Origin of the sequence: Reyranella sp., assembly GCF_965279465.1 — a bacterium.
In the GTDB taxonomy this organism is placed as follows: Bacteria; Pseudomonadota; Alphaproteobacteria; order Reyranellales; family Reyranellaceae; genus Reyranella.
The window spans coordinates 4361819-4583965 of the sequence record NZ_OZ257242.1 but is presented as its reverse complement, the minus strand read 5'-3'; the positions used below and the strand labels follow the sequence as shown (position 1 = coordinate 4583965).

The following is a 222147-nucleotide window of genomic DNA, read 5'->3' as shown; positions in this document are numbered from 1 at the left end:
GACAAGAAGATCAAGGCGATGCTGACCTACCCGATGAGCACCGGCCGCAACTTCGACGAGGTGATGCGCCTGCTCGAAAGCTGCCAGCTCACCGCCAAGCACCAGGTGGCGACGCCGGTGAACTGGAAGCACGGCGAGGACGTGATCATCGTCCCGGCCGTCAACGACGAAGCCGCCAAGGCCAAGTACCCTAACGGCTGGAAGGCACCCAAGCCGTACCTGCGCATCGTCCCGATGCCGAAGTAGGGCGTTCGCCGTCTTCTCCTGCGCAAGTCATCGTCTTCCGGACCGCGAGCCTCCGGCTCGCTCATGCGTATGAGCGAGCCGGAGGCTCGCGGTCCAGAAGAGCATGCGTACTTGTTCCTCATTGATGGCGCGTCTTCTCACGCGCGAGTCATCGCCGGGGACAATCCTCCGATCAGGAAGACCGGCGAGGGTTCGACCTCGACGAGAAAGTCCTCGTCGGCGAGGCCTGGTACGCCAATCCACGTCGAACACGGTGGCGTGTCGCCGAAAATCGCCCTGAGCGCACGGCTGATCGCCCTGCCCTCGTGCATGTGACTTTGCTTGATATAGAGCCGTAGCGCCCCGACCTGATCGAGGGTCGCGCCCACCGCCTCCAGCGCGACAGCAAGATTTTCGAGGCTCTTCTCGAGCTGGCGGCCGATGTCGCCGGCGCCGACGATGCACTGCTCCGCGTCCCAGGCAACCTGGCCGGACACATGGACGACATGGCCGAAGGGTGTCGGCACGACTGCGACCTGCGCGAAGCCATACTGACGGCTGTCGAAAATCCCGGCGGGGACGTGGATCGTTCGGCTCATGCGGCTTCTCCAGGGAACCAGCTATCGGCCCGCGGCGAGCGCTGTGTCGATCGCGCGGTCGAGGTTCAGACCCGTGCCGCTCACGGCGCTGAACCAATCGATCATGCGACCGTCACGCCCGACGAGGAGCTTGTGGAAATTCCAGCTCGGCGTGCCGAGCGGGCCCGTCTGGGCGGCAGCCCAGCGATAGAGCGGGTGCGCCTTGGGTCCGGAGACGACCTGCTTGCCGGCCAGGGGAAAAGTGACGTCGAACGTGGCATTGCAGAAGCGCTTGATCTCGTCGTTGCTGCCGGGCTCCTGCCCGCCGAAGTCGTTCGACGGCACGCCGAGCACGATGAGGCCCCGATCCCTGTAGCGGCGCCACAGGATTTCCAGGCCGTGATACTGGCCGGTGAAGCCGCACCGGGACGCGGTATTGACGAGCAGGACGACGCGGCCGCTGAAGTCGGCTGTCGACATCGGCCCGCCTCCGATCGAGTCGAGGGAGACACGCGACCAATCGATCGGCTGGCGGCCGGCTCGGGCACCACGCACCGCCGACATCAGGGCGCCCAGAAGGGCAAACACCATCATCCGCACGACCTTCATATCGACCCCGGCGACCATCGATCTGCGACCTGGATGGAATATCCTTCACAATGCCGAAGCGCCAGCGCGGGCTGCCGCTTTCCATCGGCAGAAGATGTATGGACCACCCGCAACAGTAACTATATGGTATGTCTTCAATCTCTATGCGTGCAGTGCGAACGCTACCAGCGACGCCAAGGGGAGAGCGCATGACTCCAATCGACTACCTGAGAGCATTTGCAGAGAAGCATCCCGCTCCCGCTACTTTAATCGGGACGGGGATAGCTGTGTTCGCGGCGGTTGCGGTAGTCAAGGAGTGGGGCATCGACCCTGAGGCGCACATTGCATCTGCGGTCTATATCTTTGGGTCTGGAGTTGCGGTTTTCCTCTTGGCGGCTTTTCTATTGCAACCGGTCGCTGCAAAGATCGGGGGCAGTCTCATCGTCTGTCTGATTGTTGGCTGGCTCGCGTTGTTCATCGGGGGCAGATGGCCGCCGCCAGATAGATCAATGGATTGCCTCATCTACTTCTGGGAACCTTGTCGAGACGTTCGCGATGCGGTCGCCGCCGATCGGAGCAAGGAGTTGCCATCTCTTCCGCCGCTGCAACCGAGCATCGCACCTCCGCCTGACAAGGCGAGTATTCCAGTGCAAATCAGATTTGCCGGCTTTTCGAGGGACAGGATTATCGCATTGGCGAAAGACCTCACCGCCAAGGGATGGAAAGTCGTTGACCCGAACCGGGGCGGCGAGCGCGCGGCAAGTGCCGCCAAGATGGCTGAGGTTCGTTACGATAATCTCAACTCCAAGACCGCCGCCGAGGCGCTAGCTCAAGCGCTGAATGCCACCAAGATCATTCATAAGACAATCACTGCGGTTCAGAAGCCAACCATGACGCCCAATACCCTGGAGGTGCTTATCGGCCTCGAATAGAGGGCGACAGGTTCGAATTCGCAGGCGATTCGCTATCAGATGCGTATCGCCACGCACGGAGGGCTCACTGCTCCAGTCTCGCACATCGTACAATAGATCAACCCAAGAACATAGTTGCCGAACGCCTAGCCACGCAGCATGCGGTGGTCGCGCTCAACCCGAGACAGTGTCTCGCCTCCTCCGACTTGACTGGATAATCCCCCGCGCATAGGTTCCGCGCCCTTTTCCACGAACCGGCGGGCGTTATGCCCCAGATCCTGGCCGAGCGGCTGGCCAAGTCCTATCGGATCGCCGAGCGGGCGCCCGGCGTCGCCGGTGCGTTGAGCGGACTGCTGCGCCGCCGTTGGCGGGAGGTGAAGGCGCTGGTCGACCTCTCCTTCAGCCTCGAGGCCGGCGAGCTCCTCGCCTTCATCGGGCCGAATGGCGCGGGCAAATCGACGACCGTCAAGATCCTGTCGGGGATCCTGCGGCCCTCCAGCGGGCGGGTCGAAGTCGGAGGTCTCGTGCCGTACGAGGATCGCCTCCGCCACGTCGCCCGGATCGGCGTGGTGTTCGGCCAGCGCAGCCAGCTCTGGTGGGACCTGCCCGTCCTCGACGGCTTCGATCTCCTGGCCGACATCTACCGGGTAGCGCCGGAGCGCTATCGTCGCCGGCGCGACGAGCTGGTCGCCCTGCTGCGTCTCGAGCCGCTGCTGGCCCAGCCAGTCCGCCAGCTCTCGCTCGGCCAGCGCATGCGCGCCGAGTTCGCGGCCGCCCTGCTCCACGATCCCGAGATCCTGTTTCTCGACGAACCGACGATCGGCCTCGACGCGCCGTCGAAGCTTGCCGTTCGCGACTTCGTGAAGCGTCTCAATCGCGAGCAGAACGTGACCGTTCTGCTGACAACCCATGACATGCACGATGTCGAAGCGTTGGCAGAACGGGTCATCGTGATCGGCCAGGGTCGCCTGCTCGCCGACAGCTCGCTCGACAAGCTCCGCTCCGGCGTCTTCGCCGAGCGGCGCCTCTGGGTCGACTTTGCGCAGCAAGCGCCGGCCCTCGACATCGAAGGCGTGGACGTGCGGGCGCGCAACGGTCGCTCGCTCGAACTCGCTTTCGATCCGGCAAGGATCCCGGCGGCCAGATTGATTGCCGCCATCGCCGCCGAATACGCCGTCGACGACATTCATGTGGAAGAGCCCGCCATCGAGGAGGTGATCGCGCGCTTCTACGACCTCCACGATTCGAGTGAGGCCTGAGGTGCAGGCCCGGTTCCGCCCCTATGTCGCGGCCTTCCGGGCTCGCTTCCTGCTGATGCTGCAGTACCGCGTCGCCGCGCTGGCAGGTTTTGCGACCCAGTGCTGGTGGGGCGCGATCAAGATCATGGTCTACGCGGCGTTCTACGAGACGGCTGCTGCGGCCGCGCCGATCAGCCTGCCGAACGTGGTCACCTACACGTGGCTGGGGCAGGCCTTCCTCGCGCTCCTGCCCTGGGTCGCCGATCCGGAGGTCGGGATGTCGATCCGGACCGGCGGCGTCGGCTACGACCGATTGCGGCCGCTGGATACCTATGGCTACTGGTACGCCCGCACCCTGGGCTGGATCGTCGCGCGCGCCTTGCCGCGCGCCATCCTGATGCTCGTGGCGGCGGGCATCTTGCTGCCGCTCGTAGGCCTGGAGGCCTGGGCCTGGCAGCCGCCCTCCGGCGCGGAGGCGGCGTTGCTGTTCGTCCCTGCCTTTGTGCTCATGGTCACGCTCGCGGTCGCCGTGCTGATGCTTGCCAACGTCGTGGTGGCGGCGAGCCTCAACGAGCGCGGCGTCAATGCCGTCCTGATGCCGCTGGTGGTCGTCTTTTCCGGCAGCCTGGTGCCGCTCGATTTCTTCCCCGACGCGCTGCGTCCGCTCCTGCATGCGCAGCCGCTGGCCGGCCTCGTCGACATTCCCTTTCGCATCTACTTCGCCGATCTGCGCGGTGTCGCCGCCGTGCAGAGCTTGGCCCTGCAGGCCGGGTGGACCCTGGTCTTGGTCGGCCTGGGGCACCTGGCCATGGCGCGCATGATGCGCCGCCTCGAGATGCAGGGTGGCTGACCCATGAACGGCTTTCGCCTCTACGGCCGCTACGTCAGCGCATCGATTCGTGCCCAGGCGCAATATCCGGCGGCGACCTTGCTGCTCACGGCAGGCCACCTCGCGGCCACGGCGATCGAGATCCTCGGCGTGTACGCGCTCTTTCACCGTTTCGGGCACGTCGAAGGATGGACCTTCGGCGAGGCGGCGCTGTTCTATGGGCTGATCAACATTTCATTCTCGATCGCCGACCTGCTGAGCCGCGGCTTCGACGTGTTCGGCTCGGACTTCGTGCGCACCGGCGCGTTCGACCGCGTGCTGCTCAGGCCGCGATCGGCCGCGCTGCAGCTGATCGGCTACGAGATCCGCCTGTCCCGCGTCGGCCGGATGCTGCAGGGCCTCGCCGTGGTGATCCTCGCCACCAGGCTCGCCCCGATCGATTGGGATCCGGCTGCGGTGGCGATTGCCGTCTGGGCCGTAGCCGGCGGCGTGGCGCTGTTCGGCGGAATCCTGGTGCTGCAGGCAACCCTCGCCTTCTGGACCGTCGAGGGGCTGGAGGTCGTCAACGTCCTGACCTATGGCGGCGTCCAGGCAGCGCAATATCCGCTCAGCATCTATGCCGGCTGGTTTCGAAAGGTCCTCACGTTCGGCGTCCCGCTGGCCTGCGTCGCCTATTATCCGGTGCTCGCCATCCTGAAGCGGCCCGACCCGCTCGGCGCACCCGACTGGATCCTGCCGCTGACGCCGCTCGCAGGGTTCGCCTTCCTCGCCCTCTCCTTCCTCGCCTGGCGCGCCGGCATGGCCCGCTATGCCTCGACGGGAAGCTGAATTCACTTTTTCTCATGCTCTTCCGGACCGCGAGCGTCTCGCTCGCTCAGGAATCATGAGCGATCGAGACGCTCGCGGTCCGGAAGAGCATGCGTGAAAACTCCCTCTGGCGTCGTGGCACAACTTGGCGCCAAGATCGGTTCGGGAGGACGAAGATGAATGCGCCAGCGATCCTGTCGACGGTCAACCCCGCGAAGCTCCTGCGCGACAAGATCCGCGCCGGTGAACACACGACAGTCACCACGGGCATGGCCCGCGGCCATCTGCAGGCCAATCTGGTGATCCTGCCGGCGGATTGGGCCGACGACTTCGCAGCATTTTGCGCGGCCAATCCCAAGCCCTGTCCGCTGATCGCGCGCTCCGAACCCGGCGATCCTGCCCTGCCGGCGCTGGGTGTCGATATCGACGTCCGCCGCGACCTGCCGCGCTACCGCGTGTTTCGCGACGGCACGGCGGCGTCGGAAGAGACGGACGTCACCGCCCTGTGGCGGGACGACCTGGTCGCCTTCGCCCTGGGCTGCTCCTACTCGTTCGAGGCCGCGTTGCTCGATGCCGGCGTCCCGATTCGCCATATCGAACAGGGCAAGAAGGTCTGCACCTATCGCACCGGCCTCGATACCGTACCGGCGGGGCGCCTGCATGGCCGAATGGTGGTATCGATGCGCAACTTCACCGTACCCAATGCGATCCGAGCCATCGAGATCACGTCGCGTTTTCCACAGGTGCACGGCGCGCCGATCCATTTCGGCGATCCCGCGGCGATCGGCATCGTAGACATCGACACGCCCGAGTACGGCGGCGAGCCCGACATCCGGCCCGGCGAGGTGCCGCTGTTCTGGGCCTGTGGAGTGACGCCGCAGGCGGTGATCGAAGCGGCCAGGCCACCGTTCTGCATCACCCACAAGGCCGGGCACATGCTGGTCACCGATCGGTTGAACGAGGAGTTCCGCGAGGCCTTCTGATACCGGGGGCCTAACCCCGCGCGCGCTCCGCCTGCCGACCGAGCGCAGCCAGCGCGGTCACCACGATGTGCGGCGCGTCGAGGCCTGCGTCGGCGTACTGGCGCTGCGGCGAGGCCTGGTCGATGAAGCGATCGGGCAGCACCAGCGGCCGGACCTTCAGGCCGTGGTCGAGCAGGCCGGCCGTCGCGAGATATTGCAGCACGTGGCTGGCAAAGCCGCCGACCGAGCCTTCCTCGATGGTGATCAGCACCTCATGCTCGCGCGCGAGGCGGCGGATCAGGTCGGTGTCGAGCGGCTTGGCGAAGCGCGCATCGGCGACCGTGGTGCTGAGGCCCTTGGCGGCGAGATCCTCGGCGGCGACCAGGCATTCGCCGAGACGGGCGCCGAGGCTCAGGATCGCGATCTTGGTGCCCTCGCGCACGATGCGGCCCTTGCCGATCTCGAGCGGCTTGCCCCTCGCCGGCAAGTCGATGCCGACGCCCTCGCCGCGTGGATAGCGGAAGGCCGACGGCCGATCGTCGATCGCGGCGGCCGTCGCCACCATGTGCATGAGGTCGAGCTCGTCGGCGGCGGCCATCACGACGAAATCCGGCAGGCAGGCGAGATAGGCGACGTCGAACGAACCCGCGTGGGTCGCGCCGTCGGCGCCGACCAGGCCGGCACGGTCGATCGCGAAGCGCACGGGCAACTTCTGGATGGCGACGTCGTGGACGCACTGGTCGTAGGCGCGCTGCAGGAAGGTCGAATAGATCGCGGCGAACGGCTTGAAGCCCTCGCAGGCGAGGCCGGCCGCGAAGGTCACGCCATGCTGCTCGGCGATGCCGACATCGAACGTGCGCTCAGGAAAGCGCTCGGCGAACTTGTCCAGGCTGGTGCCCGACGGCATCGCCGCGGTGATGGCCACGATCCTCCTGTCGGCCTCGGCCTCGGCGATCAGCGACTTGGCGAACACCGCCTGATAGGCGGGTGCATTGGCCACCGGCTTCGCTTGCTTGCCGGTGATAACGTCGAACTTCACCACGCCGTGGTACTTGTCTGCGCTCGCCTCGGCCGGCGGGTAGCCCTTGCCCTTCTTGGTGACGACATGAACCAGGATCGGCTTGTCGAGCCGGCTGTCGCGGGCGTTCTTCAGCACCGGCAGCAGGTGCTCGAGGTTATGACCGTCGACCGGGCCGACATAGTAGAAACCCATCTCGTCGAACAGCGTGCCGCCGGCCACGAAGCCGCGGGCGAACTCCTCGGCACGCCGCGCCGCCATTTCGAGCGGCCTGGGCAGGGCCTCGGCGAAGTTGCGGCCGATATTGCGCAGGGTCACGTACGGACGGCCCGACAGCAGGCGCGAGAGATGTCCCGACAAAGCGCCGACCGGCGGGGCGATCGACATATCGTTGTCGTTCAGCACCACGATCAGCCGGCTGCGCAGGGCTCCCGCATTGTTCATCGCCTCGTAGGCCATGCCGGCACTCATCGCGCCGTCGCCGATCACGGCGATCACGTTGTTGTTGCTGCCGGCCAGATCGCGCGCCACGGCCATGCCGAGGCCGGCCGAGATCGAGGTCGAGGAATGGGCCGCGCCGAACGGGTCGTATTCGCTCTCCGAGCGCCTGGTGAAGCCCGACAGGCCGCCTTCCTGGCGCAGGGTGCGGATGCGGCTGCGGCGGCCGGTGACGATCTTGTGCGGATAGGCCTGGTGGCCCACGTCCCAGATCAGGCGGTCCTGCGGCGTATTGAAGACATAGTGCAGCGCCACCGTCAGCTCGACCACGCCGAGGCCCGCGCCGAGATGGCCGCCGGTGACCGAGACGGCCGAAATCGTCTCCTGGCGCAACTCGTCAGCAAGTTGGCGCAGCTGGTCCTGTTTCAACCGACGGATATCGGCCGGAATGTCGACGGTGTCGAGAAGCGGAGTGGTGCTCTGCCCGGTCATGGTTCCACTATACCCTTGTCACGCTGTTCATGCGCGGCGCTGTACCACGAATTTGGCGGCCTGCTTCAACAGGTCCGCGCGCGGGCCCAGCGGCTCGAGGTGGGTCGCCGCCTGTTGCGCAAGCAGTGACGCCTGCGCACGCGCGCGCTCGACGCCCAGGATCGACACGAAGGTCGCCTTGCCGGCAGCGGCGTCCTTGTTCGTAGCCTTGCCGAGCTCGGCGGCATCCCCCTCCACGTCCAGCAGGTCGTCGACGATCTGGAAGGCAAGACCGAGATCATGCGCATAAGCCGCCAGGGCGGCACGCATCGGCTCGGGGGCCTTGCCCAGGATCGCACCGGCTGTGCAGGAGAACGAGATCAGCGCCCCGGTCTTCAGGCGCTGCAGGCGGGTGATGGCGCCAATCGACAGGTCCGACCCTTGCGTCTCGGCCAGCAGATCGAGCATCTGGCCGCCGACCATGCCATGGGCGCCCGCGGCCCTGGCCAGTTCCGACACCAGCGCCGTACGGACCGCCGGATCGCCGTGCGTGGCCTCGTGCGCCAGCACCTCGAAAGCGAGCGCCTGGAGTGCGTCGCCGGCCAGGATCGCCGTCGCCTCGTCGAACTGCTTGTGACAGGTGGGCTTGCCGCGGCGCAGGTCGTCGTCGTCCATCGCCGGCAGGTCGTCGTGGATCAGCGAATAAGCGTGCAGGAACTCGATTGCGCTGGCAGTGCGAAGAGCCGGCATCGCACCGACCTTGAACAGGGTGGCGCCGGCCAGCACGAAGAAGGCACGCAAGCGCTTGCCGCCGCCCAGGCTGGAATAGCGCATGGCGTCGAAGACGCGGGCCTCGCCCTCCTCGCCCTTGGGCAGGAGGCGCTCCATGGTCTGCTCGGTCGACTGGGCGGCGAAGGCCAGCGCCGGCTCGAACTGGCGGTATGACGACAGGGGCATGTCGAATAACGCCCGTCAGCCGAGATCGGCGGGCTGGGTGCCGACCGAGCCGTCGGAGGCGAAGACGATCTTCTCGACCTTCATCTTGGCCTCGGCCAGCTTCTGCTCGCAGTGCCGCTTGAGCAGCGCGCCGCGCTCGTAGGCGGTGATCGCCTCGTCGAGCTTCACCTGGCCGCGCTCCAGCTGTTGGACGATGCCCTCGAGCTCTTTCAGGGCATCTTCGAACGACAGGCTGACGATGTCCTTATGGACGGTAGGTTCTTTGGCCATAGGCGCCTCTTGAAGGGGGGCGCGCACTGTAGCGGCGGGGACGTTCGCGGGCCAGCACATGTCCAGCGTACGGTGTGCGGTTGCAGTTGGTCCATTTCAGAGAGTGCTCTAACGTTTGTACAACCATGGCGGCCGAAACCCGCATTTGTGACATGGCGGCTTTGCACGTTCGCACGTCAAAACCCACTCCCTGCGCATTGCGGCAGGGAAAGGGCGATGGCAGTTTCCGTTTCGCAGAAAATAAACGGCCATTCAGGAGAAAGCGCCCATGGGCAATGTCAGCCATCTCGTCACGCGAACCGCGGCCCTGCAGAGCACCGCGGAGAGCAGCCTCGGTGAAGGAACCCTTGCCAAGGACCGGCAGTTCGTCACCGCGCTGGCCCGTGGGTTGGATATCCTGCGCGCCTTCCATGCCGGCGAAGGCATGCTCGGCAACCAGGAGATCGCCCATCGCACCGGACTGCCCAAGCCGACGGTCGCCCGACTGACCCATACGCTGACGGAACTCGGCTACCTCAATTACATTCGCCGGTTCCGCAAATATGAGCTCGGCGCCTCGGTGCTCGCGCTCGGCTATGCCGCCATCTCGTCGATGGACGTGCGCCGCGCCTCGCGCCAGCCGCTCGAGACCCTGGCCCACGCGCTCAACGCTTCGACCGCGCTGGGCGGCCGCGACCGTCATTCGATGATCTATCTCGAAGCGTGCCGCGGCCCCTCGGTCGTGGCGATCACCCACGATGTCGGCACCCGCGTGCCGATGGCCTCCACGGCGATGGGCCGCGCCTACCTGTTCTCGCTGCCCGATGTCGACCGCAACAAGCATATCGATGCGATCCGCCGCCGCTGGCGCGACGACTGGACCAAGGTCAAGACCGGCCTCGACCGCTCGTTCAAGGAGCTTGCCGACCGTGGCTTCTGCGTGACCTGGGGCGAATGGCTGCCCGAGCTGTGCGGCGTCGGCGTCCCACTGCGCAACACCGACGGCACCGCCGCCTATGCCGTGAACGCCTCGGCACCGATCTACCAGATCAGCCGCGACCGTCTCGAAGCCGACTGGGGCCCGCGCCTGGTCAAGGTCGCGCGCGATATCCGCACCGGCATGGCTGCCCAGCCCTCGACCAATACCGCCACGCCCGTCTCGCCGGCGCGTCCGATACTCACCACCAACGGTCATCGTCCGCCGATGGCCGCCATGGCCCGCCGCTAGCCCATGGCGATCCAACGACCGGCCGATGCGCGGCCGGTCGCCGCTCACGAGTTCCGCGGTTTCAACGGATTGATCGGCCACGAAGTCGTCGCCTGGAAGCACGGCTTCGTCGAGATGCGTCTCAAGGTGCGGCCCGAGCTGTGCAACGCCAACGGGCTCTTGCACGGCGGGGTGCTGATGACCCTGCTCGATTCGGCGAGCGGTTTTGCCTGCACGTTCAACGAGACGGCGACCGCCCGGCGGCTGTCGGTCACCCTCGCCTTCACCACCCAGTTCATCAAGGCGGCACGCGAGGGCGACGTGCTGACCATCCTCGGCGCCTGGCGGCCCTCGACCAGCCAGAGCACCTTCGCCGCCGAGACCGAGATCTACGACCAGGCCGGCGCCCTGATCGCGACCGGGGCCGGCACCTTCCGCTACCTCAAGGGCGAGCGCAGCGACGGAATGCTGACCTTCCTCGACAAGGAAGCGGCGGACTGAAGGCGGGTCGACCCTCCTCCTTCGGTCCAGCCCACGACCTCGCCGGCGTCAGGCGATCGCCAGCACGGCCAAAGCCGCCTCAGCATCCATCTTTGCGATATTGTAATCGGTACGCTTCTTCAGCAGGTCTTTTAGGACTTCGCTGATCTGCGCCGCGGTCTGACCGGGTGGAGGCGCCGCGAGATCAGTGCGGGCTCTCGCGATTTCGCCGTCGAGGGTGGCCAGCAGGGAAGTGTATTTGGCGATGTCCTGCTTGGCCTTCAAGACATCGGCAGCATGCTTGTCGCTCGCGGTCGCAGCCGGCACCAGGTCGGTCACGAGCGTTCCGACGTTGGTGCGGGTCGTCTTGAGAACGTCGAGCACATCGAGCGACGGGAGCGTCAGTTTGGCGAAGAAGTCGGCTTGCTCATCGCTGACGATCGTTCGCGCCTTGTCGATGCGGCGCGCCGCATCGATCAGGAAAGCCGCGCTCTGATCGGGCCAGCTCGTAGCCAGTTGCGCCGCAACCCATTGCGACTGGAATTCATACCAGACCTTCTTGAGGTCGGAGGATGCCTTCCACCACGCGCCATAGCGCTGCTGCTGAGCCAGTGTCGCCGCGATCATCTTCTGAAGAGCCAGCACACCCGTCAACGCTCCGGTCAATTGCGCCACGATTGCCGTCGACGGATTGGCCCCGAGATCGGCGAACTTCGGCAGCCAAGCGAGCAGGAGCGGAATCACCACGATCAGGCACAGACTCAAAACAATGAACAGGTCACGGATTCGTTCTGCCTTCGTGATCCGTCGCGCGTACCAGGCGATCGGCATGATCACCTCCAGAACGAAAGTCGTGGATAGGTCGATCGCTTCTGCCGGCACCTTGTTGTCCGGCAAGCACAGCTCTGAGGCAAAACTCTCCAGCAACTCCGATGCGTCAGCGTGAGTCCGCCGACCCGTCGTTTGGTTGCCCTTGTCGATCAGAGCGTCGATGGATTGCACCATGCTGTCTTCTTCTCCTTCGCTTATCGTCCGCCTGCAGGTCGCCGCGACGACGCTACGGCTGCCGCCAGCGCCTCACGCCGGGCCAGTCGCCAGCAGTCCAGGCGTCGCGGATGGTTTTGTCGCCGCGGCTGCGGGTGCCGCACCATGGCGAGACCGATGTCGACATCGATAGTGGGTAGGGGCCGCCGACTGGCGGATAAGTGGTTCCGTGGCACTCGAAGCCGCCCGCCGGCTTACCCTCGCCAGGATACACGACAACGACATGGCCATTGCTGCCGCCCCTAAGCCCGGCCACCACGACGATACCCTGGTTCGCCAGCTGGATGGCGGTCGCATCGTCGACGACCTCCCATTTGGCTTCGATGATCCTGTCGATCATTGCGTCGGCCAGCTCCAGCGGCCAATCGGGATCGGCCAATGTCGACAGGACATGGTGCGTCGACTGGTTGCAATAGCTTGTGAAGCGGTCGTATGCCTCGTTGCAGGTCTCGATCAATCGCGCAACGGCGTTGGCGGGCATAATCTTCTCCTTCGATGGGGTACCGAGCCCTCGTTTTGATCATTGGACGCTGTCCCCGACGTTACGAGCACGCTCGCCGCCCATGGAAATTGGAACCCGCCACTTTCCGCGGATTGCGCCATCATCGGAAATGCTCTCTCTGGTTGCATTCCTTGTCAACATGAATCCGACGCCGGCTTTCGCGTTTACTTTATCTCTGGTTGTCTACTCCCTGCGCAAAGGGGATTGTTACGAACGGCAGCTGTGCTTGCGGGAGCTTGCCAACTCCCGAAGAACGAGGTGCCGCGGGATGCATCACGGATCGATCTCGTCCACAGTGGCGTCCTGCAAAACGCGGAGGATGATCGCTTGGCCATCGATTACGAAAAACGCGACGGCGTCGCCTACATCACGCTGAACGATCCCGCCAAGGCGAACCTCCTCGACAAGCCGACGTCGGACGCGATCTCCGAGGCGTGGATCGACCTGTGGGAAGATCGCTCGATCCGCTGCGCCATCCTGACCGGCAAGGGCGACAGGCACTTCTGCGGCGGTCACAACCTCGCGCCGCGCGAGAACATCACCGAGGAGGAGCGCGAGTATCTCCGCACACAGCGCATCTTCTGGCCGCTGGCGGGAACGGTGCACGGCCAGAAGACCGGCGTCGACGGCCGCATGGGCGATCACTATCCGCGCGTCTGGAAGCCGGTGATCGCCGCGGTGAACGGCTGGGCCGCCGGCGCCGGCCTTTACATCCTGCTGTCGTCGACCGACATCCGCATCGCCAGCGCCGAGCATGCGCGCTTCAAGTTCGCGCTCCTGACGCAGGGCTGGCTGGGCCACGGTCCGGGGGCGAGCCTGCTGGCCAAGCAACTGCGCTACATCGATGCCATGAAGATCCTCCTGACCGACGAGCCGTTCGACGCGCAGGAAGCGCTGCGGATCGGCCTGATCAACGAGGTCGTGCCGCACGCGCAGCTGCTCGAACGGGCGGAGAAGATCGCCCGCCACATCTGCACCCTGCCGCCGACGGCGGTGCGCATGATGAAGGAGTTCCTGGTACGCTTCGGCGATCTGCCGACCGACCAGGCGTGGCACGTACAGAACCTGATCAACTCGCTGCTCATCCAGACGACGATCGACGGCGAGGAAGGCCGCAAGGCCTTCAACGAGAAGCGCAAGCCGAACTTCGAAGGCAAGCTGCGCAAGCGCGGCGATGCCTGGCCGGATCTTTCGGAAGAGGATGCGAAGCGGCTGGACGAGGCGTACCGCAGCGGCGAGTTCTGATCGCTTCGTCGTGAGCACACCTCGTCGCTCAAGCATTACCGGTCTGCGCCGCTTCCTGGATCCCGAGCAGCAGCGCGACTGGATGCAGGGAAAGACGATCCTGCGCGACGCCGACGAGCGCCCGAAGTCCCTTGAACTGCGCCTCAAGTATGTCGCGCGGTTCGAGAAGCTCCTGCACCGGCCGCAGGCGCAAGACGTGCTGGAGCTTCTCCGGCGCTACGGCCGCGCGTGCATCCCGATCCCGCGCCGGACCGAGCGACACTACTGGTCGGTTTCCTGCCTGCCCTCGACCTCCGATAAGCCGCTCACCCGCGTCAATGCGAGCTGGATGGAGCTTTTCACGCTCTATGCCGATGGCGAGGGCATCCGTGCGCGATTCATCGTGCATCTGTCCGACTTCACCGCCGGCCATTCCCTCGATCGGAACCAGGTGGACGAAACCCTCCTCGAGGGCTGCGTCGTGGAGCCGGAAGATGTCGGCCATTTCTTCCCCCGTGGCGAAGACATCTTCGGCATCAACGTCCGCGGCTTCTCCTCAATCAGCAAATTCCTCGCGAAGCCCCGTGTGTTGCAGGCCATCCGGGCGTTCAACCTGACGCACATGAACCGGGGCCGGAACGCCTATCAGGCAAGCCACTGCTACAGCCTGGCGGATCACATGCTGGGTGACGAGCGAAGCTGAGTATTGGGGGTGATCTCAGCCGAGCACGCCGTTTGCCCGTAGCTCGACGATCCGTTCTTGCGGTAGTCCAAGAACGTTGGCGAGCACATGATCGGAATCCGCGCCCAATGCCGGCGCGGGTCCGGTCGTGCGGCCGAAGCTCGCGCGCCAGGGCAATCCCGGCAGCACACCCGTCCCCTGCTTGTCCCAAAAGTTGCGGGCGGCGAGATGCGGGCTCCTTACCAGATCGCCGTGGCGTGCGAGCGCGGCGGCCGGAATGCCGGCTTTCAGCAGCGTTTCAGCTGCAGCGGATGCCGATTGAGAGGCGGCCCAGGCGGTCAGGGCTGCGTCGATGGCCGTCTGCGTGTCGATGCGTTGATCGAGATCGAGTCCGGCCATACCCGACAATCCCGGCACAAGACCGCACAACGTCCGCCACTCCTCGTCCGAGCGGACGGCGATGCTGATCCAGTCGTCCTCGCCCAAGCAGCGCCAGGCGCCGTGCGGGGCGTGACGCGTCGACGCGTTGCCCATTGGCTTCGGCGGCATGCCGAGCTGCGTTGCGATCAGGGGCTCGGCCATGGTCCACAGCATCGCCTCGATCATCGAGAAGTCGACCCTTGCCACGCCGCCTGCGTGCCGCCGATGCCAGAGCGCGGCAGCCGCGACGAAGGCCAGCATCAGGCCGCACATGGGATCGAGCCAGGCGAAGCCGATCCGGGGAGCGACATCAGGATGACGATTCAGCCCGGCAAACCCGGCGTAGCATTGCAACAACGTGCCGTACGCCACCGCATGCGACTCCGGCCCCGTCCTCCCCATTCCCGATGCCGAGATATAGATCAGGTCTGGGTTCACGGCCTTCAGCGCCTCCGCGCCCAGGCCGAGCCGGTCCATGACGCCGGTGGCAAAGTTCTCGATCAGGATGTCGGACTTCGCGGCCAACGCCCGCGCGATCTCGACAGCTTCCGGCTTCTTGAGGTCGAGGACGACGCTCTTCTTCGCCTGGCCGAGCACCGTATGCAGTTCCGATTCGCGCCCCGGGTCGCCCCTGCCCGGCGCTTCGATCTTGATGACCTCCGCGCCCATCGCGGCCAGATACCGTGTCGTCGTCGGGCCCGCGATCACCCAACTGAAATCGAGCACGCGGATGCCCGACAGGGGCATTGGGCCCTGCGGCACGGGCTGCTTGCGGTTCGACGCGGTAATGGTGAGGCCGAAGGGCGGGCTGGGGATCTGGATCGGGTTTCCGGCAAGTTCGCTCGGCCGGTAGTAGCGGCGATGGCGCATCTGCGGCGTGTCCAGATGCTCCGCGACCTCGCGCAACGGAAAGCTCGGGACATGCGCGCGCTGCGCCGTATCGGCGATCCATTGCTTGTCGTGTTGCCGGCTCCAGTGCGCCATCAGCGCATGCAAGGCGTCCCAGTTCTTCACCCGATTGGCCTTGGGCACGAAGCGCGGGTCGGCGCCCCAGTCCGGCGACCCCATCGCGCGCAGCCACGAGGCCCACTGCTTCTCCTCACGCGGAGAGATCGCGGCGTAGCCATCGCTCGCCGGCAGGATCGTCACCGTCGCGCCATTGCCGTCGCTCAAGCGCTTGCGGTCCCAGCTCTTGCCGGTCAGGCCGGCGCGCGCGAGCTCGGTCATAGAAAGCGTCGCCAGCGCTTCGTGGATCGACACATCGATCGACGCGCCGGGCTGATTGCCTTGCGCCGCATGCATCCCGGCGCAGGCGGCCGCCAACCCTGCGATGAAGGCGGATTGATCGCCCACGGGACGGACCGGCGCTTCCGACAGATCGTCGATCTGCCCGGTCAGCTGACGCGCAATGCCGCTGGCATAGAAGAGGGTCAGGTCGGTGGCCGGATCGTTTGCCCGAGGCCCCGTCTCGCCGTAGGGAGAGATCGTGACGACGATCGCCGATGCGTTGATCCGGCGAAGCGCCGTCAGGTCGTACGGGCTCGCGGCCAGGTCCTTCGGTTGCCCTTCCCGCACGATCAGGTGGGCCGCTGCCAGACATTCGCGCCGCTCCGTTGCATCCGCGGCAATGGGTTTGTCGTGGTTCAGGTAGGCCAGCAGCGTCGTGTCGGCATCCGGGTCTATGCAGGTCACCTGTGCGCCGACGTCAGCCATCAGCCGGCTGCAGACCGCAGCCGCCGCCCCGCCGCCAATCTGGACGACATTGAATCCGGCGAGCAGCGTCATGCCGCCGCCGAGGTCAGCTTGTAGCGCAGCCAGACCGCGCCGCCGTCGAGCACTTCGTGGCTGGTGAGGGTCATGCTTTCGATCGGCGCGGGTCCGAGATCCGTGTCGCCCGAGTTGAACACGCTGGGCGCGCCGGAGCTGCCGTCGATGGTGGGATTGATCACGAGGCTCAGCTCGTCGATCAGCCCGGCCCGCAGCAGCGCGCCGTTGGCCCCGCCCCCGCCCTCCAGCATCAGCCGCTCGATCCCGAGCTCGCGATTGAGCGTCTCGAGGGCGGCGGCGAGGTCGATCTCGGTCTTGCCGGCGAAGATGTAGGAGATGCCGTCGCCGCGCAGGCCCGCGAGATGCGAATCGGGAACGGCCTCCGTCAGGATGACGAGGATCGCATCGCCGCCGATGTCCGACCGATGCCATACCGCCTTGCCGTGGGCATCGAGGAAGACGCCCCACGCCTGCGGCTTGCGTTGCGCGAACCAGTTCTCGCGCGGCAGGACCTGGTCGGTCGGCGGATAAATCAGCCCCTTCCCCCTGGCAAATTCCTGCGCGGTGACCCGGCCGCACAGCCACGAGCCGCCGCCGAGCTGATCGTGCAGGCGCTCGAACAGAGTGGGGACGACGTTGGCTTTCGGCCGTTGGCGGCTGCCGTGGATCCGGCCGTCGACGCTGCAAACCATGTGGCAGATGACATAGGGTTTCATGCGCGGCAGCTTAGCCGAACCCATCGAGAGGACGAAGACCATGCCCAGACTGACGCTCGCCCAGGCCAACAAGATCGTCGAAACGGCGCTCGCCAAGGCGCGCGAGATGAAGACCAAGCCATTGACCGTCGCAGTGCTCGACGATGCCGGCCACGTGAAAGCGCTGCAGCGCGAGGACGGCGCCAACATGTTCCGCAACGACATCGCGATCGGCAAGGCGTGGGCCGCCCTCGGCATGGGCGCCTCGAGCCGCACCCTCCTGCAGCGCGCCAAGGACAATCCGCAGTTCTACGGCGCGCTCGCCGCCGTCGGTCAGGGCAAGTTCGTTCCGCAGACCGGCGCCGTGGTGATCAAGGACAAGGAGGGCAACGTGCTCGGCTCGGCCGGCGGCTCGGGCGGCACCGGCGACGAGGACGAGGCGGTGTGCATCGCGGGCGTCGAGGCGGCCGGCCTGTCCTGGGGGTAGGGTCTGGCCGTGTCATCCCGAGCGTAGCGAGGGATCATGGGCGACACATAGATCCCTCGCTACGCTCGGGATGACACATCTATCGAGGGTCGAAAGCGCCTCCGCCCGGGCGGGTTGCGCCCGGGCGCGGGGGGGCCTAATGCTCCCCGGCCATTCTGGAAGGACCCATGTTCGAGCCCGCCGAGCGACTGAAGAACGTCAAAGTTTCCGCCTCCGCCGCCATGACCCGCAAGGTCCGCGAACTGCGCGCGCAGGGTGTCAAGATCGTCGGCCTGTCGTCGGGCGAGCCCGACTTCAAGTCGCCGCCGAACGCCATCGAGGCGGCGCACCAGGCGGCGCTGGCCGGCGACACGAAATATCCGCCGCAGGACGGCCAGCTCGCGCTCAAGAAGGCGGTGCAGAAGAAATTCAAGCGCGACAACAATCTCGACTACGCGCTCGACGAGATCATGATCAGCAACGGCAGCAAGCAGATCATGTTCGGCGCCACCATGGCGAGCGTGAACCCGGGCGACGAGGTGATCATCCCCGCCCCCGGCTGGATCAGCTACGCCGACCAGGTGAAGCTGTGCGGCGGCATCCCGGTGTCGGTGTCGTGCCCCGAGAACAACCAGTTCCGCCTGCGCGCCGCCGATCTCGACGCGGCGATCACGCCCAGCACCAAGTGGGTCGTGCTGAACTTCCCCAACAACCCGACCGGCGCCGTCTGCACGCGCGAGGAAATGAAGGAGCTCGCCGACGTGCTGATGCAGCACCCGCATGTGCTGGTGATGGCCGACGAGATCTACGAGCATCTCGTCTATGACGGCGTGAAGATGCATTCGATCGCCGAGGTCGAGCCGAAGCTCAAGGACCGCACGCTGACCGTGAACGGCGCCTCCAAGGCCTATGCCATGACCGGCTGGCGGGTGGGCTATGCCGGCGGCCCGAAGGCGATGATCGCGGCGATGATGAACATGCAGGGCCAGGCGACCGCCGGCGTCTCGACGATCGGCCAGGCGGCCGTGCTCGCCGCGCTCGAAGGCCCGCAGGACCTGATCCAGAGCCATCGCGACGACTACGAGAACCGGCGGAACCTGGTGGTCGGCTGGCTGCGCGAGGCCAAGGGCATCACCTGCCACAAGCCCGAGGGCGCGTTCTACGTGTTCCCCAACATCGCGGGCTGCATCGGCAAGACGACGCCCGGGGGCAAGAAGCTCGAGACCGACACCGACTTCGTGACGGCGCTGCTCGAGGAACGCCATGTCGCCACGGTGCAGGGCACGGCCTACGGGATGAGCCCCTACTTCCGCATCTCCTACGCGACCGATATCGAGAGCCTCCGCGAAGGCTGCAAGCGCATCCAGGAATTCTGCGCGGATTTGCGCTGAGCTGGGAGCGCGGCTCTCCAGAGCCGCTCTTCTTCGGACTGCCACTTCCCATGAGCGGCTCTGGAGAGCCGCGCTCCCAGCGGAAGAGCTACTCCTCCGGCTCGGTCGAGAACTCCAGCGGATAGCCTTTCTGCCGGCCGAGATCGGTGGCTTCCTTGGCCTTGCTCTCGGCCACGTCGCGCGTGAAGGTCGCGACGACGCAGGCGCCCTTCTGGTGCGCCGTCATCATGATGCGATAGGCCTGATCCTCGGTGGTCCGGAAGACGGCCTTCAGCACCTGCACCACGAACTCGCGCGGCGTGTAGTCGTCGTTCAGCAGCACGACCTTGTAGAGGCGCGGCTGCTCGATCTTGGGCTTGAGGATCGTCTCCGGTTTCAGGACGTCGATGTCATCGTCGCTCATCGGCCGGCTCCTATGCGGGAGGGAGGCTAAATCCTAACCAAGTCGTCCAGCTGACGGTAGTCCGGCAGGGTCGTGTCTATGGCCTTTCCGTGACGGATCACCACCCGGTCGGCCTGGAAGCGCGCGAGCAGCTCGTGCCAGTCGCGCGCCCGGGTCACGATCAGGTCGGCGCCCCTGCCCGCCCCGATCACGCCGAACTGCGGCAGCTGCATGATCGCCGCCGGCACCGAGGTCACCGCGGTGATCCAGTCGTCGTGCGGATGGTCGAGGTGGGCGATCTTCACCGCCTGTGTGAAATTCTCCAGCATGTCGTGGTCGCCGTAGCCGTAGAACGGGTCGCGGACGTTGTCGCCGCCGATCGCGACATTCAGGCCGTGCGCCTTGAGCTCGTGCAACAGGGTGACGCCGCGCCAGTGCGGCGTCTTGCGAGCCGCATTGCCGCCCAACGTGGGGCGCGCCTGGAGATAGAGATTCACCGCCGGCAGGCTGACGAAATCGATGCCCGCATCCTTGCAGGCGTCCATCGTCTCCTGGATGAACTCATCGGTCTGCAGCGCCAGCGAGCAGGTGTGGCCCGCGAGGATGCGGCCCTTGAAGCCGCGCTTCACCGCCATGCGCGCGATCCGGATCAGGGTGCGCGCCTCGACATCGCTCGATTCGTCGACATGCATGTCGAGGTCGAGGCCGCGCTCCTCGGCGAGCGTGAATATCCGGTCCATCGCCACGTCGAACTCGGGCGGCACCAGAGACGACACCGGCGCCACGAAGCGCGTACCACTGCCCAGGTTGCCGCCGATGTCGGCCACCATGTCGGCGAGCTGCCGGCCCTGCTCGGTGAGGAAGATGTCGATCGGGCAGATCGTCGAGGGCTGAAGCTCGACCTTGCCGGCCCATTCGTCGCGCAGCTTCTTGAACACCGGAAAGGTGGTCGCGGGCTGCGGCGCCAGGGAATCCAGATGCGTGCGGATCGCCACCACGCCCTTGGCATAGGCGGTCTGCAGCCCGAATTCGAGACGGCGGCGGACATCCTCGGCATGCCAGCGGCTCGCGCGGTCCGGACCGGTGACGGCTGCCGCGCCCAGCAGGTCGCCCGTCTGGTTGCGGGCGCGCGGCACGATGTGGCCCTTGTCGAGATGGGCGTGCGCATCGAGCATGCCAGGCAGGACCAGCGAGCGATCGAGGTCGGGGCCAAGCTCGGCGGCAACGCTGCCGGCGGCCGCCACCTCGGCGACCTTGCCGTCCTCGATCACGAGATCGCAGAAGACGAGTTCGTCCTGATCGGCCGGCCCCGGCGGAGGATCGCTCAGCAGGCTCGCCGGCACATGGACGCGGCGCAGCGCATAACGGCCGGCGGCAGGCGGATCGAAGAAGCCGGTCACCGGCATGTCAGTTCTCCCGCCGGATCGCACTCTCGTGCCAGCGGCGCAGGCAAAGATGCGAGATCAGGCTCAATACCAGGAACAGCACGATACCCGACAGCGAGATCAGCAGCAGCGCCGCGAACATGCGCGGGATGCGGAGCTGATAGCCCGATTCGAGGATGCGATAGGCGAGCCCCGACTGCGTGCCGCCGGTGCCGGCCACGAATTCCGCGACCACCGCGCCGATCAGCGACAGGCCGCCCGAGATGCGCAGGCCGGCGAGGAAATACGGCATCGCCGACGGCAGCTTGAGATGCAGCAGGGTCTGCCACCATTTCGCGCGGTAGAGCTGGAACAGGTTGACGAGATTGTGGTCGGCCGAGTTCAGCCCGACCGTGGTGTTGGACAGGATGGGGAAGAAGGCCACGATCCAGGCGCAGATCAGCAGCGACAGCTTGACGTCGTTGACCCAGATGATGATCAGCGGCGCGATCGCCACGATCGGAGTCACCTGCAGGATCACGGCATAGGGAAAGAACGAACGCTCGACCCACTTCGACGCCGCGAACAGCACCGACAGGAGCACGCCCACCACGACCGCCGCCGCAAGCGCCGCCAGGCTGATCGACATGGTGACCCACCACGACTCCATCAGCGTGCCCCAGTCGGTGATCAGGGTCTGGAAGATCAGGATCGGGCCGGGCAACAGGTAGGGTGGGATCTTCCAGGCGCGCACCAGACCTTCCCACGCGCCGAGCGCCAGCAGGCCGAGCACCAGCGGCGCCACGAAGCGCGACCAGTCGATGGCTCGGCGTTCCTCCATCGTATCGATGCTGGCGTCAGCCATGGGCCATCGCCTTTTCGAGCGCCGCCGAAGTGCGCCGGCAATGCTCGTTGTAGGCCGGCGAGGTGCGATAACCGGCGTCGCGCGGATACGGCGCGTCGACGGCAATATCCTCGATCACCCGGCCCGGCCGCGCGGCCATCACCGCGATGCGGCTCGACAGGAACGCGCTCTCGAACACCGAGTGGGTAACGAAGACGACGGTGAAGCTCTCGCGCTGCCACAGCTCGAGCAGGTCGTTGTTGAGCTTGAAGCGCGTGATCTCGTCGAGTGCCGCGAAGGGCTCGTCCATCAGCAGCACCTTCGGCCGTGTCACCAGCGCGCGCGCGATCGACACCCGCATCTTCATGCCGCCGGACAGCTCGCGTGGATAGGATTTCTCGAACCCGGCCAACCCGACCTGGGCGAGCGCCGCCGTCGCCCGCTGCGTCCGCTCCTCGCGCGCGACGCCGGCAAGCTTCAGCGGCAGCACGACGTTGGCCAGAGCCGTGGCCCACGGCATCAGCGTCGGTTCCTGGAAGACGAAAGACAGGGCGGGATCGTGGGTCTGCCACGTGATCGAGCCGGAGCTCGGCTCGCCCAGGCCGGCGATCAGTCGCAGCAAGGTGCTCTTGCCGCAGCCCGACGGTCCGAGAAGCGAGAGGAACTCCTGCTCGTGGATATCGAGATCGACGTCGCGCAGCGCGACGGTGCCGTTCGAAAACCGCTTGCCGATCGCCCGGCAAGCCACGACGGGCGGAGACATCGGGGGGGCGCCACTACGCTGCAGAGAAGACGTCCCGAGCATGTATCAGGTCATGCCGACTTTCTTGTTCACGAACTGCGTCGTGAACACCTTGTCGATCGCGAGGCCGGCCGGCAGGGCGCCCGCATCGGCCATGTCCTTGTAGAAGCCGTGCCAGCGTTCCGTCGTCATCGCGCCGAAACCGAGCCTGGGCGCGTCGCCGCCACCGACCACGCCGTTCTTCTTCAGCGACTCGATCGCGAAAGCGATCTTGTCGTCGGTCATGTCGGGGTTGTCCTTCTTGATCAGCGCATTGCCGGGCGCCGGATCGGCGCCGAGATAGCTGACCCAGCCCTTGATGGTGGCATCGACAAAGCGCTGCACCACGTCGGCCTTGTCCGCGATCATCCTGGGCGAGGTCATGACGGTCGCCTGGTAGTTGGCGAAGCCGTGGTCGGCCAGCAGATGGACCACCGGATCGACGCCCGCCTGGCGCACGGCATAGGGCTCGCTGGTCAGCAGGCCCTGCATGGAGATCGTCTTGTCGGCGAGGAAGGGCGCCATGTTGAAGGTGTAGGGCCTCACCTGGTCGTCGGTGTAGCCGTACTTCGCCTTGAGCCAGAGCCAATAGCCCTGACGTCCTGCCGTCGCCACAAGGATCGGCTTGCCTTTGAGGGCCGGCAGCGTGTCGTTGCCCACGCCGGGATGCGACAGCAGCACCCGCGGGTCCTTCTGGAAGAACGAGGCGATCGCCACGCCCGGCAGGTTCTCGCGCGCGAAGTTCAACGTGCCGAGCATGTTGCTCTCGATGAACTCGACCCGGTTCGCGAGCAGCAGGGCGTTGGCATCGAGCTGCGGGCCGCCCGGCTTGATCTCGACCTCGAGCCCCGCCTGCTTGTAGAGGCCGGTCGCCATCGCCTGGTAGTAGCCGCCCTGCTCGGCCTGCGCGCGCCAGCTCGTCTGCAGCGCGACCTTGTCCGCTCCCTGCGCGTGGCCGATCCGGGGCGCGGCCAGCAGCGCGGCGGTACCGGTTGCGGCAAGGCCGAGCGTCCGGCGGCGGGACAGGCGAACGTTCATTGTCTTCTCCTCAGGGTCAGGCAGCTTTGGTCTGACCATACTTCCATCCTTCGCTCGGCAGGGCAGCTCCGGCGCTGCCGGACTTTTCGCCACCACCGAGACTGAGCTTGCCGGGGTTCATCAGATCGTAGGGATCCATGCGCCGCTTGAAGGCGATGTCCGCCTCGCCCACGCTCTTCATGCCGCCTTCCTTGACCAGGAAGGTATGGGCGTTCGCGATCATCGCGCCGTCCTCGGCCATTCCGCGCATGACCTCGGCGAGCTGCTCGTCCGACTCGTAACGGAAATAGGGCGAGCCCTGGAAGCTCAGCCGGTGGTCGATGCGCTTGACCTCGAAATGCATGCCCGGCAGGTGCGCGAAACGGCGATGGCTCTTGGCGATGTCGCCGACCGGATCGTTCGAGGCGAACAGGCCGATCACGGCGACGATCGACGGGTCCTCCTTGTTCACGTGCAGCCGCGTGTGGCCCCACGAGAATTCGTAGAGGGGCCGGCCGAACGGCCCCTCGCTGTCCTTGCCGCTATAGGTGATCGTGCCGCCGTGCTCCACCACCAGCGCTTCGAAGCTCTCGAAGAACGGTTCGGCGATCAGGCACATCACCATGCTCTTGCCGTCGCGAACGAACGGGGTGAGCGGCTTCAGCATACCGGGAATCGGCCAGCCGGCGATCGAGATCAGCTTCTTCACGATACCGTCGGACGTGGCGAGCGCGTGGGCAAAGCTCACCGCGCCCATGAATGCGTCGAACAGCACGATCGCTTCGGTCCAGGGCCAGGCCGGTGCCAACGGCATCTCCAGCTCGGTGATGATGCCGTTGCTGCCGTAGGCGTGATGCACGAGGTTCACGTCGTCGCCGCGCAGCTCGACGATCCTCGGATCCTCCTCGACGCTCACGACTTCCATCCCGAGGATGTTGCCGCGGTCGCGCAGGATGCCGTAGACGCAGCTGCCGACGCCGGCATGGCCGCCGCCGACGAAGCCGCCCAGGGTCGAGGCCTTCTTGGTCGAGGGATGGATGCGCAGCTCCCAGCCCTGCTCGCGGGTGCGGGCGTCGATGTCGATCAGCCGGGCGCCGCATTCCGCGCGCACCTTGGCGTCACGCACCCAGGCGATATGGCTCAGCGCGGTCGTGTCGACGATGGCGCCGCCCTGCAGGGGAATCCCCTGGCCGAAATTGGCGGTGCCGCCGCCGCGGGCGATCAGCGGCATGCGGTTGCGCGCGGCGGCCGAGGCAATGCGCAGCACGTCCTGCTTATTGCGCGGCGTGACGATGGCGTCGGCGAACTTGTCGGCCATTTCGCGCTTCATGACGGGGCTGAAGGCCGCCGTCATGTCGCGGCTCTTGCGCTTCACCAGCGCCGGCTCGGTGATCGCGGGAATATCGCCCAGCGCCTCGATGAAACCCGCCAGATTGGCCATCAGTACGGCTCCTTCAGGAACCGGTCGACCAACCGGTCGGCGCGGCTGCGATCGGTGAACTGCAAATGCCGGGCCATGTTGCGGCCCGAAGAGGCCAGGTAGAACCGCTCATACTGCTCGTTGCGGCTGGCCAGCGCGCTGCCCGCAAAATCCCACGCCAGCCGGAAGGTCCGGATGCGCTCCTCCGCGGCCATGCCCTTGGCCCCGGGCAGGTAACGGTCGATCAGCGGCCGCAGGTCCGAATCGGCCATCTGCGCCGCCGTCGGCGTGGCAAACATGTTGTGCGAGCCGATCAGGCGCAGGATCTCGTTCACCCGCGGGAACCAGATCGGCAGGATGCCGCGCAGCACGTGCAGCGGCGAGGCCGCGCAGGTCCACATCCCGCCCGGCCACTCGCGCGCCTCGGCCTCGGCGGTCGCCACGGCGGCGCGCGTCAGCTCGGCATAGCTCCAGATCTCGCCGATCATGCGCATCGTCTCGGGGTCGGCGGCATTGATCGCCGCCGCCATGCGCAGCGCCACGCCCCAGGCGAAGTCGAGCTTCACCGAGGCGCGGATCATGGTCTGCTGCTGGATGTTCGGCGGCCAGCTCGTCGTCATAACCGTGTTGTAGGTCTTCAGATTGCAGTCGATGAACAGCCGGTCGCGCGGCACCTCGACGTCGTCGAAGATCACGAAGGCGTCCTGCTCGTCGAAGCGGCTCGACAGCGGATGGTCGAAGCGGCTGCCGGCGCTCGAGACGCTGTCGCGGCACAGGAACTTCAGCCCCGGTGCGCCCATCGGAATGCAGAAGGACAGCGCATAGGCATCGGCGCCCTGCGGCAGCGGTGCCGCCGGATAGACCGCCAGCTCGTCGGCGAAGGGCGCCAGCGTCGCCAGCACGCGCGCGCCGCGCACCACGATGCCGTGCTCGGTCTCGCCGACCTTGCGCAGGGCATGCTCGTTGCCGGCCACCGGCGCGTCACCGGTCGCCTTGTCGACGGTCGGCTGCACGATGGTGTGGGTCAGGGAGATGTCGTTGCGGCGGAGGAATTTCTGGTAGGCGACCAGCCGTTCGGCGCCGGCCTCGTTGCCGTGCGAGCCCCATTCGTCGGGGCGGCCGGCAAAGCCCGCGTAGGTCACGTTCATATAGTCGGGCGTGCGACCCATCAGCCCGACAGAATATTCCGCCACCGTGCGCAGCGCCCGACCCCGCTTCGCCAGGTCCTCGCGCGAGCGCGGGATCATGTGGCTGACGGGGATCGGCTCGCCCGTTTCCGGGTCGGGCATGAGGCAGGTCGCGGCCTCGACATGCTGCAGGTCGTAGATCTCGGCCAGGGCGTGCGCCGCGCCGCAGAGCTTGGGATGGCTGACGACGTCGCTCACCCGCTCGCCGTCGACCCAGACGGCACGCGGGCCCTTCAGCCCTTTGAGGAACTGTTCGCCCGTGCGCGCCGGCATGCCATCCCACCCTTCATTGTCATCGGCTACAGCGTGGACACATCGTCTCGTCAAATTCCTCCCTGCGCGCAGCGCGGGGAGGTGGCGCCGTCTTACGGCGACGGAGGGGTCATGGGCCGCACCGATGTTGTGGCCTATGACCCCTCCGTCGCGGATTACCGCGCCACCTCCCCGGCTTCGCCAGGGAGGAGAATTCAAGATGTGTTCAGACCGCAGATTGTCATCGGGAGATAAGATGGCAGGCGACCTGGCTGCCGTCAGCCAAAACACGCAGGGCAGGCATCTCACGTGAGCAGCGCTCGATCGCCACCGGACACCGGGTATGGAAAGGACAGCCCGCGGGCGGATTCATCGGGCTGGGCAAGTCGCCGCTCAGAACGACCTTGGCGGGGCGTTCCTCGTCGGGATCGAGCCGCGGCACCGCGCTGATCAGCGCCCGCGTATAAGGATGCAGCGGCTGCTCCCACACCGCGTCGCGCGTGCCGATCTCCACGATGTGGCCGAGATACATCACCATGATCCGGTCGGCGAGATGAGCGACGACCGAAAGATCGTGGGAGATGAACAGGAGCGAAAGCTTGAACTCCTCCTGGATCTCGACCAGCAGATTGAGCACCTGGGCCTGCACCGACAGGTCGAGCGCCGAGACCGGCTCGTCGCAGATCAGCAGGTCCGGATTCAGAGCGAGCGCCCGGGCAATGCCGATGCGCTGGCGCTGGCCACCGGAGAATTCGTGCGGAAAACGCTCGGCATGCTCGGGCCGCAGCCCGACCCGCTGCATCAGCCAGACCACCCGATCCTTGCGCTCGGCGACCGTGCCGACCTTGTGCGCGTCCATCGGCTCCTGGATCAGCCGGCCGACGGTGATCCTCGGATTGAGCGATGCATAGGGGTCCTGGAAGATCATCTGCATGCGGCGCCGATGGGGACGCAACGCGCTGCGGGTCAGCCGCCCGATCTCCTCGCCCGCGAGCAGGATCGAGCCGCTGTCGGGATCGATCAGCCGCAGGATCGTCTTGCCGAGCGTGGACTTGCCGCAGCCCGACTCGCCGACCAGCCCCACGGTCTCGGCGCGCGCGATATCGAAGCTCACGCCGTTCACCGCGCGCACCGTGCCGCCGGAGACGCGGAACGACTTCGCCAGCTCGCGGATCGAGAGCAGCGGCTCAGCCGGGGAAGTGGCAGGCGACATCGCCTCCTCCCACGATTAGGGTCGGCACCGTCGACCGGCAGACCGCCTGTGCCTTCGGGCAGCGTGGCGCGAAGGCACAGCCGGGCGGCATCTCGTAGAGCGATGGCACGAGGCCGGTGATCTCCGCCAGCTTGCGGCGCGGCCCGCCGGCCTTGCGGGCATGCGGCGTCGCCTGCAGCAGGCCCTGCGTGTAGGGATGCCGCGGCCGGCGCAGCACGTCTCGCACTGTGCCGTTCTCGACGATGCGGCCGGCATACATGACGGCCACGCGGCTGGCGGTCTCGGCCACCACGGCGAGGTCGTGCGTGATCAGGATCATGCCCATCGCCAGCTCGTCCTGCAGGCGGCGCAGCAGTGTCAGGATTTGCGCCTGCACGGTGACGTCGAGCGCCGTCGTCGGCTCGTCGGCGATCAGCAGCTTGGGCTTGCAGGAGATCGCCATGGCGATCATGGCGCGCTGGCGCATGCCGCCGGACAGCCGGTGCGGATAGTCGTCGAGCCGGCGGCCGGCATCGGGAATGCCGACCTGGTCGAGCAGCTCGACCGTCAGGCGGCGCGCCTCGGCCTTGCCGACATCGCGATGGGTCTGGATCGCCTCGACGATCTGGTTGCCGATGGTGAAGACTGGATTGAGCGAGGTCATCGGCTCCTGGAAGATCATCGCGACCTCGTTGCCGCGCACCTGCCGCATCGCCGCCTCCGGCAGCTTCAGCAAGTCGCGGCCATCGAGCCGGATCTCCCCGCCGACGATATGGCCATAGGGCTTCGGCACGATGCGCAGCAGCGACAGGCCGGTCATCGACTTGCCGCAGCCCGACTCGCCGACCAGCGCCAGGGTCTCGCCGCGGCCAACCTGCAGGCTGATGCCGTCGACCGCCTGCGCGGTGCCCGCCTCGGAGCGGAACACGGTGCGCAGGTCGCACACCTCGAGGATGGCGCTCATCGCCGGCCCCGCAGGCGCGGATTGAGCGCATCGTTCAGGCCGTCGCCGATCAGGTTGAGCGACAGCACCGTGAGCAGGATGGCGACGCCCGGGATGGCCGTCAGGTACCACGCCTGGCGCAGCACTGCGCGGCCCGCGCCGATGATCGTGCCCCAGCTCATGACGTTGGGATCGCCGAGGCCGAGAAAAGCCAGGCCCGACTCGGCCAGGATCGCCAGCGCGACCGTCACCGAGGCGGTGACGATCACCGGCGCAAGCGCATTGGGCAACGCCTGGAAGAAGATGATCCGGAGATCGCTCATGCCGATGGCGATGCAGCCCTGGATGAAGTCGCGGCCGCGCAGCGCGATGAACTCGCCGCGCACCAGCCGCGCGAGCTGCGGCCATGACACGACCGCGATCGCCAGGACGATGATCGGGACCGTGGGGGTGAATACCGCGACGACGACGAAGATGAAGATGAAGGACGGGATGGTCTGGAAGATCTCCGTCAGCCGCATCAGCACGTCGTCGACCTTGCCGCCGTAGAAGCCGGCGAAGGCGCCGACCACGATGCCGACGACCACGGCCACGGTCGTGGCCACGATGCCGATCAGCAGCGACACGCGTGCGCCGTGGAAGATGCAGGCCGCCACGTCCCGGCCCAGCCGATCGGTGCCGAGCGGAAACTTCCAGCTCTGGAACGGCCAGATGAAGGGCTTGCCGGCCATGTCCCAAGGATCGCCGGGATAGAGCAGCGGTGCGGAGACAGCCATCACGACGACGACCAGCAGGATCGCAAGACCGATCACCGCGGCGACGTTGCGGCGGTACTGCCGCCAGAAGGCCATGAGCCTTCTCACTGGTATTCGATCCGCGGGTCGAGCACGGCGTAGAGCATGTCGACCACGAGATTGGCCAGCACGACGACGATCGAGCAGAGCAGCAGGATGCCGAGCAGCGTGTTGAAGTCGCGCTGGAACACCGCGTCGTAGGCCAGCCGCCCGAGCCCGGGCCAGCCGAACACCGTCTCGACCAGAACCGAGCCGCCGAGCAGCGAGCCGACCTGCAGGCCCGCGACCGTCACGACCGGCAGCAGCGCGTTGCGCAGCACATGCTTGAAGGCGATCTTGCCGTCGGCCAGGCCCTTGGCCTGGGCGGTGCGCACATAGTCGAGGCCGTAGACTTCGAGCATCGAGGCACGCATCAGCCGCGTGTAGATCGCCATGTAGAACAGCGCCAGGGTCACCGCGGGCAGCAGCATGTGCCGTCCGATGTCGACGACGCGGTCGAGGCCCTTGTATCCAGCACCGACCGATTCCATGCCCGTGGTCGGCAGCCAGCCGAGGGTCACGCCAAACAGCAGGATAAACATCAGGCCGATCCAGAAGGTCGGCGTCGCATAGGACAGCAGCGCGAAGATCGAGATCACGGTGTCGGTCGCCGTGCGCACCCGCCATGCCGCCAGCACGCCCAGCCCCACCCCCAGCAGGATCGACAGCGAGAGCGCGGTCAGCATCAGCCAAAGGGTCGCCGGCAGGCGCTCCAGGATAAGCCCGAGAACTGCCCTGTTGTGGCGATAGGAATAGCCGAGATCGAGCTGCACGACGTGCCAGAGATAGTTGCCGAGCTGCACCGGCAACGGCTTGTCGAGCCCGTACTGCTGGCGCAGCTGGGCGACGTATTCGGCGTTCGAGGCTCCCGCCTCGCCCGCCATCACGTCGACAGCGTCGCCCGGCGCGAGATGGAGCAGCGCGAAGTTGAAGACGACGATCCCGAGGATGACCGGAATCATCTGCAGGAGGCGCCGCCGGACGATACGAATGACGCGATACATGGGCTAGGCCAACTTGATGGGTCGAGCTCGCCTGAGATTCCCTCCCCCGCTCCGCGGGGGAGGTGTCAGCGTCTTACGCTGACGGAGGGGGCGTCGCGCAAGATGGTGCGTCGCCCCCCCTCCGACGCCGTAAGACGGCGCCACCTCCCCCGCAAGCGGGGGAGGAAAGCGACAACTCATCTTACTTTACCTACTTCGCGAGATAGACCTTGGCGAAGTTCGCGTAGGTGCCTTCGGCGCCGGTCGTGTGCTCCATGACGCGCTTGTTATGGAGCGTCACGTACTTGATGTAGAACAGGTCGGTCAACGGCACGTCGCGGGCCGCGATCTTCTGCATCTCGACGAACATCGCCTTGCGCTTGGCCGGATCGTTCTCGGTCTGCGCGCCCTCGAGGGCCTTGTCCATGTCGGGGTTCGAGTAGCCGGAGACGTTTGCGAAGGGCACGCCCTTCTTGATGTTCTGGCTCCAGTAGAGCCGCTGCACGCCGATCGTCGGATCCGGCATGGCATAGATGACGTTCATCGTCATGTCGAAGTCGTAGTCGCTGTAGACGCGCTTGATGAAGCCGCCGAGGTCGATGTTGCGCAGCTCGACGTCGATGCCGACCTTGCCGAGCGCCTGCTTGATGTACTCGCCCGACGGCGCCATCGTGTCGGAGACGGCCACGACCTCGAGCCGAAGCTTGAAGCGCTTGCCGCCGGCGCCGACCTTGTAGCCGGCCTTGTCGAGCAGCTCGGCGGCTTTCTTCGGATCGTAGGACACCGAGTCGGGCACGTCCTTCGTATAGTATTCGACGTTGGTCGGCGGGATCGGTCCGGTCAGCGCGGTGCCGTAGCCTTCCCAGACATTGTCGATCAGGAACTTGCGGTCGATCGCGTGGCTGATCGCCTGCCGCACCTCGACCTTCGCCAGATATTCGTTGCGATTGTTCAGCTCGAGCAGGAAGAGCGGCGCGAGATATTCGTAGCCCTTGGTCTCGGCGGCGAGCTTCGGCAGCGAGGCGAGCCGCTTGATGTCGGAGATCGAGACCGCGCTGAACGCCGTGAAATCCGCCTCCCCGGTTTCGAGCGCCGCCGCGCGTGCCGCCGCATCGGGGATGATCTTCCAGACGATCTTGTCGAGATAGGGCTTGGGCTGGTCCCAGTAGTTGGGATTGCGCTCCATCAGGATGTATTCGCCCTTTTTCCACTCCTTGAACACGAACGGCCCGGTGCCGATCGGTGCGTTCATGCCGGGATGCTTGGCGAGGTCCGTGCCGTCGTCGAAGATGTGCTTGGGGATGACCTGGGATTCGTAGCTCGACAGCGACTTCATCAGGATCGGCGTCGGCTTGGAGAGCTTCAGGATGACCGTTGTATCGTCCGGCGTCTCGACCGACGTCACGTTCTGATACGTGGTGCGGCCGCGCGGATGCATCTTGCTCCACACCTTCTCGAGCGAATATTTCACGTCCGCAGAGGTGAAGGGCTTGCCGTCGTGCCACTTCACATTGGGCCGCAGCTTGAAGGTATAGGTGAGCCCGTCCGGCGCGATCTCCCACGACGTCGCCAGCAACGGCTCCGGCTTCATCTCGTAGGTATAGGTCACGAGACCGTCGAAGACCTTTGTCGAGATCAGGCCGACATAGGTCGACGAATTGAACGCCGACACCGCCATCGGCGGCTCGGGAAACAGGGCGACATTCAGCACCCCGCCCTTCACCGGCTCCGCGCGCGCCGTCATCGAGCCGAAAGTCGTCAAAGCGAGGCCGGCCATCGTGGCCCGCCGAGTCAGATGTGTGTTCATGTCATTCCCTGCCGCAATATGCGTACCATAAAACTGGCGCCGATCAGGCGCCAGCCATGAGGTAATCGAATGCGGCGAGCGCATGTGTACGCAACACGTGATGGAACTCGTCGATGCTCACGGCCTCGTCGATGCCGCCCATGCCGGCCGGCGAGCAACCGTAGACATACGCGGGCACGCCCTTCATTCGCCAGAAACGGGTGTCGGTGCCGCCAAGGCTGACGATCGGCTTGGGCTCGTAACCCAGTGCAGATGCGGCATTTCTCGTGAGGTGCCCGACCATCTCGTGCGTCGGATCGCACCAGTTCGCCTCGGGATTCCCCTTGAGCAGTTCCTCGAAGCTGATGGCGGGATAGCGCGCGACGATCGCGGCAATCGCATCGAGCACGGTCTTCCGCGTGATGCCGACCGGCAAGCGAAAATCGACATCGAGCACGCACTCGGCGGGCAGCATGTTCACTTTCACGCCACCCTGCATGACACCGATATTCACCGACACGCGTCGCACGACGTCGGCCGCGCCGGCACCGAGCGATTTGTCCGCAGCCGTTCGTACATCGGCCCGGGTGAGCGTCCGGCGAACGACTTCGGGATCGTCGGGCTCGATCTTCTCGATCGCCTCGAGCTCCTTGATCAGCGACGCGGCGATCTTGTTCGCGCTTGGGCTGGTATGCGGATAGGCGCTGTGCCCGCCCGGCACATTGATGCGAAAGCGCACCCAGAGCATCGACTTCTCGCCGAACCGCACGGTCTGCAGGCCACTTGGTTCGGTGTTCAGCACGCAGTCGCCCAGCACCTCGTCGGCGCAGTTGTTGACCAGCCAGTCGGCGCCCCACTTGCCGCCGGTCTCCTCGTCGGAGACGACCGTGAGTGTCACCTTGCCGGGCAGCTCATCCTTCAGGCGATGCAGGTAGGCATGGACGAACAGCAACGCCGTCGTCCCACACTTCATGTCGACCGTGCCGCGGCCATAGACGCGGCCGTCGACGATCTCGCCGGACAAGGGATCGCCCTTCCACACCGTGCGATCGCCGATCGGAAAGACATCGAGATGGCCGTTCAACACCAAATGTCGCCCGGGCTTCGCACCGGTGAATCTGCTGATCAGGTTGGGCATCGAGGCTTGCGGCGCCTCCGTGCGATGCCTGAGACCCTCGCCATCCAGGAAGCGACGAAAGAAGTCGGCCGCCTCGGTCGTGTCGCCGGGAGGATTGCAGGTGTCGATGCGCGTGAAGGCGCGCAGGAACTCGACCTGCCGGTCGCGCTCCGTATCGAGCCAGCCCAGGAGTTTTTCGCGTGCGCTCATGCTCTGGCAAACTCCGGGACGGCGGCCTTGTGCACGACGACACCGTTCTTCACCACGCCGAGGCACCCTGCCCCGCCGATCGCGTAGGCGATGCCGCGCGGGTCGTCGGTGTCCCAGACCGCAAGATCGGCGGCACGGCCGACGGCGATCAGCCCCGCCTTGTCGGCGAGGCCGAGGGCTTTCGCGCTGTTCACGGTGAAGCCGCGCAGCGCTTCCTCGGGCGTCAGCCGGAACAGATAACAGGCAAGGTGCATCTGCGACGCCGGCGCCACGGTGGGCGAGCTCACCGGATTGGAGTTGGTGGCCAGCGCCATCGGCACGCCCATCTCGCGGAACATCTCCACCGGCGGCTTGCGCGTTTCATGCAAGGTCAGATGCGCGCCGGGCAGCAGCGTCGCCACCGTCCCCGCCTCGGCCATCGCGCGCACGGTGGCGAGCGAGGCGAATTCGAGATGGTCGGCCGACAGGCCGCGATGCGCGGCAACCATCGCCCCGGCGCCGAAGTCGGTGTACTGGTCCGAATGCGCCTTCACGCCCAGCCCGTAGGACTGGGCCTTGCTGAACAGGCGGCCCATCTGCTCGTGGCTGAAGCCGACCTTGTCGCAGAAGCCGTCGACCTGATCGACCAGGTCCTGCTTCACCGCCTCGGGCAGCACCTCGCTGCACATGAAGTCGACATAGTCGTCGCGGCGGCCGGCAAATTCCGGCGCCAGGCCATGCGCGCCGAGGAAGGTCGACACGACAGTGATCGGCAGGTCCTTACCGAGCGCGCGCGAGACGCGCATCAGGCGCAGCTCGACCTCCTTGTCGAGGCCCGCACCCGACTTGCTCTCGACCGTGGTGACGCCGTTGGCGAGCAGGCGGCTCATGCGCGCGCGGCTCGCGGCATAGAGCGCATCCTCCGACATCGCCCGCGTGCGCTTCACCATGGCGCCGACGCCGCCGCCGTTCGGCTCGAGATCCCAGCGCTGACCGCCCTGCGACAGCACCTCGAAGTCGACCAGCCCCTCCTCGCCATAGACGATGTGGGTATGCGGATCGACGAGTCCTGGGGTGACGACCTTTCCGCCGAGGTCCCAGACCTTGGCGGCTTCCGAAGCGGGCACTTCCGCGTCCGGCCCGATCCAGGCGACCTTGCCGCCCGCGATGCCGACCGCCCCCTTCGACATCAATCCAAAGGGCGAGCCGTCCTGCATGGTCGCGACGGCGGCGTTGCGCAGCAGCAGATCGAACATGGCGGCTCAGCCCACCGGCATGGTGTCGGCGAGCGGCGGCAGCTTCACGACCTTGGCGTACCAGGCCTCGAGCTTGGGATGGCCCGGTCGCCACGGCTCGTTGGCGTAGCGGAAATCGAGATAGCCCAGCGCGCACCCGATCGTGATCTCGCCGATGGTGGTCAGCATGCCGAGCGAGTCGGCCTGCTTCTCGAACACCGCCAGCGCCTCCTTCACCTTGCCCTGCTGCAGCTCGATGTAGCTCTTGCGCCCCTCGTCCTGCGGCAGCGCGATCTCCCGGCGGCGCGGCTGGGTGGCGTCGAGGATGCCGTCGCCGAGCGCCTCCTGCACCAGCGCCTTCCAGCGTGCCGGACCGGTTGGCGGAAACAGCTTGGGCGCGTCGCCGATGCTGTCGAGATATTCGCAGATCACCGGGCTGTCGTAGATCGACATGCCCTCGTCGGTGATCAGGGTCGGCACCTTGGACAGCGGGTTGAGCGCCAGAAGCGCCGGATCGGTCGTGCCGATCTTCATCCGCTCGATCTTGCTGTCGAGGCCGCGCGCGATGGCGCAGGCGGTGACCTTGCGGACGTAGGGGCTGGCGGGCGAGTAGGCGAGCTTCATTGATCTCCTCCGATTGAGGGCCGCATATTGCTCACTGTTCCCGACCGTTTTCACCGTCTTTGTGCGAGAACGTCAGCGGCGGGTCACTGAAAATGGCGCGAAACGACAGATTCCGAGCATCCCGCGGCGATCCACAGCCTTCTTCACTATCCGTCCACAATGTCTTATTCTTCTCGCGCATGACGAAGCTGCTCGACCAGGCTCTTGAAGCCGTTCGGCGCTTGCCGCCCGACGGCCAGGACGAGATCGCCCGCGCTATGCTCACATTGAGCGCCGTTGATGATGAGGCAGAATCCACCGATGCCGCTCACCTGCCGGCCGTCCTGGAGGGCCTCGCCCAGGCCAAGCGCAGCGACTTCGCCACGGACGCTGAAATCGAAGCGATATTCCGCCGCTTCGATTGATGAAGCTCCGCTTCACGCGGCAAGCGGCGAGTGATCTTCAGGAAATAGCTGACGACATCCAGGAGAGGAATCCGCAAGCCGCGAAGCGCGTCCGCGCCGCGATCCTACGGTCCCTGAAAGTCCTCGTTCTCTTTCCCGCATTGGCCGGCGGCAATCGACCGACGAGGTCCGCAAGCTCATCACACGGCGCTATCCTTACGTCGTGTATACGCCATCAACGCTGCAGCCGAAGAAGTCGTGATTCTGACCATTCAGCATCCCGCTCGCGATCGGCCTTATTCTGATACTTGGCGGCGATACGCCGTGCGGCCTGTCACTTCACCTTGCCCTGCTGGAGCGCGATGTAGTTCTTGCGGCCCTCGTCCTGCGGCAGCGGGATCTCGCGGCGCCGCGGCTGGGTGGCGTCGAGAATGCCGTCGCCCAGCGCCTCCTGCACCAGCGCCTTCCAGCGTGCCGGACCGGCTGGCGGAAACAGCTTGGGCGCGTCGCCGATGCTGTCGAGATATTCGCAGATCACCGGGCTGTCGTAGATCGACATGCCCTCGTCGGTGATCAGGGTCGGCACCTTGGACAGCGGGTTGAGCGCCAGAAGCGCCGGATCGGTCGTGCCGATCTTCATCCGCTCGATCTTGCTGTCGATGCCGCGCGCGATGGCGCAGGCGGTGACCTTGCGGACGTAGGGGCTGGCGGGAGAGGAGGCGAGCTTCATCGATCTCCTCCGATTGAGGGCCGCATCTTGCTCATCGTCTTGGACCGATATCATCGTCTTTATGAGCGGCAATTCCGTCATGAGCGGCAATTCCGTCGAGACAACGAAAGCGGCGGCGAGAGCCGGCTCCATATCATGCCGAGCGTCGATCGATCCCGAGCCGTCCGAGCCGAGGAAACGGGAAGCTCCTATCGGCGGACGACCCCGACCGCTCGTCGGGTGGGGATATGCCCCACACTGGGGCAAATCCACCACCCACCCCTCGTGATTGAGACGCATTCGAGCGCGTCCGGTCAAGCGCTGTGAAAATTGTGTGACCTTGGCATGCAGTCTGCTCTTGCAGGTATTCAAGGTGGGGAGCAATCAATGTCGGCCTGCAGCGAACAGCCAGGCATGAGAGGCACGGTGAAGACGCGAGGCAGGAGTATGAGGCCGCGAACGCATAGGGCCACGAGCAAGAGGGCACGCGTTTGAAAAGGACCTTCAACATCCGCCTGTGGTTCGCGGTCGTCGCCCTGGGCCTCGTCGGCGTGATTTGCGGTGCATCGGCTTATTGGGTCGCCGAATTCATCACCCGGAGTCTTCTGGAGTACGAAAGCGAAATATCGCAAGAGTTCTTTCAGGGGATCGTTGCGGTCGAGGGCGATGCCGTGTTCGGAGGACCCGCACCAGGAAATCCGGCGCTGAGGGAGTTCGTCAGGCATCTCGTCAAGACGCCGGGCATGATGCGGGCAAACATCTACTCTGCCGATCGCCAGGTGTTGTGGTCCACGGAGAAGCAGCTGGTCGGTCAGAGATTTGCCGACAACCCCGACCTCGAGAAGGCGTTGAAGGGCGAGCGCATCACCGAAATCAACTCGATCGAACATCACAAGAGCGAATACGTCGCCTTGCCACACTCGGGGCGCTTCATCGAAGCGTACTTGCCGATCCGTTCGGCACAACCAGATCACGACGTTATCGGCGCAATTGAGCTCTACAAATTTCCGACTTCGTTGAACGTCACCATCGACCAGGCACGCCAAATGATCTGGCTGCTTGCGTTGGGCGCCGCGCTCTTGCTCTATCTGACCCTGTTCTGGATCGTCGAGCGCGGTGCCGTGCAGATCGAGCGTCAGCAGCAGCAATTGGCCCGGCTTCAATCCTTCGCCATGATCGGCCAACTCGCCAGCGCGATCGCGCACAGCCTTCGGAACCCTATGGCGGCGATCCGATCGACCGCGGAGTTGTGGCGCAGCGAGTTGCCAGCAGGTCGCACCGACGTAGCCGAAGACGTCATACGCGAGGTGGATCGCATGGACGGATACGTCCGCGATCTGTTGTCGTATGCGCGTCCCGAACTGTCCGACAGGCAGGCATTCGATCCAATGACCATCGTCGACCTGGCGGTCGCCAAGCGCAAAGGCGCCTTGCAGAGAAGTCGGATCGCCGTGCAACGAACCGATCAGCGTGAGCGTCGCTCGACGAGCCTGATCGATCCCGTTCTGTTCGAGCATGCCGTAACGAGCATCGTCGACAACGCGATCGAGGCAATGGGCGATGGCGGAAGGCTCGATATTGCGGTCTCCGAAAAGTCAAAGGGGCGACAAGTGTCGATCGAGATAGCCGACAACGGGCCGGGCATTCCGCCGACCCTGCTCACCCGAGTCTCCGGTTCCTACTTCACGACCAAGTCCAGGGGGCTTGGCCTTGGCTTGGCGCTGGCGCGAGGTGTCATCGAGAGATGGAACGGGAGTCTATCCATTTCGAGCAGCGTCACTTCGGGGACGTCGGTTACGATTACTTTGGAGACGGTGCCCCACCGTGCGTAGCCTGGTTCTCCTCGTTGAAGATGAGGCGCTGCTCGCGCGCAACGTCAAGACTTACCTCGAGCGCCGCGAATACGAGGTGGTCGTGGCCGGCACGTTGCGAAGCGCCGCGAAGGCCTATGAAGAACTGCAGCCAGACGCCATCCTGATAGACCAGAACCTTCCCGACGGCGTCGGGATGGACCTGATAAAGACGATCAGGAGTTCCGATCGGGCCATAAAACTGGTGATGATCACAGCCCACGGCAGCGTGGAAACCGCGGTCGAGGCGATGAAGTCTGGCGCGGACGACTATCTTACCAAGCCCGTCGGCCTCGACGAAATCGCTCTGCTCCTCGAGAAGCTGGTGGAGCAGTCGAAGCTGGAGAGTTCGCTTTCCTACTTCAGGACAAAGGAAGAGCGACGCAGCGGACTCGACAGGATCGTCGGGGACTCGCCGGCAATCCGGGACATGAAGACGCGGATCGGAATGGTCATCAATGCCGACAGCGGCGCATCGGGCGCGCAGCCGGGGCCGCCAGTCTTGATTCTCGGCGAAACCGGGACGGGAAAGGAGCTGATCGCGCGGGCGCTGCACTTCGACGGACCGCGCCGCAAGGCGCCTTTCATTGAGGTCAATTGTGCCGCGTTGCCCGAGCACCTTGTGGAGTCCGAGCTCTTCGGTCACGAGAAGGGGTCCTTCACGGACGCGCGCGAAAAGAAGGTCGGGCTTTTCCAGGCTGCCGATGCCGGGACGCTGTTTCTGGATGAGGTCGGCGAACTGACCCTGCAGGCTCAGGCAAAGCTCCTGAAAGCCATCGAGGACGGGGTCATCCGTCCTGTAGGCGGCGTGCGTGACAGGCGCATCAATGTCCGGCTGATTGCCGCGACCAATGCATCTCTCGAGGACAAGGTTCGAGTAAACGAATTCCGCAGCGATCTATACTATCGCCTGAACACGATCACGATTACCTCGCCCCCATTGCGCAGCCGAGCCAGCGACATCCTCAGCCTTGCCGGCCTCTTCCTGAAGGAATGGCGCAATCGCTATGGACGCAGCGAGTTGACGCTGACTCCGGCGGCAGAGGCGGCACTTCTCGCGCATTCCTGGCCAGGTAACGTTCGAGAACTCAGAAACGTCATCCAGCAAGCCTGCATGCTGACCGCTGGAAGCCGCATCGAGCCACCTGACCTGAGCCTGCGCGAAGTCGTGGCAATCGGCTCCAAGGAGCGACCGGAAGCGAACGGCGCGACGCTCGGGAATGTCGAGCGCGAACTGATCGTCACCGCCCTCCGGAAGGTCCATGGCAACGTCACGCTGGCCGCGAAGTCGCTCGGCGTGTCGCGTGACACATTGCGTTACCGCATGGACAAGCATGCTCTTCGACGCGAGGAATTCGTATAAACTCCGAAGGTCCAATGGCAGCTTGGTGAGAAGCCCCACAATGGCGAAATGCCCCACCATTCCCCCACAGCCTAAAAACAGAATTAGTCCATTAAATCAATAAGTTAGAAAGCTTCCGAACGATTGGCATGTGGGGTGCTCCTAAGGCGGTGCCGGGCTTTTCCGGTTTTGCCTGAAGGGACTATCCAATGATCTCCAATCGCTTCGTTGCCGCCGCCGCAATCATCGTCGGCATCAGCGCTCTCGCCGGCACGGCGTCGGCAAGCACGGTCGAGGCCAATTTCGAGAGCCAGCTCGCGTTCGATGCCGACAACCTCGTCACGCAGGACACCTCGCTGTCCGGCGTGCGCGAGTTGAATCGTGAAGCCGAAAGCCGCGGCCGCAAGAACGAGACAGGTGAAGATCAACGCGGTCGCCATCGCGGCCGCGGCCGCTAACTTCGCGTCTAGACTTGTCGGCACCTCCGTCGCCAATGCGATGGAGGTGCTGATGGCCGCGATGAATCGCCCCCTTCTAGCGCTCCTCTTCATCGTCCTGTCGAGCGGTCGCGCGACCGCTTTCGATCCGGAGGGCGCCACGGTAGAGCTTTCGAACTTTGGAAATCTGGGTGGTTTCTCCCTTGGCTTGTTCGGCATGGATTCGAGCCGTTCAGCGCGACCGGCGGAATACAATCAACTCCTGAGCAAGACGGCTGCGCTGGAGGCATCCTGGTCGGGTGGCGGGTTTCTGGTCGCGCTGTCAGCGGGCCGCACGAGCTACGCGGGCCTTGCGCCCTCCGGGTTTGCCGCAGGATCGGCCAACTTCGCGGGTCTCACCCTGCGTCAGGAGATCGGGACCGTTGCGAGAGGTACGATCGGGGCGGAGTTCAACGGCTATAGGTATGACTGGGAGGGCGAAACTTGGCGCGAGCTGAACTTCAGCCTGAGATGGTCGCGAAGGTTCTAGCCGGGCTCGGCTGGTCCGCGATCGTGCGCAACACGCGAAGCAGGCCGTCCTCTACCGACCGTATGGAGCAAGATCCGACACATAGCCCGCGGCGACATCGGTCGCCAGGGCCGCGTCACTCCGTATTCTCGGGTCGCCGTGCCCGCCGCCGCCCGGAGTCCCGAGGGAAACCGCGTCGCCCTTCTGGATCACGTACTGCTTCTTCGGGTCGGTGAGCTTGCCGTTGATCCGCAGCTCGCCCGGCGCGGTGACGGCCGGGGCCGCCGGAATCGGGCCGCAGCTTCTTGTGGTGGAAGCGCAGCGGCGCGATGTGCTCGCTGATCTCGATCGAGGTCGAGGAGACGTTCGAGGGCCAGCTCACGCAGGTGATGCCGTCGCGCTGCGTATTGCCGCCCATGCCGCCGTTGTAGAGGAACATGTTTCAGCAACGGCCTTCATTTCGCCCGAAGGAATGTCTATTCTTATTCCCATGGCAAACGAGCCGGAAAACTTGGTCCTGGCGTATCTGCGGCGGATAGACGAAAAGGTCGACCGCTTGCGCGATGATGTGCGTGAACTCAAGACGGGCCTCAACAGTGTGCGTCGCGATCTGATAGCCCTCGCCGAAGCCGACGCCCGCGTTGAGCTGATGGTCGATCGCCAGGTGGAGCGTCTCGACAAAATCGAGCGGCGCCTGGATCTACGCGACGCGTAGAGACGTACTCAGCGATAAGAGTTTTCAGCTGTCACATATCCCGCCGCCACGTCAGCCACGAGCGCGGCGGCAGAGCGCTGCTTCGGATCGCCATGCCCGCCACCGCCCGGGGTGCCGAGGGAGACGGTGTCGCCCTTCCGGATCACGTACTGCTTCTTGGGATCGGTCAGCTCGCCGTTAATGCGCAGCTCGCCCGGCGCGCCATCCTTGCCGCCTTCGATGCCGAAGGCCGGAAAGATCGTGCGCTCGGCGAGGAAGGAGACGGCGATCGGCGTCTCGCTGCGGCTCTCGATCAGGATCTCCTGGCCCAGCCCGCCGCGGTGACGGCCGGGGCCGCCGGAATCGGGCCGCAGCTTCTTGTGATGGAAGCGCAGCGGCGCGATGTGCTCGCTGATCTCGATCGAGGTCGAGGAGACATTCGACGGCCAGCTCAGGCAGGTGATGCCGTCGCGCTGCGTATTGCCGCCCATGCCGCCGTTGTAGAAGAACATGTTGGCGTAGGGCTTGCCCCCTTCCCGCACGCCCGACTGGTTCATGCCCCACATCGGGCTGCCGCACGCGGCCATCACGCGCTCGGGCACGATCTGGCCGAGGCAGCCGAACACCAGCATCGGCACGTAATGGCCGATCAGCATCCGCGAGCCGCCCGGCGCCGGGAATTGCGGATTGACGATGCAGCCTTCGGGCGCGCTCAGCGAGATCGGCCGGAAGGCGCCCTCGTTGTTGGGCAGGTTGGGGCTGGTGCAGACCTTGACCCCGTACATCGCCATCGCCGTCGTGTAGCAGAGAGCGCAGTTGATAGCGCGGTCGACCTGAGCATCGGTGCCGGCGAAATCCATGCTGATCTCGTCGCCTTTGATGGTGAGCTCGAGCTTCATGGTGATCGGCGTTTCCATGATGCCGTCGGTCTTGAGCTCGCTCCGATACGTTCCGTCGGGCAGCTCGCGGATCGCCGCGCGCATCGCCGTTTCGCAGCGGCCCTGGATCTCGCGCGCGAGATCGGTGAGGTCGTCGAGGCCATAGCCGTCCATCAGCACGCGCAGCCGGTCTTCCATCACGTCGAGCGCCACGATCTGCGCATAGAGGTCGCCCATCGTCTGATCGGGCGTGCGCACGTTCTTGCGGATGATGGCAACCAGCGTCTCGTCGGTCCGGCCTGCCGCGATCATCTTCATCGGCGGGATCTGCAGGCCTTCCTCGAACACCTCGCGCGGCTCGGGGCTGCGGATCTTGCCGCCGATGTCCGGCGCATGCGCCGTCGTCGCGCTGAAAGCGATCAGCTTACCGTCCCTGAAGATCGGTTTGGCCAAGGTGATGTCGGGCAGATGGCCGGTGCCGAGCCAGATGTCGTTGGTGATCAGCACGTCGCCGGGCGCGAGCCTGTCGGGCGGGAAGAAGCGCAGGAAGTGCTTCACCGTTTCGGGCAAGGTGCCGATGAAGCTCGGGATGCTCTCCGACGCCTGCACCAGCGACTGGCCGGTCTCGTCTGTGATGACGCAGGAGAAGTCGTAGCTCTCGCGCACCAGGGTCGAGAAGCTGGTGCGCACCATGGCGACCGCGGCCTCGTCGACGGCGGAGATAAGGCGCCGCCACAGCAGCTCCAATTCGATCGGATCGAAGGTGCGGGTCATCGAAGGACACTCATGGCCGGGAGCGCGGCTCTCCAGAGCCGCTCATGGGATGTGGCAGTCCGAAGAAGAGCGGCTCTGGAGAGCCGCGCTCCCAGCGAAGACATCAGTTCGCCTCTGCCAGGATGGATCCGTCGTCCAACAGACGCGCGGTCGCGTTGGGGCCGACGATGAAGGTGCTTTCGTCCTCTTCGAACACCGCCGGACCGTCGATTTTCGCGCCGGGCGTGAGCGCGTAACGGTCCCAGACCCTCGTCTGGATCGTCTTGCTCTCGTCCGGGAAGAAGACGGGCCGCATGCCCTTTTCGGCGTTCGCGGACGAATGGCGTGGCAATTCGAGCTTTCCGCCCGTGCCGGGCATCGGCGCGGTGACCGACAGGCGGATGGCGACGAACTGGATCGCCGCGCCCGGCGGCGTGCGGGCGAACAGCGCCTTGTAGGAGTCCTCGAACGCGGCGCGCACACGGGCTTCGGTGAGCGGCGACGGCATGGTGACGGTGATCTCGCTGCCCTGCCCGATATAGCGCATGTCGGCGAGGCGCTTGACGGTGCGGCTCTCGATGTCGGCCCCCGTCAGGCGCAGCACGTCGAGCGATTCCCTTTCCAGCGCAGCGAACATGTCTTCGGCCGCCGTCATGTCGGCGCCAGCGAGCGGCAGGGTGAAGCTCGCCACGCGATCGACCCGCGCGGGCGCCATCAGCATGCCAATGGTGCTGCCGGCGCCTGCGCCGGGCGGGCAGACGACGCGTTTCACGCCGAGCTTGCGCGCCACATGCCAGGCATGGACGGGCCCCGCGCCGCCCGTGGCCAGCAGCGCGTATTCCGAGGGGATGCGGCCGCGCTCGGCGATGGCGACCCGCGCCGCGCCGGCCATGTTCTCGTTCACCACGTCGTGCACGCCGAAGGCCGCGCGCGACGGCTCGACCTGGAGCGCCAAGGCCAGCGCGCCGAACGCCTTGTCGGTCGCCGTGCGGTCGATCCTCATCGCTCCGCCAAGGAAGAAGTCCGCGTTGAGATAACCGAGCGTCAGATCGGCGTCTGTGACGGTCGCATTGGTGCCGCCCCTACCGTAGCAGGCCGGTCCCGGCTGGGCGCCGCTGCTCTCCGGACCCACATTCAGCGTACCGAGGTCGCTCCTGTGCGCTATCGAGCCGCCGCCCGCGCCGATCTCGATCAGCTCGACGGTCGCGATCTGCATCGGCAAGCCTGAGCCGCGCAAAAAGCGCTTCTCGCGCGCCGCCTCGAAGCCATAGGCGACCAGCGGCTCGCCATCGTCGACGAGGGCGAGCTTGGCCGTCGTTCCGCCCATGTCGAAGGCGAGCACCCTCTCCAGTCCGGCGTTGCGCCCGAACCAGGCCCCGGCCAGCGCTCCTGCCGCCGGCCCGCTTTCGAGCAGCTGCACCGGCACGCGCTTGGCCTCGCTCACATGCGTCAGTCCGCCGTTCGACAGCATCAGGAACAGCCCGCCGGGAATACCCTCCGCGCGCAATGCCTGCTCCAGCCGCTCGAGATAGACCTCGGCCAGCGGCCGGATATAGGCATTCGCCACCGTCGTCGACGCGCGCAGATATTCGCGGATCTCCGGCGACACGTCGGACGATAAGGAGATCGACAGGTTCTGGTAGCGCTCGGCGATCGCCGCACCGATGGCGCGCTCGTGAGCGGCGTTGGCGTAGGAATGCAGGAAACAGATAGCGAGGCTCTCGACGCCCTGCTCGACCAGTTCGGCGACCTCGGCCAGCGCGGCATCGACGTCGAGCGGCTTCTCGACAGTTCCGTCGGCCGCCAGCCGCTCCATCGCCTCGCGTCGCCACGGCCGCGGCACCAGCGCCTTGGGCATCTCGATGAACAGGTCGTACAGCTCGTACTTCCGCTCGCGGCCGATCTCCAGCACGTCGCGGAAACCCGCTGTCGTGAGCAGCCCGGTCTTCGCGCCCTTGCGCTCGATCAGCGCGTTGGTGAACAGCGTCGTGGCATGCACCACCCGGCCGACCTGCTCGGGCCTCGCCCCCGCCTTTTCCAGCACCTTCCGTGTGCCGTCGAGCGCGCCGCGCGCCGGATCGTCCGGAGTGGTGCTCTCCTTCCAGATGACGGCGCGTCCGTCGCGCGGATCGTGGATGACGAGATCGGTGAAGGTGCCCCCGATATCGATGCCAAGGGACAACGGCGCTGCTACGGTACTCATTCCGCTTTGATATTGCCTGCTTTCACGACCTTCGCCCAGCGCTCGCGATCCTTTTGGATGTACGCTGCGAAAGCGTCAGGTCCCTGCCTCATCGGCTCGAGCCCCTGCCTCTCCAGTGTTTCCTTGTTGGATGGATCGGCCATCGCTTCGAGGAACAGCTTGGCAAGCCCCGCCTTGATGTCCGCCGGCAATGCCGCTGGGCCGACCAGGCCGAACCAGTTGCTGATATCGAGCGCCGGCATGTCCTTGGTGAGCAGCGTAAGCTCCGGCGCAATCGGCGAGGGCTTGGCCGCCGCAAGCGCCAGCGCGCGCACCTTTCCGCCGCGCACCATGCTCATGATTTCGGAGACATTGGCAAAGAAGAGATCGACGTTGCCCGCAGCCACGTCGGCAATCGCCGGCGCGCCGCCGCGATATGGAACGTGGATCAGCTTGAGGCCGCCGGATTCCGCCGCGAGGAATTCTGCCGCGAGCTGGTTGGTCGAGCCCAGACCCGTGGAAGCGTAGGAGACCTTGCCCGGATTGGCCTTCGCATAGGCCACCAGCTCCGGAATTGTCTTGAACGGCGCCTCCATGCGCACGATCAGCGCCATCGGCACGCCGACGAGGTTGGCGATCGGCACCAGCTCCTTGTCGAGATCGAGTGGAATATTCGAGCCGGGCACGACCGGGCCGACCGCAAGCTGGCCCATGATGCCGATGCCCACCGTGTAGCCGTCGGGCGGCGATTGCGCCACGCTCTTGAGGGCGATGAAGCCACCCGCGCCGGTCTTGTTCTCGACCACGACGGCGAGACCGTGCTTGCGCTGCAGCGTATCGGCGGCAATGCGCGCGGCAATGTCGGCCGTGCCGCCGGGCGCATAGCCGACAAGTATCTTGATCGGTTGCTTGGGAACCCAGTCAGCCGCGTGCGCTGACGCCGCGGCGAGAAACATCGGTGCAGCAAGCAGGCTTCGACGCAGCATGTTCATATTCTCCTGGCCGATGCGAAACGTCGAGCAAGCCCCGTGCCGGGTCAACCGACTTTGCGCTAGTCTCCGCGCGTCATGCCACACTCGATCTCCGCCTCCGATGTCTGGAGCCTCCTCGACCACTGGGCGGAGGAGACACCGCAAGCGCCCGCCTTCCTGCACGGCGACAGGGCGATCTCCTTCGCGGCGCTGCAGGAGCAGGCCGCCCGCGCGGCGCAGGGCCTCGCCGATCTCGGCGTCGGGCCGGGCGATCGCGTGGCACTCTGGCTGCCCAATGTGCCGGCCTATCCGATCCTCTACTTCGCCTGTGCCCGCCTCGGCGCCATCGCCGTCGCGGTCAACACCCGCTATCGCGCGGTCGAGGTCGCCGACATCGTCGGCCGTTCGGGCGCCAGGGTGCTGGCTTGCGCCCCCGGTTTCCGGCGGATCGATTTCCTGTCGATCCTCGCCGATGTCGAGCCGGCCGCGCTCGAGAAGCTCGCGGCGATCGTCGTGGTCGGCGAGGAGCCGGCGACGGCGCCGCCCGCCATCGAGCGGCTGCGGCGGATGCCGTTCGAGCGCCTGCTGTCGCGCCCGCCGATCGGCGCCAACCACGCCGCCGCCAACGCGCCGTGCAATATCTTCACGACGTCGGGCACGACCAGCGCGCCGAAGTTCGTGCTGCATCGCCAGGGCGCGATCGCGACCCACGCCCAGCAGGTCGCGCGCGCCTTCGGCTTCGACGCGCCGGATACCCTCTCGCTCTCGATCCTGCCGCTATGCGGTGTGTTCGGCTTCGACCAGACGCTCTCCACCCTCGCCGCCGGCAAGCCCTGCGTGCTGGTCGAATCCTACGAGGTCGAGGAGATCGCGCGGCTGATCGCGCAGCACCGGCCGACCACGCTGTTCATCAGCGACGACCTGGTGGCGCGCCTGCTCGAGCTCGTGCCGGGCGATCCGCCGTTCCCGTCGGTGAAGTGGATCGGCTATGCCGGCTTCAACGCCGCGCTCGAGAACATCGCCGAGGTCGCCGAGGCGCGCGGCCTTATCCTGCGCGGCCCTTACGGCATGAGCGAAGTGCAGGCGCTGTATTCGCTGCAACCGCTCGATGCGCCCGTGGCACAGCGCAAGAAGGGCGGCGGCGTGCTGAGCTCGCCCTTCGCCCATGTCCGCGTGCGCGATCCCGAGACTGGCGACCTGCTCGGCGTCGGCCAACCCGGCGCGCTGGAATGCGCCGGGCCGTCGCTGATGGTCGGCTACTACGGCAACGAGAAAGCGACGGCCGAGACGCTCACCGCCGACGGCTATGTCCGCACCGGCGACCTCGCCCAGCTCGAGGCCGACGGCAGCTTCACCTTCCTGAGCCGCATGGGCGACGTGCTGCGGCTGTCGGGTTTTCTCGTCAACCCGCTCGAAATAGAGACCCACATCCAGAAGCTGCCGGCGATCGAGGGCTGCCAGACCATCGCCGTCGCGCGCCCGGAGGGCGTGCGCGCCGTCTCCTTCGTGATGCTGAAGCCTGGCGCCTCGCTCGACGAGGCCGCCGTCATCGCCCACTGCCGCCGCGGCCTCGCCAACTACAAGGTCCCTGCGCGCGTCTTCGCGATCGACGACTTCCCCAAGACCCCTTCCCCCAACGGCCTCAAGATCCAGCGCACCAAGCTTCGGCAGATGGCGGAGGAGCTGATGTCATCATAGTGTTCCGGACCGCGAGCCTCCGGCTCGCTCATGTTCATGAGCGAGCCGGAGGCTCGCGGTCCGGAAGACCATGATTACAATTGCTTGCTGGCGATGGCGGCTCCCTGGGCGAGGGTTTCGAGCTTGGCCCAGGCGATGTCGCGGTGGACGCGGCCGCCGAGGCCGCAGTCGGTCGAGGCGATGACGCGGTCCTTGCCAACCAGCTTCGCGAAGCGGCCGATGCGCTCGGCGACCAGCTCGGGATGCTCGACGACGTTGGTGGCGTGGCTCACCACGCCGGGCAGGATCAGGCGGTCGTCGGGCAGCTTGGTGTCCTTCCACACCGCCCATTCGTGCTCGTGACGCACGTTGCCGGCCTCGAAGGAATAGGCGCCGGCCTCGATCCTGAGCATCACGTCGACGATGTCGCGCATGGCGATGTCCGTCGTGTGCGGCCCGTGCCAGCTTCCCCAGCAGAGATGGAAGCGCACGCGATCCCGCGGCAGGCCGCGCAACGCGTGGTTCAACGCCTCGACCTTTGGCATGGTGAACTTGCGATATTCCTCCGCGGTCGGCTCGGGGTTGATCTGATCGAAGTTCTCGGCGATTGCCGGATCGTCGATCTGCAGGATCAACCCGGCGTCGACGATCGCCTTGTATTCCTCGCGCATTGCGTCGGCGCAAGCGAAGACGAACTCGTCGTCGCTCTTGTAGTGGCGATTGCCGATGCGCGCGCAACTCGCCGGGCCGATCGAGGTCATGAAGCCCTCGCTGACGCCATTCGCCGCGAGCGCCGCCTTGAAGTTGGCGATGTCGGCCGCGATCGCTGCATGTCCGGTGTAGCTGATCGGCCCGATGCAGAACGGCCAGTCGGTGGCGCGCGGCCCGGTCGAGACGCCCGACTCCGGATCCGAATAGGCCGCGGCAAAGCGCTGCCGGTCGCGCCGGTCGGCGAAGCTCGACAGCACGGTGTTGCCCGGGCTCGAACGCTGCGCCGGCAAGTCGTAGAGGCCCAGGCCGGTGACCTCGAGGTTGGCAAGCCGGGAGAAGGAATAGCTCCACCAGGCGCGGTAGTTGACCTTCGAGCCCATCGACTTGCCGTATTCGCCGTCGCCCGGCACCGAGATGCCGGCAGCGACCTGGCGGCGCACGACATCGCTCACTGCCTCGGTGAGCGACTTCTGGAACGAGGCCTCGTCGGCCTTGCCGGCTTCGCGCCGATGGTTGGCCTCGATCAGCGAGTCGGGGCGCGGCAGGCTGCCGGCGTGGCTGGTGAGAATGGCATCGGTGCTCTTGCGCATGATCAGCGTCCCTTGAACTTGGCGGGCTTGCGCTTCTCGGCGAAGGAGCGCGCGGCCTCGCCGAAATCTTCCGAAAGGTAGAGCTTTTCAGGTGCACCCATGAACATGACCTCCCGGCTCAGACGATCCATATAGTAGCGCCGCATGCGCACGGTGGAGCGGACGCTGAGCGGCGGGTTCCTGATCACCTCGGCGGCGAGCTCGCGCGCCACATCGAGATACTTGCCCTTGGGCGCGACGCGGTTGATCAGGTTGGCCTTGAACGCCTCCTCGGCGGTGAAGAACCGACCCGTGAGCGCCGCCTCCATCGTGAAGGCGCCGCCGCCGCGATAGTGCATCAGCGCCCAGTACTTGCCGGCGCCCAGGCCGCGCGAGGTCTCGGTGATCTGGAATTGCGTGCCCTCCTCCGCGACGATCAGATCGCACTCGAGCACGATGCCGACCGAAAGGCCGAGCACATAGCCGTGCGCCGCTGCGATCACCGGCTTCCAGTTCACCGCCTTGGTGAGCAGATCCGACGAATGGGTGCCGCGGCCCTGCGGCCCGCCGAGCTTGAGGAATTCCTCGCGACTGCGCAGCTGGCGCTGCTGCACGTCGGCGCCGGTCGAGAAGGCGCGGCCGGTGCCGCACAGGATCGCGATATGCGCAGACTCGTCCGCATCGAAGCGATGCAACGCCTCGCCCAGCGCACCGACCAGCTCGTCGCTGAAGGCGTTCAGCTTCTCCGGGCGGTTCAGCGTCAATGTGACGACCTCGCCGTCCTGCTCATAAATCACGAGCGCCATCGTTTCCCCCTATGCAGTTCGTTCTTGGGTCGCCAGACTAACCGACAAAATCGGGAGGAAACCATGGGCATGATCGCCAAAGCGACAGCCGCGTTTCTTGCGTTCGCGTTCTGCGTAAGCCCTGCAATTGCCCAGAAGAAGTACGATCCGGGCGCTTCGGACAGCGAGATCAAGCTCGGCCAGACGATGCCCTACAGCGGCCCGCTGTCGGGCTTCGCCACGCTCGGCAAGGCCGAGATCGCCTATTTCGCGATGATCAACGACCAGGGCGGTGTCAACGGCCGCAAGATCACCATGATCTCGCTCGACGACGGCACCAGCCCGCCGAAGACGGTGGAGCAGACTCGCAAGCTGATCGAGGACGACCAGGTGCTGGCGATCTCGGGCTCGCTCGGCACGGCGACCAATGCGGCGATCCAGAAATACCTCAACAGCAAGAAGATCCCGCAGCTCTTCCTCGCCACCGGCGCGGCGCGCTGGAACGACCCGAAGAACTTCCCCTACACGATGACCCTGACGCCGATCTACACGGCAGAGGCCAGCATCTACGCCGCCTATGTCATGAAGGAAGTCAAGGACCCGAAGGTCGCCGTGCTCTACCAGAACGACGACTTCGGCAAGGATTTCATCAAGGGCTTCCGCGAGCGGCTGGGGACCGCGGCCAAGACGATCGTGGTGCGCGAGGTGAGCTACGAGGTGACCGACGCCACGGTCGACTCGCAGATGATCGACCTCGCCTCGACCAAGGCCAACGTCTTTCTCAACATCTCAACGCCCAAGTTCGCCGTGCAGGCGATCCGCAAGGCGCACGAGCTCGGCTGGAAGCCGCTGCAGCTCATCGACAATCCCGCCGCCTCGGTCGCAATCGTCATGCGGCCGGCCGGCGTCGAAGCCTCCAGGGGAATCGTCTCGGCCGCCTTCGTGAAGGATCCGACCGATCCGCAGTACAAGGACGATCCGGAGTTCCTCGCCTGGGTCGCGTGGATGAAGAAGTACTATCCGTCGGGCAGCCTCGAAGACGTCCAGAATGTCGTCGGCTATATTCAGGCGCAGACCATGGTGCAGGTGCTGAAACAGTGCGGTGATACGCTGACGCGAGAGAACGTGATGAAGCAGGCGGCGAACCTCAAGGCGTTCCATCCCGCCATGCTGCTCAAAGGCATCGACATCACGACCGCACCCGACGACTACCAGCCAATGGAAGAGATGCTGTTGCAACGCTTCACCGGTGAGCGGTTCGAAGTGTTCGGCGAGCTTCTGAGCGCCAGAGTGAAGTAAGCAAGGAGTGACGAGAGATGGCCAAGCGCAAGAGCATCAACTGGGCGGGCTTCAAGCACGAGAACCCGATCCCCAACGCCAGCATGATCGGCAATCTCATGATGTCGAGCATCATGAGCGGCCGCGACCCCGACACCGGCACCATGCCGCCCGACCTCGATGCCCAGGTCGTCAACATCTTCAAGCAGATCAAGCTCGCCGTCGAAGCGGCCGGCGGCACGCCGAACGACATCCTGAAGGTTCACTTCTGGATGAAGGACCCGGCGACCGGCCGCAAGGCGCTCAACGGCGAATGGTCGAAGATGTTTCCCGATCCGGAATCGCGTCCGGCGCGCCACACCTCGTCCCTCGCCGCAAACGCGCCCAACCATGTGACCTGCGATTTCGTTGCGGTGATCGGCGGCTAGCTGAAACTGGCCTTGTCATCGTCTTCCGGACCGCGAGCGTCCCGCTCGCTCATGATCATGAGCGAGCGGGACGCTCGCAGTCCTGAAGAGCATGAGCGCTTGTTGCGCTACCGCCCCGGCAAACGGAGGTTGGCGACGGCGGCACCGACGAAGAGTTGCGGCCGCGATTGCTGGCGAACGCCGAGCCTGCGCTCGAGCGTCTCGACGCAGGCTCGCGTCGCCTGCGCGAGACCCGCCCAGGTCGACGCCCCGTCGAGCTGCTGCAGGAAGCACTGGTCGTAGTAGGTATAATCGTCGTCGGCACCGCAGCCGAAGCTGGTGCGATCGGCGGCTGCCGCCGCAAGGATGATGCGATTGGGCCGTCGCGTCCCGGCATTGATGAAGGTGCCGCTGTGGCAGGCCGACACGATCAGCACCGTCGGCATCGCACCACAGCCCTCGCTCAGCGCCCTGTCGAGCGCAGCCGGCGACAGCAGGCGGTGGTCGGGCCGCAGGAAGAAGCCCTGCGCGTCGCCGTGGCTCGTCATATAGACGAGGCAGGCCTGCCCACCCGGCGTGCGCAGGGCATTGATGACGTTGGCCGAGCTTGCCAGCCGCTGGCCTCCGGCCCGCGCCGACGAGTAGCTCGTGATATCGCGCACGCCCATCGCCGCAAAGCGCTCGCGCAGGGTGTCGATGCCGTTGTCGAATGCCGGGCTGTTGTTGTCGCCGGCGACCAGCACGGTGCGCCAGCGATCGGCCGGAATGCCGGTACCGGGCGCGGATGACACGGCGTGCGTTGCCGGCGGCGGTCCCTGGTCATCTGCCGTACAGCCGATGACGAGCAGCGTCAGGATCATCGCAGCGGCCAGACGCACGAACATGCCAACACCCCTCGGATTCCTCCCTGCGCGAAGCGCAGGGAGGAAGCGACCGCTTCCTAGTTCCCCAGCGGCTTCGCACCGACGGAGCGCAACGCCATCTCGGCATAGAGGCACGCCGTCTGCTCCTCGCTGAGCCGCCCGCCCGGCACGTACCACATGGAGACGTGAGTCCATTGATCGAGCAGCGCCATCGCCGTCGCCTTGAGATCGCGCCTGCCGTCGACCTCGGGCGGATCGAACACGCCCTTGTCTATGCCGTCGGACAGGATGCCGACCACCACGCCGCGGATCGCGCGACGGCTGCGGCGGATGTCGCTCACCCGTTCGGCGTCGAGCCAGCTGATCTCGCGATTGGCGACCAGCGCCTCGATGCGCAGCCGGCAGTGACGCATGACATAGGCGCGCACGAAGGCCGCCAGCCTGACGCGCGGATCGCTGCCCGCCCCCACCACCGCCTGCTGGCAAACACGCTCCAGCTCGGCCTGGGTCGTGGTGATGATGTCGTGGAGCAGTTCGTCCTTGGACTTGAAGTGGTTGTACAGCGCGCCTTGCGTGAGCCCGCAGGCCTTCATGATGTCGCGCACCGTCACCACGGGATAGCCGCGCTCGGCGAATTGAGTGAAGGCAGCGGCACGGATCGCTTCGACCGGCGGGCGTCCGTCGCGCTCGACGGACGGCGGCTCGGCGATTGCGATCTTCCGTTTGCTCATCGCGTGCCTCCGGCAATTCCCTCGACCAGCTGCCAGCCGAGCTCGGCCGCGGGCCGCACCAGCTTGCCGGAGTCCGCGGCACGAACGTTCGACGCGGTGCCGTCGAGCGAGCGCGCATAGACGCCCTGGCGGATGCAGGACACGCGAAACAGGTTATAGGCCATGTAGAACTCCCAGAGCGCGGGAGCCGGGACGGCGCGCTTCGACAGGCCGCAGTAATACGCGACCATTTCCTCTTCAGTTGGCAGGCCTAGCGCGGCGAGGTCATGGCCTTTCAGCCCGCCCCAGTCCATCGGCGTGCGCCACAGCATGCAGAGGTAGGAGAGCTCGGCCAGAGGATCGCCCAGGGTCGAGATCTCCCAGTCGATCACTCCCAGCACCCTCGGCTCGGTCGGATGGAAGACCATGTTGTCGAGGCGATAATCGCCATGGACCAGCACCGTCTCGTCGTTCTGCGGCAGGTGTGCAGGCAACCAGTCGAGCAGCCGGTCCATCGCCTCGATGGTCTCGGTCTCGGAGGCCTTGTACTGCTTGCCCCAGCGCGAGATCTGGCGCGCGACATAGCTGCCCGGCCGCCCGAAGTCGGCCAGTCCGAGCGCCGCATAATCGACGGCATGGAGCCGCGCCAGTACATCGAACTTGGCCTTGTAGATCGCCATCCGGCCTTCCTTCGGGACTTCCGGCAGCAGCGGATCCCACAGCACGCGACCGTCGCAGTACTCCATTATATAGAAAGGTGTGCCGACCACGCTGTCGTCCTCGCACAGGGCGTAGGCCGTCGGGGTCGGCACGTCGGTCTTATTCAACGCAGAAATTACGCGAAATTCGCGATCGACCGCGTGGGCCGACGGCAGCAGCTTTCCCGGCGGCTTGCGGCGCAGCACGTAGCGGCGCCCCGCGCCGTCGGTCAGGCGATAGGTCGGGTTGGACTGACCGCCCTTGAACTGCTCGACCGTGAGAGGCGGCACAAAGCCGGCAACGTGCCCGGCCATGAACCCGGCGAGTCGCTGCTCGTCGAAGCGATGCTTCTCCTGCACCGCCATCGTGCCGATGTAATCCGCACCTTTTCTCGCCACCGCAAGCCCCTGCTGAACGATTGTTCACTTTGGCGCCGAGTTTGCTCGCCCGTCTCAGCGCATGCAATACACACTCAAGGAGTTCGCGTGGCCCACCTTCTGACCCTTTATCCGTTGACGACGTGCCTGATCCTGTCGGCAACGGGGATCATGATCGGCCTGCTGGGCGGTCTGCTCGGGGTCGGCGGCGGGATCATCGCGGTACCGGTGCTGCTGGAGGTCTTCGGCTCGCTCGACGTCCCGGCACAGCAGATCATGCCGCTCAGCGTGGGAACGGCGCAAGCCAGCGTGCTTGTCGCATCGATCACCGCAGCCCATGCCCATTGGCAAGCGGGCACGATCGACGGTGCGCTCGTGCGGCAGTGGCTGCCCGGTCTGCTTCTTGGTACCGCCTGTGGTCTGGTGCTCGGACCGTTCGCGCCTGCGAAGCTCCTGACCATGGCCTTTGCGATCGTCGCCGGAAGCCTTGGGGTGAAGATGGCTCTCGGTCCGTTGCTCGTTCTCAGCCGCCACCCTCTCAGGGGTCCGATCGCCCAGATTCCGCCAAGCCTCGTCGGTGCACTGGCGTCTGCACTCGGCGTCGGCGGCGGCACGCTCAGCACGCCGACTCTCGCGCTCTTTTCATATCCAGTGCAACGGGCGATCGGTGCCGGAGCACTCTTCAACGTCGTTGTAGCCCTGCCCGCCACAATCGCGTTCCTTTCGATGACCCCGCAAACCGCGAACCGCCCTGCGGACGCAGTCGGCGATGTTGCATTGTTTTGTGTGGCGGCGCTGTCTCTCCCCGCGCTCTTTGTCGCGCCTATGGCAGCCCGCTGGTCGACGCGTGTGCCGATCATGCTATTGCGTCAGGGGTTCGCGCTTTGCCTGTGCGCCATCGCCGTCCGTATTGTGATGCGGCCGTGAAGTTGGGGCTTGGGCGGGACGGCCAAATTGTGTTTATCTCATGGTTGGGTTGGCTCGACTGTCTCGGGCTCAAAATCTACAGATAACGAGTCTGCGTTGGGGAGGCATCGTTGAGCCGATTGCTAAGCAAGGACTTCTTGTCCGGGGTGATGTTCATCGCCTTCGGATTGGGCGCCCTGTATTTCGGGCGCAACCTGCAAATGGGTACCACGGTACGCATGGGGCCAGGTTACGTGCCTCACATGCTCGCCTACATCATGATGTCGCTCGGTGGAATCCTCGCGGTGGTCTCGCTGGTGACGGCGTCGTCCGAGCGGACCGAGGCACCGAAATGGAAACCGATCACGATGGTCACGATCGGGATCGTCTGTTTCGCCGCCCTGTTCGAGCGTGCCGGCCTTTTGCCTGCGCTGGTGGTGCTGGTCCTGATTGCCTCGCTCGGTGGCGAGGAATTCAAGCTCGTCGAAGTCCTCGGCAACATGATCGTCCTGGCGGTGCTCTGCACCCTCGTCTTCAAGGTCGGACTGGGAATGAACATCTCCATCATCAACGGAGTGTGGTGAGATGGATCTCCTGAACAATCTGTTCCTCGGCCTTTCGGTTGCAGTCTCATTTCAGAATCTGGCCTACGCTTTGGTCGGATGCATGGTCGGCACGCTGATCGGCGTGCTGCCCGGCATTGGGCCGGTGGCCACCATCGCGATGCTGCTGCCGATCACCTTCCATCTGCCGCCGACGGCCGCGCTGATCATGCTGGCCGGCATCTACTACGGTGCCGCTTATGGCGGCTCGACGACCTCGATTCTGGTCAACCTGCCCGGTGAAGCGTCGTCGGTGGTGACCTGCCTCGACGGCTACCAGATGGCCCGTAATGGCCGCGCCGGAGCCGCGCTCTCGATCTCGGCGGTCGGCTCGTTCTTCGCGGGCACCGTGGGCACGATCATCATCGTGATCTTCGCCGAACCTCTCACGCGCATGGCGCAGAAGTTTGGCCCGGCCGATTACTGCTCGCTCATGGCGCTGGGCCTGGTCGCTGCCGTCGTGCTGGCGAGCGGCTCGGTCCTCAAGGCGATCGCCATGGTGTTCCTCGGCCTGCTGTTCGGTCTGGTCGGCACGGACGTCAATACCGGGGCGCAGCGTTTCACCTTCGACATTCCCGAACTCTCCGACGGCATCGACTTTGCGCCGATCGCCATGGGATTGTTCGGCATCGCCGAGATCGTGGTCAATCTCGAGCGACACTTGACGCGATCCGGGACCATCAAGGTCGGCTCGCTGTGGCCGACTCGCGAGGAAGTCCGCCGGGCATGGCCCGCGATCGTCCGTGGCACGGCGCTGGGCTCGATCCTCGGCGTGTTGCCGGGTGGCGGCCCGACCCTTGGCGCCTTCTCCGCCTATACGCTGGAGAAGAAGATTTCCAAGACGCCGCAGATCTTCGGAAAGGGTGCCGTCGAGGGCGTTGCCGCTCCCGAAGCTGCCAACAACGCGGCCTCGCAGACATCGTTCATTCCGATGCTCACCCTCGGCATCCCCTCCAACGCCGTCATGGCGCTGATGGTGGGCGCCATGATCATCCAGGGCATCCAGCCCGGCCCCGAGGTCATGACCAAGAAGCCGGACCTGTTCTGGGGTATGGTTGCCTCGATGTGGATCGGCAATCTCATGCTCGTCATCATCAACCTGCCGATGATCGGCATGTGGGTGAAGCTGCTGACGGTGCCCTATCGCTTCCTGGCACCGGCGATCCTGCTGTTCTGCTGCATCGGTGCGTACAGCCTCCAGAACAGTACCTTCCATGTGTACCAGGTCGCCGCTTTCGGCGTGCTGGGATACATCTTCTCTCGCCTCGGCTGCGAGGGCGCACCGTTCCTGCTCGGCCTCGTTCTCGGACCGCAGATGGAGGAATACTTCCGGCGCGCCATGTTGCTGTCGCGCGGCGACCCGATGGTGTTCATCCAGCGGCCGATCAGCCTCGGCCTCCTGATCGCCACCGCGATCCTGCTGGTGCTGATGGCTCTGCCCAGCATCAAGAAAGCCCGGCAGGAAGCCTTCCAGGAAGAGAGCTGACGCCCGCGAAGGAGTACCAAATGTCCGACCTGCCCAAGCGTGTGAGCATTTCCGAGGAAGGACCTCGCGAGGGTTTCCAGTCGGAAAAGAAGATGATCCCGGTGGCCGATAAGGTGCGTCTGATCGAGGCGCTGGCGGACACCGGGCTCGGGCACATCGCCTGCGTCTCCTATGTCAACCCGAAGCGCGTGCCGACCATGGCCGACGCCGAGGAAGTGGCGCAGGCGATCCGGCGCAAGCCCGGCATCGAATACGCCGCCCTCTGGCTCAATCAGCAGGGCCTCGAGCGGGCCCTGCGCGGACCGCTGCACGTCGATGGCGGCATCCGCGTCACCGCCTCCGACACCTTCTCGAAGAAGAACATCGGCAAGGCCGTGTCCGACGCCCTGGTCGAGCAGCGCCTGTCGCTCAAGACCTTCAGGGACCGCGGCATGCCGGTCGAATGGGGCATCATCCTTGGCGCCTTCGGCTGCAACTACGAGGGCGAGCTGTCGACCGAGCTGATCCTTCACCGGGTCCAGCAGGCGCTCGACGAGGCCGAGCTGGCCGGCTTCACGCTCAAGGGCATCAAGCTCACCGACGCCATGGGGTGGGCGACACCCGCATCGGTCTATCGCCTGATCGGCGCGATCCGCAACAAGTGGCCCGAGCTCGAGATCTCGCTGCATCTTCATGACACGCGCGGCACCGGCATGGCCGCGGCCTACGCCGGCCTGCAGCTCGGTGTCACGAAGTTCGATGCCTCGATCGCCGGGCTGGGCGGCTGCCCGTTCGCCGCGACCGACGGCGCGGCCGGCAACATCTGCACCGAGGACTTCGCCTTCATGTGCGAGGAGATGGGGGTCGAGACCGGCCTCGACATCGACAGCCTGATCGAAGCCGCCAAAGTCGCGGAGGACGTGGTCGGCCGCCTCCTGCCCGGCCATGTGATGCGCGGCGGCACGCTCAAGGCCGCCAAGGCGAAAGCTGCACAGAAGGCCGCCGCATGAACGCCGAAACAATGCCGCTCGCAGGACTCGTCCCGGACTCGACCTATGTCGAGGTCGCCAAGGTGCCGTGGGTCCAGACCCGCTTTCCCGGCATCGAGGCCAAGACCCTCATGGAGAACAAGGAAACCGGCCTCGCGACCCTGCTGATGCGCTGGGCGCCCGGCGCGCGCCTGCCGCTGCACGAGCATGTCGAGGTCGAGCAGACCTACGTGATCTCGGGCTCCTTCTCCGATCACATGGGCACATGCCGTGCCGGCGATTACGTCTGGCGCCGCGCCGGCAGCCGCCACGATGCCTGGACCGACGAGGGCTGCCTCGTTCTCGCAGTCTTTCTGAAGCCCAACCAGTTCTTCGATTGATCGAATCCTCCCGACGCGGCAACATGAGCCGCGATCGACGCCAGAAATAAGGCGCGACGCTCAGGGAGGATTAAGATGTTTCGACGCTCCGCAGTCGCGGGCGCTGTAGCCGTTTTGTCGCTTGCAGCTCCGGTCGCCGCCCAGACCGTTCCCAAGGAAATGTCGTGGACGGCCTACGACACCGGCTCTTCCGGCTTCAACATCGCGGTGGCGATCGGCCAGCAGTTCAAGCAGGCCCTCGGTTCCGACGTCCGCGTCCTGCCGTCCGGCAACGACACCGGGCGTCTTGCCCCGGTGAAGGCCAATCGTGCCGTCATTTCCCAGATGGGAATCGGCACTTACTTCGCGCAGGAAGGCGTGTTCGAATTCGGCACCAGGAGCTGGGGGCCGCAGCCCGTGCGTCTCATGATGTCCGCCACCGCCTGCAACGGGCTCGGCCTTGCGGTCGCGAAGGATACCGGCGTCAAGGAGATCAAGGAGCTCAAAGGCAAGCGTCTTGGCGTCGTCGTCGGCTCGCCTGCCCTGACGCAGGGCGTGATCGCGCTGATCGCTTTCGGCGGGCTGACCGCGAAGGACATGACGCCGGTCCAGTTCTCGTCCAACAACGCGATGTGGAAGGGCGTCCTCAACAACGAGGTCGATGCCGTGCTGTCCTCGACGATCTCCGGCCAGTCCAAGGAGGCCGACAGCTCGCCGCGCGGGATCATCTGGCCGCCCATGCCGGCGGACGACAAGGAAGGCTGGGCGCGGGTCCACAAGAAGGCCCCCTATTTCGTCGCCCACAAGGCCACCTGCGGGTCGGGCGGGCTGTCGCCGCAGGCGCCGGTGGTTATGGCCTCGTATGCCTATCCGATCTTCATGACCTATGCCGATCGGCCGGCCGACACGGTCCACGCCATCACCAAGGCGATGCTGGACACGTACGACAGCTACAAGGGCGGCGCGCCCGGCGTCGAAGGCATGGCGCTGTCTCTGCAGAACTTCACCTGGGTCGTGCCCTATCACGACGGGGCGATCCGCGCCTTCAAGGAAAAGGGCGCCTGGAACGAGGCGGCCCAGAAGCACAATGACGGGCTGATCAAGCGCCAGAACGTCATGATCGAGGCCTGGAAGGCCTTCGGCGCCAACGCGCCGGCGGACGAGAAGGCGTTTGCCGACGGCTGGCTCAAGGCCCGTGCCGCCGCCCTTCAGAAAGCCGGCATGGACGTGGTCTTCGACTGACCCGCAAGGGTGCGTGCAAGCGCGTCGCCGCCTGAACCCGCGTGGCGCGCCCCCAGCGGACCCGGCGTCTTCAAGAATTCACAGACCTTCAGGGATTGCGGGCCATGACCGACCAAGCCGCGCGGGTCGTCTTCGACGACCCGCACCAGACCGGACCGGCCGAGGCGGAAACCATGCGCGTGCGCACCCTGAAGGGTGCGTGGCGCTGGGGGCTGATCGCGCTGACCGGCCTCACGATCTTCCTGTGCATCAACCAGCAGTTCAGCCTGCGCTTCTTCGTCGGCTTCACGCCGCTCAACACCGAATACTTCTACCTGCTGATCCTGTGCATGCTGCCCTTCACCTTCCTGATCTTCCCGGGAAGCGCAGCGGCCTCGACCGACCGGATCGCGTGGTACGACGTGGTGCTGTTCGTGATGACCGCGGCGGCGGCCTTCTACCTGATGATCAACATCCGCCAGGCCGCCGAGCTCGGCTGGGAATTCGGCGATCCGCCGGCGCCCGTCATCTGGGCCGGCTATGCGATGTGGTTCGCGCTGATGGAGGCGCTGCGCCGGACCGGCGGCTGGAGCCTGTTGCTCTGCGTGTTTCCTTTCACGGTCTATCCGCTGTTCGCGGGCTCCCAGTGGCTCGGCCCGCTGAAGGGCACCCAGTCGACCCTCGAGCAGACGGCCGCCTATCACGTGCTGTCGACCGAGAGCCTGCTCGGCATCCCGATCCAGGCCTTCGCCGACGTGGTCATCGGCTTCCTCGTCTTCGGCACCGCACTGATGATGACCGGCGCCGGCAAGTTCTTCATCAATCTCGCCTTCGCCCTGTGCGGCACCTTCCGCGGCGGCGCGGCGAAGGTCGGCATCTTCGCCTCCGGCCTGCTCGGCATGATGTCCGGCAGCATCGTCAGCAACGTGCTGACCGCGGGCACGATGACAATCCCGACCATGAAGCGCACCGGCTTCCGCGCCTCCTATGCCGGCGCCATCGAGGCCTGTGCGTCGACCGGCGCGGTGCTGGCGCCGCCGGTGATGGGCGCGACCGCGTTCGTCATGGCGCAGTTCATGGGCACGACCTATGCCGAGGTTGCGCTCGCCGCCATCATCCCGGCGATCCTCTATTACGTCGGCCTCTTCCTGCAGGTCGATTCCTATGCCGCGCGCAACGGGCTGAAGGGATTGCCGCGGCGCGAGCTGCCGAGCGCCTGGGCGACGCTGAAGGAAGGCTGGTACTACGCCTTCGTCGTCGTCCTGCTGATCGTGATGCTGCTCTACTTCAAGCGCGAGAGCCATGCGCCGTTCTATGCGACGGCCCTGCTGCTGGTGCTGAACCAGTGGGCGCAGCCGGGCCGCTGGCGGACGATCAACGCAATCAACATCGTCGTCGCGCTCGCCGCCACGGCCCTCATGACGATCCGCGGCGAGGCCTTCGCCAAGGCCCTCGCCTTCCCCGCCGGCGAGGGGCGGCTCGATGCCTGGATGAATGCCATCCTGCTGCCGGTGCTGGGCGGCATGCTGCTGCTCGTGCTGCTGAACGAGCTGTTCGGCGAGAAGCGCTGGGGCTGGGGCAAGTACGTCTCCTTCCTCGAAGCCAACGGCCGCACCTTCGTCGAGCTGGTCGGCATCCTGGCAGGATGCGGCCTGCTGATCGGCGCCTTCTCGCTGACCGGCGTGATCGCCTCGCTGGCCAACGACCTGCTGGCAATCGCGGGCACCAACGCCCTGCTGCTGCTGGCCATGTGCGCGCTCACCAGCCTCATCCTCGGCCTCGGCCTGACCACCACCGCCTGCTACATCTTCCTGGCGATCCTGGTCGGTCCCGCGCTCGAGAAACTCGGCCTCAACAAGATGGCCGTGCACATGTTCATCTTCTACTGGGGCATGCTGTCGTCGATCACGCCGCCTGTCGCGATCGCGTCCTTTGCCGCCGCCGGCATCGCCGGTGCGCCACCGATGAAGACCGGATGGGAATCGATGTGGGTGGGCAGCATCATCTACTTCCTGCCCTTCTTCTTCGTCGCCAATCCCGCGCTCGTGTTGCAGGCGGCGACGCCGGGCGGCCCGGTGCCCTATTTCGAGGCGCTCTACCTGATGGCCACCGCCATCGCCGGCATCGTGTTCATCTGCGGCGGCATCCAGGGCTATCAGGCTGGCATCGGCGACCTGCGCGGCGCCGGCCTCCTCGAGTGGCCGCTGCGGGTGCTGCTGGTGATCGGCGGCCTCGTCCTGGCGACTCCGGGTGGCGGCATCATGCCGTTCAGCAACACGACGATGGAGCTCGCCGCCGGCGTCATCCTGGTGCCGACGGCCCTGCTCGCGCTGCTGCTCGTGCGGCGCGCCCGCGCCTCCGGCTGATCGCTCATGCTCTTCCGGACCGCGAGCCTCTGGCTCGCTCAGAAGCCTGAGCGAGCCAGAGGCTCGCGGTCCGGAAGAGATGAGAAGGCGCGCTGCTGGACCGGTCGGCAGGCGGCCGCCGTCATTGATCAACCGACCGACACCGTGCAAACCAAGGGAGGACTGCCCATGCTTCGCGTAACCATGCTTGCAGCATCGATCGCCGTTGCCGCCTCGGCATTCGGCACGGCCGGGGCCCAGGACATCAAGCTGCCCGGCACGCTCACCCTCACCGCGTACGACACCGGCACGTCCGGCTTCAACATCGCCGTCGCCGTCGGCAAGGTGTTCAAGGAGAAGTACAGCAGCGACATGCGCATCCTGCCGGCCGGCAACGACATCGCCCGGCTGGCGCCGCTGAAGAACGCGCGCGCCCAGGCCTCGGCGATGGGCATCGGCAGCTACTTCGCTTCCGAGGGCGTGTTCGAGTTCGCGGTCAAGGAATGGGGCCCGCAGCCGCTGCGCCTGATGATGTCGTCAGCGTCGTGCAACGCCATTCCCCTCAACGTCGCCAGAGACACCGGCGTCAAGCAGGTCAAGGATCTCAAGGGCAAGCGCATCGGCACGGTCGTCGGCTCGCCCGCCCTCAACCAGAATGCCTTCGCCATCCTGGCCTTCGGCGACCTGACGGTGAAGGACGTCAAGCTGGTCGAGTTCTCGAGCTTCGGCGCGATGTGGAAGGGCATGATCAACAACGAGGTCGACGCCGCGGTCGCCTCGACCATCACCGGCCAGGTGCGCGAGCTCGAGACCTCGCCGCGCGGCGTGGTGATGCCGCCGACGCCCGCGTCGGACACCGCGGGATGGGCCCGTTTGCACCGGATTGCCCCCTATTATTACCCGCATAAGACGACCTGCGGTGCGGGTGGCTTGAGCCCGACCCACCCGATCGAGCTGCCGAACTACCCCTATCCGATCTTCGTCGCCTACGCCTCGCAGCCCGGCGACCTGGTCTACTCGATCACCCGATCGATGATCGTCGACTACGCCCAGTACAAGGACTCCGCGCCCGGCGCCGACGGGCTCGAGGTCCAGCGCCAGGTCCTGAAGTGGGTGCTGCCCTACCACGACGGCGCGGTGAAGGCGCTGAAGCAGGCCGGCGTGTGGACCGACGAGGCGCAGAAGCACAACGACATGCTGGTCAAGCGGCAGGACACGCTGGTCGCCGCCTGGACCGCCTACACCAAGGCCGATGCGCCGGCCGACAAGGAGGCGTTCGCCAAGGGCTGGATGACGGCTCGCAAGGCGGCACTCGCAAAGGCCGGCCTGCCGCCAGTGTTCGAGTGACGCCGGCGGCCCAACCGGCCTATCTTTTCCGCGTCCGGCACCTGAGCCGGACGTGCAGGGAGGAATGAAGATCATGGCTGGCGTCCTGGAAGGCATCCGCGTTCTCGATTTCGGTCGCTACATCGCCGGCCCGTTCTGCGGCACCATGCTGGGCGATCTCGGCGCCGAGGTGATCCGCATCGAGAAGCTCGAAGGCAGCGAGGACCGCTGGGTCACCCCGGTCACCGACGACGGCCAGGGTGCGATGTTCCTCCAGATGGGCCGAAACAAGCTCGGTCTGACGCTCAACCCGATGAAGCCCGCCGGCCGCGAGATCGTCCGGAAGCTCGTCGCCGTCTCCGACGTGGTGATCGCCAACCTGCCCTACGAAGACATGAAGAAGATGGGCATCGACTACGACACGCTCGCGGCGATCAATCCGCGCATCATCCTCGCCACCAACTCGACCTTCGGCTCGGAGGGCCCCTACGCCACCCGCGTCGGCTTCGACACGATTGGCCAGGCGATGTCCGGCGCCATGCACCTGTCCGGCGACGGCGAGGTGCCGACCCGCGCCAACGCCCCCTATGTCGATTTCGGCTCCGCGCTCCTCAGCACCGTCGGCGTGCTGGCCGCGCTGATGGATCGCGCCAAGAGCGGCAAGGGCCAGAAGGTCGAGACCGCCCTGCTGCGCACCGCGATCAACATCACCAACAGCCACCTGATCGAGCAGGCGATGCTCGGCCTTGCCCGTACCGCCACGCTCAACCGGGGCTTCACCGCCGGCCCGTCGGACACGTTCAAGTGCAAGGACGGCTGGATCTACGCCATGACCATCGGCCAGCCCCTGTTCGTGCGCTGGTGCCGCCTGATGGGCAACGAGGACCTCACCGCCGACCCGCGCTTCAAGGACGACCTGGCGCGCGGCGACAACGGCGAGGCGCTGTCGGCGATCATGCAAAAGTGGTGCGACGCGCGCACCGTCGCCGAGGCGCTCGAGCTGCTGGAGGCCAACCGCATCCCCGCCGGCGCGGTCTACACGCCGCAACAGACGCTCGACGACCGGCACGTGCAGGAGGCCGGCTTCTTCCATTCGATGGAATTCCCCGGCGCCGCCAAGCCGATCCCCGTCCTGCAGGAGCCGGTGAAGCTCTCGCGCACACCGCTCACCATCCGCTCGCGCGCGCCCAAGCTGGGCGAGCATACCGACCAGATCCTGGCCGAGCTGGGCTATCCTCCCGAGGCGATCGAGAAGCTGCGCGCCGACCGAGTGGTTTGAGGCCGGTCGCATGACCCCGGCGGACCGTTTCGCGGCCCTCCCCGGCCTGCTGGCGGCCGACACCGACCTGCTCCGCCGCGGCCGCTGGGCGACGGTCGAGTGCCGGATCGACATCGGCAGCGAGCCGTTCTTCCTGACGATCCGCGACGGCGCCCTCGCCGGCTTCGACCGCGGCCCGCGGCTGATGCGCTCGACGACTTTCACCGTTCGCGCCACCGACGAGGCTTGGACGAACTATTGGCAGCCCATCCCCGCCCCCGGCTGGCACGACCTCTTCGCCCTGACCAAACGCGGCGCGGCGTCGATGGACGGGGATTTGCGGCCGTTGCTGCAGAACCTGCAGTACTTCAAGGACGTGCTAAGGCTGCCGCGGCAAGCGTAGATTTCGGTTTCGCGATATCAGGGCCGCTGCCGTGTCGCTCTTCACTCCGCGCCTCGACATCTTGCCGCCGCCGCAGCGCCGGCTTTGGAAAGAGCTGCGCGACGTGCCCGTCGACTTCGTGCTCTATGGCAGGACAGCGATCGCCCTGCAGCTGGGACACCGGCAGTCGATCGACTTCGCCTTCTTTGGCAATCGCCGGTTCGATCCTGTCGAGCTGGTGCGCGGCATCCCGTTCATGGCCGATGCCACCATTACGCAAATGGAACCTGGAACGGTCAGCGCAAACATAAACCGGGAAGAGATGATCAAGGTCTCGTTCTTCGACGTTGCAGACACGCCGCGCCTGAAGCCGCCGTTGATTGCACCAGATAACGGACTGCAGATAGCCTCGCTGCTCGATCTGGCCGGAATGAAGGCAAAGGTCGTTCTGCAACGCGCCGAGGCCAAGGACTATCTCGACATCGACGCCCTCCTCACCCTGGGAGGACTCGATCTTCCAACAGTCCTGGCCGCGGCTCGGGCGATCTACGGCAAGACCTACGCACCGTTGAGCACGCTGAAAGCCCTGTCGTATTTTGACGATGGCAATCTTCGCCAGGTGCCGGGGAGTGTCAGGAGCCGCCTTCTCAAGGCCGCGCGCGAGGTGGATTTGAACGAGTTGCCCGCCATCGTTCCTTATCGCGACAAGGGCCATGACGACGGGAAGAGCCGATGAAGCCCATTCCGTTGACTGTCGAGATCGAAGAAGTCGCGCGTCACGTCCTCTGGTTCGAATCGCCGAGGGAAGCGTTGGCCGATCCGGTGCGCTTCATGGCCTACGCCATGCGTTACGCGACGCATGAGGATATGCAGATCATTCGCCGCTACGTCTCGGACGACGATTTCAGGGACGCGCTGGACAATGCCCCTCCGGGTATCGTCGACGGACGTTCCTGGGCCTATTGGAACTCGAAAATGGGCCGTGATCCTGTGCCGCCTCTGCCGCAGCGGACCTTCGGGTAGGCAGCGATGGTCGCTGCGCGGCGGAGGCGGTATGGCTCTTCCCGCCGTCCGCTCGCGCGCGCCCAGGCTGGGCAAGCAACCAGATCCTGGCCGAGTGGTCTAAGCGCTCGAGGCGATCGAGAAGCCGCGCGCCGCACGGGTCGTATGACCCCAGCGGACCGTTTCGCCGCCCTCCCCGGCTTGCTGGCGGCCGACACCGACCTGCTCCGACGCGGCCGCTGGGTGACCGTCGAGTGCCGGATCGATGTGGGCAGCGAGCCCTTCTTCCCTCCGCGACGGCGCTCCCGCCGCGCTGGCGGTCCCCGCCTGATGTGCTCGACCGCCTTCACCGTCTGCGCCACCGACGAGCGACGGCCGGGCGGTCTAACTAATGCCGCCCGGCTATGGCGTCGCCCATGTCGTGTGGACGTGTGACCGAGCATCGACGTCCTTTAGGACGACGTCCTCGTTCGTGTTGAAGAAGGCCAGGCAAGAGAGATAGTCGGCTCCGGTTGGCACGGACGACAGCCGCAACTTCGATCAACGGGCAGCGTTGATCCGAATGCGCGCGGACACGTTGCGCAGGCGCATGGGCGGTCAAGGTCACGAGTGCATTGACCTTGTGTGGCCAGATCGAAGCGTCGAACAGCCGCCTCTTGGGCGGGCGAATTCTTCCACAATGAAAGCAGGATGCGCCGAATGATCACTCGTTTGAGCACTGAATCGGTCGCCGGTCTGGCCGCTGTCGAAAGCGGTCCGTGTCTTTCGCTGTATCAGCCCACGCACCGGCGGCATCCGGAAAATCAGCAGGACCCCATCCGCTTCCGCAACCTGATCAAGGAGCTTGAAGCGTCGCTCCTCCAAAGCCATCCCGCCGCAGAGACGCGGCTCTTGCTGGAGCCGTTCGAGGAGCTCGCCCAGGATCGGGACTTCTGGGCTCATACGCTCGATGGATTGGCCGTGCTGGGCGGTGCGGGGCAGTTTCATGCCTACAGGCTCGCGCAGCCGGTCGCCGAGCTTGCCGTTGTGGCCGACAGCTTTCACACCAAGCCGTTGCGGCGGTATCTCCAGTCGACGGATGGCTATCACGTCCTGGGCATCAACCTCCATGCGGTCCGGCTTTTCGAGGGCAATCGCCGGGGACTCACCGAAGTCGATCTCGCCGCGGGCGTTCCGGGGGCGATCGCCGAGGCGTTGGGCGGGGAACTCACCGAACCTCATCAGACCGCCAGCGTCCCCACGCGTCACGGACAGGGGGGGAAGAAGGACGAGACCGATAGCGACGCGGAGCGGTTCTTCCGTGACGTCGACCGGGCGGTGCTGGAGCATTACTCCCGCCCCTCCGGCCTGCCCCTCATCCTGGCGGCGTTGCCGCAGCACCATCATCTTTTCCGCCAGGTCAGCCAGAACCCGTTCCTGGTCAAGCACGGGATCATGTCCGATCCGGATGCCTTGCCGGCGGGCGAGCTCGAACGCCTTGCCTGGCAAACCCAGGAGCCCCTGTATCACGCAAAGCTGCTGGCGTTGGGCGACGCGTTCAAGGAGGCGCAGGCCAAAGGGACCGGCAGCGACGACCTGGTGCAGGTTGCGCAAGCCAGCGCGGCCGGACGGGTCGCGACATTGCTGATCGAAGCCGATCGCGTCGTTGCCGGTCGTCTCGACCAGGCGAGCGGGCAATTCGAAGCCGCCGAGCTGAGCGATCCGGGTGTCGACGATCTTCTCGACGATGTGGGTGCGTTGGTCACGAAGATGGGTGGCGAGGCATTAGTGATTCCCGCCGAGCGGATGCCGACGCAAACGGGTCTGGCCGCGATCTATCGCTACTGAGCGGACAAGAACCCACGGAGAGCGGAATGCAGATCCAGGTCAAGACGGACAACAACATCGACGGTCACGGCGATTTCACGAGCCGTGTCAGGGACGTGGTGGAAAATGCCCTGAGCCGCTTCGGCGGACAGATAACCCGGATTGAGATCCATCTCAGCGACTTAAACGGCGGCAAGGCCGGCAAGAACGACAAGCGTTGCGTGACGGAAGCGCGTCTCGAGGGGCGCCAACCGTTCGCCGTCACCGACCACGGGGACACCGTCGACCAGGCCGTCGACGGCGCGACGGAGAAGCTGGTCCGCTCGATCGACAGCACCATCGAGCGCATGCGCGCTCGAGAGGGGTAAGGACGGACTCCGGCACGGCTCATGGATCGAGCACGCGATCTCGAATTTCTGAAAGGAAAAAGCATGACCAAAACGCCCGCGAAGCCGCACGACAAACCGACGCCCGCCGACGAACAAACCGAAGAGCAGGCGAATGCCCAGGCCGCCGATCGGTCCCCTGGTCCCGGTTCAAAGGACCGGCCGGGCTTCGATCTCGGTGGTGCCGTGACCGACGCAACGGCAGGCACAGGATTGGGGCTGGGAGTTGACGCGGCCGAGAACCGCGATGATCGCCGGCTGCCGGGCCGTCGCGGAAAAGCCAAGCCGAGGCTCTGAGACTTCCGGTCCCGAGCACTTCGCGCACGGCCATGTCGGCAGCCTGCGAGCTGGCGACTCCCTGCTTCGTGGCACGACCGGTTGTGCACGTCGCCGGCATCCTCCACAGTCTGCCGCTCCTGCGTTCGCGATGATCGGCCATGACAGAGTCCGCCAGGCTCTCCGGAGCACTCCCCCGCCTCTATCATACGCCGTCGTCCTACTATTCGATGATCGCGCGGCTCGCGCTCGCCGAGGGCGGCGTCGCCCATGAACGGATCTTCGTCGACATCCATTTCCGGCTGGGCCAGCAGCAGCCGGACTATGTGCGGATCAATCCGGGCATGACCGTGCCGACGCTGGTGCTGGCCGATCGCATCCTCGATCAGAGTCGCGACATCGCGGAGTTTGCGCTCAAGGCAACGCCCGATGCCGAAACGAAGGCCTGGCTCGACCTGCACTACGGCTATCCGATCGAGGAACTGACCTTCGGCCGGATTCTCGCCCGCAATCCGCTGGCGCGGATCATGATCCCGAAGCGGCTCGCGGCGATCCGCCGCCAGCTCCTCGCGCATGCCGCCCGGAACCCCGACCTCGCGGCCGTCTACGAGGCACGCGCCGCGGTCTTCGCCCATCGGATCAGCGCGTTCGAGCCGGACGCCGTCATCCGGCTTGCCGAACGGCGGCGCGCCGAGGCGCTGGGCTTCATGGACCGGCTGGAGCAGACCTTGGCCGAAGGCCGGGCCGTGCTGGTGCCGCCTGCCTATGGCGTCGCCGATGTCGTCTGGACCGTCTTTCTCGGGCGCATGGAATTCGCCGGCCTCGGCGCGGAGATCCCCCGGCGGCCGGCCCTCGCGCGCTACTGGCGCGTCCTGCAGGCGCGTCCGAGCTTTGCCGCGGCGGACATCTGGACGAAGCTTCACATCGGCCGCCTGATCGGCGGGATCGTGGGGATCGGCAGAAGCTAACGGCAAGGCGTCGTCGAACGCTCGGGCTACCACCTCCCCTCACCCTGAGGAACGAGCGAAGCGAGTGTCTCGAAGGGTGGCAACAGGCACGGTGCCCGTACACCTCATGAACGCGGCGGCTCTGACCTTCGCGTTCCCATCCTTCGAGACGCTTCGCTCCTCAGGATAAGGGGGTGACTAAGCCAAGGTAGCTTCAGGAAGAGTCAGAGAGAGTCAGACTGGGCGATCCTCGGCGGTGCAGAACAGCGCGAGCTTGTTGCCCACCGGATCGCGCAGGTAACCCACGAAGAAATTCTTGCTGTACTGGGCGCGGAAGCCCGGCGCGCCTTCGTCCGTGCCGCCGGCGGCGATTCCGGCGCTGTGCACGGCGCGGAGCTGGGCGTGGGTCGGCACGCGAAAGGCATTCATCGAGCCGTTGCCGACCGTGGCCTCACGCGCATCGAAAGGCTTCACGACATACACGGCACCGGGGCCATTGAAGCGATCGGGGCCGTCGGGCAGCGTGTAGATTGCCGCGTCCTTCTGCCCGGTCCTCTCGTAGCCGAGCGGCACGAGGACCGCCGTGTAGAACCGCTCGGAGCGCGGGATATCGTTCGCGCCGATCGTTATGTAGCTCAGCATCGCCATCCCCTTTCCGACGACGTCATCGACAGGCGCCGACCATACACGATCGGGGTTCGGGCGCGGCGGCGTCATCGCGCGGTTGCGCCACGCCGGACGGCGTGGGAGCTTGCCGACACGATGCATCGCTCCCTTTCTCTTATCGGCCTGCTCTCGATCGCGGGCTGCACCGGCGCCGCCGGCCCGGATCCCAACCCGTTGGTCTGGACGGCAACCTATCCCAAGCCCTACCAGGAAATGACCTACTGCCTGAATGCGGCGTCGACGGACTACCGGACGGTGCTGGCGTTCGATGCCCAGCGCGGCATCGGTGGGGTCGAGCTGATCACTCCGGCCTCGGGCTTTGCCAAGTCGGGCAAGGCGGGCGAGTTCGATGTTCGGCGCATCACCGACCAGACAAGCCAGGTCACCTTTCGCAGCGCCATTCGCACGGTCGGCGGCAGCTCGACGATCGAGGACTGGGCGCGGCGACAGGCCGAGAGCTGCGCGCAGTAGCGGAGGCCGCGTGATGGCACCGGTGCTCGAGCCGATGGTCGGCCGCTACCTGCGGCTGGAGATCGAGGGCGTGCCGCATCGCCTCTATTTCGAGGAGGCCGGGCCGGCCGACGGTATCCCCCTCGTCTGCCTGCACACCGCCGGCGCCGACAATCGCCAGTTCCGCCACCTGCTCGCCGATCCCGAGGTCACGTCCCGCTTCCGCGTGCTCGCTTTCGATCTGCCGTGGCACGGCAAGTCGACGCCGCCGGACGGCTGGGAGCGTGGCGAATACCGGCTCACGACGCAGTCCTACACCGCCGCGATCCGGGCCTTTTGCGCCGCAATGGAGCTCGACAGGCCGGTCGTCATGGGCTGCTCGATCGGCGGGCGCATCGTGCTCAACCTCGCGATCGCGCATGCCGCGGAGTTCCGCGCCCTGATCGCGCTCGAGGCCGCCGACTTCCAGCAGCCGTGGTACGACACGAGCTGGCTGCACCGGCCGGACGTCCACGGCGGCGAGGTCTGCGCTGCGCTGATCTCCGGCCTGATCGCGCCCCACAGCCCGCCGGTCAGCCGCCATGAAACGCTGTGGATGTACATGCAGGGCGGCCCCGGCGTGTTCAAGGGCGACCTGTACTTCTATCGCGTCGACGGCGACCTGCGCGAGAAGGTGAAGACGATCGACACCAAGGTCTGCCCGCTCACCCTGCTGACCGGCGAGTACGACTTCTCCTGCACCGCCGAGGACACGCTGCGCACCGCAAGCCAGATCCCCGGCGTCGAGGTGACGATCATGAAGGAAGTCGGCCACTTCCCGATGAGCGAGAACCCGGCCAAGTTCCGCGAGTACATCCTGCCGGTGCTGGCAAAGATTTCTTAAGCTGGGGCGCGCCACTCATGGGCGCCAACTCCAGCGTTCGTACTGGCCGCTTCGAGCAGTTGGAAAAAGACGCACGATGGCGTCGCGCTGCTGGGAACGGACGAAGCTGCCGGGCGCCAACCGCCCATTCTTCGCCGCTGCCCGCAGCTTCGACTTCTCCTGAAACTTGTTCTTATCGCACTGGAATGGCGGGTCGCGATAGACTGCCTGATCGCGGTCAGCCTCCTTTGGCCAGAAAGCCCTCGGCCATTAGCCGGAACGCCTCGATTGCCTTCGGTAAGACAACGTGCGGCTCGTCGCTGGCGGCAACCCATAGAGCGGCATTTAATGCCGTGCCGCTCAGAAGGCGTGACGCGGCCTCGATATCGACTGGCTTCATGACACCCGCGGCGATCAAATCGGCGACCGCCTGCTTCGTGACGCTCAGGCAGGCATTCTGGCTGGGCCACCTCGAAGGGTCGCCCAGGAAGGCAGGCCCGTCCAGCAGGACGATCCGTCGGACCTCCGGGTCCAGTGCCATCCCAATATACGCTTCGCCTTCAGCCAGCAGCCTTTCCCACGGGTTTGCCGCAGTTGCTCCCGCCTGTTGTGCGCGCGCGGCCATCTCGCCATCGACTTGGGCGACGACGGCACCCAGCAGTCCCTTCTTGTCGCCGAAGCCATGGTAGAGGGCGCCGCGGGTGAGCCCAACCTGCGCGGTGAGATCGTCCATCGACGCGGCAGCAAAACCCGATGCTGCGAACGCCTTTCGCGCTGCCCCGATCAGCTTGATGCGGTTTTCCTCCATTGTTTCGGCACGACGCTTTGCAGCCAAAGCAACCTCCTGTTTCGCATACGGATCGTATATGGAGTTGACGAATAGCGGGTATCAGTGCTTTACATACGTGACGTATGTGAATGCCCGGGTTTCGCTGGAACGTCCAGCAAGGCTGGCTGGGCACGTTCGCCCCTACATGAAAAGGACGATGACATGGCCCTGCGTGAAGCAGTGTTTCCCGCCGACCGACATGCCCTATACGAGAAGCACGGATATTCCGCCGCGGTGCGATCGGACGACCTGTTGTTCGTGTCGGGTCAGGTCGGCAGTCGCTCCGATGGTACTCCCGAACCCGATTTCGAAGCTCAGGTTCGCCTGGCGTTCGCCAATCTAGAAGCCACGCTCGCGGCGGGAGGGTGCACATTCGACGACATAGTCGACGTGACGTCGTTCCATACGGATCCGGAAAAGCAAATGGGAGCGGTCACGGCGGTGAAAAAGGAGAAGTTCCCGCAAACTCCGTTTCCGAACTGGACTGCTATAGGTGTCAACTGGCTCGCGGGCTTCGACTTCGAGATCAAGGTGACCGCGCGCATTCCGTCTCGTACATCAGCGTCGGTGACCCGCCGCAACCCGCCAACAATGTGGGATATGGCATCGGTCGGGTACTCGCACATCAGTGTCGCGGAACCAGGCCGCATCGCCTTCCTGTCCGGCCAGATCGCCGCGGCGCCGGGCCGTGAAGACGCGCCCAAGGACCTCGCTGGCCAGGCAAAGCTTGCGGTTGCCAGCCTCGCCGCCGCACTCAAGGAACTGGAGGCGTCGGCGCAGGACATCGTTATGATGCGCGTCTACGTCGTGAACGCGACCCGGGAAGCGTTCCAGCAGGCCATGACTCCTATCCGTGCACTGCTCGGGGACGCGATGCCCAGCATGACGACGATTGGCGTCCAGGCGCTCTATACGCCGGAAATCCTGGTCGAGATTGAAATGGTGGTGCGCCTCCCTTGAAGGGGGAAATACCGGTCATGGCCATCGACCTTCGCCGGGGGGTGTCATAGTGGAGATTGGATCTTTGACATCCGTTCCCCGCGACGTTCACGGCGCCGTTCCCGCTCTTGGTTGACGCTACGAACCCGCCGGCATCAGCCGAAAGCAGGGCCCGTCAAAGAATCCGGTCAGTCACAGCTTTGACAGCCACACGCGATTTTTGCGAATTGCCCGACGGCCGCGCCGCATGATGCCGTGGGCGCGCCGCCGACCAATGAGCAGATTCGGCGACAAGGAAATCGGCAAAGGCCCTGGCGGACGGCTTGACGCCTCTGCCGTCCGGAAAAACGGCATGCAGTTCTACCGTCCCCATGTCCCAATCAGGTAAGACCCGAACGAGGGAGCCGTTCTCAATCTCGCTTCGGCAACCCACCTTCGCCATCAGGGCGAGGCCGAGCCCGGCCACTGCGGCCGCCGTAGCGACTTCGTTGACTGTCGTCGTCAGCCTGCCCTCCATCCGCATCGACGAGGTCTTGCCGTCTTTGTGGAAAGTCCAGGCGGGGCCTAGGCGTGACGGTCCCACAATGATGGAATGCGCTGCGAGGTCTGCGGCCGTCTGGGGAACGCCCGACCTCTTGAGATAGGCGGGCGAAGCGACGATCACGCGCGGCCATGTCGCGATACGACGCGCCACTGCCGTTGAATCGGGAAGCGACCCAAACCGAAGACCGACATCGACTCCTTCATTCACAAAATTCTGCCTCAAGTCGTCGGCCAGCAATTCGACCCGCAACGCGGGATGTTTTTCCATGAATGATGGAAGGCGCGGCGCGATCTCCCTAATAGCGAAGGTGGATGAAATGCCGACTCTTAAGACGCCGCGCAACTCGCCCGTCCCGCGCACTGCGTATTCGGCTTCGTCGAGCGCATCCAGGATGGGCTCGATTCGCGCCAGAAAGTCGGCTCCAGCCTCGGTCAGTGTGACAGCGCGCGTGGTACGCGTGAACAGAACCACGCCCATTTTGCGCTCCAGGGTCGCAATAATCCGGGAAACCGTTGGCTGAGGAATGTTGAGTTCGCGCCCACCAGCCGAGAAACTACCCCGGCGGGCGACACGAACAAAAAGACGCAACGATGAGAGATGATCATTCATGGCGGAAATGAATAACTCATAGCCACGGCCTCGGCCTACCGGATTCGATTTGGATAAAGCATTTTCCTTTTTACTGGACGCAGAGGCGTGTCAACAAAGGAGAAAGCAATGGCCCTTCAGGACAAACTGGACGCTCTCAAGACAAGATTCGAAACCGAGATGGCTCCGCCCGAAGTCGTGGCCGTCATGCACCGTGTCACAGACGAACTGATCGCCTCGGGTCAAGCGGGCCGTGCCCTGCAAGCCGGCGACCGCGCACCCGCGTTCACGCTACCCGATCCGGACGGCAAGCTCGTGTCTTCCCAGGACCTGTTGGCCAGAGGTCCACTCGTCTTGACATTCTATCGCGGCACCTGGTGTCCGTTCTGCAATCTTGACCTTCAGGCGCTCGAGGAGGCGCGGCTCGAAATTGAAGCGCGCGGTGCATTTCTCGTTGCCGTCTCGCAACAGACAGCCGCCAACAGCCGCAAGTCCCAGCGCAGCAATAATCTCGGCTTTCCTATCGTGGGCGACAAGGGCGGCGAACTGGCCGCAAAATTCGGGATCCGCTGGCGCTTGCCGGAAGACTTGCAAGCGATTTACAAGCAGTTGGGTGCCGATCTCGTTGCTTTCAATGGCGAGGATAGCTGGACGCTACCGATGCCGGCTCGATACGTGATTGGGCAGGATAGCGTCGTCGCCTATGGGGAGATCAATCCAGACTATACGCGTCGGCCGGAGCCTTCGGACGTGTTTCCCGTACTCGATCAACTTAGGCGTTTGTAGGCAGGTGATGGCGGCAACTGAGCCGTCGTCCGCAAACCCCGCCACGTTTCGAGAGAGGACGCACGATGCTTGTCGAGGGGAAATGGATGACGAATTGGCGACCACCGGTGCTCACCGATGCCAAAGGCGGAATTGTCCGCCAGACTTCCGGCTTCCGCCATTGGATCACTCCGGATGGTGTGGCAGGCCCGACCGGAGAGGATGGCTTTAACGCTGAGACCGGACGCTACCACCTGTACGTCGCGCTGACCTGCCCTTGGGCGTCCCGCACGCTTGTCGTCCGTAAGCTCAAGCAGCTTGAAGCGGTGATATCGGCCAGCGTCGTCGAACCAACCCTGACTGATGAGGGGTGGCGCTTCGGCGACTACCCCGGTTCCAACCGGGATGCAGTCAACGGCGCCACTTACCTGCATGAAATCTACGCACGCGCCGACCCACATTTTACCGGACGGGCCACCGTGCCAGTGCTGTGGGATAAGCAGCGCAAGACGATCGTGAATAACGAATCCGCCGACATCTTGCGGATGATCAATTCTGGTTTTGGCGCGTTGGCTGGCGGAGCATTTGATCTCTATCCTAAGGAGCTTCGTACGGGTATCGACGCGCTCAACGACCGCCTCTATCGGCGGCTCAACAATGGCGTCTACCGCGCGGGCTTCGCCAGCAATCAGGTTGCTTATGAAGAGGCATTCGCCGATGTATTCATCATGCTCGACGAGCTGGAAGAGCGTTTCGATCGGTGCGGACCTTTCCTCTTCGGCGACGGTCTGACCGAGACGGACGTTCGATTGTTCGTGACTTTGGTGCGCTTCGATGCTGCCTATCACAGTCTGTTCAAGTGCAATCTGCGGCGGCTTACGGACTACCCTGCTTTGAGCGCCTACCTTGCGCGGATCCTGACCATACCTGGCGTCCGCGATTCAGTGAACATTGACCACATAAAGCGGGGCTATTATTCGATCAAGGCACTCAACCCGACGGGCATTGTACCGGTGGGCCCCGATTTACCAGGACTTGATCCGGTCGTATTGCTCATGGCTAAAACGGGACACCTGTCATGACCTGCAATCTTGCCATCCGCTCCAAGGCGTCGGCAGTGACGGCGTAATGTTGCGATCTCACTCCAAGGGGCAGTTTTCTTACAGCGTCACTCGCGCCGCCAAGAACAAGAGAGTGACGCGGGGCAATGGGAAACGGGCCGAGGTCACCGTCAGCATGACTCATGAGAAGACGCGCCCTGGAGTGACGCGCCCCGCTGATAATCTAACCCACCACCTCGAAATGAGCCTCGGTCGGCTTTCCCGCCTCGCCGTTGATCGGGAGGATGTCCTGCGGGCAGGCGGACATGGCGACGATGCAGTCGAGCTCGGCGCGCAGGGTCACGTAGTCGCCGGGCTTGGTGGTCGGCGGATCGAACGAGAGCTTGCCGGTCGGCGTCCACGGAATGTTCATGAACAGGTTGAGCGGGCTGGGACATTCCGGCGGCGTCAGGCCGAGGCCCTGCATGGCGGCGAACAGATTGTCGGTGCAGTTGTCGTGGTATTCCTTCACGCCGAGCAGGATGTAGCGCTCGCTGTCGCAGGCCGCCATCAGCGTGTCGTGATCGCCGCGGCTCGTATCCTCGGTCATGGTCAGGATCCTGCGGCGGCGGTTGGTATAGAGCCCGTCGCCGACCTGCGGCGTCATCTTGGTGAGCGTGGCGCGGGTATGCTCCATCGACATGAACTCGGTCAGCATGCCGGCGGTGAAGGCCCAGGTGTCGACGACCTGCTTGCCCAGCGTGTTGACGATGCGGATCGACTGGCCCTGCTTCAGGTAGGTCGCCTTGCCGCGGCGGGCGGGAATGGTTTCCATCGATCGTCCCTCAGCCGGTGATCTCCACGCCGATCGGCGTGGGATTGAAGTTGTTGCAGGGATTGTTGATCTGCGGGCAGTTCGAGATCACCGCCAGCGCATCCATCTCCGCCCGCAGCGCCACCTGGCAACCGGGCGGCGAGACGCCCGGTGCAATCGCCGCGCCACCGTCCGTCGAGACCGGCACGCGCATGAACCAGTTGACGTTCGGCACGATGTCCTTGCGGCCGAGCCCGTGCTCCGCCAGCGCGGTCAGGAAGTTCTCGCGGCAGCCCGGGCAGTTCTCCACGCCGTAGAGCATCCGGTTGGACGGCGCGCTGCAGCAGCCGCCGATCGTGTCGTGCCCGCCGAACCGATCCTCGACGATGGTGAAGATCGGCCGGGCGATGTCGGAATAGAGCACGTGGCCCGTGGTCAGGAAGATCGTGCCCGCCGCCTTCATCGTGTTCGGCGCGTGGTAGCGCTCCTGCGGATCGGCCGCGTTGTAGCAGAGGAAGTCGACGGCCTGCTGGCCTTCGAGATCGGTGATGCGCAGCACCTGGCCCCGGCGGACGATACCCGACCATGGCGCACCGGCGGGAACGATCGTGCTCACAGGATGTGGAACACCTCGTAGACCGGCCCGGCCGGATCGCGCCGGCCGGTGGCGACGCAGACGATGCGGTTCAGGAACCGGTATTTCTCCGACGCCGTCTCGAACCAGGGCGTGGTGCGGAAGTAGTACTGGTTCGGGTCGACCTTCTCGCCCCTGTTGAGCTGCTCGATCACCCAGGCCGGGCCGTGCCGCATGCCCTCGTAGCGCATGTAGATCAGGTGCCCGTCGTCGGTCTCGAGCGTCAGGCGCACGTTCAGCATCAGGATGCCGTCGCGGCGCAGCAGCAGCCAGTCGCCGCCCGGCGCCGGCAACACCCGGCCCTTGATCTCCTCGCCGGTGAAGCTGCCGCCGGTGACGGTGGCGATGCGACGGCGGCCGTACGGCGTCTCGCCGATGTCGGTCGCGGCCTGGTCGACCGTGAGCGACATGGTGAACAGATGATTCGAACGAAGCGTCGGTGCCGCCATTGTGCCCTCAGATCCTTGCGCTGCGTCCGGCCCAGTAGGGCTCGCGCAGCTCGCGCTTCATGATCTTGCCGATGGTGCTGCGCGGCAGCGACTCGCGGAACTCCACGGCGACCAGCCGCTGCGTCTTGCTGAGCTGGGCGTTGGCCCAGTCCTTCACCTCGGCCTCGCCGGTCGCGGCGCCGTCGCGCCGCACGCAGAGCGCCATCGGTGATTCGCCCCACTGCTCGCTCGGCACGCCGATGACGGCAACGTCGACGATGTCCGGATGCTTGAGTAGCAGCACCTCGATGTCGGCCGCATAGATGTTGAAGCCGCCGGAGATGATCATGTCCTTCTTGCGATCGAGCAGGATGACGAAGCCGTCCTCGTCGATCCGGCCCATGTCGCCCGACTTGAAGAACAGCCGGCCCTGCGGGTCATGCCAGAACAAATCGCGCGTCTTGTCGTCCTGCTTGTAGTAGCCCTTCATCATGGCCTGGGCGCGGCCCGCCAGCTCGCCGACCTCGCCCTGCGGCAGCACCCTGCCCTGCTCGTCCAGCACCACGATCTCGCCGTCGAGCCCCGGCTTGCCGACGGTATGGAGCTTGTCGGGATGGAGATTGGCCTCGAGCATGCAGGCGCCGCCGCCCTCGGTCAGGCCGTAGATCTCGATCAGCCGGCCCGGCCAGCGCTTCACCGCGTCGGCCTTGATGGGAGCGCGCAGCGGCGCGCTGGTCGAGAGCTTGCACTTGAAGGCGCTCAGGTCGTACCGGTCGAACTCCGGATACGCCAGCAGGCGCTGGTACTGCACCGGCACCAGCATGGCGTGGGTCACCCGTTCCTGCTGCGCGATCTCGAGGAACTTCACCACGTCGAACTTGGGCATCAGGATCGTCGTGCCGCCGACGCCGAGCGTCGCCAGTACCGCGACCAGCGTCGTGTTGGAGTAGAGCGGCGTCGAGGCGAGCGAGATCGTGTCCGGCCCGTAATCGAAGGCGGGGAAGCGCACGGGCAGCAGGTCGCGCACCGCGTGGGTGTGGAGGATCCCCTTGGGCAGGCCGGTCGTGCCCGAGGAATAGATGATGTTGAAGTCGTCGAGCGGCTCGATCGGCAGCTCGAACGGCAGGTCGCTGGCCTCGGCGAGCCAGTGCTCGAAGTCGTGCCAGCCGGGGCGCTCGAAATCGTAGGCGAGTCGGCCGCCCGGGATCAGCTTGGCCAGCCGGTCGTCGTAGGGCTCGACCAGGCTGCGATACTGGTCCGACAGGAACAGCACCTTGGCATCGCAATCGTCGAGCATCTTCTCCAGCGCATCGGCCGCCGCCATGGTCGACAGCGGCACGACGCAGGCGCCGGCGCGCAGCCCGCCCATGAAGGTCTCGAGATACTCGACCGAGTTCGCCGCCAGGATCGCGATCTTGTCGCCCTTGCCGATGCCCATGCCCGCCAGCGTGCGGGCGATCCGGTTCACCCGCCGGTCGAATTCGCGCCACGTCCGCGTCTTGCCCTCGCAGACCACCGCGCGCTTGTCGGGAAACGCTTTCGCATGGTGGGCGATGCGGATCGGGATCGAGACGAACTCGGGAAACTCTTCCGGCGTCGGCTGCGGCACCAGCAATTGGCCGGGCAGCGCGTCGGGGCCCATCGCTACTTCTTCGGCTCGACCTTGGCGACCGGGCCGCCGGCTTTCTTCCAGGCGCTCAGCCCGCCTTCGAGATGAGCGACCGGCATCAGGCCCATGTCCTGCGCCGTCTTGGTCGCCAGCGCCGAGCGCCAGGCGCCGGCGCAGAAGAAGATGAACTTGTTGCCGCTCTGGAAGTAATCCTTGGCGTACGGGCTCTCGGGATCGATCCACATCTCGAGCATGCCGCGCGTGACGTTGATCGCGCCGGGAATGCTGCCGTCGCGCCACAGCTCGCGCGGATCGCGGATGTCGATGAAGGTGACGCCCGGCTGGCCGACCAGCTTGATCGCCTCCTCGGTCGGCACGGTCTCGATCTGGCTGCTGGCCTCGTCGACCATCTGCTGCACGGTCTTCTTCATCTTGAGCGGCATCGGCTCGTTCCTCCCGATACCCTCTTCTAACATCATATTCCTCCCTGCGCGCAAGCGCGGGGAGGTGGCGCGGTAATCCGCGACGGAGGGGTCATGAGCAACGCACACCGATGTTGTGGCCCATGACCCCTCCGCCCCTTCGGCGCACCTCCCCGCGCTTCCCGCAGGGAGGACAATGAATCACAGCCTGCCGATCTCGAACTCCGTGCAAGACATGCCGAACTGGGACAGGCCTTCCTCGAGATAGTCGCCGAGCATGGGCTCGCCCAGCAGATAGGCCGCGACATTGCCGGCATGCTCGCGCATGTCTTCGGCACGCATCGCCGCCCATTCCTCCATCGTACCGTCGCCACGACCGAGCCGCAGAAGGCCGATCAGGTCGGCCTTCTCGTCTTCGTCCATCTCGGCGATGAAGACGCGAATCTCCTCCTCGACCGGGTTGTCCGAACTGTCCTCGAGCACGTCGATCATGCCATCGTCAGTGGCGTTCGCGCCGTCCTCCAGCTCGGTATCGACATCCTGCACGTCGAATTCACGGGCCTTGACGATCAGGAAGCAGACCTTCTCGGATGAAATCGACAGTTCGGGCACGGTAGTCTCCTCACTTGGTGGGAACGGACGCCTTCAGTTCCGCAAGCCAGACATCCGGACTGCCATCCGACGGCGCACGCCAGTCGCCGCGCGGCGACAGCGAGCCGCCCGACGAGATCTTGGGTCCGTTGGGCAACGCCGAGCGCTTGAACTGGTTGCCGAAGAAGCGCCGCAGGAACAGCTCCAGCCAGCGATGGATCTCCTCCATCGAATAGGCGCGTATGCCGGCGGCCGGCACATTCGCGGGCCACGCCCCTTTCTTCTCGTCGTGCCACGCATTCCAGGCGAGGAAGGCGATCTTCGATGGCCGGTAGCCGAGGCGCGTCAAGTAGAACAGGTTGAAGTCCTGCAGCGCGTAGGGACCGACGAAGCTTTCCGTCGCCTGCACCGCGCCGTTGTCGCCGGGAATGAGCTCGGGCGAGATTTCGGTGTTCAGGATGTCGTGCAGTATCTCCGCCGTATTCGTGTCTACGTCGCCGGACGCTGCGACGAAGCGGATCAGATGCTGGATCAGCGTCTTGGAGACCGAGCCGTTCGGATTGTAGTGCGACATGTGATCGCCGACGCCGTAGGTGCACCAGCCGAGCCCCAGCTCGGACAGGTCACCGGTGCCGACGACCAGCCCGCGATGCTGGTTGGCGAGACGGAACAGATAGTCGGTGCGCAGGCCGGCCTGCACGTTCTCGAAAGTGACGTCGTAGACCTTCTCGCCCTTGCCGAAGGGATGGCCGATGTCGGCCAGCATCTGGCGCGCCGCCGGCTTGATGTCGATCTCGCCCGCGGTGACGCCCAGCGCGCGCATCAGCTTCCAGGCGTTGTCATAGGTTTTGTCCGAGGTGCCGAAGCCCGGCATCGTGAAGGCCTTGATGTTGGACCGCGGCAGGCCGAGCTGGTCCATCGCGCGGCAGATCACGATCAGCGCATGCGTGGAATCGAGGCCGCCCGACACGCCGATGATCGCGTTCTCGACGCGGCTCGACTGCAGGCGCTGCGCCAGGCCCTGGACCTGGATGTTGTAGGCCTCGTAGCAATTGTCGCGCAGCTTGGCGGGATCGGACGGGACATAGGGGAAGCGTTCGACCGGCCGCTCGAGCGCCACGCTCTCGGCCGGCGCCTCGAACGGGAACGTCACGGTGCGGAATCGCGAGACCCGGGCGCCTTCCAGCTGGGCGCATTCGGCGAAGCCGCCGTTGCGCAGCCGCTCCTGGCGGATGCGGCCGAGATCGACGTCGGCGGTGACGATCGTCGAGTCCCTCTCGAAGCGCGCCGATTCGACGAGCTGGTCGCCGCATTCGTAGATCGCGGCGTGGCCGTCCCAGGCGAGGTCGGTGGTCGATTCGCCGGGACCCGATGCGGAATAGGCGTAGACCGCACTGGCGCGCGCCGACTGGCTGCCGCACAGCAGGCGCCGCAGCTCGGCCTTGCCGATGGTGATGTTGCTGGCCGACAGGTTCAGAAGCACCTCGGCGCCCGCGAGCGCGGCATGGCTCGACGGCGGCACGGGCATCCAGATGTCTTCGCAGATCTCGACATGGAAGGTCATGCCGAGCGAGCCTTCCGAGCGGAACAGCATGTCGGCGCCGAACGGCGCGACCTGGCCCGCCAGCTCGATCCTGTCGGTGATGGTGTTGGCCCCCGAGACGAAGTGGCGCTTCTCGTAGAACTCTCGGTAGTTGGGCAGGAAGGTCTTCGGCACGACGCCGAGGATCTTGCCGCGATGGATCACGACGGCGGTGTTGTAGAGCCGGTTGGTCACCCGCAGCGGCGCGCCGACCACCAGCACCGGAAACAGCGCCTTCGAGGCCTCGACGACCTTGGCGATCGAGTCCTCGACCTCGTCGAGCAGCGCATCCTGCAGCAGCAGATCCTCGATCGCGTAAGACGACAGCCCCAGTTCGGGAAAGACCAAGAGTGCTATACGGGCTTTATCCCCCTCGGCAGCGAGCCGAAGCGTCTGGCCGAGATTATAGGCAGCGTCGGCAACCCGCGTGCGCGGCACGCAACAGGCGACGCGCACGAACTCATGGGAATAGAGTGAATAGAAATTGGGGATCAAGGGATTGTGCCCGCGGCGGTGAGGGGTGCGGCAGCGATTGAACCCGCGCCCGCCAGCCTGTCAAGCAACCCCCCGACAAGTGCCAATCGCCTGCTCACTATTGCTCATCGCGGGAAATGATCCGTCCAGCCCGGGCCCTTTGTCGGGCAAGGATACCCTCGCGCAGTTTCTGGAAGAGCCCCGGCGGCAGCATCCCGTAGTCGTATCGGCCAGGTTGCCTCGGAATTGGCCGCAGATCGTAGCCAGGCCAGGCGAAACGGTTCAACTCATCGAGGCGGAGCCAGTGCCGGCCGCTATCCAAGCCCAAACACCTGCATGTCGGGGCGGGAACTTCGATGGACGCGCCCGGATCTTCCGGCGGCTGGTGCGTGATAGGCGCAACGATGGTTTGAATGTCGCCACTCGGTTCGCGTCGTGCAGCAACGACAATCGCACAAGGCCGATCCTTGACGCCTTCCGTCGCCCCCTCCGAATGTTCGCTGCTCCACAAGAAACTGTAGCGGATGACCAAGCCCGGCTTCGGAACCGGGAGGTTCATTTGGCTTCGATACCGTATTCTGCAGCTTCGATTGCCGCCACGACATCATCGGGAAGGTCTCCGACAACGAGCGACTGCCGTTCCCGGCGCTTGAGCCGCTCGTAGCGCGCTGCTTCGCTCGCGGAGAGATAAGCCCCGATCACCCGGCCGTGGCTGGTCACATGGATGATCTTGGCCTCTATGGCTTCATCCCGATACCGGGCAAAATTCCGAGAAAATTCGGTAGCCGATACGTCTCGTGTCGCCGCCATGTCGCGCCCTCTTTAACTGTGTAAAATGTGTAATTTGCGCAATTTTGTCAAGGGCCATAGGATCTTCGGCACACATGTAAGCCAGGCAACAGCGGCGCCCGCCATTCGACGCAGCGAGGCGGAGTGGAGGGGCCCGCTCAGGCGCTCGCGCCAACATGAGAAATCCCTCGGCTTGCGCTCGGGATGACGGGAGACAGGATTGCGTGCATTCCAGCGATGGTGGGCGCGACAGGGATCGAACCTGTGGCCACTGCCATGTCAAGACAGTGCTCTACCGCTGAGCTACGCGCCCATCGCCGGAAGGCGGCTCTCCTACATCGGCCTCACCGCCTTGGCAAGTGACGGCCTCACCGGCGCGCGGTATTACATTTCAATGAGTTTGTTGCCGGTGCCGCCTGATCACGAGTCCATCGACTGCCGCCTGCCTCAGCGCCAGTCCGTCCCGCTGGTGGTGGCCTCGCCGCACAGCGGCTCGCTCTATCCCTCGGAATTCGTCGCCCAGGCGGCGGTGCCGCTCGCGGCACTGCGCCGCGCCGAGGATGCCTTCGTCGACGAACTGTTTGCCGCCGCCCCCGGCCTCGGCATCCCGTTCCTCGCCGCCCGCTTCCCGCGCTCCTATGTCGATGCCAACCGCGAACCCTATGAACTCGACCCCGGCATGTTCGAGGGGCCCCTGCCGCGGGCGCTGAACCACCGCACGACGCGGGTCGCGGCCGGGCTCGGCATGATCCCCCGGGTCGCCGCCAGCGGCGAGGCGATCTATCGCGGCCGTGTCCCGGCCGGCGAGATCGAGCGCCGGCTGGAGACCTGCTGGCGTCCCTACCATCTGACCCTGTCCACGCTGGTCGAGCAGACCTATGCCCAGTTCGGCGGCGCGTTCCTGATCGACGCCCATTCCATGCCCTCGTCTGCCTCGAGCATCGGCCTGCGCGAGCGCGACCATCGGGTGGATGTCGTGCTCGGCGACAATCACGGCGAGGCCTGCGCGCCGGCCTTGATCGACTGTGTCGACCAGTGGATGTCGGGCCAGGGCCTTCGCGTGCGGCGCAACCAGCCCTATGCCGGCGGCTTCACCACCCAGCGCTACGGCCGCCCGGGCATCGGCCGGCACGTCCTGCAGATCGAGATCAATCGCGCCCTCTATATGGACGAGGCCGGTCACACCAAGCTCGCGACGTTCGGCCTTCTGGAGCGGCTGATGACTGAGTTGCTCCATGCAATCGGCGAGCAGACAGCCGAACTGTTCCTGCCGCGCGCCCTGGCGGCGGAGTAGCTGTGGCGGCACCGTAGCCGTTCAGGCAAAAAAAAGGGGCCGTGACTAGCACGGCCCGAGTTTAGGGAGGAAACGCCCAAGACGGGCATACAGCAAACAAAGAGGCCACCGAGGTGACGTTTGCTGCACAGGGAGAATGGTGCACCTGCGAAGAGAATGCAAGCGGGAAAAAGAGCCTTTGTTTCACATGCTTATCGGATTCGGCGAACCTGCAAGGAGTGTGGCTTTTCTGCAACGCACAAGAAATTGGGAAGCTGGTTTGCAGCGCACGCAATGCTATGACAGTGGCGTCAGATCGAAGTTCTGTAATGTCGTCAAAGAGTTGGCCGTTCGGGGGATGCTATGGCGAAGAAGTTCGTGGTTGCGATGATGATGCACGAGACGAATACGTTCTCGCCGCTGCCCACGCCGATCGAATCCTTCGCCCGCTCCGGTGAGCTGACCGGTCCGGGTGCCATAAAGGAGTCTGAAGGGACCAACACCTCGCTCGGCGGTTTCATCGAGGTCGCGCGCAAGGCGGGCGCGGAGTTCACCGTCCCGATGGCGGCCTCCGCCAATCCCTCGGGCCTCGTCACCGAGGCCGCCTACGAGCAGATGACGACGGCGATCGTCGACGAGATCCGGAAGGGCTGCGACGCCGTTCTCCTTGCCTTGCACGGCGCCATGGTCGCCGAGCACTACGACGATGGTGAAGGCGAACTGCTGAACCGCATCCGCAAGATCGCCCCCGACGTGCCGATCGCGGTCGCGCTCGATTTCCATACCCAGATGACCGACGCCATGATCAAGGGCGCGTCGATCATGACCGGCTACCGGACTTATCCCCATATCGACATGGCCGACACGGCCCGCCGGGCCGGCCGCACGCTGATGCGGATGCTGGCCGGCGAGGTCGAGCCCCGGATGGTGTGGGGCAACCGGCCGATCATGAGCAGTTCGCTCGTCCACACCCCCTCGCGCGAGCCGATGAAGACCCTGATGGGGATGGCGAACCAGGCCGAGGATACCGGCCAGGTGCTGAATGCCTCGGTGTTCGGCGGGTTCCCGCAGGCCGACATCCCTCACCTCGCCCTGTCCTCCGTGATCGTCTGCGACAAGCGCACGGCCGAGGGCGAGATCCTGCTGAACAAGATCCTCGATACGGCATGGGAGAAACGCGAAGGCTTCCTGTTCCACCCTGAACCCCTCTCCGTGCAGGTTGCCCGCGCCAAGGGTCTCGACGGCGGGCCCGTGGTGATGGCCGACCACGGCGACAACACCGCCTCGGGCGGTACGCAGGACGTCATGAGCGTGATCGAGGAAGCCATGAAGCAGGGCCTCGAGGACGCCTGCGCCGGCCCGATCTGCGATCCGGGCTGTGTCGCGCAGATGATCGAGGCCGGCGTCGGCAGCGAGGTCACGCTCGAGCTCGGCGGCAAGGTCGACATGCCGGCCATGGGGCTGAAGGGCAAGCCGCTCACGGTCACCGGCAAGGTCAAGGCGATCACCGACGGCCAGTTCGTCGTCACCGGCCCGATGGCGACCGGCACCACGATTCGCATGGGCCGCACCGCCGTGCTCGACACCGGCAAGATCCAGATCGTCGTGTCGGAGAAGCGCAGCGAGCCGTTCGACCTCGGCGTCTTCACCCATTGCGGCATCGACCCCCGGCGCAAGAAGTACGTGCTGATCAAGTCGCGCCAGCATTTCCGGGCCGGCTTCGAACCGATCGCCAAGCACATCGTGATGTGCGACGGCGACGGCTGCACCGCCTCGGACCTGAAGCTTTTCAAGTACGAGAAGATCAAGCGGCCGCTCTATCCGTTCGACCCCGACATGCGGCTCGGCCGCAACGAGGTCTGAGCTCATTCTCTTCCTCTTCCGGACCGCGAGCCTCTGGCTCGCTCATGCTCATGAGCGAGCCAGAGGCTCGCGGTCCGGAAGATCATGACAAGGAGTCCGCCGTCATGCCCACCTACGACATCGTCATCCGCAACGGCCAAGTGGCCGACGGCACCGGCAGAAAGCTGTTCGCCGCCGACGTGGCGCTGAAAGGCAACCGTATCGCCGCGGTCGAGGCGCCGGGCACGCTCACGGGCGACAACGAGATCGATGCCAAAGGCAAGGTCGTGGCGCCGGGCTTCATCGACGTTCACACGCATGACGACACCGCGCTGATCGACAACCCGACCATGGCGATGAAGGCCAGCCAGGGCGTCACCACCGTCGTCTGCGGCAATTGCGGCGTCTCGGCCGCGCCCTATCTCAACGACGACGTCGGCCACTGGATGTCGCTGATCATCAAGAAGAAGGACAATGCGGCCAAGACCTTCGCGGCGTTCGCGGGCAAGGTCGATGCGGCCAGGCCCGCCATCAACGGCGCCTTCCTGATCGGCCACGGCACCTTGCGCATGAACGCCATGGGGGACGACCTCAATCGCGTGGCCACCGCGCCAGAGATCAAGCAGATGCGCGAGTTGCTCGACCAGAGCCTCGAGCAGGGCGCAGTCGGCATGTCGAGCGGCCTGTTCTACGCCGTGTCCAACGCCGCCTCGACCGACGAGGTGGCCGAGGTCGCCCAGCCGCTCGGCAAATGGGGCGGCGTCTACACCGCGCACATGCGCGACGAGGGTGACCACATCATCAAGGCGATGGACGAGACCTTCGAGATCGGCCGCCGCGCCGGCGCGGAGATCATCGTCTCGCACCACAAATGCTCGGGCCGCAGCAACTTCGGCCGCATGACCGAGACCCTGCCCAAGTTCACCGAGGCGATGAAGCAGCAGCAGATCGCCTTCGATGTCTATCCCTACATCGCCGGCTCGACGATCCTGCGCACCGACATGCTGGAGCGCGCCGACAAGGTGCTGATCACCTGGTCGGACAAGGTGCCGGGCCTGAGCGGCCGCGACCTCGCCGACATCGCCCGCGAGATGGGCTGCTCGATGAAGGAAGCGGGCGACCGCATCCAGCCGGCCGGCGCGATCTACTTCATGATGGACGAGAAGGACGTGCAGGCGGCAATGAGCCATCCCGGCGCGATGATCGGCTCGGACGGCATCCCGTTCGACGCCCATCCCCATCCGCGCCTGTGGGGCACCTTCCCGCGGGTGCTGGGCCACTACTCGCGCGAACTCAAGCTCTTCCCGCTCGAGGACGCCGTGCGCCGCATGACGTCCTATTCGGCGCAGCGCTTCCATCTGACCGGCCGCGGCGAAGTGAAGGCCGGCTACTACGCCGACCTCTGCATCTTCGATCCCGCAACCGTGATCGATACTGCGACCTTCGAGAAGCCGATGACGCCGGCCGCCGGCATCGACACGGTGCTGTGCAACGGCGCCATCGTCTGGCGCGACGGCAAGCCCGGCGGCGGCCGCTCCGGCCGCGCCCTCAACCGCCAGCAGATGCAGGACGAAGCGAAGGCTTCGTAACGTCATGGTCTTCCGGACCGCGAGCGTCCCGCTCGCTCGAGTTCATGAGCGAGCGGGACGCTCGCGGTCCGGAAGACTCCGAACACTCGTCCGAAGACGCGCGCGTCGCCCCTCCTGACAGGCACCACAGGCATGGAGAGAGACTCGACCGAGGTCTGGCGGTGGACGGCATTCTGGGTCGCCGTGATCGTTACCGGCCTCGGAACCGGGCTCGCCACCGCAGCGCTGATGAACCTGTTGTACGCGGTGCAGCATACGCTGTGGCCTGGCTCCGGGCTGGACCTGCTTGACGCCGCGACACAAGCGGATTGGAAGCATCACCTCCTCGTGCTGCTGGGCGCGGGTCTCCTGGCGGCCGCCGGTCAGTCCCTGTTGGGACATCTGCCGAGCGGCAACGGTACCGACGTCGTCACCGCAATCTCATTGTACAGTGGACGGGTGCCGGCCTTGCGCACGCTGGGAAGCGCGGTGCTCTCGGTCGTCGTTGTCGGCATGGGCGCCTCGCTCGGACGGGAAGGCGCGCCAAAGCAGGCCGGCGCCGTCATCGCCAATGCCGCTGCAGATCGAGCGGGGTTTTCGGACGACGACCGGCGGCTGCTGGTCGCCTGCGGTGCTGGTGCCGGCTTGGCTGCGGCGTATGGCGTCCCGGTCGGTGGTGCGCTTTTTGCGCTGGAAGTGCTGCGCGGACAGCTTGCGTTGCGCTTCGTCCTGCCGGCTCTGGTCACCACATCGACAGCCACCGGGATGGCCTGGTGCTTCCTGCCCGACGCGCCGACCTATGCGATCCCGGCCTATACGGGTTCACTGGCGATCGTCGCCTGGGCGTTGATGGCCGGTGCGATTGCGGGTTTCGTTTCTACGCTGTTCGTCCGCGCCGTGGCGTGGGCCGGCCATCACCGCCCGCAAGGATGGCGGCGCGTCGCGGCACCGGTCCTGGCGCTTTCAGTCCTGGGCGCGGTGTCGATCGCGTTTCCGCAACTGCTGGGCAATGGCCGCGACATTGCAGCGTTGGCGTTTTCCGGTCAGGTTTCACTACTGCTGCTGGTGGTCCTGCTGCCGCTCAGGCCCGCGGCAGCCCTCCTGTGCTTGAGCAGCGGCGTGCCGGGCGGCCTGCTCACACCGTCACTGGCACTCGGCGCCTTGCTCGGCGGCGTGCTGGGTTATCCGTGGTCGTTGTTGTGGCCTGACCTGCCTTCAGGCCTGTTCGCGGTGCTGGGGGCCGCCGCAGTGCTGGCAGCGACGACGCAAGGACCGCTTTCAAGCGTCGTGCTGATCATCGAGCTTACCGGACAGGCACGATCCTTCATCCTTCCCCTCTTGATCATCGTCGCCGTAGCGACCCTGGTCGCGCGTCGCTTCGAGACCCGCTCCATCTATGATGCACGGCTGAGCGATGCGGAAGCAAAGGAACGACAGAGACGCCGTGAGCTGAGAACCTGAAGCACGCCCATCAAAGAGCACCGGCTTTGGCCGTACGGAAGTGCTCCTAGAAGGAACTGCGCCTCAGGCGTGACGCACGCCACAGCAAAAAAAAAAGGCCCGCGGTGAGCGGGCCCATTCAATTCCTCAGTCGGCGCCTTCGTCGCGGCGGGTGCGCTCCATCCGTTCGTGGCGCTCCTGCGCCTCGACCGAAAGGGTCGCGATCGGGCGGGCTTCGAGGCGCTTCAGCGCGATCGGCTCGCCGGTCTCCTCGCAGTAGCCGTAGGTCCCCTCCTCGATCGACTTCAGCGCCGACTCGATCTTGGAGATCAGCTTGCGGAAGCGATCGCGGGTCCTGAGCTCCAGGGAGCGATCGGTCTCGGCCGTGGCACGATCGGCGAGATCGGGCTGGGCCAGGCTTTCTTCCTGCATGTTCTGCAAGGTCTGGTTTGATTCCTCGACCAGCTCTGCTTTCCACTTCAGGAGCTTCTGACGGAAGTACTCCTGCTGCATCGCATTCATGAAGGGTTCGCGGTCCGTCGGCCGATAATTCTGCGGCAACGTAATCGACATCGTTGGCAACTCCACTCCCCAGCGACCACACTATGTCCGCCTTGAGCGAGGCGGGCCTCCGAAGGCGCGCGAGGTATAGGGACCGTCCATGACTCTCGCAAGGTGGATCGTGGCTGTTCGCCGTGAGTTGTAGTGCGGTGCAGCATAACGAAGGTCGATATTTTTGACAGAGATGTGAAGCTTTACCCATATGCACGGGATTAGTGTATTGCACCGCACCAAACTGGGAATTTGCCCTCGACATGCGTGAACAAATTGGCAATTCGCTGCTCTCGCCGGGCGACTTCGTGCGCCATCCCGGCCGGCCCGACTGGGGGCTGGGCCAAATCCAGTCGATTGTCGGCACGCGGATCACGGTCAATTTCGAGAATGCGGGCAAGCTCCTCATCGACGGGAGCGTGGTCGAGCTCGAGCCAGTCGAGCTTCCGCGGCGCTGAGTTCCTCCGGCGTATTGACATTCGTGAATGGGGCCGGATCGCCCGGCCACGCCAGCTCGGCCGCGACATGGCGCTCGGCGAACTGGCCGACCCGCCGCACTCCCTCCTCGAGGATCGCGCGCCGCAGGTCGTCCACGAGCTTGACCGACCAGACGCCGAGCGAAGGCTCGCGATGGCGCCCATGGCGAACCACCAGCACATCGGGCTCGGGCACGTGCATGTGGCCGCACAGACGCACCGTCAGGTCGAGCGGCAGGAAGGGCACATCGGCCGGCGCCGTGAGTATCCAGCCCGCATGGGGATGGTGCTTCAGCGACCATTCCATCCCCGCCAGGATGCCGGCCAGCGGCCCGAGCCGGCGGCCCTCCCGCTGGGCGGCGCGCTGGATATCCGGCGGATCGGCGATCACCGGGACCTTGAGCTGGTCGAAGGCCGGATCGGGATCGTTGGCGACCACGACGAGGTCCATGACCTGCGGCCGCAGCCGCTCGACGACATGGGCCACCATCGGCTTGCCTCCGAGCAGCCGGAGCGGCTTCTTCACGCCCTCGCCCATGCGCCGCCCCTCGCCGCCCGCCAGGACGACCCCGACGAGGGCGCCGGACCGGACCGGGCTGAAAGGACCACGCGCGTTGACCACCATGCCGCACTATGCGAAGCGCTGAGGGAGACACAAGGGGGAGGAATCGATGGCTTTCAGCATCGCCAAGGTCGCCAACTGGCTGCATCAGGTCGACAAGGCCCGCGCCGTCGTCGGCTGGTGGCCCGCGCAGTTCGCAACCGACGATGAACGTGTGGCCTACAAGGTCCAGGACGCGTTCCTGAAGAAGCAGATGGTCAAGCAGGGCCCGCTGGCCGGCTACAAGATCGCGCTGACCTCGCCGCAGATCCTGGCACAGACCGGCCTCAAGGGCCCGTGCTACGGCCCGATCCGCAAGAAGCGCGTGTTCGAGCACAAGGCCGTCGTGCGCGCCGATCGCTGGACGCGGCTCGGCGTCGAGCTCGAGGTCATCTTCATTGTCGGCAGCGATGTGCCGAAGCCGAAGGACAGGCCGTACGACAAGGACTCGATCGCCGACTATGTCGGCGAGGCGCGCGCCGGCTTCGAGCTGATCGAGGATCGCGGCGCGGATTACAGCCGGCTTGCGGTCAATCCGCTGATCATGGATGCCGGCTGGAACGGCGGGTCGCTGCTTGCCAGGCCGAACAGGAAGTGGCGCGACCTCGCCATCGACAAGCTCGACGGGTCGATTTCCTTCGACGGCGTGGAGATGCGCACCGGCCATTCCGGCGACGTGCTGGGCCATCCCCTCAACGCGCTGGCTTGGCTTGCCAACAAGCTGGGCGAGCACGGAAAGATGCTGAAGAAGGGCATGATCGTGTCGAGCGGCAGCATGGTCGCCTGCCAGTTCGTGCCGCCCGGCAGCACCGCCACCGGCAAGATCGAGGGCTTGGGCGAGGTGACGCTGAAGTACGAGCTGCCGAAGTAGGCCTACCAGTCCTCCTGAGCGCAGCGAATTAGCCGGGCCCGCGGCCCGTCCGCGGGCCCGGGCGGCCTGCGCACGTCGGCGAGCTCGCACCCGCCACAAGGAACGCCACTGGGGTTGACGCCAGATCCTTCGCTTCGCTCGGAGTTTGTGAGTTTATCGTTAAGTCGATGTCATGTTGCTGGGAGCGCGGCTCTCCAGACCCGCTCTTTCTTCGGTTTGCCACAGACCATGAGCGGCTCTGGAGAGCCGCGCTCCCAGCGTAACGCCCTCTGAAATCAAAAACTCGCAAGCTCTCAGGAAGACAGGAGGCGCCCACAGTCCGGCGAGAGGTTTACCGCACCTCGCGGACCCATGCCGTCGAGGCGAGCGAGGGGTCGGGGCGCAGCTGGCGCCACGACAGGCGGCGCACCGCATCGCGGCCAACGACCAGGGCGTCGTAGTCCGACGGGAAAAGCTGGGCGATTGCCGGGTCGAGCGCATTGAGGCCGCCGGCATAAGCCCCGAAGGCCGGCAGGATCACGCGCCGGCCGTCGGTCAGGAAGCAGCGCCGACGAAAGCCGCGACCCTGCACCGTGAGTGCCGCGACCGGATGATAGTGGCCCGAGATCTCGCCCTCGGCCGGGCCGAACATTGCCTCGTGACGGAACAGCAGCGGACTGTCGGCGATCTCGACCGCGACATGGCCCCAGCCATCGGGCGGCGGCGCGGGATCATGGTTGCCCGCGACCCAGATGAAGCGCGCGCACCGGGTGAGTCGTTCGATCTCGGCGCGCTCGGCCGGAAGCAGGCGCTCGATCGCCGTGCGGTCATGGAAGGAATCGCCGAGGCATACGACCGTCTCCGGCTGCAGCGCATCGATCAGCGCCGCCAGCATCGACAGTGTCTGCCGCGTGTCGTGGCGCGGCAGCAGCTTCAGCGCATTGACGGCGTAGGACGAACCCTTCTCGAGATGAAGGTCGGCGACTGCAAGCAATCTGCGCGCGGGCCAGTGCAGCGCGCCTGCGGGCAGCGCCTCGAGCCGTTCACCGGCACACAGGAACTCGTAAGGACTCATGGATGGTTCAGGATACGCGCCGGTCGGAACAAACGACCATATCCCATGGATCTCCGCGTCGGCCACCGCGACACAGACGACCGGACGGCGCCACACGCGCGCCATGAAGCCGGGTAAAGTCTTCGCTCCTGGACGATTGACCCGGTCCAACCCCGTGCGCAAGGTGCCTCGATGCGTAAGCTTGTGAGTTTCCTCGCCGCGGTTTCCGCGCTGTGCCCGCACTGGGCGGCGGCCGAAATGCTGCCGCATCGCGCCGAATACGCGCTTCGGCTGGGACCGGCAGCCAATGCACCGCGCATCGGCACCGCCATCCAGGACCTGACGCAGGATTGCGGTGGTTGGCATCTCAAGCGCGACATCGACAGCGAGATCGCGATCACGCCGTCGTGGAAGATGACCGTCGTCTCCAAGCTCGACAGCGAGGAGCTGCGCAGCGGCAATGCGCTGCGCTATCGCACTGTCCAGCTCCAGAACGGCAGCGAGCGCGAGACACGCGGCAAGGTCCAGCGTTCCGGCAAGGAACTTCGCGCCGAGATCGTCTCGCCCAACGGCCCCAAACAGTTCGTCCTGCCGCCGCCCACCCTGATGCCGGTTGGCGCGATCGGCCACCTGATCGAGCGTCTGGGCGCCGGCGCCGCGTCCTTCCCCGCCCTCGCCTTCGACGCCGAGGTGATCGGCGACGCCTTCCTCATCGACGTCACCGAGATCGATCCCGGCGTGCTGCGCGGGCCGCGTCCCGGCGACCGGACGGTCACCGTACCCGGCCGGTCGTGGCCGGTCTTCATGAGCTTCACACGCGGCCGGGAGCAGCAGCAGAAGCCCTTGTTCACGCTGAAAACGCAGGTCTTCGAATCGGGCGTGCTCGACCGGCTGACGGTCGAGACCGGGCTGGTGGTCGTGACCGCCGACCTGACCAAGCTCGAGATGCGCAAGCCGCCGGTTTGCCCGCGCTCCTGATCGCATTCATCCGTCCACCCCGGCCCCGCGTATCTGGAGCATAGACAAGGGTGACCTTTGCCGGCTTCTATCGTCTGGTTTCGCAACGACCTCCGGCTGGCCGACAATCCCGCGTTGATCGCGGGACTGGGTTCGGGCCGGCCGGTGATTCCCGTCTTCGTTCTCGACGAGGAAACCCCGGGCATCCGTCGGCACGGCGCGGCCTCGCGCTGGTGGCTGCATCACAGCCTGCGCGCGCTCGATGCGTCGCTGCGGTTGCTCGGATCCCGCCTGATCCTCCGGCGCGGCGCAGCGGAGCATGTGATCGGCGAACTCGCGCGCGAGTGCGACGCATCGGCGGTCTATTGGAGCCGCGCCTACGATCCGGGCACACGCAATCGCGACGCGCGCATCAAGCAGACCTTTGAGAAGCGCGGCATTGCCGCCGATGGGCTGAAGGCGAACCTCCTGTTCGAGCCCTGGGAGGTGAAAACCTCCAGCGGCGGTCCGTACAGGGTTTTCAGCGCCTTCTGGCGCGCCTGCAGGACGATGCGGGCTCCGGCGGCGCCGCTCCCCGCCCCGCGCACTCTGCCGGCGCCGGGACTCTGGCCTTCGAGCGACGATCTCGCGGCATGGCGCCTGCTGCCAACCGCGCCCGACTGGGCGGGTGGCCTCGGCGCAACCTGGACGCCAGGCGAGGCTGCGGCGATCACCCGGCTGGCCGACTTCCTCGACGACGCGCTGGTGCACTACCGGCAAGGTCGCGACGTGCCGTCGACGAAGGCGACCTCGCGCCTGTCGCCGCATCTGGCTTTCGGCGAGATCAGTCCGCGGCAGATCTGGCGGGCCGCCGCCACGCGCGGCCATTCGGCGCCAAGCGAGAAGTTCCTGGCCGAGCTCGGCTGGCGCGAATTCGGCTATGGCCTCCTGTTCCAATCGGACGATCTGGCGCAGCGCAATTTCCGGCCGGAGTTCGACGGCTTTCCCTGGCTCGACGGGGACGAGGCGCTGGAGGCGTGGCGGCAGGGCCGCACCGGCTATCCGATCGTCGACGCCGGCATGCGTGAGCTCTGGACGACGGGCTGGATGCACAACCGCGTGCGCATGATCACCGCCTCGTTCCTGACCAAGGACCTGCTGATCGACTGGCGTATCGGCGAGCGCTGGTTCTGGGATACGCTGGTCGACGCCGATCCGGCCAGCAATCCGATGAATTGGCAGTGGGTCGCGGGCTGCGGCGCCGATGCCGCACCCTACTTCCGCATTTTCAATCCCACGCTGCAGGGCGAGAAGTTCGATCCGAACGGCGACTATGTGCGCCGCTGGGTACCCGAGCTCGCGTCGCTGCCGGCCGAGACGATCCACCGCCCCTGGGCCGCGGATCAGGCCATTCCTCCGGAAATCTATCCCGCGCCGATCATCGACCATGCGGCGGCGCGACAACGGGCGTTGCAGGCTCTTCGTCGCGTGAAGGGAACAGGATGAGGATCGCCGTCATCGGAGCGGGCATTGCCGGTCTCGGCGCCGCCTGGTCGCTGTGCCGCGACCACGAGATCGTCCTCTACGAGCGCGAGGAGCGGTTGGGCGGCCATGCCTGCACCGTCGACGTGCCGACGCCGCGCGGGCCGCAGCCGGTCGACATGGGCTTCATCATCTACAACGAGCGCAACGATCCGAACCTGGGGGCGCTGTTCGATCACCTCGGCGTGCCGACCGAGGAATCCGACTTGTCGTTCGCCGTCAGCGTAGACGACGGTGCGTTCGAGTACGGCAGCTCCTGTGCCAACTACTTCGCGCAGCGCATCAACCTCGCGCGGCCGTCCTTCCTGCGCATGACACGGGACATCCTGCGTTTCAACCGGCAAGCGCCGCGGCTGCTCGAGCAGGCCGAGGACCTCGACTTCACCCTCGGCGACTTCATCGCCGCCGCCCGATTCGGCCAGGCCTTCCGAGACCGCTACCTGGTGCCGATGGCAGCCTGCATCTGGTCCTCGCCGGTCAACCGGATGCTCGATTATCCGGCGCAGCCATTCGTGCGCTTCTTCCACAATCACGACCTGCTGACGCTCGGACCGCAGCGGCGCTGGCGCACGGTGAAGGGCGGCAGCCGGTCCTACGTCGACCGCCTCGCAGCGCCGCTGCTGAAAGACGCAACGATCGCCCCCGAAGCGATCGGCGTGCGCCGCGGCCATGACGGTGTCTGGATCAAGGATGCCGGTGGACACTGGGGATGCTTCGACAAGGTCGTGCTCGCCTGCCACGCCGACCAGGCGCTCGGTCTGCTGATCGATCCCGACCAACGCGAAGGCATGCTGCTCGGCAGCTTCGCCTATTCGTCGAACGAAGTCTGGCTGCACGGCGATCCGGGCCTGATGCCGCGCCGGCGCGATGTCTGGTCGAGCTGGAACTACGTCTCCGAGAGCCAGCCGACCGACGGCAAGGCGAGCGTGACCTACTGGATGAACCGGCTGCAGAACTTCCCCGAGGACCTACCCTTGTTCGTCTCGGTCAACCCGATGCGCACGCCCGCCATGGGGCAGGCCCATGCCCGTCAGGTCTTCCAGCATCCGATGTTCGATCCCGCCGCGATCCGCGCCCAGCGGAATCTGCACGAGATCCAGGGAGTGCGCGATACGTACTTCTGCGGCAGCTATTGCGGCTACGGCTTCCACGAGGACGCGCTGTCGGCCGGGCTCGACATCGCCGAGCGGCTCGGCGCGCGCCGCCCCTGGGCGAGGCCAGCGGAGCTTCGCGCGATCGGTGCGGCCCCAAGGGTAGTCGCCGACCGCCTGCGATCGCAGCCGCTCTCCCGTCCGGCGGCGGCACGTCTTTCGTGAATCGCACTGCATTCGGCACTTTCCGTCATCTCGACGAAGGCCCGAAGAGCCGCGGGGAGAAATCTTCCTTCCACGACACGCCGTCGCCGGTGGAAGCAAGGTTGCTCCACTCCGCGCTTCGCGCTCCGAGTTTGTGAAAGAATAGTTTGGCGAGTTAGGGATGAATATTGCTACCCACTTTCCTCACCCTGAGGAGCATAGCAAAGCGGAGCGTCTCGAAGGGTGGGCAACGCGTACAACCTCGATAAAATGCCGAGATCGCAGCACTTTCCGTGCGTCCTTCGCGTCGCCATCCTTCGAGACGCTCCGCTGCGCCGCGCTCCTCGGGATGAGGCGGAGGGGTAGCCAGATTGGTCTTCTCACTGCCGGCCGATAAATTCACAAGCTCTCCGGTCGAGACGACGGACGAAAGCGTATGCGATCCCGCATCAATGCCTTCCGCTACCACGCGGCCTACCTGTGCCTCGATCTCTCCCGCTCGAACGCGCTTCCGGGCGCTGGCTGAAGATCGACCGGCCGGGCCTGGGTCCTTCCGCTGCGCCGACCATGGCGCGCGTCTTCAACCCGGTGAGCGTCCGTCGCGCCGGTGACCGACCGTGCCGTCCTGCGCTGCCTGTCCGCCAACCCGGCCGTGACGCCGGCCGTGGTCGCAAGAAACCACTGGCAGGCCTTGCAACTCTTGTGCAAGCGCGCGAAGTTTCACCATAAGCCGCCGCTGGCGCAATTGACGAGCCGCTGAGACCCCGCTTGATGCTCTCGACCCATTTCGTCCTGAAGGCCCTCGATCGCCTGACGATTGGCAGCCTGACAGTGACTCTGCCTGACGGGAAGGTCCGCCGGTTCGGTAATCCGTCCAACGCGCGCGAAGCGGTGCTCGAGGTCAGGGACTGGCGCTTCTTCCGGCGCGTGCTGCTCGACGGCGACATCGGCCTCGCTGAAGCCTACATGGAAGGCTACTGCGATTCGCCCGACCTGCCGCGGCTGATCTCGCTGCTCGCCGAGAACCAGCAGGCGCTGGGCACGATCGCCCAATGCAATGTGATCCACAATCTGGGCTTGAAGCTGCTGCACCGCTGGCGCCAGAACTCGCGCGCCGGATCGAAGCGCAACATCCACGCTCACTACGATCTCGGCAACCGCTTCTACGGCCTTTGGCTCGACACGACGATGAGCTACTCCTCGGCGCTGTTCGACGGCAAGAGCAAGTCGCTCGAGGCAGCGCAGGCGGCCAAGTACGAGCGCGTGCTGACCCAGCTCGGCGCCAAGCAGGGCGACACGATCCTGGAGATCGGCTGCGGTTGGGGCGGTTTCGCCGAGGTGGCGGCGCGGCGCGGCATGCGGGTGACCGGCATCACGATCTCGCAGGAGCAGCTCGAATACGCCCGCGCGCGCCTGGAGCACGCCGGCCTCGCCGACCGGGTCGACCTGCAGTTCCGCGACTATCGCGACATCGAGGGCAAGTACGACCACATCGTCTCGATCGAGATGATCGAGGCGGTGGGCGAGCGCTACTGGCCGGACTATTTCGCGGTGCTGAAGCGCCACGTCTCACCCGGCGGCTCGGCGCTGGTTCAGGCGATCGTCATCGCCGACGACTTCTTCGAGGGTTACCGGAACCGTCCGGACTTCATCCAGACCTACATCTTCCCGGGCGGCATGCTGCTGTCGCCCCAGCGGCTCGGCGAGCAATGCCGCAAAGCCGGCCTGAAGATCGCCGAACTCTACAGTTTCGGCCTGGACTATGCGCATACGCTGGAGACGTGGCTCGGCCGTTTCGATGCAGTCTCCGAGCAGGTCGGCCGGCTGGGCTTCGATGAGCGATTCCGCCGGATGTGGCGCTACTACCTCGCCTATTGTGCCGCGGGCTTTTCGACGCGGCGCACGGACGTTTTGCAGGCACACTTCAAGCCTATATAAGGTCGGCAACGACCAAGCGCCCAAAAACAGGGCGTCGGGCAAACAGGAAGGCTATCGGGTGCATCCAGGAACGTCCGGAAACGGCACTGCCGCTTCCGTCAAGATCCCATTCAATCGCCTGGTCGCCTACGCCACCCTGCAGCTGCCGCTCGCGATGGCAGCCTTGCCGGTCGTGCTCAACGTCAGCCATTTCTACGGCGAGGTCGTGAAGCTGTCGTTCGGCATCATGGGCGCCATCTTCATCATCGCCCGCGTCCTCGATGCCATCCAGGACCCGGTGATCGGCCTGATCAGCGACCGTTTCACCCGCTACGGGCCGCGCGGACGGCTGGCCTTCGTGGCGCTCATGACGCCGCTGCTGGGCGCGGGCTTCTACATGCTGTTCGATCCGCCCGATGGCTGGCTCGCCGACCAGACGCTGATGGCGGGCTGGCTGATGGCGGCGCTGGTCCTGGTGCATCTCGGCTACTCCGGCGTCTCGATCAGCTACCACAGCCATGGCGCGGAGCTCAGTGACGACTACAACGAGCGCACCCGCGTCACGGTCGGCCGCGAGGTGTTCGGCCTGCTCGGCATGACCTTCGCCGTCGTGCTGCCGGTGGCGCTCACCGCCAAGTTCGGCGAGCTGGATGGCTACACCCTGCTCGGCGTGATCTTCCTGCCGATCCTCGTGCTGTTCAGCCTTCCGACCATGATCTGGGGCGGACCCTCGGTCCATCCGCCGGTGATCCATGCCGAGGCCAACCCCTTCATTGCCTTCTTCGCGCCGCTCAAAAACCGGCTGTTCCGCCGCCTGCTGCTGGTCTTCGTGGTCAACGGCGCGGCGCTGGGCGTGGCGGTCACCATCATGCTGTTCTACGTGGAGCACGTGCTCAAGGGCAGCAAGGTGCAGGCCGGCATCATCCTGCTGATCTACTTCGTCGCCGGCGCCGCCAGCGTGCCGATGTGGCTGATGCTGTCGAAGAAGCTCAGCAAGGCCGCCGCATGGTTCGTCGCCATGGTGATGACGGCCGCAGCGACGGCGCTGGCGGTCTTCGTCGGGGCCGGCGATTTCTACTGGTTCCTGGCGATCTCGGTCGTCACCGGCATCGGCATCGGTGCCGACTATGGCCTGCCGCCCTCGATCCTGGCTGACGTCATCAACTCGGCGGAAGGCGGCGACACCAGGGGCAAGACCGGCACCTACTTCGGCCTGTGGGCGCTCGCGACCAAGCTCGCCACCGCGATCGGCGCGGCCGGCTCGCTGCCGGTCGCCGAATTGCTGGGCTTCAACCCGGCAGCCGGCCACTACGGCACGACGGCGTTGATCGTCGTCTACATCGTGCTCCCGGTGCTGATCAAAATCGTCGCCGCGCTGCTGATCTGGTTCATCCGTATCGAGGCTGAACGCGGCTCGGTCCGCGACGAGATGCGCGGCAAGGGCGCGCTGTAGCGCGCCCATTGGTCTTGGCTGGGAGCGGCTCTCCAGAGCCGCTCTTCTTCAGACTGCCACATCCCATGAGCGGCTCTGGAGAGCCGCGCTCCCAGCCATGAGTGGCGTCTGCGCTACGCGATGAAGCCCAGCGGCTGGACATGACGTTGGCCGAAGCTTGCCGGCTTGCCCCAACAGCCCCGCGCCATCGTCGAGTAGACGTCACGGAAATCGACGGTGTGGTGCAGGTCGCCGTCCCGGAGTTCGCCGAGCGACGGCTGGGCGCCGTGCAGGCCGCCCCTTACCTTGCCGCCCATCACGAACTGCGGCGCCGACGTACCGTGATCGGTGCCCCCCGACGCGTTCTCTCTCGCGCGCCGGCCGAACTCCGAATAGGTCAGCAGCACCACGTCGTCCCAACGCCCCGCCGCGATCATGTTCCGGCGGAAGGTCGCCAGCCCGTTCGCCAGCACCGACAGCAGCGTCTCGTGCACCGGCGCCTGGTTGGCATGGGTATCGAAACCGCCAAGCGCCACCTTGACCGCCACCACCGGCACGCCGGCCGTGATGACCCGGGTGGCGAGGTCGAGCTGGCGGCCGAACGGCGTGTCCAATGCATAGTCGTGCACCGGCGCCTGGGCCGCGCGCAGCCTGTCGCTCAGGCCGGCTGCCGCGGCATTCACCTCCTGGCGCACAGCCAGCAGATGCCGGAGCGCCGGATTGCCGCCGTCCGAAATCCCCGCCGTGCCCTTCATCGCCATCGCCTGACGCAGGAAGCTCTCGGCATCCTGCATGACGATGGTGCGCAGCTCGGGGCCCATCATCGGCAGCGAATTGGTGTCGATCACGATGCTGTCGACGCCCAGGCCCTGCGGCAGCCGGTTGCCGTCGAAGGCGCGGGCCACCCAGCCCTCGCTCAGCGTCTGGCTGGCCGCCGAAGCGGTGTCCCAGATTTCGATCGAACGGAAGTGCGAGCGGTTGGGGTTGGCATAGCCGACGCCCTGCACGATCGCGAGGTCGCCACCCTTCCACGACTCCATCAGCGGCGCGAGCTTCTCGTGCAGGCCAACATGCTCGTCGAGCTGCAGCGTGCGCTCGCGCGCCACGCCGAGGCTCGGCCGCAGCTGGTGATAGCGCGGATCGGCATAGGGAATGAGGGTGTTCAACCCGTCGTTGCCGCCCTTGAGCTCGACCAGAAGCAGGATGCGCGTCATGGCGGTCCCTCACTTCAACTGGTATGCGGGATCGAGCATCGCGAGGGCGACAATAGCCCCCGGCGGACCGCTCGCCTCGGCGCCGTCGATCGGCTTGCGCGGCAGCAGCACGCGCTGCAGCTCCGCGGCCTCGACCCCGGCCAGGGTCGGGCCGAGCCGCGCCTCCATGCCGGCATGGCGCAGGCTGCGGCCCTCGACCGGCCGCGCCACCTCCATCGGCGGCTGCATCGCCTCGTCGGCCGGCGCCTGCTCCTTGCGCTCGGCGCGGCGGTTGGGACGCATCGGCATCGTCATGTCGCCGTCCATCGAGGACACGGTCGTGGCCTCCACCATGCGGCGCAGGAACTGCTGGCGCAGCAGCAGCGTGTAGGTCGTGATCCAGGCCTCGCCGCCCGGCCAGCCCTTCACGTTGGGCGGATTGAAGGGCAGCTGGCCCAGCCCCTGCATCATGCGCACGAGCGGGGTCTTCTCCGGCACCGGCAGGCCGAGCAGATGGACCGAGCCCACGATCAGCTCGACCGGCGACTTGATCAGCGCGCCGCGGCTCGAGGGTTCGCGGAAGGCGGGCGACAGGAACATTGCCCGCAGCATCGGCTTCATCTCGTAATTGCCGCTGCGCAGGATGGCAGCGAGGCGCTTGACCTCGACCGGGTCGGGCCGAAGCGACACGAACTCGCGCCACAGCTTCTCGACCACCAGCTCGGCGGTGCGCGGCTGCTTCAGCAGGATGGCGACGATGTCGTCGCCCTTGAACCGGCCGGTCTGTCCGAGGAAGGTCTTCTCGCCGGGATCGTGCGCCTGTTCGTTCACACGGAACGCACCGGTCTTGCGATCGACCGACCAGCCGGTGAAGGCGCGCGCGGCGTTCTTGATATCGGCTTCGGAATAGTGGCCCTCGCCCAGGGTGAAGAGCTCGAGCAGCTCGCGGGCGAAGTTCTCGTTCGGCTGGCGTGCGACCGAGCGTGCGCCGTCCAGGTAGATCAGCATCGCCGGATCGCAGGCGACGGCCTTGAGCAGCCGGCCGAAGTTGCCGAGCGCCTCGCGGCGGAACAGCTCGTTCTGGCGATACATCGCCGGCCTGTACTTCACCTTCTCCAGCGAGGAGGTGAAGTGGTTGTGCCAGAATAGCGTCATCCGCTCGACCAGCGGCTGGTCGGTGACGAGCATCTCCTCGACCCACCAGTTGCGCAACTCGCGCGCCTGTTCCTGCACCGGGCGCACGATGTCCAGCGGTTTGCCGTCGATGCCCTTCTTCGCCACGGACGCCTTCTGTGCCGCGCGCAGTTCGGCCAGACCTTCCTTCACCCATGCCGGCGCCGGCGTCAGAGCGGTGGCGCGTCGCGTTTCGAGCAACCGGTCGACGGCTGCGGCGTAGTCCAGCGCCTCGACGGCACGGATCTCGGCCGGCGTCGCCCCGAAAGTCGCGCGCGACAGCAGATGGCGGGCCTCGTCGAAACCCATGGCCACGGCCGCACGGCCCGGCCGGGGCGCCCAGAGCGCGGCAGTGGACAGGGCCGCCGCTCCGCCCACGAAACCACGTCGACTGAGGTGAGCGGCCATGTCGGTTCTCCTCTACTGGGTCGGAGGTGGCGGGCGCGGCCCGCCGGGACCGCCCGGGCGGCCGCCCCAGCCACCGCCATAACGCTCGCCCAGGATCTTGTGCAACTCGTCACGCTGCTCGGGCCGGAGATGCGGCGAAAGCTGAGAGATGGCGCGCAGGCTTTCGTTCTGCTGCTCGGCGCGCAGACGGGTCATCTGCTCCACCAGGGGCTCGATCCTCGTCATGTCGAATTCGGGCTTCTGGAGTTCCGCCGCCATCGCCCCTCGCACCTTCTGGATCTCACGCCAGCGGTCGCGGCGGGCCGTGTTGTATTGCTCGAACAGCCCCTTCAACGCCTGCTTCTGACCATCATCGAGCTTGAGGTCCTGCGACAGCGCATCGAGCGGGCTCATCCATGTGCCGGGCTGACCCGGTGGCGGACCGCCCATGCGGCCCTGCCAGTGCGGCGGAGCGATCCAGCTGCGATAGACAAAGCCTGCGAGAACGAAGCAGTTCAACAGCAGCGACAGGGCCAGCAGGAGTTGCGTCAGCCGGGACGACATCTCAGGTGTTGTCCGAGAACAGGTCGTTCAGGTCGTTGGTCGTGTCCCGGCCAAAGGGCTTGGCGACGGTAGGCGCCTGGGTTGAAGCATACTTGCCCGCGACGTAGGTCTCGCCCAATCCACCGCCCAGCACGAAGCCGACGGCCGCCACGACGACGGCCATTCCGGCCATGGCACCGCGATGAACCCCAAAGCCCTGCCCGAAGGCCGGGAACAGACCGGCAAGCCAGGATTTGCGCGGCGCCCGCCGCTTGGCCTCGAAGCCGACCAGCGCCTGCGCCCGCGCCGCCATCCGGGGCGGCGCGGCAGGCAGCGGCATGCCGAGAATGTCGGCCAGTTCCAGGGCCGCCTGTCGCATCGCCGGATCACTCGCAACGGAAGCCTCGATCCGGGCCGCCGCCGCTTCGGGCAGCCGGCCCTCCAGCCAGGCAGCGAAATCCATGTCCGACACGGCCGCAGGCGCCACGGATGGCTCCGTGGCGAGGCTCTGCCACAGCTCCCGGTCGCTCAAAGGGATGCGTTCGGTGGTCATTTTGGTCTCCTTGTCCAGCTTACGCCACAATGCTGGGATTCATCCCCGCCTCAGGGCGCTTCCTCCTTGAAATGCTCGCGCAATCTCAACAATGCCTTGTGATGCGTGCTCCGCACAGTCTGGGCGTCGATTTTCAGCAGTTGTGCGACTTCAGCCACATCGCGCTCTTCATCATAAAGGCACTTCAAGATAAGGGCTTGACGCTCGGTCAGCAGCCCTTCCGGAATCTTCAACTTCTCGACATGGCGATCCTCCACTGCCAGGGCAGATTCGGGGACATCGTCGATCGGCGAGGTCGCCTGCCGACGGCGGCGCGCGAAATCGACCGCGGCCGAACGCGACACCACGGCCAGCCAGGTCGAGAGGCCGGCGCGGGCCGGATCGTAGGTCTTGAGCAGACGGAACCCGTTGGTGCACAGGCGCACGAAGACGTCCTGCGCTGCATCCATCACATCATCCTCGCTGAGGCGATAGTTCGCCAGGGAGCGGCGGACCACTGCGTTGATCAACGGTGAGGCTGCAACAACAAAGGCGTCCCAAGTTCGCTTGTGACCTGCCGCAAGTGACTGCAGGTCGATCTGGCTAAGCTCCGTCACGCCTGCGTTCCGTCTTTCATTGCCCGTCCGCAGAGCAGTCTAATAGGGTTTGTGGCTAAATGAGGCCCCGCTAGAGTGCGCGCGGAATTCAAGGATAGGTGAATGAGCGAGTCGCTGACACGGCAATTGAAGATCACCAAGCAGGCAGTGCGTGGCAAAGGTGTGGTCGTGGCCCAGAACTGCCGGGCGGCCGAGGTCGGCGCAGAGATCCTGCGCAAGGGCGGCAACGCGATCGACGCCGCGGTCGCCACCGGCATGGCGATCGGCGCGCTCGAGCCGTGGATGAGCGGCATTGGCGGCGTCGGCTTCATGACCATCTGGAGTGCCAAGGAGCAGCGCGCCTGGACGGTCGACTACGGTCCGATCTCGGCGAAGAAGCTCGACGTGTCGAACTACAAGATCGTCGGGCCCGGCCCCGCCAATCCCTTCGCCTGGCCCGACATCCTCAACCAGAACAACGAATTCGGTTACCATTCGATCGCCGTGCCGGGCATGGTGTCCGGCCTCGGCAAGGCGCTCGAGCGCTTCGGCACGATGAAGTGGAAGGACGTACTGGCTCCCGGCATCGCCCTCGCTGAGCGCGGCATGGAGCTCGACTGGTACATGCAGGTGATGATCGCCAACGGGGCGGAGCATCTGTCGAAGTTCCCGGCGTCGAAGGCCGCCTACCTGTGCGACGATGGTCGCGTGCCGACCAACGACTGGCAGGGCACCAGGCGCTACCTCAAGCTCGGCACTCTCGGCGAGACCATGCGCCGGCTGGCCGAGGGCGGACCGCGCGAATACTATGAAGGCAGCCTGGCACGCGACATCGCAGCCGACCTGCAGGCCGGCGGTTCGGCGATCTCCTACGAGGACCTCGCCTCCTATGAGGCGCGCATCGTCGAGCCGCTGTCGTTCGAGCATCACGGCGTCACCGTCAACGTCGCGGGCGGCCTGACCGCGGGCCCGACGCTGCGCCGCACGCTCGAGCTCGCGGGTGAGCGCACCAAGGGCGCGGGTGCTCCGGGCGCCGACTTCTTCGTCGCCATCGCCGAGGGCATGCACACCGCCTATCAGGAGCGTCTCAAGACACTGGGCGACAAGCCCAACAACACGAGCACGACGCATTTCTGTGCCGCCGACTCCGAAGGCAACATGGTGGCGCTCACCCAGACGCTGATGTCGCTGTTCGGCTCCTGCGTGATGCTGCCGAAGACCGGCATCACCATGAACAACGGCATGCTGTGGTTCGATCCCGAGGCCAACCGGCCGAATTCCATCGCGCCAGGCAAGCGGCCGTTGTGCAACATCTGCCCCGTGGTCGTGGTCAAGGACGGCAAGCCGTGGTTCTGCATCGGCGCCTCGGGCGGCCGGCGAATCGTGCCGGCGGTGACGCAGCTTTCCATGATGCTGGTCGATCGCGGCCTCGACGTGGAGGCGGCGTTCCATCAGCCGAGGGTCGACGTCTCGGGCGTCGGGCCGATCCGCGTCAATCGCACTCTGCCGGACGAGGTCAAGAAGGCGATCGCCGCGAAGCTGCCGATCACCGAAGTCGACAACCAGATCTCGCCGCTGGGTTTCGCCAACCCGTCCTGCATCGTGCGCGATCCCCAAACCGGCGAGCTCACCGGCATGAACGAAGTGATGTCGCCGTGGGCCGGGGGGGCCGCGCAGTAGTAGCCGCAGATACCGGGGCATCGAGACCGCTTGATCACCGCGACAGCGGTCGCAGCCCTCAATGCAAAAATAGGCGGCCCGGCAGATCACGCCCGGTCACGAATGTGCGACACCGAACATAATTCGCGTCTGAACCGCAACTAGCACTACACGCCCGCGTTCCCCTCAGAGTTGCAGGAGCGCGGAGAGCCAGTTTGTTCAGCCATTGCGCGGCGTCCCTGGGCGCGGTCCTTGCGTCGCTTGTCATTGCGACTGCCGATGCGCGTCAGTTCCGCTCATCGGGTGTTCAGCCGCTCGATTCCCCCACCGTCCAGGCGGTGGCGCATATGAGCAAGCTGTTGGCCCAGCGTACCGGCGGGCGCCAAAGTATCCACGTCGACCATAGCGACAAGGATTCCGAGAATTTCACACTTGCCCAGCTGCGGACTGGAACGCTGGACATGGCCCGCGTAAATCTCGCGGTGTTCAACTCGATCGTGCCGGTGACGATCGTGCCGTCACTGCCTTACCTGTTCCGCTCGACGGAGCATTTGCGGCGCGTGCTCGATGGCCCGATTGGCGACGAGATCCTCGCCAGCATGGCCTCCGCCGGCGTCATCGGGCTCTGCTTCTACGATATGGGCGTGCGCTCTTTCTATAGCACCAAGGCGCCGATCAGGAGCGTCGACGACTTGAAGGGTCTGTCCGTCCGCGTGCAGCCGTCCGACATCTTCACCGGGATGATCAAGGCGATGGGCGCCAAACCCGTCGCCGTGCCGTTCGAGCGGATGACGGCTGCGCTCAAGGCCGGCGTGATCGATGCCGCCGAGAGCAGCTGGTCCGCCTATGTCGGCGCCGGCCACAACCATGTCGCCAAGTATTATAGCCTGACCGAGCATTCGAGGATGCCGGGCGTGCTGGTTTTCTCCAAGGCCGTCTGGAGCGAGCTCTCGGCGGCCGACCGGCAAGCGATCCGCGCCGCGGCGAGAGAGTCGGTTTCCTTCATGCGCAACAGACTCGACAGCTACGAGGCTTCGGCGCGCCCCGGGCCGGGAAGCGGCGCTACCGAGGTGATCGATGCCGTCGACCGCAAGTCGTTCGCCGATGTCCTGACACCACTCTATCCGAAGCTGCTGCCGGATCCTGCGCTGCAGGCGATGATCAAGCGGGTGCAAGCCTACAGCGATCTTGCCACCGTACCTTGATGGCGACCAGCGATGGACGCAGAGTGCCGCCATGCGCTGCCGCTTTCTTCTGACCGCCGTTCATCGCGGGCATGCGGTGTGACCATCGTCCCGGCCATGCCCGACCCGCCGATCGAGACCACCAAACGCCTGCTGCCCTGGCTGGTTGCCGTGGCCTTCTTCATGCAGTCGCTCGACACCACCATCCTCAACACGGCCGTGCCGGCGATCGCCCAGGCGATGAACGTGACGCCGCTCGACATGAAGTCGGTGCTGGCGAGCTACACCCTCAGCCTCGCGGTCTTCATCCCGATCAGCGGCTGGATGGCGGACCGCTTCGGCACGCGCCGCGTCTTCGCCTCGGCGATCGGGCTGTTCTCGCTCGGCTCCCTGCTGTGCGGCCTGGCGGTCGACATCAACATGCTGGTCGCCTGCCGCGTGCTTCAGGGCATGGGTGGCGCCATGATGGTGCCGGTCGGGCGCATGACCATGGTGCGCACCTTTCCCAAGTCCGAGCTGATCGTCGCCATGAGCTTCGTGGCCGTCCCGAGCCTGGTCGGGCCGATGCTGGGGCCGCTGCTCGGCGGGCTGATCGTGCATTACCTTCACTGGAGCATCGTCTTCCTGGTCAACCTGCCGGTCGGCCTGATCGGGCTCCTTCTGGTCTGGCGTTTCCTGCCCGACTATCGCCAGGACAAGACGAACCCGCTCGACATCGTGGGGCTGGTGCTGTTCGGCTCGGGCGTCGCGCTCCTGTCGTACGTGCTCGAGGTCTTCGGCGATCACCGGCTGGGCGATCTCGAGATCCTGGGCCTGCTCGGACTCTCCGTGCTCCTGCTGGCCGGCTACGGCGCCAATGCCATGCACACGAAATACCCGCTGCTGCGGCTCAGCCTGTTTCGCCTGCGCACCTTTCGCGCCGCCGTCGGCGGCAGCTTCTTCAGCCGGCTCGGGCTGGGCGGCATCCCGTTCCTGTTTCCGCTGCTGTACCAGATCGGCATGGGCTTCACGCCGGTGCAGTCCGGCCTGCTGATGATGCCGCAGGCGCTGGCGGCCATGGGGCTGAAGCTGATCGTGCCGAAGATCCTGGCGCGCTTCGGCTATCGCACCGTGCTGGTCGCCAACACGATGATCCTCGGCGTGCTGATCATGGGCTTCGCCACCATCGACGTCGGCACGCCATGGTGGCGCATCGCGCTGCAGTCCTTCGTTCTGGGCTTCTTCACCTCGACGCAATACACCGCCATGAACACGCTGGTGTACGCCGACGTGACGGACGAGGAGACCAGCGCCGCCAGCACGATCGCCAGCACCGGCCAGCAGATGTCGATCAGCTTCGGTGTCGCCGGCGCATCGCTGATCGCCGCCTTCTTCGTGCCCGACGATCTGCGCTCCGAGCCGGCCGCGCTGATCCACGGCGTTCACCTGGCCTTCATCGTGCTCGGCCTGATGACCATGGCCTCGTCGCTGGTCTTCATGCCGCTGAAGAAGGACGACGGCGGTGCGATCAGCCGCCAGAAGGGCTAGACTGGCCTGCGTCGGGTGGCGTTGCGTGGTGGTTTGCGGACAGTCGTCTTCCCCAACGACGGGACGCGCCATGGCCTCCATCCTCCGTCGATCCGTGTTGCTGTCGTCCGGCGCTGCCGGTCTGGCCGGCCTGTCGAGGCGCGCTGGAGCGCAAGCCTATCCCACGCGGGCGGTGCGCCCGGTCGAGGGATACGGAGCCGGGGCGCGCCCGATAGCAACGCCGGCTGACCGGCAAGTGGCTGGCCGAGCGACGGGGCCAGCCGTTCGTCATCGAGAACAAGCCCGGCGCGAGCGGCCGGAGCGCGACCGACGTTGTCGCCAAGGCAGCCCCCGACGGCTACTCGCTGCTCCAGATCGTCAACAACAACACCGTCGATGCGGTGCTCAAGGACAAGCTGCCCTACGACTTCATCCGTGACATCGCCCCGGTTGCCGGCGTCTATCGCCAGCCGCTGGTCATGTAGGTGCATCCCTCGGTGCCCGCGACCACCAGGATCAACATGGCTTCGGCCGGCATCGGCATCGGCACCCATCTCGCCGGTGAGATGTTCCAGCTGGCGGCCGGGGTCTCGCTGTTCCACGTGCCCTATCGCGGCGTGCAGGCGTTGCGCGACGTCGTGGCCGGCCAGGCGGACCTCTATTTCGGCGTGGTGGCCTCGTCGCTGCCCCAGATCAATCCTCTTCCGACAGCCGGCCCATGAACGGGACGAGGTTCATCGACGCCCAACGCTGCCGCTCGCCGGCGTCGCCGCCGGTCAGGCCCTGGCGGATCGCGTACCAGGTCTGCGGATCGGTCCTCGGCCTACGGCCTTCGATGGCGTCGTTGACCTGAGCGATCACCGCGTCCTGCTGCGCGTCGGTGAGCCGGCTCATGATCGTCGCCGGCGGCGACGTGACGGCCGGCCCGCCGCCCGGCCCGCCCGTCGTCAGGTGGCGCCGCAGATCGGCGTAGAGGCTGTCGGACTCCGCCTTCACCGCTGCGCGGCGGCGCGCGGTGTCAGCGTCGATCGCGGCCTGGTTGGCCCGCAGGCGCGCCGGATGGGCAGTGAACTCCTGCTCGTTCAGCGCGGTCAGGGCGTGGTGGCGCGCCTCGATCTCGTCCAGCCGCTCGCGGTCGCCGGCGAGGCCGTCCTGATCGAGCAGCATGCCGGCCGACGAGACGACTGGCGGCGGTTCGGCCGTCGCAGGGCTCGCGGCGTTCATGGCATCGAGGGTCGGGTCGCTGGTCGGTGCCGGCGCCGTCTCCGCGGCAAGTGTGGCGCTGCGGTCGCGCAGCCAGCCCATCGCCGCGTTGGCATTCGACAGCGTCTGGGCGGCGGCGCCCAGCGCGCGGCGATCATGCGGATCGAGCCGGTCGCCAAACTGCCGGAACAGCCTCACCCCCAACGGATCGTTGCGCGCGAGGAGGCTTCCGATCGCGGCCGACACGACCGACCCTCCGGCGTTGCGTGCCTCGTTCTCCACGACCTCCGGGGCCTGGCCCCGGTACAGAAACCGCGTCGCCCCTTCGGCGCGCGCCATCGCGTTGGTCAGGTTGGCGGGATCCGCTGCCGCGTCCGCCCGCGAGGTCTCGATCGCCGCAAGGGCCACGTTCCGGCCGTAGACCGCCTGCTGCTCGCCGGCGCGGCGCGCGATGCCGTCGAGCGACGCGGCGAGGTGCGCGTCGAGGATCGGGCGCAGCTTCTGCCGCGGTACTCGTTACCCGCCTGGCCGAACACCTGATCCTTGAGCTTCTTCAGCCTCTCGGTGGTCGCGGCGGCGCTGTCGATCGCATCGGCGCCGTTCTGCTTGTAGTAGGCGTCAGGCCCGGTGCGCAGGATCTCGCGCTCGCCGGTGAGGTACTGGTTGTTGAAGTCCTGGATGCGGGTGTTGTTGGCTTCCTGCGCATGGCGCTCGTAGAGCGCGAACAGCGTGTCGCTCGCCTGGTTGCCGCCGAACAGAGCTTTGTCGTCTACCTTGTCTTTCTAGCGACTGACGTAGCGTTCAATGCCATCGCCCGCTCCGCCATTCTGCGCATTGATCAGTACTTGTTCATGGTCAATCGGCGAGATCATCGCACCGGTCGAGAATGTCAATTGAACGCTCGCGTCCTGTCCTTGGCAGCTATGAGTTGATGCATGAGCCTACGTCCATATTCGCTCGTCTTTCCACTGGACCGTTCGAATTCCTCAACTCCATGAAGCCCGTGAATGGCCTCGTTGATGGCATTGTTCAGGAAACTCAGCTCGTAATCCGAGAGAGAAACCAGCGCTTTGTCGTCTCTAACGAGTTCGACCCTTATGGTGACTCGCAGTCTCCTCGTGTTCGGGTCTCTTGAACTGTCGAAAACCTGATCGTCGGCCTGATGAGGCATGTTGCGAGGGCTTATCTCGCCGTTGGCAACGCGGAGCTGCGCCAGGATGGCATTCGCATAGCCGATGGTCCGACCCGTCCTTGTATCGAATTCGTCTGGGTCCATCTCCATGAGAGCCCTTTCCGCCGCCGCGATCATGAATCTCAACTCGTCCCGCGAGAACCAGACAATCGCTTTTTCTTTGGATATCTCCTGTATATGCATGATCACCTACTCGTTCTGACCGTTGAAGTAATTCTTGCCGTTTTCCGGCCGGAAAGCAGTGCCAAAATCCTGCGCGTTAGGGTTCCGCCATATTGTCGTCCCACTTGGAGCGTGCCAGTAGAGCGTCTTGCCACTGTCCTTAAAGTATTTCTTCTCTGTCCAGTGCGTCATCACCTCGGATATATGTCGAGCAAAGTCATCAAGATTGCGCATGTCAGGAAATTTCTCCTTAAAGTGCTTTAGTGAAGCGTGGCCTCCTGCGATTAGCCGCGCGACGCGTTCATTTTCGGCAATCTCCTGAGCCGTAGGCTTATCTGCCCGAGGACCGTATACAATCATGAATGGGTTGCGGTTGGGACGCTTCCCACCTGCCGCAAGCGTCCCCTGGTTGCCGCGCGGGCCGAACGCTCGACCGCCCATGCCGTGCAAGGTTACGAACGACTCAAGGGCATCGGTCGTCAGCTCGCCTCTCTGCCCAGCTGAAACAAGGTCAAGCATGCCCTTGAAGAAGGAGCGCACCGACGACGGCAAGGCGAAATCCCAGTCCTTACCGTCGGCTGCATGCCTGACTGGGAGGAGCGTGCCGTAGTCCCAGTCGGGCTCTGGCGCGAGCCAGTCGTAGAGCGGCACGAGTTCGGCCGGGACCGGTGCCGATCCGATGACTTGCCCAGTTTCCGGATCCAGCCGGCTCTGGAGGCGGGCGAGTTTGCCGAAGTCCTCGGCTGAGAGGAACTTCCTGTATCGGAACAGGGGCTCACGCGCCCATTTCAGGCGGACCTGAGAATTGTAGTTCAACAGGTTGCTCAGGATCCTGTTGTAGATTTCGGAATCCGTTGGTGTGGCCGGCGCGGCTGCCAAAGCCTCCAGCTCTTCCGTCTCGGCGGGAGACAGCCGTTCCGCGAGAACCGGCGGCAGTTTCGGCGGTGATCCGTCCTCCCTCTGCTGGGCGAGCCAACGGGTGGTCATCCGATCGGCCTCACGTTCGTCGGCCTCTTGCCGCTCCGCGATCCGACGCGCCTCCGTCTCGGCTGCCTGATACTCGGGACTGCCCGGCGGTGGCTCAGTCTGCGGCCCGCCCTGGCTGCTCGTTCCCTCGGCGTCCTGTTCGGCCGCGATGGTGCGGGCCTGCGCGTCGGCCGCCTCGTACTCGGGACTGCCGGGATATGGCTCGGTGGCGGGCGCTCCGGGAGCACCGCCGGTGCCGGCCGCCTCGCGTTCCCGCTCCTTTTCCATCTGGCGATGGAAGGTCTCGAAGTCTTTGGGCAGGCCGATCATCGGCCTGAGCCCGTTCTCCGTGGGCTGCGCCTCTGGAACAGCCCGAGCCAGAGGCGCGCCGTCCTTGTGGAAGGCGTCGTCCGTCTCCGGGATGTCAGAGTCCACGGTCGGGGATGCGGCGTGGTCGTTGACCTTGAGCCAGCCGCTCCTGATGCCTGTGTCCTTCAGACCGTTGATGATGCCGTAGGCTTCCGCCTCCGTCGGCTTCCGCTCCCTGCTCTCGAACACCGACAGATCGTCCTGCAGCGCGCGATGGAACCTCGCCGCCTGCGCCGCATCGCTGTCGGGCGCGGCGCCCGGCCGTGGAGTCGGATCGATTCCGGCCGATCGCAGGGCTTGGCCAGCCATGCGGGTGATGGCCTGCAGGCGGTTCTGCTCCGCACCACCGTCGTTGCTGCGCACGGCCGTCTGCAGCGCCTCCAGCGCGCCGTAGTCCTCGGCCGACAGCCGGCCCATGAACGGGACCAGGTTCTTCGACGCCCAGCGCTGCCGTTTGCCGGCGTCGCCGCCGGTCAGGCCTTGGCGGATCGCGTACCAGGTCTGCGGATCGGTCCTCGGCCTACGGCCTTCGATGGCGTCGTTGATCTGAGCGATTACCGCGTCCTGCTGCGCGTCGGTGAGCCGGCTCATGATCGTCGCCGGCGGCGGCATCACGGCCGGTCCGCCGCCCGGCCCGCCCGTCGTCAGATGGCGCCGCAGATTGGCGTAAAGGCCGTCGACCTCGGCCTTTACCGCGGCGCGGCGGCGCGCGGTGTCGGCGTCGATCGCGGCCTGGTTGGCCCGCAGACGCGCGGGATTGGCTTCAAACTCCTGCTCGTTCAGCGCGGTCAGTGCACGGCGGCGCGCGTCGATCTCATCCAGCCGCTGGCGCGTGCCGGCGATGCCGTCCTGATCGAGCAGCGTGCCGGCTGACGACATGACAGGCGGCGATCCGGCGGTCGACGCATCCGCGGCGTTCACGGCATCGAGGGTCGGGTCGCCGGTCGGTGCCGGCGCCGTCTCCACGGCAAGGCTGGCGCTGCGGTCGCGCAACCAGCCCATCGCCGCGTTGGCATTCGACAGTGTCTGGGCGGCGGCGCCCAGCGCGCGGCGATCATGCGGATCGAGCCGGTCGCCGAACTGCCGGAACAGCCTCACCCCCAAGGGATCGTTGCGCGCGAGCAGGCTTCCGATCGCGGCCGACACGACCGACCCTCCGGCGTTGCGTGCCTCGTTCTCGACGACCTCCGGGGCCTGGCCCCGGTGCAGAAACCGCGTCGCCCCTTCGGCGCGCGCCATCGCGTTGGTCAGGTTGGCGGGATCTGCCGCCGCGTCCGCCCGCGAGGTCTCGATCGCCGCGAGGGCGACGGTCCGGCCGTAGACCGCCTGCTGCTCACGGGCGCGGCGCGCGATGCCGTCGAGCGACGCGGCGAGGTGCGCGTCGAGGATCGGGCGCAGCTTCTGCCGCTGGTACTCGTTGGCCGCCTGGCCGAATACCTGATCCTTGAGCGTCTTCAGCCTCTCGGTAGTCGCAGCGGCGCTGTCGATCGCAGCGGCGCCGTTCTGCTTGTAGTAGGCATCAGGCCCGGTATGCAGGATCTCGCGCTCGCCGGTGATGTACTGGTTGTTGAAGTCCTGGATGCGTGTGTTGTTGGCTTCCCGCGCGTGGCGCTCGTAGAGTCCGAACAGCGTGTCGCTCGCCTGCCCGAGCTGCTGACCGGCGAGCTGCACGTCGCGCGCCTGGTTGCCGCCGAACAGAGCGGAGTCGCCCGCCGCCGGCACGTTAAGCTGCGCGTTGGGGATCGGCTGCGGCGAAACCTCGCCGATCGGATAGGGACGAACGATCGGCATTCACCGCTCCTTGGTGCGAAGGATTGACCCGTGATAGCGTCTCGCCGCGGGGAGGAGGTCGCTGTGAAGAGACTGGGGTTGGTGGCGGTGTTGGCGTTGGGCGGATGTATCGATGCCCAAGTCAGCGAACGCCGCATATACGAGCGTTACAATGGTAGGCCGATCAGCGATCTGATCTTGCAATGGGGTCGGCCGGAAACTGAGATTGAACGCCCCCAAGGCACAATCTTCACATTCGCCAATTCCATGCAGTACACATCGACAACACCAGTCACCACGACAGCCACAATTGGTGCTGCGTCGGTAATCGCCACTTCGAGCGTGCCAACTACCGATACATTGTTGTGCCGTGTGAACGTCTACACTGATCGCCAGCAGCGCATCGTTGGATTGCGTCATCAAGGCGCCAATGGCGCTTGCGCCCAGATGTACGATCGTCTCCACTAGTAGGTCACTCCCGTACGAGTGCCGACATCGCTTTTCGGGCTAGTGCTCGGCCTCGTGTGCATAAACCTGTCCCACTTATCCGCCAGCGAGCTCGCGCCCATGAGCAGGCTCGTGCCCGCGCCGAGGTAGCTCGGCTCGAAGCTCTCGCGCAGGGCGGCGTCGGCGTCGTAGCCGGCGGCCTGCATCTCGTAGCTCCACGCCTCGCGCTTCGCGTTGTTGCGGATCGTGAGTGCGTCCTGCTCGCCGGCGCGTGCGGTGTCGCTCAGGATGTCGGTCGGGCTGCCCTCCAGGTCGGTACCCTGCGCGGCGAGCGCGGCGGTCTGCGTGCCGATGCGCTGCGCGGTGAGGTCCCGCTGCTTCTGCTCGGCGACCTGGCCGCGCTGGATTGCGTCGCGCGCCTGCTGCTCGGCAAGTTGCTGGCGCTGGCGGGCAAGCTGCGCGAGGTAGCCCTGTTGCGCACCCGCGGCGGCCTGCTGGTTGATCTGCCCCAGCACCGAGGCGCCGGTGCCGATGGCGCTCAGCCCCAGGCTGATCGCAGAGGCGGCGGTGAATCCCGACATGTCTATTCTCCGGTCGCGGTGACGTGGTTCGGCGCGCGGCGCGATCCCAGGCGATCGGGCTCGTCGGTGAACTCCTGCTCGGCTTCCTCGACCGTGCGTGCAGACGTCGGGAACAGCATCGTGAGCAGCGTGTCGGCGTGGGCGTAGATCGCCTGCTTGCGGCCGGCGCTCGCCGGGATGACCGCGTAGCCGGTGAGCTCGACATCCTCGTCCCCGATGAACAGCGTGGCGTGCCCGCTCACGATCAGCAGCGTGGGGATCGTGATGTGCGCGCCGGTGATCAGCACGCCAGCCGGCACGCAGATCGTGCGGGCATACATCCCGGCGTGCAGCACGTGCCGCGTCTCGATCGGCACCTGCGGCAGGGTCAGCACCCTTTCTTCGAGCGCGCGCACGGCGCGGATCGCCTGGGAGCTCATGGCCGGGATGACCGGCCTTGTCGCAACGACATCAAGCATCTGTCAGCTCCTTGAAGAACACGCGGTTGGTCTCGGCATAGCCGCGGCGCGGCAGCACCTGCGCGAGCACGCCCTCCGACGGCGCGCTCACCAGCAGGGCGGGAACGCCCAGCGCGCGCGCCTTGTCCTCCGCCGCGCGCAGCAGCTTGAGGCCGGCGCCGGTGCGGCGATGGGCGCGCGCGACGAAGAAGCTCTCGGTCACCGCAACCGGCGCGGCGTAGCGTGGCGGCTTCGCTCTAAGGACGGTGATGAAGCCGACCAGCTCGCCGTCGACCGACGCGGCGAAGCCATGCAGCAGGCCGGCGGCCTCGAGTGCCGCGTAGGCGTTCCAGTCGGGCGCCGGTTGCGGCATGCCGTCGATCAGCGATTCGCGCGCGTACTCGGCGGCGAGCTGCGGAAAGGACGCCGCCGCGAACATGTCGGCGAGGGGACAGGCTTCGACGATCAGCATGGCGCCCTCCCCTCGGCTTCGCTCTGGGCAAGCATCTCGAACGGGATGAACGGCAGGCCGCGCACGCCCATCGGCTGAGGTGTGCCGAGCGTGAAGCCCAGCCAGCGCAACCAGCGGATCGACACCGCGTTGCGCGCGTCGACGACGTTGCGCAGCACCGGGAATACCCGCAGCATCTCGCGCAGGTAGACGCGGTTGCGGCGCAGGAACGGCCGGCCGTAGCGCGCGACGGCGTCCGAACCGAGCAGCCACGGGACCCCGACAACGCCGACAAGGCTCATCGGTACCACGCCGAACAGACAGACCAGCTCGCCATCGGCGCGCCCGGCCCACGCCGAGGCCGAGCGCTCGACGCTCGCGACCAGCGCCTCGCGCGGATCGCGGCCGGTCAGGGCCTCGACCTCCTCGCGGTCGGCCGCGCGCAGCACGAGCATCCGCGCGTCGGCCACCGTTGCGGGCCTGATCTCAACCAGTGCTGACATCGGGCGTGATCCCCGTGATGGTGTAAGGAAGCGGCGAATTGCGGACCCGGAACAGCGCGCGGCCGTGCCAGTCCCATTGCGGCGCGGCGATCTGGTGCATGAAGTCGGTGACCAGCGCCGGCGCCGCCCCGGGCGCGGCGGCCAGCGGATTGACCATGTCCTTCGGCTTCAGCGCATAGAGCGTCGGCGCCCCCTGCCCGCCCGACGGTCCGGCCACCAGCCCGGTGTTGGCGCTGTTCTTCAGCGCGACAGTCAGGTGGTTGATCTTCCGCTTCCGCGCCGTCCAGGTGCCGGCCTGGTCCTGCCCGTCGATGTCGAGCAATTCGAGGTCGGCATCCGGGATGATCTTGCCGACCGTGACCAGCGATGCCGCCGCGGGCAACGTCACCTGCCCCGCCGCCGACACCGTGAGCGGGCCGCGCACGATGCCGTCAGCCAGCGCCCACACCTCCTCGCCCGCGAGATGCCACAGGCCCGAGATCACCGTCGCCGGCGCGCCGGAATACTGCAGCGCACTGTCGAGGAACCACGCCTCCTCGATGGTGTCGAACACGCGCGTGTGCAGGCGCTCGACATGGCGCTTCGTCTGGCCATCGATCGTTCGGCGCACGATGAAGTAAACCGCGGTCTCGTCGCCCTCCTGGATGGCGCAGACGCTTTCGAACGCGCCGGCGGTCGTGGTGCGGCGCGACCAGGCGTAGAGCTGCTGCTCGGTCAGGAAGGTGAAGGCCAGCGCCACGCCGTCGTCGCGCACCGCCCAGCAGATCGAATCGGGATCGCGCGCATAGGCCCAGTCGACCACCGTGTTGGCCTCGAACAGATGCGCGGCGAGCAGGCTGAGATCGGTGCCGGTCCAGCTGTCCTGCGCCCACTGGTATTGCAGGCTGCGCACCTTCCGCTTGTTCGGCGGGATGTAGAGCAGCGTGTCGTTGGCCACGATCGGCCGGATGTCCGACGAGCCGTTGTAGCTCTGCGGCCGGGCCACGAACTGCGCCGGGGTGATGACGTCGGCGGTGCCGGCCGAGACCTTCCATTCCGCGCCGCCGGTCAGCACGATCATCTGCGTCAGGCTGATCATGTGGCGGATGTCGTTGACCTGGCGCGAGGCGAGCGTGCGGGTGATGGCGTCGCTGTCGCGCGTCGGCTGCGACTGGCTCATGTTGTTGAAGTTGCCGGCGACGGAGCCCCACATCGTCTGCGGCTTGGCTGCCGTCGCAGCAAACCACTGCCGGCCGTCATGATAGGTGCTGACGCCCGGATTGACGGTCGGGTCGTTGGTGAGGGTGAGCGTCAGCGCCGCGCCCGTTCCCGCGCTATCGGTCGCGAAGGCGGTGGGGAAGCCATAGTACGGGAAATCGGCGAAGCGGAACGAGCCTGCGTTCACGATCGTCACGCCGGTGATCGCATCGCCCGTCACGACCGCGGTGATGACCGAGCCGCCGATGTCGACGGTCGGCGCGTAGCCGACCTCGTAGCCCGCGTACATCGTATGGATCACCGTGCCCGCGCTGTAGCCCGAGCCGCCGGCGACCACCGAGCCGCCGCTGATGAAATAGGTCGGCGCCATGACCGGCTGGCCGTCGCCGTCCGTGCCGACCACCTTGGTGCCGCCGTCGGGCGTGAAGCTGAGGGCGATCAGGGCGCCCGAGCCCGCGCCGTCGGTGATGATGACGGTCGGCGCGATCAGGCCCTTGCCGGCCTGCACCACGTCGACCGAGGTGATGACCCCGCCGGACACGTTGGCGGTGAGCTGCGCCGAGGACCCCAGCCCCGACGGATCGCTGACCGCGAGCGTCGGCGAGACATAGCCCGAGCCGCCGCTGTCGACCGTCACCGAGCCGATCGACTTGTTGGCGAAGGGATTGCGCTGCTGCGGCGGGGTCGTCGCGGTGTCGGGCACGATGGTGGCGTCGCTGAAGGTGACCGTGCTGCCGCTCGCCGGCGCCTGGGCGGTGCCGATGAAGCCGTAGACTCCGTTCTTCTTCTTGTAGACCGAGTAGGTCGAGCAGCCGGTGAGCTTCGCCCAGGTGAGATTGGAGGTCTCGTTGCTCGAGCCCGCGTCGGCCGACTGCAGGCTCTCCTCGCCGGTCTCGTCGTTGATCGCCGTCACGGCGTAGTACTGCGCCGTGCCGGCCGAGGACGAGGCCACGCCGGTGGGCGCGATCTGGACCGGGGCGAACACGATCGTCGACAGCGTCCAGTCGGCGTGATCCGTGCGGGTCAGCTTGCGCGGCGCATGGTTCTTGTGGGTGAGCGTCAGCGTGTCGGCCGACTGCTCGTACTTCAGCGTCGCCAGGTCGGACAGGGCATAGGGTGTCGTGAGCGTGTAGAGCCGCGCGGCGCTGCCGCCCGAGGTGAAGGCAGAGAAGCCCGTAGTGTCGACGCCGACGGTGAACTCGCTGGCGCTGGTGACAGTGATGTCGACGTGACGGCCGTTGAGCTGCGTCATGCCGCCGAGGCCGGCGAGATAGAGCCGGTCGCCGGTGGCGAAGCCGTGGCTGCCGCTCACCGTCACCTTGCCGGGGTTGGCCCTGGTGACGGCGGTGACGGTCTTTGCCGCCTCCAGCACGTAGCCGCCGTCCTTGATGATCCGCATCTTCAGATCGCCGAATTCCAGCGCATAGGTCTGGACGGTCGAGAACTGGAAGCCGATCAGCCGGCCCGCATCGGCGCTGTCGATCACCTCGCCGACCCACGCGGTGCCGGGGCAATTGGAGGTGCCGCCCTGGGGATGGACGTACCAGTTCAGCATCGTGCGGACGCCGATGTGGTACTTCGCGAGATCGGTGCGCGAGTAGAGCGACGGCGAGAGCTCGCCGGCGGCGAAGCTCGGTTGCGTGAGCTGCGCCATCAGAACGACCTCGGCCAGAGGCCCTGCCAGCCGTAGGGCGGGCAATCGACGGCGCCGCGCACCGCCAGGCTCTCGACGTCCTGGTTGACGCTGTTCGGCGCGCTCTCGTTGGCGTTGGCGGCGCGGGCCTGGTCGATCATGCTCTTCGCCTCGGCCTTCACCGCGTCGGTGATCGAGCGGCTGCCGGTCAGCGGTCCGGCGATGGCGGCGGCCAGCGCCCAGCCCAACGCCTCCCTCAGCGAGGCGTCGAACTTCGCCTCGTAGGTCCCGTTCACGAGGTCGAGCTCGTAGGACGTGTAGATCATCACCGGGCAGGCAATGTTCATCAGGATGGTCTTGCCCGCCGAGGCGTCGTCGGCGATCTCGTAGTCGACGCGGGTCCAGTTGGGGAAGCTCGCCTGCGGCAGGCCCATGTCGAAGCCGCGAATCGCGAGACAGTCCGCCGGATGGACGAACATGTAGGTCCACGACGGCGGCCATACGGCGCCGCAGGCCGCCTCCTCGAGCGCCAGGCGCCGCCGCACGCAGTTCCAGTCGGTGCCGCGCAGGAGGGTGCGCACGATCGACGGGTAGCGCAGCGCGCAGGCCGCCGCCTCGGCGCTCTGCTCGGTCAGCGAGCCGATCGAGGTCCTGGCCGTGGCGTTGAGCAGCGCGGCATTCCAGATGTCGAGCAAATCGGAAGCAGCCATTGTCTTCTCTCTCCTATTTCCAGAGCACGCGGCCGTTGCCGATCAGCGCGACGATGTTCCAGGCGGACGCGATGAGGCACGGCCACGCGTGGATGTCGTTCACCGTGTCTTCCTGCAGCGCGTAGAGGTAGGAGCCGTCGGGGCGCTGACCTTTCACGAGGATCTGCGCCAGCCCCTGTGCCCGCAGCGGATCGATCGTCCGCATCGCCGCCACGGCCCCGAAACCGCCCTCGTACCAGACGGCCTTCACCGTCTCGGGCGGATAGCCGTCCTCGGGAACGAAGGTCGTGAAGCCGGATAGCCCCGTCGGCGCGTCGGTGAGGTAGTAATGCTCGTAGGCGCGCGCGAGCGAGGTCTGTGCCTCGAGCGAGAGGTCCCACTTGTGGAGCAGCGCGCCGCCCCAAGTATGAGTGTCGAGAGCATGCATGCCGTCCGGCGTGTTGACGCCAGCGACGACGGTGCCGCCCTGCCAGAAGATGCCGTGCGTGCCATCCCAGCCCATGCCGTCGGTCAGCAGAGCCGTCTCCATCGCCGCGGCGGCGGCGCGGTAATCGACATCGCTGCTGCCGTAGAGCCGGTCGGCGAGGTCGAGGCACCACCAGGTGTCGACGTTGTGCTCCACCGACCACCACGGGATCACATGGCCGGGATCGAGCACGCCATCGACATACTGCCCCTTGCCGCCATTCACAGTGCCCAGCGCGTTCGTGTAGCCCATGATGAAGGCGAGAGAGGCCTTCGCGGCAGCGGTTGTGCGCGTCGCGAACCAGTCGCGGTATTCTTCCTGGTCAGCCAGCAGCAGGGCGTAGCAAACCCAGGCGATCGCGCCGTTGCGGATGAAGCCGGCGTTGCGGTCGAGCGCGAACTGGTTGTTCGCGAACGGGAAGCTGCCGTCCTCGTTCTGGACCAGCAGCAGCGTCTCGACCAGCTTCGCCGCGGCCTCCTGCTCGTCCAGCGCCAGCAGGGCGATCAGGGCGACTGCCTGATCGTAGAGGAAGCAGGTGTCCATGAAGCCGTCGTAATAGACGCTGGTCGTGTTCTGGCCGGCGGCCTGCGGCGGCACGATGTAGGAGCGCATCAGGCCCGAGGGCATCGTGTACTCGCCGTAGATCCGCTTGGTGCTCACGTTCACCAGCGACACGCGGCCGAGCGACGGCGGCGCGAGCGTCACCGTCCACGAACGATCGAGCGGCGCGGGCTGCACGCTGGTCGGAAAGGCCGGGATCGCCGATCCGCCGATGGCCCGGTATTCGATGCGGAGATCGGGAAAGGCGCCGGCGTCGGCCGCGTTTTCCTCGGCCCACACCTGGCCGACGACGCGCACGCTGCAGCCGTCGACCTGCTCGACCAGCCGCAGCTTGATCTTGCCGCCGACCGGCTGCGAGCGGCTGATGGTGAAGCTGCCCGCTGCCGACACGGGCTCGAGCGCCCAGGCGTATTCGACGTCGGTCTCTTCTGTGACGAGGATCCGGTAGGTCCGACCCGGCGTCGAGGTGAAGGCCGCCAGCGTGCCGGCGATGACGTAGGGATTGCCTGGCGTCAGGCTGACCGACGTGAACTGCGGGCTGGCCGCGACATATCCGACCAGATAATGGTCGCGCACATCGCCCTGCCGCTCGCTCTCGCGCCACGGATTGCCGACCAGGATTCGGTTGGTGTCCGCATCGGCATCGCCTTTTCCGGCATAGGTGACCAGCTGGAACGACCACGCGCCCGCCGGCGGGTCGTTCACGGTCGCCGACCAGAAGGTGTTGGCGCCGATCCTGGCAACGAACTGCGTGACGCCCTCGACGGCGCCGACGACGAAGTAGCTGCCCCAGTTCGTCCCGCCGTCGGCATAGACCGAGGCCGGATCGGTCACGAAGTCGGGCGGCGGATCGGCGTTGACCATGTCACGCCGGCCGCACCATCCATCCATCGAGGCGAAGGGAACGTCGACCGAGCCCGTGAAGTCGGCGCGCACGCCCGGCGTGATGGGAAACCACAGCGGGCCCTGCAGGATCACGTGCGTATAAGGCGCGCTGCCGCTGGCGGGCGGCGCCGTCCAGGTGCCGGCCCACGACCCGCCGGCGTTCCGGCCGATGCTCGCGTCGTCCGGCACCAGGATCGACGACCGGTGGCGCTGGCGTTGCCGCGCCATGGCCTGCAGCCAGTCGAGCGAGCGGGCGATGCTGTCGTGCGCAGCGACCGGACCGGCAGCCAGCAGCAGGCTTTCCCAGGTGTTCATCAGTAGGCCTGCGCGATCATGGCGGCGAAGAACGCGACGCCGTCGATCGTCCAGACCACGGCAAGGTCTCGCTTGCCGTCGGCCGTGCTGAGCACCGGCGTGCCTGTCAGCCAGGTCCACGGCCATGTCTGCGCCCGGGCAGTGCCGTCGGCCGTGAACTCGATCATGAAGGCAATGCCGCGAGGAGCATTGCGCACCGTGATCCCGGCGATGTCGGCGTCCACGGGCACCAAGAAGAAGTCGCAGCCGGACAGGTTGAGTGTCAGCTGGCCCGCGCTGATGGCGACGGCGCAGGCCGGCGTGATGCAGTTTCCGCAGGGGCCGGCGGGTCGATAGCTCGGTGCGTAAGGAACGGTTCCCATGATCTCTCCTAGAAACTGGACAGCGCGATGCGCTTCCACGTGTTGGCGGCGGTGCAGACGTAGAGGTAGACGGAGTCCCAGGTGACCATGCCGGCCACGCCGTCGGCGCTCGAGCCGGCGGGCGGGACGCTGGCGATGCCCAGCCGCCCGCTGTCCCAGCCGAGCACGCTGCCATTGGCGTACTTGAGGTTCTTGAATTCATCGACGATCGGATCGCCGTTGAGGCTGAGCAGGCGATTGCTCGAATCGAGCAGCGGACGGCCGTTGGGATAGCGCGGCTGGTCGTAGACCAGCGAGACGAGCTTCCAGCCGTCGGCCGCGAACTCGAAAGCCGCGCTGAAGGGCGCGCCCCTGATCGTCGACACGATGTCGTAAGGCGTTCCGGACGCGCTGGCGGTCGGCGCGTCCGTGCCGCCTCCCATGGGATGGACATCGTACGTGGTGACGTCGCCGGTCGGCGTGACCACGACCGGCCAGCCGTTCGCGCTCGATCCATGGCCGGGCGGCGCTTTGATGATGACGCTGTTGCGCCCCGAGTTGGCGCTGAAGCCGTGGGCGGCGATGTTGTCCTGGATCGCCCTGGCGACGGCATTGGCCGCGTAGTTGCTGTTGGTGCCCCACGCGACGGGGGCTGCCAGCAGCTCAGTGCCGTTGACCGTGATGCTGGCGATTGTGCCGGTCATGCCGACGAAGTCGCCGACGATCAGGAAATTCGTGCTGGCGGGGGTCTCTCCCGCGCTGGCAGCGTTCGCTCCCCCGATCATGACGGGAATGAATCCGATGCTCAGGAGCATGTCGCCAGTGTGCGTCTGCAGCACCCTGGCGTTGTTGTAGGTCTCCTCGGACCCGGCCGGGGCGCTGATCGCCACGCGTTCGGCATACACAGTCGCGGTGAAGCCGCTCGTGCCCGTGCGCGCGTTGATCGCATCGCAGATCAGGGAGGCCGTGCTCTCGTTGCTGGTCGTCCAGACGACGCCCGCCCCGAGAAGCTCGACGCTCGTGCCCGTCACCGGTGTCACCAGCAAGCTCGACAGTGTTCCGCCCGGTCCACCGTCGACGGTGGCGACCGTGCTCGCATCGGAGACCGGGAACGCCGACGTGGCGGCGCTCTGCCCCTGGAACGTCACCGCATGGTCGCCCGTGGACGTGGCTTCGCGAGCGACCGTGATCCTGTCGCCGACGGCGGCCCTGTCCTCGTGCAGGATCCAGTTGCGATCGCCCGACAGCGGATGGATCAGGCGATGGTGAGCTCCCTGGTTGCCGACGAAGGCATCGACGTCGGAGTCGCCGTTCAGCTCCGGCTGCAGGGGCTTGGGCCACTCCCGGACGCCCCAGCCGAGATCGTTCCCGGAATGGTGCCAGGTCGCACGACCGACCTGCGAGCGCTTCTCGTCGTTCCACAGGCTGTCGCTCACGAGCGCCAGGTTGGGATCGTTCGTACCCTGCGTCGTGCTCAAGGTGACGTCGTCGAACCAGTGCCCGGCGACGCTTCGTATGCCCAGCGAGTGGACGGCGTTGCCGTCGGTCTGGACCTGCAGGCCGGAGCCGGAGATCCTCTTGCAGAACTCGTCGACATAGATGGCCGTGTTGTCGAGCGGATCGTTCACCCGATTCGGATTGACGACTCGCACATCGGTGAGCCGCACGTCGGCGCAGCCCGACAGGACGATCCCCCGGTTCGGTGCGTCGTTGGACTCGAAGCCGTCGATCCATGAGCGCTTCACGCCCTGGAAGACGAGGGTCTGGCAGCGGATGTTCCGGAAGATGCAGCGGTTTTCCATCCACATCGGATGGCCCTCGCCATCCAGCAGGTCCGGATCGGAGCCCAGAGGAACGAAGCCCTGGATCGACAGGAAGCTGTCCATCTCGAGGCCGTCGAAGGTGCAGTCGACCAGCCCCGCGAGCGTCGCGGCGGGATTGCTGTACTTGATGAACTTGAGGTTCCTGAAGGTGATGCCGGCGACGAGCACCTGCGGCGGTCCGCCGTTCAGCGGGATGCCGTAGGGGAAGAAATCGAAGCAGCCCGTCCCGTTCTCGCCGGAGAAATTCGAGATGGTCATGTTGTGGCGCCACCACTTCTCGGGCGTGCCGGCATTGGTCTCCTGGCAGAACATGCTGATGTCCTGCTCGAGGCCGTAGCAGGTGACGTCGTCGATGATGACGCGGCGATTGGCCAGGAAATTCAGGCTGAGCGTGGGATAGTCTTGGTGCAGGTGCGTGCCCGCCTCCAGCTTCACGCCACGAAACCGGTCGCGGATCACGACACCCTGGAACACGACATCGCGGACGCCAAGCGGCACGATGGAGCCCGACGGAGCATCGCCCGTGCGGCCCTCCAGGACGATGTTGCTGAACACCGAGCCCTCGCCGTGGAACGGCAGCTCGATGTCGCACGCCTCGATGTCGCTCTCATAGCTGGCGAGCGAGAGGGCATCGTCGCCGACCCTGTAGCCGTAGTAGCCGTCGATGCGCGCGTTGCGGAAATAGAGGTGGTAGAGCCCGTCCGCCCAGGTGTGGCGGAGCGTGATGTTGTAGCCGCGCAGCCCGTCGACGCCGACGATGCCGATGCCGACCGAGGGGCTGTTCTCGCAGGTGACGTTCTCGAGGTAGACGTTGCGGACTGCGCCGGCCTCGATCTGCTCCCATGCCTCGGTGCCGTCCGGGTTGCCGCGATACCAGCCGAGCGCGGGCGCCAGTCCGGCATCGCCCGCGCCGACGTTGGCGCCGAGGAAGTAGATCGGCGCCCAGACCTGGCGCGACACCGACAGTGCCGCGAACGTCACATGCACGCCGATCAGCGAGATGTTCTCGCACGGCCCCTCGACGAAGATGCCGTGCGACACCGCCAGCCCGTCGACCATGTTGTCCATGATCAGCCGGCTGCGCTCGCCCATCATGATGGTGATGTTGCTCTGCTGGCTGAGATGGATGCCGTGCACGCCCGGCGTCGCGATCCGGAAGTCGCGGTCGTTGGGGAAGACGAGCGTGCCGCCGCCCTTTGCGGCCAGCGCCTGCAGCGCCGCGGTGATCGCCGGATAGTCGTCCGCGCTGCCGTTGCCGATGGCGCCGAAGTCGAGCGGCGACGTGACCGGCCAGATCGTCGGCGGCGTGGCGCGCAGGTAGGTCGGGACGTAGGGGATCGTGCCCATGGCGTCAGCCCGCCACCGGCTGGAGGCAACGCTTGTCGCGCTCCTTATTGAAGGCGAGCAGCCAGTCGACCAGGGGCTCCCACAGTGCCCTTTCGGCCTTGAACGCCGCGACCTGCCGGTCCGTCGCGTGATAGCGCGTGGTCACGACGCAGAGCGTGTCGACCGTCGCCATGACCGGCGCGCTCTCAGCGCAGGCCGTCAGCGCGATCGTCATAAGGAGTGCGCTGCACTTCTTCATCGGTCTTCTCCCTGGAAACTCGGGCGGCGTCGAGCGTCCTGATGGTCTCGCTCTGCACCCTGGTGGTGATGTCTGCGGCGCCGGCCGTCTCGCCCTTGCGATAGACAAGCCAGACGCCGGCCGCGGTGACCGCGACCAGCAGCCCCGCGGCAACGGCGATGAGGGCGGGCTTGGAGAGGCCGAGCATCAGGCGGCCCTTCCGATCGCGGCGAAGGCCCGGTCGTAGACACCCGCCCAGCTCTCCGGATGCGGCAGCCCGGGCCGCCAGGTGCGCAGGTAGTATTGCCACCCCGCGTCCTTGTCGCCGGCGGCAGGCAGTGGCGCCGGGTCGCTCCACAGCAGCAGCCGCGCCATCGCGCAGGCGAGCATGTCGTGCCAGGCCATCGCCTCGAACACCGTCGCCGCATCGAAGGTCACGTCGCAGGCGGCACAGACGGCGCCGAGCTGGCGCGGCGCGACCCGGAACAGGCCGGCCACGCCGCCGCCCCGCTCGAACTGCCAGTACGACCGCGCGGGACCGCCGATCTGCCGGCGCGCCGCCCAGCGGCTCTCCTGTCCGGCGATCGCCATCACGAGCACCCGCGCGCCGTCGCTCGCGGGAATTGCGATGGCGGGCGAGACCGCCATATCCTTCAGCGTCGGCTCGACGATGCGAGTGAAGAAGATGTCGGGGGTCATCGGCGCGCTCTCCTCTGTTGTTGCCAGCGATGCAGGCGCCAGCGGGCGAACAGGTATCCGGCCGCCAGCACCCAGATGAAGAAGTCGAGGCCGGTCATGTGCCGTCCCCGCCGCCGTGTTCGTCGCCGCGCCCGAGCCAGGCGTCGCGCCAGCGACGGAAGGTGCCGACCGGATCGGCGGCCCATTGCCGCGCCGCCGCGACCGCGATACCCATCGCGTCGCTCAGCAGCATGGCGACGATGATCGTCACGCCCGACGTGGCCTTGGTGCCGAGCTGCCAGTGCTCGCCGATCGCCGCGCCGAGATAGAGCGACAGGAACGCCGAGCAGAACCAGCTGGTGATCCGCTCCCGGTTGCTCTGCTCGACCCGCCATTTCTGGCCGAAGTACGCGCCGATCGACGGCGGCACGAACGGCCAGATCGCATCGAAGGCGGCGCGGAGATCCTGCCGGTCCATACCCGCTACTCTTCGACCGGCCATGCGACCGCGTCGGCGAGTACGCCATCGGCGCGCACCGCCTCGCCGCCCTCGGGCTCGGGAAACTCGGCACCATTCCAGGCAAAGGGCGGCCCGAGATACGGCACCACCCACTTGCCTGACGAGTCGTTGCGGAGGTAGGCGAAGACGCCGGGATGGAACGGCGAGTGCGCGTCCGTCCAGTCCTTGTAGGCCTGCGCCGCGGTCTGCTTGCCCGCAGGGAAGATCACGACACGATTTGGCATCTAAAGTCCTTTCGTCAGGTAGGCTCGGAGCAGGTTGGCCTGCGTCGCAGACAGCGGTGCCGTGAAGAGCCGATCTGCAATGGCCGCTTTTGCGTAGCTTGACGGTGTGGTGGTGTGGCTCGCGGCGAACCGCGCTCTCACGGTGCCGATGCTCGGCACCGACGCGATCGGCGTCGCCGCGACGCCATCCACCTCGACGGTCAACGTCGAGCCATCGGCGATGGACCGCACGACGTGCCGGCCGCTGAAATCGGCGCTGCCCTGGGTTACGCTGTTGCTCCCGTCGTTCGCCCCCGCACGATTGGTGCCGCTCACGACGCTGCGTATGAGCGCCCGCCTGTTGCCGCTGGAACTGCCGCCGGATGAGCCGAGCACGACAGCGGACGTGAACGACGCATCCTGCTGCTGGTCGACCGCGTACCACTCTTCGCAGGGCGTAGCGCCGGTCGGCAGACCCACCATCGACGCGTAGGTCAGCTCGTCGTCGACGCCATCGAAGGCGACGACGGCGCGCCAGCCGAACCCTCCGGCCTGCCATACCGGCTGCGCAGCGCCGACGGCCTGGACAGCCTCGTATCCCGCCACCGCGTCTTTCCACGACGACACGAGACCGCCCGGCATCGTGATCAGGTTCGTATGATCGGCGCTCCACCAGGCGAGCAGCGAGGGACCGAGCAGCCACGGCGTCCACTGCCAGGGCGCCGGGTTGCACACCCGATATGTCGGCATGTAGCCCATCAGGTGAACGAGCCCACGCCGATGGCCGTCACGTTCGCGCCAGTCGTGATCTTCCAGCCGGGTGTGGTGGCGGCGGTGCACCTGGCGCCGATCGGCACGAAGAAGGGATGCAGCGTCGCGATGCTGCCGGCACCGCCAGCGAAGATCGTGATGTCCGATCCGTTGCCGTCCTTGATCGACACCGCGCCCGGCGACGTGGTGCCGGGAACGATCAGGACGCCGGCGAGGTAATCGCCGGCGGCACCCGTCGCGCCCAGGACCTGATCGGTCTGGCTCGCGGCCGCGGTCTCGTAGTCGGTCCCGGCGGAAACCGGCAGCGGCGTGAACTTGGTGACCGGCACGCGCGGCGCGTTGGCCCGCGTCCGGTCGAGGTAGCCTACGTCGTGCGTCATGATCGGAATTCCATCTTCGATTTCGGGGGAAGGCCGGAGCCGGCGTGCCGGCTCTCGTTTGCTGGGAGCGCGGCTCTCCCGAGCCGCTCTTCTTCGGATGCCCATGAGCGGCTCTGGAGAGCCGCGCTCCCGGCAAGCAGGTCAGACCGATCCGACGACCGGCTTCCTGCCGGTCTGCGGGTCGAGGTAATCGGCCGGCGGCTTGCCGTCGGTCATCGGCGGGGCCGTCAGCGGCGTCTCCGCGACTTCCGGCAGGCAGGCGTTGCGCGGGTCGGGCGGGATGTCGTTCCACCACCGCACCTCCGTGCCGGCCTCGAACCGCTGGAAGCCGTCGTAGTGCGGCTCGAGCAGGCGGACGAGGTCGCCCTTCTTGACGTCCTCGAGGGTCTTAGGCTTGGCCATCGATCAATCCCCTCAGATGACGCTGAAGCCCGACGGCCGGGAGACGTTGTCCTGGCGGTCGAGCACCAGGTAGGCGTTGAAGGCACCCGCCGTGAGGTTGTTGGTGTCGACCGTGTAGGTGACCTGGATGTAGCGGCGCAGGCCGACCGGCAGCCGGATGCGCAGCGCCTCGTAGCCCGCGACCAGCGTGGCCTTGGGAATGGCCGGGCTCTGCACCACCACCGCGAACGAGGAGTTGTCCGCGCTGTCGTCGAGCGAGAACGTCACGTTCGAGGCGCCGCCCGAGGCGGCGACCGTGGTCGCGACCTGGACGACGAGCTCGATCGGCTCGCCGCCGCCCACGTTGCGCAGCGCGGTCGCCATATCGAGGCTCTTGGTCGAGGACGCCGTGGCGGTGACCGCCTGGGCGTCGCTCATGTAGAGATTGTTGTCGACGATGGACATGGTTCTGGTTCCTTCCCTGGGTGCCTGGTTCCTTCAGAGGAACGCTCAGGACACGACCGATTCGGTGTTGAGGATCTGGTCGACGATGCGCAGCGGGATGCCGTCGTAGTTGTCGAACCGCTTGATCACGCCGCGCTGGTCGTCGGTCGAGGTGTCGCGGATCGTGGTGAGGTTGACGGTGCTCGACGCCTGGGCGCCGCGGTTGCGCTGCTTGTTGAAGTGGCGCTTGACCGTGCGGTTCATGTAAAGCGCCGGGCGGCACGCCCCGAGGTTGGGGATCTTGGCGATCGCCTGGTCGACCAGGTCGACGAGGTCGGGCGGCGTCGAGGAGCGCAGGCCGCCGGCGTTCGTCGAGGTATCGATGTTGGCGATACGCACGATGTAGCGCCAATCCTTGACGCTGAGGCCCGCCTTCCACACGTAGTGCGTGATGTAGGCCTTGTAGCGCTTGTTGTTGGCGTCGAACGCCCAGTCCTCGCCCTCGTCGGTATCCTGCAGGCCCGCCTTCGAGCCCTTCGGGAAGATGCCGCGCACCTTGTCGTCGCCCCAGCCCACCAGCCAGATCGAGGATTGCTGCGAGGACGTGGAGCCCGCACCGTTCACGATGTTGTTTGCGGTCTGCGACGTGCCGGTCGACAGCGACGCAAATCGCGGCGCGAAGCCCATCGGCTTCTCGGGGTTCAGCGCGGAGTTCGCGTAGAGGAGCTGCGCGGCCATGTCCTGCGCCATGCCCTCGAGGAACCCCTTGTTCTGGCTCATGCGCCAGCGCGCGGAGTTGCCGTTGAGGTCGGCGAGCGCCTTGTCGATGATCGCGATCGCCTCCGACATGCCGCAGGTGTCGGTGACCTGCGTCTCGGTCGTCTTGGTCGGATCGACGCCCTGGTTCACGCGCCGCCAGGTCGGCGTCGGCAGCGACGTGCGTACCGAGTCGCGATGCCCGGTAGGCAGATTGCCTTCGATCCACAGCATGTCCTCGAGGATCTCGTTGCGCTGGCTGAGCAGCTCGGCCACGTCGGCGATGCTGCCGTCGGGCGCGAGGTTCTTCGCGAAATCCGCCAGGGTGTAGGCGGTGGTGATGTTTGCGGTAGCCACGGGTGATGGTTCCTTCTCGTTACGGGTTCATGTTGCTGTTGGGGAAATGCGAGCGGGCATCACGATCGCCGTTGACCGCGGCATTGCCGGGCACGAACACATCGTCCCTGATCGCCTTGCCGACCTTCGACAGGGCCTTGATGAAGCCGGCGCGGTTGGTGACCCCGAAGAGATCCAGGACCGCGAGCTCGTCCCTGCCGAAGATCCTGAGCGCCGCTTCCTTCGCGGTGCCGCGCTCCTCCGGAGTGGTTCGCTTCTCCGACTGAGCCCTCCACGCGCCGACCTGGTCGGCGAACGCCCGGGCATTGCCCTCGGCGCCCGCCTTCTGCTGCCGGGCGAAGAAACTGGCGAGGTCCCTGGCGGCCTCGGGCGGGATGTTGTGCCGGGCGAGCAGCTCGCTGCCGGCCTGGGTCAGGCCGGGGTCGAGGGCGACGCCCTCGGGCGTCAGGGCATCGGCAATGACCTTGTCGTAGTCGACAGCCCCCGCCTCGAACGCGTCTGTCTCCTGCGCCTGTTGCTGCAGCTCGTCGCGATTGACATCGCTGCTCGCGCCGGCATCGCCCGCGCCCTGCTGGTCGTCATGAGTCTGCACGTCATTGTCGTCACCCATCGTCTTGCTCCTTGATCGTTGCCGCCTTGGCGAGCTCGCCCGCCTCGACATCGCGTCGGGTGGCCTCGCCGATGGCGGTCAGGAAGTCGGCCGCCGCGATCCTCTCGGCCCAGCCCATCAGCTTCCGCGCGGCGCTCTGCAGGCCGGCATTGAAGTCGGTCTGCCGCGCGCTGGTGGCGTCCCATGTCTCGCCCATCCAGCCGAAGTCGCGCGCCAGCCGGGTCAGCACCCGCCGTCCGTCCTCGGTCCGCATCACCGCCGCGAGCGCCTCGTCGTCGCCCGCGTCCGTGAGCTTCGAGATCTGCTCGAGCCGCCGGTTCTGCCGCGTGTCGTTGAGGTCGCGGCTCATGACGCCTCCTGCGCCGGCCGCGCGCCGGTCAGCGCCTCGAGCCCGTTGCGGTCGCCGACCTGGGCTTCGGAAAGCGTCTTCGCGCCCTGCGCCAGCGCCGAGCCGGTCTGCAGGGCCTGCACCATCGCCGCCTGCTTGGAGCGCGCGTCGGCAATTTGCTGCGCCTCGTCGGTCGAGCGGATGATGCCGGCCGGCGTGCCGATCGCGTCGGCGTGCTTGTCGATCGCGTCGTAGACGTCGAGCTTGTCGCCGGCCTGCGGGAAGGCGCCGACCAGCGAGCCGACGAAACCCACGCTGCGCTCGATCGACTGAACCCGTGCCGCGCTCTGTGCCTGCGCCAGCATCGAGATCAACTCGACCTCGAGCGGCCAGCCTTGCAGCTCGCGCGGCGGCGGCGCGAACAGGCCATGCCGCATCATCTCCTCGAACGCCCAGTCGATCAGCGGCTTCAGCAGGTCGCCGTGCAGGCTCTCCAGCACGGGGCCGAGCATCATCAGCTTCTCTTCCTTGCGCGCGATGATCTCGAGCTGGTTGCGCGGCTGGATGCCGTCCATTTGCGAGATCATCAGGAACAGGTCGGCGAAGTAGCAGCGGTTGACGATGTCGCGCTCGTCGCCGATCAGGTCCTTGAGCGGGCCGATCACCGACGGATTGGTCTGGTACATCGGCCGCCCGATCTTCTCGGTCAGGTTCCCGGCGAAGTAGTTGACGAATCCGGGCGTCGTGCCCGAAGGCTGGTTCTTCAGCTCGGCCGGAAACGCCATCGGCGGATTGACGTGCTTGTCGACCGCGTTGTGCCGGCGCTTGCCCAGCACCTGAAGCGACTTCACGTCGGAGTCCGCGGCGTGGCCGCAGCCCGTGCCGTAGGGATCGTCGGCCAGCACCTCCCAGCGCGGCGTCAGCACCGGCCAGCGGTCGTAGCCCGCGACGCGCAGCAGCCGGTCGTCCTTGCCCTCCTCCCATGTGACCGACCGCCAGCGCTTGCCCTTGGTGCCGAACCCATCGGGTTCGAACTCGTCGTTCGGCTCGATGCAATGGATCAGCATGACGTTGCCGTCGGCGCCGGCCTTGCCCTTGCGCTGCTTCACGTCGGACGACACGCGATCCTCGCCATACTCGCGCATGACCGCGCGCGCCGGCATGGCGAAACGGCGGATGAAGGTGTCGGTCACCATGCGGTGGTCGTTGGCCAGCCAGTACGTCCCGATGGTCTGCGGATAGAACCGCATGACCTCGTCGAAGTCGGGCCGCATCAAGGCGCACGCCGTGCCGAAGCCGCCGACCTCGCCGTAGAGCAGGTGCAGCGTCTGGTAGAGGTTCGACTGGTTGAACACCATCAGCATCCGCTCGGCGGCGTGGTCGAGCCACGCCTTGACCGCAGCGGAGTTGGCGACCCGCTGATCCGCCACCGTGAGCCGGAACCACGGCTGTGTGCGCGGCGTCAGCCCGCCCATCAGCCCGGCGCGCAGCACGCGCAGCGCGAAGTGCGCCACCATGTCGACGATCGCCTGGTTCTTCTTGGTGCCGCGGTCGCTCTGACCGGCGGTGCGCAGGAAGTCGCCGCGCTGCGGGATCTGGTAGCGGGCGATGTCGCGCCAGCCCGGTTCCCACGAATGGCGGATCCGCTTCAGCTCGGCGAAGCGCGTGTTGAGATGCTCGGCGAGAGCGCGCTGGGTACGAGCCATCGGCATCACAGCCCCGTCAGGGTCTTGAACCCTGGCGTACCGGCGATGAAGGCCGGGGTGATGAGCCCCGCGCCGCCGCCGCTGTTGGTGATCGTGCTGGCGTAGCCCGCCGCGGCCTGCGCCTTGCGCTTCATGTCGTCGCCCGCTCGGACGACGGCGGGATCGAGCGACGTCGGTGCCGGCGCCGGTGCTGCAGGCAGCAGTGGCGCCGATGACGGGATGCTGGGGGAGCTGCCGATGCACATCAGCGGCCCCGCCGGGAGAGAGTGATCAGGGGATGTGAAGTAGCCACATGGGAGTAGCTAGTTTCTGTGATTTAGGAGACGCAAACGCTAATCGCAGACCGTCGCCGATAGTGGGTCGGTTCGGTGAACACCGATGGGGAGAAAGGTGAAAACGCATGCTCTCCCGGACCGCGAAGAGCGTGACGACTGGAGCTTGATGGCTTCGCACCAGTGGCTGCGATAGGGTCGCGTGAATGACCAGATCCGATCCATCACGACGCACGATTCTCAAGGCGGCGACCGCGCTCGCCGGCACGGCCGTCGCTGCCGACACCGCTGTCGCCCAGGCTCCCCGTATCACCGGCGGAAGCGAATCGTCCTTTCCCTCGCCCGACGCGCCGGGCTCGAACGAGGGCGGCTACAACATCCTGTTCATCCTGACCGATCAGGAACAGTACATGGGCTACACCTGGCCCTTCCCGCTGCCCGGCCGCGAACGGCTGCGCAATGCGGGCACGTACTTCGAGAACCACCACATCGCCGCGGACATGTGCTCGGCCTCGCGCGCCGTGATCTATACCGGCCTGCATCAGCCCCATAACGGCATCTTCGACAATGCCGGCGTGCCCTACATGAAAAGCCTCGATCCGAAGCTGCCGACGATCGGCAAGATCCTGCGCAAGCTCGGCTACTATCCCGCCTACAAGGGCAAATGGCACCTCAACGGCGCCATGGCGATGGAGAACCATCCGGATCACATCGAGGCTCTCTTCGAGTCGACGATGGACAGAGACTACGGCTTCTACGACTACACCGGCACCGGCGACTACATCGAAGGCGCGCTGGGCGGCTACCAATACGATGCCGTCGTGGCCGCGCAGGCTTTGCAGTGGCTTAAGGGCAAGGGCCGGCCGATGACCGACCGCAAGCAACCCTGGTATCTCGCGGTCAATTTCGTCAATCCGCACGACGTGATGTGGGTCAACACCGACCGCCCCGGCGAGAAGGTCCAGGCAGCCGACGCGCAGCTCAGCATCGCCTTCCCGCCGCAGGACGCGCTCTATCGCCGGGAGTGGAACGAGGTTGCGCTGCAGAAGAGCTGGCAGCAGCCGCTCGACACGCCGGACCGCGTGCCCGCCCATCGGATCTATCACGCCGCCAACGGCTATCTCACCGGGTTGATCCCGAACGAGGAATGGCGCGTTCGCGCGAGGCAGAACTACTACTTCAATGCGATCCGCGACGTCGACCAGCAGGTCGTCCAGATCCTCGACCAGCTCGACCGGCTGGGGCTGACCGACAAGACGATCATCGTCTTCACGTCCGACCACGGCGAGCTTCTCGGCGCGCACGGCGGCTTGTCCGGTAAGGGCACGACGGCCTACCGCCAGCAGAACCATGTGCCTCTGCTGGTCGTGCATCCCGAGATCAAGGGCGGCCAGCGCTGCGGCGAGGTCACGTCGCATATCGATCTGCTGCCGACCATCGTCGCCATGACCGGCAAATCCACGGCCCCTGTCGCCGAGACGATGTCCCGCATGAAGGGCCGGGACATCGGCCCGTTGCTGCGGCAGCCGGTCAATCCCGACTTCACACGGGCGCGTGGCGGCGTGCTGTTCTGCTACAGCCAGCTGATGGTGCACGACCCGGGCTTCACGAAGGCCATGTACGAGACCCTGCTGAACAAATCGATCGCCAGGACGGACCAGCTGAAGACCCTCGAATCGTTCCCGATCGACTGGTCGCTCCGGGTGGCGATCCGCTCGATCACCGACGAACGCTACCGCTTCACGCGCTATTTCCCGTTCCGCGGTTTCAACACCCCGCGCTCGCTCGAGGAGCTGCGCGCCAATAACGATCTCGAACTGTACGATCTCCAGGCCGACCCCGAAGAGATGATCAACCTCGCCCACGACGTCGAGCGCAACCGGGACCTGATCTCCCGCATGAACGAGAAGCTGAACGCCCTGATCGCGGCCGAGATCGGCGTCGACGACGGCAGCTTCCTGCCCTTCTCGGATTTCATCGACTGGGGCAAGGCGGCGAAAAGCGGAATGAATCTCTAGTCTTCGCTGGGAGCGCGGCTCTCCAGAGCCGCTCATGGGATGGCGAGAATGAGGATGAGCGGCTCTGGAGAGCCGCGCACCCAGCAGGCATGTATCACCTATCGCTTGCGCGGCCAAAACGAGAACTACCCCAGTATCTAGGCGTCGAATCAGCGGCCGCAACGAGTCGCCCGCCGTCTCATTGAGTCCCCATCGTGAGGGGTCACGACGATGCCTGGAGGGGACTACAAATGGCCGTTCGTCCGTCTTGGGAGGGGCACCTGCGCCTCTCGCTCGTCACCTGTCCGGTGGCGCTTTTTCCTGCGACCAGCGAAGCGCAATCCGTCCGCTTCAATCTGATCAATCCGCAGACCAACAACCGCATCAGGATGAAGACCGTCGACGCCGGGACCGGCGAGGAGGTCTCGCGCGGCGATCTCGTGAAGGGCTTCGAGATCGCCAAAGGCGAATACGTGCTGCTCGACAAGGACGACTTCGAGCAGGTGAAGCTCGAATCGACGCGCATCATCGACATCGAGAAGTTCGTGCCCCGGGCGGGCATCGACCGCCTGTACTGGGAAACGCCCTATCACCTGGTGCCGAGCGGCAAGACCGGCGTCGAGGCGTTCGCGGTCATCCGCGAGGCCATGAAGAAGAAGGGCATGGTGGCGATCGGCCGGCTGGTGATGAGCACGCGCGAGCGGATCTGCGCGATCGAGATCGAGGAGACGGGACTCCTCCTCACGACCCTGCGCACCGCCGAGGAGGTCCGTGACGTCACCGAGATGCCGACCGCGCCTCTCCCCAAGCCCGACGCGCAGATGCTCGCCATTGCCGAGAAGATCGTCGAGCAGCAGGCCGGCACGTTCGATCCGGCCGACTTCGTCGACCGCTACGAGGACGCGTTGCGCGCGTTGATCGAGCAGAAGAAGAAGGGCCAACCCGTGCGTCCTGTGGCCCCGGCCAACGACGACGCCAAGGTGGTCGATCTCATGGCGGCGCTGAAGCGCAGTCTGAAGGGCGGCGGGGCGCCGGCCGCGCCGCGCCGGACGGGCGGCACCGCTTCCGCCTCCCGTCGCCCGTCCTCGCCCAAGCGTAGCGGCCGGCGGGCTGCCTGACCGCCGGCGACGGCACGCCCTCTCGCGGGCGCGCCGCGCCACCATGGCGCGGCTGATCGATCGCCGCGGACCATCGAGGCATGGTGCGGCTCGGCGCGGTGTGCGACTCTGCAGGATCGACGTCCGTACAAAGGCGGCCCATGCGCGATCCGATTGACGTAGTCGTCTCCGCCCTGCCCGCGATCTGGATGATGGATACGGGGCGTTACCTGGTGGCGGCGACCCTGATGTCGATCGTCCTGGCGGTGTTCTGGCGCGCCGGGCTGGCCGAGCGCAAGCTGCAGGCCCGGCACGCGACGGCGGGCGACATCCGCCGCGAGATCCTGCTGTCGTTGCGCACCTGCCTCGTCTTCTCGCTGGTTGGCGCCGCCGTCGTGTTCGCGGCGCTCCAGGGCTGGCTCACGATCTACTGGAGCTTCAAGAAGGCCGGACCGGTCTATCTCGTGCTCTCGCTGGCGCTCATGCTGGTCGCGCACGATGCCTGGTTCTACTGGACGCATCGGGCGATGCATCACCGGCACCTGTTCCGCCTGTTTCACCACACGCACCATCTGTCGCGCACGCCGACGCCGTGGACCGCCTATTCCTTCTCCGTTCCGGAAGCCCTCGTGCAGGCCGCCTTCGTGCCTCTTTTCCTCCTCCTGGTCCCGATGCACGAGGTCGGGCTGGCGCTTTTCCTGGGCATCCAGATCGTCCTCAACGTCATCGGTCATTCCGGCGTGCAAATTCATCCTGCCGCGTTCGGGCCGGGTCACTGGCTCGGATGGGCGACCACCACGACTCATCACGACCTGCATCACGAGACCGGGCGGTCGAACTACGGCCTCTATTTCCGCTGGTGGGACAAGCTCATGGGAACCGAGCATCCCGACTACCGCCGCAAGTTCGAGGCCTTCGCCGCCCGGCGGACGGCGCGAACGAGTATCGGCCCCGATGTCCCGGCTGGAAGCGCGCCGTCCCCGAGCCGTTCTTCCATCGCCATCCGACACCCGCTGAGCGGTGGCGGAGAGCCGCGGTCTGAGCAAAAAAGCTACTCGCTGTCATAAAGCATTTGCTTGTGCCCGTCGGGCCGGTAGCCTTTGCGCGCGAAAGCTCGCCAAGAATGGGCATGATCGCCCGCTCAGCAGAGGTAACGTCGAATGACTGATGGACTATTCGCCGGCCTGAAGGTCATCGATTGCGCGAGCTGGATCGCGGGTCCCGCGGCAGCGACCATCCTCTCGGACTTCGGCGCCGAGGTGATCAAGATCGAGCCGCCCGGCGCCGGCGATCCGTGGCGGGCCTCACCCGCCGTGCCGGGCAAGGTCACCGATTACTGGTGGCAGCTGACATCGCGCAACAAGCGTAGCCTCGCCATCGATCTCAAGCACGCCGACGGGCTCGCCGTGCTTCAGCGGCTGATCGCATCGACCGACGTCTTCATCACCAACTTCCCCCTGCCCGTGCGCGAGCGGCTGAAGATCGCGGCGGCCGACCTGCTGGCGATCAATCCGCGGCTCGTCTACGGCTCGATCTCCGCCTACGGCGAGGTCGGCGAGGAAGCCGCGCGCACCGGCTTCGACGCCACCGCCTACTGGGCGCGCACCGGCCTGATGGACATGGTGCGGGCCACCCCCGAGACCGAGCCGGTCCGCTCGATGCCGGGCATGGGCGACCATCCCACCGCGACGGCGCTCTACGCCGCCATCGTGACGGCACTCTACCGTCGCGAGAAGACCGGCCGCGGCGGCGTGGCGCAGACCTCGCTGCTGCAGAACGGCCTGTGGGCCAACGGCTGCTACGTGCAGAATCGCTTGTTCGGCGAGCACGTTCCCCACCGGCCGCCGCGCCTGGAGACGCCGAGCGCGCTCGCCAACCACTATCGCTGCCGCGACGGCCGCTGGTTCCTGATGGCGCTGCACAACGAGGCGCGCCAGCTCGGCGCCTTCCTGAAGGCGATCGACGCCGAATACCTCGTGAAGGATCCGCGCTTCGCCACACAGCTCGACCGGCGTGCCAACCACGCGGTCCTGACGGCGATCCTCGACGAGATCTTCGCCGCGCGCGATTTGTCGGAGTGGCGCCCGATCCTCGAAAAGGCCGGCGTCACCTTCGGCGCGGTGTGCACCGTCGACGAGGCGGCGGAGGACGCGCAGGCGATCGGCATCGGCGCGCTGGTGCCGTTCGCCGACGGCGCCAACCTCACCGTGTCGAGCCCGTTCCATCTCGACGGCGAGACCAAAGTCGCTCCGGCCCGCGCGCCCGCCGTCGGCGAGCATTCGGAAGCGGTGCTGCGCGACGCCGGCTACGCCGCCGACGAGATCGCCGAGCTGAAGGCGCTCGGCGTGCTGCAGCAGCAGTAACCCGGCTCATCCTCGCCTTATCTTTGCGGACCGTCGGCCCCACGGCCGATAAACCCCTTAGTGCTGAGCCGGATCGAGAAAATCGATCGCCTCGATCGTCCCCCAAACCGCCGTGGTCGTGAGCGCAAGCGAGACCACCGCCGCGACGAGACCGACCGAGAACGCGATCCCGTCTTCTTCGAGGTAGGCCAATGCCAGCAGCATGATGACGAAGGCGGGCACGAGGTGGCCGAAGGGAACCGGCAGGATCATCGTCAGGCCGAGCAGCAGCACCACGATCCCGGTCAGCCTCCTGGTGGTCTGGATGGCCGGCGGCCAGCGCGGGCGGATCAGCCGCTCGATCCATGCGAGTCGCGACGACGCGGCACGGCTGATGCGGACGAACTTCTCCACCCGGATCGTCCTTCGCCTCACTATCGCGGGAAGCGAAGCGACCTCCCGCCCGCGAACCATCTGAAGCGCAGGCCATGCGACCAGCGCACCGACGAAAGTCGACAACCCGGGAACGAGGCCGACCAGTCCCATCACGAAGAACGTCAGGCCGAAAGACCGCGGGCCAAGCTGCTCCATCAGCCAGCCAATCGACACATGGGTACCCTCCGCCAGAGAGACGATCCTGGCCAGCTGGACCGATATGGGCACGTTGAACTGCGATACCACGAGCGTCAGACGAATTCAGGTTCTGTGGAGCAATCGATCATACGAAGGCGGCCGGGGCCGCGCCATCGCGCCGTGGGCAAACGTCTTCTGTCCTCGGGCCGGCGACCGATCCCGGCGTCGAGACCGGCCGGATTTCGGACTGGATCACCCCGGCAACCGCTCCAACCCGCGCCTCCTGATCGCGGCAGCCAGGCCCCAAAGCACGGGGACGCAAAACATGGAGAGGATCGAGGCAACGAGAATTGTGTTGCCGACTCCCCGCGCCAGCAGATTCCCGCGCATCGCGGTCTGCAGGACGACGAAGGCAAACTCCCCGCTTGCCGCCAACATGAGAGCGCTCTCGACCGACGGCATCGGCCCCAGCCCGAACAGGCGCGCCAGTCCGAATACGACCAGAGCGTTGATGGCGATCACGCTCAGCATGATGCCGAACACGAGCGCCGGGCTCGCCACGACTATGGGAAGGTCGAGGCTTGCGCCGACGGACACGAAGAACAGGCCCAGGAGCAGCCCTGCGAAGGGTTCCACGGTTCTTTCGATCCGCTTGCGATGCTCGGTTTCCGCCAGCAGGAGGCCTGCGATGAATGCGCCGAGCGCCATGGAGATGCCGGCCATGGCAGCAGCCAGGCCGGCGCCGATGACCACCAGAAGCGACGCAGCCACGAACAGCTCCTGGGAATCGGCCCGCGCAACGGAGCGCATGATCGGACGCAGGACGATCCTCCCCAGAGCTACCAGCGCCGCCAATCCACCGAGAGCCGGAGCGAACGCAAGGAGCATTACCGGCGAGAAGCTCTCCCCGCGATTGGCCGCCAGCACACCGAGCGTGATGAGGATGGGCGCGACGGCGAGGTCCTGCAGGAGCAGCACGGAGAAGATGGCGCGCCCGGCGCGTGAATGCTGGCGCTTTCGCTCCGCCAGCAGCGGCATGACCATGGCGGTGGACGAGAGCGCGAGAGCAACGCCGACCACGACCGCCGGGATCACGTCCAATCCGAAGCCGATGGCACCAGCAGATATCGCCGCGCCGGACGCGAGGACTTGAGCGCCACCGAGCCCGAACACCAATCGGCGCATGGTCCACAATCGCTCCCAGGAGAGCTCCAGGCCGATCCTGAAAAGGAGAAAAACGACACCGAACTCGGCGAGCTGCGCCATCTCCTGCGGGTTGCCTATTGTGACGTAGCGCAGCCAGGGAGCGGTCGCGCGAAATGCGCCGAGGCCGTACGGGCCCAGTATCACTCCCGCCGAGAGGAAGCCGAGAATCGGGCTGATCCCCCAGCGCCGCAACACGGGAACCACGACGCCGGCCGTGGCGAGGAACAGCACCACGTCGCCATACTCGCCGCCGTGGAGATCTGTGCCCATCGGTTCGGCATGCCTGACCGCCGGCGCTGAGGCAAGCCGCCCTTGTCCCCGCGCGCCCCGGTCCGATCGGATCGCGAGGTTCGCAACGCGCGGTTTGCAGAAGAGTCCAGCCGTATCGGTACAGTCGCGCAAATTAATAGCCCCGCTTGCCCCTTATCTCAGTGCGGATGCAGCCCCATCTCTCAAGGGCGCCAACCGATCGACGATCGCGACGGCAGATCATCCCAAGGAATGAAGCATGAGTGACAAGTCCCTGACGGCGACCACGACGGCAGCCGCGACCAACCGCGTGCAGGCTTGGGCCGACGCTCAGAGGAAAGCCCTGCAGAAGCGCGAGCTTCTCGCCGAGATCGGCGGCAAGTGGGGCAAGTTCAGCGAACAGGAGCTGTCCGACCTGAAGAACGAGGATGACCTCGTGGTTCAGCTCGCCGCGAAGTACGGCATCGAGGCGGACACCGCGCGACGGGAAATCGCTGCCCTCATGAACGGGCGGTCGTTCCAGCCTCCGGCGGCGGCAGTGGAACCAGGAAAGGTCTTGCAGCTCCGGGAGCGTCATTCGGCCGGGAGATGAGCATGTCGACGCGATCCACCGAGACCACCATACGCTTCAGCCAGGCATTCTGCCTGAGCCAGTTCGACGAGGCGCAGCCGGCGGGGAGCTACCAGCTGGTAACCGAGGAGGAGCGGCTGGAGGAGCTGTCGTTCGCGGCGTTCCGCCGCGTGCGGACGCTGCTCTACCTGCCGGCGACTGCCCGCACTGGCCAGACGCGACAGGTGATCGAGGTCGATCCTGCCGAACTCGCGGCGGCCGTCGTCGCCGACGCCCTGCGCGGTCTCGGCGCGCGGCCTTCGCTGCCGGCATGAAGGCGTGGAAGCACTGCCCGGCCGAGGTGGCCGGAAAGCGTTCACAGGCATCACAGGCAACTGATTCGCAGCAGGAGTTCTGACATGTCCAAGGATCTTCTCCTCCGCCAGGCCGATGCGCTGCTGGCGCAAGCGAGGCGGATGCGAAAGTCGTCCGCCAACCAGCTGGAACCGGATCGGAATCGACTCGTACGCTCCGCCGAGGAGATGGAGGGAAAGGCCACCCGCCTCGAGAAGGAAGCAGCATCCACCAAAGCCGATGGCGTCGCTGCGCTGCCTGGCGACTGGCTTGCCACACTCTCGAAACGCGCCCAGACGCCGCGTCGATGATGCAGCCGGCGGCATCGGGCCGCGGCCTGGAGGATCAGAACGAACACGGGAACACTCGCCGGCAATTCAACGCAAAAGCTGCCGCGACGCGCGCCGTTCCCGATCGTCGGCACGTGAAAATTGCCCAGATCGCTCCGCTCGCCGGAAGCGTGCTCCCGGCTATTTGGTGCCACTGAACGTGTCGTTTCCAATCGCACCGAGGAGCTGGTACGACAGGGCCACGAGGTGACCCTCGTCGCCAGCGGCGACTCTCAAACGGCAGCCGGTAGTTGCGTCAGTTTGTGCGTATCGGTCGATTCGACATCCGTCGGCAATGGGCGCACGGATCAAGCCGAGCCTTGGTGCTCTGGAGCTCCGAAATGCTGGAGTGGATCCGTAAAGCGAATATCGCTGAATTCGAGAAGCAACTGGCACAGACGACCGATTCGGACAGGCGGCGCATATTGCTGCGGCTGCTAGCCGAGGAGAAGTCCAAGGAGCCGTCGGTCAAGGCGCGCAACGAGGGCTAGGCTTGGGCGGCTTCCCAGCACTCGAGCGCGTCCAGGCCGGCTTTTGCGGCTGCCCGGAAACTTTCCGGCTCGAAACCCGCGCCCGAGATCACTCCGTCTCGATCGGCACCCTGGTGCCACGCCATTTCCGATGTCGGTTTACCAGAACGTCGGCTTGGGCATCGCACTCTATCGGCCGTTGACGAAGGGCGAAATGGACGCGGAGGTAGAGGCGGCGCTGCGGCGCGCTGCCCTGTGGGAGGAGGTAAGGGACTCTCTTCACAACCAAGGATCGGAACTCTCGGGTGGGCAGCAGCAACGCCTGTGCATCGCACGCGCCATCGCCCTGCGTCCGGATGTGCTTCTGCTCGACGAGCCGTGTTCCTCAATCGATTCGAAACCGTCGGCCAAAATCGAGCAGACGATCGACGACCTGAAGCGCATGTTCGTGACGCCGAAAGATCCACGCGCCCGAAAGTTCGTCGCCGGCCGTTTCGGCTGAACCCTGCCCGGCGGCGGCGCGTTGTGCCAGGGGCGCGGGCGACTGTTACCGGACTGACCCAGACGACGGCTAGGCTGAACCAAGGCGGGCACCCTCAGGTGGGCGCCTCCAGCGGAGAGCATCATCATGACCAAGGCAGCAGAACTCTATCGGGAAATCGACGCGCTGATCGCCGCCCTGCGTCGAGAGGGCGACGCGCAGACCGTTTCCTGGGCAGACGATGTCGTTCGCCCGGGATTTGCGGAAAGCGCCTCGAACCTAGCGGCGTATGCGGCGCTGCGCCGCCGCGACCTCCGGGATTTGCAGCGGTCTTTGATGGCCCTGGGCCTTTCCTCCCTGGGACGCCTGGAAAGCCGGGTTCTGCCGACCCTCTTCGCCGTGAAGGCCGCCCTTGCCGCGCTTGCCGGCCTTGCGCCGGAAGACGGGCCGTCCCGCGAGATCTTCTTCGCCGGCGAGCGGCGCCTGGTCGAGCGCGCGCACGAGGTTCTGGGCAACGCAGCCACGGCGCGTCCGACCGCAATACTGGTCACCTGCCCGACGGAGGCGGCCGACGACCCGTCGTTCATGCAGGGACTTGCGCAGCGCCGCGTCGAGGCCCTGCGCATCAACTGCGCGCATGATGGTCCCGATCGCTGGCAACGCATGATCGATCATGCGCGCGCGGCGGAAGCGGCATCGGGCCACCGCTTCAAGATCCTGATGGATCTGGCGGGCCCGAAGATCCGGACCGGCGAGGTACGCCTGCCCGGGGAACAGAAGCGCGTCGGCAAGGGCGCGCTGCTCGCCATCGTGCCGCCGGGCGGTCTCGGTCGCATCGCGGTCGACGAAGATCATTTTGCGATGGAGTGCACGCTGTCCGAGGCGCTGGACGCGGTGACGGTGGGCGACCGTGTCTATGTCGACGACGGCAAGCTCGGCGCCGAGGTCGAACGGGTCGAGGCCTGGGGCCGGCTGGCGCGCGTGACATCGGCGTCCGACAAGGGCGTCCGCCTGAAGCCCGAGAAAGGCCTGAACTTCCCCGACACCCACCTGAAGATCGCCGCCCTGACCGACAAGGATCTTGGCGATCTCGATTTCGTCGCCGCCCACGCCGACGGCATCGGCTTCTCCTTCGTCCAGTCCGCCGCCGACGTCGCGATGCTGCAGGAGGCGCTCGCCGAGCGGCGGCCGAACGACTGGCAAACCCTGTCACTGATCCTGAAGATCGAGACCTTGCAGGCGGTCCGCAACCTGCCGGAGATCGTGGTCCGCGCGGCCGGGCGTCAGCCGGCCGCCATCATGATCGCCCGCGGCGACCTGGCGGTCGAGATCGGCTTCGCCCGGACGGCGGAAATGCAGGAGGAGATCCTCTGGATCGGCGAGGCCGCCGACGTCCCGGTGATCTGGGCGACGCAGGTCCTCGAGCACCTCGTCCAGAAGGGCACGCCGTCGCGCGGCGAGATGACGGATGCGGCGATGGCCGCCCGCGCCGAATGCGTCATGCTCAACAAGGGTCCCTATCTGTTCGAGGCGATCGACGAGCTCGAGACGCTGCTGGGCAGGATGGGGGAGAACCAGCACAAGAAGACGCCGCAGCTGCGTCGCCTCAGGAGCTGGTGAGCCTGCCGCGGGCCTCACCGAGGTCGGAGCGGCGACCACAACAATCGCGACGGCGAAGGCGCTCGGCGTCCTGCAGCAGTGGAGCGCGCGTCTTCCCTTGCCTAGGTTGCCGGCCGGTTTTCCGTTACACTTCCCGCACGATGGCTGTTGGAAGGAGCATTCCATGACCGCGCAGACCAAAGGCCGTATCCGTCACGTCGCCCTCAGCGTCGAGGATCCCTGGGAGACCGCGGAGTTCTACAAGCAGGCCGTCGGCCTGCAGGAAGTCACCGAGCTCGACGGCCCGCTGGCCGAGGGCGTGTTCCTGACCGACGGCGTGGTCAACCTCGCCATCCTCCACTTCAAGAGCGACGAGGCCTCGCAGGGCACCGGCCGGGATTTCGTCGGCATCCACCACATCGGCTTCTGGGTCGACGATGTCGTCGAGCAGGGCAAGATCGCACGCAACGCCGGCGCGACCTGGATCATGGGCGACACCAACAACCCGCACGGCTACGAGATCAAGCACACCGATCTCAACGGCATCATCTTCGACATCGCGGCGCACGGCTGGGCCGGCTCGCAGAAGAACCCGGGCGCAGAAGACAACGTCGTGCATCGCAACCCGCAGCGGCGGCTGGCCAAGTTCGACGAGCGCCGCGCGCGGGCGCAGGCGAAATTCGCAGCAACGCGCGCGAAGGAGCTCGCTCCCGCGGAGTGACCATACCTGCTGGGAGCGCTTTGCAGCTCCACTGGCACCGGTGTAATTTCCGGAGCCAGAGGAGCGAAGAATGGACATCATGGACGTCTCGCCGTTTGCAGACGGCGCCGCCTACGTCAAAGGCCGCTTCGTGCCGATCGCCGAAGCCGCCATTCCGGTCACCGACTGGGGCTTCACCCGCTCGGATGCCGTCTATGACGTCGTGCATGTCTTCGGCGGCGGGTTCTTCCGGCTGAACGACCATCTCGATCGCTTCATCCATTCGATGCAAGCGCGCCGCCTGAACCCGCCGGAGGACCGTGCGGCGATCGAGGCGGTGTTGCATCGCTGCGTCGCGCTGAGCGGCCTCAGGGATGCCTATGTCGCGATGGTCGCGTCGCGTGGCCGGCCGCGGGTCGCGGGGTCGCGTCGTCCGGCGGATTGCGAGAATCACCTGATCGCCTACGCGATTCCGTGGATCGACGTGATCCCGAAGGACGTGCAGGAACGCGGTGCGCATCTGTGGATCGCCAGCACGCCGCGCGTGCCGGACGTCTCGGTCGATCCGACGGTCAAGAACTACCAGTGGAGCGACCTGACCTCCGGCTTGATGGAAGCGCACGACCACGGCTACGACACCGCGATCCTGTGCGATGCGCAAGGGTTCGTCACGGAAGGACCGGGCTTCAACATCTTCATCGTCAAGGACGGCAAGGTCATCACGCCGGATCGCGGCAGCCTGCACGGCATCACGCGCCAATCCGTGCTCGAGCTGTGCGGGATGATGGGCATTCCGGCGGAAGTGGCGCCGTTGCCGCGGGCCGAGCTGGAAGACGCGGACGAGGTATTCGCCGCGACGACAGCCGGCGGCGTGATGCCGGTGTCGCGCGTCGGCGGACGCATCCTCGGCAACGACCGGCCCGGGCCGGTCTCCCTGTCTCTGAAGGAGGCTTATTGGCGCAAGCACGCGGAGGGGTGGCACTATACGCCGGTCCGTTTGCTCGAGACCGCCTGAGACGCAGCGCAGCGCAGCGATGGGCGGCCTCGCCACCGCCACGCCCGTGCTTTTCGACCAGTACCGGCTCGACGCGAGTCGTATCGACCTCATCAGGCCGAAGCCGTTCTTCGGAGCTGGCCGGGAAGAACCGCAGTCGCGACGGCCTGGATAGCGCGCGCCCGCCCCACCACGTTCCAAGCCATTTATCGGGTGGAAATGGATGGACAAATGGCTAGGCGCGCGTCACGATAATTGGGTGTAAATGGATGGATAAACGGCGTGGCGCTCAATATCGCAACCCTCCGGATCACCCCTGAAATTCTGTCGCTGATCGCTGGAATCGACGAGTTCAAGGGCGCCTGGCGGGCGATCGGTCGGATCGCGCCGGAGCGCCTATCCGGCTTGCGCCGCGTCGCCACGATCGAAAGCATTGGCGCCTCGACCCGCATCGAAGGTGCCAAGCTCAGCGACCGGGAGGTCGAGACGCTGCTGGCCAACATCCGGATCGGCTCGTTCACTACGCGCGATGAGCAGGAGGTCGCCGGCTACGCCGAAGCGATGGAGACGGTCTTCGGCGCCCATGACGAGATCCCGCCGACCGAGAACCACATCCGCCAGCTCCATCGCGACCTGCTGGCCCATTCGACCAGGGACGAACGGCATCGCGGCTCCTACAAGACGCTTCCCAATCACGTCGAAGCCTTCGACGAGAGCGGCAAGAGCCTTGGCGTGGTGTTCGAGACCGCCACTCCCTTCGACACGCCGCACCGCATGGCCGAGTTGGTCGACTGGGTAGCTGCGAAGGAGAAGGACAAGAGCCTTCACCCTCTTCTGGTCATCGCGGTCTTCGTGGTGGTGTTTCTGGAGATTCATCCCTTTCAGGACGGCAACGGCCGGCTGTCGCGCGTCCTGACGACGCTGATGCTGCTGCGCGCGGGTTATACCTATGTGCCGTACAGCTCCCTGGAGAGCGTGATCGAGCAGAGCAAGGACGGCTACTACCAGTCGCTCAGGCGGACGCAGGGGACGATCCGCACCGGCACGCCGGACTGGAACCCTTGGCTGGCGTTCTTCCTTCGTGCCTTGTCGAGCCAGAAACAGCGCCTCGAAAGGAAGATGGAGCGCGAGCGAGTCATGCTTGCCGCCCTGCCAGAACTGTCGGTGCTGATTCTGGAGCTGGCGCGCGAACATGGCCGGATCACGGTGGCGGAAGCCGCGAGGGTCGCCGGCGCCAGCCGCAACACCGTCAAGGATCATCTGAAGGCGCTGGTCGAGCAGGGCCACCTGACCTTGCACGGAGCCGGCCGGGGAGCGTGGTATAGCCTGACCTGATGAGCGACCTGGAAGGTCGCGGCGACGCGCGCCAAGAAGCTCGCCCCCGCAGAGTGACAGCGTTCCTCCCTGCGCGCAGCTTGCGGGGAGAAAAAATCAATCCGTCTCGATCGGCAGCGACTCGTTCTTCGCCCACTCCCCCATCGACCCGTCGTAGAGCGTGAGGTCGTCGTGGCCGAGCTGGTGCAGCAGGAACAGGTCGATGGTGGCCGAGATGCCACCGCCGCAGTAGCAGATCGTGCGCTTGTCCTTCGACACGCCCTGGGCGGCGAACTTGGCGGCGGCATCGGCCAGGCTGGTGAAGCCCTTGGTCGTGGGATCGACCAGCGTGGCCGCCGAGACGTTGACGCTGCCGGGCACGCGACCGGGGCGGCCGTAGCGGCTGGGCTCCAGCCCGCGATGGAACTGCGGCCCCAGCGCATTCACCGTCACGGTGTCGCCGCGCCCGATCGCCGCCTTCACCGCCGCGGCATCGACGAACAGGCCCGCGCGCGGCGCCGCCACGAAGATCGCCGCCGGGTAGCCACGCGGCGCGCCGGTCTCGAGCGGCCGGCCTTCGGCTTTCCATTTGTCGAGGCCGCCGTCGAGCACGGCGGCATTGTCGAAGCCGAGCGACCGCAGCATCCACCAGAAGCGCGTCGCCCACATCATCGTGCCGCTGCTGTAGAGCACCACGCGCGTGCCCGGCCCGACCCCGTGCCGCCCGAACGCCGCCATCAGGTGCGCGACCGACGGCATCATGAAATGCAGATGCGTGCCGGTATCGGAGAACTCGCCCTGCAGGTCGAGGAAGTCGGCGCCGGGGACATGGCCCTCCTCGAACGCCGCGCGGCAGGGCACGGCGACATAGGGCTCGGGCGAGCCGGCCGGCGTCGGATCGAGGCGGGTCGTGCAATCGAACACGCGCAGCGATGGATCGCCGAGCGAAGCGGCCAGGGTGGCGGTGTCGATCAGGGCGTTCGGGTCGCGCACGGCGGTGTCCTCCGGGTTCGGCGCCAAGGTCACACCGGACGCCGAGATTTGCAATAATCCCGGCGCACCTGCAGTGTGATCGAATGACCGACGAGGTGAAGCTGCAGCGAAGGCTTGCAGCGATCCTGATCGCCGACGTGGCAGGCTACAGCGGCCTCATGCAGCGCAGCGAGGAGACGATTCACCGGCGATGGCAGAAGTATCTGTCACGCGCCGGTCAGACTTTTGCGGCACATGAGGGCAGAATCATAAAGACAACCGGCGATGGCTTCATCGCCGAATTCGGAAGCGTCGTGGAGGGAATCCGCGCAGCAGCGGCCTGGCTCAATGAATCCGACAGGCTCGAGGAGGATTTCAGCGAGAAGGATCGCATCCAGGTTCGGATGGGCATGCATCTCGGCGACGTTATTGTCGACCCCAGCGGCGAGCTTTACGGCGACGGCATCAATATCGCAGCCCGTCTCGAGCAGCATGCGCCAGTTGGCACGATCTGCATCGACGAGGCGACCCGGATGCATCTCGTCGGCAAGATCGATATGCCGATCACCCAGCTCGGATTGCATCGCCTGAAGAACATCGCCGAGCCCGTTCGCCTCTCGGCCGTGCATGCGGGCGGGGCAATCCAGCGCAATTCCTGGATCTCCAGAAAGTCCGCGACAGTAGCCGTGTTGCTGTGTGCGGCCGTGGCGGTCTCGGCGGCCGTCGTATTCTACGCCGGGAATTTCCCCTTTCCCCGCTTCGCAACACAGAGCGAGACAGTGCGTGACGCGCCCAAGCCAGCCGCGTCCAGGCTGTCGATCGTCGTCCTGCCGTTCGCCAATACGTCGCCGAATCGCGACGACGAGGTATTTGCCGACGCGCTGACCGAAGACCTTGTCACGGATCTCTCCCGGATCGCCGACGCCTTCGTCATTTCCGCGAGCACGAGCTTCACGTTCAAGGACAAGAACATCAACGCACGAACAATCGCCAACGAGCTCAATGTCGCTTACGCCCTGAGCGGCACGGTGCGACGGTCCGGCGACCAGATCCAGGTCACCTCGACGCTTGTCGATGCCTCCACTGGCGCCGTTCTCTGGTCGGAGCGCTACGACCGGACCCGATCCGACATCTACACGCTGCAGCAGCAACTCACCGGGCAGATCGCCCGTACGCTCAATCTCGAGCTCAAGGAAGCCGCCAGCCGCAAGGCCGCTCGAGGCGCTCCTGCAGACCTCGAGGCACAGGACTATGCGGTAAGGGCCTGGGCCGAACTGTGGACCAAGCCCCAAAGCAGGCAGACGAACGACGCCGCGCTTGCATTCATCGCCAGGGCCCTGGCTCTCGACCCGGACAATGCCGACGCCCTGGCCCTGAAGTGCTACGCGTTCGTCCGGGCGGCCCGCTATGGGTGGCTTCCAGGCGATGCGGCGGAACTCTCGGCGGAAGCCGTTCGACTGGGCGAGCGAGCCGTGTCGCTGGACCCTCGGGATGCGGATGCATACTTCGCGCTTGCCTTCGCGGTCGGAAGCGTCGGAGACCTCACCCGTAGCCTGGATCTCTATCGCAGGGCACAGGAACTCAATCCCAACCACGCGCCGTCCTACAGCAACTACGGCTTCAGCTTGATTTTGAATGGCAAGCCCAATGAGGCCACCGGCTGGATCGAAAGGGCACTTTCGATCAGTCCACGCGATCCTCTCGTCGCGGTCTGGCGATCCGCGCTTTCGTTGGCAGCAGTCCTCGAACACAAGGACGAACTCGCCTTGGCGACGGCGACCTCGGCTATAGCGGCCAATCCCAATCACCCAGCGCCCTACCTGCACGGTGCCGTGGCCCTCAAGCGCCTTGGCCGCCTCGGCGAAGCAGCAGATATGATGGCTCGTCATAACCGCATCAGGCCGGACTGGACGGTCGAAAAGCAGAAGCAGTCCCAGAAGGGGTCTGCGGCCTTCGACCGGCTTGCCGAGTCATTTTTCCAGGATTTGGCGCTGCTCGGACTTCCATCCCGGTGAGCCAAGCCCGGGGTTACCCCGGTCCGTGCGCCTGGCATTGGATACTCGAGCTAGCGTTGGTTTTCTTCCTGGTCTCGATGGTCGCCGGCGATTTCGGCTTTACGAGCATCGCCGCGGGGACGGCGACCAATGCCAAGTCGCTTTTCGTCATCGCGCTCGTCGTAATCGCCGTTTTCCTGGTTCTGGGCTGCGTCGCGGGCGAAGTGATCTCTTGAGCGAATGAAGAACCGGGCAGCATCGAATTCCGCCCCGATCAGCACCGCCAAGGCGGACAGCACAGCCAAGTCATGAAAGCGGCGACGGAACCGAGCGAGCCGTAAATTTCCGAGAAGCTGACGAAATTGCGAACGTACCAGGAGAAAATCGTCGACTGGCCCATCCAGAGGGCAGCGCCGATCGTGCTGGCCATGATGAGCGACGGCCAGTGCCGGAATCGCCGGCTCGGCCCGAAGCGCAGGACCAGGTCGCCGCAGCCACCACGACCAGAATTGCGATCCAGCGCAGCAACGCGAGGGCAGCATCTACCCCTTCGTCGAGATCGATCCTGCCCTGAATGGCTGGCGCGAGGATAACAGCGAAGGTTCTTTCGACCGGTTGGCGGGCACGCCCCGACGAGCCGCTCAGGCGTCATCGCCAGGTTCATCCTCGATATCGCGCTCGAGCACGCTCTCGACGTAGGTCATGCGGACTGCGGTGAGGAGCGCCGCCGTGAGCGGCGTCGCGAGCACGAGACCGATCACTCCGAGAAGCGTTCCCAGGATCGTCTGCGACAGAAGCGTGAGGGCGGGCGGCAGGGACACCGTCCTCTTCTGGATCAAGGGCGCGATGATGTTGCCCTCGAGGGCCTGGACGCCGACGAACAGCAGCCCGACCCAGAGGGCCTGGGTAGGCGACTGAGAGAGGGCGACGAGGATCGCAGGAGCGGCTCCGGCGAGCGCCCCGACGTAAGGGACGAAGTTGAGCAGACCGGCGAAGAGGGCAAGCGTCGGGGCGAGCGGTACCCCCAGCAGGAACAGCCCGATTCCAACCAACGTCGAGACGATCACCATGTCAAAGAGCTGGCCGAGGCACCAAAGGCGAAGCGTCGTCCCGATCTCCACCGCCACCTCCCGCCCGCGTGGCCGCCAAGCGATCGGAAGCAGACGAAGCGCACCCGACAAATAGAGGTGGGGCGAGACCGCGAGGAACAGACCACTGGCCAGCACGACGATCAGGCTTCCGCCGATGCCGAGCACCGAACCGGCAACCCCGGGCACATAGCTCGTCAGGGCTCCGAGCGACTTCACGGCGCCGCGAAGCTGCTCGGACACGAGGGAACCCCATTCGCTCGCGCCCAGCTGCTGCCAAAGCCGCTCTAGCTGAGAGGTCAGTTGCTCCAGCATCCGGGTCGTCTGCTCGCCGATCGCCGCGCCGCGCCACCAAAGCAGCGCACCAATCGTGATCGAAATCGCCAGGACGACGATGGTTAAGGCCCAGCCCTGCCCGACCCCGGTCCGGCGGTGGACGCTATCGCCCGCCCCTCGAAGCACACAGGCGAGCAGGACAGCCGCGAAGCCCAGCAGGAGGATGTCACGCAGAACCCAGAGGGCGGTCAACAGCAGGACGCCCACGGCACTGGCGCGCAGCGTCAAATCGATGCCGCGAAGATGCCTCACCGCATCCGATTGTTCGCTTTGGCTCAATCAGACCTCCCGGACCTTGTGAGCGGCGTGCTCGCAATCGCCGCGAGGGCCATCGGGCGACCTTGATCTCGCTAATCGGCGCGATGGGCCCCAACAGCAGCAAGGCCATGCAGGACCTCGACGGTCGCCAAGGTCCTGCATGGCCTGCTTCGCCGGATGACTGGAAAGAACCTAGTCGGCGTCCTCAGCCGGCGCGCGCGGCAGGCACCCGGCGCTGATACTTGTAGTCCGGCATCGCCTTCAGCTTGTCCTTCGTCCAGTCGGTGGTCAGCACGACATCCTTGTCGTCCCTGCTGAACTTGATATCGCTCCACTTCACCGCGACGTGCTTGTCGCCGATACCGAGAAAGCCGCCGACCGACACGATGACCGCCTTGATGGCCCCGTCCTTATCGACATACGTATCCTCGACCGTGCCGATGGACTCCTTGGCGTTGTTCTTCACCGACGCGCCGATGATGGCGTTGCTCGAAATCTCGCCGTTGGCGTTGAAGTCTCCGGTCGAGACCGTAGAGGCGGCATCTGGGCGGGCCCCCGTATTGGCCGCCATGGTGGGAGCGTTGGTCGTCGTCGCCGATGAAGCCGCGGCAGGACGATCCTTCCAGATTCCGGCATCGTTGAACACGTGACCACGATAGGTCGAGCTGGAGTACTTGTACTCGGGCGCGCTCTTGAGCTGGTCCTTGGTCATGTTGACGGTGACCTTCTCACCGTTGTTCATGATGTTGAGGTCCTTCCAGGCAACCTTCACTTCGCGGTCACCCATGCCAAGGAAGCCGCCGACACCGACCAGGACGCTATCGACCTTTCCGTCCTTGCCGAGGTAGATCGACTTGATTTCGCCGATCGTTTCCCCCTGAGCGTTCTGGACATTGCGCCCGATCAACTTGCTCGCATCGGCACCTCCGGGCACCGTGCTGTCCATCGCGCCGTGGGGGGCGGTTGCCGGCGGAGAGGTTTGCGCGTACGCCGCAGTCGCGCCAAAAGTGGCAATCATCGCCGCGATCGCGACGGGCTTGAAAATAATGTCTTTTCGCATTTTCGGATCCTTTGTTGGGTGTGAGGAACAAATTTCATTGTTGCGCGTGAGGAGGCAACGGAATGGCGCTGCCTGAAGTTCCTCGCTCTGCAAAAGCTGCGCACTGAAGGTTCCAGCGGCCTTTTTCAGCGACCAGGAGTGGAGGGGGCGCAACTATCTGACAGCTTCGCGTGTTGGTCCGCCATTCGATCCCACTAAAAATTGGGATCTTTACGCGCAAGCACGGCGTCGCCAGCCACCTTCGAGGATAAGCGTGAAGAGCTGCCTGCCACGATCGCTTGTTCGTTTTCGCGCCGCTATCGCCGCCCGTGCCGAAAGCGCGCTTTACCGAATCGGAGCGATCGGTTCCGAACGATGGAGAGCCACATGATGGAGCGCGCCAGCATCCTTGCCGGCAAGTGCTACCGCGACAGTCGGGGAACCGTTTACGAGGTCACCGCCTATGATGGCGAGAATGTGCACTTCGTGGCGCATGGCTCGATCGATCGGAGTCCCGCAAGCAAATCGGAGGGCGCCGAGCCTTGGCACCGCTTCCTGGAGGACTTGCAGCAGGAAGTGCAGTGTCCGCGTTCCTGAGCCGGGATACCCGGGAGCGGCAGATACGACCAAGGAGATCAGATATCTGATCTAGTGGCTGACCTCTATTGGGCGAGGAATGCACACGTCGAGGAGTTCGGCGTGTTGCAGCGATGGTCGCTTCTTCTCATCCTCTCGCGGTGCCCGCCAGCGCGGGATCGCCCAGCAAAGGACCGCCGAGAGGATCGCCCTGATGACTGCAACGAGCCGGGAAACCTACGAAGTCTACGCCGTGAAGTACGCCACCCGCGGCGGCACGCGCAGCGCCAACTTCATCGGCGGCGATCCGCACGACGCGCCGATGCCGATGGATTACTTCGTCTGGCTGATCCGCAACGCCGAGCGGACCTTCGTCGTCGACACGGGTTTCAGCGCGGACATGGCGCGGCAGCGCAAGCGCACGTTCCTGCGAACCCCGGCCGAAGGCCTCGCCCTGCTCGGCGTCGATGCCGCGACGGTGAAGGACGTCGTGATCACCCACATGCACTACGACCACGTCGGCACGTTCTTCGACTTCCCCGCCGCGCGCTTCCACCTGCAGGACGCGGAAATGAGCTTCGCGACCGGCCGCTACATGCGCCACTCCCGCTTCAATCACGGCTACGAGGTCGACGACGTGGTCGGCATGGTGAAGCTGGTCTTCAAGGATCGCGTGCACTTCCACAACGGATCGGCCGAGCTCGCGCCGGGCATCAGCGTGCATCACATCGGAGGGCACACCGCCGGATTACAGTGCGTGCGGGTCGCGACGGCGCGCGGGCGGGTCGTGCTGGCGTCCGACACCAGCCACTACTACGAGCATATGGAGACCGGCAAAGTCTTCCCAACCACTTTCCATGTCGGCGAGACGGTCGAGGGCTACGACAAGCTCCGCGCCCTTGCCGACTCCCCCCGGCACATCGTGCCCGGCCACGATCCCCTGGTCATGGAACGCTATCCCGCGCCGTCGAAGGCCCTCGAGGGCGTGATCGTCCGCCTCGACGTGCCGCCGATGTCATGAGCGATCGACGGAGATCAGTTTCCTCCTCGCGCAGCCATCGCCTTTTTCGGCGTTGGATGGCAATGTCCGGCCATGTGGCGACCTGGCCTCCTGGCCATCCTCCTGGCTTTTCCCGCGAGTGCACAGACCGACAACGATACGGTCGTGCCGAGCGCGAGACCGCGCTTCCAGGTGGTCGATGGCGGGACCGTCAGGTTCGGCCCCCAACCCGTGCGCCTGATGGGCATCGCCGCGCCCGACAAGGGCCAGACGTGCGACGATGGCCAATGGCACCCGGCACCCCTCGCAAAGAAGGCGCTCGAGACCTTCATCGCCGGGCGCGCGGTCAGCTGCCGGCAGGTCGACCAGGATGAATCCGGCCGTCCCATTGGTCAGTGCCACGCCGGCGCCGACGACCTCCAGGCCATGATGGTGTCCGCCGGCTGGGCATGGTCGTTCGGGACCTACGGCAATCTTTATGAGCCGGAAGAGCGGGACGCCGCCCGCCGCCGGGTCGGCGTGCACGGCCACCACTGCCTGCGGCCGTGGGAGTGGCGCGCCAAGCAGCGGGCACGGAACACGCAGTAGTTTGCTGGCAGCTCTCCGGAGCCGTTCTTCTTTCGATGTACCCCGCCCATGAGCGGCTCTGGAGAGCCGCGCTCCCGGCCCATAAAAAAGGCGGCCTCTCGGCCGCCTTTTCTCGATCCAAGCGTCGCGCTTACTGGATGACGATCTCGACGCGGCGGTTCTGCGGCTCGCGGACACCGTCGCCGGTCTGCACCAGGAGGCCGGCCTCGCCGCGGCCGATCACCGCGATCGCCGTCGCCGGCACGCCTTCACGCACCAGCGCGTCCTTGACCGTGTTCGCACGGCGCAGCGACAGCGCCATGTTGTAGGCTTCCGGGCCCGACGTATCGGTGTGGCCGGTCGCCGTGATGCGGGCATTGCCCTTGGTCTTGAAGGCACCCGCGGCCTGCTTGATCGTGTTCAGGGCCTGCTGCGACAGGTTCGAACGGTCCCAGTCGAAGAACACCATGTAGGACGGAGCGGCCGCCGGCGGCGGAGGCGGCGGCGGAGCGACTACCGGCGCGCCGAACTTGAAGGTAACACCGGCCATCGCAAGCAAGTTCTGGTTCTGCCCGGAGTACGTCTGGCCGTTCCAGTTCACGCTCGGGCTGGTCGTCCCGACATACCGGGCCTCGATGTTGAACGTCATCGAGTTGCTGATGTTGTACTTCACGCCAACCAGGGCGTCCCAGGCGAACTGAGTGCTGCCGAGCGACGTGTTGCTGTCGATGAAGGCAAGACCGGCACCCGCTCCAATATAGGGCGTGATGGTCGAGGTCGGGAAGAAGTCGTAGGAGAGGTTGATCAAGGTGGTGAGCTGGCCCGCCTTGCCGGTCAGCGCCGTGCCAGGCAGGTTGAAATTGAGAGGCAGCTGGCCGTAACCAACATCCAGGCTGACGCGCGGACCGACAAAGTCGTAGCCGACCGTGCCGCCAATGGTGTAACCGACAATGCCCCCGCCGTTGCTCGAACTCAACGGAATAGCCGCGCCACCACCGGCACCGACGTAGAAACCAGGATAGGCGTTGATTTCCTGCGCTTGAGCCGCGATCGGCAGAGCGACGAGGGCAGCTGCCGCGGCCATAATCGGTTTGATCAAGTTAGTCCCCTTTTGTTGTTAGTCAGCGCCGGCGAAACCCAACGCTTCAGAGGTGAAACGATTGCCTTGAAAGTGCCACGAACAACTCTCACTCGATGTTAATTTTCACCCAGGGAGCGCCTTCGGTCAATCCCGCAAAGCCTCGGCCGTTTTTGCGAGAGAAGTTTCGCTGGACCTGTTGCGGGGCCGCCACACTGCAGGCGAAGGGCACCGTCCTGGCATTCTCCCGCCTCTCTTCTGCCTGGAAAAAGACTTGGAATTTCGAAAGGCGTCCCGCCTGATGTGCTGATAGGATTGGCTTTCACCCTGCTTGGGGGGAACTTAACGGGGGGATGGAGACAATGGCGAGCAAGTCACTGGACGAAATAGAGCGGCAGATCAAAGCCCTTCAGGCCGAGGCCGAAGAACTCAAATTGGCGGAAGGCATCGAGCATCTGCGCACCGTCATCAGGAAGTACAGAGTCGGGCTTCCTCATTTCAGGATTGCCTTGGCCGACGTCAAAAAGCGCAAGCAGGCTTCAAGAAAGATCTCGCCCGCCTATCGCAACCCGAATAATCCTGCCGAGACCTGGACGGGTCGGGGGCGCAAACCGCGTTGGCTCGTTGCGGCACTCGATGCAGGGAGCACGGTCGACCAATGCCGGATCGGCCATTCACCCCTGCCGGAAGCCATGCCGGCCCATTTGCCCCTCTGACCTGAGCCGTTCCCGAGCGGTCGCACGGAGCCGGTGACGGCCCCGTCAGCGGAAGCATGCCCCAAAGCTCCTGCGGTGGGGACAGTCGGAGCTTTCGCCGGACGTCAAGCCCGTGCCGCGAGTCACGATACCGGCATGGCCGGACGGGCCTAGGCGCCCTCGTCGACCTTGCGGATCGCTCTCGACATCTGCAGCACTGCCGTGGAAATCAAACGCCGTTGGACGTCATCGTTCGAAGTCGCATAGAACTCGGTGACGCGACGAGCGACTTCCGGGAAGCTCAAGGCCTCCGCCTTCAGCTTGATTTGCTGGGCATCCTTGAACGTTTGAATGACTCGCTGGATATCGCTTTTCTCCTCTTTCGAAGGGAGTTCCTCCTCCGTGTCCCCGATGAATTCGTAGCTCGCCTTCAGGATTCGACCGAGGAACATGCGCTTCGGCCCGCCAGGGCTGTCAATTGAGCGGTAAACCCTGAGATTGTTCGGGTTGTCCACATAGATGAGCATTGTTTCACACCCCTCGCCGGAGGCTCCTTTCACCTCGGGCGCTTATTGATTTTTGGTCGATTCCCATATCGACTCTTATGTGCCGTTGCCCCCACAGACCGACTGTAATAGGGAAAAAAACACACAACACTCATAACATTGTGACTGTGACCCGGCGCTAGCGCGCGAGAGCTGCCGGGCGTGCGGGCGCGCGGGCGCCCGGTCCGGCTTCGAACCGGGAGAGCGCGTCGCCCTGCCGGTCGATGGCGTCGATCTGGCGATCGAGTTCACGGATCACGAATTTCGCGAACTCCCCGAGGTGGAGAAACATCACCATCTGAATGACGACGGCCTGGAGCGCCGCGGGATTCTGCCGGGCCGTCCCGATGAAGGTACGCCAGAACAGCATAGTCAGATCTGTCCTGATGAAGGTCATGCGCGCCATCACCTTCAGCAGGGCAATCAGATCGCGCTTGGCAATCCGCGGTGCCGCGGCGGGCGCATTGGGATCGGCGCGAAGGCCGGATTTCCTCAGCGCCAGGCCGACGTGGCGAACCCGCTCGAAGAAGGCGGCGGGACGATAGACCGACAGGAGCACGCTCCTGTAGTCCACAAGGATCTCCCGCCGTGGCCGCAAAGTCGCGAAATTGAGACCCGCCGTACACTGGTCGCCGCTGGTCTCATCCTCGAACGGCAACAGGCGGCCTTCCCGCTCGAGCCGGCGCGTGAGCTGGGTTCCGGGCAGCGCGGTCAGCATGCCGACCATGCAGACCGGGATGCTGGTGGCTTCGATGCAGTCGATCATCGCCTCGGCGACACCGCTCTCTTCCGTGTCGAACCCGACGATGAAGCCGGCCAGCACCATCATCCCCGCGGCATAGATCCTGTGCACGCTGTCGGCGAGGCTGCGGCGGGTGTTCTGCTTCTTCTGGGCCACGATCAGCGTGTTGGTGTCGGGGCTTTCGATACCGACGAAGATCGCGAAGAAATTCGCCTTCCCCATCATGCCGAGAAGCTCGGGATCGTCGGCCACGTTGATCGACGCCTCCGTCGAGAACATGAAGGGATGGCCGTGCTCGACCTGCCATTGCTCGAGGGCGGGCAGGAACCGCTTGATGGTCTTCTTGTTGCCGATGAAATTGTCGTCGACGAAATCGACGTGGCCGCGATAGCCCATATCGAACAGGGCCTGCAACTCGGCGAGCATCTGCTGGTTGGTTTTCGACCGCGGCACGCGACCGTACAGCTCGATGATGTCGCAGAATTCGCAATTGAACGGGCAGCCGCGCGAGAACTGCACGCCGATGTACATGTAATTGCTCGCGCGCAGGAGATCGAAGCGCGGGATCGGGCTGCGCGCCACATCGACCTTGAACTTGGCGGCCTGGAAGCGGCCTTTCCGTTGCCCGTCCTCCCAGGCCTGCACGAACGCGTCGATGATGCCCTCGGCCTCGCCGAGGACCAGGAAGTCGGCCTGCGCGAAGATATCCGGGCTGGATGTCGCGTCCGGCCCGCCGACGACCACTGTCTTGCCCTGGGCCTGGCAAAGATCGATGACCTCCAGGCAATCCACACGTTGCGGCAGCATTCCACCGGTGAAGACGAGGTCCGCCCAGGCCAGGTCGGCGGGGGCAAGCTCTTCGGCATTGCGATCGACCAGCCGGAGATTCCAGGCCGGGGGCAGCAATGCCGCCACGGTGATCAGGCCCAGCGGCGGTGCCGGACAGCGAACCCCATAGATTTCGCACGCTGCCCGCAAGCTCCAGAAGGAATTCTGGTTGAAGCGAGGAAAGATCAGAAGAACGTTGAGCCCGCCCGGCGTCGCCGAAGGCCGGACCGGAACAGCAGACGTGGCACGCTCAACCATAAACAAACTACCCTCGTGGACCCCGACACCCCCGCATTCCAGTGACCCGGCGAAATGCTGGCATACGATGTGAACCGGGGCAAGCGTGCCGGGGCAGATATCGAGCCGCGTTCTGGCCGCCTCACTTCCCCAACAGTGTATAGAATTGCCAGGAGGCGACAACGAGCAGCATGACAAGGACGAGCATGATAGCGAGGAAGAGTCTGTCGTTCACGTCCACCTTCTACACGCGGGCTTTCCCAGCCGGACCTGTATAGCCTGCTACAGCGAAGCGCGACGGCGAACCTTGCCGAGCGATATCACCGATACAACTTCCCGGATGTGTGTGTCGTCCTTGAAAGGTGTGCCGCAGTGAACACAGGCACGCCGTCGCTGCCGCCGGGCAACCCGGCCCCGCGGAAGCCGTTGTCGCACCACACCGAACGGAGGTTCCATGGCAGCGAAGAAGAAGACAGCGGCACGGCGCAAGACCGCCCCGAAGCGCAAGACGACGGCCGCGAAGAAGAAGACTGCGGCACCGCGCAAGGCCGCGCCGAAGCGCAAGACGGCCGCGAAGAAGAAGACCGCCGGCCGGCGCGAGCTGATCGATACCGGCACCAACAAGCTGTTCGTACGGCGTAACGAACGCGGCACCTCGTTCAAGAAAGTGGTCGACGCCGGCAAGTCCATCACGCGCGACAAACGGACGAAAGCGAAACGAAAGGTGGCGTCCGGGCAGGGCGACAGAGGCGATCGGCGTTGAGATGCCGTTTGACGAAGCGCGATCATGCTCTTCAGGACCGCGAGCGCCGGCCCTGAGCGAAGTCGAAGGGTGCCGCTCGTTCATGCCCATGAGCGAGCGGCGCGCTCGCGGTCCGGAAGAGCATGACGAGCCTTGGGTCCAGCCGTGGCGATTGCGACCGCCGGGGCGGCATCTAGCGCCTGCCCTGTCCTGCCCTGGTTCAAGGACACACGTCCAAGCTTCTTGATCGGGTCGGGTTCGCTGGGAGGCGCGTCACTCGAAGACGCCATGAGGGTCGCGTCCCCAGCGAAGCGAAGCTCACGACATCTCAAGACTCCCGGTGCGTCTCGACCTGAGTGGCGGGCCGCGCACGCCGGGCCGCCTGGAGCTCCAGGACGAGGCTCTCCAAGTCGTCGACCGTCACGATCGCCGCCGCGCGATCGTCGGAAATCTCGACCCCGAATTCATCCTCGATTGCCATCACGAGCTCGACGGAGTCGAGGCTGGTCGCCCCGAGGTCCGCTCCCAGCGCGGCGCTCCCGACGACCCTGTCGGGCGGTATGCCGACGATCTGCGCAATGAGGTCACGCACGCTAGCGGGCGCGGCCGTGAGGCTTGAAGCAGCTTGTGTCATCTCATCCTCCCTTTCGTATAACGCCCGACAACGGCAATTCGCTGCAGGACGTCGAACGACAGGTCTCTCGCCGTGCACTGAGCGAGCTCCGGCCCCGATCATCGGGGACTTTTCAAGGCTTGCATGTCAGCTCGCCACACAAAATGCATCGGCAAGCGCACTGACCTTGGAGTACCAGCGCCGCTCCGTGTCGTCGGTCAGGCGACCGCGAACGTTGCTTGCCGTAAGCATCCCGCCAATCACCGGGTGAGCTGAAAGCGCTTCCACGCTCTCAGCCAAATGCCGCTCTTGGGCCTGATGATAGCCCGCCGCCTGTTCCGGAGTCATCCCGCGGCACTGAAACGCCGCCGTCTTCGCGTACAGGTCGGCATCAGGCTTGAGAGAGAATTCGACGCCATCGTACCTGTGGGCGACGTGGTACTCGTCGGCCAGATCCATGCGCGAGCCGTTGCAGGGAAGGTAGGCAGCAATATCGCAGAGTTCACGCGTCACGTCGAAGTTGACGCGACCCTTCTTCATCACCTCGAAAGGCAAACCTCGCGAGGCACGCAGCAAGGACGGTGACGCGAGAGGATGCCAACTCAGCCCGGTCTGATAAAAGCTCATGAGGCCGAAGTGAAACTTGTTTCGGAACTGACGGTAGTGCTCGATGATACGCCGCCAGGCCTCCGGCCCATGAAGTTGATCGAAGGTCGAGGCAAGCGCTTCCAGCCCAAGGCCTGCATCTTCGGCCGCTACGGACCGGAAAAATTCCGTCTCTGTGAGCATCTTGCGCGGGTCTTGCCACCGCCGCCATGTCACCCGCCTTGGATTGAAGCCAGCGTACATGATCCGATAGATCTCGCTGCATCCGCCCCGCAAGCGGATAGGCGGGGCACGCTCCTGGCCGAAATAGACGGTGCTATAATTGTAAGTCCGCGCGGCCATCGCATGGTAGCAGCCCAGGAGGATGCTGCGATAACGCTGCACGATGTCGTTCGGGTCGGCCTCGATCACTTCGGTGAACGTATCGACGTAGTGTCCTCCGAAGAATGAGACCAGAGCGCTCGACATTTCCCGGTCCTCCGGGACGGTGTCCATGGTGTAGATCGGAATGTCGCGAAGCTTGCCCATCGCGACGATGGCCGCGAGCAACGTGCGGGAATCTCTGCCGGCGGTCAGGCTCGATTGGATCGGATAACCGGAATCGAGGCATGCTTGGATGTTCGAAGTGATCTCCTCAGCGCCCTTGCGAATCAGGGCACGATAGTCGTCCGGCGCAAGCGGGTCATGGTCCGGCGACGCGGCGACCAGGGTCCACCCGACGGAGCTTGCTTCGACACGCATGTCGGCATGCAGCATCTTCACCCCAGCCACGCAGGTCTGAAAGGTTGCAAGCTGCTGGCCGATCCCATTTGCACGAGCGAGCGCAACTGCGATGGCGCCAGCGTCCGGCGACGGTTGGACCCCTCTCTGCCTCATCGCAATCAGAATAAGGTGCAGGCGGTTCGAGACAAGCAGGCCGGCCGCATCGCAATAGAATAGCGGAGCCAAGCCGGTGAAGTCGGCTGATATGATGGTCGTCCGGCCATTGTGAACGAGCGAGCAGTTGCCGATGACATTCTCCCGCCGACCGGCAACAATGTTCGCACCCATGAGCAGGCTATCGTCCAGGCGAGCAATTCCGAAAATGCCAGTCTCGCCAGATGCAATGAGACGGCCGAGGCGGCCGGAATAGAGTGCCAGCCCAGACTCCAGAGGGTCGCTCCGCGACAGCGGCAAGGTAAGTCCAGGCGGACCGACAAGGAAATCGTCCGAGGCTTCGTTGCTCGGCACAAACGGAAACTTCATGCAATTCCCCCGCGCTCGCGCGTCTCTCAATTACTTCAGCCCGCGCCGTAAAACTGCAATCCCAACAGCTCGCGGAGGCCAATTCACCGTCACCCGATGAAGTGCACCACTTCGAGCTTGAGCCCGTCGGGATCGGCTACGAAGACGGCATAGTAGCCCGCACCGTACTGCGGATACTCGACGGGAGGGTCGAGGATGGTGGCGCCCTTCTCCTGCATCAGGGCGTACGCACGGTCGACGTCGGCACGGTCGGCCGCATGGAACGCGAGATGGTGCAGCCCTGCCGAGTAACGGTCGTGATCGCGCTCCGACCGCGCAGCGCGCAACGCGATGCCGCCCACGACCTCGCCATCTCGGGTCAGGTCCCAGACGTGCAGCGCGGCCTCCTGCTTGACGCGCGTATAGCCCAGGAACCCGAGGAGCGCCTCGTAGAATGGCGCGGAGGCCGCGATGTCGTGCACCGTGAGATCGACGTGATGCACGGCACCGCGCAGACGCGCGGCAGTTCTCCGGCCATCGTTCATCGGCAATACCTCCTCGCGACAGTCATAGCCCGAAGGGCCATATCTCGGGCGCGCCCGATCGCATGCTCGGGACCCGAGGGCACGACCGCGCCGGCGGACGGCCGCGCGGCAGATCACCAGCGGCAGGGCGGAATTGCTCGACGTCTTCTCGGCGTCCCGCTGAGCCATGGCGACGCCCGCCCGCGGCATTGAGCAATGCGGGCGGCTCCGTCGTGCGCGGCCGGGCCGGGCATCGGGGCGAAACGTTGGAGCCCGACAGGCGTTGACAGAGCATATCCGACGGAGGAACTGCCATGAACGTGCGCGACGAGAAGATCCGCAACGACCTCAACGACACGCTGACCCAGGCCGGGGTCGACGTCCGCAATCTGACGATCGAATCGGTCGACGGGCAGTTGATCCTCAGGGGCACCTGCCCTCGCGCGAGCAGCACCAGACGCTGGTCCGCCTGCTGCAAACTCCTCCCGGCGGCGTGGTCTCGCTCGACTGCGACGTGGGATTGCTCAAGGTCCCCCCGAGCGACACGTCCGACGGGCGGGGCCGTTCGCCCGTCACGGGGACGTCAGCGGATTCGGCCCACGAAAGCCGCCACCAGCTCGACCGCGGCTGACGCCGGGCGCTGCTCTCCGGTCGTCCCGGTTCGCGCTCCCGGCGAGGTTTGAAATGCTCAAACGGAGGACGCGCGAACGCTCGGCGAGTATTGCAGCGCAACCCGGACCACGACATCATCAAGGCTGGCCGCGCAACCGGTCGATCTCCGTCTGGGCGACCATGATCTGCTTCATCACGTTGACCCGCTGAATCACCAGGCGCGTGTTCGCCGGATTCGAGCCGAGTTCGGCGCTCACCTGCTCCAGCTGCTGCCGCAGCCGCGCCACGGCGCTTTCGAGCACCGCAAGCCGGTCGGGCATGTTCAACGGGTCGTCAGTCATCAACGCGCTCCTGGCCTCTCGCGCCCGCAGTAAAGGGGATTGCGCGGCACGTTTCCACCGTTGCGCAGAGACATCGCGCCGCGTTCCGAAGGCGCGCCGCCATCGGCGCGGCCTCGCCTCGCGCGCGGCGCTCGGACCGGGGGGCTGCGGGATGCCCCTCGCCCTTGCGTCGCGCTGGCACGGCGGGATCGAGCCCCGCAGCTCCGCCTTCTGCTCGGGCGTGAGATGCGGGACGTCGTCCCGGGTGGCGCCGACCACGAACTTGCTCATGGCAGCTTCCCGCCCTCGAGGAAGGACATCACCACGTCGCTCATCCCTTCGAGCGGCGTGAACGTCACCATCACCAGCCCATCGGTCGTCATGGTACGCACCAGGCACTCGACATACACATCGAGCGGTGGTTCCTCGTCGAGCCACACCACGTCCTGCTCGGTGCCCTCGAACGCCCCGCGCCCCTGCTGGTACGACTTGAGGCCGAGCGTCGAGATGCCGCCGCCCGCGTGCCGGATCGACACCGTGTCGGCGAGATCGGGAAAGGCCCCGCGCCACGCGCAGCTCTCGATCGCGTCACCGGGAACGAGACCGGTGCCGGAAAAGCGCTTCTTGCCGCCCGAGCCCTCGACCCGGCCGAACAGCTTGGCCTGCACGATGTCGCGCGTCGTCTCGTTGGTCTTGCCTGCCACCCACGCATTGATGGGCCGATCGAAGCGTCGGCCCACCCACCACGGCGGATAGGCGCCGGTGAGATGCAGCACCGTCTCGTAGCGGCCGACGCCCTCGGTCTTCCCCACGCGATTGGCCGCCATGAACAGCCGCTCGCGATGCACTGCACCGGCGGCGAAGAACTGCAGGTGCTTCGGATAGAGCTCCCGTCGGTCGCGAGCTTGCGCCGGCTCTCATCGCGCACCACCCGGCGGTCCGCTTCCCGCCAGATCAACGCCGGCTCCTACAAGGAGCCGGCCGACCTTGTCGCGGGTCGTCGGACATCATCGAGGCTCACGGAAGGGCGCTTCTGATACCCTTCCGGAGGTGGCTCGCTAACACCTGTTCCCGGTTGGTCGGCGGGAGCGCCGAACCACTCATCGAATGCTAGTTCAATGCCTCGATCTTGTCGTTTGCAGCCATAAGTTGATCCATGAGTCTATCGCTGTAATCGCCCGTTTTGCCCGTAGCTTCGAACTCCTTGCTCTCGCGAAGCCCGTTAACAGCCTCGTTGATCGCATTGTTCAAGAATCTAAGCTCGTGGTCTGAGAGAGAGACCAACGCGCCGTCTTCCGCAACAAGGTCGACCGTCATGATGACGCGCTGGCTCGATCGCGCGTGTGGATCATCCGCGACTCCGCGAGCGTGATCGTCGGGCTGATGCGACGGCATGAGACCCTCCCTATTGTTATCGGCGACGCGAAGCTGCCCAACCACGGCATTCGCATAGGCCACGGTCCGACCCGTCCTCGTATAGAAGTACTCCGGGTCGATTTCCTTGAGAGCTCTCTCCGTTGCCGCGATCATGAATCTCAGCTCGTCGCTGGAAATCCAAACAGTCGCCTTATCCTTGGTTACCTTTTTGATTTGCATGGTGACCTATCTCTCCTGTCGATCGAAATATTGTTTGGGATTTTTCGGCCGGAAGGCAGAACCACCGTCCCGCGCCCCAGGGTCTCGCCATACAATCGTTCCGGTTGTCTTGTCCCAATAGAGCGTGCGGTCGCCGTTGGTAAAGTCCTTCTTGGCCGTCCAATGCGTCATGACTTCGGCTATGTGCCGAGCGTAGTCGTCGAGACTGCGCATGTCGGGGAATTCCTCGAACATATGCTTGAGCGAAGCATGGCCTCCCGCAATTCGCCGGCCGGCGCGTTCGTTTTCTGCAATCTCGGAAGGCGTAGGTGTATCCGTCCGGGGGCCAGATAGAGTAAATGGGGCCCGGTTCGTTTGAATCCCACCGGCTGTGGTCTTTCCCGTAGCAGGTGCGGGGTTCGATGGTGGCGCTGGCTTCGGCGTCACCCCTTCGGCGCTGGGCGACGGACGCGTAAACCGGGGGAGCCCCAAGCCACCCCCGCCACGACCAGGGATGGCGAGAGGATTGATCTGCTTAGGCGGCGGCATTTCGTCATCGGGTCGTCCCAACGTCGGGCGATTGCCCGATCCCGGCAACCGAGGACGCTTGCCGTCCTTGTCTTTGTCGCCTCCTGCCACTCGCACGACGTTGGCGTCTGCCCATTGCCCATTGCCGTCTCTGCCATCGGACGGTTCGGTCGGGGATGCGTACGGGCCGTTGACTTCGAGCCAGCCGCTCTTGATCGCCGTGTCCTTCAGCTCGTTGACGATGTCGTAAGCTTCGGCCTCGGTCGGCCTGCGCCCCCGGCTCTCGAGCGCAGACAGCTCGTCCTCAAGAGCGCGGTGAAATCTCGCCGCCTGCGCTGCATCGCTGTCGGGTGTCGCATCAGGCTGCGATGTCGGATCGATGCCCGCAGACCACAGCGCACTATCAGCCATACGGGTGATGACGTTCAGACGGCTCAGCTCGGCGCTGCCGTCGTTGCTGCGCACGGCCGCCTGCAGTTTCTCCAATGCCGCGAAATCCTCGGTCGACAGCCGGCCCATGAACTGGACCAGGTTCTTCGACGCCCAGCGCTGGCGCTCGTCGGCGTCGTCGCCGGTCAAGCCCTGGCGGATCGCGTACCAGGTCTGCGGATCGGTCCTCGGCGTGCGGCCTTCGATGTTGCCGTTGATCTGGGCCGTCACCGCGTCCTGCTGGGCGTCGGTCAGCCGGCTCATGATCGTCGCCGGCGGTGGCGTCACGGCAGGGCCGCCGTTCGGACCGCCCGTCGTCTGGTGGCGGCGCAGGTCGGCGTAGAGGCTGTCGGATTCGGTCTTCACGGCGGCACGGCCTCGGGCAGTGTCGGTATCGATCGCCGTCTGGTTGGCGCGCAGGCGCGCGGGATTGGCGGCGAACTCCTGCTGGTTCAACGCGGTCAGTGCGCGACGGCGGTCCTCGATTTCGGCCAGCCGCTCGCCGGTGCCGGCGATGCCGTCGTCCTGGTCGAGCAGCGTGCCACCCGACGAGACGACCGGCGGCGGCGCGGCGGTGGAGGCGCTCGCGGCGTTCACCGCATCGAGTGCTGCATCGCCGGTCGGCGCGGGCGTGTGCAGGGTGGCGCTGCGCTCGCGCAGCCACACCGCCGCGTCGAGGGTGTTCGACAACGTCTCGGCTGCGACCCCGAGCGTGCGGCGCGTGCGATCGTCGAGGCGGTCGGCGTGTTGGCGGAACAGCGTCAGGCCCATCGGATCGTTGCGTGAGAGGCGGTCGCCGATCACGCCGGCGATGACTGAAGAGCCCGCCTCGCGGACCGCGTTGTCGATGATTTCGGGCGGCTGTCCTCTGTTGTAGGCCCGCGCCGCGCCTTCGGCGCGCATCATGGCGTAGTCCATGTTCGCGGGATCGGCGATGGCCTCCGCCCGCGAAGTCTCGATCGCGTTGGCCGCAACGCTGCGCGCATAGATCGCCTGCTGCCCGGCGACGTGGCGTGCGATGCCGGTGGTCGACGCTGCGAGATGCGCGTCGAGGATCGGAACGAGCCTCTCGCGCTGATAGCGGTTGGCGGCCTGGCTGAAGACCTCGTCCTTGAGGCTTGTCAGCTTCGCGGTCGCCGCATCGGCACCCTGGATGGCATCGGCGCCCGACAGCTTGTAGTAGGCGTCCGGCCCCGTCTGCAGGATCGCGCGCGAGCCGTCCATGAAGCGGTTGTTGAGATCCTGCACGCGGGTGTCGTTGGCTTCCTGCGCGTGGCGTTCGTAGAGCGCGAACAGCGCGTCGCTCGCCTGGCCGAGATTCTGGCCGGCGACCTGAAGGTCGCGCGCCTGGTTGCCGCCGAACAGGTTGATGTCGCCTGCCGCCGGCACGTGGGGCGTGACGTCGGGAAGCGGCTGCGGCGAGGCCTCGCCGACGTGATAGAGACGTACGATCGGCATTCAGCGCTCCTTTATGGTTGTGTCGATGCTCACGGGTCCCGTAGCTCCTCGAACGGGTCGTAGTCGGTCTGGTGATTGGCCTGCCCGTCGTCGCCGCGCACGAGGCGGCGGCCGGCGTCGGGGGCGACTTGGCACAGCGGCAGGCCGGACACGATGAAGTAGCGGGTCGCGTCCATCAGGTGATCGTCCTTCTTCACCACCGCGCCCTTCTCGTCGCGCCGGTACAGGCGGTACTCCGCCAGCCAGTTCTGCAGCGTGCGGAACACCTTGAGCCGGCCGGTCGAGAGCCGCTGCCAGACATCGAACAGGCCGGCCTCGACGCCGTTGTCGGCCTTGCTGACCAGCAGCCCGAGGTCGACGTAGTTCGCCAGCAGCTGCTCGCCGTCCTTCTGCCCGCGCCCGCGCGCGGCGGGATCGATCGCGCCCTGCATCCACTCGCCGCGCGCGCGGATCGCGGCGGCATGCACCGACGGTTCGGCCTGGCCGCGATAGTGCTCGCTCCACAGCCACACCGTGTCGGTGTCGCGATCGTGCGCGCCCCATACCGCCGCCGTCCGGTTCCAGCCGACATCGAGCCCGTAGCCGCGCGGCCAGTGCGCCGGCAGCTCGAACGGATCGACCACGATCTCCGACTCCGGCACCGGATAGATCGCCCCGCTGCCGAGCTGCGGGATGCCCTTCGAGCGCGCGTCGCGCTGGTACGGCGGGATCGAGCCCCACAGCTCCGCCTTCTGCTCCGGGGTGAGATGCGGGACATCGTCCCAGGTGGCGCCGACCACGAACTTGCTCATGGCTCGCTCCGCTGCGCGTCGAGGAAGCTCATCACCACCTCGCTCATCCCCTCGAGCGGCGTGAAGGTCACCATCACCAGACCGCCGGTCGTCATCGTGCGCACCAGGCACTCGACATACACGTCGAGCGGCGGCTCCTCGTCGAGCCACACCACGTCCTGCTCGGTGCCCTCGAACGCCCCGCGCCCCTGCTGGTACGACTTGAGGCCGAGCGTCGAGACGCCGCCGCCCGCGTGCTTGATCGCCACCGTGTCGGCGAGATCGGGGAATGCGCCGCGCCACGCGCAGTCGCCGATGAGATCGCCCGGCACCAACCCCGTGCCGGAAAAGCGCTTCTTGCTGCCCGAGCCCTCCACCCGGCCGAACAGCTTGGCCTGCACGATGTCGCGCGTCGTCTCGTTGGTCTTGCCTGCCACCCACGCGCTGATCGGCCGATCGAACCGCCGGCCCTCCCACCACGGCGGATAGGCGCCGGTGAGATGCAGCACCGTCTCGTAGCCGCCGACGCCCTCGGTCTTGCCGACCCGGTTGGCCGCCATGAACAGCCGCTCGCGATGCGCCGCGCCGGCGGCCTACGAGCCACTGGCCGCGTGCCTACTTACCGCCGAACAATGGCGCCTCGCCCACCACCGGCACGCTGCGCGGCGTTGCGAAACGTGCACCCGCGGTCCGTGTTATCTCAAGTAATCCTTTCGTGGGTTTCGGTCACAAAGCCCTTTGTCCAACTATCTCGGTCGATGGTTCGGGGATAGATCTTCCACCTTTCGGGATAATCCCTGAAGCCGGGCTTGTCTCTGAATCGTTCGATAGCGGCCCTCGCAAGATCAAGCGTGGAATATATTCCGATGATCTTGCCGTGATGGTATCCATCAATTCTATCTTCATCGATATGATACAGAAAATAAACTCGGGTCATTGGATCGCTCCATCGCGCACTGTAACAAAGCCTCCCAGCCACTCGTCCCGATCCAAGTCCCAATCATCAATCTTCCAACGTTCGGGGTAGTCGCGAAAGCCGGGCTTGTCGCGAAGGCGCTCGATCGCATCGCGGGCAGATCGCTCGCTCGAGTACACACCAATCAGCTTCTCGTGCTCTTCTTCATCCGTCGGCGCATCATCGTATATGTGCCAGACGAGCCAAACCTTGTTCATGATCACCTTCCAACGTCGATCAGATAGACAAAGCCGCAATGCAGCCAGCAACTAATTGTTCTACTCAGACTCCGAAATCGTCACCCGGGATGTGGTGAAATGGTCCGGGAAGCGATTGAGGGTCACGAAAGCCTCGATCGAAGTACTTTTGCAACTTCCCGAACTCACGTCTGGATCGCGAGTCCCTGAGATTCCAGTTGCCTTCGCCATACCTCTCGTTGAAGGCCCGCTCGGCAGCCTGCCGGCCCGATTCTCCGACGAGAGGACGCATTCCTCTAAAATCCCTTGGAATATCCTTTGCCTTTTCCTTACCGCTAAGACCCGGGATCGGCTCTTTGTATCTAAAGATCGGTCTCGGTGGGACCGGATAATTCGGGGGCTTGGCCAGGAACGGAACGCCTGATTGAGCCGTGTGCACATCAGGTTGATCTACTTTCGATTGCACTTGAGTATCGAGGTGCTCTTGGATCGGCGATTCTTTGAACTTGTCACTCTGCTCCATCGGCATCACGGTCCTAGATGCCGAGCGGTCGCTGACCCTGAGCCAGCCGCTCTTGATCGCCGTGTCCCTCAGGCCGTTGACGATGGTGTAGGCTTCCGCCTCAGTCGGCATTCGGCCCCTGCTCTCGAAGGCCAACAGATCGTCCCGTAGGGCGCGGTGAAACCTCGCGGCCTGCACGACATCGCTGCCGGCATCCGTGTCAGGCCGTGGCGTCGGATCGATGCCAGCGGCCCGCAGAGCATCGTTGGCCATGCGGGTGATGATCTGCAGGCGGCTCTGCTCCGCGTCGCCGTCGTTGCTGCGCACAGACGCCTGCAGCTTCTCCAGCGCTGCGAAGTCCTCGGCCGACAGCCGACCCATGAACGGGACAAGGTTCGTCGACGCCCAACGCTGGCGCTCGGTTGCGTCGGCGGCGGTCAGGCCCTGGTGAATAGCGTACCAGGTCTGCGGGTCGGTGTTAGGCTTGCGGCCTTCGATGGCGCCGTTGATCTGGGCCGTCACCGCGTCCTGCTGGGCGTCGGTGAGGCGGCTCATGATCGTCGCGGGTGGCGGCGATGCCGTCCTGATCGAGCAACGTGCCACCCGACGAGACGACCGGCGGCGGTTCGACGGTGGGGGCGCTCGCGGCGTTCACCGCATCGGGTGCTGCATCGCCAGTCGGCGCGGGCGTGCGCAGGGTGGCGCTGCGGTCGCGCAACCAGGCCGTTGCCTCGATGCTGTTCGACAGCATTTCGGCTGCCGCGCCGAGTGCGCGGCGAGCCGTCGGATCGAGGCGCTTGCCGTACTGCTTGAACAGCCCCACACCCGCTGGATCACTGCGCGCAAGGCGGTCGCCGATCACGCCGGCGATGATCGACCCGCCGGCAGCGCGAACGCCGGCCTCGATAATGTCGGGAGGCTGTCCCGCGTGCAGGGCGCGCGCCGCGCCTTCGGCGCGCATCACCGCGTTGCCCAGCAAGGTCGGATCGGCGATCGCCTCTGCCCGCGAGGTCTCGATCGCGGCGGCCGCGACGCTGCGGCTGTAGGCTGCCTGCTGGTCGACGGTATGGCGCATGATGCCTCTCGCCGACGCGACGAGGTGCGCGTCGAGGATCGGGGCCAGCTTCTCGCGCTGGTAGCCGTTGGCCGTCTGGCCGAGCAGCGCGTCGCGCAGCGCGGTCAGCTTGCCGGTCGTCGCATCGGCGTTCTTGATGGCATCGGCGCCCGAGAGGTTGTAATAGGCGTCGGGCCCTGTCTTCAGGATCGCGCGTGAACCGTCCAGGAACCGGTTGTTGAGATCCTGCACGCGGCTGTCGTTGGCTTCCTGCGCGTGGCGTTCGAAGAGCGCGGCCAGCGCGTCGCTCGCCTGGCCGAGGTTCTGGCCGGCGAGCTGCAGGTCGCGCGCCCGGTTGCCGCCGAACAGGGTGATGTCTCCCGCTGCCGGCACGTTCGGCGCATCATCGGGAAGCGGCTGCGGCGAGACCTCGCCGATCGGATAGGGACGAACGATCGGCATTCAGCGCTCCAGGGTGGTTGTTGTGGTCCTCATCGTTCGCGCAGCTCCTCGAACGGGTCGTAGTCGCTCCGGTGATTGGCCTGCCCGTCGCCATGCACGAGGCGGCGGCCCGCATTGGGCGCCACCAGGCACAGCGGCAGGCCGGACACGACGAAGTAGCGGGTCGCGTCCATCAGGTGATCGTCCTTCTTGACCACCGCGCCCTTCTCGTCGCGCCGGTACAGGCGGTATTCGGCGAGCCAGTGCTGCAGGGTGCGGAAGACCTTGAGGCGGCCGGTGCTCAAGCGCTGCCAGACATCGAACAGGCCGGCCTCGACGCCGTTGTCGGCCTTGCTGACCAGCAGCCCGAGGTCGACGTAGTTCGCCAGCAGCTGCTCGCCGTCCTTCTGCCCGCGCCCGCGCGCGGCGGGATCGATCGCGCCCTGCATCCACTCGCCGCGCGCGCGGATCGCGGCGGCATGCACCGACGGTTCGGCCTGGCCGCGATAGTGCTCGCTCCACAGCCACACCGTGTCGGTGTCGCGATCGTGCGCGCCCCATACCGCCGCCGTCCGGTTCCAGCCGACATCGAGCCCGTAGCCGCGCGGCCAGTGCGCCGGCAGCTCGAACGGATCGACCACGATCTCCGACTCCGGCACCGGATAGATCGCCCCGCTGCCGAGCTGCGGGATGCCCTTCGCCCTTGCGTCGCGCTGGTACGGCGGAATCGAGCCCCACAGCTCCGTCTTCTGCTCCGGGGTGAGATGCGGGACGTCGTCCCACGTCGCGCCGACCACGAACTTGCTCATGGCTCGCTCCGCTGCGCGTCGAGGAAGCTCATCACCACCTCGCTCATCCCCTCGAGCGGCGTGAAGGTCACCATCACCAGACCATCGGTCGTCATGGTGCGCACCAGGCACTCGACATACACGTCGAGCGGCGGCTCCTCGTCGAGCCACACCACGTCCTGCTCGGTGCCCTCGAACGCCCCGCGCCCCTGCTGGTACGACTTGAGGCCGAGCGTCGAGACGCCGCCGCCCGCGTGCTTGATCGCCACCGTGTCGGCAAGATCGGGGAATGCGCCGCGCCATGAGCAGTCGCCGATGAGATCGCCGGGCACCAACCCCGTGCCGGAAAAGCGCTTCTTGCTGCCCGAGCCCTCCACCCGGCCGAACAGCTTGGCCTGCACGATGTCGCGCGTCGTCTCGTTGGTCTTGCCTGCCACCCACCCGCTGATCGGCCGATCGAACCGCCGGCCCTCCCACCACGGCGGATAGGCGCCGGTGAGATGCAGCACCGTCTCGTAGCCGCCGACGCCCTCGGTCTTGCCGACCCGGTTGGCCGCCATGAACAGCCGCTCGCGATGCGCCGCGCCGGCGGTGAAGAACTGCAGGTGCTTCGGATAGAGCTCGCGGCGCAGCGGCCCACTGTCGGGATAGTAGGTCGCAAGCTTGAGCCGGCTCTCATCGCGCGCCACCCGGCGGTCCGCTTCCCGCCAGATCAACGCCAGCTCCTGCAAGCAGCCGGCCGACCGTGTCGCGGACCCGTCGGACATCATCGAGGCTCATCCCTTCGAACAGGTTGGTGTCAGGCGCCGCCGGCTTCTGCGGCCACAGGCCGAAGTGCCGGCCGAGCAGCTCGAGCAGCTTCAGCCGGTCGCCCCCCTTGCCGGCCTCGCGTTCCTGGATCGGGAGCTTGAGCACGATCACCGCAGGCTCCCTGCCATCCGCCGCGCCTTCAGCCGCCGCACCGCCGCCGTCATCGCTTCGGACTGTCCCGGCTCCAGCCGCAGCGCCGTGCGCTTGCGCTGCACGGTCTCGCGCGCACGCCCGAGCGCCTGGCCGATCCGCGAATCCGTCCAGCCCGCCGCCACGAGCCGGCGCAGCGCGGCGATCTCGTCGGCCGACCAGCCCCGGCCGTTCATGATGGATTTTCCCGGGAGAACGTCGGGGGCAGACCGTGCTTCGTCATGCCTCCGGATATGGGGAAACTGTAACTCCGCGAATCAACCGGAAAAGCAGATCCCGGATCGCGCTCTGCCGGCGACAGGGCCTGTGAGTTCCGCGATCAGATCAGGTTCGCTGGGCGCGCGCCTCAAGTGAAGAAATCGGTACGGAAGCCCGGAAGCCGGTGCCGGGATTCCGTGAGCGGCGGCGCGCGGCGCAAGAAGCCCGAAGGCAGCTGCGTAAGGTCGGCCGTGCCAATATCCGTTGAGAGCGTCGAAGAGGACGATCATGACGAAATGCGCCCATTGCAATGGCACTTCTCTTTGTCAGTTCAGTGCGGGTCGCGCACGACGGCAAGGGCTCCCTTTTCCCGAACTAGGATACTCGCCGCCCGTGTCCGTTACAGCACAGCCTCATGAGGAGCGTAGCGCAGCGGAGCGTCTCGAAGGATGGCCACTCGAAGGACTTGGCAACGGTGTTGGAAACACGGGAGTTTCGCAACGTCATGCGCGTTGCCACCCTTCGAGACGCTCCGCTGCGCTGCGCTCCTCAGGGTGAGGCAAGTGGGGAGCGAGATCGTCATCGAGTTGCGACGTCGATTTTTTCGCAAGCTCTCAGGGTGAGGCAGGTGTGCAGCAAGTTTCCCGAAAGGGACATAAGCTCTTTGGGTTGGGTCGAAGCCAAAGTTGGCGCCTATGAGCGCTGCTCTCCAGGGCCGCTCTTCTTCATCTTGCGACATCTCATGGGCTGCTCTGGAGAGCCGTGCTCCCAGCGCATCGCCGATCGAGATAAAACAACCCGCAATTGGCGGACTACCAATTCGAAAAGCAAGTCGGCAAAGCAGAGTTGAATTCGGCCGTTTTCCCGTGAATGTACCGAGTCTCGAATAAATCCTCGCGTTCTTAATGTGGCAGCGGTGAAACTACCGAAACAAAATGAGCTAGAAACAAAATAAAAGTGTGCGCCGCGCGCATTATCGTTCCCACAGTAACAGTTCCGCACCGTTACCCCAGGGAGATTATCATGGCTCGACTGCTGCTCGTCGGACGCGACGCGAATGAACCCGCGCCCGCCCTCTCCGTCTACGCACTGGATGCCGAGCTGCATCCGATCGCCACCGCCGCCGTGGACGACCGCGGCGAGTTCACCCTGTCCGAGGACGCCGTGCAGAAGGCCGCGCTGATCGGCATCGGCGCACGACAGGAAGCGCGACAGGCGCTGAAGCGCAGCGAGCTGGTGCTCTACCGGCCCGAGCAGTACCGCACGCTGCTGAAGGACGACGCCATCATCGAGCTGGCGCGCGAACGCTGGAGCGTGCTGATTCCGATCTTCCGGCGCTGCGTCAGCGGCCATGTGCGGCGCTGCTCCTGGCTGCCCTGGCTGGTCGAGGCGCGCAGCATCGCGAGCTCGGTCCTGCCGGCCGCCACGGTGCGCTCCGCGATGCTGGCCAGTGCGGCCGATGTTTCCGCCGCCAGCGCCGTGCAGGTGGCGGCGTTACGGCCTCTCCCCTTCCCGCCGTTCCGCTGCGGCACCGTCTGCGAAGGGCTGGTCGAGGTCTATCAGCGCGTGTGCTGCTGGTGGCCGCTGGTCATCCTCGACCCGCGCATCCCGCAGATCATCGATCTCCTGGAGAAGCTCCAGCCGGTCGAGAAGATCCCGCGCTTCCCGCCCAATCCGCCGGACCCGCCGCCGTTCGACACCCTCCCGCTGTTCAAGGGCGGGGCGCTGGACGAGGCGGCGCTCAACGCACCGCGCGATCTCGCTGCCCTGCGCAGCCTCGGTCCCGTCGAGCAGGCCGCCTATATCGAAGCGCGCCCCTATCTCCGGCACCTGCTGCTGTGCGGCACGCCCGCCAAGGTCGGACAGGGCTTCATCCAGCCCGACGGCAGCTTCCAGGTCTGCTGGCGGGCCTTCCCGATCCTGCTGCGCCCGAACTGCCACATCGAGGTCGCCCATGTCGTCAAGCAGGTGATCAACGGCCAGACGGTCACGATCTATGACGGGCTGGCGGCGAACCGTTGGTATCACCTCGGCGACACGCCGACCCTGACCTCCTACAATCCCCAGGCCGTGGGCTGCGGGGACGGCAACAGCCCGGGCATCGACGGCGCGGTGATCTATCTCGACGCCATCGGCTCGACCGACGCCTTCAACCTGAAGACGCCTACGGAGGCCGGCTGGGACCGCGTCGCGGCGCCGGCCTACAACGACGGCCTGGGCTTCCCCGCGGCCACCGCGCTGGCGGCGAAAGGCACCCTGCTCAACCGCAACTGGGGCGGCACGCTGAACCTGCGCTGGTGGTTCACCGAGCCCTGCCGCGCCGCCGGCGCCAGGTACTACCGGGCCAGCGTCATTGCCGCCGACGCCGCCGGCAACCCGCAGGCCGGTGCGACGCGCTTCTTCCTCGCGCCGCCGGGCGGGGCCTGGCAGAAGCTCGTCGTCACCAGCGGCGGGCTCGACCTGGTCAGCGTGCCGCTCGGCGTGCCGCCGGTCGGCGGCGAAGCGAACCTCTACACCATTCCCTACGAGGGCGATCTGCCGGCCAACGAGGAATGGCGCGACGCGCAATTCCACGCCCAGCTGCCGACCAACGCCCACGCGGAAGGGCGCTACCTGCTGACGCTCGAGGTGTTCAACGCGGCGGGCCAGCGGCTGCGGCCGACCGGAGCGAGCGGCCCCGGCGTCAACGCGCCGTTCAAGTACATGCGCTGGGTCGCCCCCGGCACGCCGGACGTCTTCGCCGATGTCCCCTTCGCCGGGCTGACGGCCATGCTGTGGTGGGACAACCGGGCCGGCACCGGCGACATCATCGGTCTGCGCATGAACGGGCTGCAGACCAGCGGCGAATGCCAGTTCCTGTCCGGCACCCCGGCCTCGACCCTGGCCGTGGACTTCATCGCCCATCATCCCGAGGAGATGTTCCAGCTCAGCCACGGCATCACCTGGTACCGCGGCATCAACGGCACCTCGGGCAGCATCCCGGTCGCCCATCCGTTCGACAACGAAGGCTCTCCGCCTTCAACGGCGGCGACCTCCAACACCGCGACCTTTGGCGCGCTGCTCGGGCCCCACACGAGGTGCAGCTTCGCCATCCACCTGAACATGGCGCTGAAGACCTTCGACGGGTCGAGCCTGCTCTACCCGAATGCGGTGCGCGAGGTCGCCGCCTTCGCGCTCAGCGTCTGAACCAACCCGGGGGGCGGAGTGGACGGTGGTCCACTCCGCCGGACCAGATGCGTGCTGGTGCCGCGATGTCAATTCGGCAAGAAGGTCGGCTCGGCATCGCGGAACCAGCAGATCACCGCTACCGCCATTTCGTCACGATCCCGCTTCAGGGTGGCCGCGATCCACGCTGAAGCTCACGCGTCTTCCGGCACTGCGGAGGCCAGGCAATCCGCTTCCTCGAGAGGGAGGGCGTCATGGCAAGGCTTTCAGGAACCTCAGGCAGGGACAAGATCACCCCTGCAACCTACCCCGCCGTCTCTTTCGTCGGCGCCGACCGGCTCGACGGCCTCGAGGACGACGATACGCTCGACGGGGCCGGCGGAGACGACCTGCTCTACGGCGGCAGCGGCGACGATGTCCTGATCGGCGGCACGGGCGCCGATCTGCTCGATGGCGGCACCCACGGCAAGGGCGGTGACACCGCCGACTATGCCTCCGCTCCGGCCCGCGTCGTGCTCTCCCTGCTCGCCGGAACGGGAACCGTCGGCGATGCCAAGGGCGATCGCTTCGCCGGCATCGAGAATGTCACGGGCTCCAATGCAGACGACTCCATCACAGGCGACAATTCAGGCAATGTGCTGCGCGGACTTGCCGGCGTCGACGATCTATTCGGCCTCGGCGGCAAGGATGTGCTGATCGGCGGTGCCGGAAACGACCGGCTGTATGGCGGCACGGAAAGCGACGTTCTGACCGGCGGCCTCGGCGCAGACCTGCTCGACGGCGGAGCGGGAATCGACTCCGTCGATTATTCAGCAGCGGCCGCACGCGTGGTGCTCGCGCTCCCGCGGCAGCCGGGAACCGGCGGCGGGGCCATCGGCGAAGCGCTGGGTGACCAGTTCATCGGCATCGAGAACGTCACGGCATCGAACTTCGACGATCTCATCTGGGGCGACGATGGCGCCAACGTGCTCCTCGGACTCGATGGGCTGGACTATCTTTATGGCAATGACGGCGGCGACACGCTGCGCGGCGGTTTTGGCGCGGATACGCTCTATGGCAGCCGCGGGCGCGATTCGCTCCAGGGCGACGGCGGCGACGATACGCTTTATGCCTACAACGGCGCGCAGCAGGCCGATCCCGACGCGGACACGCTCGACGGCGGGCTTGGTGCCGACGTCCTGCACGGCGGGACCGGCGATCGCTTCGCCGGTGGCGACAACTTCGCCCTGCCCCTCGAGATCGATCACGCGATCCTGACGCTGGCGCGCGCCTCGACCGGTTTCTTTCTCGAGCTCGACACGCCGCGCGCGACATCGGTCGCCTCGGACGGGACGTCGTTCTACGGCATCGAGAAGGTCACCCTCAATCTGACCGACGCGGCCGACACGGTCACCATCCTGCCGCACACCGAGCCGCTGTCGAACTTTCTGCTCCGATACAACACGATCAACGGGTTCGGCGGCGATGATGTCCTCAAGGGCGGCGCCTTCGACGACCACATCTATGGCGGCAGCGACAACGACATCCTCGAAGGCGGCGCGGAGAGAGACGAGCTCAACGGTGACGCCGGGCACGACACGCTCAAGGGCCAGCAGGGCGCCGACATCATCCATGGCGGCACCGGCAACGACACGATCTACGGCGGCGATACATTCGAGGACCCGTTCGACCCTGCCTTCCGCGATCGGCTGTTCGGCGAGGACGGCGACGACACGCTTCATGGCGGGAGCGGCAACGACGATCTCGAAGGCGGCGCCGGCGACGACACCCTCGAGGGAGAGGCGCAAGACGACCGGCTGCGCGGCGACAGCGGCAGGGACACTCTGAATGGCGGCGAGGGAAGCGACACGCTCAATGGCGGCACCGAGGCGGACACGCTGTCGGGCAGCGCGGGCGGTGACTTCCTGTTCGGCGAGGGCGGCGAGGACATCCTGAACGGCGGCGCGGATGCGGACAGGCTCAACGGCGGCGCCGGCAACGACCTGCTGACCGGAGGCTCGGGCGGCGACCTGTTCACCTGGGGCATCGGCTCGGGCGATGATTCCATTCAGGACTTCGAGCAGGGCGACAAGATCAACATCGTCACCGGCGCGACGGGATGGCTGTGGCCCGCGCTTGCGTGGCCCAACGGGGAGCCCGGCGACATCGTCCCGGGCACCGACTTCGCGTTCACCATGACCTTCGATGGTGGTGCGCATTTCAATACCCTGTATGTCCACATGACGCAGCCTGCGCTGCAATGGACCGACCTCACGATCAACGGCCAAGCGATCCCCTGGATCTACTGACCGAACATCCCGAAGAGGATCAGCGCAACGCGCATCGCGATCCATCGTCACGCTGCGGAACAGGATCCTGATGTAGGCTCAATGCAGCTGGCCAGCCCCTCGTGCATCTCCGTAAAGAGCGCGGGTCTTGCCGGCTGCACGCCGGCAACCCATCGGGAGATCGATCATGGACGACGCCATAAGCCCTCTGCATTTTCTGCGCGGACTGGGCATGACTGGCGCAACGGTCATCATCCAGGCAGTCGCGCAAATGGCCTTGGCCCGTTTCATGGTCGCCGTGCCGCCTCCCAGGAGCATGGGACACCTCCACCCTCTGGGTGTCGTTTATGTCGTTGCCGCTGTCTTGATCCTGACGTTGGGCGTCACTGCACAAGTGCTGCTTTGGGCGGTGCTTTACTACTCGTGGGGCGATCTGGGCAGCTTCACCAACGCCGCCTATTTCTCGCTCGCCTCCTTCACCACCATCGGCGCTGCGGAACTCGTGCTCAGTCCCCAGCACCGCATCGTCGGCGCCACCGAAGCGGCGGTCGGCATGCTGATGTTCGGATGGTCGGCGGCATTGCTGTTCGACATCATTCAGGTCGTGCGCGGCAGACGCGACGCCGATTGAGAGCACCCGGGCGCCCGCCCGGCTGGCGGCAACCCCTTGAGTTATTTCCGGAGGGAGAACTGGACCGGGACGACGAGCAGCAGGGCCTCGCCGGGCTGGTCGGCCGGCAAGGGCGGCAAAGGGTCGGCGCGGCGCAGGAGGTCGAGGCCTTCGCGGTCGAGGCACTCGATAGTGCTGCCGCGCTCGATGCTGGCCGCGAGCACGCGCCCGTCCCTCGCCATGGTGAAGCGCACGTAAGTGACTCCCTCCTGGCGAGCGCGCTGCGCCTCCGGCGGATATCGCTTGTTCCGCTCGAGATGGCGCAGGAGCGCGCTCTTCCAGCTCAGCAGGGCCTGCGAATCCGGAAGCGGCGTCGGTTCCGCAGCCGGCGCGGTCGCGGCCTCGCCTGGGGACGCGATGGGAGGAGCCGACCGTTCGGAGGGCGGCTTGCGTTCGTGCTTCCTCTCTGCCGGAGCGACGGCACGGCGCGGCGCGACGGGCGGTCGTTGCACCGAAACGGTCGCCTTTGCCAACGGTGGAAATGTGACCGGCGGCGGTTCTTCCGGTTCGGGAATCACGTCCTCGAGCGCCGGCCCCGGGGGCGCCTGAACCACGGTCGGCTCGCTTGCGGCCGGAAGCGGCGCCAGTTCGACCAGGATGGCCGGCGGGTTGAGATCGGCATCGCGCGGGGGGACGTGGCTGGCCCAGTTGACGGCCACGGCCACCGCGCCAAGGTGCGCCGCGAGCGCCACGACAAGACTGCCGGACCAACCCAGAAACCGCCGCACCCGTGCCCTCCCCTTTGGTCAGGAGTTGCGGCAGCTATCCCCTTGCAACAGCTTGCTACCCTGGCATGATTGCGAATGATTCGCAATTGAATTTGCGGCGCTTCCTGCCTCACCCCTGGCGAGGACGCGGCGCGCTTCCCGGTAGATCGACGCCGGCTCCCTCGAGGAGCCGGCCGACCTTGTCGCGGACCCGGCGGACATCCTCGGGGCTCATCCCTTCGAAAAGGTTGACGTCTTGCGGCGACGGCGGCGGCGGCGGCTTCTGCGGCCACAGGCCGAAGTGCCGGCCGAGCAGCTCGAGCACCTTCAGCCGGTCGATGACCTTGCCGGCTTCGCCGCTCGGCTCGAAGCCCGACAGCGCCGCGGCTTCGTCGTCGCCCAGCTCGTGGACCTTCCTCGGTGCGCCGTCGGGGTGGAAAAACTTGCGCGGATCGGCGCGCGCGATCTTCACAAGCTGGGCCACCACCCAATCGGCCTCGGCCCGGGCGGCGGCCTCGGCCTGCTTGGCGACCGCCTCCTGCAGCTCGGCGATGCGCGCCTGGACCGCGCCATTCCGCATCAGGCGCCAGACGCTCGCCCGCAGGTTCGGGCTGGGCACGTAGCCGGCACGGACCGCCGCCGACCGGGCGTCGAGGTCCTTCACATACTCCTGGCAGAACCGCTCCTGATTCGGAAAACGAAGCGCGCTCATGGCAAGCTACTCCCCATCCGCCGACCCTTCAGGCGCCGCGACGCGCGCTTGCGCTGCAGGGTCTCGCGCGCCCGGCCGAGCTCCTCGCCGATCCGCACCTCCGTCCAGCCCGCCACCCCGAGCCGGCGCAAGGCGGCGATCTCGCCGGCCGACCTGCTGCGTCCGTTCATCGTCGGTCCTCCTCGCGCCAACGCCGCATGACATCGACGCGCACGTCGGCCGATCGCTCGCAGATCGTCGCTGCAGTCCGGGAGCAGAATGTCGACGGTCGTCCGCGCTTCGCCATGGCCACCGATATGGGGAAACTGTAACTCTGCGGATCAACTGGAAACTCGGGCGTCGCCGTGAGCGCAACCGCTCGACGGCAGGATCTACCTCGGCATTTCGGTAGACGGTGGTTGCGGTGCCGTCGCTTCGAGAACAATCCGCCCGGATGGGGGCTACCTCATCGCCCTGGAAACCCAGTGACTGCAGCCAAGCCGTTAAACCGGGCCGGCGCACTTTCGGCCACGTGGCTCGACCCGCCCCCGACCGGTCAGCGCGCAGCCCCGGTTCAATTCGGCAGCGACGCCTCGCCGCGATCCCGGCCAGCCGCCGACCGATACGTTCGCAGTTTAGTTAATTTACTAAACAAATCGATGAAACCGTGCCACGCTCGGGCATGACCAGATCACCAGCCGTCCGTGTTCCGGAACGTCACCGGGTCCCGGCCCATCTCGCCCGGCGCTTCCATCAGGTCTGTCTCGGCATCACCGCGGAGGTGACCGAACGAGCCGGTCTGACGCCGGTCGAGTTCGCTGTGATCACCGCGCTCGAAGATGCGCCGGGCATCGACCAGGGCAGCCTGGCGGCGCGTCTGGGGATCGACGCGGTGAGCGCTCATCACCTCGTCCACCGCCTCGCCGCCGCCGATTACATCGAGCGCCAGGTCAGTCCGAAAGACCGGCGCGCACGCGCCTTGCGCCTGACGGCGCGAGGCCAGGCCTTGCGCGACCGTTTGCGCGCGGACGGACGCGCTTCGCAGGAACGCATCCTGGCGCCACTCGCGCAAAAGGAGCGAAAGCTCTTCATCGAGATGCTGACCCGCCTCGTCGAAGCGCACGAGGCTTATGCCCGCCCCGGCAATGGCCGCCGCCGCCCGCCTCGCACCGCGTCCCCTATTACCCCGCCGAACCGCCCCATCGTCACCGACTGAGGAGGAAGACATGAAACCGTCTGCGACGCGTTCGATCTCCGTGGGCCTTGCTCGATACGTGCCGACGAGGCGCGCGATTTTCGAGGCGGCGCTGGGAGCCGCTCTCTCAGCACCTTTGGCCGGCGCCCCTGCCGTCGCGGAGACAGCCTGGCCCACGCGGACGGTGCGACTCGTCACCCTCGCCGCGCCCGGCGCCGGCACCGATGCCGTGGCGCGCACGCTTGCCGACGCCCTCAGCCGCCGCTGGCAACAGCCGGTCGTCGTCGATAACCGCCCGGGCGGCGAGGGCATCGTCTCGATCGAGACGTTCCTGGCAGCGCGTGACGGAAACCACACGCTTCTCTTCAATCCCGCCGGCGTGTGGACGGCACTGCATCTGATCCACGAAAACCTTTCCTTCGATACCGTCCGCGAGCTGATCCCGCTCACCCTCGTCGTGCAGGATTTCCTCGCGCTCGCCGCCTCGCCCCATCTCAGCGCGGTGACGCTGGCCGACATCGTCGAAACAGCCCGCGCCCGACCCGGCGCTCTTACCTGGGCGTGCGCGCCTAGCGTGCCCTACCTGGCCTTCACCTCCTTCCTGAAAGCCACCGGTCTGGAGCTCACCTACGTCCCCTACCGCAATCCCATCGCCTCGCTGCTCGATCTCGCCGAGGGCCGCGTCGACCTCGCCTTTCTACCGCTCTCCCCTCTGGTCGGGCCGGCGCAGGCAGGGAAACTCCGGCTCATCGCGGTTGCCAGCGACGAACGGGCACCACTCGCCTCCAATGTGCCGACGGCGGCAGAAGCCGGCTTCCCGCTATTGTCCGTCTTTGGCGGTCATTGCCTGTTCGCGCCGAAGGAGATGCCCGAGGCCTTGCGGACGCGGATTGCGGCGGACGTGCGCGCGACCACAGCTCAGGGCGACGTCGCGCGACGGCTGCTGGCAATGGGCTACATTCCCCGCACCGACTCGCCCCAGGAGCTTGCCGCCTTCCTGGAGCGCGAGCGGAAGCGGTGGACAGAAGTGGCGCAGCGGTATGGCGCGAAGCCGGCCCAATGAGCGACACGCGCCCACCGGCCCAAGTGCTCGCCGGCCTTATTGCCGGCGCCTGGCTTGCCCAGGCGCTGGCCGTGGTAGCCAAGCTCCGCATTGCCGATCTGCTGAATGCCGGTCCCCTGACGCCGGCCGAGATTGCAACCGCGACGGACACCGACGCCGCCGCGATGTACCGCGTGCTGCGGGCGCTGGCTAGCGCGGGCGTTTTCGCCGAAGACGAAAGCGGGCGCTTCGACCTCACGCCGCTGGCGGGGCCGCTGCGCGCCGACGCCGGTGATTCCATTCGTGCCTATGCCGAAATGGCGGGTGAGCGCTGGGTATGGCAGTCGTTCGGCGCCCTCGGGCACAGCCTGAGCACCGGCACGCCGGCCTTCGATCAGGTTTTTGGCGCCCCCTTGTTCGACTACTACGCGGCGCATCCAGAGGCCGCCCGCGTCTCGGCCGAGGGCTTGTATAGCGTGGGCCGCGGGCAGGACGCCGCCGTCGTTTCCGCCTATGACTTCAGCGGCGCCGGCACGGTGGTGGACGTCGGTGGCGGCCAGGGCGGGTTGCTGGCCGCCATCCTCGCCGCAAATCCACGAGCCAGCGGCATCTTGCTCGATCTTCCCCACGTGGCGGCCATGGCCAGGCGGTCCGTCGAGGCAGCCGGCCTGTCGACCCGTTGCCGCGTCGAGGCAGGCGACTTCTTCAGCGAAGTCCCCGCGTGGGGCGACATCTACCTCCTGCGCAAGGTGCTCCATGACTGGGACGACGAAAGCGCGCGGCGCATCCTGCGCGCCTGCCGTTCGGCCATGACCGAAGGGTCGCGGTTGCTCGTCCTGGAAATGGTGGTCCCGGCGGGCAACGCGCCGGCGTATGCCAAGCTGCTCGATTTGCTGATGCTGGTTTATGCGGGAGGACGCGAGCGCACCGAAGCGGAGTATCGAGGTCTGCTGATGTCGGCGGGATTCTCGACGAAGCGCATCATGCCCACGGCTTCCGCGATCAGCATCATCGAGGCGACTGCGGTTTAGACACAAGTCCGACGACACGCTGTCCGGAGTGGCCGGCGAGAACCGCGCGGGCATGCCCGCGATGCCGAGGCGATAGCCATGGTTGATGCGAGCGAACAGAGTGAGCGGCGCATTTCACTCTCGCGCATACCTCCAGTGATTGTGCGGGAATGTCGGGCCCGTCACTGAATCTCAATGTTCGCTGCCTTGATCACCGCATGCCATCGATCGACCTCATCCTGCATGTATTTCGAAGTCTTCTCGATCGAGCCTCCAAAATATTCGCCAGACAGCTTCTTGAGGAGATCCTGCAATGCAGGCTGGTGCAGAGCCTCGTTCACATCTGCATTGATCTTGTCGACGATGTCCCGAGGGGTCTTCGGAGGCGCGACGATGGCAAACCAGGCGACCGCCTCAAAACCAGGCAGCGTTTCAGCTATGGTTGGCACGTCAGGGAGGGCTGCAACCCGACGGGCCGAAGCCACCGCCAACAACTTGAGCTTGCCGGAAGCAACCAGCGGCAGCGAGACTCCGAGGTTGTCGAACATCAGATCGACATCCCCGGCCAGCAGCCCCTGCAACGCCGGAGCCGACCCGCGATAGGGAATGTGGCGCAGCTTGACCTTTGCCATCAACTGGAAGAGCTCGGACGTAAGATGCGACGTCGTTCCGCTTCCTTGCGTCGCGGCAGTGATCCTGTCGGGATTATTCTTCAGGTATTCTATCAACTCGCTCAGATTCGAGGACTTTACATTGTTGGGATTGACGATGAGCGCGTTCGGCACCATGGCCATCACAATAATCGGTTCGAACTTGAGCGGATCAAACGCCAGGTCGCGATAGAGATTTTGATTGATCACGAGCGGCGGCGGCGGTGACGAGAGCAATGTGTAGCCGTCCGGGAGTGAGCGAAAGGCCTGTTCTGCGCCGATGTTGCCCGCAGCCCCGGTGCGGTTCTCGATGACGACGGGCTGGCCCCATTTGCGCGACAACCAATCAGCAACCGCCCGTGGCAGCACGTCGGCTGTTCCTCCGGCGGGGAATGGCACGATAATTCTTACGGTTCGCTCGGGATAGCCATCGGCGAGCGCCGGGCTTTCGAAACCACCGGTTGCCGCGAGGCAAAGCGCAAGTCCGATCGCGATTCGGCGCACAAGAATTTGGCCTCGACTCGATGTCTTGCCCATGCGAACTCCTTCGGTGTCTCCGGCGTTCTGGCGCGTTGCAAGGGCGACACTCTTCCACTCTGTGCGAAGATACAACGCGTTTATCCGGTCCGATGACAAGCCAGTGCCGTTCAGGAGCTTGAAATGACCGAAAAGCGACTGAAGGTCGTGATCGTCGGCGGTGGGATCGGCGGGTTGTTCGCTGCGAACGCACTGATCACTCGTGGGATTCAGGTTTCGGTGTATGAGCAGGCCCCTGAGCTGGGTGAGGTAGGCGCGGGAGTTTTCCTGACGCCGAACAGCATACGCCAGCTTCAAAGGGTGAACCTCGGCCCGGCAGTAGAAAAGGTTGGGGCCAGGGTCGGATTTGGCTCTCAATATATGCGTCACAACGGAGTCCCGATTGCGCCCGTACAGGTAACGGACTCGGTGGGTTGGAACGCAGCGTTCGGAATGCACCGCGCCGACCTTGTCGAAATCCTGGCCGCCGCGCTGCCGAGGGACATCGTGCACACGGGCCACCGCTGCACCGGCTATGAGCAGAGCGCCGATGTGGCCTGCGCATCGTTTGCCAACGGGGCCGTTGCGGAAGGAGATGTCGTCATCGCCGCGGATGGCATCCACTCGGAGCTTCGCCACGAGGTAACGCCTCCTTCTCATCCGGTCTTCTCGGGGTCCGTGGCATACCGTGGAGTCATCCCGCACGATCGCATTCCTGGCTGGCCAAACGAGTCCTGGTTGATGTGGCTCGGCAAAGGCAAGCACTTCCTGACTTTCCCGCTCCGTGCCGGGCAATTGATCAACTACGTCGGCTTCGTACCGGCGGACGAAGAGATGAGGGAATCCTGGTCGGCGCCGGGCGATCCCGACCTGCTTCGCCGCGAGTTTTCCGGCTGGGACCCGCGGATCGGATTATTGCTGGATCAGGTTTCGGCGACGTTCCGTTGGGCTCTGTATGACCGCGAGCCACTGCCGACCTGGAGTCGGGGTCGCCTGACACTGCTCGGCGATGCGGCACATCCAATGCTGCCTCATCTCGGACAGGGAGCGAACCAGTCGATAGAGGATGGAATGGCTCTTGCGACGATCCTCGCGCGCGCGAACCGGAAGACAGTTGCGACGGCTCTGCTGGCTTACGAAGGTCTCCGCCGCGAGCGGGTTGGTTCAATTCAGCGGGGCGCCCGCGAGAACGGCCTCAGATACGACTCTGCCAACCCGGACCTGGGCGTCAGGGATGCCCAGATCGCTGCCCATGCCGCTTTTCGACGTCGGCTCTACGACCATGACGTGGTTCCGGAAGCGGAAGCCGCCGCACTCGCTCTCGGATAAGGTTCGTGCCGAGGATATCGGCGGGATTTTCCCGCGCGTGAGCTGGTGGCCAAAAACCTGACGCCTGGCACCCGCGCCAACCGCTGCCTTGGGTGGAATAAGGCCTTGCCTCCCCGCTACGGCTCGTTCCTCATGCCCGGCGCTGAAGGGAGAATGACGTGTCGCAGAAGGTCATCGGCTTGATCGGTGGGATGAGCTGGGAAAGCTCGGCCGAGTATTATCGGATCATCAATCAGGCCGTCCGGGCTCGCCTGGGCGGCTTGCGCTCGGCCCGATGCCTGATGTGGTCCTTCGATTTCGGAGAAATCGAGGCGTTGCAGCATGCCGGACGCTGGGACGATGCCACTGCCGAGATGATCGCGGCCGCGCAACGCCTGGAGCGCGGCGGCGCGGACTTCGTGGTGATCTGCACCAACACGATGCACCGGATGGCCGATCAGGTTCAGGCGGCCATAGGGCTGCCGCTGCTGCATATCGCCGATCCGACGGCGGAGCGGATCAGGAGCGCCGGGCTGAGGAAGGTTGGCTTGCTGGGAACCGCCTTCACCATGGAGCAAGACTTCTACAAGGGACGGCTCGTGGACCGGCACGGGCTGGACGTGCTGGTGCCGGCCGAGGACGACCGCGCCCTGGTGCACCGGGTGATCTACGAGGAACTGGTCCAGGGCCGGACAGAGCCGTCCTCGCGCCAGGCCTACCGCGAGGTGATCGCCGGGCTGGTGGAGCGCGGAGCGGAGGCCGTCATCCTGGGCTGCACCGAGATCATGCTGCTGGTGCGGCCCGAGGACAGCGCGGTGCCGCTGTTCGACACGACGGCTCTCCATGCCGAGGCCGCCGTTGATCTGGCCGTTGCAGGAGCCTGACGGGTCCCGGCCCTCTGGCCGGTAGAGCGGCACGATCTGCAAGCGTCGAGTGTCGGGTTTGGGTCGAGAGCAGCCGAGGGGCCCAAGCGAGCGCTGCTGCGCGAGACGGGCACGCCCTATGCCGCTTTGGGATTGGGCGAAAGCGCGCGGCGCATCCTGCGCGCCTGCCGTTCGGCGATGACCGAAGGGTCGCTGCTGCTCGTCCTGGAGATGGTGGTCCCGGCGGGCAACGCGCCGGAGTACGCCAAGCTGCTCGATTTGCTGATGCTGGTTTATGCGGGAGGACGCGAGCGCACCGAAGCGGAGTATCGAAACCTGCTGATGTCGGCGGACTTCTCGACGAAGCGCATCATGCCCACGGCCTCCGCGATCAGCATCATGGGGGCGATTCGGTTTGGACACACGCCACCATTCACCTCTCCTGCACCGGCAGCGGCCGTATCTCCGCCTTGGCGAGCGCACCGAGCGCGAACATGCGGCGGGCGACGACCAGCGCCTCGCCGGCGGTGCCGGCCACGGCGGCGGCGATCCGGTCGTGGGCGGCCTGCATGGCGAAGTCCACGACCGTGCTCATGACCGCGGCCGAGGAGGCGGTGAGTATGGAATGGGTGAGCACGCGCCACAGGCTCCGCGCGCTGTGGCGCAGCCCGTAGATCGACATCAGGTCGCGGACCAGCGCGATGCTCACGGCGATCACGACGAGGGCGTCGAGCGACGGGTGCGGACAGGTCGACACGCCGACGACGGCCCGGATCGCCGCGCGCTGGATCCGCTCGTCGGCCTCGCGATCCATCGGCGCGAAGACCTCGCGATTGAGCAGTTCGATGACGTCCCGGTCCGTGTGGTGCGGCTGCAGCGCGGTCGACGCCGCGCGCAGCCTGCCCAGCACGATCGCATTGTCGGCGTAGAGCGCCTGCAGGGCGGCCAGCAGGCGGGTGCCGCTGCCGGCACTGTCCAGCCGGGCGAGCTGGCTCGCCATCTCGCGCGCCCGCTCGGCCGACTTGAGCTTGCGAAGGGCCTGCGTCTGCCGCGCCAGCAGGGTGACGATCGCGCCCACCAGAACGACCAGCGCCAGCAGCAGCAGCATGTCGAAGACGCTGCCCTGCCGAAAGGCGTTGTCCGCGAAGGTGACGGCCGCATTGCCGACGACCAGCAGCAGGATCACGGCCGAGGCGCCGAGCGCGAGCCACGCCGCGAGGCTCGTGCGCTTGCCGGCGCCGGGACGGTCGCCACCCGGGTCCCTTCCCTGGCCTGCTTCGAGCCGGGAGGGCGTATCAGCTGCGGGCAGCTCGCCCGGCCGGAATTCCAGGTCGACGAGTCTCCTCGATTGATCGGCCGCGGATGCGGACATGGCGGACACCTTTACGCGATGAGGAACTGGAGGATCTTGTCCAGATTGATATGGGGCAGCGGGCGCGCGTAGGGAGTCCCCAGGCGCGGCGGCGCGAACTGCCGGATGTTGAACTCCATCGATGTCCAGAAGAAGTCCGCCGCCGCCGGGATCTGGCCGGGGATCACGCCCGGGCGGACCTCGATCGCCGCGCCGCCCTGTCCCCCGTCCCGTCCTTCCGGCACGCCGAGCAGGAAGGGCAGCGCCTCGCCCTGCCATTTGCGCATGACCTGCGTCGTCGCCCGCAGCGAGGCGGCGGCGAACAGGCCGGACTGGCGCGCATTGGCCTGCACGAAGGGCTCGCCGATCATGTCGCGCAGCAGGCCGATCATGTTGTTCATCTGGTCGGCGGTGACATGGTCGGCCTTGGTCGCGACCAGCGCCAGCCGATCCACGCCGCCGAGCGAGAGCGCTTTCAGGATCGGGTTCTCGAGCGCCTCGAAGGCGTCGGTGAGGCTCTGCGTCGCGAGCGCGAGATCGGCAAAGGACTCGCGGCCGTTCTGCAGCGCCGTCAGCAGATCGACGAGGACCACCTGCCGGCGCAGCCGCCCGAACACCTGGCCGTAGAAGCGGCGCACGAGCTTCCGATAGGCCTCGTAGCGCGCGACCAGTGCCGCGCCATTGCTGCCGGCCTTCGATGCCCTGATCCTGCCGAGCGGGAAGAAGACCGGGCCCCGCTCCGTATCGTCGCCCGCGCCGGCGAGGAAGCGGCCGGGCTGCACGAAATGGAGATGCCGCTCGGACCGGCAGCGGCGGATATACTCCAGATAGAGCGCGCCGATCCGCTGCAGGGCGGCCGGGTCTTCCGGCGCGTCGGGATCGAGCCTCCTCGCCTCCTCCAGCCATGCCCAGGAGAGGTCGGACCGGCCGCCCGCGTTCGCCAGCTCCTCCATCCGGGCGGACCATTCCTGATAGGACTGGGTCAGCATCGGCAGGTCGAGCAGCCATTCGCCGGGATAGTCGATCAGGTCGAGATCGACGGTCGCCGTCGAGAAGAGCATCCGGGTCAGCCCGCCCGGCGGCGTGTAGCGGATGCGGACCCGGACCCCGGTGAGCCCGGTCGTGGGGGCCGGCCACTTCGGAGGCTCGCCCAGCAGCTCGTCGAGCCGCGCGCGATAGGGAAACGGCGGGATGCCCGGGATGTCCTCCACGGTCACGCCCTGCACCTGCCCGCGCCACGGAAAGAACGGGAAGTCCGCCACCGGGGCGTCCGCCGCCTGCAGCAGCGCGTGCACGAACGAGGTCACGAAGACGGTCTTGCCCGCGCGCTGCAGCCCGGTCACGGCGATGCGATGGGTGTCGTGGTTCAGGGTCAGCAAGCCGGGGATGTCGGCAAGCGCCGCCCCGATCGCATCGATCGACGCGCCCGCAAGGTCGGTCAGTCGCTGCAGCGGCGTCATCGCTCAGGCGCGTTCGGAGTCGGAGGCACGGGACATCTGTCCAGTATAGCGCGCCGATCGCCGAGCTCGAACGCGTTCAGTTTCCCTCCCCGCTTGCGGGGGAGGTGGCGCGGTCATCCGCGATGGAGAGCGTGTGACCGTCCACCCGCCACCTCCGGCATCAAGCCTTCGGTTCGTATCGCAAGCCCAGCTTGAGAGTGACCTGGTAACTCGCGACCTTGTTGTCGCGAATGCTCCCTCGCACGTCCACCACCTCGAACCAGTCGAGATTGCGCAGGGAGCGCGATGCCGTCGCGATCGCTGACTCTATGGCGTCGGTGACGGACTTGCTCGAGCTGCCGACCACTTCGCTCTTCACGTACGTCTGGTTGGTCGCCATCGAAGTCTCCTTCCGTGTGAAGCCTCTTGCCGGGGACGCTCTTCGCTTGCACCGAAGAGTGATCCTCTGCACCGGGGTGTCAAGATCGGAGCGCAACGACACCAACGTCGTTCACCTGGAACGCCTCAGACCGACGAGACGCGCTCCTCGTCATCCGGAGCGCTTGTGCGAAGGGCAGGCGCATCGATGCCGCGTCCCTTCCCGAGGGCAGCATCGACCACGCGGCGCGACCGGCGGCAACATGAGCGCCGCTAAACCACCTTGAAGTCGCCCGCCGACAGGGCGAGGCCGGGGGCGAGCGTTGCGAAGGTCGTCGCGGTTCCCGCGCCGGTGCCGTCGGCATCGTACAACAGGGCGCCGGTCGCCGCGTTGTAGATGATCCGGTCGCTCGCATCGTGGGCCGCGGTGCCGGTGAAGAACGCGCTGGCAGCCAGCGGACCGACGGCGCCCGCCTGCGTGAAGACCGAAAGGCTGAGTGCCACCTTGTCGGCACCGGGCGCGAAGTCCGTGATGCTGGTCACGTTGCCGACCACGAGGGGCTGGTTGAACAGGAAGGTGTCGTTGCCCGCACCACCGACCAGCTGGTCGCTCCCGCCGCCGCCGGACAAGGTGTCGTCACCGCTGCCGCCGTCGATCCGGTTGGCGCCGCTGTTGCCCGACAGGACGTCGTTGAAGTTCGAGCCCGACAGATTCTCGATCGAGCTGTAGGTATCGCCCAGGGCATCGCCGGTGTTGAGGGCCGAATTGGCGAGCGAGACCGTCAGCCCGCCCGCACTGGCGTAAGACGCCATATCCAGGCCCGCTCCGCCGAGCAACTGGTCGGCTCCGGCGCCGCCATCGAGCGTATCGTCGCCGCTGTTGCCCGAAAGGCTGTCGTTGCCGGCGCGCCCGTCGAAGCGCTCGTTGCCGGCTCCTCCGACGATCGAATCGTTGAAGTTGCTGCCCGTGATCCAGAAGACATTGGTGAAGGTATCGGTCGCCGTGTTGCTGCCGTAGGTGGCAGTGACCGTTCCGGAACCGTTACCGGTCATGGTTGCAGTGATGCCGCTGCTGGCAGTGGAGTAGAAGAGACGCGTGTTGCCGTTGCCGATCACGGTATCGGCGCCGCCCTGGCCAAGGAACTGGTTGAAGGTGCCCTCGGAGCCGGCATTAGCGCTGGAGCCGGAGAAGCCGGTCGCGTCGTAGATGTCGTCTCCTTCGGAGCCCCGGATCTGCTCGATCGACTCGAGCGTATCGCTGCCGATGATCGAGCCTGCAACGCGTCCGACCACCGTTCCGGCGGCGAGATTGACGGCAATGGCGTCGGGACGGCCGTCATATTCGACCTGGTCGGCACCGCCCCCGCCACGGAATACGTCGTTGCCGCCGCGCGCGCCGTCGAAGATGTCCTGGGCCGACGATCCGTTGAAGGTGTCGTTGTAGATCGAGCCGACATAGCGGATGACGCCGCCGGTCAGCGTGTCGGTGCCGACGCCGCCGCCGGTCACCGTTCCCGTGCCCGGAGCGGTCAGCGTAACCGTCACCGACGAGGTCGCGTCCTGGTAATCGATCTCGGTGTTGCCGTTGCCGGTGATCGTGTCGTTGCCGCCGCCACCGCGGATGTACTGATAGGGGTTGGTGCCGGACGCGAAGTCGCCCGCCGCCTGCGACGCCGTGGTGTAGCCCGTCGCGTCGAAGACGTCGTTGAACTGCGTGCCGAACACGCCCTCGACGCCGATGAGCTGGTCGGTGCCGATGATGGCGGCCTGGCCGGTGACCGTGCCGGCCGCCCAGTTCACCGTGATGCCCTGGGTGAGGCCGGGCACGCCCGGGTTGGTGTAGTCGGCGATATCGACCGTGCCATCGAACTTCGATGCCGTGCTGTTGCCGTAGAAGGTGTCGTTGCCGGGACCGCCGAAGAAACGGTCGCTGCCTCCATTGCCGATAAGGGTATTGTCGCCGGTGGTGCCGATCAGCACGTCGGCGAATCCCGAACCGATCAGGCCTTCGATGGAACTGTAGGTATCGCCGGCCGCCTCACCGGTGTTGATCGCCGAATTGGCGAGCGACACCGTTATGCCGCCGGTCGCGTTCGAGTAGGACGCCATGTCGGTGCCCGCGCCACCGTTGAGGGTGTCCGCTCCGCCGCCGCCCTGAAGCTGATTGTCGCCGCTGTTGCCGATCAGGGTGTCGGCGTAAATCGAGCCGGAGATCGCCTCGATGGAGATGTAGGTATCGCCGACCGCTTCGCCGGTGTTGACCGATGGAATGGCCAGCGAGACCGTCACACCGACGGAGGAATCGGCGTACGACGCATAGTCGAAGCCGGCGCCGCCGTCGAGCGTGTCCGTCCCGCCATTGCCGCGCAGCGTGTTGTTGCCCGAATCGCCGGTCAGCACGTCATTGAAATCAGATCCCGCGAGCCGCTCGATGGAGATATAGGTGTCGCCGGCCGCGTCGCCGGTATTGATCGAGGGATTGGCGAGCGAGGCCGTCACGCCGCTGGTGGAGATCGAATAGGAGGCGTAGTCGAAGCCGTCACCGCCGTTGAGGATGTCGGCGCCGCCGGCGCCGACCAGGAAATTGTTGTTGGCGTTGCCGATCAGCGTGTCGTTGAAAGCCGAGCCCGTGAGGCTCTCGATCGAGATGAAGGTGTCGCCCGCTGCCTCGCCGGTATTGGCGGAGCTATCGGCCAACGACACCGTCAACGCGGTCGTGGACGCGAAGTACGACGCCGTGTCGGTGCCCGCGCCGCCGTCGAGGATGTCCGCGCCCAGGCCGCCGCGCAGCGAGTTGTTGCCGCCGTCGCCGATCAGCGTGTCGTTGAAGGCCGAGCCGGCCAGCCGCTCGATCGAGATATAGGTATCGCCCGCCGCCTCGCCGGTATTGGCCGACGGGTTCGCCAGCGACGCGACGACGGCGGCCGACGCGTTGATGTAGGAGGCATAGTCGGCGCCGTCGCCGCCGTCCAGGACGTCGGCGCCGACGCCACCGATCAACGTGTCGTTGCCGGCCTCGCCGTCCAGTGTGTCGTTGCCGGTCCCGCCGGTCAGGACATTGTTGCCCGAATTGCCGGTCAGCGTGTTGGCCAGCGTGTTGCCGGTGCCGTCGATGTTGGCGCTGCCGGTCAAGGTCAGCATCTCGACGTACTGGCCCGACAGGCTGTAGCTGACCGTGCTGAAGACCTGGTCGGTCCCCGCGTTGTTCGCCTCGATCGTCTTGTCGCCGGCGTTGTCGACATAGTAGGTGTCGTCGCCCGCGCCGCCCGCCATCGTGTCCGCGCCGGTTCCGCCGTTCAGGACGTTCTTGCCCGCGTTGCCGGTCAACGTGTTGGCCAGCGTGTTTCCGGTGGCGTCGATGTTCGCGCTGCCGGTCAAGGTCAGCTTCTCGACGTACTGGCCCGACAGGCTGTAGCTGACCGTGCTGACGACCTGATCGGTCCCCGCGTTGTTCGCCTCGACCGCCTTGTCGCCGGCGCTGTCGACGTAATAGGTGTCGTCGCCCGCGCCGCCCGTCATCGTGTCCGCGCCGGTTCCGCCGTTCAGGACGTTGTTGCCCGCGTTGCCGGTCAACGTGTTGGCCAGCGTGTTGCCGGTGCCGTTGATGTTGCCGCTGCCGGTCAGGGTCAGCTTCTCGATATACTGGCCGGTCAGGTTGTACGTGACCGCACTGAAGACCTGGTCGGTCCCCGCGTTGTTCGCCTCGATTGCAGTGTCGCCCACGGCGTCGACATAATAGGTGTCGTCGCCCGCGCCGCCTTTCATGGTGTCCGCGCCGGCCCCGCCGTTCAGGGCGTTGTTGCCCGAGTTGCCGGTCAAGGCATTGGCCAGCGTGTTGCCGGTGCCGTTGATGTTACCGCTGCCGGTCAAGGTCAGCTTCTCGATATACTGGCCGGTCAGGTTGTAGCTGACCGTGCTGAAGACCTGATCGGTCCCCGCGCCGTTCGCCTCGATCGCCTTGTCGCCGGCGTTGTCGACGTAATAGGTGTCGTCGCCTGCGCCACCCGTCATCGTGTCCGCGCCGGTGCCACCGTCGATCACATCATTGCCGTCGTCGCCAAAAATGGTGTCATCGCCGCCGAGCCCGCTGATCGCGTCATCGCCGGTCGTCACCCCCGTCACGTCCGCGAATCCTGCCGGTACAACCTTCCCGTCACGGAACCGATGGATGAAGTCCTTTCCCGCGCCGCCCGTTACCGTTGCCATCGTTCCCCTCCGGATTAGCCCATTTCATGCCACGGTAACCGATGGACGGGTCCGGCCTGTCACTCATTTGGGTGATTGACAAACTATTCGGAGACAACTTCAGCGTGCGGCTCTCGCGTTCGACTTCGACGCCGCGGGCGCGTCGAACGCCTGGAGCGGCCGTTCCACTTGAACCGCGAGCCCGCCGATGCTCGCCCTAAGCGATGGAGAAGTCGGCGTTGGTCAAGGCGAGGCCCGCGGTGAGCTTGGCGAACTGGATCGCCCCGCCGGCGGCGTTGCCGTTGCTGTCGTAGAACAGCTTGCCGGTGTCGGTCTCGTAGATGATGCGGTCGCTGGCATCCTGGGCCGTGCCGCTGGCGTTGGCGGCGAACTGGGCGAGGCTCAGCGTCCCGGTGCCCGCGATGGCCGTGAAGACCGCATTGTCGAGCTGGATCGTATCCGCGGCGACGTTGTAGTCGGTGATCGTGTCGATGTTGGACGCGCCGAGGACACTTCTGAAAACGAATACATCGGCGCCGAGCCCGCCGGTCAGCACGTCCGAACCCGTTCCGCCATTGAGGAAGTTGCGACCGGCGTTGCCGACGAGCGCGTTGTCGAGCGAGTTGCCGGTGCCGCTGATGGTGCCGCTGCCGGTCAGGGTCAGCCGTTCGATGTACTGGCCGGTCAGGTTGAAGCTGACGGAGCTGTTGACCTGGTCCGTTCCTTCGCCGTTTTTTTCGACCACGATGTCGCCGGCATTGTCGACGATGTAGGTGTCGTTGCCCACAGCGCCCGCCATCGTGTCCGCGCCGGTCTTGCCATCGAGGACGTTGTTGCCGGCATTGCCGGTCAGGGTGTTGGCGAGCGAGTTGCCGGTGGCGTTGATGCTGGCGCTGCCGGTCAGGGTCAGCCGTTCGATGTACTGGCCGGTCAGGTTGAAGCTGACGGAGCTGTTGACCAGGTCCGTTCCTTCACCGTTTTTCTCGGCCACGACGTCGCCGGCATTGTCGAGCGTGTAAGTGTCGTTGCCGGCGCCGCCGGTCATCGTGTCCGCGCCCGTCTTGCCGTCGAGGACGTTGTTGGCCGCATTGCCGGTGAGCACGTTGGCGAGCGAGTTGCCGCTGGCGTTGATGCTGGCGCTGCCGGTCAGGGTCAGCCGCTCGATGTACTGGCCCGTCAGGTCGAAGCTGACGGAGCTGTTGACCAGGTCCGTTCCTCCGCCGTTTTTTTCGACCGCGATGTCGCCGGCATTGTCGACGATGTAGGTGTCGCTGCCGGCGCCGCCCGCCATTGTGTCCGCGCCCGCCCCGCCGTCGAGGACGTTGTTGCCCGCGTTGCCGGTCAGGGTGTTGGCCAGCGTGTTGCCGGTGCCGTTGATATTGGCACTACCCGTCAGGGTCAGCCGCTCGATGTACTGCCCGGCCAGGCCGAAGCTGACGGAGCTGTTGACCAGGTCCGTTCCTTCGCCGTTCTTTTCGATCGCCTTGTCGCCGGCATTGTCGACCGTGTAGCTGTCGCTGCCCGCGCCCCCGGTCATCACGTCTGCGCCGGTGCCGCCGTCGAGGGTGTCGTTGCCGCCATTTCCCGTCAGGGAATCGTTCCCGCCGACGCCAAGGATGCGTTCACCGAAGTTCGAGCCCACGAGGCTTTCGCCCGAGGTGCTGCCGACGATGTCCCAGCCCCGTTGCACGAAGCCGGCGGCCGGGCTGAAGTTGATCGCGGTGAACTCAGCCGGGCGAACGCCTTCGAGCACGATCAAGCTGGCATAGGCTCGGCCGGCCCCGGGGTCGGTGTCGATCTGCAGCTCCGTGGTATCGGTGCCGGACTGCACCAGGCGAAGCAGGCCGCTGGCGAAGGCGTCCGCCTGGTCCAGCGGCGACAGGAACGACAGGTCGATGACATCTCCTCCCACGCCTGCCTTGAAATCGGTGACCACGTCATAGACGCCGGTCGCGGCCAGACGATAGGTATCGCGCCCGCTGCCGCCGGTCAGCCTGTCGCGCAGCGCGCCCGCCGAGACCAGCATGAAGATGTCGTCGCCGCCATCGCCATAAATGCGGTCGCCGCCATCCCCGCCCCCCGATATATCGTCGCCATAGAGCGTGTCATTGCCATCGCCGCCGCGCAGCGTGTCATTGCCGGAGCCGCCAACCAGCACGTCGTCCCCGGCCCGGCCATTCAGCTGGTCGTTGCCGGCCAGGCCCAGCAGGTCATTGGCGGCGGCACTGCCGTGCAGCGTATCGCCCTGGGCGGTGCCCGCGGCGTCCTCGATCCCGGACAGGGTGTCCGTGCCGTCGCCGGTCGCGGTGCCGGCCTCCAGATCGACGATAACGCCGGTGCCAGGATCATAGCTGGCGTCGCTGAAGCGAGCCATGTCGGTGCCGTCGCCGCCGGCCAGGGCGTCGTCGCCCTGCTGGCCCAACAGGGTATCGTCGCCCCCCGCGCCTTCCAGCACGTCATTGCCGGCCGCGCCGGCCAGGCGATTGGCCTCGGCGTTGCCGGTGAAACGGTCCGCCCCCGAGCCGCCTTCGAGCGCCTCGATACCGATCAGCTGGTTGCCGGTGTAACTGTCATACCCCGTGGCCAGCGAAATGGTGACGCCCGTGACGAACCAAAGCGGGTACCCGGCGAAGGAGACCGTGTCGAACCCCGCGCCGCCGTCGAACACATCCGCGCCGACGGCACTGTCGATCAGCTTGTCGTCGCCGGCGCCCCCACGCAGGATATTGATGCCCGCCCCGCCATCCAGCGTGTCATTGCCGTCTTCGCCCCGGAGCGCGTCGTCGCCGTTGGCGCCGTTGAGCAGGTCATTGCCGGCATTGCCGAGCAGGACGTCCGCAAGGTCGCCGCCGTTGCGGACATCATTGCCGGTCGTGCCCTCATCGTAGATGCCGTCATCGAGCTGGTCGATCTGCGTCGCGGCCTCGCGGATCTGGGCTAGCCCCAGGATATCAAAGGCTTTCTGGCGTCCCATCGCTATGGCATCGGCGACACTGCCGTTGAAGTTGCCAAACGTCAGCCCGGAGCCAAAGATTGGGTCGTTTACGTATTCTGCCCACGTCGGTTGCCGTTCCGTCTGGCTGATGACGACACCATAAAGGGTCCGCTCGACCGTCTCGAAGGTTACCCAGTAGTTGCCGGGCGCGTTTTTATAGACGGTGGTCGTCGTGCGGTCAGTAAAGAGGCCTATCCGATCGGTAGTGACGGTGATATCCGGCCCGGGATTGGGCATATTGGCGATAGAGGTGGCAATGGCGTTGAGCAGCTCGGCGGTTCTCTGGATGTCCGGGGAGTATGCGCGCGCCGCGAAGGCCCCGTCATCCAGTTCCCGTGCGACGCGCAACCGGAGCCCCAACAGATACATCATCGGGCCGATCAGCTGCTGGGCCTGGTCGGGACGGGCAGTAGCGAGGGCATTGATATTGATCAGCGCCTGCGCGGAATTGGTGCGCGCATTGTCGAGGTCGCCCTGCGAACCAGTCAGGCGGTAGCTTTGCAAGTTGCGGATCGAGGTGTCGCCCAATGCATAGGCGGAGGCGATCTCGTTGAGCAGGAGCGCCTCCTGCGTCTGCCCGATCGCCTCCAGGATGGTGCGGCCCATGTCGGTCAGGTTGTAGAGCGAGCTTTGGATATCGGCGAGCCTGCCATTGATCTGAGCGAATTCCTGATCGAAATCGACTTCGCTCTTCCCGCCGCCGAACCAGCCCTTGATCGTATTGATCGTGCTGACCCCAGCCGCGACGACGCCGATGACAGTGACCGGATCCACCATGGCAAGCTCCCTGACTGCTGCGATCAAGCTTATAAGATTGCATAGAGAACGACATCATTCTACCGTGGGCTGTCCCTGCCGCTCGGTGAATCTGCCGCCGATTTCAGCGGAGAGGATGCGGGTGCCCTCCGAACCGATGTGATGCTAGGCGGCATCGCCGGACCACGCATCACCCGATCGGGTGAGCCAGGACATTTTCACCCAGCTCAACCCATCGCCAACCCGACCACGGCTCAGATGGCACTCCCGCACCCCCTGTGCCGCAAGCATCGTCCTCGGACGCTACCCGGACGCGAAGACGCCATGATGCTGGCCGAGAAGAGCTGGACGCCACGGGGCTGATGCGTCGATGTTCCGCTCCGCCTTTCTCCGCCCACCGATCTCACGCGCCTGACCGGTCGGGATGTTGAGCGGGCGCCGGAAAGGGCGAACGACAACGAACGGCAGGGGCGATATCGTGCCCGCATGTACAGGGCTCTGGTGATCGGCGCCATTTTCACCGTCGTGGTGGGCGTGCCTGCCGTCGTGTGGATTACGAAGCTGATTCGTCCGCCGAAGCCGGAAGAAGAGGCGATCCACCGTGGCGTCGAGGAGGCACGAAGGCGGATGGACCGAACCCGCTATTGGTAGCGGCAAGGCGCACACGAGCAAGCACCGCGCGGCTCGATTCCGGGTTGGATGGGCTGCTACCCAATAGCGGACAATGGCGATATCAGACAGCAACCAAAGCTGAGAGTTTTGGAACGTTCGGTTGCGCCGCGATATCTCGAACTTCCGCCGGCCCGAGCGGGCCGCCTGGTAACCCGGCGCGTGCTCGCCGAAAGCGTGCGGCCCGTCGTGATGCCGGACATGAGTCATGGTCATGCCGCTGGGAGCGCGGCTCTCCAGAGCCGCTCAAATCCATTGGTTGCACCATTCCATGAGCGCCTCTGGAGAGCCGCGCTCCCAGCGAAGGCAGCATCGATCACGCGGCGGGACCGACCGGCCCTTTGCGGCGGGAATGACCGGTCAGTCTCGGCGTGTACGCGCCGCTCGACGGCAGAAGCCTAGAATTTGAGATCGTCGAAAAGGCCGGTTTCCAGCAGGACGTTGCCGGCTTTGGGCAATTCCTCGTTCCATTGCCTGGATTCGGGTGTGGCGCGCACCGTATCGCGTGCCTTCCCAAATGCGGCGAGGTCGGCAAACTCGATGGCAAAAACCCATTGCCCGACGTTCGGACCGAGCATGACCGTGAACGCGCGCGCGTTGGTCGCGCCGGCCTTCGTCCAGACCTCGATGGCGACCTTGCCCCACTTGCGGCCGACCTCCTGGTTCGCGATCTTCCAGCGGGCCGTGAGAATCACTGCCATGGCGTCTCTCCTCCGGATGTGCGCCTGGTGCGCGGTTGACTGGGTAACGGGCGGAACGCGTGCGCGACTAAGACCTGGCGTGAAAGCGGCGAGCAACCGACGCGTTACGCAAAGCTGCGCGGGAAAAGCCGGTCGACAGCGAACGCGGGACCGTCAGGGCCGCGCTTCGAGGATCATGTTGAAAGGCGTTTCCGTGGCGCGCCGGACCTGCGTGAAGCCGCCTCTGGAAATCATCTCACGCAGCTTCGCCTCTCCCGCCTGGGCGCCGAGCGCCGCGCCGACCTCCTGGGAAAGGGACGTCGGCACACAGATCATCGTCGAGGCGGAATAGTAAAGGCGCCCCACGGGGTTCAGATTGTCCTCGAGGCGATCGCGGGCCAACGGCTCGACGATCATCCAGCTGCCGTCCGGCTTCAACGCCCGGCGCACGTGCGCGGCGGCGCCCGCGGGGTCGCCCATGTCGTGCAGGCAGTCGAAGAAGGTCACCAGGTCGTAGCCGCGGCCCGTGAACTCCTTGGCCTTGGCCACCTCGAAGCGGACGTTGCCGGCTCCGTGTTGCCTCGCATGCTCCCGCGCCGCGTCGATCGACCCTTCATGAAAGTCGAAGCCGGTGAACTGCGAGTTGGGGAAAGCCTCCGCCATGATGATGGTCGACAGCCCATGACCGCAGCCGACATCGGCCACCGTTGCGCCGGCGCGCAGCTTGTCGACGACGCCGTCGAGTGCGGGCAACCATTGGGCAACCAGGTTGGCGCGATAGCCCGGCCGGAAAAAACGGGCGGTCGCGCAGAAGCAGCAGGCGGCCTGGTCGCCCCACTGCACACCACCGCCGGTCTTGAACGCTTCCTGGACCCTGGACTGGCTTTGCAGCATTGCCGCCGCGGCATCGAAGGCTCCCATGAGGAAGACCGGGCTGTCTTCGTCCGCGAACACCATGGCTTGCTCCGCGGGCAAGCTGAACGTCCCGGTAGCCTTGTCGTAGGCGACGTACCCGGATGCCGCCTGGGCGGCCAACCATTCGCGAACATACCGTTCGGCGGTGCCGGTTGCCGCCGCCAGCCCGGCGGGCGTCAGCGGTCCCTTGTCATGAAGCGCCTTGTAGAGCCCCAGTGAATCACCCACGCGCACGAGCGCAATGCTCATTGCTCCACCCAGATCACCAAGCATACGCCCCATCAACTCGCCGAGCTTGGCTTCATTGATCATCGTGACCTCCCGTATGGGCAAATCGGATTCGTTCAATGGCTCCTGGCTGCATCTCCTGCATAAGAGAGAATATTCATGGTCGGTCTATCTGGGGCGTTTGGCAACCGCGCATTTGCCGGACAGAGGCTGTTTTCCCACGTCGATCCAAAGCCGCCTCTTGCGCATCGGCGTGGCCGGGCGATCAACTCCAGTTTGAAGGGATCGATATTCGACAAGCCACATTGGACTTCCAACGTGAGCTTCAAACACCCTCCGACGCCCCCGCTTCGCGCCATCGTGTCCGGTTGGAGGCGCGAATTCCGGAGCGCCGCCGCAGGGCACGTGCTTGAACGCCGCTCCGGCCGCCGGTAGCGTCCATGGCTGGAGTTCGGGGGATAGAGTAAAGCAATCACATGGCGACAGCTTCCGGCGATGCGACTGGCACACGCAAGCCCGTCATGGCGTACGTGGCCTACGCTGTCGTATTGAGCTTGCTCGGCGGGGCCGGCGTCGCGTTCTGGGCACGGGACAGGGACAGGCCTCCGATCCTGCCTGCAGGCGACCGTGCGTCGCCGCCCGCCCCTACCCCCGCCCCTGCGCCTGCCGCGCCACCGGCGCCGGTCGAGCCGTCGCGCGCCGCTCAGGGGCTGAAGCTGCCGCCGCGTCCGGCGGCGCCCGCTGCGACCGCGCCGGTCGCGCGGAACCCTGGGCCGCCTCCGGTCCCGATCCCCTCGCCGTCACCGATACCGGCAGCGGCACCCTCGCCACCAGCCGTTGCGGGCGTCAGCGATCCGCCCGCCGCGCCCGGCGAGAAGCCCGCACCGGCAAAGTCGAAGTGCACGGTCGACGGGACCTGGCCGGCCGAGAAGACGGAACAGGGCAAGGCCATCCAGGGCATGCTGCGCGATCTCGGCCTCTACGAGGGAACCGTCTACGGCACGGTCGGACCGGCGACTCGCGCGGCGATCCGCAAGTTCCAGGTTTCCGCCGGCGATGCCGAAACCGGCGAGCCCGATCAGGCGCTGTTCGAATCGCTCAGAAGGAAGTGTGCGGCGCCCTCGCCCTGACGGCGAGACGCCCAAGATTGGTCGAAATTCAAGCGCCCCCTCGCGTCGAGCGCTCGGGCTCGAAAGGACGATGACATGGCTGTTACGGCGACGTTCGTTCCCACCTCCGGCGTGCTGTCGGTATTCGGCGACGCGTTGGGCAACAACGTCACCGTCAGCCGCAACGCGGCCGGCACGCTGCTCGTCAACGGCGGCGCGGTCGCGGTGCAGGGCGGCACGCCCACCGTCGCCAACACGACGCTGATCCAGATTTTCGGCCAGGACGGTGCCGACATCCTCACGCTCAGCGAGATAAACGGCGCGCTGCCGAGGGCCAACCTGTTCGGCGGCACGGGCAACGACACCCTCACCGGCGGCTCGGGCGGCGACCAGCTGTTCGGCCAGGCCGGCAACGACGTCGTGCTCGGCAAGGGCGGTAACGACTTCCTGTTCGGCGGCGCGGACAACGACACGCTGACCGGCGGCGATGGCGACGACCAGATGTTCGGCGAGGCCGGCAACGACCGGATGATCTGGAATCCCGGCGACGATACCGACCTGTTCGAAGGCGGCGCCGACTTCGACACCGCCGAGGTGAACGGCGGCAACGGCGCGGAGGTCTTCACCGCGACCGCCAACGGTACGCGGGTGCGCTTCGACCGGATCGATCCGGCGCCCTTCAGCCTCGACATCGGCACCACCGAGAGCCTCATCGTCAACATGAACGGCGGCGACGACTCCTTCAGCGCCACCGGCAACCTGGCAGCGCTCATCGGCATCACCGTCGACGGCGGCACGGGCAACGACACCATCCTGGGAAGCAACGGCATCGACCTGCTGATCGGCGGCGACGGCAACGACTTCATCGACGGCCAGCAGGGCAACGACCTTGCCCTGCTCGGGGCCGGCGACGACGTGTTCCAGTGGGATCCGGGCGACGGCAACGACACGATCGAGGGCCAGGCCGGGACCGACCGGCTGCTGTTCAACGGCGCGAACATCAACGAGAACATCGATATCGCCGCCAACGGCGGGAGGGTGCGGTTCACCCGCGACATCGCCAACATCGTCCTCGACCTCGACGACGTGGAGACCCTCGAGCATCGCGCGCTCGGCGGCGCCGACAACGTGCGCATCCACGACCTCAGCGGGACCGACACGACCCTGGTCAAGGTCGACCTTGCCGCCACTGTTGGCGGCAGTGTCGGCGATGCGCAGGCCGACCGGGTGAGCGTCGACGGGACGGCAGGTGCCGATACGGTGACCGTCACGGCGGCCGGCGGCGTGACCAGCGTCGGCGGCCTTGCCGCGGTCGTCCAGATCTCGAACGCCGAAGCCGATCTCGACAGGCTCGTCCTCAACGGCCTCGGCGGCAATGACGTTCTCACCTTGAACGAGGCCGGTGGCGCGGTGCCGGCGGCCAACCTGCTCGGCGGCGCGGGCAACGACACCCTCACCGGCGGCTCGGGCGGCGACCAGCTGTTCGGCGAGGGCGACAACGACGTCCTGCTCGGCAAGGGCGGCAACGACCTGCTGTTCGGCGGTGACGGCAACGACACGCTGACCGGCGGCGATGGCGACGACCAGATGTTCGGCGAGGCCGGCAACGACCGGATGATCTGGAATCCCGGCGACGACACCGACCTGTTCGAGGGCGGCGCCGACTTCGACACCGCCGAGGTGAACGGCGGCAACGGCGCGGAGGTCTTCACCGCGACCGCCAACGGTACGCGGGTGCGCTTCGACCGGATCGATCCGGCGCCCTTCAGCCTCGACATCGGCACCACCGAGAGCCTCGTCGTCAACATGAACGGCGGCGACGATTCGTTCAGCGCCACCGGCAACCTCGCCGCCCTCATTGCAATCACCGTCGACGGCGGCACGGGCAACGACACCATCCTGGGAAGCAACGGCGTCGACACGCTGATCGGCGGCGACGGCAACGACTTCATCGACGGCCAGCAGGGCAACGACGTCGCCCTGCTCGGGGCCGGGGACGACGTGTTCCAGTGGGATCCGGGCGACGGCAACGACACGATCGAGGGCCAGGCCGGGACCGACCGGCTGCTGTTCAACGGCGCGAACATCAACGAGAACATCGATATCTCCGCCAACGGCGGGAGGGTGCGGTTCACCCGCGATATCGCCAACATCGTCCTCGACCTCGACGACGTGGAAACCCTCGAGCATCGCGCGCTCGGCGGCGCCGACAACGTGCGCATCCACGACCTCAGCGGGACCGACACGACCCTGGTCAAGGTCGACCTTGCCGCCACTATTGGCGGCAGTGTCGGCGATGCGCAGGCCGACCGGGTGAGCGTCGACGGGACGGCAGGTGCCGATACGGTGACCGTCACGGCGGCCGGCGGCGTGATCAGCGTCGGCGGCCTTGCCGCGGCCGTGCAGATCTCGAACGCCGAAGCCGGCAACGACAGGCTCGTCCTCAACGGCCTCGGCGGCAACGACACGATCGACGCCGGCGGTCTGGCCGTCGGCGTCGTCCAGCTCACGATCGATGCCGGTGCCGGCAACGACCTCGTGACCGGCAGCCAGGGCGTGGACGCCGTGCTGGGCGGCGAGGGCGACGACCGGGTCGTCGACAAGGACTTCGTGAACTTCGACGTCCATGACGGCGGCACCGGCACAGACACCATCGACTACAGCTTCGTTACGTTCGTCGACGGCATCGTGACCATCGATCTTGCGGCCGGGCAGACCGTGGTGCTGGCAGGCAACACCGAGTCGATCCTCAACTTCGAGAATGCCAGGGGCAGCCAGGGCGGCGATACCATCATGGGCAGCACGGCCACGAACGTTCTCGAAGGCAACGGCGGCAACGACACCCTGGATGGCGGCCTCGGCGCCGACGTCATGAAGGGCGGCACCGGCGACGACAGCTACACAGTCGACAATGCCGGCGACACGGTGATCGAGATCAACGGTCAGGGAACGGACCTGGTCAACAGCTCCGTCAGCTTCGACCTGACCGGTCAGTACATCGAACGGCTGACCCTGACGGGCAGCAGCAACATAAACGGCACCGGCAACTCGCTCGCCAACACCCTCACCGGCAACGCCGGCAACAATGTCCTCGACGGCAAGACGGGCGCGGACACGATGGCGGGCGGCGCCGGCAGCGACACCTACACGGTCGACAATGCCGGCGACGTCGTGGTCGAGAAAAACGGTGAAGGAACGGACCAGGTCAACAGCTCCGTCAGCTTCAACCTGACCGGCCAGTACATCGAGCGGCTGACCCTGACCGGCAGCAGCAACATCAACGCCACCGGCAACTCGCTCGCCAATACCCTCACCGGCAACGCGGCCAACAACATCCTCGACGGCAAGACGGGCGCGGACACGATGACGGGCGGCGCCGGCAACGACACCTTCACGGTCGACAATACCGGCGACCTCGTGGTCGAAAAAAACGGCGGAGGAACCGACCAGGTCAACAGCTCCGTCAGCTTCGACTTGGCCGGCCAGTACATCGAACAGCTGACCCTGACCGGCAGCGGCAACATAAACGGCACGGGCAACTCGCTCGCCAATACCCTCACCGGTAACGCCGGCAACAACGTCCTCGACGGCAGGACGGGCGTCGACACGATGGCGGGCGGCGCCGGCAGCGACACCTACACGGTCGACAATGTCAGCGACGTCGTGGTCGAGAACGACGGCGAAGGCACGGACCAGGTCAACAGCTCCGTCCGCTTCAACCTGGCCGGCCAGCATATCGAACGGCTGACCCTGACGGGCAGCCGCAACATCAGCGGCGTCGGCAACTCACTCGCCAACACCCTCACCGGCAACGCCGGCAACAACGACCTCGACGGCAGGCTGGGCTCGGACACGCTGACCGGCGGGCTCGGCGCCGATATGTTCGCCTTCGGGACCGCCCTCGGCGCGTCCAACATCGACACGATCACCGACTTCAACGTCGCCGCCGACACGATCCGGCTCGACAGCGCGATCTTCACGTCCATCGCGGGCACCGGGACGCTGAGCCTCGCCCAATTCGCCGCCAACGCCAGCGGCACCGCACAGGACGCCAGCGACCGCATCATCTACGAGACCGACACCGGCAAGCTGTTCTACGACAGCAACGGCAGCGCCGCCGGCGGCTCGATCCAGTTCGCCACGCTCGCCCCCGCCCTCGCCCTGACCAACGCCGACTTCGCCGTCATCTAGCGCAGGAGCCGTCGCCCTCCGCGGCCACGACAGCCGCTCGTGCTCAGACCAGTGCAGCCCGAGGCAGCATATCTGCCAGCACCTCGCGCAGTTCCGTGGGCGTCGCGTTCGTGAGGTCCTTGCCGACCTCGTGCGACACCGCCTTCTTCACGCGCGCCGACAGGAGCGACCGCAGCTCGCCGAGGCTGCGGGGCGGCGCAACCAGCACCAGCCGATCGAACTGGCCCTCGCCGCAGGCCTTGTCGAGCACCGCGGCGAGGCGGGCCGTGAAATCGTGCTTTTGCATCTTGTGGATGTCGTGCGGCGGCTCGAACGCATGCCGCGCGTCGCTGTTCGCCGAGGCGAGCCGCGCCCCGGCCTGTCGGTCACCAAGTCGCGCACCGGACGACGCGCTTCGGCCGCCGTCATTTCGGTCTGCTCGCTCGGAACGAGCGTGCGCGACTCCCCGCTCGGCTCGAAGAACCGCGCGCGCGATCCGTCCGCGATCACGATCAGGGTCTTCCTGTGCCGCGACTCCATCGCCGGAGCCTGCGGCAGGCGCGCCGTGCGCCGGGGCTTCATCACCTGCTTCGCCATCCTCGCCTCCGCTGCCCGCCGTCCCACGCGAACGCCGGCACGTTGCAAACGCGCAACGCTTCCGCCTCGTTGCGTGGCTGACATTGCTTGAAGCGAGTCGCAGCGCGGCCCCTTCCCGCTCGCAGGCCTCCCGACTATGCTTTCGCATCTCCTTCCCGTGGGACACCGGGCGGTTGCGCTCGCAAGCCTTCGCCCCCGGACCCTGCAGTCAGGGCACGCGCAACGCGTTGAAGGCCCAGCGGCGTCAGCGTCACGACACCGCCCATGGTCTCGACGAAGCCGAACCTTTGAAGACACGAGATATCATCGGGCCGCAGGGAATCCGGGCTAGAAACTCCCCGGCCAATCTTGCCGAGCGCGCTTTCCTCATTCGGACTGAGTTCGCGAAGTAGACTGTGGGGCATGTCCCTTACTCCTGGATCCAGATGCGATATTAGGCCTGAGCATCCGGTTGAAAAGAGCGTATGCTGTACGCTTTCCGACAGATCGTCGGGGCTGACAGCCTGTCGTCTCCTTCCTTGCATCCGGCAGCGCTCCGGGATTTGAACGCTGCCGGCTCCGTACGGTTTGGTACCGACCAAGACGCCTCGAGGGCCAACCTTTACTTTCGCCCCCCCCGTGCCTCGAATTCGAGCAGCAAAGAAGGTATCGAGTTGCCCCCTACCAGTCAGCGTAACCGCCTGCTAGCGCATCTCTCTGGCGTCGATGGCGATCCGCTTGCGCTCGCCGGTCTTGAGAGAGTGAAGTTGGAGGTACGGCAGGTCCTGGAGGCCCCGGGCGTGCCGATCGCAGCGGCGTACTTCGTAGAAAGCGGGCTGGTATCGGTCGTTGGCACGACCCGGCCGAACCAACGCATCGAGGTCGGCATGATCGGCTTCGAGGGAATGACGGGGACCGCCATCGTGCTGGGCGACGACCGATCAGCAAGCGAATACATCGTCCAGTCGGCGGGCGAGGCCTTTCGGATTTCGGTATCCGATCTGCGCGCCGCGATGCAGCATCCCGCAAGGAGAGCCCTGTTCCTCCGCTATATCCATGTGTTGATGGCCCAGGGCAGCCAGACCGCACTCGCCAACGGGCGTGGACGCCTGGGCGAGCGCCTCGCGCGCTGGATTCTCATGTGGCAGGACCGCATCGGGACGGACGGGCTTGTCGTCACCCACGAGTTTCTCTCGATCCTGCTCGGTGTCCGCCGCTCGGGCGTGACCGTCGCCCTGCACGTGCTCGAGGGCCAGTCGCTCATCAAGGCAACGCGTACCCTGATTCAGGTCTTGAACCGACAGGGCCTGCAGGCGGCGGCCAGCGGCTTCTACGGCATTCCCGAAGCCGAGTACGACCGCTTGATCGGACCATTGGCCGCATCCGAAAGCGGGCCGTCATTCCCCTGAGCGCTTGTGACTCTTCTGGTGGGCAGCAGCAGCCTATCTCGAAGCGGTGAAAGCGGCCGACGATCTGGCGACGGCCATCAGGTTCGTGCACGCACCCCATGCCCTTCCGGACCGCGAGCCTCCGCTCGCTCATGAGCGAGCGGGACGCTCGGGGTCCGGAGAGAACGATCCTACTTGTTCAAGTCCTGCGCCATCAGCAGATGCTGCTGGAGATGCGGCAGGGTCTTGCCGGCGAAGGCCTTGAGCTCGGGATTGTCGCCATCCTTCGCGTAGCGTTCGAACAGGGACACAGCGTCCTTGTGGGCCGCGAGCTGCATGTCGTTGTAGCGCTTCGTGAAGTCCTTGCCGTCGAGCTTCGCCAACCGGTCGAGCTTGTCCTGGTGCGCCTTGTCCATCGCGGCGGGCAGCTTCACGGTGGACTTGCCGGCGACGAGGCCCTTGAGCTCCTCCGACGTTGCGGTGTGATCCTTGATCATCTGCTCGGCGAACCGCTTGCTCTTGTCGCTGTCGGCCTTGGTCAGCGCGAGCTTGCTCGACGCGACCTCGAGCATGCCGCTTTGCGCGGCCTCGGCGACGAAACCCTGCGTCTTGGGAGCGATTCCCAGGGCCGTATTGACACCCGTTTTTTCGGGCAGCGACTGCGCGAACGCCGGCGCCAGGGTTGCCAGGAGGACAGCGCTCGTTGCGAACAAAAGTCTGGTCATTGTTCCTTCTCCGATGTCGCGCGCACCAAACGCGCTCTCAGCCAACGCCTGCGCCGCGCTCGTCGTTGCCTCATCGCGGCTTTCGTCCGAAAGCGAACGGCAAGGCGAACCACAACCCCGAGAGAATGAGCTGCATGCCTGCGGCGGCCACCAGCCCCAACGTACTGTCATGCGAGATCAGGCGGCCGACCAGGTAGGTATCGAGACAAATTCCGACGGTGAACGGGATCATCGAAACCGTCAGAAGCCGCGACGACAAATCCACGAAGCGGCGCGTGACCCGGTTGCGCTCGGCCTGGCGATGGTAGGCCGCCGGCGCCATCATCAGCGCCATCATCACCGCCATCATCAGCGCCATCATCAGCGCCATCGTCAGCGCCATCGTCAGCGCCGACAGGATGGGTCGCTTGCTCCTCGAGCGATTCCCAATGGGTTTCGTCGGCCATGATGACGGAACGATGACGAAGTGCGGCATGTTCCCGAAGGGCCGGGCATCGCCACGGGGCGCGGCCGCCGTCCCCCTGGTCGCGACTCACCCGATCTTTGCGGCTCGCTTTTCGGCGTCTTCCGGTCCGCCCAGCACGAGGCTCATCTGGTGCTCGAGACGCCTGCGGGCAGCGTGGATGACGTCGGCCATCAAGGGATGAGCCGGACGGCCACTCTCTTCCTCGAAGACCGTCAGGGTGAAGTCGAAGATGTCCTGCACGTCCTCCCACGACAAGGCGTGCCGAGCGACCAGCCTTTGCGTCACGCCGAGCAGGATGTTCGTCGCCACAGTGGCGTCTGCCGCTGCAGTCACCAGCATATCGCGTTGTGCCCTGTTCAAGGCAATCGCCTCCCGCGTTTCTGTAGTGGTCACGACGCTGGCACGCTGTGTTCGGGGAGTCGATTACGCTCAGGACTTATACCCCATCAGTCGTATGCCGGCTCCACGGCGTCCGCAGGGCGCTTCACGGCAGGCGACGGTGAAACGTTGGGGCAATACCGAACGTTCATATCCCGATGCCTCCTCCTTAGTCTCAACCCCAAAGGGAAATGAACCATGAAGATCGTTACACAAGCCGCGACCGTCACCGCGCTCGTTCTGTTCGGCGTCGCCAGCGCCGCTTACGCCCAGAGCGGCGGCGGTAGTGGCGGCGGCTCATCGGGTGGCACGGGCAGCGCCACTTCCGGATCTGGCGCTACGGCGTCCCCGGGCACCGTGGGAACCGGCAGCAGCACGTCCAACAGCCCCACCTCGATGCCGGGCACGAGCGGTGCCGTCGGTAACGACAAGATCGATCGCAGCAACCGCGGGACGAGCAGCAGCTCTTCGGTCAACACGCCGCGACCGGGCGAGCCGACGGGAGCGAACAACCCGTCGATCAGCAAGGCCCCCGACGCCGCGCCGTCGACACCTCAGCGTTGAAAGCACGCTGGGAGCGCGGCTGTAGAGAAGCCGCGCTCCCGGCAGGTGATGCAGTCCTTGCGCTGACGTCATCGTCATTGGACCGCGCGCATCCTGCGCGCTCGGATTCATGAGCGCGCAGGATGCGCGCGGTCCAATGACCGTGATCTGGCACCAAAATAGGTCAGCGCATGCGGAAGGTGAAGGTCGTCTTCTCGGGCGACGATGTTGCGGTCAGGGTGCCGCCGTGCGCCCGGGCGATCTCGAAGGCAATGTAGAGGCCGAGGCCGAGACCCTGCTGGCTGGCGCGTGTCTCGCCCCGGAAGAAGGGCTGGAACAGCCGCTCCAATGCTGCCGCGGGAATCGGCGGACCGGAATTGCTCACCGACAGCTCGAACCACCCGTCCGCCCGGTGCGCCGTGACATGTATGGGCGTCTCGGAAGAGCCGTGCGTCAGGGCATTGGCCAGCAGGTTGGAGAGAAGCTGCCCGATCCGCGCCGCATCGCAATGAACCGGCGTGTCGATCCGGAGTTCGGCAACGATCGTCCGGGCGGAGGCGATCCGCCGCAGCTCGTCGATCACCTGACGCAACACCGGTGCGAGCTGGACGTCGCTGCGGCCGATCTCGATGCCGCTGCCGAGCCGGCCCCGGGCGAAATCCATGATGTCGTCGATCAGCGCGGACATGCGCGACACGCTGCCCTGCATCAGCCGCAAGGTCTCGCCCGCGTCGCCCTTGCCCTTTTGCAGGAGCTCGGCTCCCGCCCTGATCGAGGCCAGCGGGTTGCGCAGATCGTGACCCAGCACGGCGATGAACTGCTCGCGCAGGCCGGCCTCGCGCGCGGCATCGACGAGCTGCGTGCTGGTCGTCTCGGCGCGCACCTCGGCGCGCTTGCGGGCCCGGCGTTCCCGGGCGTTGACCCGGCGCAGCTCGAACAGCTTCATGATCTGCTGCGCCATCAGCCGCAGCAGCGCCTTGTGGCTGTCCTCGAGCTGGCGCGGCTTGTAGTCGAGCACGCAGATCGTGCCGAGCGGCAGGCCGTCCGGGGTCTCGAGCAGCGCGCCGGCATAGAACCGCAGATGCGGGTTGCCGGCGACGAGGGGATTGTCGGCGAAGCGCCGGTCCTCCAGCGTGTCCGGCACGATGAAGAGGTCCGGCTGCAGGATGGCGTGGGCGCAGATCGACGCCGGCAGCGGCGTTTCGCGCACCCCGAGCCCGACCTCGGCCTTGAACCACTGCCGCTCCCTGTCGATCAGGTTGATGACCGAGATCGGGGTGCCGCAGATGGCGCTCAAGACCTTGACGATCGCGTCGAACTCCTCCTCGCGTGGCGTGTCCAAAATCCCGTAGGACTGCAGCGCCTCGACGCGACGATCCTCGGCGATGTGCCGTGACGCTTCCATCGATCCATGTGCGCCGATGAAGCACGCCCTGTCCAGCATCTGCTTCCACCGCAAAAAGCGCTCTCCAGCCCGCGTCGTCCGGAACGCCGGGGGGCGATCTCCGTTATGGGGGGGCATGTCGGGACGAGCCGGCACAGAGCGCTTGGGGAATGGCAAATGCGGTTTACTCCTGTCCTGTCGGTTCTCCTGCCGGTGATCGGCTTCACGCTGCTCGGCGTGCGCTCCATGGGCCGCAAATGGCGCACGATGCGGGAAGTTACAAAGCTGCGGTCCCTGGGCAAGGTCCCGCGCCGGCGGGCTCTCAAGGCCAAGCGATAGACCTCCCGCGAACCCCACCGGTCGCCTCAGCCCCTTCCCTGACCTTCCCGGACGGCACCGCTCCGGGCGAGTAAGTCATGACATCCAGGAGCCGCCAATGAACGACTCGAGCCCCCCGGACCCTGCGGCCCTGCCGTCCGGTCCGCTTGCCCATGGCGGACGAATGCTCCCGGCCGTCACCGTCGACACCTACAACGAAGAGCTGCGCGACGAGGAAGGCTTCGTCGGCGATCGCGCCAGCGGCCGCGCCTTCCGCGCAATCCTCGCCGACTGGCGCGACCGGCTCAAGGCCAGCGGCGACGACCCGCTCGGCGACACGCCGATGGAGGACGTGAGCAAGAGCAAGCTCGACAAGATGATGGCCAGCGACGATCCGACCGCGGCCGCGCTGATCCATACCGTGGTCGAGGAGTTCGCGGCGGAACTGTGCACCGTCGTGCGCCGCTTCATGCGGGTCCCGGCCTGGAAAGGCACCGAACGCATCGTGCTCGGCGGCGGGCTGATCGACAGCCGCATCGGCGAGCTGGCGATGGGGCGCGCCTCGATCCTGCTCAAGACGGGCGGGATCGATGTGGACATCTGCCGGATCGGCAATCATCCGGACGAAGCCGGGCTGATCGGCACCGTGCAGCTCGCGCCGGGTTGGATTCTGGCCGGGCACGACGCGATCCTGGCGATCGACATCGGTGGCACCAATGTGCGGGCCGGCATCGTCGAGCTGAACGCCGGCAAGCGCGGCGAGCTCGACGACGCCGACGTCTGGAAACGCGTGCACTGGCGGCATCGCGACGACAACCCGACCCGCGACGAAGCGATCGAGCGGATCGCCGACATGCTCAACAAGCTGATCGAGCGCGCGGCGAAGGAGAAGATGAAGCTCGCGCCGTTCATCGGCATCGGCTGCCCCGGCCTGATCGACGAGCACGGCACCATCCTCAAGGGCGGCCAGAACCTGCCGGGCAACTGGGAGGGCGAAAGCTTCCACCTCCCGGCGGCGCTGCTCGAGCGCTTGCCACGCATCGACGGCAACGACATCGTGATCCAGATGCACAACGACGCGGTGGTCCAGGGGCTGAGCGAGGTCCCGAACATGAAGGACGTGCAACACTGGGGCGTCATGACGATCGGCACCGGGCTGGGCAATGCGCGTTTCACCAACCGGGACGACGACTGAAGGCGGCGAGGAAGACGATGCGTTTGTTCAAGTGCCAGGCGTGCGGGCAGATCGTGCATTTCGAGAACACCCTGTGCGAGAAGTGCGGCCATCGCCTCGCCTACCTGCCGGCGGCGACGGCGATCTCGGCGATCGAGCCCCATGAGGGCGACGCGCCGGAGGGCGGCATGCCCGAGGGAGGCACGTGGAAGGCGCTGGCCGCCCCGGGCAAGCTGTTCCGTCTCTGCGACAACGTCCGGCACGGCTCCTGCAACTGGCTGATCGAGGCCGAGGCGCCCGGCACGCTCTGCCTGTGCTGCCGGCACAACCGCACGATCCCCGACATCAGCCTGGAGGAGAACGCTGCGGCGTGGCGCAAGATCGAATGGGCCAAGCATCGGCTGTTCTACTCGCTGCTGCGGCTCAAGCTGCCGCTGGCGACCCGCCTCGAGCAGGTGGAAACCGGGCTCGCCTTCGATTTCCTCGCCGACTCCGAGCAGCATGGCATCAAGGTCATGACCGGCCACGACAACGGCCTCATCACCATCGCGCTGAAGGAGGCCGACGACGCCGAGCGCGAGAGGAGCCGGGTCGCCATGCACGAGCCCTACCGCACCCTGCTCGGCCATTTCCGCCACGAGATCGGCCACTATTTCTGGGACCGGCTGGTGCGCGACGGCAACGAGCTCGAGGCCTGCCGGGCCCTGTTCGGCGACGACACGCTCGACTACGGCCAGGCCCTGCAGCGCCATTACGAGCAGGGCGCGCCGCCCGACTGGCCGGCGCACTTCGTGACGGCCTACGCGACGATGCATCCGTGGGAGGATTTCGCCGAGACCTGGGCGCACTACCTGCACCTCGTCGACACGCTCGAGACGGCGGCCGCGTTCGGCCTGTCGACGCGCCCCCGGGTGGCGGACGGCGACGAGCTCGACGCCTCGGTCAATTTCGATCCCTACCGCACGCAGCCGTTCGACCGGCTGGTCGAGAGCTGGATGCCGCTCACCATCGCGCTGAACAGCCTCAACCGCTCGATGGGACAGCCCGACCTCTATCCCTTCGTCCTGTCGACGCCGGCGCTCGAGAAGCTCGCCTTCGTCCACCGCCTGGTCCATCCGGGCGCCCACTAACGGCCGCTCCCAGGGTTGATAGGCTAAACGGCCAGCACCATATGGCCTTCCGAGGTTTAAACCCTGGGAGAGGCCATGACCACGTTCGACGATCGCCAGAAGTCCTTCGAGAGAAAGTTCGAGCGGGATCAGGACCTGCAATTCAAGGTCAATGCGCGCAAGAACAAGCTGCTCGGTCTCTGGGCGGCCGGGATCATGGGCAAGAGCGACGCCGACGCCTATGCGAAGGAGGTCGTCCTCGCCGACTTCGAGAAGCCGGGAGACGACGACGTCATTCAGAAGCTCGTGAAGGATTTCGCCGCGGCCGGAAAGCCTACGGACGAGCAGGCGATCCGCAAGCAGGCCGAGCGCCTGAAGGCCGAGGCGAAGGAGCAGCTCATGGCGGAGGTCAAGTAATCCGAAGGACGTAGCCCACGAACGCGGAGAAAGCTGCTTCAAGCAGGCAGAGCGGCTTCACTGCCCTCTGGCTGGATGTTTGTAGGCGTCATGCCGCTGGGAGCGCGGCTCTCCAGAGCCGCTCATATACGTTGGTTGCACCATTCCATGAGCGGCTCTGGAGAGCCGCGCTCCCAGCATTCCGAAAGATTTTCGGTCAACAGTCGACTCGAACCCTGATCGCCTCCCCGGGCGCTCTTGAGGGAACAAAGGATGCCGGTCGGCGTTCCTGGATTGCCCATGTCCGCGGTCGATTTCGAACTCCCTCTCGCGCCGCCCTCGGGCATCCACGACTTGCAAACAGGCATACCGACATGAGGCTGCGCATTCTCGGCGAGGATGGCGAGGGCCGCCTGGCGCGCGCGGTCGCCTTCACCTTCCTCGGGGCGATGGCGATCCTGGCGCTCTCCTTCGGGCGCGACGTGCTGATCCCGATGGCAGTTGCGGTGCTGTTCGCCTTCATCCTCAATCCGGTGGTGAACGGGCTGCGCCGGGTGTTGCCCCTGCCGCTGGCGGTTGGGCTGGCGATGCTGGGGGCGATGGCCTGCATCGGCGTGCTGGCGGTGCTGGTGACCAGCCAGCTCGCCGAGGTGGCGGGCAGCCTGGCCGGCTACCAGACGAACCTGCACCAGAAGATCCAGGACGTGCGCCAGCTGTCGGAAGGCGCGGGGCCGGTGAGCCGCTTCATCGCGATGACGGCCTCGCTGGCCCAGGACGTTTCTCCCGAGGCAGGCACGGCGACGCCGGCGCTGCGCGTGCAGAGCGGCGAATCGAACCTCGCCTCGATCGCGTCCTTCGTGGCGCCGCTGCTGCATCCGCTGCTGTCGGTCGGCATCGTCATCGTCCTCGCCCTGTTCATCCTGCTCGACCGCGACAAGCTCAGCGACAAGATCGTGCGGCTGTTCGGCGCCGACGTGCATGCCACGTCTCAGGCGGTGGGCGACGCCGCGGCGCGCATCGCGCGCATGCTGTCGCTCCAGCTCCTGACCAACCTCGGCTTCGCGGTGCTGGTCGGCACCGGCCTGTTCGCGCTCGGCATGCCCAACGCCCTGCTGTGGGGGCTGCTGGCCGGAGCGTTCCGCTTCGTGCCCTATGTCGGCGCCATCCTGGGCGCGCTGCTGCCGACGCTGATCGCCCTCGCCGTCATGCCGGGCTGGCTCCAGCCGCTCCTGGTGCTGGCGCTGATCGTCGCGCTCGACATCCTGACCGGCCAGCTGGTCGAGCCCCTGCTGTTCGGCGAATCGACCGGCATCACGCCCCTCGCCCTGATCCTGTCGGCGATCTTCTGGGGCATGCTGTGGGGGCCGATCGGCCTGCTGCTGTCGACGCCGCTCACCATCTGCCTGCTGGTCCTCGGCACGCACGTGCCGGCGCTGCAGTTCCTGCGGGTCCTGCTGGGCGACGAGCCGGCGCTGTCGCCGCACCAGCAGATCTATCGCCGGCTGATCCGCGGCGCCGTGGTCGATGCCGCCGCCGTGGCCCGCAAGGAGATCGAGGACAAGGGCCTCGAACGCGGCCTCGACGAGTCGCTCGGCCGCATGATGGTCCTGGCCGACGAGGACCGCGAGATGCACCGGCTGAATGCGACGCAGACGGCGACCATCGTCGACGGCACCGACGAGGTGCTCGACCTGCTGGCCGAGAGCATCGGTGAGGAAGCCGCACCGGATCCGGAGCGCGCGCCGGGCGTGGCGAAGGGTGCGGACGGCGTGCTGGTCCATTGCGTCGGCGGGCGCGGCGAGGTCGACGATGCCGCCGCTGCCGTGGTCGCCTTCGGCCTGCGCCAGCGCGGGCTCGAGGCCGAAGACAGCCGGCGCGGCGAGCCGATCGACGAATCGCGGCACAAGGGCCCGGTGCTGCTGGTGGTGTGCTACTGCTCCCACCCTTCGCAGGCGGTGCTGCGCTACAACAAGCGCAAGCTGCACGAGGGCGTCGGTCTCACTCGGCACGTGGTCATCGACTATGAGGTCGCACCGATGACCGACCTCGCGGCCAAGGTCGGGCTGGCCGGCGATCTTGTCGCCGGCAACCTCGACGCCATCTTCCGCTTCGTGCTGCAGCAGACGACCGCCGCTACCGTGGCAACGGCCGGATAGGCGGCGCGCGTCACTATTTTTCCCGCAGCGGCAGCCCACGGGCGGCAGCTTCAGAACTCCGGGCATGTACCGCCGGCCAGAGCTGCCGTTCCCGGCACGCTATCATGAGAAGGGTGGCGGCCGGTCCCCTGTCACCTCTTCGCGCTCTTGCCGGCTGCCTGGAGCAGCGCTTCGGCCGCGCTGCGCCACGCCGAAGCGATCGTAGAGCACCGGCAGGAGCAACAGGGTGAGTGCGGTCGCGCTGAACAGCCCGCCGATGACGACGATGGCGAGGGGCCTCTGGATCTCCGAGCCCGGGCCACTCGCCAGCAGAAACGGTACGAGGCCGAGTGCGGCGATCGTGGCGGTCAGGACGACCGGCCGGAGACGGCGGCGCGCTCCTTCCAGGACGGCGTCGCGGAGGGAATGCTTTCCGGTGGCGACGACCTGATTGATGTAAGTGATCATCACGACGCCGTTCAGCACGGCGATGCCGATCAGGGCGATGAAGCCGACCGAGGCCGGCACCGACAGGAACTCGCCGGAAGCCCACAGGGCGATCACGCCGCCCACGGTGGCGAAGGGCACGATGCAGAACACCAGGACGGCCTGCCGCAGCGAGCCGAAGGTCAGGAACAGCAAAAGGAAGATGACGGCGAGCGCGATCGGCACGACCAGCCCAAGGCGCGCCGACGCACGCTGCTGGTTCTCGAACTGGCCGCCCCACACGAGCTCGTAGCCCTTCGGCAGCGAAACCTTCGAGGTCACCGCCGCCTTCGCCTCGGCGACGAAGCCCACCAGATCGCGGCCGCGCACGTTGGACAGGACGTTGGCAAAGCGCTGGCCGTCCTCGCGGATCACCTGGATCGGCCCGTCTTCGAGACGCACATCGGCGATCTGGCCAAGCTCGATCACGCCGCCGTTGGGCAGGACGATCGGGATGCGCTCGAGGTCGTGGATCGAGGCGCGCAACCTCTCCTCGCCGCGCACCATCAGCGGGACGCGCGCGGTGCCCTCGATCACCAGGCCGATCTGGCGGCCATCGACCCAGACGCGCAGCACGTCCTGGATCTCGGTCGCGTTCAGGCCGAAGCGACCGGCACGCAGGCGATCGACCTTCACGGTAAGATACTTCATGCCCGAGTTGCGCAACGCGAACACGTCGGCAGCGCCGGGAACCTCGCGCAGGGCCGCCGCGACGTCGCGCGCAATGCGATTGAGCTCGGGTATGTCGTCGCCGAACACCTTGATCACCACATCGCCGCGCGCGCCAATGATCATCTCCTGCACGCGCATGTCGATCGGCTGGGAGAACGCGAAGGAAATGCCCGGGATCCTGTCGAGCACCTTGCGGACCTCGCCGAGCAGCCAAGCCGTATCGGGGCCGCGCCAGGTGTCCTTGGATGCCAGGACCAGCAGCATGTCGGTCTCGTTGAGCCCGACCGGGTCGATGCCCAGCTCGTCGGCGCCGGCGCGCGCCATGATGCGGCGGATCTCCGGAACGGCCTTCCGCAGCTCGCGCTCGATCCTGAGATCGATCTGCGCGGTCTCCTCGAGCGACACCGTCGGGTGCTTGCGGATGGTGACGATGGGTGTCCCCTCGTCCATCGCCGGCATGAAGGTCGAGCCGATGCGCGGGTAGACCGCGGCCGCGGCCGCGATGCCGGCCAATGCCACCAGGACCAGGACCCCGGGCCGGCGCACGACCGCGGCGAGCAACGGATCGTAGAAGCGATGCAGCTTGCGGACGAGCCAGGGTTCCTGTTCCACGCCGGCGCGAAGCAGATAGGCCGACAGCACCGGCACGACTGTGAGCGAGAGGAGCAGGGCCGCTCCCAGCGCGAAGCCGATGGTCAACGCCACAGGGGCGAACAGCCTGCCCTCCAGCCCTTCGAGCGACAGCAGCGGCGTGAACACGGTGGCGATGATGGCGACGCCGGACAGAAGCGGACCGGCAACCTCGCGGGTCGCTTCCAGGGTCGCTGCAAGCCGCTGGTCCATGGTCGGCCTGGTGACGTGCGCAAGCCGGTGCTCGACGTTCTCCACGACCACCACCGCACAGTCGACCAGCAGGCCGATGGCGATCGCCAGACCACCGAGCGACATGATGTTCGCCGACATTCCGGCGAAGCGCATGATGCCGAAGGTCGCCAGCACCGATAGCGGCAGGATCAGCGAGACCACCACGGCCGCGCGCAGGTTGCCGAGGAACAGCAGCAGAAGGATGACGACCAGCACGATCGCTTCGAGCAGGACCTTCTGCACCGTCCACACCGCCTTCCCGATCAGCTCGGAACGATCGTAGAAGATCTCGATCCGGACACCCTCCGGAAGCTGGGGCGCGAGCTGGGCCAGGCGGGCCTTGACGCCGTCGACGACGGCGCGGGCGTTGGCGCCGCGCAACCCGAGCACCAGTGCCCAGACCGTTTCGGTGTCGCCGTCGACCGTGACCACGCCATTGCGCGGCAGTGCGCCGTAGCGCACGTCGGCGATGTCGCCCACCCGCACGATTCCCGACTGGCCCGACGCGACGATCGTCTCGCGCACGTCGTCGAGCGTCTGGATGCGCCCCTCCGCCCGGACCAGGACCGCTTCCTCGCCCGCGCGAACACGGCCTGCCCCGTCGTTGCGGTTGTTGGCGATCAAGACCTTCTCCAGCATCTCCGTCGTGATCCCGCGCGCGGCCATCGCCGGAGGCGAAGGAACCACCTCGAAGGTGCGCACCAGGCCGCCCAGCACGTTCACGTCGGCGACACCGGGCACGCCGCGCAGCGCGGGCCGCAGGGTCCAATCGACGAGGGTGCGCTTCTCCTGCTCGCTCAGCCGTTCGGACTCGACGGTGAACATCAGCATCTCGGCCAGCGGCGTCACGATGGGGGCAAGCCCGCCGGTGGCGCCGGCAGGAAGCTGGTCTCGCACTTCCTGGAGACGCTCGTTGACCTGGGTCCGCGCCCGGAAAATATCCGTCCCGGCGGCGAACTCGAAGGTCATCAGCGCGGACGAGAAGCGCGTGGTCGACCGCATCTTCACGAGGTTGGGAATGCCGCGCATGGCGATCTCGACCGGCCAGGTCACGCGTTGCTCGAGCTCCTCGGGCGGCAGCCCGGGCGCGCGCATCGACACCAGGACCTGAACCGGCGCCACGTCGGGGAAAGCATCGATCGACAGCTTCTGGTAGGCTGTTGCGCCCCAGGCGGCGAGACCCAGGGCAGCGATGAACACGAGCAGCCGCTGGCGAAGAGCGACGCCGATCAGCGTATCGAGCATGGGATCAATCCGAATCGGTCTTGGCGAGTTCCGCGAGCAGCGGGATGAGGCCGCGATTGGCGACCAGATCGTCGGCCTCGAGGTCGGCCTTGATCGAGGCGTCACGGGAATTCTCCGACAGCACCTCGACCGGCACGGCACGCACGCCGTCCGGCTTGCGCACGAAAACCCACGACTGGTCGCGATGACGGACGACGGACCCTGCCGGGACGACCCACTGCGCCCCACCTGTCTGTTCGACGCGCACGCGCACGATCACCGCGAGACCGGGCCGTACGCTCCCGTTGCGCGTGTCGATCTGGGCAACGGCGGTCACCGACTGGGTCGCCGGATCGACGCTGCGGCCGATGCGCAGGATATGGCCGGTCGCCCCCTGTCCCGGCAGAGACACCGGCGAGCCGAGCTCGATCGATGCAAGCCGCGAGGACGGAACCTGGAGGTTGACCCACAGAGGATCGAGCTGGGCGATGGTGAACAGGGGCTCGGCGGGCGCCACGCGTGCGCCCGGGCTGGTATGGCGGCTCAGCACGATGCCCGCCTTGGGAGCCGGGATGTCGATGGTGGGCCGGAAAGCGCGCGTCCGCTGCAGCGTCTCCACTTCCTGCTCGGTCATGCCCATGAGCGTCAGCACATGGCGGCGTTCGTTCACGTGATAGGTCGCGGTCCTGGCATCGTTCTCGGCCACGCGCAGATCGCGCTCCGGAAGGGCGCGC

General features: G+C 66.1%; 220 protein-coding genes, 1 tRNA gene and 6 pseudogenes (2 of these 227 only partly in view). 103 read left to right on the top strand and 124 right to left on the bottom strand.

Annotated features, from left to right (window positions below):
• Nucleotides 1–246, top strand: partial view of a peroxiredoxin gene (locus tag ACQY8M_RS22275; protein WP_428659816.1) — the final stretch only. Its footprint begins 414 nt before the window's first position; the window shows 246 of its 660 coding nt (coding positions 415–660); its start codon lies off the left edge, out of view; its stop codon occupies nucleotides 244–246.
• Nucleotides 247–383: 137 nt separating this feature from the next.
• On the opposite strand, the gene ACQY8M_RS22270 is transcribed toward ACQY8M_RS22275, so the two are convergent.
• Together ACQY8M_RS22270 and ACQY8M_RS22265 are read right to left on the bottom strand one after the other, a co-directional pair.
• Entirely contained in the window at nucleotides 384–824 is a 441-nt protein-coding gene (locus tag ACQY8M_RS22270; protein ID WP_428659813.1) for a RidA family protein, read from the bottom strand.
• A 21-nt stretch (nucleotides 825–845) separates the two neighbouring features.
• Entirely contained in the window at nucleotides 846–1412 is a 567-nt protein-coding gene (locus ACQY8M_RS22265) for a glutathione peroxidase (protein WP_428659811.1), read from the bottom strand.
• A 188-nt stretch (nucleotides 1413–1600) separates the two neighbouring features.
• On the opposite strand from ACQY8M_RS22265, the gene ACQY8M_RS22260 reads away from it, so the two are divergent.
• The 6 genes and pseudogenes from ACQY8M_RS22260 to ACQY8M_RS22235 all read left to right on the top strand — a co-directional run bounded on the left by ACQY8M_RS22260 (nucleotide 1601) and on the right by ACQY8M_RS22235 (nucleotide 6159).
• Nucleotides 1601–2323 carry a hypothetical protein gene (locus ACQY8M_RS22260; protein WP_428659809.1) on the top strand — a complete coding sequence of 241 codons (723 nt, stop codon included), beginning with the start codon at nucleotides 1601–1603 and terminating at the stop codon, nucleotides 2321–2323.
• 392 nt (nucleotides 2324–2715) lie between these two features.
• Nucleotides 2716–3060, top strand: a pseudogene (locus ACQY8M_RS22255) (ATP-binding cassette domain-containing protein); the annotation flags it as partial.
• Complete coding sequence (locus ACQY8M_RS22250; RefSeq protein ID WP_428675444.1) at nucleotides 3055–3561, top strand: AAA family ATPase; 507 nt, start codon at nucleotides 3055–3057, stop codon at nucleotides 3559–3561. The pseudogene ACQY8M_RS22255 and the gene ACQY8M_RS22250, both read left to right, overlap by 6 nt.
• A 1-nt stretch (nucleotide 3562) precedes the next feature.
• Entirely contained in the window at nucleotides 3563–4390 is an 828-nt protein-coding gene (locus ACQY8M_RS22245; RefSeq protein ID WP_428659807.1) for an ABC transporter permease, read from the top strand.
• A 3-nt stretch (nucleotides 4391–4393) separates the two neighbouring features.
• Nucleotides 4394–5197, top strand: a complete 804-nt coding sequence (locus ACQY8M_RS22240; protein ID WP_428659804.1) for an ABC transporter permease — start codon at nucleotides 4394–4396, stop codon at nucleotides 5195–5197.
• Nucleotides 5198–5352: 155 nt separating this feature from the next.
• Nucleotides 5353–6159 (top strand): putative hydro-lyase, encoded by an 807-nt coding sequence (locus ACQY8M_RS22235; RefSeq protein WP_428659802.1) that lies wholly within the window; start codon nucleotides 5353–5355, stop codon nucleotides 6157–6159.
• 10 nt (nucleotides 6160–6169) lie between these two features.
• Here ACQY8M_RS22235 and dxs read toward each other — a convergent pair whose 3' ends face one another.
• Genes dxs through ACQY8M_RS22220 form a run of 3 tightly spaced genes read right to left on the bottom strand, consistent with a single transcriptional unit; the run spans nucleotide 6170 to nucleotide 9292 of the window.
• The gene (dxs, locus tag ACQY8M_RS22230) at nucleotides 6170–8086 is read right to left on the bottom strand and encodes a 1-deoxy-D-xylulose-5-phosphate synthase (RefSeq protein ID WP_428659799.1); all 1917 of its coding nucleotides are present in this window, start codon (nucleotides 8084–8086) and stop codon (nucleotides 6170–6172) included.
• 27 nt (nucleotides 8087–8113) lie between these two features.
• Entirely contained in the window at nucleotides 8114–9022 is a 909-nt protein-coding gene (locus ACQY8M_RS22225; protein WP_428659796.1) for a polyprenyl synthetase family protein, read from the bottom strand.
• A 15-nt stretch (nucleotides 9023–9037) separates the two neighbouring features.
• A complete protein-coding gene (locus ACQY8M_RS22220; RefSeq protein ID WP_428659793.1) occupies nucleotides 9038–9292 on the bottom strand; it encodes an exodeoxyribonuclease VII small subunit in 255 nt (84 codons plus the stop codon).
• A 268-nt stretch (nucleotides 9293–9560) separates the two neighbouring features.
• Between ACQY8M_RS22220 and ACQY8M_RS22215 the strand changes: the two genes are divergently transcribed.
• Together ACQY8M_RS22215 and ACQY8M_RS22210 are read left to right on the top strand one after the other, a co-directional pair.
• A complete protein-coding gene (locus ACQY8M_RS22215) occupies nucleotides 9561–10499 on the top strand; it encodes an IclR family transcriptional regulator (protein ID WP_428659790.1) in 939 nt (312 codons plus the stop codon).
• A 3-nt stretch (nucleotides 10500–10502) separates the two neighbouring features.
• Nucleotides 10503–10979, top strand: coding sequence for a PaaI family thioesterase (locus tag ACQY8M_RS22210; protein WP_428659787.1), 477 nt, complete (start codon nucleotides 10503–10505; stop codon nucleotides 10977–10979).
• A gap of 48 nt (nucleotides 10980–11027) precedes the next feature.
• Here ACQY8M_RS22210 and ACQY8M_RS22205 read toward each other — a convergent pair whose 3' ends face one another.
• Both ACQY8M_RS22205 and ACQY8M_RS22200 read right to left on the bottom strand, forming a co-directional pair.
• Nucleotides 11028–11963: a hypothetical protein gene (locus ACQY8M_RS22205; protein ID WP_428659784.1), complete on the bottom strand. Its 936-nt coding sequence runs from the start codon at nucleotides 11961–11963 to the stop codon at nucleotides 11028–11030.
• Nucleotides 11964–12015: 52 nt separating this feature from the next.
• Nucleotides 12016–12483, bottom strand: a complete 468-nt coding sequence (locus ACQY8M_RS22200) for a hypothetical protein (protein ID WP_428659782.1) — start codon at nucleotides 12481–12483, stop codon at nucleotides 12016–12018.
• Nucleotides 12484–12831: 348 nt separating this feature from the next.
• Between ACQY8M_RS22200 and ACQY8M_RS22195 the strand changes: the two genes are divergently transcribed.
• Both ACQY8M_RS22195 and ACQY8M_RS22190 read left to right on the top strand, forming a co-directional pair.
• A complete protein-coding gene (locus ACQY8M_RS22195; RefSeq protein WP_428659779.1) occupies nucleotides 12832–13749 on the top strand; it encodes an enoyl-CoA hydratase/isomerase family protein in 918 nt (305 codons plus the stop codon).
• On the top strand, nucleotides 13706–14431 hold the full coding sequence (locus ACQY8M_RS22190; protein WP_428659776.1) for a hypothetical protein: 726 nt from the start codon (nucleotides 13706–13708) through the stop codon (nucleotides 14429–14431). Before ACQY8M_RS22195 ends, ACQY8M_RS22190 begins: the two co-directional genes overlap by 44 nt.
• Before the next feature lie 15 nt (nucleotides 14432–14446).
• Here ACQY8M_RS22190 and ACQY8M_RS22185 read toward each other — a convergent pair whose 3' ends face one another.
• Nucleotides 14447–16615, bottom strand: a complete 2169-nt coding sequence (locus ACQY8M_RS22185; protein ID WP_428659773.1) for a CoA transferase — start codon at nucleotides 16613–16615, stop codon at nucleotides 14447–14449.
• Entirely contained in the window at nucleotides 16612–17313 is a 702-nt protein-coding gene (locus tag ACQY8M_RS22180; RefSeq protein ID WP_428675442.1) for a dihydrofolate reductase family protein, read from the bottom strand. The genes ACQY8M_RS22185 and ACQY8M_RS22180 overlap by 4 nt, the downstream gene beginning before the upstream one ends.
• A 40-nt stretch (nucleotides 17314–17353) precedes the next feature.
• Between ACQY8M_RS22180 and ACQY8M_RS22175 the strand changes: the two genes are divergently transcribed.
• Nucleotides 17354–17779: a GlcG/HbpS family heme-binding protein gene (locus ACQY8M_RS22175; RefSeq protein ID WP_428659770.1), complete on the top strand. Its 426-nt coding sequence runs from the start codon at nucleotides 17354–17356 to the stop codon at nucleotides 17777–17779.
• Nucleotides 17780–17946: 167 nt separating this feature from the next.
• Complete coding sequence (locus ACQY8M_RS22170) at nucleotides 17947–19149, top strand: pyridoxal phosphate-dependent aminotransferase (RefSeq protein WP_428659767.1); 1203 nt, start codon at nucleotides 17947–17949, stop codon at nucleotides 19147–19149.
• A gap of 88 nt (nucleotides 19150–19237) precedes the next feature.
• Here ACQY8M_RS22170 and clpS read toward each other — a convergent pair whose 3' ends face one another.
• From clpS to ACQY8M_RS22095, 15 genes are all read right to left on the bottom strand, one after another.
• Nucleotides 19238–19552, bottom strand: a complete 315-nt coding sequence (clpS, locus tag ACQY8M_RS22165) for an ATP-dependent Clp protease adapter ClpS (protein ID WP_428659764.1) — start codon at nucleotides 19550–19552, stop codon at nucleotides 19238–19240.
• Between the two features lie 26 nt (nucleotides 19553–19578).
• Nucleotides 19579–20937: a cytosine deaminase gene (locus ACQY8M_RS22160; RefSeq protein WP_428659761.1), complete on the bottom strand. Its 1359-nt coding sequence runs from the start codon at nucleotides 20935–20937 to the stop codon at nucleotides 19579–19581.
• 1 nt (nucleotide 20938) lies between these two features.
• Nucleotides 20939–21760 carry an ABC transporter permease gene (locus ACQY8M_RS22155; RefSeq protein WP_428659758.1) on the bottom strand — a complete coding sequence of 274 codons (822 nt, stop codon included), beginning with the start codon at nucleotides 21758–21760 and terminating at the stop codon, nucleotides 20939–20941.
• Entirely contained in the window at nucleotides 21753–22502 is a 750-nt protein-coding gene (locus ACQY8M_RS22150; RefSeq protein ID WP_428659755.1) for an ABC transporter ATP-binding protein, read from the bottom strand. Before ACQY8M_RS22150 ends, ACQY8M_RS22155 begins: the two co-directional genes overlap by 8 nt.
• 45 nt (nucleotides 22503–22547) lie before the next feature.
• Nucleotides 22548–23558, bottom strand: coding sequence for an ABC transporter substrate-binding protein (locus tag ACQY8M_RS22145; RefSeq protein WP_428659752.1), 1011 nt, complete (start codon nucleotides 23556–23558; stop codon nucleotides 22548–22550).
• A gap of 16 nt (nucleotides 23559–23574) precedes the next feature.
• A complete protein-coding gene (locus ACQY8M_RS22140) occupies nucleotides 23575–24978 on the bottom strand; it encodes an FAD-binding oxidoreductase (protein ID WP_428659749.1) in 1404 nt (467 codons plus the stop codon).
• Nucleotides 24978–26417: a 4-hydroxyphenylacetate 3-hydroxylase family protein gene (locus ACQY8M_RS22135; protein ID WP_428659746.1), complete on the bottom strand. Its 1440-nt coding sequence runs from the start codon at nucleotides 26415–26417 to the stop codon at nucleotides 24978–24980. Before ACQY8M_RS22135 ends, ACQY8M_RS22140 begins: the two co-directional genes overlap by 1 nt.
• Nucleotides 26418–26637: 220 nt before the next feature.
• Nucleotides 26638–27609 (bottom strand): ABC transporter ATP-binding protein, encoded by a 972-nt coding sequence (locus tag ACQY8M_RS22130; RefSeq protein WP_428659743.1) that lies wholly within the window; start codon nucleotides 27607–27609, stop codon nucleotides 26638–26640.
• A complete protein-coding gene (locus ACQY8M_RS22125) occupies nucleotides 27584–28552 on the bottom strand; it encodes an ABC transporter ATP-binding protein (RefSeq protein WP_428659740.1) in 969 nt (322 codons plus the stop codon). Before ACQY8M_RS22125 ends, ACQY8M_RS22130 begins: the two co-directional genes overlap by 26 nt.
• Entirely contained in the window at nucleotides 28549–29382 is an 834-nt protein-coding gene (locus ACQY8M_RS22120) for an ABC transporter permease (protein WP_428659737.1), read from the bottom strand. The genes ACQY8M_RS22125 and ACQY8M_RS22120 overlap by 4 nt, the downstream gene beginning before the upstream one ends.
• An 8-nt stretch (nucleotides 29383–29390) precedes the next feature.
• A complete protein-coding gene (locus ACQY8M_RS22115; RefSeq protein WP_428659734.1) occupies nucleotides 29391–30368 on the bottom strand; it encodes an ABC transporter permease in 978 nt (325 codons plus the stop codon).
• A gap of 190 nt (nucleotides 30369–30558) precedes the next feature.
• Nucleotides 30559–32154, bottom strand: coding sequence for an ABC transporter substrate-binding protein (locus tag ACQY8M_RS22110; protein WP_428659731.1), 1596 nt, complete (start codon nucleotides 32152–32154; stop codon nucleotides 30559–30561).
• Nucleotides 32155–32197: 43 nt separating this feature from the next.
• The gene (locus ACQY8M_RS22105) at nucleotides 32198–33460 is read right to left on the bottom strand and encodes a M20/M25/M40 family metallo-hydrolase (protein ID WP_428659728.1); all 1263 of its coding nucleotides are present in this window, start codon (nucleotides 33458–33460) and stop codon (nucleotides 32198–32200) included.
• Complete coding sequence (hutI, locus tag ACQY8M_RS22100; RefSeq protein ID WP_428659725.1) at nucleotides 33457–34695, bottom strand: imidazolonepropionase; 1239 nt, start codon at nucleotides 34693–34695, stop codon at nucleotides 33457–33459. The genes ACQY8M_RS22105 and hutI overlap by 4 nt, the downstream gene beginning before the upstream one ends.
• Nucleotides 34696–34701: 6 nt before the next feature.
• A complete protein-coding gene (locus tag ACQY8M_RS22095; protein ID WP_428659722.1) occupies nucleotides 34702–35298 on the bottom strand; it encodes a glutathione S-transferase family protein in 597 nt (198 codons plus the stop codon).
• A gap of 179 nt (nucleotides 35299–35477) precedes the next feature.
• Between ACQY8M_RS22095 and ACQY8M_RS22090 the strand changes: the two genes are divergently transcribed.
• Both ACQY8M_RS22090 and ACQY8M_RS22085 read left to right on the top strand, forming a co-directional pair.
• Complete coding sequence (locus ACQY8M_RS22090; RefSeq protein ID WP_428659720.1) at nucleotides 35478–35702, top strand: hypothetical protein; 225 nt, start codon at nucleotides 35478–35480, stop codon at nucleotides 35700–35702.
• Entirely contained in the window at nucleotides 35702–35986 is a 285-nt protein-coding gene (locus ACQY8M_RS22085) for a type II toxin-antitoxin system RelE/ParE family toxin (RefSeq protein WP_428659718.1), read from the top strand. Before ACQY8M_RS22090 ends, ACQY8M_RS22085 begins: the two co-directional genes overlap by 1 nt.
• A 29-nt stretch (nucleotides 35987–36015) precedes the next feature.
• On the opposite strand, the gene ACQY8M_RS22080 is transcribed toward ACQY8M_RS22085, so the two are convergent.
• Nucleotides 36016–36411 carry a glutathione S-transferase N-terminal domain-containing protein gene (locus ACQY8M_RS22080; protein ID WP_428659715.1) on the bottom strand — a complete coding sequence of 132 codons (396 nt, stop codon included), beginning with the start codon at nucleotides 36409–36411 and terminating at the stop codon, nucleotides 36016–36018.
• 470 nt (nucleotides 36412–36881) lie between these two features.
• Here ACQY8M_RS22080 and ACQY8M_RS22075 point away from each other — a divergent pair, with 470 nt between their 5' ends.
• From ACQY8M_RS22075 to ACQY8M_RS22060, 4 genes are all read left to right on the top strand, one after another.
• Nucleotides 36882–38222, top strand: a complete 1341-nt coding sequence (locus ACQY8M_RS22075) for a sensor histidine kinase (RefSeq protein WP_428659712.1) — start codon at nucleotides 36882–36884, stop codon at nucleotides 38220–38222.
• Nucleotides 38215–39603 (top strand): sigma-54-dependent transcriptional regulator, encoded by a 1389-nt coding sequence (locus ACQY8M_RS22070; RefSeq protein WP_428659709.1) that lies wholly within the window; start codon nucleotides 38215–38217, stop codon nucleotides 39601–39603. The genes ACQY8M_RS22075 and ACQY8M_RS22070 overlap by 8 nt, the downstream gene beginning before the upstream one ends.
• Before the next feature lie 188 nt (nucleotides 39604–39791).
• A complete protein-coding gene (locus ACQY8M_RS22065) occupies nucleotides 39792–40040 on the top strand; it encodes a hypothetical protein (protein ID WP_428659706.1) in 249 nt (82 codons plus the stop codon).
• Nucleotides 40000–40548: a hypothetical protein gene (locus ACQY8M_RS22060; protein ID WP_428659703.1), complete on the top strand. Its 549-nt coding sequence runs from the start codon at nucleotides 40000–40002 to the stop codon at nucleotides 40546–40548. The genes ACQY8M_RS22065 and ACQY8M_RS22060 overlap by 41 nt, the downstream gene beginning before the upstream one ends.
• Nucleotides 40549–40663: 115 nt before the next feature.
• On the opposite strand, the gene ACQY8M_RS22055 is transcribed toward ACQY8M_RS22060, so the two are convergent.
• Entirely contained in the window at nucleotides 40664–40945 is a 282-nt protein-coding gene (locus tag ACQY8M_RS22055; RefSeq protein ID WP_428675440.1) for a hydantoinase B/oxoprolinase family protein, read from the bottom strand.
• A gap of 72 nt (nucleotides 40946–41017) precedes the next feature.
• On the opposite strand from ACQY8M_RS22055, the gene ACQY8M_RS22050 reads away from it, so the two are divergent.
• Complete coding sequence (locus tag ACQY8M_RS22050) at nucleotides 41018–41242, top strand: hypothetical protein (protein WP_428659701.1); 225 nt, start codon at nucleotides 41018–41020, stop codon at nucleotides 41240–41242.
• An 8-nt stretch (nucleotides 41243–41250) separates the two neighbouring features.
• Here ACQY8M_RS22050 and ACQY8M_RS22045 read toward each other — a convergent pair whose 3' ends face one another.
• The 3 genes from ACQY8M_RS22045 to ACQY8M_RS22035 form a co-directional block, all read right to left on the bottom strand.
• Nucleotides 41251–42873: a hydantoinase B/oxoprolinase family protein gene (locus ACQY8M_RS22045; RefSeq protein ID WP_428659698.1), complete on the bottom strand. Its 1623-nt coding sequence runs from the start codon at nucleotides 42871–42873 to the stop codon at nucleotides 41251–41253.
• A gap of 103 nt (nucleotides 42874–42976) precedes the next feature.
• Complete coding sequence (locus ACQY8M_RS22040) at nucleotides 42977–45055, bottom strand: hydantoinase/oxoprolinase family protein (protein WP_428659695.1); 2079 nt, start codon at nucleotides 45053–45055, stop codon at nucleotides 42977–42979.
• Nucleotides 45052–46020, bottom strand: coding sequence for a Bug family tripartite tricarboxylate transporter substrate binding protein (locus ACQY8M_RS22035; RefSeq protein ID WP_428659693.1), 969 nt, complete (start codon nucleotides 46018–46020; stop codon nucleotides 45052–45054). The genes ACQY8M_RS22040 and ACQY8M_RS22035 overlap by 4 nt, the downstream gene beginning before the upstream one ends.
• An 81-nt stretch (nucleotides 46021–46101) precedes the next feature.
• On the opposite strand from ACQY8M_RS22035, the gene ACQY8M_RS22030 reads away from it, so the two are divergent.
• Nucleotides 46102–47703, top strand: a complete 1602-nt coding sequence (locus ACQY8M_RS22030; RefSeq protein WP_428659690.1) for an AMP-binding protein — start codon at nucleotides 46102–46104, stop codon at nucleotides 47701–47703.
• A gap of 74 nt (nucleotides 47704–47777) precedes the next feature.
• Here the strand turns inward: ACQY8M_RS22030 and ACQY8M_RS22025 are convergent, their stop codons facing one another.
• Together ACQY8M_RS22025 and ACQY8M_RS22020 are read right to left on the bottom strand one after the other, a co-directional pair.
• Nucleotides 47778–48983, bottom strand: a complete 1206-nt coding sequence (locus ACQY8M_RS22025; protein WP_428659687.1) for a cobalamin-independent methionine synthase II family protein — start codon at nucleotides 48981–48983, stop codon at nucleotides 47778–47780.
• Nucleotides 48984–48985: 2 nt separating this feature from the next.
• Entirely contained in the window at nucleotides 48986–49768 is a 783-nt protein-coding gene (locus ACQY8M_RS22020; RefSeq protein ID WP_428659685.1) for an enoyl-CoA hydratase/isomerase family protein, read from the bottom strand.
• A gap of 63 nt (nucleotides 49769–49831) precedes the next feature.
• Here ACQY8M_RS22020 and ACQY8M_RS22015 point away from each other — a divergent pair, with 63 nt between their 5' ends.
• Complete coding sequence (locus tag ACQY8M_RS22015) at nucleotides 49832–51046, top strand: ABC transporter substrate-binding protein (RefSeq protein WP_428659682.1); 1215 nt, start codon at nucleotides 49832–49834, stop codon at nucleotides 51044–51046.
• A gap of 17 nt (nucleotides 51047–51063) precedes the next feature.
• Entirely contained in the window at nucleotides 51064–51453 is a 390-nt protein-coding gene (locus ACQY8M_RS22010; protein WP_428659679.1) for a RidA family protein, read from the top strand.
• Nucleotides 51454–51560: 107 nt separating this feature from the next.
• On the opposite strand, the gene ACQY8M_RS22005 is transcribed toward ACQY8M_RS22010, so the two are convergent.
• From ACQY8M_RS22005 to ACQY8M_RS21995, 3 genes are read right to left on the bottom strand one after another with little or no spacing between them, the layout of a single operon-like run.
• Entirely contained in the window at nucleotides 51561–52316 is a 756-nt protein-coding gene (locus ACQY8M_RS22005) for a C13 family peptidase (protein WP_428659676.1), read from the bottom strand.
• A gap of 56 nt (nucleotides 52317–52372) precedes the next feature.
• Nucleotides 52373–53026, bottom strand: coding sequence for a TetR/AcrR family transcriptional regulator (locus ACQY8M_RS22000; protein ID WP_428659674.1), 654 nt, complete (start codon nucleotides 53024–53026; stop codon nucleotides 52373–52375).
• Entirely contained in the window at nucleotides 53023–54069 is a 1047-nt protein-coding gene (locus tag ACQY8M_RS21995; protein ID WP_428675438.1) for a phosphotransferase, read from the bottom strand. The genes ACQY8M_RS22000 and ACQY8M_RS21995 overlap by 4 nt, the downstream gene beginning before the upstream one ends.
• Nucleotides 54070–54189: 120 nt before the next feature.
• Here ACQY8M_RS21995 and ACQY8M_RS21990 point away from each other — a divergent pair, with 120 nt between their 5' ends.
• From ACQY8M_RS21990 to ACQY8M_RS21915, 16 genes are all read left to right on the top strand, one after another.
• On the top strand, nucleotides 54190–55008 hold the full coding sequence (locus ACQY8M_RS21990; protein WP_428659671.1) for a sulfite exporter TauE/SafE family protein: 819 nt from the start codon (nucleotides 54190–54192) through the stop codon (nucleotides 55006–55008).
• Nucleotides 55009–55118: 110 nt separating this feature from the next.
• Nucleotides 55119–55571 carry a tripartite tricarboxylate transporter TctB family protein gene (locus ACQY8M_RS21985; RefSeq protein ID WP_428659668.1) on the top strand — a complete coding sequence of 151 codons (453 nt, stop codon included), beginning with the start codon at nucleotides 55119–55121 and terminating at the stop codon, nucleotides 55569–55571.
• Nucleotide 55572: 1 nt separating this feature from the next.
• The gene (locus ACQY8M_RS21980) at nucleotides 55573–57075 is read left to right on the top strand and encodes a tripartite tricarboxylate transporter permease (protein WP_428659665.1); all 1503 of its coding nucleotides are present in this window, start codon (nucleotides 55573–55575) and stop codon (nucleotides 57073–57075) included.
• Between the two features lie 20 nt (nucleotides 57076–57095).
• A complete protein-coding gene (locus tag ACQY8M_RS21975) occupies nucleotides 57096–58064 on the top strand; it encodes a hydroxymethylglutaryl-CoA lyase (RefSeq protein ID WP_428659662.1) in 969 nt (322 codons plus the stop codon).
• Nucleotides 58061–58423 (top strand): cupin domain-containing protein, encoded by a 363-nt coding sequence (locus ACQY8M_RS21970; RefSeq protein ID WP_428659659.1) that lies wholly within the window; start codon nucleotides 58061–58063, stop codon nucleotides 58421–58423. The genes ACQY8M_RS21975 and ACQY8M_RS21970 overlap by 4 nt, the downstream gene beginning before the upstream one ends.
• Nucleotides 58424–58498: 75 nt before the next feature.
• Complete coding sequence (locus ACQY8M_RS21965) at nucleotides 58499–59644, top strand: TAXI family TRAP transporter solute-binding subunit (protein WP_428659656.1); 1146 nt, start codon at nucleotides 58499–58501, stop codon at nucleotides 59642–59644.
• A gap of 104 nt (nucleotides 59645–59748) precedes the next feature.
• Nucleotides 59749–61989 (top strand): TRAP transporter permease, encoded by a 2241-nt coding sequence (locus ACQY8M_RS21960; protein ID WP_428659653.1) that lies wholly within the window; start codon nucleotides 59749–59751, stop codon nucleotides 61987–61989.
• A gap of 168 nt (nucleotides 61990–62157) precedes the next feature.
• A complete protein-coding gene (locus ACQY8M_RS21955) occupies nucleotides 62158–63315 on the top strand; it encodes a TAXI family TRAP transporter solute-binding subunit (protein ID WP_428659650.1) in 1158 nt (385 codons plus the stop codon).
• A gap of 73 nt (nucleotides 63316–63388) precedes the next feature.
• Nucleotides 63389–64573: a CaiB/BaiF CoA transferase family protein gene (locus ACQY8M_RS21950; RefSeq protein WP_428659647.1), complete on the top strand. Its 1185-nt coding sequence runs from the start codon at nucleotides 63389–63391 to the stop codon at nucleotides 64571–64573.
• 10 nt (nucleotides 64574–64583) lie between these two features.
• The gene (locus ACQY8M_RS21945; RefSeq protein WP_428659644.1) at nucleotides 64584–64955 is read left to right on the top strand and encodes a hypothetical protein; all 372 of its coding nucleotides are present in this window, start codon (nucleotides 64584–64586) and stop codon (nucleotides 64953–64955) included.
• 31 nt (nucleotides 64956–64986) lie between these two features.
• On the top strand, nucleotides 64987–65670 hold the full coding sequence (locus ACQY8M_RS21940) for a nucleotidyl transferase AbiEii/AbiGii toxin family protein (RefSeq protein ID WP_428659641.1): 684 nt from the start codon (nucleotides 64987–64989) through the stop codon (nucleotides 65668–65670).
• Nucleotides 65667–65957 (top strand): hypothetical protein, encoded by a 291-nt coding sequence (locus ACQY8M_RS21935; RefSeq protein ID WP_428659638.1) that lies wholly within the window; start codon nucleotides 65667–65669, stop codon nucleotides 65955–65957. Before ACQY8M_RS21940 ends, ACQY8M_RS21935 begins: the two co-directional genes overlap by 4 nt.
• 678 nt (nucleotides 65958–66635) lie before the next feature.
• A complete protein-coding gene (locus ACQY8M_RS21930; RefSeq protein WP_428659636.1) occupies nucleotides 66636–67763 on the top strand; it encodes a hypothetical protein in 1128 nt (375 codons plus the stop codon).
• Nucleotides 67764–67789: 26 nt separating this feature from the next.
• Nucleotides 67790–68110 (top strand): HPF/RaiA family ribosome-associated protein, encoded by a 321-nt coding sequence (locus tag ACQY8M_RS21925; RefSeq protein ID WP_428659634.1) that lies wholly within the window; start codon nucleotides 67790–67792, stop codon nucleotides 68108–68110.
• A gap of 21 nt (nucleotides 68111–68131) precedes the next feature.
• Nucleotides 68132–68425, top strand: coding sequence for a hypothetical protein (locus ACQY8M_RS21920; RefSeq protein WP_428659631.1), 294 nt, complete (start codon nucleotides 68132–68134; stop codon nucleotides 68423–68425).
• A gap of 140 nt (nucleotides 68426–68565) precedes the next feature.
• On the top strand, nucleotides 68566–69372 hold the full coding sequence (locus ACQY8M_RS21915) for a glutathione S-transferase family protein (protein ID WP_428659628.1): 807 nt from the start codon (nucleotides 68566–68568) through the stop codon (nucleotides 69370–69372).
• 213 nt (nucleotides 69373–69585) lie between these two features.
• Here the strand turns inward: ACQY8M_RS21915 and ACQY8M_RS21910 are convergent, their stop codons facing one another.
• Nucleotides 69586–70119 carry a VOC family protein gene (locus tag ACQY8M_RS21910; RefSeq protein WP_428659625.1) on the bottom strand — a complete coding sequence of 178 codons (534 nt, stop codon included), beginning with the start codon at nucleotides 70117–70119 and terminating at the stop codon, nucleotides 69586–69588.
• On the opposite strand from ACQY8M_RS21910, the gene ACQY8M_RS21905 reads away from it, so the two are divergent.
• Nucleotides 70114–70488, top strand: coding sequence for a hypothetical protein (locus ACQY8M_RS21905; protein WP_428659622.1), 375 nt, complete (start codon nucleotides 70114–70116; stop codon nucleotides 70486–70488). The two genes, ACQY8M_RS21910 and ACQY8M_RS21905, sit on opposite strands and share 6 nt — an antisense overlap.
• A 13-nt stretch (nucleotides 70489–70501) precedes the next feature.
• Entirely contained in the window at nucleotides 70502–71350 is an 849-nt protein-coding gene (locus ACQY8M_RS21900; protein WP_428659619.1) for an alpha/beta fold hydrolase, read from the top strand.
• Between the two features lie 217 nt (nucleotides 71351–71567).
• Here the strand turns inward: ACQY8M_RS21900 and ACQY8M_RS21895 are convergent, their stop codons facing one another.
• Entirely contained in the window at nucleotides 71568–72137 is a 570-nt protein-coding gene (locus ACQY8M_RS21895; RefSeq protein ID WP_428675436.1) for a TetR/AcrR family transcriptional regulator, read from the bottom strand.
• A gap of 183 nt (nucleotides 72138–72320) precedes the next feature.
• Between ACQY8M_RS21895 and ACQY8M_RS21890 the strand changes: the two are divergent.
• Together ACQY8M_RS21890 and ACQY8M_RS21885 are read left to right on the top strand one after the other, a co-directional pair.
• Nucleotides 72321–72707 (top strand): annotated as a pseudogene (locus ACQY8M_RS21890) (RidA family protein); the annotation flags it as partial.
• 42 nt (nucleotides 72708–72749) lie between these two features.
• Complete coding sequence (locus ACQY8M_RS21885) at nucleotides 72750–73118, top strand: RidA family protein (RefSeq protein WP_428675434.1); 369 nt, start codon at nucleotides 72750–72752, stop codon at nucleotides 73116–73118.
• Between the two features lie 154 nt (nucleotides 73119–73272).
• Here the strand turns inward: ACQY8M_RS21885 and ACQY8M_RS21880 are convergent, their stop codons facing one another.
• Complete coding sequence (locus tag ACQY8M_RS21880; RefSeq protein ID WP_428659616.1) at nucleotides 73273–74250, bottom strand: LysR substrate-binding domain-containing protein; 978 nt, start codon at nucleotides 74248–74250, stop codon at nucleotides 73273–73275.
• 108 nt (nucleotides 74251–74358) lie between these two features.
• On the opposite strand from ACQY8M_RS21880, the gene ACQY8M_RS21875 reads away from it, so the two are divergent.
• Nucleotides 74359–75015: a peroxiredoxin-like family protein gene (locus ACQY8M_RS21875; RefSeq protein WP_428659614.1), complete on the top strand. Its 657-nt coding sequence runs from the start codon at nucleotides 74359–74361 to the stop codon at nucleotides 75013–75015.
• A 65-nt stretch (nucleotides 75016–75080) separates the two neighbouring features.
• Entirely contained in the window at nucleotides 75081–76076 is a 996-nt protein-coding gene (locus ACQY8M_RS21870; RefSeq protein ID WP_428659611.1) for a glutathione S-transferase family protein, read from the top strand.
• A 202-nt stretch (nucleotides 76077–76278) separates the two neighbouring features.
• Here the strand turns inward: ACQY8M_RS21870 and ACQY8M_RS21865 are convergent, their stop codons facing one another.
• From ACQY8M_RS21865 to ACQY8M_RS21825, 9 genes are all read right to left on the bottom strand, one after another.
• Nucleotides 76279–76869 (bottom strand): DUF1989 domain-containing protein, encoded by a 591-nt coding sequence (locus ACQY8M_RS21865; RefSeq protein ID WP_428659608.1) that lies wholly within the window; start codon nucleotides 76867–76869, stop codon nucleotides 76279–76281.
• Nucleotides 76870–76879: 10 nt separating this feature from the next.
• On the bottom strand, nucleotides 76880–77464 hold the full coding sequence (locus tag ACQY8M_RS21860) for a DUF1989 domain-containing protein (RefSeq protein ID WP_428659605.1): 585 nt from the start codon (nucleotides 77462–77464) through the stop codon (nucleotides 76880–76882).
• Nucleotides 77461–77931: a DUF3237 domain-containing protein gene (locus ACQY8M_RS21855; protein ID WP_428659602.1), complete on the bottom strand. Its 471-nt coding sequence runs from the start codon at nucleotides 77929–77931 to the stop codon at nucleotides 77461–77463. The genes ACQY8M_RS21860 and ACQY8M_RS21855 overlap by 4 nt, the downstream gene beginning before the upstream one ends.
• A gap of 7 nt (nucleotides 77932–77938) precedes the next feature.
• Complete coding sequence (locus ACQY8M_RS21850; RefSeq protein WP_428659599.1) at nucleotides 77939–79552, bottom strand: class I adenylate-forming enzyme family protein; 1614 nt, start codon at nucleotides 79550–79552, stop codon at nucleotides 77939–77941.
• Nucleotides 79553–79554: 2 nt separating this feature from the next.
• Nucleotides 79555–79962 (bottom strand): rhodanese-like domain-containing protein, encoded by a 408-nt coding sequence (locus ACQY8M_RS21845; RefSeq protein WP_428659596.1) that lies wholly within the window; start codon nucleotides 79960–79962, stop codon nucleotides 79555–79557.
• 180 nt (nucleotides 79963–80142) lie between these two features.
• Entirely contained in the window at nucleotides 80143–80553 is a 411-nt protein-coding gene (locus tag ACQY8M_RS21840) for a DUF3775 domain-containing protein (protein WP_428659593.1), read from the bottom strand.
• A gap of 10 nt (nucleotides 80554–80563) precedes the next feature.
• Nucleotides 80564–82606, bottom strand: a complete 2043-nt coding sequence (locus tag ACQY8M_RS21835) for an NAD(+) synthase (protein WP_428675433.1) — start codon at nucleotides 82604–82606, stop codon at nucleotides 80564–80566.
• 537 nt (nucleotides 82607–83143) lie between these two features.
• Entirely contained in the window at nucleotides 83144–83398 is a 255-nt protein-coding gene (locus tag ACQY8M_RS21830) for a hypothetical protein (protein WP_428659591.1), read from the bottom strand.
• Nucleotides 83399–83615: 217 nt separating this feature from the next.
• Nucleotides 83616–83690: transfer RNA gene (locus tag ACQY8M_RS21825), tRNA-Val, on the bottom strand.
• Nucleotides 83691–83771: 81 nt separating this feature from the next.
• Between ACQY8M_RS21825 and ACQY8M_RS21820 the strand changes: the two genes are divergently transcribed.
• The 4 genes from ACQY8M_RS21820 (at nucleotide 83772) to ACQY8M_RS21805 (ending at nucleotide 89521) form a co-directional block, all read left to right on the top strand.
• Nucleotides 83772–84671 carry an N-formylglutamate amidohydrolase gene (locus ACQY8M_RS21820; RefSeq protein ID WP_428659588.1) on the top strand — a complete coding sequence of 300 codons (900 nt, stop codon included), beginning with the start codon at nucleotides 83772–83774 and terminating at the stop codon, nucleotides 84669–84671.
• 342 nt (nucleotides 84672–85013) lie between these two features.
• Entirely contained in the window at nucleotides 85014–86513 is a 1500-nt protein-coding gene (locus tag ACQY8M_RS21815; protein ID WP_428659586.1) for a M81 family metallopeptidase, read from the top strand.
• 104 nt (nucleotides 86514–86617) lie between these two features.
• Nucleotides 86618–88081 carry an N-acyl-D-amino-acid deacylase family protein gene (locus ACQY8M_RS21810; protein ID WP_428659583.1) on the top strand — a complete coding sequence of 488 codons (1464 nt, stop codon included), beginning with the start codon at nucleotides 86618–86620 and terminating at the stop codon, nucleotides 88079–88081.
• Nucleotides 88082–88264: 183 nt separating this feature from the next.
• A complete protein-coding gene (locus tag ACQY8M_RS21805; protein WP_428659580.1) occupies nucleotides 88265–89521 on the top strand; it encodes a chloride channel protein in 1257 nt (418 codons plus the stop codon).
• Nucleotides 89522–89647: 126 nt separating this feature from the next.
• Here the strand turns inward: ACQY8M_RS21805 and dksA are convergent, their stop codons facing one another.
• Nucleotides 89648–90073 carry an RNA polymerase-binding protein DksA gene (gene dksA / locus ACQY8M_RS21800; RefSeq protein ID WP_428659577.1) on the bottom strand — a complete coding sequence of 142 codons (426 nt, stop codon included), beginning with the start codon at nucleotides 90071–90073 and terminating at the stop codon, nucleotides 89648–89650.
• 242 nt (nucleotides 90074–90315) lie between these two features.
• Here dksA and ACQY8M_RS21795 point away from each other — a divergent pair, with 242 nt between their 5' ends.
• Nucleotides 90316–90510, top strand: a complete 195-nt coding sequence (locus tag ACQY8M_RS21795; RefSeq protein ID WP_428659574.1) for a DUF3553 domain-containing protein — start codon at nucleotides 90316–90318, stop codon at nucleotides 90508–90510.
• On the opposite strand, the gene mobA is transcribed toward ACQY8M_RS21795, so the two are convergent.
• The gene (mobA, locus tag ACQY8M_RS21790) at nucleotides 90458–91153 is read right to left on the bottom strand and encodes a molybdenum cofactor guanylyltransferase MobA (RefSeq protein WP_428659571.1); all 696 of its coding nucleotides are present in this window, start codon (nucleotides 91151–91153) and stop codon (nucleotides 90458–90460) included. The two genes, ACQY8M_RS21795 and mobA, sit on opposite strands and share 53 nt — an antisense overlap.
• Before the next feature lie 46 nt (nucleotides 91154–91199).
• Between mobA and ACQY8M_RS21785 the strand changes: the two genes are divergently transcribed.
• On the top strand, nucleotides 91200–92000 hold the full coding sequence (locus tag ACQY8M_RS21785) for a 2-keto-4-pentenoate hydratase (RefSeq protein WP_428659568.1): 801 nt from the start codon (nucleotides 91200–91202) through the stop codon (nucleotides 91998–92000).
• Nucleotides 92001–92331: 331 nt separating this feature from the next.
• Here the strand turns inward: ACQY8M_RS21785 and pdeM are convergent, their stop codons facing one another.
• A complete protein-coding gene (gene pdeM, locus ACQY8M_RS21780) occupies nucleotides 92332–93054 on the bottom strand; it encodes a ligase-associated DNA damage response endonuclease PdeM (protein WP_428659565.1) in 723 nt (240 codons plus the stop codon).
• A 171-nt stretch (nucleotides 93055–93225) separates the two neighbouring features.
• On the opposite strand from pdeM, the gene ACQY8M_RS21775 reads away from it, so the two are divergent.
• The 6 genes from ACQY8M_RS21775 (at nucleotide 93226) to ACQY8M_RS21750 (ending at nucleotide 100176) form a co-directional block, all read left to right on the top strand.
• Nucleotides 93226–94011, top strand: a complete 786-nt coding sequence (locus ACQY8M_RS21775) for an EipB family protein (RefSeq protein WP_428659562.1) — start codon at nucleotides 93226–93228, stop codon at nucleotides 94009–94011.
• A 57-nt stretch (nucleotides 94012–94068) separates the two neighbouring features.
• Nucleotides 94069–95475 (top strand): cryptochrome/photolyase family protein, encoded by a 1407-nt coding sequence (locus ACQY8M_RS21770; RefSeq protein WP_428659559.1) that lies wholly within the window; start codon nucleotides 94069–94071, stop codon nucleotides 95473–95475.
• Complete coding sequence (locus ACQY8M_RS21765) at nucleotides 95472–96827, top strand: NAD(P)/FAD-dependent oxidoreductase (protein WP_428659556.1); 1356 nt, start codon at nucleotides 95472–95474, stop codon at nucleotides 96825–96827. The genes ACQY8M_RS21770 and ACQY8M_RS21765 overlap by 4 nt, the downstream gene beginning before the upstream one ends.
• 586 nt (nucleotides 96828–97413) lie before the next feature.
• Nucleotides 97414–97566 carry a DUF1365 family protein gene (locus ACQY8M_RS21760; RefSeq protein WP_428659553.1) on the top strand — a complete coding sequence of 51 codons (153 nt, stop codon included), beginning with the start codon at nucleotides 97414–97416 and terminating at the stop codon, nucleotides 97564–97566.
• 11 nt (nucleotides 97567–97577) lie between these two features.
• Nucleotides 97578–98744, top strand: a complete 1167-nt coding sequence (locus tag ACQY8M_RS21755; protein WP_428659550.1) for a class I SAM-dependent methyltransferase — start codon at nucleotides 97578–97580, stop codon at nucleotides 98742–98744.
• Nucleotides 98745–98802: 58 nt separating this feature from the next.
• Nucleotides 98803–100176: an MFS transporter gene (locus ACQY8M_RS21750; RefSeq protein WP_428659547.1), complete on the top strand. Its 1374-nt coding sequence runs from the start codon at nucleotides 98803–98805 to the stop codon at nucleotides 100174–100176.
• A gap of 113 nt (nucleotides 100177–100289) precedes the next feature.
• Here the strand turns inward: ACQY8M_RS21750 and ACQY8M_RS21745 are convergent, their stop codons facing one another.
• The 5 genes from ACQY8M_RS21745 to ACQY8M_RS21725 are packed head-to-tail and all read right to left on the bottom strand — an operon-like array spanning nucleotide 100290 to nucleotide 104600.
• Nucleotides 100290–101369, bottom strand: coding sequence for a DUF1501 domain-containing protein (locus ACQY8M_RS21745; RefSeq protein ID WP_428659544.1), 1080 nt, complete (start codon nucleotides 101367–101369; stop codon nucleotides 100290–100292).
• A 9-nt stretch (nucleotides 101370–101378) separates the two neighbouring features.
• Nucleotides 101379–102929, bottom strand: a complete 1551-nt coding sequence (locus ACQY8M_RS21740; protein ID WP_428659542.1) for a DUF1800 domain-containing protein — start codon at nucleotides 102927–102929, stop codon at nucleotides 101379–101381.
• A gap of 12 nt (nucleotides 102930–102941) precedes the next feature.
• Nucleotides 102942–103472, bottom strand: a complete 531-nt coding sequence (locus tag ACQY8M_RS21735; RefSeq protein ID WP_428659539.1) for a Spy/CpxP family protein refolding chaperone — start codon at nucleotides 103470–103472, stop codon at nucleotides 102942–102944.
• A gap of 1 nt (nucleotide 103473) precedes the next feature.
• Complete coding sequence (locus tag ACQY8M_RS21730) at nucleotides 103474–104004, bottom strand: hypothetical protein (RefSeq protein WP_428659536.1); 531 nt, start codon at nucleotides 104002–104004, stop codon at nucleotides 103474–103476.
• A gap of 50 nt (nucleotides 104005–104054) precedes the next feature.
• Nucleotides 104055–104600: an RNA polymerase sigma factor gene (locus ACQY8M_RS21725; protein ID WP_428659533.1), complete on the bottom strand. Its 546-nt coding sequence runs from the start codon at nucleotides 104598–104600 to the stop codon at nucleotides 104055–104057.
• Nucleotides 104601–104702: 102 nt separating this feature from the next.
• On the opposite strand from ACQY8M_RS21725, the gene ACQY8M_RS21720 reads away from it, so the two are divergent.
• From ACQY8M_RS21720 to ACQY8M_RS21705, 4 genes and pseudogenes are all read left to right on the top strand, one after another.
• Complete coding sequence (locus ACQY8M_RS21720; RefSeq protein WP_428659530.1) at nucleotides 104703–106259, top strand: gamma-glutamyltransferase family protein; 1557 nt, start codon at nucleotides 104703–104705, stop codon at nucleotides 106257–106259.
• Between the two features lie 326 nt (nucleotides 106260–106585).
• Nucleotides 106586–107443, top strand: a complete 858-nt coding sequence (gene dctP / locus ACQY8M_RS21715) for a TRAP transporter substrate-binding protein DctP (protein ID WP_428659527.1) — start codon at nucleotides 106586–106588, stop codon at nucleotides 107441–107443.
• Between the two features lie 78 nt (nucleotides 107444–107521).
• Complete coding sequence (locus tag ACQY8M_RS21710) at nucleotides 107522–108949, top strand: DHA2 family efflux MFS transporter permease subunit (protein WP_428659524.1); 1428 nt, start codon at nucleotides 107522–107524, stop codon at nucleotides 108947–108949.
• A 224-nt stretch (nucleotides 108950–109173) separates the two neighbouring features.
• A pseudogene (locus ACQY8M_RS21705) lies at nucleotides 109174–109650 on the top strand (tripartite tricarboxylate transporter substrate-binding protein).
• On the opposite strand, the gene ACQY8M_RS21700 reads toward ACQY8M_RS21705, so the two are convergent.
• From ACQY8M_RS21700 to ACQY8M_RS21690, 3 genes are all read right to left on the bottom strand, one after another.
• Nucleotides 109622–110539 carry a hypothetical protein gene (locus tag ACQY8M_RS21700; protein ID WP_428659521.1) on the bottom strand — a complete coding sequence of 306 codons (918 nt, stop codon included), beginning with the start codon at nucleotides 110537–110539 and terminating at the stop codon, nucleotides 109622–109624. The pseudogene ACQY8M_RS21705 and the gene ACQY8M_RS21700 overlap by 29 nt on opposite strands.
• A 481-nt stretch (nucleotides 110540–111020) precedes the next feature.
• Nucleotides 111021–111506: a hypothetical protein gene (locus tag ACQY8M_RS21695; RefSeq protein ID WP_428659518.1), complete on the bottom strand. Its 486-nt coding sequence runs from the start codon at nucleotides 111504–111506 to the stop codon at nucleotides 111021–111023.
• Between the two features lie 6 nt (nucleotides 111507–111512).
• Entirely contained in the window at nucleotides 111513–114611 is a 3099-nt protein-coding gene (locus ACQY8M_RS21690; RefSeq protein WP_428659515.1) for a hypothetical protein, read from the bottom strand.
• Nucleotides 114612–114674: 63 nt separating this feature from the next.
• Between ACQY8M_RS21690 and ACQY8M_RS21685 the strand changes: the two genes are divergently transcribed.
• A complete protein-coding gene (locus ACQY8M_RS21685; RefSeq protein ID WP_428659512.1) occupies nucleotides 114675–115058 on the top strand; it encodes a hypothetical protein in 384 nt (127 codons plus the stop codon).
• Here the strand turns inward: ACQY8M_RS21685 and ACQY8M_RS21680 are convergent.
• The 23 genes from ACQY8M_RS21680 to ACQY8M_RS21570 all read right to left on the bottom strand — a co-directional run bounded on the left by ACQY8M_RS21680 (nucleotide 115055) and on the right by ACQY8M_RS21570 (nucleotide 133883).
• Nucleotides 115055–115618, bottom strand: coding sequence for a virion core protein, T7 gp14 family (locus tag ACQY8M_RS21680; RefSeq protein WP_428659509.1), 564 nt, complete (start codon nucleotides 115616–115618; stop codon nucleotides 115055–115057). The genes ACQY8M_RS21685 and ACQY8M_RS21680 overlap by 4 nt on opposite strands.
• Before the next feature lie 2 nt (nucleotides 115619–115620).
• Nucleotides 115621–116076: a hypothetical protein gene (locus tag ACQY8M_RS21675; RefSeq protein WP_428659506.1), complete on the bottom strand. Its 456-nt coding sequence runs from the start codon at nucleotides 116074–116076 to the stop codon at nucleotides 115621–115623.
• A complete protein-coding gene (locus ACQY8M_RS21670; RefSeq protein ID WP_428659504.1) occupies nucleotides 116069–116527 on the bottom strand; it encodes a GNAT family N-acetyltransferase in 459 nt (152 codons plus the stop codon). Before ACQY8M_RS21670 ends, ACQY8M_RS21675 begins: the two co-directional genes overlap by 8 nt.
• Nucleotides 116521–117009, bottom strand: coding sequence for a hypothetical protein (locus tag ACQY8M_RS21665; protein ID WP_428659501.1), 489 nt, complete (start codon nucleotides 117007–117009; stop codon nucleotides 116521–116523). The genes ACQY8M_RS21670 and ACQY8M_RS21665 overlap by 7 nt, the downstream gene beginning before the upstream one ends.
• Entirely contained in the window at nucleotides 116993–119860 is a 2868-nt protein-coding gene (locus tag ACQY8M_RS21660; RefSeq protein WP_428659498.1) for a ubiquitin-activating E1 FCCH domain-containing protein, read from the bottom strand. Before ACQY8M_RS21660 ends, ACQY8M_RS21665 begins: the two co-directional genes overlap by 17 nt.
• On the bottom strand, nucleotides 119860–120549 hold the full coding sequence (locus tag ACQY8M_RS21655; RefSeq protein ID WP_428659495.1) for a hypothetical protein: 690 nt from the start codon (nucleotides 120547–120549) through the stop codon (nucleotides 119860–119862). Before ACQY8M_RS21655 ends, ACQY8M_RS21660 begins: the two co-directional genes overlap by 1 nt.
• A 13-nt stretch (nucleotides 120550–120562) precedes the next feature.
• Nucleotides 120563–122776, bottom strand: coding sequence for a hypothetical protein (locus ACQY8M_RS21650; RefSeq protein WP_428659492.1), 2214 nt, complete (start codon nucleotides 122774–122776; stop codon nucleotides 120563–120565).
• Nucleotides 122776–123138, bottom strand: a complete 363-nt coding sequence (locus ACQY8M_RS21645) for a hypothetical protein (protein WP_428659489.1) — start codon at nucleotides 123136–123138, stop codon at nucleotides 122776–122778. The genes ACQY8M_RS21650 and ACQY8M_RS21645 overlap by 1 nt, the downstream gene beginning before the upstream one ends.
• Nucleotides 123139–123146: 8 nt before the next feature.
• Nucleotides 123147–126287, bottom strand: coding sequence for a hypothetical protein (locus ACQY8M_RS21640; protein WP_428659486.1), 3141 nt, complete (start codon nucleotides 126285–126287; stop codon nucleotides 123147–123149).
• Between the two features lie 4 nt (nucleotides 126288–126291).
• Nucleotides 126292–126459 (bottom strand): hypothetical protein, encoded by a 168-nt coding sequence (locus ACQY8M_RS21635; RefSeq protein ID WP_428659484.1) that lies wholly within the window; start codon nucleotides 126457–126459, stop codon nucleotides 126292–126294.
• A 13-nt stretch (nucleotides 126460–126472) separates the two neighbouring features.
• Nucleotides 126473–126712, bottom strand: coding sequence for a hypothetical protein (locus tag ACQY8M_RS21630; RefSeq protein ID WP_428659481.1), 240 nt, complete (start codon nucleotides 126710–126712; stop codon nucleotides 126473–126475).
• On the bottom strand, nucleotides 126712–127203 hold the full coding sequence (locus tag ACQY8M_RS21625; RefSeq protein ID WP_428659478.1) for a hypothetical protein: 492 nt from the start codon (nucleotides 127201–127203) through the stop codon (nucleotides 126712–126714). Before ACQY8M_RS21625 ends, ACQY8M_RS21630 begins: the two co-directional genes overlap by 1 nt.
• A gap of 94 nt (nucleotides 127204–127297) precedes the next feature.
• Nucleotides 127298–127660: a hypothetical protein gene (locus ACQY8M_RS21620; RefSeq protein WP_428659475.1), complete on the bottom strand. Its 363-nt coding sequence runs from the start codon at nucleotides 127658–127660 to the stop codon at nucleotides 127298–127300.
• Nucleotides 127661–127665: 5 nt separating this feature from the next.
• Nucleotides 127666–127926 (bottom strand): hypothetical protein, encoded by a 261-nt coding sequence (locus ACQY8M_RS21615; RefSeq protein ID WP_428659472.1) that lies wholly within the window; start codon nucleotides 127924–127926, stop codon nucleotides 127666–127668.
• Nucleotides 127927–128664: a hypothetical protein gene (locus ACQY8M_RS21610; RefSeq protein ID WP_428659469.1), complete on the bottom strand. Its 738-nt coding sequence runs from the start codon at nucleotides 128662–128664 to the stop codon at nucleotides 127927–127929.
• Nucleotides 128664–129056, bottom strand: a complete 393-nt coding sequence (locus ACQY8M_RS21605) for a hypothetical protein (protein ID WP_428659467.1) — start codon at nucleotides 129054–129056, stop codon at nucleotides 128664–128666. The genes ACQY8M_RS21610 and ACQY8M_RS21605 overlap by 1 nt, the downstream gene beginning before the upstream one ends.
• 141 nt (nucleotides 129057–129197) lie before the next feature.
• Nucleotides 129198–129458, bottom strand: coding sequence for a hypothetical protein (locus tag ACQY8M_RS21600; RefSeq protein ID WP_428659464.1), 261 nt, complete (start codon nucleotides 129456–129458; stop codon nucleotides 129198–129200).
• A 12-nt stretch (nucleotides 129459–129470) separates the two neighbouring features.
• On the bottom strand, nucleotides 129471–129902 hold the full coding sequence (locus tag ACQY8M_RS21595; RefSeq protein ID WP_428659462.1) for a Bbp16 family capsid cement protein: 432 nt from the start codon (nucleotides 129900–129902) through the stop codon (nucleotides 129471–129473).
• A 45-nt stretch (nucleotides 129903–129947) separates the two neighbouring features.
• Complete coding sequence (locus ACQY8M_RS21590; RefSeq protein WP_428659459.1) at nucleotides 129948–130994, bottom strand: major capsid protein; 1047 nt, start codon at nucleotides 130992–130994, stop codon at nucleotides 129948–129950.
• A gap of 19 nt (nucleotides 130995–131013) precedes the next feature.
• Nucleotides 131014–131604, bottom strand: a complete 591-nt coding sequence (locus tag ACQY8M_RS21585) for a hypothetical protein (protein ID WP_428659456.1) — start codon at nucleotides 131602–131604, stop codon at nucleotides 131014–131016.
• On the bottom strand, nucleotides 131597–131953 hold the full coding sequence (locus tag ACQY8M_RS21580; RefSeq protein ID WP_428659453.1) for a hypothetical protein: 357 nt from the start codon (nucleotides 131951–131953) through the stop codon (nucleotides 131597–131599). The genes ACQY8M_RS21585 and ACQY8M_RS21580 overlap by 8 nt, the downstream gene beginning before the upstream one ends.
• Nucleotides 131950–133638: a portal protein gene (locus tag ACQY8M_RS21575; protein WP_428659450.1), complete on the bottom strand. Its 1689-nt coding sequence runs from the start codon at nucleotides 133636–133638 to the stop codon at nucleotides 131950–131952. Before ACQY8M_RS21575 ends, ACQY8M_RS21580 begins: the two co-directional genes overlap by 4 nt.
• Nucleotides 133639–133643: 5 nt before the next feature.
• On the bottom strand, nucleotides 133644–133883 hold the full coding sequence (locus tag ACQY8M_RS21570; RefSeq protein ID WP_428659447.1) for a hypothetical protein: 240 nt from the start codon (nucleotides 133881–133883) through the stop codon (nucleotides 133644–133646).
• Between the two features lie 233 nt (nucleotides 133884–134116).
• Here ACQY8M_RS21570 and ACQY8M_RS21565 point away from each other — a divergent pair, with 233 nt between their 5' ends.
• The 4 genes from ACQY8M_RS21565 (at nucleotide 134117) to ACQY8M_RS21550 (ending at nucleotide 139367) form a co-directional block, all read left to right on the top strand.
• The gene (locus ACQY8M_RS21565; protein WP_428659444.1) at nucleotides 134117–135928 is read left to right on the top strand and encodes a sulfatase-like hydrolase/transferase; all 1812 of its coding nucleotides are present in this window, start codon (nucleotides 134117–134119) and stop codon (nucleotides 135926–135928) included.
• A gap of 230 nt (nucleotides 135929–136158) precedes the next feature.
• Complete coding sequence (locus ACQY8M_RS21560; protein WP_428659441.1) at nucleotides 136159–137025, top strand: Ku protein; 867 nt, start codon at nucleotides 136159–136161, stop codon at nucleotides 137023–137025.
• A gap of 140 nt (nucleotides 137026–137165) precedes the next feature.
• Complete coding sequence (locus tag ACQY8M_RS21555; protein ID WP_428659438.1) at nucleotides 137166–138071, top strand: sterol desaturase family protein; 906 nt, start codon at nucleotides 137166–137168, stop codon at nucleotides 138069–138071.
• A 93-nt stretch (nucleotides 138072–138164) separates the two neighbouring features.
• Nucleotides 138165–139367: a CaiB/BaiF CoA transferase family protein gene (locus tag ACQY8M_RS21550; RefSeq protein ID WP_428659435.1), complete on the top strand. Its 1203-nt coding sequence runs from the start codon at nucleotides 138165–138167 to the stop codon at nucleotides 139365–139367.
• Between the two features lie 57 nt (nucleotides 139368–139424).
• Here ACQY8M_RS21550 and ACQY8M_RS21545 read toward each other — a convergent pair whose 3' ends face one another.
• Both ACQY8M_RS21545 and ACQY8M_RS21540 read right to left on the bottom strand, forming a co-directional pair.
• The gene (locus ACQY8M_RS21545) at nucleotides 139425–139955 is read right to left on the bottom strand and encodes an exopolysaccharide biosynthesis protein (RefSeq protein WP_428675431.1); all 531 of its coding nucleotides are present in this window, start codon (nucleotides 139953–139955) and stop codon (nucleotides 139425–139427) included.
• Between the two features lie 216 nt (nucleotides 139956–140171).
• Nucleotides 140172–141359, bottom strand: a complete 1188-nt coding sequence (locus ACQY8M_RS21540) for a cation:proton antiporter (protein ID WP_428659432.1) — start codon at nucleotides 141357–141359, stop codon at nucleotides 140172–140174.
• 274 nt (nucleotides 141360–141633) lie between these two features.
• Between ACQY8M_RS21540 and ACQY8M_RS21535 the strand changes: the two genes are divergently transcribed.
• From ACQY8M_RS21535 to ACQY8M_RS21490, 10 genes and pseudogenes are all read left to right on the top strand, one after another.
• Nucleotides 141634–141966: a hypothetical protein gene (locus ACQY8M_RS21535; RefSeq protein WP_428659429.1), complete on the top strand. Its 333-nt coding sequence runs from the start codon at nucleotides 141634–141636 to the stop codon at nucleotides 141964–141966.
• Nucleotides 141967–141968: 2 nt separating this feature from the next.
• Nucleotides 141969–142259, top strand: a complete 291-nt coding sequence (locus ACQY8M_RS21530; protein WP_428659427.1) for a hypothetical protein — start codon at nucleotides 141969–141971, stop codon at nucleotides 142257–142259.
• A gap of 84 nt (nucleotides 142260–142343) precedes the next feature.
• Nucleotides 142344–142589: a hypothetical protein gene (locus tag ACQY8M_RS21525; RefSeq protein ID WP_428659424.1), complete on the top strand. Its 246-nt coding sequence runs from the start codon at nucleotides 142344–142346 to the stop codon at nucleotides 142587–142589.
• Nucleotides 142590–142702: 113 nt separating this feature from the next.
• Nucleotides 142703–142853, top strand: a pseudogene (locus tag ACQY8M_RS21520) (glycosyltransferase family 4 protein); the annotation flags it as partial.
• Between the two features lie 95 nt (nucleotides 142854–142948).
• A complete protein-coding gene (locus ACQY8M_RS21515) occupies nucleotides 142949–143098 on the top strand; it encodes a hypothetical protein (RefSeq protein ID WP_428675615.1) in 150 nt (49 codons plus the stop codon).
• Nucleotides 143099–143252: 154 nt separating this feature from the next.
• Nucleotides 143253–143579, top strand: a complete 327-nt coding sequence (locus tag ACQY8M_RS21510) for an ATP-binding cassette domain-containing protein (RefSeq protein WP_428659421.1) — start codon at nucleotides 143253–143255, stop codon at nucleotides 143577–143579.
• A gap of 126 nt (nucleotides 143580–143705) precedes the next feature.
• Nucleotides 143706–145178, top strand: a complete 1473-nt coding sequence (locus ACQY8M_RS21505; RefSeq protein ID WP_428659419.1) for a pyruvate kinase — start codon at nucleotides 143706–143708, stop codon at nucleotides 145176–145178.
• A gap of 163 nt (nucleotides 145179–145341) precedes the next feature.
• Entirely contained in the window at nucleotides 145342–145878 is a 537-nt protein-coding gene (locus ACQY8M_RS21500) for a VOC family protein (protein WP_428659416.1), read from the top strand.
• Between the two features lie 70 nt (nucleotides 145879–145948).
• Nucleotides 145949–146872 carry an aminotransferase class IV gene (locus ACQY8M_RS21495; protein WP_428659414.1) on the top strand — a complete coding sequence of 308 codons (924 nt, stop codon included), beginning with the start codon at nucleotides 145949–145951 and terminating at the stop codon, nucleotides 146870–146872.
• Between the two features lie 261 nt (nucleotides 146873–147133).
• Nucleotides 147134–148186, top strand: coding sequence for a Fic family protein (locus tag ACQY8M_RS21490; RefSeq protein ID WP_428659411.1), 1053 nt, complete (start codon nucleotides 147134–147136; stop codon nucleotides 148184–148186).
• 96 nt (nucleotides 148187–148282) lie between these two features.
• On the opposite strand, the gene ACQY8M_RS21485 is transcribed toward ACQY8M_RS21490, so the two are convergent.
• Complete coding sequence (locus tag ACQY8M_RS21485) at nucleotides 148283–149158, bottom strand: sulfurtransferase (RefSeq protein ID WP_428659409.1); 876 nt, start codon at nucleotides 149156–149158, stop codon at nucleotides 148283–148285.
• Nucleotides 149159–149241: 83 nt separating this feature from the next.
• Between ACQY8M_RS21485 and ACQY8M_RS21480 the strand changes: the two genes are divergently transcribed.
• Together ACQY8M_RS21480 and ACQY8M_RS21475 are read left to right on the top strand one after the other, a co-directional pair.
• The gene (locus ACQY8M_RS21480; RefSeq protein WP_428659406.1) at nucleotides 149242–151152 is read left to right on the top strand and encodes an adenylate/guanylate cyclase domain-containing protein; all 1911 of its coding nucleotides are present in this window, start codon (nucleotides 149242–149244) and stop codon (nucleotides 151150–151152) included.
• Between the two features lie 41 nt (nucleotides 151153–151193).
• Entirely contained in the window at nucleotides 151194–151367 is a 174-nt protein-coding gene (locus ACQY8M_RS21475; protein WP_428675429.1) for a DUF1328 family protein, read from the top strand.
• 38 nt (nucleotides 151368–151405) lie between these two features.
• Here the strand turns inward: ACQY8M_RS21475 and ACQY8M_RS21470 are convergent, their stop codons facing one another.
• The 3 genes from ACQY8M_RS21470 to ACQY8M_RS21460 all read right to left on the bottom strand — a co-directional run bounded on the left by ACQY8M_RS21470 (nucleotide 151406) and on the right by ACQY8M_RS21460 (nucleotide 154026).
• Nucleotides 151406–151561 carry a YhjD/YihY/BrkB family envelope integrity protein gene (locus ACQY8M_RS21470; RefSeq protein WP_428659403.1) on the bottom strand — a complete coding sequence of 52 codons (156 nt, stop codon included), beginning with the start codon at nucleotides 151559–151561 and terminating at the stop codon, nucleotides 151406–151408.
• Nucleotides 151562–151772: 211 nt separating this feature from the next.
• Complete coding sequence (locus ACQY8M_RS21465) at nucleotides 151773–152834, bottom strand: AI-2E family transporter (RefSeq protein ID WP_428659400.1); 1062 nt, start codon at nucleotides 152832–152834, stop codon at nucleotides 151773–151775.
• Between the two features lie 184 nt (nucleotides 152835–153018).
• Nucleotides 153019–154026: a PRC-barrel domain-containing protein gene (locus ACQY8M_RS21460; protein ID WP_428659397.1), complete on the bottom strand. Its 1008-nt coding sequence runs from the start codon at nucleotides 154024–154026 to the stop codon at nucleotides 153019–153021.
• 213 nt (nucleotides 154027–154239) lie between these two features.
• On the opposite strand from ACQY8M_RS21460, the gene ACQY8M_RS21455 reads away from it, so the two are divergent.
• The 3 genes from ACQY8M_RS21455 (at nucleotide 154240) to ACQY8M_RS21445 (ending at nucleotide 156016) form a co-directional block, all read left to right on the top strand.
• Nucleotides 154240–154449, top strand: a complete 210-nt coding sequence (locus tag ACQY8M_RS21455) for a hypothetical protein (protein ID WP_428659394.1) — start codon at nucleotides 154240–154242, stop codon at nucleotides 154447–154449.
• Nucleotides 154450–154642: 193 nt separating this feature from the next.
• Entirely contained in the window at nucleotides 154643–155449 is an 807-nt protein-coding gene (locus tag ACQY8M_RS21450; RefSeq protein ID WP_428659391.1) for an N-acyl homoserine lactonase family protein, read from the top strand.
• 72 nt (nucleotides 155450–155521) lie between these two features.
• Nucleotides 155522–156016, top strand: coding sequence for a thermonuclease family protein (locus ACQY8M_RS21445; RefSeq protein WP_428659389.1), 495 nt, complete (start codon nucleotides 155522–155524; stop codon nucleotides 156014–156016).
• A gap of 130 nt (nucleotides 156017–156146) precedes the next feature.
• Here ACQY8M_RS21445 and ACQY8M_RS21440 read toward each other — a convergent pair whose 3' ends face one another.
• Nucleotides 156147–157094, bottom strand: coding sequence for an OmpA family protein (locus ACQY8M_RS21440; RefSeq protein WP_428659386.1), 948 nt, complete (start codon nucleotides 157092–157094; stop codon nucleotides 156147–156149).
• A 341-nt stretch (nucleotides 157095–157435) separates the two neighbouring features.
• On the opposite strand from ACQY8M_RS21440, the gene ACQY8M_RS21435 reads away from it, so the two are divergent.
• Nucleotides 157436–157789: an H-NS family nucleoid-associated regulatory protein gene (locus ACQY8M_RS21435; protein ID WP_428659384.1), complete on the top strand. Its 354-nt coding sequence runs from the start codon at nucleotides 157436–157438 to the stop codon at nucleotides 157787–157789.
• Nucleotides 157790–157938: 149 nt separating this feature from the next.
• Here the strand turns inward: ACQY8M_RS21435 and ACQY8M_RS21430 are convergent, their stop codons facing one another.
• Nucleotides 157939–158295 (bottom strand): hypothetical protein, encoded by a 357-nt coding sequence (locus ACQY8M_RS21430; protein ID WP_428659381.1) that lies wholly within the window; start codon nucleotides 158293–158295, stop codon nucleotides 157939–157941.
• A gap of 157 nt (nucleotides 158296–158452) precedes the next feature.
• On the bottom strand, nucleotides 158453–160141 hold the full coding sequence (locus ACQY8M_RS21425) for a B12-binding domain-containing radical SAM protein (RefSeq protein WP_428659379.1): 1689 nt from the start codon (nucleotides 160139–160141) through the stop codon (nucleotides 158453–158455).
• A gap of 433 nt (nucleotides 160142–160574) precedes the next feature.
• Here ACQY8M_RS21425 and ACQY8M_RS21420 point away from each other — a divergent pair, with 433 nt between their 5' ends.
• Nucleotides 160575–160883, top strand: a complete 309-nt coding sequence (locus ACQY8M_RS21420; RefSeq protein ID WP_428675613.1) for a hypothetical protein — start codon at nucleotides 160575–160577, stop codon at nucleotides 160881–160883.
• A 307-nt stretch (nucleotides 160884–161190) separates the two neighbouring features.
• Here the strand turns inward: ACQY8M_RS21420 and ACQY8M_RS21415 are convergent, their stop codons facing one another.
• From ACQY8M_RS21415 to ACQY8M_RS21340, 16 genes are all read right to left on the bottom strand, one after another.
• Nucleotides 161191–161496, bottom strand: a complete 306-nt coding sequence (locus ACQY8M_RS21415; protein WP_428659376.1) for an acyl carrier protein — start codon at nucleotides 161494–161496, stop codon at nucleotides 161191–161193.
• Between the two features lie 126 nt (nucleotides 161497–161622).
• Nucleotides 161623–163326, bottom strand: coding sequence for a hypothetical protein (locus ACQY8M_RS21410; RefSeq protein ID WP_428659373.1), 1704 nt, complete (start codon nucleotides 163324–163326; stop codon nucleotides 161623–161625).
• Between the two features lie 89 nt (nucleotides 163327–163415).
• The gene (locus tag ACQY8M_RS21405) at nucleotides 163416–163850 is read right to left on the bottom strand and encodes a VOC family protein (protein ID WP_428659370.1); all 435 of its coding nucleotides are present in this window, start codon (nucleotides 163848–163850) and stop codon (nucleotides 163416–163418) included.
• 728 nt (nucleotides 163851–164578) lie between these two features.
• Nucleotides 164579–165052 carry a hypothetical protein gene (locus ACQY8M_RS21400; RefSeq protein ID WP_428659368.1) on the bottom strand — a complete coding sequence of 158 codons (474 nt, stop codon included), beginning with the start codon at nucleotides 165050–165052 and terminating at the stop codon, nucleotides 164579–164581.
• The gene (locus ACQY8M_RS21395; protein ID WP_428659365.1) at nucleotides 165049–165588 is read right to left on the bottom strand and encodes a terminase large subunit domain-containing protein; all 540 of its coding nucleotides are present in this window, start codon (nucleotides 165586–165588) and stop codon (nucleotides 165049–165051) included. Before ACQY8M_RS21395 ends, ACQY8M_RS21400 begins: the two co-directional genes overlap by 4 nt.
• A 283-nt stretch (nucleotides 165589–165871) precedes the next feature.
• The gene (locus tag ACQY8M_RS21390; RefSeq protein ID WP_428659362.1) at nucleotides 165872–166357 is read right to left on the bottom strand and encodes a hypothetical protein; all 486 of its coding nucleotides are present in this window, start codon (nucleotides 166355–166357) and stop codon (nucleotides 165872–165874) included.
• A gap of 6 nt (nucleotides 166358–166363) precedes the next feature.
• Nucleotides 166364–168751: a hypothetical protein gene (locus ACQY8M_RS21385; protein ID WP_428659360.1), complete on the bottom strand. Its 2388-nt coding sequence runs from the start codon at nucleotides 168749–168751 to the stop codon at nucleotides 166364–166366.
• 29 nt (nucleotides 168752–168780) lie between these two features.
• Nucleotides 168781–169542 (bottom strand): hypothetical protein, encoded by a 762-nt coding sequence (locus tag ACQY8M_RS21380; RefSeq protein ID WP_428659357.1) that lies wholly within the window; start codon nucleotides 169540–169542, stop codon nucleotides 168781–168783.
• Entirely contained in the window at nucleotides 169539–170081 is a 543-nt protein-coding gene (locus ACQY8M_RS21375; RefSeq protein ID WP_428659354.1) for a terminase large subunit domain-containing protein, read from the bottom strand. The genes ACQY8M_RS21380 and ACQY8M_RS21375 overlap by 4 nt, the downstream gene beginning before the upstream one ends.
• Nucleotides 170082–170454: 373 nt before the next feature.
• Nucleotides 170455–170694, bottom strand: coding sequence for a DUF7336 domain-containing protein (locus ACQY8M_RS21370; protein ID WP_428659351.1), 240 nt, complete (start codon nucleotides 170692–170694; stop codon nucleotides 170455–170457).
• A gap of 64 nt (nucleotides 170695–170758) precedes the next feature.
• Nucleotides 170759–171730 carry a hypothetical protein gene (locus ACQY8M_RS21365; RefSeq protein ID WP_428659348.1) on the bottom strand — a complete coding sequence of 324 codons (972 nt, stop codon included), beginning with the start codon at nucleotides 171728–171730 and terminating at the stop codon, nucleotides 170759–170761.
• Nucleotides 171654–172691 carry a hypothetical protein gene (locus tag ACQY8M_RS21360; RefSeq protein WP_428659345.1) on the bottom strand — a complete coding sequence of 346 codons (1038 nt, stop codon included), beginning with the start codon at nucleotides 172689–172691 and terminating at the stop codon, nucleotides 171654–171656. The genes ACQY8M_RS21365 and ACQY8M_RS21360 overlap by 77 nt, the downstream gene beginning before the upstream one ends.
• Before the next feature lie 29 nt (nucleotides 172692–172720).
• Nucleotides 172721–173479, bottom strand: a complete 759-nt coding sequence (locus ACQY8M_RS21355) for a hypothetical protein (protein WP_428659342.1) — start codon at nucleotides 173477–173479, stop codon at nucleotides 172721–172723.
• Nucleotides 173476–174147, bottom strand: a complete 672-nt coding sequence (locus tag ACQY8M_RS21350; RefSeq protein ID WP_428659339.1) for a terminase large subunit domain-containing protein — start codon at nucleotides 174145–174147, stop codon at nucleotides 173476–173478. The genes ACQY8M_RS21355 and ACQY8M_RS21350 overlap by 4 nt, the downstream gene beginning before the upstream one ends.
• Nucleotides 174134–174379: a hypothetical protein gene (locus ACQY8M_RS21345; protein WP_428659336.1), complete on the bottom strand. Its 246-nt coding sequence runs from the start codon at nucleotides 174377–174379 to the stop codon at nucleotides 174134–174136. The genes ACQY8M_RS21350 and ACQY8M_RS21345 overlap by 14 nt, the downstream gene beginning before the upstream one ends.
• Nucleotides 174376–174594 (bottom strand): hypothetical protein, encoded by a 219-nt coding sequence (locus tag ACQY8M_RS21340; protein WP_428659334.1) that lies wholly within the window; start codon nucleotides 174592–174594, stop codon nucleotides 174376–174378. The genes ACQY8M_RS21345 and ACQY8M_RS21340 overlap by 4 nt, the downstream gene beginning before the upstream one ends.
• Nucleotides 174595–175639: 1045 nt before the next feature.
• Between ACQY8M_RS21340 and ACQY8M_RS21335 the strand changes: the two genes are divergently transcribed.
• The 3 genes from ACQY8M_RS21335 (at nucleotide 175640) to ACQY8M_RS21325 (ending at nucleotide 180679) form a co-directional block, all read left to right on the top strand.
• Nucleotides 175640–177802, top strand: coding sequence for a hypothetical protein (locus ACQY8M_RS21335; RefSeq protein WP_428659332.1), 2163 nt, complete (start codon nucleotides 175640–175642; stop codon nucleotides 177800–177802).
• A gap of 233 nt (nucleotides 177803–178035) precedes the next feature.
• On the top strand, nucleotides 178036–180069 hold the full coding sequence (locus ACQY8M_RS21330) for a calcium-binding protein (protein ID WP_428659330.1): 2034 nt from the start codon (nucleotides 178036–178038) through the stop codon (nucleotides 180067–180069).
• A gap of 166 nt (nucleotides 180070–180235) precedes the next feature.
• Nucleotides 180236–180679 carry an ion channel gene (locus tag ACQY8M_RS21325; protein ID WP_428659327.1) on the top strand — a complete coding sequence of 148 codons (444 nt, stop codon included), beginning with the start codon at nucleotides 180236–180238 and terminating at the stop codon, nucleotides 180677–180679.
• A gap of 41 nt (nucleotides 180680–180720) precedes the next feature.
• On the opposite strand, the gene ACQY8M_RS21320 is transcribed toward ACQY8M_RS21325, so the two are convergent.
• The 3 genes from ACQY8M_RS21320 to ACQY8M_RS21310 all read right to left on the bottom strand — a co-directional run bounded on the left by ACQY8M_RS21320 (nucleotide 180721) and on the right by ACQY8M_RS21310 (nucleotide 182307).
• A complete protein-coding gene (locus ACQY8M_RS21320; protein ID WP_428659325.1) occupies nucleotides 180721–181446 on the bottom strand; it encodes an energy transducer TonB family protein in 726 nt (241 codons plus the stop codon).
• 109 nt (nucleotides 181447–181555) lie between these two features.
• Complete coding sequence (locus tag ACQY8M_RS21315; RefSeq protein ID WP_428659323.1) at nucleotides 181556–182137, bottom strand: terminase small subunit; 582 nt, start codon at nucleotides 182135–182137, stop codon at nucleotides 181556–181558.
• Nucleotides 182134–182307: a hypothetical protein gene (locus ACQY8M_RS21310; RefSeq protein WP_428659321.1), complete on the bottom strand. Its 174-nt coding sequence runs from the start codon at nucleotides 182305–182307 to the stop codon at nucleotides 182134–182136. Before ACQY8M_RS21310 ends, ACQY8M_RS21315 begins: the two co-directional genes overlap by 4 nt.
• Before the next feature lie 491 nt (nucleotides 182308–182798).
• On the opposite strand from ACQY8M_RS21310, the gene ACQY8M_RS21305 reads away from it, so the two are divergent.
• From ACQY8M_RS21305 to ACQY8M_RS21295, 3 genes are read left to right on the top strand one after another with little or no spacing between them, the layout of a single operon-like run.
• Nucleotides 182799–183332 (top strand): MarR family winged helix-turn-helix transcriptional regulator, encoded by a 534-nt coding sequence (locus ACQY8M_RS21305; RefSeq protein WP_428659318.1) that lies wholly within the window; start codon nucleotides 182799–182801, stop codon nucleotides 183330–183332.
• Nucleotides 183333–183342: 10 nt separating this feature from the next.
• Nucleotides 183343–184374 carry a Bug family tripartite tricarboxylate transporter substrate binding protein gene (locus ACQY8M_RS21300; RefSeq protein ID WP_428659315.1) on the top strand — a complete coding sequence of 344 codons (1032 nt, stop codon included), beginning with the start codon at nucleotides 183343–183345 and terminating at the stop codon, nucleotides 184372–184374.
• Nucleotides 184371–185384, top strand: a complete 1014-nt coding sequence (locus ACQY8M_RS21295; protein WP_428659312.1) for a methyltransferase — start codon at nucleotides 184371–184373, stop codon at nucleotides 185382–185384. Before ACQY8M_RS21300 ends, ACQY8M_RS21295 begins: the two co-directional genes overlap by 4 nt.
• 161 nt (nucleotides 185385–185545) lie before the next feature.
• Here the strand turns inward: ACQY8M_RS21295 and ACQY8M_RS21290 are convergent, their stop codons facing one another.
• Nucleotides 185546–186550: a Bug family tripartite tricarboxylate transporter substrate binding protein gene (locus ACQY8M_RS21290; protein ID WP_428659309.1), complete on the bottom strand. Its 1005-nt coding sequence runs from the start codon at nucleotides 186548–186550 to the stop codon at nucleotides 185546–185548.
• Between the two features lie 123 nt (nucleotides 186551–186673).
• On the opposite strand from ACQY8M_RS21290, the gene ACQY8M_RS21285 reads away from it, so the two are divergent.
• The 3 genes and pseudogenes from ACQY8M_RS21285 to ACQY8M_RS21275 all read left to right on the top strand — a co-directional run.
• Nucleotides 186674–187858, top strand: coding sequence for an FAD-dependent monooxygenase (locus ACQY8M_RS21285; protein WP_428659306.1), 1185 nt, complete (start codon nucleotides 186674–186676; stop codon nucleotides 187856–187858).
• Nucleotides 187859–188049: 191 nt separating this feature from the next.
• Nucleotides 188050–188721, top strand: coding sequence for an aspartate/glutamate racemase family protein (locus tag ACQY8M_RS21280; protein ID WP_428675428.1), 672 nt, complete (start codon nucleotides 188050–188052; stop codon nucleotides 188719–188721).
• A gap of 177 nt (nucleotides 188722–188898) precedes the next feature.
• Nucleotides 188899–189000: pseudogene (locus ACQY8M_RS21275) on the top strand (hypothetical protein); the annotation flags it as partial.
• Between the two features lie 133 nt (nucleotides 189001–189133).
• Here the strand turns inward: ACQY8M_RS21275 and ACQY8M_RS21270 are convergent.
• From ACQY8M_RS21270 to ACQY8M_RS21250, 5 genes are all read right to left on the bottom strand, one after another.
• Nucleotides 189134–190072, bottom strand: coding sequence for a DUF697 domain-containing protein (locus ACQY8M_RS21270; RefSeq protein WP_428659303.1), 939 nt, complete (start codon nucleotides 190070–190072; stop codon nucleotides 189134–189136).
• Between the two features lie 11 nt (nucleotides 190073–190083).
• Nucleotides 190084–191511 carry a YcjX family protein gene (locus ACQY8M_RS21265; protein WP_428659300.1) on the bottom strand — a complete coding sequence of 476 codons (1428 nt, stop codon included), beginning with the start codon at nucleotides 191509–191511 and terminating at the stop codon, nucleotides 190084–190086.
• Nucleotides 191512–191671: 160 nt separating this feature from the next.
• Nucleotides 191672–191890: a dodecin gene (locus ACQY8M_RS21260; protein ID WP_428659297.1), complete on the bottom strand. Its 219-nt coding sequence runs from the start codon at nucleotides 191888–191890 to the stop codon at nucleotides 191672–191674.
• 251 nt (nucleotides 191891–192141) lie between these two features.
• Nucleotides 192142–196074, bottom strand: a complete 3933-nt coding sequence (locus tag ACQY8M_RS21255) for a beta strand repeat-containing protein (protein ID WP_428659294.1) — start codon at nucleotides 196072–196074, stop codon at nucleotides 192142–192144.
• 196 nt (nucleotides 196075–196270) lie between these two features.
• Nucleotides 196271–199576, bottom strand: a complete 3306-nt coding sequence (locus ACQY8M_RS21250) for a hypothetical protein (RefSeq protein ID WP_428659292.1) — start codon at nucleotides 199574–199576, stop codon at nucleotides 196271–196273.
• A gap of 102 nt (nucleotides 199577–199678) precedes the next feature.
• Here ACQY8M_RS21250 and ACQY8M_RS21245 point away from each other — a divergent pair, with 102 nt between their 5' ends.
• Nucleotides 199679–199870 (top strand): hypothetical protein, encoded by a 192-nt coding sequence (locus ACQY8M_RS21245; protein ID WP_428659289.1) that lies wholly within the window; start codon nucleotides 199679–199681, stop codon nucleotides 199868–199870.
• 435 nt (nucleotides 199871–200305) lie between these two features.
• Nucleotides 200306–200455: a hypothetical protein gene (locus ACQY8M_RS21240; RefSeq protein ID WP_428659286.1), complete on the top strand. Its 150-nt coding sequence runs from the start codon at nucleotides 200306–200308 to the stop codon at nucleotides 200453–200455.
• A gap of 416 nt (nucleotides 200456–200871) precedes the next feature.
• Here ACQY8M_RS21240 and ACQY8M_RS21235 read toward each other — a convergent pair whose 3' ends face one another.
• Nucleotides 200872–201174 (bottom strand): hypothetical protein, encoded by a 303-nt coding sequence (locus tag ACQY8M_RS21235; protein WP_428659283.1) that lies wholly within the window; start codon nucleotides 201172–201174, stop codon nucleotides 200872–200874.
• A gap of 153 nt (nucleotides 201175–201327) precedes the next feature.
• Nucleotides 201328–202380: a class I SAM-dependent methyltransferase gene (locus ACQY8M_RS21230; RefSeq protein ID WP_428659280.1), complete on the bottom strand. Its 1053-nt coding sequence runs from the start codon at nucleotides 202378–202380 to the stop codon at nucleotides 201328–201330.
• Between the two features lie 392 nt (nucleotides 202381–202772).
• Between ACQY8M_RS21230 and ACQY8M_RS21225 the strand changes: the two genes are divergently transcribed.
• Both ACQY8M_RS21225 and ACQY8M_RS21220 read left to right on the top strand, forming a co-directional pair.
• Nucleotides 202773–203426: a peptidoglycan-binding domain-containing protein gene (locus ACQY8M_RS21225; RefSeq protein WP_428659277.1), complete on the top strand. Its 654-nt coding sequence runs from the start codon at nucleotides 202773–202775 to the stop codon at nucleotides 203424–203426.
• A 75-nt stretch (nucleotides 203427–203501) separates the two neighbouring features.
• Complete coding sequence (locus ACQY8M_RS21220; protein WP_428659275.1) at nucleotides 203502–207596, top strand: beta strand repeat-containing protein; 4095 nt, start codon at nucleotides 203502–203504, stop codon at nucleotides 207594–207596.
• Nucleotides 207597–207639: 43 nt separating this feature from the next.
• Here ACQY8M_RS21220 and ACQY8M_RS21215 read toward each other — a convergent pair whose 3' ends face one another.
• Nucleotides 207640–208071 carry a host attachment protein gene (locus ACQY8M_RS21215; RefSeq protein WP_428675427.1) on the bottom strand — a complete coding sequence of 144 codons (432 nt, stop codon included), beginning with the start codon at nucleotides 208069–208071 and terminating at the stop codon, nucleotides 207640–207642.
• Nucleotides 208035–208115, bottom strand: a pseudogene (locus ACQY8M_RS21210) (hypothetical protein); the annotation flags it as partial. The pseudogene ACQY8M_RS21210 and the gene ACQY8M_RS21215, both read right to left, overlap by 37 nt.
• A 521-nt stretch (nucleotides 208116–208636) precedes the next feature.
• On the opposite strand from ACQY8M_RS21210, the gene ACQY8M_RS21205 reads away from it, so the two are divergent.
• Nucleotides 208637–209560: a Crp/Fnr family transcriptional regulator gene (locus tag ACQY8M_RS21205; RefSeq protein ID WP_428659272.1), complete on the top strand. Its 924-nt coding sequence runs from the start codon at nucleotides 208637–208639 to the stop codon at nucleotides 209558–209560.
• Nucleotides 209561–209730: 170 nt separating this feature from the next.
• On the opposite strand, the gene ACQY8M_RS21200 is transcribed toward ACQY8M_RS21205, so the two are convergent.
• The 3 genes from ACQY8M_RS21200 to ACQY8M_RS21190 all read right to left on the bottom strand — a co-directional run bounded on the left by ACQY8M_RS21200 (nucleotide 209731) and on the right by ACQY8M_RS21190 (nucleotide 211090).
• Nucleotides 209731–210264 (bottom strand): DUF4142 domain-containing protein, encoded by a 534-nt coding sequence (locus tag ACQY8M_RS21200; protein WP_428659269.1) that lies wholly within the window; start codon nucleotides 210262–210264, stop codon nucleotides 209731–209733.
• Nucleotides 210265–210334: 70 nt separating this feature from the next.
• Entirely contained in the window at nucleotides 210335–210634 is a 300-nt protein-coding gene (locus tag ACQY8M_RS21195) for a DUF6328 family protein (RefSeq protein ID WP_428659266.1), read from the bottom strand.
• A gap of 162 nt (nucleotides 210635–210796) precedes the next feature.
• A complete protein-coding gene (locus ACQY8M_RS21190) occupies nucleotides 210797–211090 on the bottom strand; it encodes a hypothetical protein (RefSeq protein ID WP_428659263.1) in 294 nt (97 codons plus the stop codon).
• Between the two features lie 216 nt (nucleotides 211091–211306).
• Between ACQY8M_RS21190 and ACQY8M_RS21185 the strand changes: the two genes are divergently transcribed.
• Nucleotides 211307–211672: a hypothetical protein gene (locus ACQY8M_RS21185; RefSeq protein ID WP_428659260.1), complete on the top strand. Its 366-nt coding sequence runs from the start codon at nucleotides 211307–211309 to the stop codon at nucleotides 211670–211672.
• 163 nt (nucleotides 211673–211835) lie between these two features.
• Here the strand turns inward: ACQY8M_RS21185 and ACQY8M_RS21180 are convergent, their stop codons facing one another.
• Nucleotides 211836–213095 carry a GAF domain-containing sensor histidine kinase gene (locus tag ACQY8M_RS21180; RefSeq protein WP_428659257.1) on the bottom strand — a complete coding sequence of 420 codons (1260 nt, stop codon included), beginning with the start codon at nucleotides 213093–213095 and terminating at the stop codon, nucleotides 211836–211838.
• Nucleotides 213096–213212: 117 nt separating this feature from the next.
• Here ACQY8M_RS21180 and ACQY8M_RS21175 point away from each other — a divergent pair, with 117 nt between their 5' ends.
• The 5 genes from ACQY8M_RS21175 (at nucleotide 213213) to ACQY8M_RS21155 (ending at nucleotide 218188) form a co-directional block, all read left to right on the top strand.
• Nucleotides 213213–213374, top strand: a complete 162-nt coding sequence (locus tag ACQY8M_RS21175) for a hypothetical protein (RefSeq protein ID WP_428659255.1) — start codon at nucleotides 213213–213215, stop codon at nucleotides 213372–213374.
• A gap of 163 nt (nucleotides 213375–213537) precedes the next feature.
• On the top strand, nucleotides 213538–214548 hold the full coding sequence (locus ACQY8M_RS21170) for an ROK family protein (RefSeq protein ID WP_428659252.1): 1011 nt from the start codon (nucleotides 213538–213540) through the stop codon (nucleotides 214546–214548).
• A 17-nt stretch (nucleotides 214549–214565) separates the two neighbouring features.
• On the top strand, nucleotides 214566–215657 hold the full coding sequence (locus ACQY8M_RS21165; RefSeq protein ID WP_428659249.1) for a zinc-binding metallopeptidase family protein: 1092 nt from the start codon (nucleotides 214566–214568) through the stop codon (nucleotides 215655–215657).
• Nucleotides 215658–215732: 75 nt separating this feature from the next.
• The gene (locus ACQY8M_RS21160; RefSeq protein WP_428659246.1) at nucleotides 215733–216053 is read left to right on the top strand and encodes a DUF1476 domain-containing protein; all 321 of its coding nucleotides are present in this window, start codon (nucleotides 215733–215735) and stop codon (nucleotides 216051–216053) included.
• 353 nt (nucleotides 216054–216406) lie between these two features.
• A complete protein-coding gene (locus tag ACQY8M_RS21155) occupies nucleotides 216407–218188 on the top strand; it encodes an AI-2E family transporter (protein WP_428659243.1) in 1782 nt (593 codons plus the stop codon).
• A gap of 102 nt (nucleotides 218189–218290) precedes the next feature.
• On the opposite strand, the gene ACQY8M_RS21150 is transcribed toward ACQY8M_RS21155, so the two are convergent.
• A complete protein-coding gene (locus ACQY8M_RS21150; RefSeq protein WP_428659241.1) occupies nucleotides 218291–221434 on the bottom strand; it encodes an efflux RND transporter permease subunit in 3144 nt (1047 codons plus the stop codon).
• Nucleotides 221435–221438: 4 nt separating this feature from the next.
• Nucleotides 221439–222147, bottom strand: the 3' portion of a protein-coding gene (locus tag ACQY8M_RS21145; protein WP_428659238.1) for an efflux RND transporter periplasmic adaptor subunit. 332 nt of this gene lie beyond the right edge of the window; the window shows 709 of its 1041 coding nt (coding positions 333–1041); its start codon lies off the right edge, out of view; the stop codon is at nucleotides 221439–221441.

Coding starts and splice junctions, on each gene's coding strand:
- ACQY8M_RS22270 (WP_428659813.1), bottom strand. CDS start 824: ATGAGCCGAACGATCCACGTCCCCGCCGGGATTTTCGACAGCCGTCAG.
- ACQY8M_RS22265 (WP_428659811.1), bottom strand. CDS start 1,412: ATGAAGGTCGTGCGGATGATGGTGTTTGCCCTTCTGGGCGCCCTGATG.
- ACQY8M_RS22260 (WP_428659809.1), top strand. CDS start 1,601: ATGACTCCAATCGACTACCTGAGAGCATTTGCAGAGAAGCATCCCGCT.
- ACQY8M_RS22250 (WP_428675444.1), top strand. CDS start 3,055: ATGCGCGCCGAGTTCGCGGCCGCCCTGCTCCACGATCCCGAGATCCTG.
- ACQY8M_RS22240 (WP_428659804.1), top strand. CDS start 4,394: ATGAACGGCTTTCGCCTCTACGGCCGCTACGTCAGCGCATCGATTCGT.
- ACQY8M_RS22235 (WP_428659802.1), top strand. CDS start 5,353: ATGAATGCGCCAGCGATCCTGTCGACGGTCAACCCCGCGAAGCTCCTG.
- dxs (WP_428659799.1), bottom strand. CDS start 8,086: ATGACCGGGCAGAGCACCACTCCGCTTCTCGACACCGTCGACATTCCG.
- ACQY8M_RS22225 (WP_428659796.1), bottom strand. CDS start 9,022: ATGCCCCTGTCGTCATACCGCCAGTTCGAGCCGGCGCTGGCCTTCGCC.
- ACQY8M_RS22220 (WP_428659793.1), bottom strand. CDS start 9,292: ATGGCCAAAGAACCTACCGTCCATAAGGACATCGTCAGCCTGTCGTTC.
- ACQY8M_RS22215 (WP_428659790.1), top strand. CDS start 9,561: ATGGGCAATGTCAGCCATCTCGTCACGCGAACCGCGGCCCTGCAGAGC.
- ACQY8M_RS22210 (WP_428659787.1), top strand. CDS start 10,503: ATGGCGATCCAACGACCGGCCGATGCGCGGCCGGTCGCCGCTCACGAG.
- ACQY8M_RS22205 (WP_428659784.1), bottom strand. CDS start 11,963: ATGGTGCAATCCATCGACGCTCTGATCGACAAGGGCAACCAAACGACG.
- ACQY8M_RS22200 (WP_428659782.1), bottom strand. CDS start 12,483: ATGCCCGCCAACGCCGTTGCGCGATTGATCGAGACCTGCAACGAGGCA.
- ACQY8M_RS22190 (WP_428659776.1), top strand. CDS start 13,706: ATGCGAAGCGGCTGGACGAGGCGTACCGCAGCGGCGAGTTCTGATCGC.
- ACQY8M_RS22185 (WP_428659773.1), bottom strand. CDS start 16,615: ATGACGCTGCTCGCCGGATTCAATGTCGTCCAGATTGGCGGCGGGGCG.
- ACQY8M_RS22180 (WP_428675442.1), bottom strand. CDS start 17,313: ATGAAACCCTATGTCATCTGCCACATGGTTTGCAGCGTCGACGGCCGG.
- ACQY8M_RS22175 (WP_428659770.1), top strand. CDS start 17,354: ATGCCCAGACTGACGCTCGCCCAGGCCAACAAGATCGTCGAAACGGCG.
- ACQY8M_RS22170 (WP_428659767.1), top strand. CDS start 17,947: ATGTTCGAGCCCGCCGAGCGACTGAAGAACGTCAAAGTTTCCGCCTCC.
- clpS (WP_428659764.1), bottom strand. CDS start 19,552: ATGAGCGACGATGACATCGACGTCCTGAAACCGGAGACGATCCTCAAG.
- ACQY8M_RS22160 (WP_428659761.1), bottom strand. CDS start 20,937: ATGCCGGTGACCGGCTTCTTCGATCCGCCTGCCGCCGGCCGTTATGCG.
- ACQY8M_RS22155 (WP_428659758.1), bottom strand. CDS start 21,760: ATGGCTGACGCCAGCATCGATACGATGGAGGAACGCCGAGCCATCGAC.
- ACQY8M_RS22150 (WP_428659755.1), bottom strand. CDS start 22,502: ATGTCTCCGCCCGTCGTGGCTTGCCGGGCGATCGGCAAGCGGTTTTCG.
- ACQY8M_RS22145 (WP_428659752.1), bottom strand. CDS start 23,558: ATGAACGTTCGCCTGTCCCGCCGCCGGACGCTCGGCCTTGCCGCAACC.
- ACQY8M_RS22140 (WP_428659749.1), bottom strand. CDS start 24,978: ATGGCCAATCTGGCGGGTTTCATCGAGGCGCTGGGCGATATTCCCGCG.
- ACQY8M_RS22135 (WP_428659746.1), bottom strand. CDS start 26,417: ATGCCGGCGCGCACGGGCGAACAGTTCCTCAAAGGGCTGAAGGGCCCG.
- ACQY8M_RS22130 (WP_428659743.1), bottom strand. CDS start 27,609: ATGTCGCCTGCCACTTCCCCGGCTGAGCCGCTGCTCTCGATCCGCGAG.
- ACQY8M_RS22125 (WP_428659740.1), bottom strand. CDS start 28,552: ATGAGCGCCATCCTCGAGGTGTGCGACCTGCGCACCGTGTTCCGCTCC.
- ACQY8M_RS22120 (WP_428659737.1), bottom strand. CDS start 29,382: ATGGCCTTCTGGCGGCAGTACCGCCGCAACGTCGCCGCGGTGATCGGT.
- ACQY8M_RS22115 (WP_428659734.1), bottom strand. CDS start 30,368: ATGTATCGCGTCATTCGTATCGTCCGGCGGCGCCTCCTGCAGATGATT.
- ACQY8M_RS22110 (WP_428659731.1), bottom strand. CDS start 32,154: ATGAACACACATCTGACTCGGCGGGCCACGATGGCCGGCCTCGCTTTG.
- ACQY8M_RS22105 (WP_428659728.1), bottom strand. CDS start 33,460: ATGAGCGCACGCGAAAAACTCCTGGGCTGGCTCGATACGGAGCGCGAC.
- hutI (WP_428659725.1), bottom strand. CDS start 34,695: ATGTTCGATCTGCTGCTGCGCAACGCCGCCGTCGCGACCATGCAGGAC.
- ACQY8M_RS22095 (WP_428659722.1), bottom strand. CDS start 35,298: ATGAAGCTCGCCTACTCGCCCGCCAGCCCCTACGTCCGCAAGGTCACC.
- ACQY8M_RS22090 (WP_428659720.1), top strand. CDS start 35,478: ATGACGAAGCTGCTCGACCAGGCTCTTGAAGCCGTTCGGCGCTTGCCG.
- ACQY8M_RS22085 (WP_428659718.1), top strand. CDS start 35,702: ATGAAGCTCCGCTTCACGCGGCAAGCGGCGAGTGATCTTCAGGAAATA.
- ACQY8M_RS22080 (WP_428659715.1), bottom strand. CDS start 36,411: ATGAAGCTCGCCTCCTCTCCCGCCAGCCCCTACGTCCGCAAGGTCACC.
- ACQY8M_RS22065 (WP_428659706.1), top strand. CDS start 39,792: ATGATCTCCAATCGCTTCGTTGCCGCCGCCGCAATCATCGTCGGCATC.
- ACQY8M_RS22055 (WP_428675440.1), bottom strand. CDS start 40,945: ATGGGCGGCAATACGCAGCGCGACGGCATCACCTGCGTGAGCTGGCCC.
- ACQY8M_RS22050 (WP_428659701.1), top strand. CDS start 41,018: ATGGCAAACGAGCCGGAAAACTTGGTCCTGGCGTATCTGCGGCGGATA.
- ACQY8M_RS22045 (WP_428659698.1), bottom strand. CDS start 42,873: ATGACCCGCACCTTCGATCCGATCGAATTGGAGCTGCTGTGGCGGCGC.
- ACQY8M_RS22040 (WP_428659695.1), bottom strand. CDS start 45,055: ATGAGTACCGTAGCAGCGCCGTTGTCCCTTGGCATCGATATCGGGGGC.
- ACQY8M_RS22035 (WP_428659693.1), bottom strand. CDS start 46,020: ATGCTGCGTCGAAGCCTGCTTGCTGCACCGATGTTTCTCGCCGCGGCG.
- ACQY8M_RS22030 (WP_428659690.1), top strand. CDS start 46,102: ATGCCACACTCGATCTCCGCCTCCGATGTCTGGAGCCTCCTCGACCAC.
- ACQY8M_RS22025 (WP_428659687.1), bottom strand. CDS start 48,983: ATGCGCAAGAGCACCGATGCCATTCTCACCAGCCACGCCGGCAGCCTG.
- ACQY8M_RS22020 (WP_428659685.1), bottom strand. CDS start 49,768: ATGGCGCTCGTGATTTATGAGCAGGACGGCGAGGTCGTCACATTGACG.
- ACQY8M_RS22015 (WP_428659682.1), top strand. CDS start 49,832: ATGGGCATGATCGCCAAAGCGACAGCCGCGTTTCTTGCGTTCGCGTTC.
- ACQY8M_RS22010 (WP_428659679.1), top strand. CDS start 51,064: ATGGCCAAGCGCAAGAGCATCAACTGGGCGGGCTTCAAGCACGAGAAC.
- ACQY8M_RS22005 (WP_428659676.1), bottom strand. CDS start 52,316: ATGTTCGTGCGTCTGGCCGCTGCGATGATCCTGACGCTGCTCGTCATC.
- ACQY8M_RS22000 (WP_428659674.1), bottom strand. CDS start 53,026: ATGAGCAAACGGAAGATCGCAATCGCCGAGCCGCCGTCCGTCGAGCGC.
- ACQY8M_RS21995 (WP_428675438.1), bottom strand. CDS start 54,069: ATGGCGGTGCAGGAGAAGCATCGCTTCGACGAGCAGCGACTCGCCGGG.
- ACQY8M_RS21980 (WP_428659665.1), top strand. CDS start 55,573: ATGGATCTCCTGAACAATCTGTTCCTCGGCCTTTCGGTTGCAGTCTCA.
- ACQY8M_RS21975 (WP_428659662.1), top strand. CDS start 57,096: ATGTCCGACCTGCCCAAGCGTGTGAGCATTTCCGAGGAAGGACCTCGC.
- ACQY8M_RS21970 (WP_428659659.1), top strand. CDS start 58,061: ATGAACGCCGAAACAATGCCGCTCGCAGGACTCGTCCCGGACTCGACC.
- ACQY8M_RS21965 (WP_428659656.1), top strand. CDS start 58,499: ATGTTTCGACGCTCCGCAGTCGCGGGCGCTGTAGCCGTTTTGTCGCTT.
- ACQY8M_RS21960 (WP_428659653.1), top strand. CDS start 59,749: ATGACCGACCAAGCCGCGCGGGTCGTCTTCGACGACCCGCACCAGACC.
- ACQY8M_RS21955 (WP_428659650.1), top strand. CDS start 62,158: ATGCTTCGCGTAACCATGCTTGCAGCATCGATCGCCGTTGCCGCCTCG.
- ACQY8M_RS21950 (WP_428659647.1), top strand. CDS start 63,389: ATGGCTGGCGTCCTGGAAGGCATCCGCGTTCTCGATTTCGGTCGCTAC.
- ACQY8M_RS21945 (WP_428659644.1), top strand. CDS start 64,584: ATGACCCCGGCGGACCGTTTCGCGGCCCTCCCCGGCCTGCTGGCGGCC.
- ACQY8M_RS21935 (WP_428659638.1), top strand. CDS start 65,667: ATGAAGCCCATTCCGTTGACTGTCGAGATCGAAGAAGTCGCGCGTCAC.
- ACQY8M_RS21930 (WP_428659636.1), top strand. CDS start 66,636: ATGATCACTCGTTTGAGCACTGAATCGGTCGCCGGTCTGGCCGCTGTC.
- ACQY8M_RS21925 (WP_428659634.1), top strand. CDS start 67,790: ATGCAGATCCAGGTCAAGACGGACAACAACATCGACGGTCACGGCGAT.
- ACQY8M_RS21920 (WP_428659631.1), top strand. CDS start 68,132: ATGGATCGAGCACGCGATCTCGAATTTCTGAAAGGAAAAAGCATGACC.
- ACQY8M_RS21915 (WP_428659628.1), top strand. CDS start 68,566: ATGACAGAGTCCGCCAGGCTCTCCGGAGCACTCCCCCGCCTCTATCAT.
- ACQY8M_RS21905 (WP_428659622.1), top strand. CDS start 70,114: ATGCATCGCTCCCTTTCTCTTATCGGCCTGCTCTCGATCGCGGGCTGC.
- ACQY8M_RS21910 (WP_428659625.1), bottom strand. CDS start 70,119: ATGCATCGTGTCGGCAAGCTCCCACGCCGTCCGGCGTGGCGCAACCGC.
- ACQY8M_RS21900 (WP_428659619.1), top strand. CDS start 70,502: ATGGCACCGGTGCTCGAGCCGATGGTCGGCCGCTACCTGCGGCTGGAG.
- ACQY8M_RS21895 (WP_428675436.1), bottom strand. CDS start 72,137: ATGGAGGAAAACCGCATCAAGCTGATCGGGGCAGCGCGAAAGGCGTTC.
- ACQY8M_RS21885 (WP_428675434.1), top strand. CDS start 72,750: ATGTGGGATATGGCATCGGTCGGGTACTCGCACATCAGTGTCGCGGAA.
- ACQY8M_RS21880 (WP_428659616.1), bottom strand. CDS start 74,250: ATGAATGATCATCTCTCATCGTTGCGTCTTTTTGTTCGTGTCGCCCGC.
- ACQY8M_RS21875 (WP_428659614.1), top strand. CDS start 74,359: ATGGCCCTTCAGGACAAACTGGACGCTCTCAAGACAAGATTCGAAACC.
- ACQY8M_RS21870 (WP_428659611.1), top strand. CDS start 75,081: ATGCTTGTCGAGGGGAAATGGATGACGAATTGGCGACCACCGGTGCTC.
- ACQY8M_RS21865 (WP_428659608.1), bottom strand. CDS start 76,869: ATGGAAACCATTCCCGCCCGCCGCGGCAAGGCGACCTACCTGAAGCAG.
- ACQY8M_RS21855 (WP_428659602.1), bottom strand. CDS start 77,931: ATGGCGGCACCGACGCTTCGTTCGAATCATCTGTTCACCATGTCGCTC.
- ACQY8M_RS21850 (WP_428659599.1), bottom strand. CDS start 79,552: ATGGGCCCCGACGCGCTGCCCGGCCAATTGCTGGTGCCGCAGCCGACG.
- ACQY8M_RS21845 (WP_428659596.1), bottom strand. CDS start 79,962: ATGCCGCTCAAGATGAAGAAGACCGTGCAGCAGATGGTCGACGAGGCC.
- ACQY8M_RS21830 (WP_428659591.1), bottom strand. CDS start 83,398: ATGGCGGCGACACGAGACGTATCGGCTACCGAATTTTCTCGGAATTTT.
- ACQY8M_RS21820 (WP_428659588.1), top strand. CDS start 83,772: ATGAGTTTGTTGCCGGTGCCGCCTGATCACGAGTCCATCGACTGCCGC.
- ACQY8M_RS21815 (WP_428659586.1), top strand. CDS start 85,014: ATGGCGAAGAAGTTCGTGGTTGCGATGATGATGCACGAGACGAATACG.
- ACQY8M_RS21810 (WP_428659583.1), top strand. CDS start 86,618: ATGCCCACCTACGACATCGTCATCCGCAACGGCCAAGTGGCCGACGGC.
- dksA (WP_428659577.1), bottom strand. CDS start 90,073: ATGTCGATTACGTTGCCGCAGAATTATCGGCCGACGGACCGCGAACCC.
- ACQY8M_RS21795 (WP_428659574.1), top strand. CDS start 90,316: ATGCGTGAACAAATTGGCAATTCGCTGCTCTCGCCGGGCGACTTCGTG.
- mobA (WP_428659571.1), bottom strand. CDS start 91,153: ATGGTGGTCAACGCGCGTGGTCCTTTCAGCCCGGTCCGGTCCGGCGCC.
- ACQY8M_RS21785 (WP_428659568.1), top strand. CDS start 91,200: ATGGCTTTCAGCATCGCCAAGGTCGCCAACTGGCTGCATCAGGTCGAC.
- pdeM (WP_428659565.1), bottom strand. CDS start 93,054: ATGAGTCCTTACGAGTTCCTGTGTGCCGGTGAACGGCTCGAGGCGCTG.
- ACQY8M_RS21775 (WP_428659562.1), top strand. CDS start 93,226: ATGCGTAAGCTTGTGAGTTTCCTCGCCGCGGTTTCCGCGCTGTGCCCG.
- ACQY8M_RS21765 (WP_428659556.1), top strand. CDS start 95,472: ATGAGGATCGCCGTCATCGGAGCGGGCATTGCCGGTCTCGGCGCCGCC.
- ACQY8M_RS21755 (WP_428659550.1), top strand. CDS start 97,578: ATGCTCTCGACCCATTTCGTCCTGAAGGCCCTCGATCGCCTGACGATT.
- ACQY8M_RS21745 (WP_428659544.1), bottom strand. CDS start 101,369: ATGACGCGCATCCTGCTTCTGGTCGAGCTCAAGGGCGGCAACGACGGG.
- ACQY8M_RS21740 (WP_428659542.1), bottom strand. CDS start 102,929: ATGGCCGCTCACCTCAGTCGACGTGGTTTCGTGGGCGGAGCGGCGGCC.
- ACQY8M_RS21735 (WP_428659539.1), bottom strand. CDS start 103,472: ATGTCGTCCCGGCTGACGCAACTCCTGCTGGCCCTGTCGCTGCTGTTG.
- ACQY8M_RS21730 (WP_428659536.1), bottom strand. CDS start 104,004: ATGACCACCGAACGCATCCCTTTGAGCGACCGGGAGCTGTGGCAGAGC.
- ACQY8M_RS21720 (WP_428659530.1), top strand. CDS start 104,703: ATGAGCGAGTCGCTGACACGGCAATTGAAGATCACCAAGCAGGCAGTG.
- dctP (WP_428659527.1), top strand. CDS start 106,586: ATGAGCAAGCTGTTGGCCCAGCGTACCGGCGGGCGCCAAAGTATCCAC.
- ACQY8M_RS21695 (WP_428659518.1), bottom strand. CDS start 111,506: ATGCATATACAGGAGATATCCAAAGAAAAAGCGATTGTCTGGTTCTCG.
- ACQY8M_RS21690 (WP_428659515.1), bottom strand. CDS start 114,611: ATGCCGATCGTTCGTCCCTATCCGATCGGCGAGGTTTCGCCGCAGCCG.
- ACQY8M_RS21680 (WP_428659509.1), bottom strand. CDS start 115,618: ATGTCGGGATTCACCGCCGCCTCTGCGATCAGCCTGGGGCTGAGCGCC.
- ACQY8M_RS21675 (WP_428659506.1), bottom strand. CDS start 116,076: ATGCTTGATGTCGTTGCGACAAGGCCGGTCATCCCGGCCATGAGCTCC.
- ACQY8M_RS21670 (WP_428659504.1), bottom strand. CDS start 116,527: ATGCTGATCGTCGAAGCCTGTCCCCTCGCCGACATGTTCGCGGCGGCG.
- ACQY8M_RS21665 (WP_428659501.1), bottom strand. CDS start 117,009: ATGTCAGCACTGGTTGAGATCAGGCCCGCAACGGTGGCCGACGCGCGG.
- ACQY8M_RS21660 (WP_428659498.1), bottom strand. CDS start 119,860: ATGGCGCAGCTCACGCAACCGAGCTTCGCCGCCGGCGAGCTCTCGCCG.
- ACQY8M_RS21655 (WP_428659495.1), bottom strand. CDS start 120,549: ATGGCTGCTTCCGATTTGCTCGACATCTGGAATGCCGCGCTGCTCAAC.
- ACQY8M_RS21650 (WP_428659492.1), bottom strand. CDS start 122,776: ATGAACACCTGGGAAAGCCTGCTGCTGGCTGCCGGTCCGGTCGCTGCG.
- ACQY8M_RS21645 (WP_428659489.1), bottom strand. CDS start 123,138: ATGGGAACCGTTCCTTACGCACCGAGCTATCGACCCGCCGGCCCCTGC.
- ACQY8M_RS21640 (WP_428659486.1), bottom strand. CDS start 126,287: ATGGGCACGATCCCCTACGTCCCGACCTACCTGCGCGCCACGCCGCCG.
- ACQY8M_RS21635 (WP_428659484.1), bottom strand. CDS start 126,459: ATGGCGACGGTCGACACGCTCTGCGTCGTGACCACGCGCTATCACGCG.
- ACQY8M_RS21630 (WP_428659481.1), bottom strand. CDS start 126,712: ATGCTCGGCCTCTCCAAGCCCGCCCTCATCGCCGTTGCCGCGGGGCTG.
- ACQY8M_RS21625 (WP_428659478.1), bottom strand. CDS start 127,203: ATGACCCCCGACATCTTCTTCACTCGCATCGTCGAGCCGACGCTGAAG.
- ACQY8M_RS21620 (WP_428659475.1), bottom strand. CDS start 127,660: ATGGACCGGCAGGATCTCCGCGCCGCCTTCGATGCGATCTGGCCGTTC.
- ACQY8M_RS21615 (WP_428659472.1), bottom strand. CDS start 127,926: ATGCCAAATCGTGTCGTGATCTTCCCTGCGGGCAAGCAGACCGCGGCG.
- ACQY8M_RS21610 (WP_428659469.1), bottom strand. CDS start 128,664: ATGGGCTACATGCCGACATATCGGGTGTGCAACCCGGCGCCCTGGCAG.
- ACQY8M_RS21605 (WP_428659467.1), bottom strand. CDS start 129,056: ATGACGCACGACGTAGGCTACCTCGACCGGACGCGGGCCAACGCGCCG.
- ACQY8M_RS21600 (WP_428659464.1), bottom strand. CDS start 129,458: ATGGCCAAGCCTAAGACCCTCGAGGACGTCAAGAAGGGCGACCTCGTC.
- ACQY8M_RS21595 (WP_428659462.1), bottom strand. CDS start 129,902: ATGTCCATCGTCGACAACAATCTCTACATGAGCGACGCCCAGGCGGTC.
- ACQY8M_RS21585 (WP_428659456.1), bottom strand. CDS start 131,604: ATGGGTGACGACAATGACGTGCAGACTCATGACGACCAGCAGGGCGCG.
- ACQY8M_RS21580 (WP_428659453.1), bottom strand. CDS start 131,953: ATGAGCCGCGACCTCAACGACACGCGGCAGAACCGGCGGCTCGAGCAG.
- ACQY8M_RS21575 (WP_428659450.1), bottom strand. CDS start 133,638: ATGGCTCGTACCCAGCGCGCTCTCGCCGAGCATCTCAACACGCGCTTC.
- ACQY8M_RS21570 (WP_428659447.1), bottom strand. CDS start 133,883: ATGTGCATCGGCAGCTCCCCCAGCATCCCGTCATCGGCGCCACTGCTG.
- ACQY8M_RS21565 (WP_428659444.1), top strand. CDS start 134,117: ATGACCAGATCCGATCCATCACGACGCACGATTCTCAAGGCGGCGACC.
- ACQY8M_RS21560 (WP_428659441.1), top strand. CDS start 136,159: ATGGCCGTTCGTCCGTCTTGGGAGGGGCACCTGCGCCTCTCGCTCGTC.
- ACQY8M_RS21555 (WP_428659438.1), top strand. CDS start 137,166: ATGCGCGATCCGATTGACGTAGTCGTCTCCGCCCTGCCCGCGATCTGG.
- ACQY8M_RS21550 (WP_428659435.1), top strand. CDS start 138,165: ATGACTGATGGACTATTCGCCGGCCTGAAGGTCATCGATTGCGCGAGC.
- ACQY8M_RS21535 (WP_428659429.1), top strand. CDS start 141,634: ATGAGTGACAAGTCCCTGACGGCGACCACGACGGCAGCCGCGACCAAC.
- ACQY8M_RS21530 (WP_428659427.1), top strand. CDS start 141,969: ATGTCGACGCGATCCACCGAGACCACCATACGCTTCAGCCAGGCATTC.
- ACQY8M_RS21525 (WP_428659424.1), top strand. CDS start 142,344: ATGTCCAAGGATCTTCTCCTCCGCCAGGCCGATGCGCTGCTGGCGCAA.
- ACQY8M_RS21515 (WP_428675615.1), top strand. CDS start 142,949: ATGCTGGAGTGGATCCGTAAAGCGAATATCGCTGAATTCGAGAAGCAA.
- ACQY8M_RS21505 (WP_428659419.1), top strand. CDS start 143,706: ATGACCAAGGCAGCAGAACTCTATCGGGAAATCGACGCGCTGATCGCC.
- ACQY8M_RS21500 (WP_428659416.1), top strand. CDS start 145,342: ATGACCGCGCAGACCAAAGGCCGTATCCGTCACGTCGCCCTCAGCGTC.
- ACQY8M_RS21495 (WP_428659414.1), top strand. CDS start 145,949: ATGGACATCATGGACGTCTCGCCGTTTGCAGACGGCGCCGCCTACGTC.
- ACQY8M_RS21480 (WP_428659406.1), top strand. CDS start 149,242: ATGACCGACGAGGTGAAGCTGCAGCGAAGGCTTGCAGCGATCCTGATC.
- ACQY8M_RS21470 (WP_428659403.1), bottom strand. CDS start 151,561: ATGGCCAGCACGATCGGCGCTGCCCTCTGGATGGGCCAGTCGACGATT.
- ACQY8M_RS21455 (WP_428659394.1), top strand. CDS start 154,240: ATGATGGAGCGCGCCAGCATCCTTGCCGGCAAGTGCTACCGCGACAGT.
- ACQY8M_RS21450 (WP_428659391.1), top strand. CDS start 154,643: ATGACTGCAACGAGCCGGGAAACCTACGAAGTCTACGCCGTGAAGTAC.
- ACQY8M_RS21445 (WP_428659389.1), top strand. CDS start 155,522: ATGTGGCGACCTGGCCTCCTGGCCATCCTCCTGGCTTTTCCCGCGAGT.
- ACQY8M_RS21435 (WP_428659384.1), top strand. CDS start 157,436: ATGGCGAGCAAGTCACTGGACGAAATAGAGCGGCAGATCAAAGCCCTT.
- ACQY8M_RS21430 (WP_428659381.1), bottom strand. CDS start 158,295: ATGCTCATCTATGTGGACAACCCGAACAATCTCAGGGTTTACCGCTCA.
- ACQY8M_RS21425 (WP_428659379.1), bottom strand. CDS start 160,141: ATGGTTGAGCGTGCCACGTCTGCTGTTCCGGTCCGGCCTTCGGCGACG.
- ACQY8M_RS21420 (WP_428675613.1), top strand. CDS start 160,575: ATGGCAGCGAAGAAGAAGACAGCGGCACGGCGCAAGACCGCCCCGAAG.
- ACQY8M_RS21415 (WP_428659376.1), bottom strand. CDS start 161,496: ATGACACAAGCTGCTTCAAGCCTCACGGCCGCGCCCGCTAGCGTGCGT.
- ACQY8M_RS21410 (WP_428659373.1), bottom strand. CDS start 163,326: ATGAAGTTTCCGTTTGTGCCGAGCAACGAAGCCTCGGACGATTTCCTT.
- ACQY8M_RS21405 (WP_428659370.1), bottom strand. CDS start 163,850: ATGAACGATGGCCGGAGAACTGCCGCGCGTCTGCGCGGTGCCGTGCAT.
- ACQY8M_RS21400 (WP_428659368.1), bottom strand. CDS start 165,052: ATGAGCAAGTTCGTGGTCGGCGCCACCCGGGACGACGTCCCGCATCTC.
- ACQY8M_RS21395 (WP_428659365.1), bottom strand. CDS start 165,588: ATGGCGGCCAATCGCGTGGGGAAGACCGAGGGCGTCGGCCGCTACGAG.
- ACQY8M_RS21390 (WP_428659362.1), bottom strand. CDS start 166,357: ATGCAAATCAAAAAGGTAACCAAGGATAAGGCGACTGTTTGGATTTCC.
- ACQY8M_RS21385 (WP_428659360.1), bottom strand. CDS start 168,751: ATGCCGATCGTACGTCTCTATCACGTCGGCGAGGCCTCGCCGCAGCCG.
- ACQY8M_RS21380 (WP_428659357.1), bottom strand. CDS start 169,542: ATGAGCAAGTTCGTGGTCGGCGCCACCTGGGACGATGTCCCGCATCTC.
- ACQY8M_RS21375 (WP_428659354.1), bottom strand. CDS start 170,081: ATGGCGGCCAACCGGGTCGGCAAGACCGAGGGCGTCGGCGGCTACGAG.
- ACQY8M_RS21370 (WP_428659351.1), bottom strand. CDS start 170,694: ATGAACAAGGTTTGGCTCGTCTGGCACATATACGATGATGCGCCGACG.
- ACQY8M_RS21365 (WP_428659348.1), bottom strand. CDS start 171,730: ATGAGCCGCCTCACCGACGCCCAGCAGGACGCGGTGACGGCCCAGATC.
- ACQY8M_RS21360 (WP_428659345.1), bottom strand. CDS start 172,691: ATGCCGATCGTTCGTCCCTATCCGATCGGCGAGGTCTCGCCGCAGCCG.
- ACQY8M_RS21355 (WP_428659342.1), bottom strand. CDS start 173,479: ATGAGCAAGTTCGTGGTCGGCGCGACGTGGGACGACGTCCCGCATCTC.
- ACQY8M_RS21340 (WP_428659334.1), bottom strand. CDS start 174,594: ATGAACGGCCGGGGCTGGTCGGCCGACGAGATCGCCGCGCTGCGCCGG.
- ACQY8M_RS21335 (WP_428659332.1), top strand. CDS start 175,640: ATGGCTCGACTGCTGCTCGTCGGACGCGACGCGAATGAACCCGCGCCC.
- ACQY8M_RS21330 (WP_428659330.1), top strand. CDS start 178,036: ATGGCAAGGCTTTCAGGAACCTCAGGCAGGGACAAGATCACCCCTGCA.
- ACQY8M_RS21325 (WP_428659327.1), top strand. CDS start 180,236: ATGGACGACGCCATAAGCCCTCTGCATTTTCTGCGCGGACTGGGCATG.
- ACQY8M_RS21315 (WP_428659323.1), bottom strand. CDS start 182,137: ATGAGCGCGCTTCGTTTTCCGAATCAGGAGCGGTTCTGCCAGGAGTAT.
- ACQY8M_RS21310 (WP_428659321.1), bottom strand. CDS start 182,307: ATGAACGGACGCAGCAGGTCGGCCGGCGAGATCGCCGCCTTGCGCCGG.
- ACQY8M_RS21305 (WP_428659318.1), top strand. CDS start 182,799: ATGACCAGATCACCAGCCGTCCGTGTTCCGGAACGTCACCGGGTCCCG.
- ACQY8M_RS21300 (WP_428659315.1), top strand. CDS start 183,343: ATGAAACCGTCTGCGACGCGTTCGATCTCCGTGGGCCTTGCTCGATAC.
- ACQY8M_RS21295 (WP_428659312.1), top strand. CDS start 184,371: ATGAGCGACACGCGCCCACCGGCCCAAGTGCTCGCCGGCCTTATTGCC.
- ACQY8M_RS21290 (WP_428659309.1), bottom strand. CDS start 186,550: ATGGGCAAGACATCGAGTCGAGGCCAAATTCTTGTGCGCCGAATCGCG.
- ACQY8M_RS21285 (WP_428659306.1), top strand. CDS start 186,674: ATGACCGAAAAGCGACTGAAGGTCGTGATCGTCGGCGGTGGGATCGGC.
- ACQY8M_RS21280 (WP_428675428.1), top strand. CDS start 188,050: ATGAGCTGGGAAAGCTCGGCCGAGTATTATCGGATCATCAATCAGGCC.
- ACQY8M_RS21270 (WP_428659303.1), bottom strand. CDS start 190,072: ATGTCCGCATCCGCGGCCGATCAATCGAGGAGACTCGTCGACCTGGAA.
- ACQY8M_RS21265 (WP_428659300.1), bottom strand. CDS start 191,511: ATGACGCCGCTGCAGCGACTGACCGACCTTGCGGGCGCGTCGATCGAT.
- ACQY8M_RS21260 (WP_428659297.1), bottom strand. CDS start 191,890: ATGGCGACCAACCAGACGTACGTGAAGAGCGAAGTGGTCGGCAGCTCG.
- ACQY8M_RS21255 (WP_428659294.1), bottom strand. CDS start 196,074: ATGGCAACGGTAACGGGCGGCGCGGGAAAGGACTTCATCCATCGGTTC.
- ACQY8M_RS21235 (WP_428659283.1), bottom strand. CDS start 201,174: ATGGCAGTGATTCTCACGGCCCGCTGGAAGATCGCGAACCAGGAGGTC.
- ACQY8M_RS21230 (WP_428659280.1), bottom strand. CDS start 202,380: ATGATCAATGAAGCCAAGCTCGGCGAGTTGATGGGGCGTATGCTTGGT.
- ACQY8M_RS21225 (WP_428659277.1), top strand. CDS start 202,773: ATGGCGACAGCTTCCGGCGATGCGACTGGCACACGCAAGCCCGTCATG.
- ACQY8M_RS21220 (WP_428659275.1), top strand. CDS start 203,502: ATGGCTGTTACGGCGACGTTCGTTCCCACCTCCGGCGTGCTGTCGGTA.
- ACQY8M_RS21205 (WP_428659272.1), top strand. CDS start 208,637: ATGCTGTACGCTTTCCGACAGATCGTCGGGGCTGACAGCCTGTCGTCT.
- ACQY8M_RS21200 (WP_428659269.1), bottom strand. CDS start 210,264: ATGACCAGACTTTTGTTCGCAACGAGCGCTGTCCTCCTGGCAACCCTG.
- ACQY8M_RS21195 (WP_428659266.1), bottom strand. CDS start 210,634: ATGGCGCTGATGATGGCGCTGATGATGGCGGTGATGATGGCGCTGATG.
- ACQY8M_RS21185 (WP_428659260.1), top strand. CDS start 211,307: ATGAAGATCGTTACACAAGCCGCGACCGTCACCGCGCTCGTTCTGTTC.
- ACQY8M_RS21180 (WP_428659257.1), bottom strand. CDS start 213,095: ATGCTGGACAGGGCGTGCTTCATCGGCGCACATGGATCGATGGAAGCG.
- ACQY8M_RS21175 (WP_428659255.1), top strand. CDS start 213,213: ATGCGGTTTACTCCTGTCCTGTCGGTTCTCCTGCCGGTGATCGGCTTC.
- ACQY8M_RS21170 (WP_428659252.1), top strand. CDS start 213,538: ATGCTCCCGGCCGTCACCGTCGACACCTACAACGAAGAGCTGCGCGAC.
- ACQY8M_RS21165 (WP_428659249.1), top strand. CDS start 214,566: ATGCGTTTGTTCAAGTGCCAGGCGTGCGGGCAGATCGTGCATTTCGAG.
- ACQY8M_RS21160 (WP_428659246.1), top strand. CDS start 215,733: ATGACCACGTTCGACGATCGCCAGAAGTCCTTCGAGAGAAAGTTCGAG.
- ACQY8M_RS21155 (WP_428659243.1), top strand. CDS start 216,407: ATGAGGCTGCGCATTCTCGGCGAGGATGGCGAGGGCCGCCTGGCGCGC.
- ACQY8M_RS21150 (WP_428659241.1), bottom strand. CDS start 221,434: ATGCTCGATACGCTGATCGGCGTCGCTCTTCGCCAGCGGCTGCTCGTG.